Source organism: Ruegeria sp. H9 (genome assembly GCF_056532915.1).
The window spans coordinates 1244656-1472754 of sequence record NZ_JBQFNX010000001.1; the positions used below are offsets into that span (position 1 = coordinate 1244656).

The window sequence follows — 228099 nt, forward strand, 5'->3', positions numbered from 1 at the left end:
CATGCGACGCGATCACCCACGGCGAAACCAACGGCATCTTTGCCCGTCGCTTCGACGATTCCGGCACCTTCAACGCCGGGTACATGGGGCAGGTCTGGCATCATGCCCTCTGGCATTTCGCCACGGCGAATAATCGTATCGATAAAATTCACCGCCCCGGCATGATTACGGATCAGGATTTCTCTGGCACCGGGCTGTGCGACAGCTTGGCCAACACTTCGCAGAACTTCGGGCCCGCCAGTTTGGGTGATTTCTATCGCATACGGCATCATGCATCTCCTATTGTTTCGCAGAAGATAGCGGCGGCGCCATTTCGTGATAATAGTTGAATCTAGAAAGTATTATCTCATAAATAGAATTATGATCTACAACGACCTTGGCTTGTTTACTGTTGTCGCCCACCACCTCAGCTTTTCCAAAGCTGCAGATCGTCTTGGTATTCCGCTTAGCAGGATTAGCCGCAGGATTGCCAAGTTAGAGGATCATCTGGGCGCTAAGCTATTCGAGCGCACGACAAGGCAGGTGCGCCTGACCGAAGAGGGGCGCCGTCTTCTGGATCGTTGCCAGGATCCGATTGAAGCGCTTCAGCGTGTTGCGGGTTTTACCGATGACACGCGGCACCACACGATCCGCATTACGGCCCCACCCTTGGCAGCTCGTACAACGATAGGGCCAAAGCTGGTGGATTTCGCGGAACAAAATCCTCAGGTCCAGCTTGAACTGACGACGACTAACATCATGCTGGATTTTTTCGCGGACAATATCGACCTCGCCTTTCGGGTCGGTCCGCTTGCGGACTCCGGTCTTGTTGCCAAGCGGTTATGGTCAGTTCCATATTGTTTTTGCGCAGGGCAGGGCTTCATTCGAGAGCACGGGCTTTCGGGTCCTTTAACGCGACCGAAGTTCCAGACTCTTCCTGCGCTGATGGCGGGTCAACCTTGGGTACTGGAAACGGGAGAGACGGTGAATCCAGCCCACATAGCCCATAATATTGGCGACCTTGATGTCATAGCACAGGCCGCTCGTCGTAATCTTGGGATAGCGATGTTGCCGAAGGATATGGTGGAGGGCGATCTGCGACGACTGGAAGTTGAGAATACTGTCCCGCTGACACGAGACATGTACGCGGTTTATCCCAGCCGTCGTCTGTTGCCCGAGCGTGTCAGGAAACTGATCGATTTCATGGCACCGGGATAAATCCTACCAATCAATTTGCACCCCATCCCGAAAGAAACCACCTGTTGGACCGTTCACGGGCAGTGTTGCAGCCCACACGACGCCCTTAGCCCCTTCGGGAACCGGGCGACCACCCCCGCCCATGTCAGTGGCGACCCAGCCGGGGCACACTGCGTTGACAAGGATGCCTTCGGGTTTCAAATCAGCTGCAGTCTTGATGGTCAGCGCATTGAGCGCTGTTTTCGAGATGCCATATCCAGGAGTGCTGGATGACATGCCTGTCAGCGCTCCTGAGCCGGAAGACACGTTTACAATCCGGGCATCATGACCATTTTGAAGTAAAGGAACGGCCGAAATGGTTGTTGCCCAGGCTCCGAAGAAGTTGGTCTCAAAAGCACGGCGCACGCGCACCAGGTCGGCGCTGAGCGCGTGCTGATCCGTGTCGTAGTCAACGCCTGCATTGTTTACCAGTATGTCGAGATATCCGTATTCGGAGTTGATCTTATCAAAGGCAGCGTTGACCGAGCTCTGATCGGACACGTCCAGTTGCAAGGCCTTAGCTCCATGCCCAATCTCTTCGGCCGTGGCTTGTCCCTTTTGCGGGTCGCGCGATGCTACCAAAACAAATAATCCATGATCGCGGGCCAGTTGTAGGGCGACTTCTTTGCCGATGCCTCGATTGGCTCCGGTCACAAGTGCGATACGTTGTTCGGTCATGAGGTTTCCTTTGAATTTTCGTCAGTTAACCGAAAGCAAAACCTAATAGTGAGATTGCCAACATCGCTCTGGCAAGGCAACCGGCGCGCAACGATGCGGCGTTAACTGATGTCAGTTGGCCCCGGCCCCGCGTTCACCGGCGAGGGCGACGAGACCACGGTCGCCGGTTTCCCAAAGAGCGGTCATTGTCATCGCTGTTACAACCCAGCGGTCACCTGTTTTTTCCAGCACATAGTCATAACGGCCGCCCAATACCCATAGGCCATCGTCAAGCCGGTGGGTAGCGGTGAAATCAGCCTGCGCCGTCGCGGCGGTTTCTGAAACTGAGGTGATTGCGTGGTTGGTCACCATGTGATGCGTGCTGTCGAACCCGGGCAGGAAGGCGGCCCAGCCCGCAACAAGTTCGTCAGCGGGTTGGGTTGCCGGGTCTCCACCCCAAAGGCTGGTGTAGTCAATGGTGACGTGATCGGCGAAGGCATCCCTTACACGGGTCCAATCATGCCGGTCTGCGCCTGCAGCGATATCCGTTAGGGTGCGGGTGATGTCGGTTTGATCGGCCAATGCAGGGCCTCCAATCATTGTTATGGCGGTGAGCATGGCGATGAGGGATCGTTTCATATCCGGGTCCTTTGTCAGAGTTGGACAAACCAACGTACGTTGCTGCGCCTGCTTCATTCATTAGCCAAGCGTTCAGGCACGGGCGCTAAGGTGTATTGCGACCAAAAAAACGTATTCGCCGCATCCTGATCGGCACTGAGATTGGTGGCCTCGACGATCTTGCCGTTCTCGATCCGGTAAACCAGAGCCCAGATGGTATCGACATTCGGCTTACCTTCGGCGTTGGACCAGCCTCGGTGAATATCTACAACATGGGTTTCATCCGCGCCAAAGTAGATCGGGTCAGCCTGAAACCCAGCTGCGCCCAACTGGGCGAAGAAGGCCAAAACTTCATCCCGACCGTTTTTGGTGCCGCTCAGCGGATGGCGGCCGGGAATGTGCCATTGTACGTCCTCGTCCATGACAGCGGCGATTCCATCAAGGTCGTTCGAGCCGTAAGCCGCAAAAAAATTCTGAACCACTTTCATATTGTCTTCGGGGGTATCGGCCATTGCGTTGCCTCCCATAACGGTCGCGACCGCGAGTGCTAGTTGAAGTTTTCGGGTCATTAGGGTCTCCAAGGGAATGAGGCGTCGGATAGCGAGGTCCGACGCCTGATCAGCAGGATCAATTATCCAATCCGGCGCGGAAGTGGTCGGCAACGGCGTCGGCCGCCCGTGTCACGTCCTCGGGGTTGTCGTAGAAATCGAACTGCGTGACATCCTCGAGCCACTGCGCAGTCGCTTCACCGGCAAATCCGGCAAGGAAGGTCTGCACGCCCTGCGGGATCGCTGCGCTTTCAGAGTGAACAATGGTCAGCGGTTTATCCAGACGCTGTGGGTTGTCGGCGGGATGGTAGGTCAGCCAGCCTTCCCAGCCTGCATTGTTCCATTTGTCATCATATTCCGGGATCGCCCCACGGTCCGCCTCATAGTAGTAGCCACCGATCGGCATCAGCACGCCTTCGGCACCTTCTGGACCCGCGGCAGGAATGATCTGGCCCCCGGCGGCTTCGGCAGCCCGCGAGACTTGAAGCAAGCCGGCAACACCTTCTGCGCCGCCGTAGACGGCCTCAACAATTTCGGCGTTCTGCAGCCAGGGAGCAACCAAACCAAGTCGCTGAACCAGCGGGTTGCCCGAGACGGCATCGACCATATAACCCGCTGAGGCGCAGATACCCAGCCCATTGATGTGCTCGGCGTCCACTTCTGGCAGGGTCGCTATGAATTCGATCGCTGCCTTGATGTCCGAGGTCTTGGCTTCGGGGCTTTCGACAAAGCGCGCTTGGTTCGGCAGATCGCCGGATTTACCCCAGCCCCGGAAATCGAAGGTGAAGGCGGCAAATCCGCGTTCGGCCATTTCCCGGGCATAGTTCGCCGGCATCTGTTCTTGTACCGAGGTCCAGGCCCCTGTGACCACGACCGTTGGCAAAGGTGCATCGCCGCGTTCTTCGGGTAGGTACAGTGTGCCGGATAGGGTGGCACCTTCATTCTCAAAGGTGACAATGCGGGTTTCGACCTGTGCGACGGCAGCTGTCGAGGCCATTAAAGCCGCAGCGGTATTCAGAGCGAGGGTTTTCATCGCGATATCTCCCAAAGTCTGTCTGGATGGGCGCAAGCCCGATGACGAAAGAGATACGTTGCCGGAGGTTCACTTGATTGCACCGGACTGCTGTGTTTTTGAATGATCCTGCATCAAGCCATGTTGGCCGCGCGATAAGCCTTGGGGGTTTGTCCCACCACCTGTTTAAAGCTGCGCGTGAAATGAGCCTGATCGGAAAAGCCACATTCCAAAGCGATATCACCCAGAGGACGCTGCTGGTCTTGCATCATCTTCATCGCCTGTTCAATTCGGTAGGCCATGACATATTGCATCGGGGTCGTGCCCAACGTCTCTTTGAACATGCGTGCGAAGTGCGAAGGGCTCATTCCCGCCTCGGTCGCGAGCTGCTCAACGGTTATGGTCTGATCCAGCCGGTTCTGTACAAAGGCCAAAACGCGCTGGTAATGCCGGGATGTGAAGCGGGATGACAGCTGAACATCTTCGATCCGGCGTTTTCCATATTTCTGGAGCAGTTTCACTAGGAATACGCGGCTCATGGCTTCGAACATCACGACCGAAGACATGTCGGTCGATTCCAATGCGTCACGCAGTATAACGCCAGCCGTGCACAGATCAGGGTCCGAGAACTGCGGCAAATCCCGAAATTGCTGCGGGTCAAGCAGCATGCCCAGCTCGGACTGAGCAAAGCGTTCAACCTTAGCCGGGTCCAGCGTGATAACGATGACATCAGACGTCGCGTACCATTGCCAACCCGATCGCATACCAGCCGGAGTGACGATGATTTCATCCTTGTGAAACATGAAATCCCGCAACTCACCATCCCTCCAGTTCCGAACTCTGTGCGGAATGGTCTGGAGATTGAGAAGCACGTGATGCTCTTTGAAAACATCCTCGGGCATCTGATCCGGCTCAGCCCGGAAATACCGAACGGACATCAACCCTGCAGCCGAAGGCCGCTCGATCGCATCGCTGTTTAGTAAAGGTTCCGAGGGGTAAATGTCCGCATATCTCGAAGGCAATCGTCGGCTCCCATAGTGTACCTGGGCAATTCTCGCTGGCGTCGATCGCACACGGTTGAAAACATCCAACAGGGGTGCGAACCCATGGAGTGGTTCCGTGGCCACCTGCTTCTCGCAACGCAGCCGTAGCGTTCGGGTCGACGCTTAGAGAATTTTCAAGATTGCGGTCGCTGAATCAAGACGGAACACGATGCCCGACGAGAAACACGCGCTGCCGTTGATCCTAGAAAATAGTCCATTGCCGATGGGTGATGCGCTCCGACAACAATCAAATCAGCGCCGATTTCTCGCGCGAACTCGGTAATACGCAGCCCTGGCTTTCCCGTTTCTACCTGGCATTTTATATCGGTCGCTTCTCCGGCGATCGACTTTAGGGTTCCCATGATTTTGTTGGTCAGATGGTTCTCGGATTTCACTGTCACGAATTCCGCCGTAAAACCCGGGATTTGTTCCAGAACTGTAAGTAGTGTGATCTTTCCGTCAGCTGCCAAAAGCTTGCGGGCAGTGGTGATTTTCTCGGCAACCAACTCTTCATGATCAATGGCAACGGGGATCAATATGGATTTATACATGTAAAGCACTCCCAGTGAGTTTCGGCGATGTCAACGAGCAGGGCTTGGTGCATCATAACTTGATAAGTACTTTCAGAATTAACGGTTCTGATCTGTTGCCCAGGACCCCGCCCTGCCTTAGTGGCCAAACACCTCGAGCCGCGCCCATTCTGGACCTCGGTTCAAGAGAAAGACGGCCACCGCATATGCAATGGCCGCCTTGAGGTTACTATGCGCTGCGATACAGTTTTGTCATCGAGAATTCCCGATGTCCCAGCGCCTCTGCCGCGGTGTTACGGCCGTTTGCTGTCCTGCGGATCATATCGATCAGAGCATCACCAGCCTGATCGATGGTTTGTTCGCGCCGCAAGATGCCTGAAACATCAACGTCCACATGCTCGCCCATGGTGCGCACTGTACGCGGGTTCGCGGTGATCTTGATGACCGGAACGATCGGGTTGCCCACCACGTTGCCCTGACCTGTCGGGAAGGTATGGATCACAGCACCGCCCGCCGCCATCAGCGTCACACATTCCGCCGCAGCTGATGAACTGTCCATGAAGTAGAGGCCTTTGCCCGAGTTAGGTTGCTCGGCAGGTTCCAGAATGTCGATATACTGCGAAGTCCGGCCGATCTTTTCGAGGTTGCCAAGCGCCTTTTCCTCAATGGTGGTCAGGCCACCTTCGATGTTGCCCTTGGTTGGCTGGCTGTCGCTGAGATCATCGGTCTGATGGGCAAAGATTACATCGTCCTGATAGGCCTTCCACATCTTGTACCAGCGCTCGCCGACCTCTTCGTTGATGGCGCGTTTCTGGCAGATATGTTCCGCCCCGGTGATTTCCGAGGTTTCACCAAAGAACCCGGTGATCCCTTCGGGCAGCAACTTGTCATACATGTTGCCAACGGTTGGGCAGGACCCCAGACCCGTTGTCGTGTCGCTTTCACCGCATTTGGTCGAAATCCAAAGCTCGTTGATCGAGCATTCCTCGCGCTGGACCTCGGTGGCCTTGTGGACAAAATCCTTGGCGGCCCATGAAGCGCGCCGGATGGTCTCGAAGTCACCGTTCTGTTCGATTGAGAACTCTGCCACGTCCTTGCCGGTCTCGCGGATGCCGTCGGCAATGCGCTTGGTCCAACCCGGCTCGATGCCGATCACCACCACCGAGTGGACATTCGGGTTGGCCCCTGTGCCGATCATAGTGCGGAAATGCAGCTCGAGGTCCTCACCGAACTGAAGGCGGCCATAAGCGTGTGGGATTGCCAGCGTGCCCTTGACGTTGTTGGCGACTGCCTCGCAGGCGGCGTTGGAAATGTCATCGACGGGCAGGATCAGCACGTGGTTGCGCACGCCAACCCGGCCATTTTCGCGCCGATACCCCATGACAGTCATGTTTGAATATTTGCTCATGGTATTAACCCCTTACCAGCGCTTGGTCTTGCAGTTTTGCGTGTGGACATGCCCGCCGCGTGGGATGTCAGCGATGATCTTACCAATGTCTTCGCCATATTTGATCGCCGTATCGCCGTTCTTGAGGTCCGTGAGCGCAATCTTGTGGCCAATCGGAACATCCGCGCCTGCGGTCAGGCGAAAGGTCGAGTTGTCATGTGTAATACAGCACAGCATGTCGGTGCCTGCAGTCAGGCCTTCAACGACCACGACACCGACATTGTCTTCCTCTTCATGCACCAAAAGGTGCGGTATTTCATTTGGGGCTGGATTTGACATGAAGGTCTCCGGTTTTTGCTATGGTTTAAGGATGGTTTTCGGCGCAAGCGTCTTGCCAGCGCGAATGTCTGTAAAGGCCGCGGCCCCGTCGGACAGGTCGCGGGTTTCAACCCAGTCAAGCGTCCCGAGGCGGCCGTTGAACATGGCATTGCATGTGTCGCGGAAGTCCTGTGCGGTATAGGTGTAGGTGCCGATCAGCGTGATTTCCTGCAGCGTGATGCGTCGGATATCCAATCCACCTTCGGAACTGCCTAGGCCGATGTGCAAAATCACCCCGCCCGGGCTGACGAGCGCCGAGGCAACCGCACGGGTAGACGAAAACCCCACTGCGTCGATCACCAATGGAATGTCCTGTTCCGGTGTGTCCACAACGGCGATTCCACAGGTGTCGCGAAGATAGGTCGCACGGGCTGCGTTGGGTTCGGATAATGTCACCTGCTCGACCCCCATCGCAGTGAGCGCGAGAGCTGCCGCTAGCCCGATTGCCCCGCCGCCAATCACATGGGCACGCCGTTCGTCTGCCGGGTGCAGGGACGCAAGCCCCAGCCGCACCGCATGCCAGCTGACTGCAATCGGTTCGGCGAGTGCGGCCTGCTCCAGCGTGATATGCGAGGGCACTTCAATCAAATTGCGCTCTGGGATAGCGACGTATTCCGCAAAAGCGCCTTCGCGCGGCGGCATTGAGATGATCTGTCGCGAGGGGCAAAGGTTCTCACGTCCGGACCGGCTGGCCGCGCTGTTGGGGTCGTTTACCAGCGGATTGATGGTTACGCGGCGACCATCAGCAGTCACACCGGCCCCCTCATGGCCCAGGATCAGCGGTGCCGGGCGGCGATCATCATGGCCCAGATAGGCGTGCATGTCGGACCCGCAAATACCGACGCTATCGATGCGGACGAGAACCTCATCGGGGCCGGGCTCCGGGTCCGCGAAATAGCGGTATTCCAGTGTTTCGACATCAGTGTAAACCAAAGCTTTCATTTCGCTGTAAACCCTCCATCGACCATCAAAACTTGCCCGGTTACGAAGGCACAGGCATCAGAGCAAAAGAACAGCAACGGGCCGTCGAGGTCTTTGGGCTCACCGTTGCGACCGATACAGGTCTGCGCAGCATTACGGTTCGCGCGTTCAGGATCATTGAACACCGCAGCCGTCAGCTCGGTTCGAAAGAACCCAGGGCCAATCGCGTTTACGCATATTCCGCTCGATGACCAGGCCTCGGCCATTGCTCGGGTCAGCTGTGCCACGCCGCCCTTAGACGCCCCATAGCTAAGCCCACCTGGAAAAGCCCGGCTGGACTGGAGCGATGCGAAATTTACGATCCGTCCCCAGCCTTTGGCCTTCATATCGGGCACTAGGTGCTGCGACAGAAAGAAGGGAACGGCAAGGTTCAATCCCAGTGTGATGTCCCACCCCTCAGGCGATACATCATCCGCAGCCTCGCGCGTGTTGATCCCGGCGGCATGCACCAGAATATCCGGTGCCCCAAACGGCTGCGACGCGGCAACGGCCAGCTCTGCCAACCGATCGCGATCCGAAAGATCCCATGGCAGCGCATGAACCTGATCCAGCTCGGCCAACGCTTCTGCACGTCGCGCCACGCCCACGACCTTAGCGCCAGCATGCGACAGTACCTCTGCCGCTCTGCGACCAAGGCCGGAGCTGGCCCCGGTCACAAGAGCGGTATGTCCAGTGAGATCAGGATGATAGGTCACGGGTTGGGTCAGTCTTCGGCTGTCAGGTCAAAGTTTTCATCGGGGAAGAACTTGGCCAGTCGAATATCCGCGGTACGCGCGTGCCCCTCCATACCTTCAAGGCGTGAGATACGGGCCGTCGCCTGCGCAATCGGCTTCATCGCATCAGCGGTCGAGCGCTGCCAGGTCACGATCTTCATGTATTTATGGACGCTGAGGCCACCGGTGTAAGTGGCCGCCCGGCTCGTGGGCAGCACGTGATTGGTGCCCGAGGCTTTGTCGCCAAAGGCAACCGTGGTCTCTTCGCCCAAGAAAAGCGACCCATAGCACGTCAGCCGATCCAGCCACCAATCAAGATCATCGGCCATGACTGTCAGGTGTTCTGGAGCGTATTGATCCGATGTCGCCGCCATTTCTTCGCGATCCGCGCACAGGATGACCTCGGCATAATCGCGCCACGCAGCCGTAGCGTTTTCGCGGTTCACTTCGGGCAGGTCCTCGATCAGCACTGGCACCAAGCGCATAACCTCTTCGGCGAGGTCGCGATTGTCTGTCACCAGCCAAACCGGTGAGTTGTATCCGTGCTCGGCCTGCCCAACGAGGTCAGTTGCAACAACCATCGGATCAGCAGTGACATCCGCAAGGACCAGACTGTCCGTCGGGCCCGCGATCATGTCGATGCCGACACGCCCGAACAGGATACGCTTTGCTTCGGCCACAAACTGATTGCCGGGGCCCACAAGGATGTTAGCCTTGGGAAGCCCGAACAACCCGAAGGTCATCGCCGCAACCCCCTGCACGCCGCCCATGGCCATGATCTTGTCGGCGCCACAGATATGCGCGGCGTAGACGATCGCAGGCGCGATACCGACATCCGGGCGCGGCGGTGAGCACGCGACAATGTGCTTACATCCCGCCACCTTCGCCGTCGTCACGGTCATGATCGCGCTGGCGATATGGCTGTAGCGCCCGCCTGGGACGTAGCAACCGGCTGCATCCACCGGGATCATCTTCTGGCCAGCGGTCAGGCCCGGCACAACCTCGACTGCGATGTCGGTCATGGACGCTTTCTGTGCCTCGGCAAAGCGTTTGACGTTGCTGTGGCTGAACTCGATGTCGCGCTTCAGCTTTTCTGGCACGGCATCCATCGCGGCCTGGATTTCGGCATCGCTGAGAATGACGTTGCCTTCGTAGTTATCGAATTTGGCTGCGTATTCCAACGCCTTGGCATCGCCACCTGTCTCAATGTCGGTCAGGATTCCCTGCACAATTTCACTGACATCTGACGCTCCGCTGCGCGCGGTCAGCGTGGCTTTCTTCAGGTATTCACGGGTCATGAATTAGGTCCTTTTCTTACCGCGTCTTTCGGCGGCTTATCGATAGACATCAGGCAACAGCGAGGTAGAGAACGCCGGGATATAGGCGATCATCAACGTCACGATCAGCATGAAGAAAACAAACGGGATGGCGCGGTAGGCGATCTTGAGGATCGACTCGCCCGTAATCCCCGACACCACGAACAAGTTCAGCCCCAAGGGTGGAGTAATAAACCCGACCCCCAGCGCGGTGATCATCATGATGCAGAACTGAATCTGGTTCATCTCAATCTCTTGCGCCAACGGGTAGAGGATCGGTGCCAGGATCACGATGTTGGGCGTCGTTTCCATAACGCAGCCCGCAATGATCAGGATAAGGACCATCATGGCGATCAGTACGAATTCGTTACTGCTGACTGAGGTCAAAGCTCCGACAAATCCTTGCGGCACTCCAATGATCGCCAGAGCTTCGGCCAGAGGGATCGAGAAGGCGATGATCGGAAGGATCACACCGTTGACCTTGGCCGAACTGACCAGCATGGCCGGGAAATCGGACAATTTCAGTGTGCCCAGGATAAACCCGATGAATATGGTCACGACAACCGCCACAGCGCCTGCCTCCGTCGGGGTCAGTTTCCCCGAGAAGATGCCGTAGAAAATGATGCCGGGGACAAGGAAAGCGTACCAGCCGGACTTGACCGTCTTCCACAGGTTCGCGCGCCATTCAGCTGCGGTCATCATGCCACCGCCTTCCCAAAGGTTCAGCCGGTTCATCACGACGTTGGTGATCAGGATGGCCGTCAAGATCAAAAGGCCGGGGATCAGCGCAGCAAGGAACAAGGTCGAGACCGCTATGCCCAGCACGAGGCCGATGATGATATAGGCGATAGAGGGCGGGATGAGGATGCCGGTACAGGCTCCTGCTGCGACCAAAGCACAGGCGTAGGGGCGGGGATAACCGCTCTCGACCAGCCGGTCGATAGTCATCCGCCCTACCGCTGCCGCACCTGCTGCGTCCGACCCGGAGATCGCTGCGAACATGCCGCAGACCAGGACGGTGGCCGAACCGAAGCCACCCTTGGCCCAGCAGGTCAGGGCTTCGGCGACGTCCAGAAACTTTCGACTGAGCCCGGTTCGGACAAGCACGTCGCCGGTCAGGATGAACAGCGGTACGGCGGTCAGCGCGAAGGCATCGATGCCCGAGAACAGCTTTTCACCGACAAGGCTCAGCGGCAATGCGCCGGACATGATCAGCATTGTGATCGATGCTGCGCCGATCGCGGCCCAGACCGGAACGGCGAGCGCGACAAGAGCGACGAAGAGAATGACAGAGGCGTAGAAATCCCACCCAAGTTCAAGCGTTTGACCGCCGAGTTGTTGCCACATCATGGCTCAGGCCCTCCCTTAATCAAACAGCTTGTCGCCTTCGTAGACGGGACGGCCCGTTCGAAGGTCGGCAATATCGCGGAGGAAGGACTGCACCAGCCGAAAGATGACCAGCGCGAAGCCAAACGGCACCGCCATCAGGAAAAAGACCTGGCTGATCCGCAGGCCGTGTGTGACAGACCCGAATTTCCAGGACACGTGGACTGTCTCCCACGACCAATAGATCGCGACGAGTGCCACGATGAACATCACGATGTCGCCGAAGATGTACAGCAGCGTTTTGACCGTGCGCGGGACGTAGTGCATCAGAACATCAATGCGGATATGCCCGCGTTCCTTGACTGCAGCGGCGGCACCGATCCATGCGAGATAGATGAACGCATACCGGACGATTTCTTCGCCCCAGATGGACGAGTAGGCAAAGACCTCGCGCCGGACCACTTCGATAAACATCGTGCCGACGAGCATGACGTAGAAGACTAAAAGCAGCCAACGTTCGGCATTTTTATCAATCGCTCGAAAGAGCTGAGACATAGCATCCTCACTACCGTCACGCGGCGGCGACGTGTTCTAGTGGGTTTTTAATGGGCAAACATCGGATGAGCCGACGCTGGACGCGCCGGCCCGAAGACGCGATCAGGCGTCGTGCACGTAGTATTTCGCACGCGTGTCTGCGGCTTCTTCCAGCTTGGCGAACGCATCCATCGATCCGGCCAGCTCGGTCTTGAAGCTGTCCCATTCGCTGCGCTGATAGCCACCGGCCTCTTTCCATTCGCCCAACTGATCTTCGCTGAGCGAGTGGAACTCGACGCCATTCGCGATCAATTGAGACATGGCGTAGGCCCGTGCCGAAGGCACTTTGGACAGGTTCTGCTGCTGGGTGACTTCGCCCGCAAATTCGATACCTTCCTTGACGTCCATCGGCAGGCTGTCGAACCATTCAAGGTTGATCGAATAGACCTGACTGTCCGGCACCGCCTGAGTGAAGGTCACATGGCTGAGGATCTCACCAAAGCCAAAGACATGCAGCGCACCCACCGAGGGATCAAGCGCATCTGCGACGCCTTGCCGGATCGCTGACGGAGTCTCACCCCACGCAACAGGCGTCGGGTTCGCACCCACCATGCCATAATACTGCTGCAGCATTTTTGATCCGGGTACGCGGAATTTGACACCGGACATATCGCCGGGGGTGATAATTGCGTTGCCTCCCTGGCGAACAGCGACGACGCGCGGATCGATCACGATATACATCAGCGCTTTAAAGCCGGATGCCGCGATCTTGGGGTCTACTTCCGCCTTCCAAGCTTCAGAGGAAGTCAGGTTCGTGAACCGCTGGTTGGACCCGCAGAAATATGGAAGGTTGATCAGATCAACCACACTCGCAAAGGGCGCGAAATTCGATAGCGAGTGTTGCGCCGCTTGTATTGTCCCGCCCTGAACCGCCTGCGCCAGTGCTCCGCCCGCGCCAAGCTGACCACCGGGCGCCAGTTTCACATAGACCTTGCCATTCGTCATGTTCTGGATGTTTTCTTTCAGGTCCAGCTGCATGATCGGATAGCTGCGAGACGCGCCCAGAACATAGGCCGTTGCCAACGTCATCTTGAATTCAGCCGCGTTTTCGCGATCGCGTTCCTCGGCGGCGGTCTGTGCTGCCGCTTCGCTGGACCACAATGTCCCAGCCGCGCCGGCGACCATGGCCGCCGTGAACGAGCCGGTGCCCGCGAGTTTCAAAAAATTCCGACGCTCGGCCGAAGCCAGCTCCTGTTTAGTCTTGTCCATGTGTTCTCCTCCCGTTGGACTTTTTTTCGGATTTATTCCTTTGATTTTTTCTCCGAAATTTCTTTTGCTTCGCTCCGCAGAATGCCGATCGAAAAGGCGATGGCCGCAGCAAACAAGATCAACATTTCCCAGATATTGTTGACCAAGGGCGCATTCGAGACTGCTCCGATCACTACGTTCGCTACAAACGCGAGCAGCAATATTCCAGCTATCAAGTATGGCATGCGTCCTCCCCAACCCATCCAATGTCTCGCACTGAGTCGCCTGCAATGTAAGCGCTTACATTTTGTTATGCAAGCGCTTACATTGCATATGTGCTGTAGGTTCCCGACAAATCGTGCTTTTGATAGAATTCGTCTTGAGCTAGTTGCCCATCCAGAATGACAAGAAAAACCATGCCTCAAAGCGGTCACGAAAACACAGTCCCAACCCTTGCAGATGTTGCCCGACATGCGAACGTGTCCACCGCAACCGTCTCGCGGTGCCTGAACTCGCCAGAGCGGGTAGGGCAAAGCACAAGGGAACGAGTTCTGGCAGCTGTACGAGAACTTGGGTACGCGCCAAATTTCGGAGCCCAAGCCCTTGCAGCAAGGCAGACAAATACGATTGCTGCCGTGATACCGACTATGGAGAACGCTGTTTTTGCACGCGGACTACAGGCGTTTCAGGAAGAACTGGTGCGGCATGGTAAAACGCTTCTGGTTGCTTCGTCCGCCTATGATTCAGAGCTGGAAGAACAACAGGTGCGTGCGTTGGTAGCGCGGGGTGCAGATGGGTTGCTGCTGATTGGGTACGATCGCGAACCGGAGATCTATGCGTTTCTGGAAAAGCAGCGTGTACCAACTCTGATCGCCTGGTCATTTGATCCTGACCAATCCCCGCCTGCCATCGGCTTTGACAATCGGGCTGCGATGTTTGCCCTTGCCCGGCAGGTCATTGGATATGGGCATCAGCATATCGCGTGTATCTCTGCTCCAACCGCTTCGAATGATCGGGCAAGGGAACGCGTTCAAGGCATTCGGGATGCCAAACAAGAGGCCGGTCAGGACCCGAATACAATGTTTCTTGTCGAGACCGCTTACGGCGTTGAAACTGGTGAAGTTGCTTTGCGCGAGGTCATGACAGCCGCACCAGAAACGACTGCCGTGATGTGCGTCAATGATGTTTTGGCGGTCGGAGCCTTACGTGCGGCTCGGGAAATGGGGCTTGAGGTGCCCAGGGACCTCTCAATTACCGGTTTTGACGATATCGAAATTGCAATGCTCGCCGAACCCGCTCTTACGACGGTCCATGTCCCGCATCGCGAGATGGGTCGTCGCGCCGCTGGGATGCTGATCCAGATACTCCGTGATGCGCACAGCGGTCAAAGTGTTGAGTTGCCGACAGAAATAAGACTACGTCAATCACTCGGTCCTGCCCGCACTATTGAGTGATCCCAACCTTGAGGGCTATCTTTGGAAATCTACTCGCTCGAATCTACCAACGATGTACGACCCGGATTCGGCATGCACGGCCAATCCAACTTGAACTACTGGTGTGAGTATTTCTTAGACTCAGAGTTTATGGCTAGCAGACTAAGAGAGCTGTGAGGAAGGCCTTTGTGCGCGGCTCATCCGTTGCGATGCAGAATGCCCTGAACCGGACGATGCCTGCCGTGGCAATCGGGCAAAAATTATTATGTCGCGGCTGTCTTTCAGGTTCTGGTCACGTGGTTAACAGAGCCGAAAGTTCATTTGCCCCCTTTTTCAGGATACCCAGAAACGACATCAGGCTGTTGACGTTGTGACGTTGTGTCGGTGCATGAACCGAAAGTGTGCCCACCAATCGGCCTTGCCCATCTTGAACGGGTACTGCTAGGGCTGCCATTCCACTCATGAACTCTTCATCATCAGTGGAATAACCGTTCTGAGCGATATGTTGGATTTCCGTGCGCAATGACTGCGGATCGGTCAGGGAACTTTCAGTCTGTGGCTGCAGATTTCCTGCTGAAAGAAATCCATCCAGTGTTTTCTGCCGGAGCGTGGACAAGTACATCTTGCCGCTGGCGGTGCAATGAAAGGGAACCTGTGTCCCGACCGGTAATTGAATGCGCAAAGGCCACTTCGTCTCAACCCGGTCAAGATAGATCATGCCCTCTCGGTCAGGAATGGCGAGATTGCAGGTCTCACCAACCTGCTCGGCGACACTGCGTAAGATCGCCAAACGCGCTGTGCGCAGATGCTCGGACGACATGGTGTTGACTGAAAGCAACCTTAGACGGTGCCCGGGACCGTATGAGCGGCCATCCAGATCACGCTGCAGGAAACCTTCGGCCTCTGCTGTTTGCAACAAACGGTGGATTGTTGGTTTCGCCAGACCGAGTGCCTCGATCAGGTCCGATGGTTTGACGGCAACCCCGCGTCGCGCCACCTCCTCAAGGATGAGGAGAAGGCGCAAGTTTGTTGGGATCTGGGTTTCTTTGTCTTGTGTTTCCGTTTCGGCCATCCCGCAACAGTCTAGTTATTTGGCAGCAGGATCAAGGCCAGATCAGGTACAAGCGAGATCAAAATCCACACTGATATCAGCGCTGCTAGATAGGGCACAGTGTACCGAAGCAGACGGAAGTAGGGAACGCCAGTCACCCCTGATGCCACGTAGAGATTGAGACCGTAGGGGGGTGTGATGAAGCCAATCGAAGCCCCCACAAGGAAGATTACCGAGAAATGGATCGGATCAATCCCGACCGAGGCCGCAATCGGTGCCAGAATCGGGGCCAGGATGATCGTGACAGGCAGGCTTTCGAGTACCATGCCCGAGAAGAAAACGATCACCATCGAAGTAAACAGAACCGCATGGTAGCCACCCATCGAGGTTACGAAATCCCCAATGGTTTGCTGAGCGCCAAGCAATGACAGGATCTGCTGCATCACCACAGAAATCGCGATCAGCGGTGCGAGGATACCTGTGATCTGGGCCGAGCGGATCACGATTGAGGGGATCTCGGGGATCGTGAAGCCTTCGACGACAAACATCTCGGCATAGCTTTTTTCGGTGGGTGAGATGTCGTTCCGCGCGCCCATGATCCGATTGATCGGATAGCTGACCAATCCTGCGATAACACAAAAGCCGACCGTCACTCCGGCTGCCTCAGTTGGTGAGAATTTGCCTGTGTATATACCCCACAGCACCAGCCCGATGGCGAAGAATCCAAGCCAGGCACCGAATGCAGTTTTCAGCACCCGGTTCAGTTGCAGCGGGATCAGATGACCCCACCCGTTCATGCGGCAAATGATCCAGCAGGCGAACTGCATGCCAAAGACCATCAGCGCGCCCGGAAGGATACCCGCCACAAATAGCTCGGAAATCGGCAGGTTCATCAGGAAACCGTAGACGATAAAGATAATCGAGGGAGGAATGATGATCCCCACAGTTCCACCAGCCGCAGCGGTGGCTGCGCTGAAACGTTCGTCATAACCCCCTTTGACCATCTCGGGGTGCAGCATCGAACCGATCGTGGCGGTTGTGGCCGAGTTTGAGCCTGAGATTGCTGCGAACAATCCGCAAGCCCCGAGGGATGCCATCGCCAGCCCGCCGCGTATCCAGCCCAGACAGGCATAAGCAAAATCGCTGAGCCGCCGCGCGATGCCCGATTTATTGATCAGGTCTCCGGTCAGGATGAACAGCGGCATCGCCAGCAAGGCGAAACCCTTGTTGAACACGTTCAGAAGTTCAGCACCCATGTTGTCCAGCGTCAGGCCAAGAACAAACGAACAGCCGATGACCCAATAGCCGATTACCAGCAAAACCGGTACGCCCAGCATGAACAGAAACGTGACCGCAAGAGAGATCAGTGTGACCATAGTTCCGTCTGTCATCAGTCTGCTCCGATCACGGCCTGCTTGATCAGCGGCTCGCCTGTTTTCCAGTTGTTCAGATCATCGGCAAGGTTCTGAAACACGCGCCCGACCATCAGAAAGAACGACAGCGGTGCGGCCAGAAGGAACCACCACTGCATGATATTGTCTGTTCCCAGAACGATCTGAAAGTTTGATGCCGACAATGCCACCAGCCGTGTTGTGGTCACGATGACGATCACCGCAAAGATGAACCACAATATCGCGTCGAGTATCAGGCAAGCCAATTGCCCAGCCCTCGGCATTGCAGTGCGGAATTCGCTGAAGCTCAAATGTGTGCGCAGGCGGACATTGTACGACGCCCCAAACCACGCCATGACCATGAACAGCAGCGGGGGAATGGTGGTCGACCAGGGTTCCTGATCGTTGAACACAAACCGGTCGATCACGCCCCAGAAGATGATTAATGCGATCGCAAGGTAGGAATACACCATCACCGACCGTTCCAGATGACGTTCAACAAAGGGCACCGCCCGATAGATCAACATGATCACGATTCCGCCAATCGCCGAGACAATCGCGCCCAACACCCAGGCGGCGTCGGATTCCAGTGCGGATTGAATCTCGAACGAATCCTGGCTGAGAAAGGCGCTGAAAATCGCGCCGATGTCTGCCCAAAACGACATGAACCCCGTCCTCCCAGTCGGTATAAAGTTGAACCGGCCCGCTCAGGGCCGGTTCGTAACAGTCTATCAGGCTTCGCCTTTCCACCAACGGCGCGGTTCGACATTTTCCGGCAGGGTGTCGGCCGGAATCTCGCGCGCGATGTCGTAGATTTCCTGATAGGTATCAATGCCGCCTGCCCATTTATTCAGACGTTCGCGCCACTGGGCCCAAGGCTCTGGGTTGTAGTTCGGAGCGCACATCTCTTCGGCCAGCTTGATCTGATCGTCAGCCAGGAATGCCGGGCGCACGCCATTTTCGGCGAAGATAGTGTCCGGCAATTGCGGCTCCGAGAAACCCACCGTATTCAGCAATGCGGCTTCATTCGCACCCTGGATCAACGCTTGAGTGAAGTAGGAAGATTCCATAACTGCGTCTTGCAATTCTCCACTCAGACCGTCAAAGACCTCGGCCGACATGGACGTATGTTCAGTGCCGCAGAAAAATTTCAGATTGACCGACTGCGAAACCACCGGCGCCATGTTGGCGTAAGCCACGGCCGAGGCCCAGGTTTCCGCCCCATCGATCAGACCTGTCTTAAGCGCATCCAGTGTCTCTTCCCAAGCCACCGGGACTGGGTTCAGATTCAGCAATTGCATTGCAATCCGGCCCAACTGCGTACCCGTCACGCGATTTTTGGTACCAAACAACTCTTCCAGTTTGGTGACGGTCGGCTTGTCGGCAAAGGTCGAACCCATTTGCAGGCCGCGTAGCTCACAATGGGTAAACAGGAACTTCAACCCGTGCCGTTTTTCCAGCGGATCACGCAGGATGCGCTGGCTCGCCGGGCTATAGAAGAAGTGATACTGCGCCGCGCGGCTGGGGAACATATAGGCGTAGTCCAGCACGTTCAGATAAGGTGCGCCTCCGGCCGAGTTCTGAGTTGAAGCAGCATAAATATCGACGATTCCCTGCTGGGTCTTTTCGACACAGCTCAGCTGGCCGCAGATCTGGTTGTCGCCGATGAATTCGATGCGAATCTCGCCGTCCGTGCGTTCTTCCAGGTCGCGCGCGAACTCAATTGCGCCGGCGCGTTCAATCAACAGGTTGCGGGTGTTGAAGCCCGACGCGCCGAATTTCAGCGTGTGCTTCGGCTCTTTCGAAAAGCGCTTTTCATAGGTGGATTCGGCGGCATGCGCCAGATTCGCCAGACTCATCGCGCCGCCGAACCCGCCCGCCGCCAGCAGTGTCGAGCTCATGCCGTAACGCCCGGCCACGCGGAAGAAATCTCGCCGTGAAATACCACTTAGTTTCCGTCCGATCTCCATTGCTTACCTCCCTGATCGCAATTATTGAGACGTTTTGTATCAAAAAAGGCTAGTATAATTCTTGCATCTTGCATAGAGTTTTTTTCAGCGACGTTGGAAGGAGGCGGTCATGGAGGTGGATTATGCAGTTGTTGGCGCAGGATCGTCGGGCTGTGTCATTGCCAATCGGTTGAGCGCAGACCCCAACACAACTGTTGCGCTGCTCGAAGCAGGTGGCCGCGATACCAACCCGTGGATTCACATCCCCGTCGGCTATTTCAAAACGATGCATAACCCCTCGGTTGACTGGTGCTATCGCACTGAGCCCGACCCCGGCCTTAACGGTCGATCCATCGACTGGCCACGGGGCAAGGTGCTGGGTGGCTCATCCTCGCTGAACGGGTTGCTCTATGTGCGTGGCCAGAAGGAAGATTACGACCGCTGGCGGCAAATGGGCAACGAGGGTTGGGGCTGGGACGATGTGCTACCCCTGTTCAAACGCTGTGAGGATCAAGAGCGCGGCGAGGATGAATATCATGGCGTCGATGGCCCCTTGTCAGTGTCCAACATGCGCATTCAGCGCCCGATCTGCGATGCCTGGGTCGCGGCGGCACAGGCCGCCGGTTACCCGTTCAACCCAGATTATAACGGGGCCGAGCAAGAAGGTGTGGGTTACTTCCAACTGACCACGCGCAATGGCCGCCGCTGTAGCGCCGCCGTCGCCTATCTCAAGCCCATTCGCAGTCGTCAGAACCTCAACATCATCACCAAAGCGCTTGTGTCGCGTGTGGTTCTGGATGGGAAAAAAGTAACCGGGCTGGTCTACCGGGATCGTTCTGGTGCCGAGCAGACCCTGACAGTTCGGCGCGAGGTCATCCTGTCCGGTGGGGCGATCAACTCTCCCCAAATCCTGATGTTGTCAGGGATCGGAGAGCCGGATCATCTAAAGGAAAATGGTATCAAACCGCTGCACGCCCTGCCGGGTGTTGGCAAAGGTCTTCAGGATCACTTGCAGGCGCGGCTGGTGTTCAAATGCAATGAGCCCACACTGAATGACGAAGTTCGCAGCCTGTTCAATCAGGCGCGAATCGCGCTGAAATACGCACTATTCCGTGCGGGTCCGATGACAATGGCCGCCAGCCTTGCGACTGGTTTCATGAAAACCCGGCCCGATGTTGAGACGCCCGACATTCAGTTCCACGTGCAACCCTGGTCCGCCGACAGCCCAGGCGAAGGCGTGCATCCGTTTTCGGCCTTCACGATGTCGGTCTGCCAACTGCGTCCGGAAAGTCGGGGAGAGCTGCGCCTGAACGGACCGGACCCATCCGAACATGTCAAGATCATCCCGAACTATCTGTCCACTGAAACGGACTGCCGAACCATTGTCGACGGCGTGAACATCGCGCGCGGGATTGCCAAACAAAACCCTCTGGCCTCGAAGATATCAGAAGAGTTTCGACCAACGGCAGAGCTGAGCTGCGAAGACTATGACGGCACTCTGGATTGGGCCAGATCGAACAGCGTGTCGATCTACCACCCAACCGGCACCTGCGCGATGGGGAACGCCGAGACGTCTGTTGTCGACGCAAGACTAAAGGTACACGGTATTTCGAACCTGCGGGTGGCTGATTGTTCGATCATGCCGGAAATCGTCAGCGGCAACACCAACGCACCAGCGATCATGATTGGCGAAAAGGCAAGCGACCTGATTAAGGCGGATGCTTGAGAAATCTGCCATCGTATCTGATCGCCTGATCCCTACAGTATCAATAGATCAGTGCGTCAATCGCATTAAAAACGATCTGGCGCTGTGCCGGTGGTTGGAATCTGCATTCGCTTTGCGACCGCTTTGTCTTGTGACTAAACGAAGTCTGGTAACCGAACCTCGGATGATATTGCGTTAGCCAATAGTCCTAACCGCAACTCCAACTTTCTTTTGACCTCCCCCGCGTTTCGGCCGACTCAAAATCGGTCTTTGCTGCCTACATGATTGTCTCAGGCAGCTCCCTTTGGCTAACATTCACGAATTCCAAAACGACACGCTACCCACGTGCTAATGACGTGCCAACAGGGAACTCATAATAAAGTCTTCAGCGCACACAATGATCCCGGTCATGGGCAATTCTGACAGCACACTACGATATGCACTGCCTTCCAGAACTTCGATCACCAGTTGTGACGCCTGAAGGGGATCCGGAACGGCGCGCAATTCACCGCCGGTAATTCCTCGCTTCACTACGGCTTCCAGGGCCTCAGTCAAACTCGACCGGTTCTCGACGAACAGCTGCGCGATGTCCGGTTGACGAACTGCTTCGCTCGAAATTTCCAATGTTAAAATAACGTTATCCGGCGCAGCAAGGTATTTTGCGTAGGCCTTGATGAACTTTCTTATGACTTTGGGCGCGGGCGCATCTGAGTTCAGGATTTTCAGAAACGGCTCCATCTCGCGGCGTTCAAGCATTGCGATTTCTACAAGCACATCATGTTTGCCGCGAAAATGATTATAGAGATTTCCTAGGCTGACGCCCGCCCGCGCAGCGATATCGCGGACGCCTGTCTGATGATAGCCGCGCTCAAGGAAACACATAACTGCGGCCTCCAAAATCTGGTTGCGACGCTTGGCTGTTGCCTTTTCCCGGATTGATTCCGGCTTCTTGGTGTCATCGGACATTTTTTCAACTTAATATTGAACGAACGATCGTTCATAGTATATGACACTCTATCGAATGCCACAAGGTGCAATGGATTCGGCGGCACAGGAAAGACTGGTCTATGACAGAAAAAACTTTGGAAACTCGGCAAAGACCGACCCGGCGATGGCTTTGGATTGGACTATCGTTGGCACTGTTTGTAGCGATCGTCGTCCTCCTGTTTGATACAGAAGATACAATTGATGTTCAGGCAACAACGACCTCACCTCCGCCACCGACCGTCTCCGTCGTCACAGTAGTTTCGGCAACCGTACAAGCGCGGGTTTCGGCGTTTGCCGAAGTTCGGCCTCGGTGGGATGCCAAGCTGCGATCTGCTGTGTCCGGGCGCATCATTGCGGTACACAACGCCGCTTTGGCAGGGACTAAGGTGGAACGGGGTGCCCCTTTGTTTTCAATCGAAAATGCACCTTATCAAAGCGCCGTTGCAGCCGCTGAGATGGAGCTTGAGCAAGCGGAACTGGCGTTATTGCGCGCGCAGAACAAAGTGACAGTCGCGCAACGACAGTTTGATCGGGATGAAACAGAACCGCCAAACGAACTGGCTGTGAATCTACCGCAATTGCGCATTGCCGAGAAAACCGTTGCAGCTGCACAGGCACGGCTGAATGCGGCGCGAAATGAACTGAAGGACGCGGAGGTTGTCGCCCCTTTTTCGGGATTTGTAACCCATCGCTTTGCCAGCCTGGGCCAGACGGTCAACCCAGGCGATGCCCTGATACACCTTTCGGACGACCAGCAATTCGAACTGGTCGCCGAGTTTAGTCAGGCGGACTGGGCGTTGTTGGATCATCCGATCTCTGGTGCCACTGCTGATCTGACACAGCGCTCGGGCGGAGCGTTGGGGCGGGCTCAAGTCCGGCGTGGAGGAGGGTTTCTGGATCAAGACACACGGCAGGTGCGGGTCTTTCTGGATGTCACAAAGCCCGATGAACGCATACTCGCCGGAGACTTCCTGCAGGTTCACATTCCCGGACGCCGGATCTCGGACACATTAACCCTACCCGAAAGCGTCCTGACCCGTGCGGGATACATTTGGATTGTAGACGATAAGGACCAATTGCAGAGGCTTAGCCCGAACATCCTGTTCCGCAGCGAAAGTACAGTGACGGTATCGGCTCCCGAAGGGACCGGCCCGTGGCGCGTGGCCAAAACACCTTTGGCCTCGTTTCTACCGGGTCAGCGGGTGACGCCGCAATCAGATGGGGGCTGAGCCATGCACGCTCTGACTTACTGGTTTATTCGAAATCCGGTCGCTGCCAATTTGATGATGGCGCTGATCCTATTTCTTGGGGTGCAAACGCTGCTGAACATTCGGATCGAAGGCTTCCCCCGCATTCCGCCGGAAAGTGTTACAATCGCGATCGAGTTTCCGGACGCCACAGCCGAACAGGTTGATGAATTGGTGACCCAGAAAGTTGAGCAGGCCCTCGAAGGTTTGGAGGGCGTGCGTAGTGTGACCTCACAATCCCAAAATGACCTAAGTGTCGTGACTGTCCGCCGCGCAGGTGGCCAGAAACTACAAGCCGTCCTGGATCGTGTCCGTATTCGGATCGACAGTTTGACTGATCTGCCTGATACTGCGCGCCGACCCGTGATCGAAGCCTCGGGTTTCGATTTCCCGGCGCTGTATCTGAACTTGTTCGGAGAAACAGACCCCGCCACATTACAGAGCTTGGCGCAACGCCTGAAAGAAGAGTTGCTGGCGCAACCGGAATTGTCGCGGTTGCAAATCTGGGGCCTGATACCGCGTGAATTACGCATCGAAATCGACCCGGCGTTGCTGCGCCACTATGGGTTGACGGTTTCGGATGTGACCCGCGCCATCGAAGGGAATTCGCTGGCCTTTCAGGCAGGTCGTCTGAGGACCGATGGTGGCACGATTTATCTGCGGGCCGATGACAGGGCGAAATACGTGCCGGAATACGCAGCTCTGCCGATCATCGAACGTGACGACGGGTCCTATGTGCCTTTGGGCGATATTGCCAAAATCGAAGACGGGTTTCAGGACGGCGAGTACCTGTTTCGCCTGAACAGCAAACCAACCGTAGGGATGGAGGTTCTGGTCGGGCAGAGGGAAAACCTGCTGGAGATCAGTGATGTCGTGCGCAGCACGGTTGACGAGTTCAGCCGACAGCTGCCGTCGCAGGTTCAGGTCGAGATCTGGGGTGATAGCGCTGGCTACATCTCGGACCGCCTGGCGCTGTTGCGCTCAAACGGGGTGCAGGGTTTGATCCTTGTGACCCTGATGCTGTCGATTTTCCTGAACGTGCGTTTGGCCTTCTGGGTTGCCATGGGCATTCCCGTTTCGGTCATGGGGGCGCTTGCTGTCTCGGGCTCGAAATGGGTGGACTATTCGCTGAACGATGTCACGACTTTTGGTCTGATCATTGCCTTGGGAATTCTGGTCGATGATGCCGTTGTAGTCGGCGAAAGCGTTTTTGAAGAACGTCGCAAGGGGAAGGACCCGATTAGGGACACGGAACGCGGCGTGCATCGCGTGGCCGTAGCGACCGTCTTTGGCGTGCTGACCACAATCGCAGCCTTTTTCCCGATGCTGTTGATCGACAATCCGCTGGGCAAGGTACTTGCCGGGTTCGCGGGCATCGTGATCCTGACGCTGATCTTTTCGCTTATCGAAAGCAAATTCATCCTGCCCGCCCATCTGGCGCAGGTTTCGATGCGGCAAGAGCGTCGATACCTGCTGACCCGCTTGTGGGGGCGGGTACAGGATTCTGCGCAGGGCGGGTTGTACTGGGTGCGGGATCGCATCTACCAGCCTTTGCTCGTCGCGGCGGTGCGTCAGCGCTATGCCGTGCTGATCTTGTTCATTGCCGCCGCAACGCTGGGGCTTGGCCTGATGTACAAGGGCAAGGTCAGGACGGTGTTCTTTCCCGAGGTGCCCGGTCAGGTCATCACGATGAACCTGGAAATGGATGCCCGCGCCCCCTTTGCACTGACCCGCACGAACGTGAATCGGATCGAAGCCGTGTTGAACGAGCTGAACGTCGAGCTTGCAGAAGAGGCGAGCATGTCTGCTCCACCCGTTCAGACAGTATTCACCATCATCAACAGCGCTGGAAATGCGCAAGTATTCGCTGAAATGATCCCGGTAGCTGAGCGTCCGAATGTCCCGATCCTTTCCGTGGTCCGCGAATGGCGCGACCGGGTCGGTGCGGTCGAGGGCGCCACCGAGTTGGAGTTCACCGGATCGGAAACGCTTGCCGGAGGGTTCCGAATCCGGTTGGCGTCAAAAGACGAAGACCTTCTGCAGCAATCCAGCGCCGAAATGAAAGGTTTCTTGTCGAACATCGAGGGCGTGGCAAATGTAAGGGATGGGTTGGTGGGCGGCCAACCTGAACTGAAACTCCGCCTGCGCCCGGACGCGCGGCACCTTGGTTTTAACGCCGAGGCTCTGGCCAGACAGATTGGCTATGGGTTCGGCGGGGCCGAGGTGACCAAGGTCAGACGCGATGGGTCCGAAGTCCGCGTAGTCGTGCAGAACGCGCGTGAAAACCGCGATACGTTGGCGGATCTGGTGCAGACCCGGTTGCGCAGCGCATCCGGCGCCTGGGTGCCGCTTGAGACCGTCGCCGAAATCGAGGGCACCTATGCCTCTGGCACTATCGATCGCCGTGACGGCAAGCGCATGAACATCGTAGCCGCGTCCATCGACCGCGACCTTGTTGCTCCCGAAGAGGTGGGGCAGGCGGTGTTCGAGCAGCTGGTCCCGAAACTCCGTGCCAAATATCCCAGCGTAACCGTCCTGCCGGCCGGTGAACTGGAAGAAATGGCCGATATAAGCGATGGCCTGAAGCGCGCGCTGTTGCTGGCAGCCGTTCTGATCTATGTGCTGATGGCCGTGCCGTTGAAAAGCTATTGGCAGCCTTTCGTCATTCTGGCGATCGTGCCATTCGGCTTTATCGCAGCCGCCGTCGGGCACCTGATCATGGGTGTCTCGCTGTCGCTGTTTTCGTTCTTCGGCATGCTTGCTCTGACCGGTGTGATTGTGAACGACAGTCTAGTCATGATCACCCGCTACAATCAGGCGCGAGAGGAAGGTCAGCCCGTGAATCTGGCGCTGAGAAGCGCAGGCATTGGACGTTTCAAGGCGATCTTTCTGACCACCGCAACTACAGTGATTGGTCTGCTGCCTTTGCTGACCGAAACCTCTGAGCAAGCGCAGTATCTGATCCCTGCGGCAATCTCTTTAGCTTTTGGAGAACTCTTCGGCACAGCCCTCATGCTGCTGCTGGTGCCGGTACTGATCGCCATCACCGAGGATGTCATTGCCATTCTCAAGTCACCCCTTCCGCAGCCTCCTGAAGAAAGGACAAAGCCATGATACGGAACCTTCTAGCCCCTGCATTCGCCGTGATAACGCTTGCGACACCGGCCTCCGCCGAGGGTCTGAATGTGACTGTGGACAGCATCCGCAACGCCAAGGGCAACATCGTGATCCTTGTATTCGATAACGCGCGCGCCTTTGACAGTTTGGATGTCTGGAGCGCCATTGACTACGCCCAGATTCCGTCACGTAAAGGCAGCGTCAGCCATGAGTTTTCTGACCTGAACGCGGGCCCATACGCTGTGCTGTTGTTTCATGACGAAAACAAGGACGATGACCTGAACATGACTGAGACAAAACTGTTGGAGGGGCTGGGTTCAACAGGTGCCTCAGACCCTCAGGACGAGCCGGATTTCAAGGCTGCCTCGGTTTGGCCGGGCGATGTGCGTGTTCGCATTCACTATGATCAGTAGTGCGCCATGCTGACAGATCGACAACTGACAATCGGCACGCTTCTGAGTGTGTTCCGCTGGCGCGTAGGGCTTACGTGGTTCCTGATCCTGGCTGAAACTGCCATGACGGTTCTGATTCCGCTGTTCGTCGGCTTCGCCATAGATGGATTGCTGAGCGAAGATTTTGAGCCCTTTGTGCAGTTAGGTGCGCTCATGGTTGCCCTCACTATGATCAGCGTGATCCGGCGGATTTACGATACACGTGTCTACGGTATGATCCGTGTCGAATTGGGCAAGGCGCTTGCCGCGCGGTTTTCAAATCTTCCAATTTCGTCGCTGAACGCCCGGATCGGCATGGGGCGCGAACTGGCCGACTTTCTTGAGGAGATCCTGCCCTCGGCAATCGCGGGGGTGGTGCAGTTCGTCGTATCAGCAATTTTGCTGTTTTACTTCTCGCCAGTTCTGGCCCTGTCTGCCTGTGGAGTTCTTGTCGGAATGATATCTGTGTACGCTCTGTTTCATTCGACGTTTTGGCAATGGAACCGTGCGCTGAATGAGCAAATGGAGCATCAGATCAGTGTTCTGGAACAACGACGTGACCGTCCGGTTTTCGTCCACCTGAGTAAACTGCGCCGGTTCGAAGTAAAGCTCTCGGATACCGAAGCCGTTCTGTATGGCGTAATCTTCATTCTGTTAATAGGTCTGCTCCTATTCAACCTGTGGTTCGCGACCCAAAACCTGGATGCGACACCGGGCATGATATTTTCGATTATCAGCTATTCGTGGGAGTTTGCGGAAGCCGCACTTGCTTTGCCCGTCACCTTACAATCCTGGTCTCGCCTGTCAGAAATTACGACCAGGTTGCAGAGCGATTGATCAGGCTTGCATACCATAAATGGCGTGATTCGGGATTTGTAATCAGGAAGTAACCAGTCCATTCCGGTCGTGCGTAGCCTAGCTAAAGGAGGGGTAAGAAGAGCTGATAAACTAGAGCTTTGTGAATTCAGACAAAGCCTGCAACGGGCGCATTATGACTGAAGATCGGGCGTCGCGCTGTAATCGTTCGATGAGCTTCTTGAATATGGCCGGATTTCAATAGCAGATTCAGGTAAGTCAGCTCCAAAAGGTCACGCTGTGCGCGGCTGCCACCCAGACGAGCGTGATCTGCCATGACCGGTGTCAGCTGTTGCAGCGCATCCGTCCAATCTTGTCGCGCAATCGCGCCCCACGCACGGGCCACCGGGCGAACAAGATCTGACGCAAAACCCAAGCTTGTTTCGGTCAGAACCGCAAGGCGTTCTCCTTCCCCTGCCATTGCATGAGCCAGTGCGCCATGTATGTCTGCAAAACTCATGCCTGGGTTTGGAAAAAACCGTGATGCGTATTCACTCAGGTCGCGCCAAAGTTTGGGCGCAACTGTTAGACCCGCAATCTCAGTGCGGTGCAAAAGTGCAGCAGCATCGGTTAGAACATTTATCGGCAACGAATAGGACGCTGCGGGTGCGATAGCTCCCTCGTAAATCGTCCATAGCTCAGCCTCATCCCCTTGCTCCAAGGCCCACAGAGCGCGATGCCAACTTAAGTGGCCGTGCAATACCGAGCGCACATCATAATCCGCGATCCAGTCGGCAAGGTATGCGCGACCGGCCTCTCCATAACCTTGCTCGTAGAGTGTGTGCGCTTTGAAGTGTGACGCGTTTGCATTGGTGTTGTTCAAAGCGAGCGAGCCGTCCATCATGGACATGGCCTCATCAAGCCGCCCAACTTCGCACAGCGCCTGACCGTGTACGCTCATAACCCACCAGTCTTCGCCCAAGGCATCAAATAATTTGGTCGTGTAGGCAAGTTGCGTGCTTTCCCGACCAGGCTCACCCGATGTTCCAATCAAACCGAAAATGTTGGTACAGATCTGCGCGACAAGGACATCGCGGGGGTGATGAGCAGCGTGCTTCAGAACTGCGCTTCGTGCCTGTAAGACACGTCCCTGAAGCAAGAGATCGAATACCGCAAGATGACCCTCCTCGCGCTCAGTCAACCCAGATGCGCAGGCGCGGGCCGACGCCATTGCCTCTTGAGCGCCAGACATATCGTTTTCATACATTCGAGCTCGAGCAAGCCCAACGTGACCGAGGGCGAAGCCGGGATCGGCCGTGATGGCGGCGGAAAAAGCTTCGCTTGCACCAAACGTTGCTGCAAGGATGTGATCAAGCCCCGCGACATAGGCGTCCCGCGCCTCTGGCAGGCTGGTCGTCAGCGTCAGTCCATATCGGTCAACCAGCATCTCCATACTCCCACTTTCGTCAGCATACTCAAACGTGCGTGCTCGCAACTGCCCAACGCTAGCATAAAAAGCGAAACCATAAGCACTATTGTGGATAATCGATTGCTATAAGGATCGAACCATCGGTTAACGGGCTGGCCTTCTGGCCTTCACTACTGATTGAAAAGATATTGATTGAACCAAGCGTGCCTCATAGCCTTTCTTTGCCAATAGGGTTGTCCTAAGGAGGCACAGTGATGAGGTGCACATTGCCTACCAAGTATATGGCGATGGCTTTCTCGCTACGTTTGACGGACCCGGCCAGGCGATCCATCGTGGCAAGGCGATTGGCGATGCCATTTCCAAGCTGAATCTGGAAGTTCGCATAGGGGTTCACACAGGCGAGGTCGAAGTTTCTTTGCATTATGTGCGCGGAGTTTCCGTTAACACTGCAGCGCGTATCTCTGAATTGGGCGGAGGCGGCGACATCGTCGTTTCCAGAACAGTAAAAGATCTGGTGGCTGGGTCCGGTCTGGACTTCGAAAATCTTGTAACAAAAGAACTGAAGGGCTTATCCGAAGACTGGCAAGTTTATAAAGCGGTCTAAAGGCATCTCTAGCCATTCCACCCAGCAGCTTTCGGAAGTCACAAATTAAACATCAAATGATGACGGCGGGAGGGGTCGAGCAGATCTTCATTAGCCTTAAATTGTGGTTTTCACCCAATCAATATGAACGGCGGATTTGGCCTCAAAGCCGCCGAATAGCAGCGTGCTAGCCACCTCGGAACGAATGCTTCGGAGCTGGGCATCGCCCAATGTGTAACCGCTCTTTGAACGTCCGACATCGTTGATCCATTTGCCAAACGCATACTTTTTAGCCAATTTGCGACAATGGAGTTTCTCGACGTCAGCCACAACAGTTTCCTCGTCGCCATGTCCTGCATTGTTGCCTTCGTGGCAGGGTTTACAGGATTGTCGATGACGCGAGATCTTTCGACGAAGCCGGTCTTTGAAAAGAAGGCCTCGGTGGCTCTTGCAGCTGTTTCGCTTGGCGGTGGAATCTGGGCCATGCACTTCGTGGCCATGCTCGGGCTTCAGATGCCGATCCTGTTCTATTACGACGCTGCAATCACACTTGTGTCTGCGCTTGTCGCGATCCTGCTCGTCGGAGCTGCGCTTATTCTGTTGCATTTCACCGAACGCAACCGCGCCACGATTGCGATGGCAGGAGGCGTTGTTGGGTTGGGCATCTTGGCGATGCACTATATTGGAATGGCTGGCCTGGAGCTTTGCCGGGCAGTGTATACGCCCAGTGGCGTCATCTTGTCCTCGATTGCTGCAATAGTGCTTTGTATGCTGGCTTTCGCGATTGCCTACGGGCAGCGAACAAACAGAAACATTTTGCTGGGCACTTTGTGTTTTGCAGCGGCGGTTTGCACCGTTCATTTTCTTGCTCTGGCGAGCACCCGTTTCGTCGCGGTGCCAAGTGGGGTTGAGTTTGGCCCGTTGATGAGCAATGAGACGCTGGCCATTGGCGTAATCCTGTTCAGTTTCATCATATTTGGTGCTTGCTTGTGGGTCAGCGTGACCTACCTGCCAGGACCTTCGAGGAAAGACCCGGAGCCAACAGAAGCGACCGTGGATGTAAAACCATTGCTGCAAATTCCTTGCGAACGGGATGGTGGAAAGGTCTTCATCTCTGCCGAAGATGTTCTGTTTTTGCGCGCGGATGGGCACTACACCCAAGTTTACACCGAAACGGATCGGTTGTTTTGTGTCTGGCCAGTGACCGAGGCCGCCAAGCGATTGGTGCCCACCGGATTTCTCCAGACCCACCGCAGCTACCTTGTCAATCCTCAGCGCGTGGCGCGGTTTGAGCGTACCAAAGATAAGGGTCGATGCCTGTTCGACGGGGATGGTTTGCCACCCGCGCCGGTCAGTCGATCCAAACTCAAGACGGTTCAGGATGCGCTTGCATCGCAGGTGGGCGCAATTCGTGCGACCTAGGGCGCATTTCGTGCAAAATACCTGTTTTTTGTTGATTTCCTGAAGCGTCGCCATCCAAGCGCATGCAGTGATCCTTTCAGCCAGAACATTTGCTTGAAGGGAGGAGAGCCGATGATTCCAGCGGCATTCGAATACTACAGACCCAAGGACATGGCCGGTGTGCTGTCGATCCTGGAAGAGCATGGCGATGATGCCCGCGTCATGGCCGGTGGGCACAGCCTGATTCCGATGATGAAGCTGCGGATGGCGGATGTGCCGCATCTGATCGATCTTCAGGATGTTGGCGGCATGTCTGATATCGAGATCGGAGGTGACAGTATCCGCATCGGTGCGATGGTCACCCAGCACGCGATTATTGATCACGACGCACTGGCTGAGGCCGCTCCGATTCTGCGCGAAGCTGCCCTTCAGATCGCAGACCCGCAAGTCCGATACATGGGGACAGTTGGTGGCAACGTGGCCAATGGCGACCCCGGCAATGACATGCCCGGCCTGATGCAGTGCCTGAATGCGCGCTTCACTGTCGAGGGTCCTGACGGGGAACGCGACATCGCTGCCCGCGAGTTTTACGAAGCCGCCTACATGACTGCTCGGGAAGACGAAGAAGTGTTGACGGCAGTCACCATCCCAACGCCTCAAGGCGGTTACGCCTATGAAAAACAAAAGCGCAAGATTGGCGATTATGCGACCGCTGCCGCTGCAGTCCAGATCGTGAAAGAAGGTGGCACCTGTGCCTCCGCCTCGATTGCAATGACCAATCTGAGCGACACACCGGTCTTTTCCGAGGCGGCTGGGGCCGCTCTGGTTGGCACCGGCGTCGATGCAAATGCCATTAAGACCGCTGTGGCCGCCATGCTCGGTGATATTGACCCCACCGAGGACAACCGCGGCCCCGTCGCTTTCAAAAAACACGTGGCAGGTATCATTCTGACCCGCGCCATTGAGCGCGCCTGGTCGCGTGCGTGAGGAGATCGTCCGATGTCAAAGAAACAACACTACAAGATCACGGTGAACGGCAAGGAAGAGGAATTCCTTGCCGAGCCACGCGAACTTCTCATCTACACGCTGCGCGAGCGGCTCAATATCACCGGCCCGCATATTGGTTGCGAGACTTCCCATTGTGGCGCTTGCACCGTCACCATTGATGGCAAATCAGTCAAGTCCTGCACCATGTTCGTGGCGCAGGCCGATGGCAAGGATATCACAACCATCGAAGGCATCGGTGGGCCTGACGCGCTGCACCCGCTGCAAGAGGCGTTTAAGGAACATCACGGGCTGCAATGCGGCTACTGCACACCGGGCATGATCACACGTGCGGCAAAGTTGCTCGAAGAGAACCCGAACCCGTCCGAGGAAGAGATCCGTTTTGGCATGGCAGGTAATATCTGCCGCTGTACCGGGTATCAGAACATCGTGAAGTCCATCAAAGCCGCAGCGGCCGAGATGAATGCAGCCAAGGAGGCGGCCCAATGAATGACATGACACCAGATCGTGAGGAACGCACCGCGAACCTCAAGGGCATGGGCTGTTCGCGTAAAAGGGTCGAAGATGCCCGCTTTACTCAAGGCAAGGGCAACTACGTCGATGACGTGAAGCTTGACGGGATGCTCTTTGGAGATTTCGTCCGCTCTCCCTACGCTCACGCACGGATCACCAACATCGATACGGCGGCAGCGCTTGAAGTGCCCGGCGTTCTCGCTGTGCTGACCGCCAAGGACCTTGAACCGCTCGGCCTCCATTGGATGCCGACGCTGGCCGGCGACAAGCAAATGGTTCTGGCCGATGGCAAGGTTCTGTTTCAAGGCCAGGAAGTGGCGTTTGTGGTGGCCGAAGACCGCTATGCGGCGGCAGATGGAATCGAGGCCGTCGAAGTCGAATACGAAGAGCTTGAGGTTCTGGTCGATCCGTTCAAGGCGATGGAATCACAGATAGTTCTGCGTGAAGACACCGTGGGCGAGGATGGCAAACCAATCGATGGAGCACATGGTCCTCGAAAGCACCACAACCATATCTTCACGTGGGAAGCGGGCGACAAGGATCCAACATTCGAGACAATCGACAATGCCGAGGTCGTTGCCGAAGAGACCATGTATTACCACCGTACGCACCCATGCCCACTGGAAACCTGCGGCTGCGTCGCCTCAATGGACAAGGTCAATGGCAAGCTGACTCTTTGGGGCACGTTCCAGGCGCCCCATGCTATCCGCACTGTGGTCAGCCTGATTTCCGGGATCGAGGAACACAATATCCGTGTGATCTCTCCCGATATTGGCGGCGGGTTTGGAAATAAGGTTGGGGCCTATCCGGGCTATGTGTGTTCGGTCGTCGCCTCCATCGTCACCGGCAAGCCGGTCAAGTGGATCGAAGACCGGATGGACAATCTGATGACCACCGCCTTTGCCCGCGACTATTGGATGAAGGGCCGCATTTCTGCCACCAAGGACGGCAAGATCACCGGGTTGCATTGCCATGTGACAGCGGACCATGGTGGATTTGACGCCTGCGCCGACCCAACCAAATTCCCGGCGGGTTTCATGAATATCTGCACCGGATCTTACGACATCCCGACTGCATTCCTTGAGGTTGATGGCGTCTACACCAACAAAGCGCCGGGCGGGGTCAGCTATCGTTGTTCCTTCCGCGTGACAGAGGCGGTTTATTTCATCGAACGGATGATCGAGGTGCTGGCGATCGAGTTGAACATGGACGCGGCAGATTTGCGCCGGATCAACTTCATCAAGAAAGAGCAATTCCCCTATCAGGCTGCGCTTGGCTGGGAATATGACTCTGGCGATTATCACACTGCATGGGACAAAGCGCTCAGCACCGTCGACTACGAGGGATTGCGCAAGGAACAGGCCGAGCGTGTAGAGGCGTTCAAACGGGGCGAAACGCGCAAGCTCATGGGAATCGGTCTCAGTTTCTTCACTGAGATCGTGGGTGCAGGCCCAGTGAAGAATTGCGATATCCTGGGTCTCGGCATGTTCGATAGCTGCGAAATTCGCATCCATCCCACGGGCTCTGCAATTGCACGGCTTGGAACGATTTCGCAGGGGCAAGGCCACGCGACGACATTCGCACAGATACTGGCCTCCGAGATCGGATTACCTGCCGATAGCATCACCATCGAAGAGGGCGACACCGATACCGCGCCCTATGGTCTGGGCACCTACGGCTCGCGCTCGACCCCGGTTGCCGGGGCGGCTACGGCCATGGCTGGCCGCAAGATCCGCGCCAAGGCGCAAATGATCGCGGCCTATCTGTTGGAAGTGCATGACGATGACGTCGAGTTCGACGTCGACCGTTTCGTGGTCAAAGGAGCGCCCGAGCGGTTCAAGACCATGAAAGAAATCGCATTCGCCGCCTACAATCAGGCCATCCCAGGGATTGAGCCAGGGCTTGAAGCGGTCAGCTACTATGACCCACCAAACATGACTTATCCGTTCGGTGCCTATGTTTGCGTGATGGATATTGATGTGGATACAGGCGTGCCAGACATCCGCCGCTTCTACGCTCTGGACGATTGCGGTACCCGGATCAACCCGATGATCATCGAAGGACAGGTTCATGGCGGCCTGACCGAAGCACTCGCCGTCGCTTTGGGCCAGGAAATCGCCTATGACGATCAGGGCAACGTGAAGACGGGCACGCTGATGGATTTCTTCCTGCCGACCGCATGGGAGGTTCCGAACTACGAGACCGACTACACCGTCACGCCGTCGCCACATCATCCCATCGGTGCGAAGGGCGTGGGCGAAAGTCCGCATGTGGGCGGGGTGCCATGCTTCTCCAACGCGGTGCAGGATGCGTTCCGGGCCTTTGGTCTGCGGCATACCAACATGCCACATGATCACTGGCGGATCTGGAAGACCGCCAATGAGCTTGGCCTGCACGGCTAAAGGCGAAAGGCAGGGCGGAGACGTTCCGCTCTGCCCGGAGACACACATGACCTGGACCGATTTACAATCCGCTCTTGAAGGGCAGGGCTATGTCGCATCCGACGACCTAGCAGTTGCTCTCCATTTGGCGCTGACGTTGGAGCGGCCCCTTCTTCTGGAGGGCGCCGCGGGCGTAGGTAAGACAGAGGTCGCGCGCACCCTGAGCGATGCGCGCGACACCAAGTTGCTCCGACTGCAATGCTATGAGGGGCTCGACGCCGCGCAGGCCATCTACGAATGGAACTACCAGCGGCAATTGCTAACGATCCGCGCCGCCGCCGAAGATGGTGAGACGGGCAAAAGCGTTGAGGAGCGTATTTTTTCCCGTGATTTCCTGTTGGAACGCCCTCTATTGGCCGCCATTACCCAGGACACTCCGCCTGTTTTGTTGATTGACGAAATTGACCGTGCTGATGTGGAATTCGAAGCCTACTTGCTGGAAGTTCTGGCCGACTATCAAGTGACTGTGCCAGAACTCGGCACCATCACGGCCTCTAGTAAGCCGATCGTGATCCTGACATCAAACGGCACACGCGATCTATCCGATGCACTGCGTCGTCGCTGCCTTTACACCTATGTCGATTATCCGGACCGACAGACAGAACTTGCAATCCTCAAAGCCCGCTGCCCTGCGATTGAGGCGCGTCTTGGCGCGCAAGTCGTAGGCTTTGTACAAAAGCTTCGCGAGGAGGAACTGGAAAAGACACCCGGCATCGCTGAGATGCTCGATTTTGCTGCCGCCTTGATGGGACTTGGGATTGCGGATCTGACCAACGATCCAACCGTGTTGCACTCCACCTTAACCACGCTGCTGAAAACTCAAAGCGATCAGGCACAGATCACCGCCGAAGTCGCGGCCCGTATCGCGGGGAAGGCCGCATGAGCCGGGTTTCCAAATTTGCGGCGCGTGATCCGGGGCCAGCGGCCCGTGTCGCCGGGTTCATTGCGCATTTGCGCCAGAACGGCCTGCGCCTAGGTGTGGCAGAGGCAGAGCTTGCCTTGCTTGCCCTCGGCGAGGTCAATGCCGCTGTCCCGAATGAAAGCCGTCGCGCGTTACGGGCCATCTGCACAGGATGCAAGGATGAGGCCGAACGGTTCGACAGCCTCTTCGATAGTTTTTGGATGGATTCCGGTCGGGTGAAGCAATGGGCCGTGCCCAAAGCGCAGTCTGCGCTCAGCGATGACGTGCATTCCTCTCGTCAAGCCAAGGGTCAGGATATGGGCGCATCGGGCAGCGCCATCGCTCCTGATTCCGGTGACGGCGAGGCCGACAGCGACGGCACCGGTAAACTTATCGCAACTCAGCAACGCAATCTCAGCCGCCGCGATCTGCGTGATCTGGTCCGCGCGGATGATATCGCAGAGGCCGAAGCAGTTGCGCGTCGCATCGGTGCCGCTTTGCGCGACCGACGTTCGCGCCGTCGGATCGCCGCCCGCAAAGGCGACCGCCTGCATTTTCGCAAGACCATTCGCCTGAGCCTTGCGACAGGAGGGGAACCTCTGCAGCTCTTGCGCAAGTCTCGCCCAGATCGCAGCCGCAAAATCGTAGCGCTTTGCGATGTATCGGGATCGATGAGCGTCTATGCACAAGTTTTCCTTGCTTTTCTCGCTGGGCTGATGCGCGCTGACAAAGATGCCGACGCTTATCTTTTTCACACACGGCTGGTTCGCATCACTGAAGCATTGCGCGACAAAGACGCACTGCGTGCAATTGGTCGGATGTCGCTGATGGCAGATGGCTTCGGCGGTGGATCAAAGATCGGGCCATCGTTGCAACGCTTTGCCGATACCTATGCGCGGCGCTTTGTAGATGGCCGGTCTGTCGTAGTGATCCTGTCGGACGGCTATGATACCGAGCCACCCGCAATCCTGGCAGCAGCGCTTGAGAAGCTGAGAAAACGCGGCTGTAAGATCATCTGGCTCAATCCATTGAAGGGTTGGAGCGACTACGCGCCCGTAGCTGGCGGAATGGCTGCGGCCTTGCCTTATCTCGACCTTTTTCAACCGGCCAACACCCTTGCCGATTTTGCCGCCCTGGAACCAAAATTGGTGACGCTATGAGTCCGGCAGAGATCTTAGACACGGACCTTGCCGATGCGGCACAAGACCTGCGTGACCGGCAAGAACCATTCGCCTTCGCGACAATCGTGCGCACTGCGGGGGCGACGGCGGCCAAGCCGGGTGCCAAAGCGCTGCTCAGCGCGGACGGGACAATCCTGCATGGATGGCTTGGTGGCGGATGCACGCGTGGCGCGGTCAAACGCGCTGCGGTAGAGGCTTTGCGCGCCGGTCAGCCGCAACTGGTTTCTGTCGCGCCCGAGGAACTCCTGGAAGAAATGGGCGTGATAGCGGGGGATGAAGTCGACGGGACGCGCTTTGCGCGCAATGGTTGCCCGTCAAAAGGCACCGTCGACATTTTTATCGAGCCCTGTTTGCCAATGCCCGAACTTGTCGTGCTTGGCGCATCCCCTGTGGCCCAAGCGCTTAGTTCCCTGGCACCGCAATTCCACTGGTCGGTTTCTGGCACCACGTCGACTGATACGACGTGCAATCGACGACGCTTCGTTGTCATTGCGACGCAAGGCCAAGGAGATTTGGACGCGCTCAAATCCGTACTGACAGATTTGCCCGACTATGTTGCCTTCGTCGGAAGCGCTCGGAAATTCGCGACACTGGCTGAAAAACTAAAGACCGCCGGCATAACGCCCGAGGCCATCAACACCGTCCACGCCCCGGCGGGTCTGGACCTGGGGGCGGTCACGCCCGAGGAAATAGCGCTGTCGATCCTTGCGCAGTTAGTCCGTGTCAGACGGCAGACTGTGGGGCTTGCCGATGGCTGATGTTGCCGCGATCCTTCTGGCCGCCGGTCTTTCCCGTCGCATGGGGGCGCAAAACAAGCTGCTGTTACCAATAGACGGCGTGCCGATGATCCGCCGGGTAGCCATGGCTTACTTAGGTGCCATTGATACTGACCTGACGGTGGTAACAGGACATGAGGCGAGCGCCGTGCGCCGGGCATTATCAGGGCTAGCTGTTTCTTTGGTTCACAATGCAAACTTCACCAGCGGCCAGCAGAGCTCGGTTGCCACGGGATTGCATTGTGCACCTGACGCCCATCTGCTTCTGATCGGCTTGGGTGATCAGCCGCTATTGACCACTCAGGATCTGCAAGATCTGATTGCCGCTCACGTTGCAGGTGATGCGACTAAAGTGACGATACCTGTCCATAACGGCGCACGAGGCAATCCAATTACTATCCCGCAGCTATTGCGCCGGCGATTGCTGGAAAACCCCGCACGCCCCGGCTGCTTGGGCTTCACGCGCGATCATCCCGAACATGTACAAGCCGCTAAGCTGCCATCGCCAGGGTTCTACACCGATGTCGATACCCCGGATGACTATGCGACCCATTTGGAAACCGCGAACGAGCCGATCTCATGAGCCGACTTCTGATCTGGATGCGCGGGCGTCTTAAATCGCTCGAAATGACCACTGAACAAGCAGACAACATAAGATTTCCCTGTTGCTAAGAAGGACTAGACTATGGAACTGAACGACGAAATCATCATCAACGCCCCGAAAGATCGCGTCTATGCGGCACTGAATGATCCCGAGGTGTTGAAACAATGCATCCCGGGTTGTGAAGAACTAATCAAGCATTCTGATACTGAACTGGAGGCCAAGGTCTTGCTTAAAGTAGGGCCCGTAAAGGCGCGGTTCGGAGGCAATGTCACCCTGGACCAGACCGGCGCCCCTGATGCATTCTCTCTGTCTGGTCAGGGCAATGGTGGTACCGCTGGTCATGCAAAGGGTGGCGCAGATGTGACGCTGAGTGCAGACGGCGACAAAACGATCCTGCGCTATGAAGCCAAGGCCGAGATTGGCGGAAAACTGGCTCAGCTCGGCAGTCGTTTGATCCAGAGCACAGCCAAGAAGCTCGCTGGAAAATTCTTCAAGTCCTTCGCTGATGTAGTGAATGAAGACGCGATGATTTGATCTTAATGGGTGGAGATGAAGCAGTTCTGTAAGCTTGCTCCACCCGCTAACGACCAGAAAGGCAACTTGTACCGCCTGCGCAACTGCCTTACGTCATCGCCAATGGGACAGTTTAAGTCGATTTGATAAGAGAGGGTTTCTGGCTCATCGTAACCGCCAAGGAGTGGAGATGAGAAAGCAACCCGGAACCAAGCAGAGCCACGGTGAGAAGGTCGTAAAGGACATTCCCCGTGCGACCCGCAAACAGTATTCCGCAGAGGAAAATATCAGGCCGTTCCGGATGACCGGAAGGGTGAGGATAGCATGCCGAGTTTTGCCGCTGTGAAAGCATTGCACAGAGCCTCTACTACAGCTGGTCCAAGGAATTCCTGGAATCCGGCAAGAAACGCGTGGCAGGTGATACGGCCCGCGCGGCGACTTCCACCCAAGTAAAGGATCTGAGACGGGAAGCCCGTGATCTAAAGAAAGTTTTTTGCTGAATAGGCCTTGGAATTGCGCCTGCTCAAAGAAAGCGTGATCGCGGATGGGGGCGACGACGAGCGGGGCTCAAGAGTTACCCTTTGAGGCTACCGTCAGGAACAATTTGTCCAAAGTCAAATCTGAAACCGCGTGTTTCAGCCGCTCGGTCTCTTTCTAACGCCGTTTCAGTTCCTTCAACTGATCTACGCCCATTCCACCGTACTTCTTTCTCCAGCAGTAATAGGTTTGTTCAACAACCCCGATCAGTCTGATCGCATCAAGACGGGACATGCCTTGCCCCATAAGAACTTCAACCTGCCGCAACCACGAGACAATCTCTTCTAGCTTCGGTCGCTAGTTTGCCATTCTCATTCATCCGTTTCCTAAACATATCGGTGGACCAGTTCAGTTGGGGAGGCTCACATCTCTTCTGGACTTTCGAAATGATGCAAGTTTTCAGCATTTGTCCCAGGATTGGCGGCGCGAAAGCATGCAGCGGCGTTAGGTTTACAATTTCGATTGGATGGGGCGGCCAATTATCCAATATCCGCAGGATATAGTCGCCTTGCAAGAGATAGTATGGGAGACAAAATCCGATGTCATTCTTGAGACGGGCATCGCCCATGGTGGCTCTTTGATTTTGTCCGCATCATTGCTGGCCATGCTCGACTATGCTGACGCTGTGGAAAGCGGAGATTTGCTTGATCCGGCTAATCCGAGGCGACGCGTCGTCGGCATTGACATCGATATTCGTGCACACAACAAAGTCGCGATGGAACGCCATCCGATGGCCTCCCGGATCACTATGATCGAGGGATCCTCGACTGCGCCAGACACTATCGCGCGTGCCAAGGATGCTGTGGGCGACGCCAAAAGAGTCATGGTTTGTCTCGATTCGATGCATACCCACGACCATGTTGTCGCCGAACTAGAGGCATATGGGCCTTTGGTTACCTCAGGTTGCTATTGTCTGGTTCTTGATAGCTTTGTGGAAGACATGCCGCCGGGGTTCTTTGAAGACCGCCCTTGGGATGTTGGGAACAACCCCAAAACGGCTCTGCACAGCTGGTTAAAGGACAATCCCGATTTCACCATAGATCGCGATATGGCGACTAAACTGCAGGTGACCGTTGCACCTGATGGATTTTTGCGTAGGGATTAGATTTGACGATGAAGACTTTTATGTAGTCGCGATCAGCGGGGTCATGCACTTAGCTTTCTTTTTGTTGGATAGACGCCGTTCAATTTGTTCCCGTTGTTGCGACACCGTGAATAAGATCGGCGCACTTATGGCTTTGTCGTGTGGAATAACATCGCTAGAGCGTCCTATCGAAAAACTGAAGCGCCGGGATTCCCATGAGAACTGAATTGTAATTCATCGTTTATGAGAGGATGGATCATAACAGCACCATTGCCAGATGCGTTTCGGTCGCGGCTTCGAAAGTTGATTGAAGTATGGTTATGCGGGAGCGCGACGGCGTTATGGTTGTAACTTTCGCCTACAACCGGCGCACGCACAAGGTTTACGGTCCGACGAACTGGACGATTGAAGGCCGCGCCGCAGGTTCGACCTTGCAGTGAAAGCATTCTTGATCCCCATCGCTCATTTCTTATCGAACGGATTGAGCAAGAAGAAGACACAACCATGCCTGAACTAGCCAATGTACTGGCATATACGACCGGTGTACAATCACACCCTAATGCGATGACAGGTTTCCGAGCAAGTTTGGCTTTAAGTACAATAGAAGACGCTGGTGGCCACCTAGCGACGCTACACACGGACAAGGGGACAACGCTACGACTGGTCTACCCGCCACCCGCCAGCTGTCTCGGCCAAGCCAGATCGCGTTGGAGCAAGGACATTCACTGAAATGTTCGGCGCCTTCTCAGAGATCTACGCTCTCTTCTCACCAGAAGAATGCTGGAACCACTTTAGGGCTGCCAGATTTGTCTCAAGTTAAAAGCCGGTGGTTTAAATTGTGTGTCCAAGTCGTTGTTTAGCAACGTCATGTGCCGGGGATTGTACTGGTTGGAAACGATTGCGTCTTGAACGTGTGCCTCTGATACGATTGAAGTTCTGCGTTCAACAACGCTGCGTTAGAATGGTATGGCAACTATGCGGCATAGCAGTTGAATAAAGGGGATCGCCGGTTGCACTGATGCGCTTTCCTAGAATAGTTCTGCGTATCTATTGATACAATCCAGATCGGTGGTTCGAATTGCCCTTCAGTCTTCACCTTAGTTCATCATTGCATGCTATAATCTTTCGACTGACACACCCAAGAAAGTACGTCGAAGCACGTAAACTTCGTTCTGCGGCAAAACACGCTCTCGAGAAGAAGAACTTTCGTTCAGCGTCGGGGACGATTTTGAAGGCGTTGAATTGTAATCCAGCGCTGAGGAATGGCGCGCAGCTTCTTGCTAAAGCAAAGGCCGCGGACGTTCGAGCAGGAAAGGCAGACTTAGTTGCAGAAGCGGAAATAGACCTTGTTCACGAAGTCGAACGGAAACTTGAGACCCGCAGATTGTGTTCTGATGCAACGTTCGAAGCACTGGCCGTAGTCAAGGCATTGCAACTTGATGCCGAACAGTCGCTGGACGCTCTTTCGCGTTTGAAATCGCGCCGCCGCCGCAAGGTACTGTCTTTTGCAGTGATCGGCGTGTTGAGTAATGCGTTCGAGGATCGTAGCCATTTCCAAAAGTTCATTCAGTTGTTGGACCAATTTGGTGTGGCCGAAGAGGCAAATTCTCGCAGAAGTGTATTCAATATGTGGTTGGTGCACGAACTGAAGTTCGGGGTGCCTTACAAGGGTGGACATCCTCTTCTGGTTCCCGAAGTTTTTCAGAGGTTTATACAAACCGTGCAGGAAGGTGATCCCGCCGTTGCTTCTTTCCCTATCGAATTGCAGGACCTTATAAGGGCAGGGCAGGTTGGCGGCGCGCATGGTGGTTCCCCCGTCGAGTGCAAAAAGGTGTTGGTCGTCTCTGACAACTGGAACTTTTTTCCGCTGGCTGCGAAGGCACTCGAGGACGATGGATTTGAAGTGCGTTACCTCGATTTTGGAATTATCAGGCAGGCGTTTCCCAATACGGATCGCAAACTGGGTATTTCGTACCAAACAAGGAGCATCGCCGGGCGACCCACTGCGACCGCTATCCGCGAAGCGCTGGCAGACCGCAATCCGTTAGCGAGTGACCTTGTTGGTTGGGCTGATGTCGTTTTTTGTGAGTGGCTGACGGAGGGCGCTGTCTGGATGAGTCACTATTTGCAGGAAGAAAAGCCGCTGATAGTTCGTTTACACAGCTACGAAGCATTTACGGCATACCCTGTGATCGCGAACTTTCGCAGGATCAATGGGTTAGTATTCATTGCGCCACAAATTCGTAAGGTGTTGACTGCGCTGGTGGGTGAGAAGGCTCTTTTGGACACCGTTACAAATGTCATTCCCAATATTAGAGATGTGTCGAATTTCAACTTTATAACGCGCGAGACATTATCAAAAAAGACCCTGGGTATGACGCAATACGCTTCCGCCAACAAGGACCCAATATTCGCTCTCGACATACTCAAAGAACTTCAGGTGCATGATCCATCCTGGAGGCTTCGTTTCGTTGGAAAGCCTTGGGGTAGCGATGTATCGGACTCTGAAGCGCAATATCAACTCAATTTCAAGAAAAGACTTTCTGAGTTTGGAGATAGCGTTTCAGTTGAAGGGTATACAAACGACATTGCTAGTTGGTACCGGTCGATCGGCTTTGTTTTATCTACGAGCCAAAGAGAAGGTAGTCATGAGAGTCTCGTCGAAGGCATGCTTACTGGTGCTATACCGGTTCTACGGAATTGGCCCATGATGGCACCTTTTGGGGCTCCCGAGTCAGTCTTCCCGGATCTTGAACGAGTAAATACTGCGGCCGAAGCAGCTGCATATATTCTTCAAGCATCCGATCAATACGAAATACGCTCTAAAGCCGCTGCAGATTACGCCGTCGATTATGTGACTATGGATAGGCCGGAAATTGAGTTGCCACGGTTTGTCCGAGCAGTATGTCGGTCAGACCGCATTGGACAATCCGTGGTTGCTTCGTGACTGTTCTCATCACCGGAGGCGCTGGCTACGTCGGCAGCCATATCGCCTGGGAGTTTCTGAACCAAGGCGATTCTGTCGTTATCCTTGACAATTTGATGAAGGGCGTCTGTGAAAATCTACCAGAATCGGCAGTTTTTGTTGAAGCTTGCGTTGGTGATGAAAAGGTAATTGCAGAACCACATTCTGGCATCCACACCATCCTGGTAATTGACCTCCCGATTGCGTTGGGAAAATGTCAAAAATTTTGTTCTTTCTGAAAATGGTATGAAAAAAAGTAGCAGTAGCGTTCTTCTTGCTTTGTTTCTTACCCTCTCGAAACAAACAGCCATGGATTTCACGATCCTCAAGCGAGGTACAGAAACGGACGTTGGAGTGGCGTCGGTTTTCCGCGGTTGGTTTGTGGCGGCCGGCTTACTAACCAACCACAAGAGTTAAGTCGGCCGCCTAAAGCTGTACGGCAGGCGCATTATCACTTGGTGCATGGCTTAAGAACTATATTAGCCGTAGCCGAAATGGAGGCTACGGCTAAATCTATGCTATCGGATTGGGCGCACCATCGATCTGTTTTGAAACGTGACGTAAGTTACTCTCCATCCCGAATACAACTTCCGTGATCTTCTAGGTTTTCGGAACCGTGCGTAGACAACTCGTACTTCATCGTCGGGAAAAGAGTCAGCGTCCAGACTTCATTTGATGCGATGTAGATAAACGTCACACAATCAAGACCATGCGCAATCGTATGGGTCTTCGAATTCAACGGCTTAAACCAATCAAAAGCAGATAGAGCCGTTTCACCAAATCCTACGGGTGAAATGAGTTCCTGCGCGACATTCACGGCAGTTCGTTCGCGTTGCAGTCGCTCGTAGAAGAAGCATTCCCACCATCGCAATGCATAACAGCAAAGTGGGCTACGTTCGCAGCATTTGAGGTCATTTATGGATGTCGGCTCGGAGCCAAATTCGTGGGCCCGCTGATTCGAGCTGAACGGCAGCTTTGGTCCGTTCACCTGCCACCTAACACTGGATTGTGAACGTCAGGAATGCGCGGTTGTGGCATGCTGCATGAACGAATGGCAGAGGTGGAATCAAAGGCAGGTGAGGGCTGTTACTTCAAATCAATGCCCACCGCAGAGAACGGCGAGAGAGAGCCCTTACCGGCCATTGCTACAACGGTTCAGCGCTGCGGACGCAATAGACAGGCCTGCAGCCCAAAGCGGACATTCAAATCCAGGCATAGTGACTTCCAAGATGCGGACAATCTGCCGTTCGCTTTCATCCGTCCAATGCCTGCATCCGGTAAGCGATATTCTTTGAGGAAAGGTTCAACTATTTGGGAAACAGTAAGGTAGCTACAAGTCTCACGCCCCAACCTTCGGGCCCACTATCGGGGCCGTCGGCCGAATAGCGTATCCCCCCGCCTACGCTGATAAGTTGATCCCCGAGTTGGGTAACTTTGGTGACAACACTGTTGATTGGCACAGACCATTGTTTGTTTTCCCAATCGTAGGTGGACTCAGTGTTAATAGTGAACGTCCACGCGTTCGAATTTGTGTAGGAAATAAATGGCTGTAAGAACGTCTGACTGATGTCGGTATCACCATCAATGTCCCAGATGTGATTTGTCAGGCCACCATATGTCCACGGACCCTGCTGTTTGAGTGCCACGCCGGTAACTCCTGCACCCCACGCTCCGAGACCTAAGCTGTTATCTGTCGACGTTGGCAGCAGAAAAACAGGTCCAGCCCCCCAGATCCAACCGCCCGCACTTGGTTTTTTGGGCGAAAGAAATAAGCTTTGAACAGTATCTCCTAGCCCATTCTCGGATCCAGAACCCGGAAAGCTACCATCTATAGAGGCAATTGGGAGAATTGTTCGGGATATGAGGTTCCAATCGTCCGTAAGCTCAAAGGGAATAACCGGTTGTACGTTCAATATCCAACGCGAACCAATTCCGTCGGCACCCAAATTCTGATCATAATTCAGCTGGAATGGCACACTAATGAGAGCAGCCACTGGGTTAGCAAGTTGCTTTGCTAGTTCTTCTTCCTGGGACTCTGCCCACGCAGTACTAGAAAGGGCACCAACCCCGGCAAGTATGGAGTAGCGTAGCAACCTTAGTTTCATTGGCGGTCTCCTTTTGGCTGGCCCGTTTCTAACGGATGGCTTGCACTTGAGATCACCAGGTTGCCAATAGACGTCAACGGCCCATCACAGCACGCCCCCGCCGAACTAGATGAAATTATCCAGCACGGTTGACTTATAGCCCAAATACTTGATCGAACCTGGCTTTCAGACTGTCTCCATAAGCGTGTCCGAAAGCACATCCTCGGAGAGCGCCCCCGGTGCGCCTATTGCGACAAGCCTTGTTTCGGGTTTGCGGTCACCCCAAGCACCATCCCGTGAGATGTCCATTCGTTTTCCAACCACCTGAACAAGAATGCGATGATCTGGATCCTCCTCGCTGAAAACAAAACCCTTGAGGCGATAAACGTCGCCCGGAAGCTTCCGAATTGCACTCCGGAGGGAAGACAGGCTTATTGGGCGTTCAGCTTTCATCATGGTCGTAGAAAAGCTGTCTGAGTGATCAGAGTGGTGGCAACCACAATCTGGCCCATGTTCGTGATGATCGGGTATTTCGGTTTCGAGCTGTTCGGCGGCAAAGCGACCAACTGAAAGAAGTATATCCAGCGGGACATCCGCGTTGACAGCTTCGACCAGACGATACCGACGGAAGCGAGAGCCAAGCCAGTCGTGCACCTTCTGAACTGTGGCCCTGTCGACAAGATCAACCTTGTTCAAAATAACCATGTCCGAGAACGCAATTTGACGAAGCTTCAGTTCCATTTGTTCCGGCGCGGCAAATAACTGTTCCGCATCGACAAGACACATGAGGCTGTCTAAGCGGATCATGTCCCGGAACCGTTGATCCGTAAACGTCATCGCGATTGACGATGGGTCCGACACGCCGCTTGCTTCAAGGACGATGTATTCCGGTTTCTCAGGCCGGGCGAGAACGGCTTCCACTGTTTCGATCAGGTCATCTCGTATTGAGCAGCAAACGCAACCATTCGCTAAACTCATCACATCATCTTCAAGGCCAACAACGAGATCAGCATCGACGTTGATGGATCCAAAGTCATTCACCAAGACTGCCACTCGTAATCCGTGATTGCCGGTGAGGATGCGGTTCAGAAGCGTTGTCTTACCGGCTCCTAGAAAGCCGGTAAGGATCGTTACGGGGATCGCAGAAGTCGAACCAAATTCAATCATTGTTCGATCTCCTCTCAGTCTTCATCACGCGAGCCGATTACATCCGAAACTTTGATGGTAAAGTCCTGCGGCCAGTCCCCGCCGGGTGCTCGGAAAACGTCAGTTGGGTAGTATTCGCGTGGATCGATCTCCATATCTCGATACTTCTGGTCTTGCTGGTCTGCGCGGGTGAGTCTTGGGTTCGGTAATGTGATTTCATCCGGAAGCTCAATACGCCCGGCCTCGGCCGCCGCAGCCAGTTCACGAAATGGTGGCACAGTACCGGATTTTCCGGGCAGTGCAGCTTTCCTGTACCAGATTGCATCCTTGGTTACGTTCACAACGGCTACATCGAGACCCCATTGGAACAGACCGTCGTAGTGGGCGCGAATACCAGCCAGCATTTCAGCGTCGATGTCTTCATCCTGGGTATAGTGTGTCACCATTCCCAAACGCGGCCTTGTGTCAGCAAAGAGCTTACCCACGGCATAGTGGGAGGTGTGATGCGTATCGATAGTGTAGTTAAAGAGATCTTGTGGGATACCGTATTTGTAGGTCATCAACTGACCAATATCCTGCCCCGACATTTCGGTTACAAAGACATCAACGCCTTCGCCGTATTTTCGTGAAAGCTCATCCGGGCGTCCATCGCCAGTCCATACAAAGCTCAGACCATTCCAATCGAGCCGATAACCAACCGCACCGTCCTTGGCATGGCTACGTGGCCAAGACCGAACAGTCACACCGTCTTCGTCATAAACGATGCCACCTTCCTGGCGGAAATCAAATTCATTGACTTCGATCTCGTAGCCGTCCCCAATCGGGAAAACATCAAAGGCCTCCAGATGCCATTTGAGCATCTGTTGCATGCCTTTGACCATTCCGGCTGTGCCAAGCTCGGGCGTTCGACCTGACGGCCCATGGATGCGTAGTGGCGTGTAGCCACCCGACCAGGCACGGAAGGGGTAAATATACGGAATGTCAGCATAATGGTCGACATGCAGGTGAGAGATGAAGATGTCGTTGATCAACTGCCCAGGCACTTGCATCGCAATGATGTTGCGGACACAACCGGACCCAAAGTCGAAGAAGAACCGTTTTCCATTCCCCAACTCCACCATGATACAAGTACCCGCCTGATCTTCGCGCGGCGGATATGGTGTTGAGCCGCAGAAAGAGATGCGCATCTCATCTGGCCCCAACTCCTCACTAAGCGGAAAATAGTTCGCATTTGAACCGGTCATGTACTTCGTAGGACGGAAGTAATCCGGCAATGATATGCCACCTGCGGGTCGACCACCATATGGGTTCTTGAGTGTTTCTCCTAGTGGGCCGCCTCCTTCGTGGGCCTCGGCAGTTCCTGCCGCAAACCCAGCTGCCCCTGTGGCAGCCGCTCCAGTGGCCAAGCCCTTTAGAACACTCCGCCGCGACGGGTCTTCAATTTGATCTGACGCCTGAACCTGTTTGTCGTCCTGGTCTTTTCTATTGTCTTCCTTTGTCATGGATTGGTCCTCAGTTAGAGTATCTCACAGGTTGCGCTTCAACATCCGGCGAAGCTCGTTGATGAGTTCAGATTTGATGTGGGCCCATTCGGCGCGCTCTGAGGCCGTGATCGATGCGTCTTTCGAAAACGCAGATGCTTTATTCAGGTCCTCGATGACCTCGCCGAGTAGTGCATCCGTTTCGATGCGCCTCGAGAGCACATCAGAAAGTTCCGGAATTTCTTCAATCAGGTCCACCGTCACTGGAAAAATCCCGACACCCACTATCTATTCTCAAATCAAGATGAGTGCGGTTGACCGCAAAGGCCAAGTGAGTCACCGTGAGTTGGGGGTAAGTTGACATTGAACAAGTCAAACGATTTGCCAATAAATCAACAAGTTGGCCAACCTTCTCCGGAACTCATCCGGGAAGCTCTGAGTCGAATTGTATCAAGCGACGGGTTTCAAGCTTCACCCCGACTCACGCAGTTTCTCACCTATATAGTCGAGGAAACTCTATCTGGTCGAAGCGCTCAGATTAGAGGCAAAGCTATCGCTGTTGAGGTCTATGGGCGGCGCATAGATGGTACTGGTGGTCAAAACCTGGTTCGAGTTGAGGCTAGGCGACTGCGTCGTCTTTTACATCAGTTCTACGAAGATCACTGGGACGGCAACGGAGTTCGCATTTTTGTTGATCCCGGCGGATACAAGCCGCGGTTTTCATACGAATCTACAATTGAAGACCGTACATCAAGTGAACTGAAGAGCGACAATCCAGTTGGCCGTTGGCGTTCGCGGCAACTGCTGCCTGCTGGACTAGGTGTTGTTGCATTAGTCGCTGTGCTTGGCATCTGGATGAGCCAGGATAACAGGGAGGTTGTGCCGACAATTCGATCCATCGAGAAAGCAGAACGTGTGGCGCTTGGTGAACAATCATTGACGAGACTCCAGGCGGCCAACATTGCAGACCAAGCCCGAGGCATGTTTTTTCCCGTTTTTGATGTCAAACGTCAGCAGATAGCACTGGGAATGTTCCAGCACGCGATGGAACTCGATCCGGCTCTGTCCGACGGCTATGCCGGCTCAGCGCAGGTCCTGGCGATCCTGGCGGTGTTGTCGCCGGATGAATCACAAAGGGATGATTTCTCCAATCAAGCTTCAGAAATGTCTGAAAAAGCGCTTCAGTTGTCCCCGGCCGACGCCTGGGCAAACAGCGCAAACGGTTGGGTGCTGGCTGTCAAAGACCAGCCGAACGAGGCATTGAAATACGCAAGGATGTCGGTCGAACTGGCGCCGAATGATGGCCATATTCTCGACCTTGCAGGTATCACCGCCATCTTGGCTAACGCCCCGGAATTCTCTGCCGAGGTTAGCAACCCGGATAGACCCAAATCAGGATCCGGTAGGTTTGGTGCGAGAAACATCTGGGGCGTCTCGCAACTTATGCTCGGGAACTACGAAAATGTTGTTGAAGCCTTTCAGGGAGCGCCAGCTGCTGGAGCGCCAGTCAGTGCTCCTTCGCTCTTGTTCCAAGCCGTTGCGCACGATCAGTTAGGAAATTCAGAAGAAGCACGACGGCTCGTTGCTGAAATGCGCAGGACATGGCCTGAGTTTCCGTCCGAGTTTCTCGCCGACAGGATTTTCCACAACGACATCAATACGCGGAACATAATACTAGAGGCACTGAGCAGATACTGACGAAACGTATCGCGACTATTGCCTCGAAAAGAGCGTCAAAATCTATTCAAATAGTTCCGCTTCGAAAGGGTAAGATGCCGATAAAATCGGCGATTGAACCGGACTACGCCGTTTGTGGATTGAGGGTGGACATTGCAGACTTGCAGAGTCTGCCTGCCGCGCATAGCCGCCGCTCATGAGGCGCAGTGTTGCTGATGCAGCGAACGGCAGTTTGGTGGCCAATTTGCTGCATCAGCTAGAACTCATAAAGTGACTAATGGCGGTAGTGGCTCTATCTGCCGAAATTGTCTGGACTTTGGTCCGTAAGAAAGCGGTACTGAAATCGCCAATATTTGCCCGGAACAGCCGGGCTCCGCTCAGTACAGGGCGCAGGATCAGCCTGTGTCCTTAGAGTGGAGACATAAATGACAACTTCATCCGATACAGAAATCAATAAATCGCCTGCCAAATCCGCGCGAAACAAACTGACGCGTCAGCAACAATTACAGAAACAGCTGTGCCGCAAGGCAGGTGCCACGATTGCGCAGATGCGGAACGCCTTTGGCTAACAACCGCATTCAGCACGCGCAGCGATTTCGATGATGCGCAAGTCAGGACATATTGTTGAGCGATCAGGATCTGACAAAAGCACAGTCTACCGGATTGTGAAGGCGCGCCGGTGGTTGGCGATGATCAATGATGGCAGAGCTTTCTCAGAAATCGTTCAAGAAGAAGGTAGCTCCAAACGCCGGGTGCAGGATGTGGTCGATCTGGCCATGCTGGTGCCTGATGCTCTGGATGCCATCGATTCAGGCGAACAAACTGATGGCCTGACAATGGACTACCTGATCAAGTCGGGATTCCCGGTGATCTGGTCATATCACCACAAGCGCTTCTCTGCCCTCTGATCTGCCGCCTCTCCGAAACACACCAAACTCGTACCGTCGGAATCGCGACCTGGGACTGTGGTCGGAAATCGACCACTGTTGCGCACACGCTCGGGTCTCAGTTGAAATTGCTGGATCTTAAGTCGCTGAAAACACGCTATAATCGGCGTGCAACTTCTCGGTATGTGATTTCCGGGAAATCATGGCTGGGGTGGTAGGATTCGAACCTACGATACACGGTACCAAAAACCGCTGCCTTACCACTTGGCTACACCCCAACGGTGAGCGGCTATCTACGACTGTTGCTTTCAGGGTTCAAGGGCTTTTTTGGACAATTTTGATGTGGATATGCAATTTAGTTTGATGGCGGTTGGATCGTCGGGATGGTCGAGTAGTGGTCAGGCGATTGTTTGAGGCGAAGCTAGATCTCTAAAACGAAAATCCAACTGGCAATCCTTGGTTTTGCGGTCGCGAGATACAATCCGCAATGCGCCACAACGCTCGTTCCTGCGACTGCGTTTCAATAGCACAAGAATTGGATTAAATTATTGATTAATAGCGATAAAAATTACCTTTATCAGTTGAATGTCTTTGGCTTCGGACCTAGCTAGATAAAGTCCGCTAACCAGCACGAAAAAGGAGCGAGCAATGAAACTGAACCCGCAAGTTGCAGAAGCATTGAATAAGCAGATCAACAATGAGCTCCACGCTTCGTACACCTACTTGGCGATGTCGGCTTATTTTGAGGCGCAGGATCTGCCTGGATTCGCCAGTTGGTTTCGGGGGCATTCTGCCGAAGAGGAAACCCATGCAATGCGTATATTCGACTTTATCGCCAAGCGGGGTGGGAGGGTAAATCTCGACGGCATCGCAAAACCGCAAACGGACTATGAATCACCCGTTGATGTACTGGAGCAGGCGCTGGCGCAGGAGCAAACCGTGACGGGCCAGATCAACGCGTTGTTTGAGCTGGCGCATGAGGTCAAAGAATACAGCACACAGAATATGCTGAACTGGTTCCTGGCCGAACAGATAGAGGAAGAAGACCTGTTCACATCGATCCTGGATAAGGCCAAGGCGGCCAGCGGGGACCGATGGAACCTGCTGTTGTTGGATCAGGAACTGGCCAAACGCGGCAGCGCTGCAGGCGCGGAGTAGCTCAGTCGGCGCTGTCGCGCACGCACGTCATTCCCGAATCTCGGTGGGGTCGACCCCCCAAAGATTGCTTTTCAGGGTCCAGCCGCGATAGCCGCCTGCAGAAATGCGGCACCAATCGGGTGAGCACTTTTCAAGCCGGGCGACGACGCCGGTTTCAAAATGCGCATTCACCTGCGATTTGGGATCAGGCATCGCGTAAACCGGCAGCAAGTCGGCTTCGATAAGGACTGTCCGCACACCTGAAAGCAGCGCGTAATGCACCCAACCCCCGGCACCGTCTCGATCCTGAACCTTGCGCCAGTTTCCATATTCGGCCGTGATCTGCAGCGGCATGCCACGGCGTTTGAACACCCAATCGATTCGGTGAGTCAGCGAAGGGCCGCGACGGACATTACCCTCGGCGGCTTTCATCGAGACATATCGCGGAAGCGGTAGATTCGTCACTGGACCGCGTTTTTCCTGCGCGGACACGGCCACTGCGCCGAGCACGAGCAGGAAAACCGATATCAACACCACAAAATGGCGGTTCACTGAAAAACTAGCACTCACTGCCTGTCTGCTCTTATGCCTGTGGATCGTATGCAAAAAAGGTTGAGACGATGCCCAAGGGGTTCTTGTGCCCCGTGTAATCCTGCGCCACGATGCCATGGCGCGCGGCAGTTTGCAAAGCGGTAGGAGGGTCAAGGTGCCAAGAGAACGTCTGAGTGTTGTCGTTACGCGACGGTTGCCCGAAGCGGTGGAAACACGGCTAAGCGAACTTTTCGATGTAAAACTGCGTGACACCGACGATCCCATGACTCGCGAAGAGCTGGTGGCGGCAGTGAACACAGCAGATGTGCTGGTTCCGACGATAACCGATACAATTGATGGCGGTATCCTGGGGCAGGCTGGTGAGAAATTGCGACTGATCGCCAATTATGGTGCCGGTGTCGACAATATTGATGTGGCGACGGCGAGGCAGCGCGGGATCCTTGTCTCGAACACACCAGGAGTACTGACTGACGATACTGCAGATATGACTATGGCTCTGATCCTGGCGGTTACACGACGTATCCCCGAGGGGTTAGGTGTGATGCAAAAGGGCGATTGGGCCGGTTGGGCCCCGACGGCCTTGCTGGGTGGCCGGGTCGGTGGTCGCCGCTTGGGTGTTCTTGGGATGGGCCGGATAGGGCAGGCCGTTGCGCGACGTGCAAGCGCGTTTGGAATGCAGGTTCACTATCACAACCGCCGCCGGTTGCGCCCCGAGATTGAACAGGAACTGGAGGCGACCTACTGGGATAGTCTTGATCAGATGGTGGCGCGGATGGACGTCATCTCGATCAACTGCCCGTCGACCCCTTCGACCTTTCATTTGATGAATGCGCGGCGTTTGAAATTGATGAAACCCACGGCCGTGATCGTGAATACATCACGCGGTGAAGTCGTCGATGAGAACGCCCTGACACGCATGATCCGCGCCGGTGAGATCGCGGGCGCTGGTCTGGATGTTTATGAACAGGGCACGGATGTGAACCCACGCCTCCGGCAATTGCCGAATGTGGTGCTGCTGCCTCATATGGGCTCGGCTACGCTTGAGGGTCGGATCGAGATGGGTGAGAAAGTCATTATCAACATCAAGACCTTCGAAGACGGTCATCGCCCGCCAGATCAGGTTGTGCCTGCAATGCTTTAGGCTGTGGCCTGAGAAAAGGGGAACGCAATGGTTCAGGCAACCGCTTTGCCGCGAAACGAGGCCGGGATCGACACGGCGCTGGGAATTCTGAAGCAGAGGTTCGCAGGCCGGCTGCAATCTGGTGCTGCGATCTGCGAGCAGCACGGGCACACGACAACGTGGATTGAAAACCAGAGTCCGGACGCAGTCGTCTTCCCGCATTCAACCGAAGAAGTGGCCGATATCGTCAGGACCTGTGCCGAGCACAAGGTGCCAGTCATCCCGTTCGGAACAGGCACCTCGCTCGAAGGTCATGTAAACGCTCCTGCTGGTGGCATATCCGTCGATCTGAGTCAGATGAACAAGATATTGGCGGTCAATGTCGGTGATCTAGATTGCGTTGTCCAACCGGGTGTCACCCGAGCTGAATTGAACACCCATCTGCGGGATCAGGGGTTGTTCTTCCCGATTGATCCGGGCGCGAATGCGTCGCTAGGTGGCATGGCCGCGACACGCGCGTCTGGCACCAATGCTGTGCGTTATGGGACAATGAAAGACAATGTGCTTAGTCTTGAGGCCGTGATGCCGGACGGGCAAGTGATCCGCACCGGGCATCGTGCGCGCAAATCTTCGGCGGGTTTTGATCTGACCCGCTTGCTAATCGGTGCCGAGGGCACGCTGGGAATAATCACCGAAATCACATTGCGATTGCAGGGTATCCCCGAGGCCATCAGTTCAGCTCGCTGTTCGTTTCCATCGGTGGATGCAGCCTGTCAGGCTGTGATGATGACTATTCAGTATGGTATCCCGGTTGCGCGGATCGAATTGCTGGACCAGATGTCGGTCAAAGCTGCAAACGCTTATTCGGGACTGGATTTGCCAGAAACGCCACTGCTGCTGCTGGAATTTCACGGTTCGGACAGCGGTGCAGCGGAACAGGCAGAGACCTTTGGCCAAATCGCGGAAGAATTTGGTGGCAGCGATATCACCACCACCACGACAACCGAAGAGCGCAACAAGCTGTGGCAGGCCCGGCACGATATGTATTGGGCCAGCTTACAACTGCGCCCAGGCGCGCGGGGCATTTCTACGGATGTATGTGTTCCGATCTCGCGTTTGGCCGAATGTGTGACCGCCGCTCAGGATAAGGCCGCTGAATTGGGTTTGCTGGCCCCGATCGTGGGTCATGTTGGTGACGGTAACTTCCATACACTTCTGTTAATCGACATGGATGACGCAAAAGAGGTCGCAAGTGCAGAGGAATTCGTCGGTTGGCTAAATGATCTTGCAATTGCGATGGAGGGCACCTGTACCGGAGAACACGGAATCGGGCAGGGTAAACGCCCCTATCTGGTGAAAGAACTTGGTGCGGCGACAAATTATATGGCGGCGATCAAAGCAGCGCTGGATCCCGATAACATCATGAATCCGGGCAAGGTACTCTGACCGCGATTGTTGGGCTCGGCCATAACAGCGCCTCAATTTTAGGTGAATGATCTGGGAAAGAGCAGTATTTGATTCCGAGGTTATTCATGGGCGCGTTGCGTTTCATTGGGTTTTTGCTGATTGCCGTCGTGGTTGTCGTAGGTCTGGATTATTATCAGCAGGATAAGAAAGTCGAAGGCAGGTTGTCCTTCAACGGATATGTCGACACGATTAATCAGCGGTTCAACTTGTATCAGGCGGAGCTAGCCGCGGAAGAAGTTGAACGCGAAAGGCAGAAGCGTTGGCGTGAGGGGGCCAAGCCGTACCTGCCGGATTCGGGCGAAGGATGGGTGCGTCGTTCGATCGTGGATGCAGATTTTACACGCGATGCCCGAGAAGGTGTTTTGCAGGACGGAATAAGTGAAGCTGCTCGTCCAATTGCAAAAAGAGTTGCTGTGCAAGAGACCGAACAACTGGCCAGAAAACTCGATAATTCTAGTTGGGTCTACGAAAGCGGCGAGCATACGGTCTGGCTACAGGCGAAACTCAGGAAAGACGCTAAATCCAATACACTGACTGGCAACATCGTCAGGTCTGTCGAAGGGTTGGGCGCAGGATCGAGTGGCTACACTCCATTCGGCATAATTGGTGGTGCTGCGTATTTCAGGTTTGAAAACAGCCGATACAAACCCGTCACAGTGAAAGATCGAAAGTTTTGGTCAATGATCACGGCGAGCCTGACGGACCTTGAGGTCGAACCTCGGTTTGAAATCTACAAGGCCACAATCGGACTGGGCGAAGAAATTCGTTTGCAAGTCTATTCCGATGCACCAGCGCCTATGCTGCGAGCGTTTCTAGATCGATTGGATTATGACGGATTGAACGCACTGCTTCAAAAGCAAGTGCCTAGCGTCGGCAACGATACCGTTTTTGATGCTGAACGAGAAAGTGAACTGGCGACAAACATGGCCGCCTTGCGCGGCGAGTTTGTCAAGCTGCGCAGCGAGCTGGCGCGTTTGAAGCTAGAAAACATTGATGGGTTGTCTCTCGTCGCAAATACATTGGCCGCGCAATACGGTTTGCCGGCAGACACCTTCGACTTGACCGCGAACAGAATCGAATCTGCGGATGATTTGGTCCAGGTCGGATACCGCAAAGGACTGACAGATTTGCTTGAAGACGAGATGCAGCAGGCAGACAGAGATGACGAGGGTTTCTTTGGAAATTTGTTCGCCAAATTCAAAGATCAGGAAACCTCTGAAGAAGTCGCATCTGTAAACGAAAATGAAGGCTTCCTGTCCGGGCTGTTGTCAGCCTTTGGTAGCTCTGACTCTGAAGCAGAAACTGCCGTGCGGGTAAACCGAGGCGGTTCCGGAACGGGCATTGATTGCGCAACCACCGGAACGTTCAAAAGGTGCAAATTGGGGGGCGGATAACACGTCAGATCGACTGTTGGAAAGCGACCTGGTGCAACGCTCAGGTCGCTTTTCTTATATCACTGGTCGGATGAATGTCGCGTCGAGCCCCTCAAATGCGCCATATGGTGTCAAATGAATTCAAGGGGAGACACCCGGCTATGAAAACCCAAGTCAAAGCACTGGTCGTTGGCGGCGGCGCCGTCGGGACCTCGATTGCCTATCACCTTGCCAAAGCGGGCTGGGATGATGTGATGCTGATCGAGCGGGACGAACTGACATCCGGTTCCACCTGGCACGCAGCGGGCCTGTTGCCGTTGTTTAACATGTCGTATGCCACGACCCACATCCACAAGTACTCAGTCGATTTCTACAAGACACTAGAGGAAGAAACCGGCTTGAATGCAGGCTTCGCCGTAGTCGGAAACCTGCGTATGGCACAGACGCAAGAGCGTATGGATGAATACATGCTCTATGCATCCACAGCGGAAACTTGTGATGTTGCATATGAGTGGCTGACGCCCGAGCAAATCAAGGAACGTTGGCCTCTGATCGAAACTTCCGACTTGAAAGGCGCGATCTATCACACTGAAGACGGCTACATTAACCCTGCGGACGTGACCCAGGCGATGGCCAAAGGTGCGCGTCAGCGCGGTGTCGACATCGTTCGCAAGATGCAGGCCGATGCGTTCCGCTGGAATGGTACTCACTGGGAAGTCACCTGCACTAAGATGGTCGAAAAGGGTGGCAACCTCATTCCGTCAGATGAGCAGGTTGTGATCACCGCCGAACATGTTGTGACCGCGTCAGGCAACCACGCACAGCGGACCGCGAAAATGCTGGGTATCAAGATGCCCGCGATCCCGGTCGAGCATACCTTCATCGTCATGGACAAAGACCCCGAGCTGGTCAAATGGCGTGAAGCGGGCAACCCCGAGCATCCAGTTGTGCGTGATGCCGACAACGAGTCGTATGCGCGCGAAGAACGTGGCGGCTGGATTCTGGGTATCTACGAACATGGCGCTCCTGCGCAGTTCGAACACGGCGTGCCGGACAGCTTCCGCGCTGACCTATTTCCGCTGGATCTGGATCGGATCGCCGATCAGTACATGGCGATGGCCGAACGCGTGCCTTCCTGCGCTGAGTCCGGTCTGAAAGACGATTTCAATGGTCCGATCTGCTACACCCCCGATGGCAACCCGCTGGTTGGTCCGGCGCCGGGCCTGCGCAACATGTGGCTGGCCGAGGGCTTCAGTTTCGGCATCACCGCTGCAGGCGGCACCGGCTATTATCTGGCTCAGATGATGGTCGATGGCGAAGCCGAGATCGACATGGCTTCGCTGGACCCCAAGCGGTATTCGTCGAACTGGATGACCACCGAGTTCGCGGCGCGCAAGAACGAAGAGTGCTATGAGCACGTCTACATCCTGCACCACCCTGACGAAGAGCGCGAAGCCTGCCGTCCGCTGCGCACCGTTCCGGCCTACGACCGTCAGAAAGCGCGTGGCGCACAGTTTGGCTGGGTCAACGGCTGGGAGCGTCCGAACTATTTCGGCCCGCTGGACGCGTCGGACAACTTCGACAAGGAAAGCCGTTCGTTCCGTCGTGGTGGCTGGTGGCAGTATGCCGTCGAAGAAGCCAAAGCGATCCGCGAAGGTGTTGGCCTGATCGACGCCTCGGCCTTTACCAAGCATGTCGTCAAAGGCCCCGGTGCGACTCAGTTCCTTGATTGGTTCACCTGCAACAAGCTGCCCAAGGTCGGTCGTATCAACCTGACCTACGCGCTGACCTCGCATGGCACTACCCGCACCGAATACACCATCGTCCGCAACGGCGAGAGCAACTACTACATTGTCTCCGCCGGTGCCTGGACCGAGTATGACGCCGACTATCTGCGCAAGGCGGCCGAGGACAAGATGGAGGAGTTCGGTTACATCGAAATCCAGGACGTGACCACTCAGTGGGGCGTCTTCGCCATCGCCGGACCCAAGTCGCGTGACGTTTTGAAAGAGGTCATCAAAGACGCCGATCCGGAAACCGCGCTGTCCAACAAGCGCTTCCCTTGGTTGTCGGCCCGTCAGATCGAACTGGGCATGTGCCCGGTCAACGCGATCCGTGTGGCCTACACTGGTGAGCTGGGCTGGGAACTGCACCACCCGATCGAGATGCAGAACTATCTGTTCGACCTGCTGGAGAAGGCCGGTGAAAAGCACGGCATGAAACTGGTTGGTGCCCGCGCCCAAAACTGGCTGCGCCAGGAGAAATCCTATCGCGCCTTCGGCACCGAACTGGGCCGCGACGCGACCCCGCTGGAAGCTGACCTGCCGCGCTTTGTTGATCTGTCGAAAGACTTCTACGGCAAAGCCAAGCTGGAAGAGACCGGCGTGCGCGTGAAGTGCTGCACTCTGCTGATCGACGGACCAGACGATGCCGACCCCTGGGGCCGCGAGGCGCTGTACACGCCGGAAGGTGAGCGCGTGGGTCGTTTGACCTCGGGCGGGTACTCGGTGGCGTTCGAGAAATCCATCGGCATGGGGTATGTGAAGCCTGAGCTGGCGGTCGAAGGCACCAAGCTGCAGGTCAAAATGCAGGACAAGCTGTGGGATGCGGTCGTCACTTGTGACAGCCCGTATGATCCGAAGAACGAGGTCATCCGCAAGGACGGCTGACGCTTCCAAGAAATAAGGCGGTACTCACGTAGCACCGCCTACTAAAAGCCCGCTCTCGGTGGGCTTTTTTCATGCGCTTAATTCATCAAAGCAGTCTAGTGCCTTGGCGGCATACATCATGGACGGCCCACCGCCCATCTGGATGGCCATTGCCAGAACGTCCGAAATCTCATCGCGGGTGGCTCCTGCCTTGGCCAACGCCTCGGAATGCAGGGTAATGCAAGGCTCACACCGTACTGCGATTGACATGCCTAACGCGATGAACTCTTTGGTTTTGTAGTCCAGCGTCCCGCCTTCCTTGACAGATTTTCCCAGCGCCCCGAAGGCACGCGCCGTATCAGGAATGGCTCCGTTAAGGTTACGCAAGCTTTTGCGCGTTTCGTTCAGTGAATCCTGCCAGCTCATTATCACGTCCTTCTTGATACATATGATAATCTGCATATGAATGGTGAAGAGCAAAGCAGACTTTGATCCTGATCAGATTCCAGTTTTTTGGGCGACAAATGCCAAGTTGTTCGCAGGCATCTTTACGATTTTGACCAGTTCGAGGGCGTTGTCCTTTAACATTGACAATATATGTGTGTCGTCTTTGTACCCGATCTCAGGGTCTTGTTGGACCAGTGCGTCGTGAAATCGCTGGTCGCCATCGCTTGTCAGGTGTCCGTCACGTTTGAAAGGGCCATAAAGCACCAAACGCCCATCCGTTTTCAGAGCGCACGCTGCTTCGGCAACGAGGGTTTCAGCCTCGGGTAAACTGATCAGGTGCAAGAGGTTGATCAGTAAAACCAAATCTTGCTGCGCCATTGATTTGTGCCAACCCTCCGCAGTTGCATCCAGATGAACGGCTGCGGCGGTGTTTGGTAAACCCTTGGTGTACGCATCGATGCTGGCGCGCCGTTCGGAGGTGACTTCGCTGGGTTGCCAATGCAACCCGGGCATCCGCTGGGCAAAGGCCGAAATGTGTTGTCCGGTTCCACTGGCCAGTTCCAGGGCCTGTCCTGATGACGGAGCGACCCGTGCCAGAAGATCGCACAGCACAACCGTGTTTCGGCTGGCGGCTGGGGCGACGAGTTTGCTGCCGTCGCCCTCGGTGGCGACGCTGGCATTTGAGGGCAGTTTGCGTTTTGTCATCGTTACAGCCTACCGGGTGTCAGCGCTTTCACAATCGCCGCATCAAGGCGCGGCGACGCGCCAGTCACAAGATCCGCCACAAGTTGCGAGGCAGCAGGAGCGGTCTGAAACCCATACCCTCCCTGTGCTGCCGACCAGATAAACGATGGATCGGTTGGATCAGGTCCGAGCACCAGCGTGCCATCGGCAACAAAACTACGTAACCCCGCCCAATTGGTTTCTACCCGAGTTACAGTTTCAGTAACCATCGCTTCGTATCGTGCCAGTCCTTCTGCGAGAACCATGTCATCGGCGTAAGCGTCATGGGGTGTGGTTGGGTCCGCCTCGCAAGGCGAGACCAGTAGCTTGCCCGCATCAGGTTTGGCGTACCAGCTCTCGCCTGCGCCCAGCATCATTGGCCAGTTTCGCAGGTCATGTCCGCCCGGTGCGGGGATGCGCGCAATCGATCGACGGTAAGGTGTGATCCCGATGGGGGAGATTCCTGCCATCTGCGCCACCTCATCGACCCAGGCTCCGGCGGCATTTACCAGATTGCGTGCCTCAAAGGATTCTGAGGTTTCGACGGACCAATGAACCGATTTGCGGATGCTGCTGACCCTCTGACGGGTCAGGACTGAACCGCCATTCTTACGGACGGTTCGCGCAAAGTCCTGCAGGACGCGATCTGTATCGATATCATATGCGCTATTACTTATGGCTGCATAACCGACAGTTTCAGCATTCAGGACAGGAATGTGTCCGATGGCATCTTCCGGCGAAATCTCTTGCACACCAAGATCTTGGGCGTCTTTTTGAAACAGCGCCTGTTGATCCCTTCCGCCAATCAGCATCAGGCCGCGTGGTGTGAGGTACGCATTTGTTTCAAAGAACGCAGCACTTGCCTCGTTCAATGCCTTGACCGAGTCTGGACCGTAACCCTTTTCGAACAGGGCGGCTGAACGACCCGAAGTATGATATCCTAATCCGTCCTCGGCCTCTAACACCGTAACTGTGCCGTGCTCTGACAGGCGCGCACCTGCGCTTAGCCCGGCGACACCGCCACCGATTATCAGAAAATCAATCATGCGTTTTGTTCCGTTTCCGGCCGCCAAGTGATCGAGCCGGTGGTAAGTTGACTGGCGACATTGGCGGACCATGGCACGCGTACTGCCAAACGAAAAGACACAAGCCCATCGCAATGGAAACTTGATCGTAGGCGGCCAGCCTGCTTTTAGTGCAAACAACATAAGATTCGGAGGCGGACGTGAACGCGGCAGATATTCACCCGATGGCAACGGGGCACATTCCGTCATATGTGACACAGGCAGATGGTAGCGACTTCCTCTTCACCTTCATGTTGTTTTTTACCGTCGGGATGGTCGTGCTGATCGGGGTTGCCTACTTCACGTTGCATTCGATCCCGGAAAAAATGGCGCATGAAACCAATCACCCGCAATTCCAATTGGTTGGGATTCTGGCGCTTTTGGCTTTGTTTACGCATAACGGCCTTTTCTGGGTTGCCGCCATCCTTGTGGCTGGGTTCCAGTTCCCTGATTTCGCAGCACCGCTGCGCTCGATTGCCGATGCCATCCGATCTTTGGCGCCTGGGCAGGACAAAGAACACGCTTCTCCCCCTCCTGAGCCGGAAACTGAGCCCGAACAATCCAAACCCTCCGAACCGGCAGCACAGGGGCACTGAACAATGATCGAGACGATGCTGTGCGCCCTGATTACCGTGCTTCCTGACTATCTGTTTCGCCGCTTTGTGCAGGGCAAACGGATCGGGCACGAGATCACGCTGTTCACCATGTGGTACGAGTTGCGCTGGGGGCTGACGACTTGCGCTATTTTGGCGCTAACCGTTATCACAACGCTGTTCTATTTTCACCCGTCCAGCAAAACAGCGGCTTCCTACTTCCGGACGGTAACGATCCTGCCGCAGCTAGGGGGGCGCGTTTCCGAAGTCTACGTGCGCAACAATGAACAGGTGACAGCTGGACAGCCGATTTTCCGGATCGAAGACTTCACGCAAACCGCGCAGGTCGAAGCGGCGCATGCCCAGATTGCTCAGGTTCAAGCCTCGTTGAAGGTGGCGGAAACCGATCTGGCCGAGGCTGAGGCCGGGATTGCAGGCGCGCGCGCAGCTCTGGATCAGTCGCTCGAAGATCTGGAACGCAATACCACCCTGCGTGACGAGGGATCCAGCGCGGTGCGTTTGGCCGAGATTGATCGGTTGGAAAATCTGGTTGCCGAGCGTGAAGCGCAGGTGAAAGCAGCCGTCTCAAAACGCGCAGCGGTTGTACAACAGATCGAAGAGCTGATCCCGGCCCAACTTGCCAGTGCCAATGCGCAGCTGGATGCGGCATTGACCGAGTTGGACAAGACTGTGGTAAATGCTGGAGTGACGGGCAGGGTTGAACAATTCGGGCTTCAGGTCGGCGACTATGTCAGCCCTTTGCTGCGCCCGGCGGGTATTCTGGTGCCATCCTCCTCCGGACATGACCGATTCCAGGCGGCGTTCAGTCAGCTTTCGGCCCAGGTGGTCAAACCGGGTATGATTGGCGAATTGGGCTGCATGACCAAGCCCTTTACCGTTATCCCGGTGGTTGTCGTCGAGGTGCAGGATGTGATCCCATCGGGGCAGATCAGGCCATCTGATGAGTTGCGGGACGTGCAGAGCAACACCAATCCTGGTTCGATCCTTGTCTACCTTGAACCGCTCTACAAAAGCATGGCCGATGATGTGCCTCCAGGCAGCAACTGTCTGGCGAATATCTATACGGATAATCATGCAAAGCTGGAGGATGAGAGCCTCGGCTTCTGGGAAAAATCGTTCCTGCATGTGGTAGACACGATTGGCGTCGTTCATGCGGCAGGCCTGCGCCTGCGACTGATACTGATGCCGGTGAACACTCTGGTGCTGGGCGGACACTAATTTCACGCCCTAGAAGCTGACTATTGCGGCGATTCAATCGCTTGAAGTCCTGACCCGACGACAGATGGGTATCAAAACGCTCGTGGCTAATATTGCCCACGGTCCGATGGTGTTGGGTCGCCAATAAGACTGGCCACCAAGTAGACCTTCGCCGTGCGTGCAGCATTTGCTTTCTTTGAATGCAGCTATGCGGACTTAGCGGCTGTTTAGCGATTTGCTCATGCTTTTGAGAACCCGTTGATGGAGCTCGGTTGGTGCATCCTCAACTGCAGGTCTTTCGACCCATTCCAAATCCAAGTTCAGTGATCCCGCAGGTACGATTTTTCTTGCGATTTCGGGCGGCGTGGTATCGTCAGTCGTTCCATTCTTCCAGTCGTGAAAGGCTGATGAGTAACGAACGACCGCTCCGCTGGTCGACAATTCGAGCAATCCGCCCTCGGCAAAGAACGTCAGTCTATCTCCCATTTCCTCACCAATAAGTTTGAGCCTGTTTCCCAATCGATGTTTGAGGATGGCTACAAACACTATCGCAGCGGAAAACGTGAATTTATCGACAAGCATAACAACCTGCTTGTTTGCACTTTCTGAGATCGCGCCGATCAAGGGCATCGTTAGAAGAAAGTCGCCACCAGTGTTTCCGCGAACATCAATTAGTAGTGTTTTGTTCGAGGATGCGCGCACACATTCCACCGCGGCTGAGATGGCTTTAGGCAGCGCACTTTCCCTCGGATCAAAGAAGCTTGGTAACGCTATTGATAGCCCTAGCTCTTGCCAGTCCTTTATCTCTACAAATATCTCGGGTTCCCAGGCTGGATCAGCCTTGCCGTGCTCGTTTCTCGGGTAGAGCATCGATCCAGGAACTGTATGTTCATTGGCCACTTTCAGATTGGCTATCCGCCCACTTTCGTCCTGCACACGGTACTCGGTCATGCCGCCGTTTGACGAAAAACCCAAACGTGCCAAAGCGTACGGCCAAGCCAGTAGAATCGGGCCGATGACCCGTTTCCTTTGGCACGTTCCCGCCAGAAATTTCTCTGCAGTGGCTTCAATCTGGCTCAAAGCTGAGCCGTTGACCGCTATCAACTCTCCTCGCGGTGCGGCTATCTCTGGCGCCGCGTCGATGAATTGAACGGAACGTCCAACGCTCACGAATCTCAGCGGTAGCACCGAGATCGCATCATTCGGGATCAGCCGTGTGTGCCCATTGCCGGGAAGTGCAAATAAACGCATCGCTGACAACAGGAAGGCTTCGACAGAGCCCTCTGAAGCATATTGCCGGGTTTCACCAATACAGTCGTCAATCACGGCCTTTTCGATCTGTCGAAAACTGGGATCGGTCGGCAGGGCAGTTTCTAAAATTTGGTTCAGGTCTTCCGTGAGCGACATGTTTCACGATGCGCATAGCCACTCGTCAATGTCCAGATTGGGCTCAGGGCGACTAAAAAGGCCCGCAAAAACATGCGGGCCTTGTTGTTAGTTTCCGGATCAGATTCTACTGCGGAATTTCGCCTTCCAGCCCCTCAACGTAGAAATTCATGCCCGCCAGCGTACCGTCATCGGCGGTCTCGCCTTCGGCCAGCCAGTCACTGCCGTCCTGCTTTTTCAGCGGGCCAGTAAAGGGGTGGTATTCACCGGCTGCCATCGCGGCTTTCAACGCCAGTGCTTCTTCTTTAACATCAGCCGGAACGGCGTCCGAAATCTCACCAATTGCTACCATGCCTTCCCGGATGCCATCCCAAGTGTTGGCACTTTCCCATGTTCCGTCCATCACGGCCTGGGTCCGCGCGATGTAGTAGGGAGCCCAATCGTCGATGATTGAAGACACACGCGGGAAGGGTGCGTATTCGCTCATGTCGGAGGCCTGGCCAAAGGTGACAACGTTTCCTGCCTCTTGCGCGGCTGCCTGCGGTGCAGTCGAGTCAGTGTGCTGCAGGATCACGTCCGCGCCCTGTTCGATCAAAACTGTGGCGGCGTCAGCTTCTTTCGCAGGATCGAACCAAGTGTAAGCCCAGACGATCTTGAACTCGACATCCGGATTCACCTTCTTGGCGTGGATATAGGCTGAGTTGATACCACGGATCACTTCAGGGATCGGGTAGGACCCGATGTAGCCGATGATATTCGATTCCGTCATTTTACCGGCGATGTGGCCTTGGACTGCGCGACCTTCATAAAAACGGGCCGAGTAGACCGAGACGTTGTCGGCGGTCTTGTAGCCGGTTGCGTGCTCGAATTTCACATCCGGGAATTTCTTCGCGACATTGATGGTCGGATCCATGTAGCCGAACGAGGTGGTGAAGATCAGGTCCGCGCCTTCCAGTGCCATCTGGGTCATCACGCGTTCTGCATCTGGGCCCTCAGGCACCGACTCGACGAACACGGTTTCAACCTTGTCGCCAAAGTGCTCTTCCACGGCCAGACGGCCCTTGTTGTGCTCATAGGTCCAGCCGCCATCGCCCACTGGGCCGACATAGACGAAGCCGACTTTGGTCTTGTCTTGGGCCATGGCCCCCGAGGCCAGACCCAGCGCCATTGCGGCGCTTGCCAAAAGTGTAGTGAATTTCATGTGTTACTCCCCAAGTTGGTTTAGTTGGCCTCGCTTAGTGCGAGGCATGGAAGGTCCGGCCCAATGCGGCAGGTGCGCTGCTCTTGTCGGCCGAAAGGATCACAAGCACAAGGATCGTGATGATGTAGGGCGACATTGCCAGATACTCGACGGGAATGGCAACGCCCGCTGCCTGCAAATTAAGCTGCAACACAGTGATGCCGCCGAACAAATAGGCGCCCAGCAAGACACGCCATGGTTTCCAGCTGGCAAAAACCACCAGCGCCAAGGCAATCCAGCCGACACCGGCAGTCATGCCCTCGGTCCACTGCGGCACGCGGATCAGGCTGATGTAGGCGCCGCCCAAGCCAGCGCAAGCACCACCAAACAGGATCGCCATGATGCGAATCTTGATGACTTTGTAGCCCAGCGCATGCGCCGCATCGTGGTTTTCGCCAACGGCGCGCAATATCAGGCCGATGCGTGTGTATTTCAGCGTGGCCCAGACGGCGGCCGTCAGGGCAATTCCGACGTAGAGGATCGGGTCGTGCTGAAACAGGATTGGTCCAATAACAGGGATATCGCTGATCACAGGGATATGGATTTCACCCATGCTGGGCGGCTTGATTCCTACGTAGCTCTGCCCCATCAGCGCACTGAACCCGAGGCCGAACAGTGTTAGGGCCAGGCCGCTGGCAACTTGATTGGCCAGCGCCACCTGCGTCAGCAGCACAAACAACAGCGATAGCACCGCGCCACCGATTGCTGCCGCAATAAAGCCCAGCCAGGGCGAACCGGTCTCGACTGAGATTGCGAAGCCGCTGATTGCGCCCACGATCATCATGCCCTCGACACCGAGGTTCAGGACGCCTGCTTTTTCGACCACCAATTCTCCGATTGCGGCCAACAAAAGTGGGGTTGCGGCCACCATTAGCGAGGCGACCAGAAGGACGGGGTTAATTTCACCAAGGTCCATATCACGCTACCTCGCTACGGGCCGCACGGATGCGGTAGTTTGTCAGAAGATCGAATGCCAGCAGGAAGAACAGAAGCATCCCCTGGAATACCTGAATGGCTGCGGCGGGCAGACCCAGCTGAGATTGGGCGATTTCACCGCCAATATAAGTCAACGCCATCAGGCCTCCGGCCAGCAGGATGCCCACCGGATGCAAACGGCCAAGGAAAGCCACGATAATCGCGGTAAAGCCGTAACCGACGTTGAAATCGATGCTGACCACGCCAGCAGGGCCCGAGACTTCGAACATCCCCGCAAGACCGGCCAGCGCGCCGGCCAGACCCAGACAGAACAAGATCAGGCGGGCAGGATTTACACCAGCGAACTTCGCCGCACGCGGGGCCTCACCTGTCAGGCGGATGTGGAAGCCCAGCATGTGCCGGTTCAGCAAGACATATGCAAAGATAACAGCGATCAGGGCAGTGACTACGCCCCAGTGCATGCCTGAACCCGCAATCAGCTCGGCATTATACGCGCTGTCGTAGGATTGCAGATTGCGCGAACCGGGAAAGCCGAACCCTTCGGGATTCTTCAGCAGGCCTAGCGAGACCGAGGCCAGCATCTGTTCGGCCACATAGACCAACATCAGCGACACAAGGATTTCATTGGTACCGAAGCGCACTTTCAGGAAGGCTGGGATCATCGCCCATAGCCAGCCGCCAAACGCGCCTGCAATCACCATGATCGGAAAGATGTAGAATGCATCCAGCGGATAGAATGCCAGACCAGCGCCCGCACCGAAAATGGCCCCCATAATGTACTGACCCTCGGCCCCGATATTCCAGATACCGGCGCGGAAGCCTAAAGACAGGCCGATGGCGATCAAAACCAGGGGCGCGCCCTTAACCAGCAATTGCGGCCGATAATAGAAGGCGAACTCGCCAAACAGGGGTTCCCAGAAAATGGTTCCAATAGCCTCGACCGGGTTTTTGCCCAGAATGGCGAACAGTATGCCACCAAAAACCATCGTCGCCAGGACCGCAACCAGAGGGGTGGCATAAGACCACGCCTTGGACGGCTGAGGCCGTTTCTCCAACACAATCATTTGCTCATACCCCCGCGTTTCTCTTTTCTTGTAATTGTTTAGACATGGGCCACCTCCATGCCATGCGCGCCGCCCATCATCAGGCCGATCTCATCGACCGTCAGACCCGTGGTTTCACGCGGGGCGCTTAGTCGTCCTTCGTTCAAGGCGGCGAAACTGTCTGAGATTTCCATCAGTTCATCGAGGTCTTGCGAGATACAGATGACCGCAGTTCCCTTGGCCGCCAGATCCAGAATGGCCTGCCGGATCGAGGCCGCCGCCGCTGCATCCACGCCCCAAGTCGGCTGGTTCACGACCAGAACATCCGGGTTTTGCAGCACTTCGCGACCAATCACGAACTTCTGCAGGTTCCCGCCCGACAGCGACCGGGCGGCATTTTCAGGACCCGGCGTACGCACGTCAAAGGCGCTAATGATCTTTTCGGCAAAGCTCTTGGTCTCGGACCACTTCAGAAAGCCGTTATTCTCTAGCCCCTCGCGGACCGACCCAGTCAGCAGAGCGTTTTCGGTCAGGCTCATATCAGGGGCAGCCGCGTGGCCCAGCCGTTCTTCGGGCGCGGTCAACACGCCCAGCTTACGCCGCGCGGTCGGGCCGAGTTTGCCGATGGGTTGACCGCTGAATTTGATCGCATCTGCGGTGGTCGGAATTTCGCCAGAAAGCACACCCAGCAATTCATCCTGACCGTTCCCCGCGACACCCCCGATCCCCAGAACCTCGCCCTTGCGGACGGTCATGTGGACGTTGCGAAGCGCGGTTCCGAATTCCGACGGCGACGGCACTGACAATCCGCTGACATCCAGCGCAACGTCACCGAACTCCCGGCCGGAACGTTCAGGTGTCTGCAGGGTCGAGCCCACCATCATCTCAGCCATATCGCGCGCTGAGGTTTCAGCTGGTACACATTCGCCCACATTCTTACCCAGCCGCAGAATCGTGGCGTGGTCGCATAGCGTTCGAATCTCTTCCAGCTTGTGCGAGATATACAGGATCGATGTCCCTTCCGAGCGCAATTTGTTCAGCGTTTCGAAAAGGATTTCAACCTCTTGTGGCGTCAGAACCGAGGTCGGCTCGTCCATGATCAGCAACTTTGGGTCCTGCAGTAAGCAGCGGATGATTTCGACCCGCTGACGCTCACCCGCAGACAGATCACCCACCGTACGGAAAGGATCCAAGGGCAGGCCGTAGGTTTCGGATACTTCGCGAATACGCGACGCCAGATCTCCCATCGGGGGTGGGTTCTCCATCCCCAGAGCGATATTCTCGGCGACGTTCAACGCATCGAACAGCGAAAAATGCTGGAACACCATCGCGATCCCGTCCGCACGGGCGGCGCGCGGTTCAGGCGGTGCATAGGGCTGCCCACGCAGCAGCATCGTGCCGCTGTCGGGTTTCACCAGCCCATAGATCATTTTGACAAGCGTGGATTTACCCGCGCCGTTCTCGCCCAGCAGTGCGTGAACTTCGCCTTCACCGATGTCAAAGGACACCTGATCATTGGCCACGACGCCGGGATAGGCTTTGGTCAGCCCTTGCAAGCTCAGAAGTGGAGTGGTCACGCGCTCAGGTCCTTCTTCAATTCGTTCTGTCGGGCGGGGCGTAACAGTTGCGCTGCCACCCCAACGGCGATCATCTGCGGGTGTTTGCCCAAGCCCGGATCGCCGATCGGACAGGTGATCCGGCTGATCCGCTCGGGCGGATGTCCAAGGGCTGCAAGTCGCGACCGGAATCGCGCCCATTTCGTAGCCGAGCCGATAAGCCCCGCAAAGAGGAAATTGTGCGAAAGCAGCCGGTTGCACAGTTCCAGATCCAGATTGTGCGAATAGGTCAGCACCAGATGCTCGGCATCGGTTGGCGCGTGGCGAACCAGCTCGGCGGGTTTTGCGGTCGGAACCGGGGTTACACCGGTTGGAACCACATCGGGAAACCGCTCGGGTCCGGTATCGACCCAGGTGATTGCCAGATCGGGTAGGGGGGACAAAACGTCCACCAGCGCCCGGCCTACATGGCCTGCGCCCCAGATCCACAGATTACGCGTCGGTTTGTGAACGGGTTCGACCATCCAACCTTCGATCAGTTGGGGCTCGGGCGCGACACCCTGTCCTCGCGCTGCCGCCAGCCGACGTTTGACCGATAGCGGCATCTCTCCGCCCGAGGCCGAACGCGCGATGACGGTATCGTCCAGTGCATTCAGCGCTTCATGATCAAATACTTCACTCAGCAATGAAACTGCACCGCCGCAGCATTGCCCCATGTCGGGGCCAAGAGCGTGATGCGTTAGTCGGGTGGCGGTGGTTTGGGATCGCGCAGCTTCGGCTGCCTGATACTCCAACGTGCCTCCACCGATGGTGCCACTTTGCCCGTCCTTCCAGACTAGCATCGCGGCCCCCACTTCACGTGGAGACGACCCTTTGATGCCGGCGATGACCACCCGGACCACTGTTCCGTGGGTTTTGACCGCCTCCCTCAAAGCCTCCAAGTCAATTCCCATCAGATGCCTCCCTTCATCTTTTGGACGCCGCGCCAAACCTCTTCAGCCGTGGCTGGTGCATCAAGAGCGGGGTAGACCTCTCCACAGGCCGCGACCGCATTCGACAGGGCCAGCCATGCAGAAATCCCGAGCATAAACGGAGGTTCGCCCACCGCTTTCGAACGATAGATCGTGTCCTCACGGTTTTCGGCATCCCAGAGTGCGACGTTGAATACGTCGGGTCGATCTGAGCAGGCGGGGATCTTGTAAGTCGAGGGTGCGTGTGTGCGCAGGTTGCCCGTGCCGTCCCAGACCAGTTCCTCGGTCGTTAGCCAGCCCGCGCCTTGCACATAACCTCCTTCGACCTGCCCGATATCCAACGCCGGGTTCAACGAAGCACCGGCATCATGCAGGATATCGGTGCGCAGAATGCGGTTCTCACCAGTCAGAGTGTCGACGGCCACTTCGGTGACCGACGCTCCGTAGGCGAAGTAGAAGAACGGACGGCCTCGTCCGGCGATCCGGTCCCATTCGATCTTGGGTGTCTTGTAGAAACCGGTCGCCGACAGGCTGATCCGACCCTGATAAACCAGCGCCGCAGCTTCAGCGAAGGTGTAGCGTTCTGCGCCAACCGAAACATGGCCATCAGAGAAGGTGACAGTCGACGGATCGGCCTGATGCCGCTCGGCCAGATAGTCCGCCATTCGATCGCGGATCGTATCGCAGGCCGCCTTCACGGCCATGCCATTCAGGTCGCTGCCCGAGGATGCTGCCGTGGCCGAAGTGTTCGGCACCTTGGCCGTATCCGTGGCGGTGATTTTGACCATCTCCAGGGGGATGCCAAAGCGCGAAGCCGCCACCTGTGCCACCTTCTGGAACAGACCCTGACCCATCTCGGTGCCGCCGTGGTTCAGATGGACCGAGCCATCCTGATACACATGCACCAAAGCGCCTGCCTGATTCAGGTGGGTCAGCGTGAAGGAAATCCCGAACTTGACCGGAGAAAAGGCAATGCCCTTCTTGATCACGCTGTTCTCGGCGTTCCATTTCGCAATGGCGGCCTTGCGCGTTTCGTAATCGCTGGATTTCAGTAGGGCCTGAGTCATCCCGTGCAATTCGAAATCGCTGACCTCCATTCCGTAGGGCGTGGTATTGCCACCAGCGGGCAGAGGGCGCACGGGGGCGTCCCCGGTTTCGACCGCGCCGCGGCTTGTTAGGTCCTCATGCGGGTCGGGATGACCCAAAGGCTTTTCGGACGGCGTGATCTCGGCAATCGCATGGGCCGGTTCGTAGTAGTTTCGGCGGCGCAGTTCCACCGGGTCCAGACCCAGCTCATACGCGGCGTGGTCCATCACGCGTTCGATGCCAACCATGCCCTGCGGGCCGCCGAAGCCGCGATAAGCGGTGGCGGATTGGGTGTTGGTCTTCAGCCGGTGGCTTTCGATCCGTGCATTTGGCAACAGATAGGCATTGTCCGAATGCAGCATCGCGCGGTCGGCGACGGGCAGGGACAAGTCCTGCGCCCAGCCGCAGATGGCGTAGTGGTGGAATGAGACGCCCTGAATATGGCCGTTCTCGTCAAATCCGGCCTTATAGGCGATGCGGAACGCGTGGCGTTTGCCGGTGATGGTCATATCATCGTCGCGGTCATAGCGCATCTTGCACGCCTTGCCAGTTGCGCGAGCGGCGACCGCGCAAGCAACGGCCAGCGCATTGCCCTGGCTTTCCTTGCCGCCAAAACCGCCGCCCATACGGCGGGTCTCGACCCTGACGGCGTGCATCGGAACGCCCAATGCATCGGCCACCTTGTGTTGGATCTCGGTCGGGTGCTGGGTCGAGCTGTGAACCAGCATATCCGCGCCTTCATTCGGCACGGCCAAAGCGGCCTGACCTTCCAGATAGAAATGCTCCTGCCCGCCAAGCTCGAATGACCCTTCGATCACATGGGCGGATCCTGCAATAGCCGCATCAGCATTGCCTTTGGCATAGATGCGCGGGCCGTCTTCGAACCGACTGTCGGCGGCCAGAGCCTCTTCGACGGTTAGGATCGGGGTTTCCTCGGCATAGTCGATCTTGCCCAAACGGGCCGCCTTGCGGGCGGCCAGATGGCTGCTGGCGATGACCAGAAACACCGGCTGGCCGATATAGTGAACCGTGCCGTCCGACAGTAGCGGTTCATCATGGATCGAAGGCGATACGTCGTTGGCGAAGGGCAGATCATCCGCAGCCATAACCATCACGACGCCCTCGGCAGCCTTCACCGCAGATAAGTCCATTGCGGTGATCTTGCCTTTGGCAATCGGGCTGAGGCCAAAAGCCAGATGCAAACTGTCCCTGGGTGTCGGGATATCGTCCACATACCGCGCGGTTCCTGAAACGTGCAGCGGTGCTGCGTCGTGGGGGAGGGGTTTGGTCACGCTCATGCCGATACCTCCAGCACATTGGTCACTTCACCCTGATCTTCCAGGAAGTATCTTTCGAGCATCGCTTTGGCGGATTCCAGTCGATAGGTGGCCGAGGCGCGCATGTCCGTGAGTGGTGAATAATCGTCAGCAAAGGCAGGCAGCGCGGCGTCAATCGTCTCGCGCGCCCAAGGTTTACCGACCAATGCGGCCTCGACATGGGTTGCCCGTTTCGGGATGCCGGCCATGCCGCCGAACGCGATGCGCGCCTGCGTGACGATGCCGACCGAGACGGTGATGTTGAAACACCCGCAGACGGCCGAGATGTCCTGATCGAACCGCTTGCTGAGTTTATAGGCCTTCAGGCGATCCAGCTGACGGGGGAAGCTGACAGCTTCGACGAATTCACCGGGAACGCGGTCCTGTTTGCCATAGTCGATAAAGAACTCTTCCAGCGGAAGGGACCGGCGGGTGTCGCCTTTGCGCAGATGAAGGGTTGCGTCCAGAGCAATCAGCGCAGGCGGGTTGTCCCCAATGGGCGAGCCATTGGCTATGTTGCCGCCCACCGTTGCAGCATGGCGCACCTGTACACTGGCGTAGCGGCGGATCATTTCGGCGTAAGAGGGGTGAAGATCGGCCAGAGCCTCACCCATCCGATTCATGTCGACCATTGCGCCAAAGCGAATTTCATCGTCGGTGATGGTGATTTGTTTGAGATCATCGCAACGGTTGAGGAAGATTACTGGATCCAGGTCGCGCAGTTGCTTTGTCACCCACAGGCCGACATCTGTTGCTCCGGCAACCAGCGTGGCATCCGGGTTTTCAACATATACAGCTGCCAGTTCATCGGAAGATTCAGGCAGCATGCGCGACGCAGCAGAAGATGCGAGTGGCTTGTCTTTGACCCAGACTGGCACGGGACGGTCCTCGACCGCTTTCGCGGCGCGAATAATCGGTGCATAGCCAGTGCAGCGGCACAGGTTTCCGGCAAGCTGGGTGTCATGATCCGTGGCGCCCGTCGCATGGCTGGCGACCATCGACATGACAAAACCCGGAGTGCAAAAACCGCATTGCGAACCGTGCAAGTCAACCATTGCCTGTTGAACGGGATGTGCTTCGCCATCCGGGCCGCTTGCCCCTTCGACTGTTCGAACCGCTTTGCCATGCAGCTGGGGCAAGAACAGGATGCAGGAGTTCAGAGCTTTTGCACCGTCTTCGTCCGTCACCATGACCGTGCACGCGCCGCAATCGCCTTCGTTGCAGCCTTCTTTGGTGCCTGTCAGACCGCGATCTTCACGCAGCCAGTCCAGTAGGGTGGCCGTCGGATCGACATCCGGCAGCTCCACTGTCTCTCCGTTCAGAAGAAACGTGATGTTCATTCGAGAAACCCGTCGCGTTACCCGGTTGCGCCCGTTCGGCCCTCCTTCGATGCGACGTAGAAAGAGTGGCGGGCGGTAGCTTGCCGTCAGATGTTAGAAACAGCGCACCTTATCTGGCAAGAAAAACTGCCTATATGATACACCATTGCACCCGAGCGGCCCATGATTGTCGTGTATGTGTGAAACTTAATAAATTGAAAATAAACACTTTTTGGGAAGGTGTGCGTTCCTACGCCCGAAGCACCTTCTGAAAAAGCCGAATAATCACCGATGATTTTTTCGGCATTCGATGGTGCCGGTTCCCGCTTTTGCAACGTCGCTGGCTGAGATAGCTTAGCCTGTATGAGCAGTTCCCCCCGATTCATTCACCTCCGCGTTCACACTGAATATTCGTTGCTGGAAGGCGCCGTGCGGCTGAAGAAGCTGCCGGACCTGTGCCAGAAGATGGAGATGCCCGCCGTCGCGGTGACGGATACCAATTCAATGTTCTCGGCCTTAGAGTTTTCGGTCACCGCCAGCGGGGCAGGTGTGCAACCGATCATGGGCTGTCAGGTCGATCTCAGTTACGTTCAGGCGCAGCCGGGAGAAAAGCCCAAAGCACCCGCGCCGCTGGTGCTGCTGGCACAATCCGAGGTGGGATATGAGAATCTGATGAAGCTCAGTTCCTGCCTGTATGTAGACAAAAGCGGGCAGTTGCCGCAGGTCACTTTGGACGAATTGGCGGAACGATCAGATGATTTGATCTGCTTAACCGGCGGTCCAGACGGGCCCGTAGGGTTGCTGTTACAGCAAGGTCAGCGCCCTGCTGCCGAGGCTTTGGTGGATCGTTTGTCCGCGATTTTCCCGGATCGCCTTTATGTTGAGTTGCAGCGTCACCCTGGCGAAGGAGGTCAACCTGAGGCCGAGCGCTTGACCGAGCGCGGTCATGTCGAGATGGCGTATGACAAGAACCTGCCGCTGGTGGCCACCAATGACGTCTATTTTCCGACTTCGGACATGTACGAGGCCCACGACGCGCTGATCTGTATCGCCGAGGGGGCTTATGTCGACCAGCAGGACGGTCGCCGACGTCTGACCGCGCAGCACTATTTCAAGTCGCAGCAGGAGATGGTGACACTGTTCGCCGATCTGCCCGAAGCCGTCGAGAATACGGTTGAAATCGCGCAACGCTGCGCCTTCATGGCCTATCGCCGCGACCCGATCCTGCCGAAGTTTGCAGATGATGAGGTCGCCGAACTGCGTCGCATCGCCAACGAGGGTCTGCAAAAACGTCTGGCCGTGATCCCGCACGCCGTGACACCTGAAGAATATCAGGAACGGCTGGATTTCGAACTTGGCATTATCGAAGGGATGGGCTTCCCAGGCTATTTCCTGATCGTTGCCGACTTTATCCAATGGGCAAAGGATCATGACATTCCGGTGGGTCCGGGGCGAGGCTCGGGTGCGGGATCACTGGTGGCTTATGCGCTGACGATTACCGACCTTGATCCGCTGCGGTATTCGCTTCTGTTTGAACGGTTTCTGAACCCCGAGCGGGTTTCTATGCCCGACTTCGATATCGACTTCTGCATGGATCGCCGTGAAGAGGTTATCCGCTACGTGCAGCAGAAATACGGGCGCGACAAAGTGGGGCAGATCATCACCTTCGGTGCCTTGCTGTCGAAGGCGGCTGTGCGCGATATTGGGCGTGTATTGCAGATGCCATACGGGCAGGTTGATCGCCTGTCCAAGATGATCCCGGTCGAAGGCGTCAAACCCGTTTCCATCGAAAAGGCGCTGAAGGATGAGCCGCGCCTGCGGGAAGAGGCACGCAATGAAGAGGTCGTGGACCGTCTGCTCACATATGGCCAGCAAGTCGAGGGGCTGCTGCGCAACGCCTCGACACACGCTGCCGGCGTGGTGATCGGAGATCGGCCGCTGGATGCACTGGTTCCAATATACCAAGACCCGCGTTCGGACATGCCTGCGACCCAATTCAATATGAAATGGGTAGAACAGGCCGGGCTTGTAAAGTTCGATTTTCTGGGTCTGAAAACACTGACCGTGATCCAGAACGCGATGGATTTGATCTTTAAGTCAGGGCGTGACCTTCACGTAGCTCCCGATGGCACGGAACTCTATGAACCCGCCGAAGGGGCACTAAATCAGATCAACGCCATCCCGCTGGATGACGAGGCGACGTACAAACTCTATTCGGCGGCCAAGACGGTGGCGGTGTTCCAGGTTGAATCCTCGGGCATGATGGATGCGCTCAAGCGGATGAAGCCGGATTGTATCGAGGATATCATCGCCCTCGTCGCGCTTTATCGACCCGGCCCGATGGAGAACATCCCCAAGTTCTGCGAAGTCAAGAACAAGCTTAGCGAACGCGACACGCTGCACCCGTCCATCGACCATATCTTGGATGAGACGCAGGGCATCATCGTCTATCAGGAACAGGTGATGCAGATCGCGCAGGAAATGGCGGGTTACAGCCTTGGGGGCGCGGACTTGCTGCGCCGCGCGATGGGTAAGAAAATTCAGGAGGCGATGGATGCAGAGCGGCCCAAGTTCCTCAAAGGTGCTGCCGAAAACAATGTGGATGAGGCCAAGGCGACCGAAGTCTGGAACCTGCTGGACAAGTTCGCCAACTATGGCTTCAACAAATCCCACGCCGCCGCCTATGCGGTGGTCAGCTATCAAACCGGCTGGCTAAAGGCGAACCACCCGGTCGAGTTCATGGCAGGTGTCATGAACTGCGATATCCATCTGACCGACAAGCTCGCGATCTATTTTGAGGAAGTCCGCAAGGGGCTGCAGCTGCCCTATGTTCCGCCGTGCGTAAATCGATCCCAAGCGACCTTTGATGTGGCCGATGGGCATTTGGTCTATGCGCTGGGCGCGCTCAAGAACGTAGGCGTCGAGGCAATGAATCTTGTGGTTGAGGGGCGTGGCGAAAAGCCTTTCGTAAACCTGTTCGACTTCGCCCGCCGTGTTGACCTGAAGAAGGTCGGCAAACGCCCGCTTGAGATGCTGGCTCGCGCCGGTGCCTTTGACGAGCTCGATAAAAATCGTCGCCGTGTGTTTGAAAGCCTTGATCCGTTGGTTCAGTATTCGGCGGCGATTCACGAGCAGAAGAATTCCAACCAAGTTTCCCTGTTTGGCGAGGCAGGCGATGACCTGCCCGAACCGCGTCTGTCCCCTTCGCCTGATTGGCTACCTGCCGAACGCCTAAGCGAGGAATTCAAGGCCATCGGATTCTACCTGTCTGGCCATCCGCTGGATGACTATATGCCGGCCCTGAAGCGCAAACAGGTGCTGACACTGGACCAGGTGACTGAAAAGGCGCGCTCTGGACCATTTATCGCTAAGATGGCCGGAGTCGTTGCAGGTCGGCAGGAAAGGAAATCAGCGCGTGGCAATCGGTTTGCTTTTGCGCAGCTCTCTGATCCGACTGGGGCATTCGAGGTCACGTTATTCTCGGAAACACTGGAGAAATCCCGAGAGTTTCTGGAAACCGGCGCACAGGTGGTACTGACGGCCGAAGCGACCATGGAGGCCGATCAGCTGAAACTGCTGGGCCGTTCCGTTGGTCCGGTTGATACAGTTGTGGCCGATGCGGGTGCGACGGGTTTGCGTGTGTTTGTCGAGGATTCGAAGGTTTTGCCGAACATGGCCACGGTACTGGAAGGCGCAGAGGCTTCAGCCAAAAGGGTGGCCAAGGGACCTGTTTATGTTTGCCTATTCGATCCCGGACTGCCAGGCGAGGTCGAGATGGATCTGGGCCGGGAATTTCCGATCAACCCAGAAATCAAAGGCGCGCTGAAGTCGCTCGAGGGGATATCGGAGATCGAAGAAATCTGATCCCGAACCGTAATGTTGCCACACGCGATGGACCCCGCTAGGCTGGGTGAACATCCTCAAAGGTCATTTCACAGGAGGGTTCCGAAATGGCAAGTTCAGGCAATGTTTTCAGGATATTTACACTCGCCGCGGCATGTTCACTTGCATTGGCCACTGCGGTACATGCAGACGACAAAAAGAAGAAAAACACTCTTACCGGGGCCTTGGTCGGCGCGGGCGTTGGCGCGCTGGTCGGCGATGGTAAAGGGGCTGCGGTCGGTGGGGTGGCCGGTGCGATTATCGGACATAACTGGAAGTGAAGCTGATGCAGTCAATTCTCGTAAAATCTACTTTCTGTGCCACGCTCTTTGTCGTACCCACATTCGCGCTGGCTGACGATTCAGCAGAGCAGATGGTACAGGATGCCTTGCCTGTGATGCACTACACATGTGCGTCGATCGCAGAGGAGGCTGATGGCGACGAAGAATTTGTCGTGGCCGTTGTTGGAAAAATGACGGCCCTGTCACTCTATAACCGCCAGATCAATATCGAAGATCATGCGGCCACTGACGAGGAAAAGACCCAACTGCGCGAAGCCTTCATTGCTGCTCTGTCAGAGGGTTGTGCCGCCGACAAGAATGCCCTTCTGGGCGGTGTGGTCGATAACGCGGTGAAGTCGACGCTGGGGTTGTAACCCCTCAGTAATGCGGCGGGCGTTCGTCGCCGAACACAACGCCGCCTGAGCCTTCCTGCGCGCGTTCCGCCTCGCGTTGCAACAGCATCTCGACGCGGCGGGTCAGGCGGTCGATCTCGTTCTGTTGGTTTGTGACGACCGAGTTCAGCTCTTCGACCGTGCGGGTCAGATGGGCGATCTGCTCTTCCAGATGCTGCATGGGGCTCTCCTTATAGGCGTCTCATAGCGACCCTGTGACGCCCTGGCCAGAGAAACCCCGCCTTGCCCCGAAACAGACCATGGGATAGACCGCGCGCGGAACACTAAATCCCAAGGACGCCCCACATGGCCAAGCCCAAGAAACAGCCCCGCCCCAAGGCCGTAACGCCGAAAGGGTTCCGTGACTATTTCGGCGAGGAAGTCACGCAGCGCACCGAGATGCTGCGGACGATTGCAGGCGTCTATCATCGTTACGGGTTCGATGCCTTGGAGAGCAGCGCGGTTGAAACGGTTGAGGCGTTGGGCAAGTTCCTGCCCGACGTGGACCGCCCGAACGAGGGCGTATTTGCATGGCAGGAATTTGACGAAGGCGGCAATGGCGACTGGATGGCGCTGCGCTATGACCTGACTGCGCCTCTGGCCCGTGTCTATGCGCAGCACCGCAACGATCTGCCGACGCCTTATCGCCGCTATGCGATGGGTCCGGTCTGGCGGAACGAGAAGCCGGGGCCGGGGCGGTATCGCCAGTTTTATCAGTGCGATGCGGATACGGTGGGCACGGCCTCAATGGCTGCGGATGCCGAGATTTGCGCCATGCTGTCGGACACGCTGGAAACCGTTGGAATCCCGCGCGGTGACTATCTGGTGCGGGTCAACAACCGTAAGGTTCTGAATGGCGTGCTCGAAGCGATGGGTTTGGGTGAAGACGCCGCCGCCCGAGATAACGTTCTGCGCACGATCGACAAGTTCGACAAGGTGGGCGAGGCTGGTGTGCGTGAGCTTTTGACCAACGGCCGATTGGATGCCTCTGGCGCTTTTATCGATGGTGTTGGTCTTAGCGGTGATCAGGCCGAGCCGGTGATTGCCTTCCTGACTTCTAAAGCTGCAGATACCGCCGGAACGCTGGCCAACCTGCGCGCCGCTGTGGGTGACAGCAAGATCGGTGCGGACGGGATCGCTGAGTTGGAGCAGATTGGTGCGCTGCTGGATGCAGGCGGGTATGGTTCGGACCGGATCGAGATTGATCCTTCGGTCGTGCGTGGCCTCGGCTATTACACCGGGCCGGTCTATGAGGCCGAACTGACCTTCGAAATATACGACGAGAAGGGCCGCAAGCGGCAATTCGGGTCGGTCTCGGGTGGTGGTCGCTATGATGATCTGGTCAAGCGGTTTACCGGACAGGAAGTACCCGCGACCGGCATCTCCATCGGTGTTGACCGATTATTGGCCGCTTTGCGTGAGAAGGGGCGGATCGCGGCGCAGGCCACCGGCCCAGTGGTTGTGACCGTGATGGACCGCGATCGCATGGCGGACTATCAGGCGATGGTGGCAGAACTGCGCAATGCCGGTATCCGAGCCGAGGTCTACTTGGGCAACCCCAAGAACTTTGGCAACCAACTGAAATATGCGGACAAGCGGAACTCTCCAATTGCGGTGATCGAAGGCGGTGACGAAAAGGCAAATGGGATCGTGCAGATCAAGGACCTGATTCTTGGCGCCAAGATTGCCGAGAGCGCCACGCTTGAGGAATGGAAAGAACGGCCCAGCCAGTTCGAAGTGCCCCGCGGCGATCTGGTCGCTAAGGTGCGCGAGATTCTGGACAATCAGGACTGACCCATGCCGAACCGTTCCCAAATACAGGCCCGCGCCGCCATGATGCGTGTCCGGTTCGAGGCGGCGGGCGCGCAGGTGGTTGATACGCCTCTGCTGCAGCCAGCCGGGACGCTGTTGGACCTCTATGGAGAAGATATCCGCGCCCGTGCTTACGTAACCTCGGACGCGCTGCGGGGTGAGCAGATGCTGCGCCCGGATTTCACCCTGCCGGTGGTACAGATGCACATGTCCGATGGGGCTGAACCAGCAAGATACACCTATTCCGGCGAAGTGTTCCGCCGTCAGGAACACGATCCGGATCGTGCTAATGAGTATATCCAAGTCGGCTACGAAGTATTTGATCGCGAAGACCCCGCCGGAGCCGATGCCGAGGTGTTTTCGTTATTTGCCCTGCAATTGCGCGGGCTGCCCTTGCGGGCAGCGACAGGTGATATCGGTATTCTGATCGCCGCTGTCGGGGGTCTCAAGACCACTAGCCGTCGTAAGGCTGCACTGATGCGGCATCTCTGGCGGCCTCGCCGGTTCCGCGTTTTGCTGGACCGATATGCCGGACGCAAAGCAAGTCTCGAGGGGCGCGATGCTCTGCTTGACGCGGTCGACCCATTGGCGATTGACGTGCCCATGATAGGCAAGCGCCGCACGCCCGAAATTCTCGAACGGATTGATGCCCTGCGCGAAGACCGCGCTGCGCCGCCGATCTCGGACAATGAACTGGCCGGTTTGGAGACGCTGCTTAATGTGCGCGAAACCATGCCTTTCGCGCTGGAACAACTGCGTGACATTGCGGTTGATCTGCCACAGATCACATCTGCTTTGGATCGTTTGGAAGCTCGTATCGCAGCCCTGCAGGCGCGTGGCGTGGATGTGGATACACTGGATTTTGAGGCGTCTTATGGCAGGACCTCGATGGAGTATTACGACGGGTTTGTATTCGGCTTTTACGCCGAAGGCCGCCCTGATCTGCCACCGGTTGCGACCGGCGGGCGCTATGATGCGCTGACCAGGCAATTGGGTGGTGGGGCCGAGATTCCGGCAATTGGCGGCGTGATCCGCCCGGACCTGATGCTCGAAATCGAGGAGGCTGCGCAATGAGCCTGAAACTCGGTGTGCCCTCGAAGGGCCGGTTGATGAACAAGACCTTTGCATGGTTTGAAAAGCGCGGCATTACACTGTCGCGCAGCGGATCAGACCGGGAATACGCGGGCAAGGTTGATGGGATTGGTGGCGTCTCGCTGATCCTATTGTCTGCAGGAGAGATTCCGCGCGAGCTGGCGGCGGGACGCATTCATTTGGGCGTGACCGGCATCGATCTTGTGCATGAAAAGCTGCCGCGCTGGGAACAGCAGGTGGAAGAGGTTGCACCTTTGGGGTTCGGCAAGGCGGACCTTATCATTGCAACCCCAGCCTGCTGGGTCGACGTGGACACTCTGGATGATCTGGATGCGGCGGCGGCAGGTTTTCGCAGGGCGCATGGCCATCGGCTGCGGATCGCTACCAAGTACCACCGTCTGGTCCGCGAATTCCTGACCGAAGCGGGGGTGGCCGACTACACGCTGGTCGACAGCCAGGGCGCAACCGAGGGGACGGTGGTGAATGAGACAGCCGAGGCGATTGCCGATATCACCTCGACCGGGGAAACACTGCGGGCGAACCACCTGAAAATCTTGTCGGATGGGTTGATCCTGCAATCGCAGGCCACGCTGTGGCGCAGCCGCGTGGCCAAATACGATGCGGCTGAAAAGACGGCTTTGAATGAGCTGCTGGACAGGTTGGCCTAAAGCACCCCAATTTCCGCTAATGCGCGGTTCAGATCGTCGGGCAGGGCATCGTCCTGCTCGCGATTCTTAGGCAAGTCGGCAGGGGTGTCCTCAGGCTTGAGATACCGCCAGCCCTGAAATGGACGCTTCAGAGCGTTCTGCGTTCTGTGTACTTCGGGGTCCAGGACGATGGCGCAGCGGCGGATGCCATCCTCGCCACGGACTTCATCCAGCCGCAGGATGCGCTGGCGGCACTGGACCACTCCTTTGATCACCCAATAGATCGACCCGCCATTCAGAATTTCAGCGTCGCGCTTGGGCCACATGCGGGTCACGTGGCGCGGGTATCCGTCCTCATAGAGTGGTTTGCGGCTGTCTTGCCACGCCATCAGCGTGTCGACACTTTCTGACCCAACCGAAAGTTTGATGAGGTTTACGTACTTATCCACAGCTTTCCCACAGAGTCGTCCCAAGGGCGATCCCTATATTGTAGCCCTCATGCGCTTGTCATCAAGCTGTTGTGGTTTAGATGTGATCTGGGCTAATCTGAATGCCTCTTTCAGCACAGGGAATCACCAATGAGCCGCTTTGCCGCCCCCATCGCCGAGCAGATCTGGGATATGAAATACCGCTTTAAACAGGCGGATGGTACGCCCATCGATCAGACAGTCGAGGACAGCTGGCGGCGCATAGCTCGTGATCTGGCGCGTGTGGAAGAAGACCCGGCGCATTGGGAAGAAAAATTCTATGAGGCGCTAGAGGATTTCAAATACCTTCCTGCTGGCCGCATCACCGCCGGGGCGGGCACCGCGCGACAGGTAACCCTGTTCAACTGCTTTGTGATGGGGACAATCCCCGACAGCATGGGCGGTATCTTCGACATGCTGAAAGAGGCCGCGCTGACCATGCAGCAGGGCGGGGGGATCGGTTACGATTTCTCAACCATCCGTCCGCGCGGCGCGGATGTGAAAGGGGTCGCAGCGGATGCCTCGGGCCCGCTAAGCTTTATGGACGTCTGGGACGCCATGTGCCGCACGATCATGTCTGCAGGCTCGCGTCGTGGTGCGATGATGGCGACCATGCGCTGCGACCATCCGGATATCGAACAGTTCATCACCGCGAAATCCGACCCGGCGCGTTTGCGCATGTTCAACATGTCGGTTCTGGTCACCGATCCATTCATGGAGGCCGTCAAGGCCGATGGACCGTGGGATCTGGTATTTGACGGAAAGGTCTATCACACCGTTCAGGCGCGCGATCTTTGGAACAAGATCATGCAGGCCACCTATGATTATGCCGAGCCGGGCGTGATCTTTATCGACCGGATCAATCAGGCGAACAATCTGAATTACGTCGAGACGATCTCGGCGACCAACCCGTGCGGAGAACAACCTCTACCGCCTTATGGTGCCTGTCTGCTGGGTTCGATCAATCTGGCACGGTTGGTTGCCGAGCCGTTCGAGGATGCCGCGCACCTGGACGAGGAGGCCTTGCAAGAGCTGGTGGCCACCGCCGTTCGCATGATGGACAACGTGGTGGACGCGTCGAAATTCCCGCTGGCCGAACAAGAAGCCGAGGCGCAGGACAAGCGCCGCATCGGGCTGGGCGTGACTGGTCTGGCCGATGCGCTGTTGATGTTGGGTCTGCGCTACGGCTCGGACGAGGCGGCGCGTCAGACCGAACGCTGGTTGCACGCGATCGCGCGCGCCGCGTATCTGGCGTCGGTCGATTTGGCGAGGGAAAAGGGAGCTTTCCCACTGTTTGACGCCGAGAAATATCTGGCCAGCGGCACCATGCAACAGATGGATGACGATGTGCGCGACGCAATCCGCGAACACGGCATCCGCAACGCGCTACTGACCTCGATCGCGCCGACGGGTACGATTTCGCTGTATGCGGGCAACGTATCTTCGGGGATCGAGCCGGTTTTTGCCTATGCCTACACGCGCAAGGTGCTGCAAAAGGACGGTTCGCGCACCGAAGAAGAGGTTGTGGACTATGCGGTGCAGATGTGGCGCGACAAGTTTGGCGACGCCGAATTGCCCAATTATTTCGTGAATGCGCAAACACTAAGCCCGTCCCATCACGTAAAAATGCAGGCGGCGGCGCAAAAGTGGATCGATAGTTCGATATCGAAGACGATCAACTGTCCCGAAGATATCAGCTTTGACGCCTTCAAAGACGTCTATATGCAGGCCTGGGATCAGGGATGCAAAGGCTGCACTACCTATAGGCCAAACGATGTGACCGGCTCGGTTCTGAGCGTATCGGAAAGCGACGACAAAGCGCCAGGTGAAAGCGCGGATGCCCCGCATGAGGTTGACGGGGGCGAGGTCGTTTATATGTCCGAACCGCTTGATCGCCCACAATCGCTTGAAGGGTCGACTTACAAGCTGAAATGGCCGGACAGCGAGCACGCAATCTATCTGACAATTAACGATATCGTCATTGGCGGACGCCGTCGTCCCTTCGAGGTGTTCATTAACTCGAAGAATATGGAGCATTATGCTTGGACGCTGGCTTTGACCCGGATGATATCGGCCGTGTTCCGACGCGGTGGCGATGTGTCCTTTGTGGTCGAGGAACTGAAAGCTGTGTTCGACCCGCGAGGCGGGGCCTGGGTTAAAGGCAAGTACATTCCGTCCATCCTGGCCGCGATTGGCGGCGTGATCGAGCAACACATGGTCAATATCGGCTTCCTTGAGGGCGAAGGCATGGGCCTGAAGTCCGATCCTCAGGCGCAGGTAGTCAACATGGACGCCCCGCGTGGCAAGACTTGCCCATCCTGTGGTCAGTTCGACATGGTGATGATCGAAGGCTGCATGACCTGCCGCAGCTGCGGTCATTCTAAGTGTGGCTGATTTGGCGGAAGAGGACTTGATGTTGTGGTGCTTCAGGCGACACCGCCATTATTGTCACCAAATGACCTCTAACTGCGATCTGCCGACCTGCTGACGGAACCTAAGAAGCGCTAGTTTTTTTTACGTTTCTTGTCTGAAGGAAATTTACTGGCCTTGTCGACCGAAGCACCTTTGGCGAGTTGCTTCGGCTTCTCTGTGCGACTTGATGCATGGCATTTGTTCCAAACATTTGCTTTGGAGTACTTTTTAGTTCTTCAAGCGTCAGGTGCAGGTTCAAACCTTGAACCTTTAATAGAGCAGCACCCTAAACTCGTTCGTCGAGTGGCATTGCGTCTGCGACAAATTTTAAGAACTGCTCCGGGGGAATGCCAAGTGCGCGCGATAGTATAACAAGTTCTGGCACATCTATGCGCCTTTGGCCGATCTCAATCCTGGCAATAAATAACGGATGACACTTTAACCTCTTGGCGAGCTTCGCCCGCGAGTATCGTTGGGCTTTGTCGGCGGCGATAGGCGCGGAGATCAGCGCGAGATGCCCTGACGAGCGGAGAGATTTGGCCGCTTTGGTGTCCGTTTAATGCTTCGGACATTTCCTAATCTCATTTTCAGAGTGTTTAGAAAGTCAGATTGAATATCTAAGAGCGGATGATTAAAATTGCTAAACATATAATCAACGCAGCTTTTTTCCCCTGTTTTGCGTTTGCCCGAGAGCCACTCACACTAACTTCAGACGAATATGAGCACTTGGAGCCTATCTACTAAATCCTTTGCGTAGCGCCCGGTAGGACCACTGACGAAGCAATGGAAGCGTTATTAGCGCACTTCGATCAACCACTTGCCAACGAAGTGGAGACTCTGATTGTGCGTAGTTCATGCGGCGCGAATTTCGATACGAATTTACCCAGCGGTTGCTGTCCCCAAGTTCCTACAAGAATCGTGCTTCGACCAGCATGATTGTCATTCTTAGTTTCTGATACCTTCGCACCGGCAGTTGACCAAATCAATTCACCAGAATCTAAGCGATTGTTAACGTTGCTTTTATTGTGTTTGATCGGTGCAGAAAACAAAGCTCTTTCTGAAAGCGAACTGGCATTATGTCAAAGAAAAGTTGGATTTTCACAATGGCTTGACGATCTGAAGCCACCTTTGAAACCGCCCCATGTGCCCACGGCGGCGGCATTCCAGATGAAATATCCCTTACGCAAAACCTGTTGTTTGTTGACCTTCCAGCGCGGGAACCGGGCATACAGCCCAAATGAGTCGAAAAGCAAGAATACACGCTTGGGATGGCAGGCATGAAACCGAACAGGGATAGAAAGGCTGTTACGCGACGCGGAGTGATTGCCGCGTTTGCTGCGACAACTCTTTTTCCAGCACCGGCCGTTTGGGCCCAATCGATGACAACCGAGGGGACGCGCCGGAATGTTTCCTCATTCCGCGTTGCTAAATGGCAGGATCACTTTGATACGCTTAAGAATGGTGTGATCCTGTCCGATACACAGTCCAAGGTCCTGCAATATTGGTCAGAAGACGAGAGCGTCTATCGGATGTATCCAACCAGCGTGCCGCTGACGGAAGACCTTACAAGGCTGGGCTACACCACAGTAACTCGCAAGGTTGAGGGGCCATCTTGGCGACCGACACCAGCAATGAATAAGCGCAACCCCGCTTGGCCCGACTATGTGGGCCCGGGTCCGGAGAATCCTCTGGGGACACATGCACTTTATTTGAGCTGGCAATACTACCGGATCCACGGCACCAACGACACACGCAAGATCGGAAGAAGATCCTCCAATGGCTGCATCGGCTTATATAACGATCAGATTGCGGAATTGTTCGAGCTGGCGGCTGTAGGCACGCAGGTAAAACTGATCTGACCATGGTCAAGTCGGCTTTTCTGGACAGGTGCTTAAGCTCGGTAACTTACAACGACGTGAAATAGTAAAATGGATAAACTTACACTCATGATAGGCGGTGTGGCGATCGCAGGTGCCGTCGCAATCGTCTACAATCTAAATCAGCAACCAGCTGGCCATTCGATGACGACACCTGATACGTCGACGCTGGCGTCGGGAGATCCAATCCAAAACGTCAATCTACCGGACCAGCTAAGCGAATTTGCGGCCGTCGGCAAAGTGGCATTCGACGCAAAATGCTCGGCGTGCCATGGCGGGAATGCAACTGGTCTGGAGGGCCTTGCACCACCATTGGTGCATAAAATCTATGAACCAAGCCACCATTCGGACGAGGCATTTTACGTTGCCGTCCAGAATGGTGTTCGGGCACACCATTGGAAGTTCGGTAACATGCCGCCGGTCGATGGTTTGACCCGCGCGGATGTGAAGGGCATCGTGGCGTACATAAGAGAGTTGCAGCAAGAAAACGGGATTTTCTGAAGGTGACGAGTCGAGTGGGCACAGCAATTCGTTACTCCATCCTGTCAATTGCGCTGGCTATTGGCGGGCTACTTGTGACGGCCGATTCTGCTCATGCACATGGCGGTGATTCACAGCATGTGATTGACCAAACCGACTCTGCGGACGTCGAACATGTCAAGCAGGGTCATCCCGGGCATTGTCATGGCGGAGCGATCTGCAACGCTGTTGGACTATTTTTGATGGGTCCAACACCGCCTGGTCCCCAATGCACGGAACGAAGATACTCGATCCCTCGAGCTCAATACCGGGTTCTTAGTATTATCGCGTTTGACCCACCACCGCCGCGTGTCCTGATCTGACGAGTCGAATTGGGCCCAAGATGGGCGCGTCGAAGCAGACGAAAAGGACAAAGAAATGAACATTCTAAAAATGACTACAAGCGTGGCCCTGGTTTCACTATTTGCGGCGGCCGCCCTGGCGCATGGTGGCGCAACCGGCATCGTCAAAGAACGCATGGACGGCATGTCCGCGATGAAGGACAGCATGAAGGTCCTTACACCGATGATGCAGGGGAAAACGCCCTACAATGCGCAAACGGTACGAAGCGAAGCCAAGAAAATCGGAAGCCACGCCGGTGAAAGCATGACAAAGCTGTTTCCAGAGGGATCTGATGGCAAACCCTCGGAGGCCAAATCGCAAATCTGGCAGGATTGGGGTTCCTTTACAGAAATAGCCAGACAGTTGGAAATCTACTCAGAAGGCCTTGCGCATTCGGCAGACAACGGGCTGATGGCGTCCAGATCGGGTCATGGTTCCGGCATGATGGGCGGCAAATCCATGATGGGAGGTGGTTCCATGATGGGAGGTGGTTCCATGATGGGCAGCGGGATGATGGCTGGCAGTCCAAACTTAGCACAGCTGTCTGAAATGCCGGCAGACGGTGTGTTTATGATGCTGAGCCAGACATGCTCGGCGTGTCACACGCGATTTCGGTCGGAATAGGAATGCATCATGAAGCCGATAATACGGTTGGGTCTTGCTGCCGCCGTTACGGCGTCAGCAGGGTTTGTTGCTGTGATGGCTTGGCCGATTGGCCAGCCCTTACAAGCTCTCGACATTCAAGGTGACGTTAACCGCGGGGCGTATCTGGCAAGGGCAAGCGGCTGTATCACCTGCCACACAGACTTTGCCAAAGGGGGAGCGCCCTTGGCCGGTGGGGTGGAGTTGGATACCCCGTTCGGCACGCTCTTTTCGCCGAACTTGACCACAGATCCCGATCACGGGATCGGTGATTGGACCATCGAGGAATTTGCCCGCGCTGTGCGTCAGGGTGTGTCGCCAGACGGGCAGCCCTACTACCCGGCCTTTCCTTATCCGTTTTATGCGAATTTCACGGATCAGGACATCGCCGATCTCTGGGCCGCCTGGAAAACGGTTGCACCGGTAGCGGAACCGTCAAAAGAGCAGGAAATGGTGTTCCCCTTCAATCAGAGATGGGGCCTGAAGCTGTGGCGGGCGGCATTTTTGGAACCGCCGCGGACCGATCCCGTGCCGGGCAATGATGATGTATGGAACCGGGGCCGGTTACTCGTTGAAGGTGCCACGCATTGTGCCGCCTGTCACACCGGGAGGAACCTGGCTGGCGCAAGAAATTCGGACACGGAACACTTCAAGGGAAGTGACTCTCTGCCGGGCGGTGACAAGGCACCGGCCATCGACTTTGAGACCCTGCAAATGCGTGGGTGGACAGTTGATGATCTGGCCTACGCGTTGCGCACCGGCGTCATGCCTGATGGCGATGTCTTCGGCGGCGCCATGGGAGAGGTCGTAAACTATGGCACCAGCTTTCTGACAGACGAAGATCGGAAGGCAATGGCGACCTATCTGCTGGATGTACACGACGAGGGATAATCCAGTGCGAGATCAAGTATTCTTTGGAAGGAAGTCCTAATGAAGCTCAATCGCAGGCAATTCGTTGCGGGCACGTCGGCATTGTTCGCGGTGCCGACTATCGGGAGGGCGGCTACCGCCCCCCGAATAATCGAGGCGCGCTCAGGATTGGCGCGTGTTGCCCCCGACAACTATCCGGAGACCGAGATATGGGGATATGATGGCGGTGTTCCGGGCCCTGAAATTCGTGCCCGGCAAGGCGAAACGGTTCGCCGGACACTCCTGAACTCGCTACCTCAGCCTACAGCAATCCATTGGCACGGATTGCGGGTTCCGAACAATATGGACGGGGTGCCGGGCCTTACGCAGGAGGCTGTACCAACCGGCGGCAAATTTCAGTATGACTTGCCTCTGAAGGACGCGGGGACCTTCTGGTATCACTCTCACAACCAGTCAACGGAACAAGTGGCCAGGGGCCTTTACGGCGCGTTCATCGTCGACGAAACGGACCCGCCGGACACGGACCATGACATCACGATCCTTCTGGATGATTGGCGGTTGGGTAAGGACGCTCAAATAGTAGATGATTTTGGTGCAATGCATGATTGGACCCATGCAGGTCGGATGGGAAACTACGTTCACGCGCGCATATCGCCAATGACCGAAGTTTTGACGAACCAGCGATTGCGAATTCGAATGGTCAACGTGGCAACTGATCGGATCATGTATGTGTCAGTAGGTGGCGCAAACGGGAAACTGGTCGCTTATGATGGCATGCCTGCAAGGCAGCCAGAAGATTTCGAAACACTTGTTTTCGGACCTGCACAGCGAGCAGACTTGATCGTCGACGTCACAGCGGAATCGAACGAAGCCGTTCAAATAACTCTTCACGAACGCGATGAATCATTTGTTATCGCTGAGATCCCGGTTTCGGGAAGCGGTACATCTGCCAGCCGCGGTGAGATTGAAGCTCTGCCACCCAACCCTGTTTCTTTTCTTGAAGATGTTTCTGACGCCTTAAAGGTTCCATTGGTGATGGAAGGCGGGGCGATGGGCGGACTGCGTCAAGGTACTTACAACGGCCAAGTCATGAGCGCTAATCAGTTGGTTCAGGAAGGACAGATCTGGACATTCAACGGAGTCGCAGGGTTACCCGAAGACCCGCTCGCTTCTGTTTCGCGTGGCGACATAGTCCGTATTCAGATGCAGAACGACACTGTCTTTGCGCATGCCATGCACTTGCACGGGACGCACTTTCAGGAAGTTCTGCCGAACGGGAGCCTGGGACCGCTGCGAGATACAATACTGGTTGACCGGATGGAAACGCGGGAGATTGCGTTCGTTGCGGATAACCCGGGGGACTGGCTGTTTCATTGCCACATGCTGTCGCATCAGGCCGCTGGAATGAAGACCTGGCTGAGCGTGGCGTCATGAACAAGAGCGCGGCGAAATGGGTGTCACTAGCTGCTGTGGTGATCATTGTCGCGGTCGCTGGCTGGGGCCTGAGCGGTCGCGCACAAAACGGTGCATCAGCGGATTCGGCACGTGGTGCAGTTTTGTACGCCGAAAACTGCGCGTCATGCCACGGGGCAGATTTGGAGGGTCAACCAGATTGGCAGACACCTGATCCAGATGGCGTCTTGCGAGCTCCCCCGCATGACCGAACAGGGCACACCTGGCATCACGGCGACAAGCTGTTGTTCGATTATACAAAGCTTGGCGGGTACCAAACACTAAAACAGATGGGCGTCGCTGATGTCAAAAGCGGTATGCCAGGTTTCGAGGACACTCTGTCGGATCAGGAAATCTGGGACATCCTTGCCTTCATCAAGGAGAGTTGGCCGGATCGGGAACGCAAGCTGCAAGAGCAGCGCACCGAGGCAGAACAAACGGAAGGAAACTGACGTGAAACGATTTTTTGCAGGCTTAATTGCCATCACTATGTCGATTGGTGCTGCTATGGCGAGTGCTGACGAATTGTCTGACGCCGATGTAAAACGGCTGGCTCTGGAAGCCATTATGGAAAACCCTGAAATCATCATGCAGGCGATTCAATTGCTTCAACAGCACGAAGATCAGGCAAAAGCCGAAGCCATTGGAAACGTCTTGGAAAATCAGCGTGAATTGCTGGAACAGGATCCGAATGCGCCTGTCATCGGAAACCCGGAAGGTGATGTAACCGTAGTCGAGTTTTTTGACTATAACTGCCCATATTGCAAACGCGCGGCCCCGGTCTTGAAAAACGTAATCGCAGGCGATTCCGAAGTCCGAGTTGTTTACCGAGAATGGCCCATACTCGGAGAAGGTTCCGACTTCGCGGCTCGCGCCGCGCTTGCCTCACGTAATCAGGGAAAATATGAAGAATTTCATTGGGCGCTTATGGCTCTGAACGGTCGTGCCACTGAGGCCAGTGTCCTGAAAGTTGTTCGGGAACTTGGCCTGGACGAGGATCAATTGCGCGCAGACATGGAGGCGCCGGAAGTCGACGCGCATATCCAGGTGTCCATGGAATTGGCCCGACAGCTTGGCTTCAGTGGCACCCCTTCGTTTGTGATTGGAGATGCGCTTGCCCCGGGGCTGATCGCCGAAGATGAAATGACCCGGCTAATCGAGGCAGTCAGAGACGCAAGATAGAACCAAGGGGCGACAGCATGTGCGCCCCTAAGCTTCTGTTGCGACCGTGGCTTCGCATCCCTCGGACTCTGAGCTGCAAGGATATGATCAAGTTGATTAGCGCTTAAGACACGTACCCTGCGGTTTTTCATGTCAAAGTCCAACTTTGCGGAGGAACTTACTGTGTCAATGGCTTTGTCTATAACTGACTTGCGGTGCCCGCAGCTCATATCCGGGATACTTAGCGTCGTCATGAATGATGAGAAAGAAAGTCAGCCTCATCCCTTGACCTTCCACTTGCTGGAACCCTTATGTTGCCTGTCAGCAGAACATATGTGGTGACAATATGACTGAAAATTCACATGCGCGGTTCCAGGTTCAGGGTATGAGCTGTGCTTCCTGCGTTGGGCGCGTCGAGCGCGCATTGAAAGATGTGCCAGGGGTTGATGCCGCTTCGGTTAATCTCGCCAGCGAAAGCGTTCAGGTCGATTTCCGCGATCCAGCCGATATAGCGGCCATTGCTGATGCGTTAAACCGCGCCGGATATCCGGCGCGGACGGCAGAGGTCACTCTGGATATTCAGAACATGTCCTGCGCATCCTGTGTAGGGCGCGTTGAACGAGCCCTGGAAGCCGATGGCGGCGTCTTGTCCGCGTCGGTCAATCTGGCCACTGAAAGTGCAACTGTGCGTTTTGCTGAGGGAGTCACAACACCCGAAGCAATCGCGGCGCTTGCGGCATCTGCCGGCTATCCGGCGAGCCTGCGATCCGCAACGCAGACCGAACCACAAGACCGCAAAGCGGCAGAGATCAGCCATCTGGCGCGGCGAACAAGCTTCGCCGCTTTGCTCGCTTTGCCGGTATTCATTCTCGAAATGGGCTCGCATGTTATTCCGGGCATGCACCACCTGATAGCGAGCACCATCGGCATCCAGAACAGCTATTACCTGCAATTCCTTCTGACCACGATCGTTCTTTTTGGGTCAGGCTTGCAGTTCTACACCAAGGGATTCCCTTCCTTGGTCAGAGGCGCGCCGGACATGAATTCTCTGGTGGCTCTGGGCACTTCGGCGGCCTATGGGTTCTCGCTTATCTCGACCTTTGCGCCGGGTGTTCTTCCGGTCGGAACCGCAAATGTCTACTACGAGGCCGCAGCGGTGATCGTGGTTCTTATATTGCTTGGGCGATTCCTCGAGGCGCGCGCCAAGGGTCGAACTGGTGAAGCGATCCGAAAACTGGTCGGTCTGCAGGCAAAAACAGCGCGAATTGAGCGCGACGGATCGGTTGTCGAGCTACCGATTGAGCAGATTGTTGTAGGTGATATTGTGCACGTTCGACCGGGCGAGAAAATCGCGGTGGATGGTGCCGTAATGACCGGCACGTCATATGTCGATGAAAGCATGATCACCGGAGAGCCGGTTCCCGTCGAAAAAACCGAGGGCGCAACTGTGGTTGGGGGGACCGTAAATGGCGCGGGTGCATTGACGTACCGTGCTGAAAAGATCGGCGCAGACACTATGTTGGCCCAGATCATTCAGATGGTCGAACAAGCACAGGGTGCCAAGCTTCCGATTCAAGGCCTGGTCGACCGCATCACGCTGTGGTTTGTGCCGGTAGTGATCGCAGTGGCCGTTGTGACAGTGCTGGTATGGATGTTGTTCGGACCCGATCCCGCGCTTAGCCTGGCGTTGGTGGCCGGGGTTGCGGTACTGATCATTGCTTGCCCCTGCGCCATGGGGTTGGCCACACCTACTTCCATCATGGTCGGCACTGGCCGCGCTGCCGAGATGGGCGTCCTGTTCCGAAAGGGCGATGCCTTGCAAATGCTGCAGGAAACCACCGTTGTTGCGGTGGACAAGACGGGCACCCTGACCGAAGGGCGTCCGGAGCTGACCGACCTGATTGTGGCCGAAGGAATGACCGAAGACGAGGTTCTGCACCTTGTTGCTGCTGTTGAGGTCACTTCCGAACATCCAATCGCCACAGCCATCGTGCGCGCAGCAGAAACCCGTGGTCTGGAGCTTTCCAAGCCAGAAGACTTCACGTCGATCACCGGTTACGGGGTAAGCGCCTCAGTCGAAGGCCATAAAATCCTGATCGGGGCCGACCGCCTGATGAGTCGCGAAGGGGTAGAAATGGGCGCGCTTTCTGATCGGGGCGCTGAACTCGCAATCAACGGAAAGACTCCACTTTATGCTGCCGTAGACGGGGCTATCGCGGCCGTAATCGCTGTGGCGGACCCAATCAAAACCACCACGCCGGACGCAATCGAAGCTCTGCACGGGCTGGGCCTGAAAGTAGCGATGATCACCGGTGACAATGCCGCTGCTGCCAAATCCATTGCAGCGCAGCTTGGCATCGATCATGTCGTGGCTGAAGTTCTGCCCGAGGGTAAAGTATCCGCGTTACAGGATTTGCGTTCAAATGGCGGAAAACTGGCCTTTGTGGGTGATGGCATCAATGATGCGCCTGCTTTGGCGGCAGCTGACGTAGGAATTGCGATCGGGACAGGCACTGACATTGCCATCGAAGCGGCTGACGTCGTTCTGATGTCAGGCGACCTGACGGGCGTGGTCAATGCCTTCGATATTAGTCAGCGCACCATGCGTAACATCCGCCAAAACCTGTTCTGGGCGTTCGGCTACAACACACTGCTCATACCGGTTGCGGCAGGGGTGCTTTATCCGTTTGGCGGCCCGCTGCTGTCGCCGGTTTTGGCCGCAGGTGCCATGGCGCTGTCCAGCGTATTTGTCCTGACCAATGCGCTGCGGTTGCGCTGGGTAAAGCCGATCAAAGTTGGGCGAGAACAGATCTCGCAGAACACCGAGCAAACGCTGCGTTCAGTGCATGCTGGATAGTATAGGAGAACCGCTGTGAATATCGGAGATGTAGCAGAACGTTCGGGTCTGCCTGCCAAAACCATCCGCTATTACGAGGATATCGGGTTCATCAAACCCAAGCGGAGCCTCAATGGGTATCGCCATTTCGACGAAAAGGAACTGCACAAGCTGGCTTTCATCGGGCGGGCCCGCTCATTGGGCTTTACCATTGAGGATTGTCGTTCACTACTGGCGTTGTACGAGGACAAGGAACGTGCCAGCGCGGACGTGAAAGAAATTGCAAAACAGAATCTGAAAGAGATCGACGATAAGATTTCCGATCTGAAGGCGATGCACGAAACACTGTCTCATCTGATCGAAGAATGCGCTGGCGACCACCGCCCAGACTGTCCAATTCTAAAAAACTTGGGCCAAGCGTAGTTAACCTTGTTGTTTGATCTGCCTCCAAGTTTGGCAATCTTTTTCTTCAGACGTGGCAATCCGCTCTTCTCTAGTGCGCGCCGCACTATCAATTGTAGTTTTGTTGGCTTCGGGTCAGCACGTTGCCACGATCACACTACGTCCGCAGTACGGTGAATGAGTTGATCCCTGTTTTAAGAGAAACGCTTTTAGTGTGCGTCTGTTTTACGGTGACAATCATCGGCTCTGTTGCTTTTGCAAATAACGACTTTGAGATCGCAGACAGCCACAAACAAAATGGCGTTTCGATCGCGTCAAAAGCATCAGAATTCAAACACAACAATTGCCGTTTTCATTCCACCACCGATCAAGATTGCGCGGACGACTGCGTGAGTTGTGGCGGGGCATGCCACACTGGAACCTGTTGCGTTGGTGAAAACCCGACCCAATTAGGACTTGCGGTTTTGGTGGAAGCTTATGGCCAGAGAAACCGTAACATGGACACGGATAACCATGATTCTCAAGCGCCTCTGACGCCCAATCTTCCTCCACAAATATCCTAACATCCAAAGTCCCGAAAGTGCGGGTTTTCAAATTGTTTCTGTTCGAGCATGCACTGCGGTCGTCAGGAGATTATTATGCGTGGAAGAGAGGCTAAACTATCAGTATTTGCCTTGGCGCTCATCTTATCCAAGCGGTTGCGACATGCGTGCGCTATGCACCGAAAGCGAACAGAAACAGGGCTGGTCATGATCGCCCGCTTGACACAAATCATAGCACTTGCCTGCGATTTCGGTCACAAGACCGAATATCACAGCGCAGGCGTAAACACGGAAAGGAAATGACATGACCACCACGAAACTTGACCGACGCCTTTTCCTGGCTGGCCTCAGCGCCTCCGGCATCGCCCTGGCTTCACCTACATTTGCAACGACCAAACCGCTGGTGAAGGTTCTCAAGGACCCCGCATGCGGGTGTTGTGGCGCGTGGATTGATATTATGCAACGCGAAGGATTCGAGATGGAAGTGCAGAATGCCTCCTGGGAGACTTTGTCTGAATACAAAGCTAACAAGGGTATTCCAGAAGAGATGGCGTCCTGTCACACGGGCTTGCTCGAGGGCTATGTCATAGAAGGTCATGTGCCCCCGGCGGACATCCGGCGCTTGTTGGCCGAACGCCCTGATGCGGTCGGGCTGACAGTGCCAGGTATGCCCTATGGCTCACCTGGTATGGGGCCGGAGAGTGAGCGGGAAGCCTATTCGGTTTTCCTGATCGGTAAGGATGGCACCACAGAAGTTTTCAACCATTACAAGGCAGCGTGATTGCCAATTTTTTGCAACAACCGCAAACGGAATTGCCAAGCGTTTAGTGTGAATTTCGGTAGCAGCGATTGAAAAGCGAGTTCAAGGTCGGCTAGTCCGATACGGGGCTGGTCCGATGCTCCGAAGGAGTATGGCCCACCCAAGACGCTCTACAACTGCTAAAAACGTTAGAGCGACAACGGCGTGTTTGCACGGATCATGGAAAGGCTGGCTTCGGACCATTCCGATCACAGGGCGATCATGATAAAAGTGAGCAGGCGAACGCCATGCGTTCAATTGAGCCTGCGCAAGTATCTGAAGGCACATCGCATGGCTTCAAGCCTACGGTTGAAAAAAGGGGCGCTGGTGCCTGATTGGGCGTGCCAACGGCGGAATGAGCGCCAAGTTGCATGCCGTCAGCGATGCTTCTGGCCACCCAATCCGGTCTTTCATAACTGTCGATCAGATCAGTGACTACACGGGTGCCAGGGCACTTCTAAGCAGCCTACCAGCCGCCGATTGGATGATTGCTGATCGGGGTTACGATTCTGACTGGTTCCGAAAGGCTATGAAAGACAAAGGGATACGCCCATGCTTCCCCGGCAGACAGTCACGCGAGAAGCCTGTCCGAAAAGACAAACACAGGTTCAAGCGCCGAAACTGCATCAAGATCATATTCGGTCGCTTGAAGGAATGGAGCCGCGTAGAAACCCGCTACGAAAGATGGCTGAAAGTGTTCCCATCAGCCATCGCACTCGCAGAGATTTTCAGGCTCCGAAATTCAATGAGCCTAGAGTCTAGCGCAGTGCGCCAGACGTTCACCAACATTCGACGAAAAGTATCAATATGAGGCTGTTCTTTAGCAACATTTTCGTGATTGCTGCATTTCGGTCTCTTTTCCGCCCATTTTTTCGTTGATACATAAGCACAGTTACTTGTGGGATGAGTAAAAGTGCGGGCGGACAGATGAGAACCGGTTATAACGGTCGAATAGCAATATTTTGGACGCAGACGGAAGTTGACGGGCTTGAGGCGGCGCCTTTGGCCCACTTGTGCGTTGGCAGTTCTTGGTGCTGGAGGGGGCGAGGGGTCCAACTCGCCGCAAGTGCAAACCAAGTTGCGCTGCACGCAGGCTCCACCGGTCTTGGATCTATATTGGCGGCCGGAGCCAGTTTCGCCAACCCCGGCGAGATCAACGAAAGTGCCAAGATCGAGTTGTCAAACGGGGCTCAGACTTTCGTTGCCGAGCTGGTGCGTGAGGTGAACGAAGCGTCTCTGGTGCTTGTGTTTGAGGATGGATACCCTGAGCCTGATCAAGATTTCTGGGTCAGTTCGGCAGCTTCGCATATTGAACCTGTTGAGATTGACAGCGGTTATGACGACAAGGTTGTCGTGTTCCCGGCGGCTCGTGCAAATGCAAGTTCAGTGCCGGTAAGTCTATCAAATACTGCCGGTTGGGCCGCTGAATAACGGATACTTCTCAGAAAGATTCCAACTCTAAGCAGAAATCCTACCCTTTGCTTGCTCTGGCGTGTTGACTCTGGCTGAAGCAGGGATATAAGCGCGGCTTCATTGGTGTTGGTGGCCCCCGCGAGGGGATGCCTGTCATGGGGGAAACCTCAAGAGGACAACGCCCTTCATAGTGGCCCATCGGGGCCTCAATCTAAAGAAGGAGATCAGCCGTGACCAAACGCACGTCTGCCAAGTACAAAATCGACCGCCGGATGGGCGAAAACATCTGGGGTCGTCCGAAATCCCCGGTTAATCGTCGTGAATACGGCCCCGGCCAGCATGGCCAGCGCCGCAAGGGTAAACTGTCTGACTTCGGTCTGCAGCTGCGTGCCAAGCAGAAGCTGAAAGGCTACTACGGCGACCTGACCGAGAAGCAGTTCCGCCGCATCTATGCAGAAGCTGAGCGTGTCAAAGGCGACACCGGTGAAAACCTGATCGGTCTGCTGGAGCGCCGTCTGGACGCCGTTGTTTACCGCGCCAAGTTTGTTCCGACCGTGTTCGCCGCACGTCAGTTCGTGAACCACGGCCACGTTAAAGTGAACGGCAAGCGGGTCAACATCCCGTCCTACCGCGTCAAAGAAGGCGACGTTATCGAAGTGCGTGACAAGTCCAAGCAATTGGCCGTTGTCCTGGAAGCTGTCGGCTTGGCCGAGCGTGATGTGCCTGACTACATCGACGCCGACCACTCGAAAATGACCGCGACCTTCGTGCGTGCACCGGGCCTGAGCGATGTGCCTTACCCGGTTATGATGGAACCGAACCTGGTCGTCGAATTCTACGCGAAGAACTAATCTTCGCCGACCTGTTGAGTTTAAGGGCCGCGCTTTCAGCGCGGTCTTTTTTGTTTTGATGGGGCTCTGCCCCAGTCGCTGCGCGACTCCCCCGAGATATATTTGGCCAGATGAAGAGGCGGATCAGATAGGAAGCGGGCGACTTTCGGCAATGGCCTCCATTGCGAAATAGGAGGTGACGCTGTCCAGTTCGATCTTATCGATGAGGCGTTGATAGACTTTGTCGTAAGAGGCCATATCTTCTGTAACGACCTTGAGTTGATAGTCATAGTCGCCGCCAATGCGATGGAAATCGACCACTTCAGGAATGGTCAGGACATGACTGCGAAAGGCCTGCAACCATTGGGCAGAGTGGTGGCGCGTGCGTAGCATGACGAAAACCACCAGATTCAGCCCAAGCTTTTCACGCGCGATGCGCGCCGTAGAACCTTGCAGGACACCCGCGTCGTTCAAGGCCTTTATTCTTCGCCAGCAGGCATTTTGGGACAGGCCGACCCTATCTGCCAATTCTCGCTGGGAAAGTGTTGCGTCTTTTTGCAGTTCCTTCAGAAGACGCGTGTCAATTTGATCTAATTTTTTCTCCATATAAACTCATATGACACAAAACTCGGACACATAAAGCATAAAATTGTGAGGTTTCCACAGGATGGATCAATCATATTGGAGTTAGCAATATGGAGCCTGTGTTATGACCTTGTCCAACTTTCGCGCAGAAATTCAATCTGCTGCTCACGGAAATACTCTGCGTGATGGGCTGATCGGTGAGGGGGTACTCATCCCGGGTCTGCATGGGGACGTGCCGCTTGTGTATGCGGACTACGTTGCCTCGGGTCGCGCGTTGCGACAGGTCGAAAATTTCGTGGCCGAGCATGTGTTGCCGTTCTATGCCAACAGCCACACCGAAGCCTCCTATTGCGGTTCCTATATAACCCGTTTGCGCCGCGAGGCGCGGGCCGAGATCGCCCGCATAGTTGGCGCCAAGGAAGAGGACGCGGTGATCTTTACCGGGTCTGGCGCTACAGCGGGTCTTAACCGGCTGGTTAGTCTGCTGGGAGTGCAAGAGGCTAATCAGCCGGTCGTTTTGATCGGTCCGTATGAGCATCATTCGAACATTCTGCCGTGGCGTGAAAGCAAGGCGCGGGTGATCGAGATTCCAGAAGCCGTTGACGGCGGTCCCGATATGCAGGTGCTAAAGGCGGCACTGGTAGAGCACGCAGATTCCGATCTTGTGATTGGGTCATTCTCAGCGGCGTCAAACGTCACCGGCATCATCACCGACCCTGATCCAGTGACGCGGATGCTGAAAGAGCATGGTGCGCTTGCGGTATGGGACTATGCGGGTGGTGGACCTTATTTGCCAATGGACATGGGGCCGGAAGATGCGCGGAAGGACGCGATCGTTGTCTCTCCGCATAAGTTTCCGGGTGGGCCGGGGGCGTCGGGTGTTCTGGTCGTTAACCAATGCGCTGTGAAGCGGACGTGTCCGAGTTGGCCCGGCGGTGGGACTGTCAGCTTTGTCTCGCCTTGGCGGCACGACTACAGCGCCGATCTCGCGACACGAGAAGAGGCGGGTACACCAAATGTGATCGGAGACATTCGCGCGGCCCTGGCCTTCATTGTCAAGGATGCGGTCGGAACGGATGAAATCGCACAGCGTGAGGCGCAGTGTAACCGCATGGCGTTGGATGGGTGGTCCGACAACCCACATCTGACATTGCTAGGTGCCGAGAATGCACACCGCCTGCCGATATTCTCGTTCCTCGTGTGTGATCGGAATGGGCAGCCGGTGCATCAGCAGCTGTTTACCCGGATGCTCAGCGATATCTACGGCATCCAGGCACGTGGCGGCTGTGCCTGTGCCGGACCCTATGCGCATCGTTTGCTGGGCATTGATCGGGCAACGTCGGAAGAATTGCATGCGGCCCTGTCGGAGGGTGAGGAAATGAAGAAACCGGGTTGGGTGCGGTTGAATTTCTCTTACCTCATGAGCGAAGAGACCGTTCAGTTCATTATCGACAGCGTTAACGAGCTGTCGCGCCGGACCGAGGAGTTCGTCCCATTCTACAATGCCGATCCGGCGACGGCGCGCTTCAAAGCGGCGTAAGATAATTGCCGCTTTTCTCAACCCGTTGAGAAAGGTATGAGGGGCCAAGCTAGTGGAGCCCCTCATGAACCAGATCACACCTCAACCCGGCATAATGGACATCGCGCTGTATCAGGGCGGACAGTCGCATGTTGACGGTGTTGCGGATGTCATCAAGCTGAGTTCCAACGAAAACCCATTTGGGCCAAGTCCCAAGGCGATCGAAGCGGTGCGCGAAAGTGCCGTTTCGCTGCATCGTTATCCCAGCACCGATCATGCCAGCCTGCGCGCCGCAATTTCTGAACGGCACGGACTGGATGCCAATCGGGTCATCTGCGGTGTCGGCAGTGATGAAGTGTTGCAGTTCGTGGCGCAGGCCTATGCTGGTCCGGGTGATGAGGTGATATATACCGAGCATGGATTCTCCATGTATCCGATCATCGCGCGAATGGCTGGCGCGACCCCGGTCATGGTGCCCGAGAGGGATCGCCGTGTAGACGTAGATAGCATCCTTGCCGCGGTCACTGGGCAGACACGGATTGTCTTTGTGACCAATCCGGGAAATCCTACTTCAACCATGGTCTCTGACGCCGAATTGCAGAGGTTGGCGGATGCATTGCCAGCCAATTGCCTGATGGTGCTGGATGGTGCGTATGCCGAATTTGTCGATGGTTTCGATGGAGGCGCAGGGCTGGTGGACCGGTTTAGCAATGTCATCATGACCCGGACGTTTTCGAAAGTGTACGGTCTAGGTGGGATGCGCGTTGGCTGGGGCTATGCGGCGAAAGAGATTATTGATGTGCTGAACCGCGTTCGTCAGCCGTTCAACCTATCGCTGACGGCTCTCGCGGCGGCCGAGGCCGCCGTGCGGGATGAGGAATATCTGCGGTTCTGCCTGTCTGAAAATGCACGCCTCCGGATTTGGTTGTCTGATGAACTGGCGAAGGTCGGCGTTTCATCCGATGTGTCATGCACGAATTTCATCCTCGCCCGTTTTGCTGACAGGGCCGAGGCGGAAGCCTGCGATGACTATTTGAAAACGCAGGGTTTGATCGTGCGGCGGGTCGCGGGCTACAACCTGCCAAACGCGCTGCGGATCACCGTAGGCGACGAAATCGCCTGCGGTCGCGTGGTTGCAGCGATTACTGCGTTCAAAGGGGGCGCTGTATGAGCCAGATTTACGACCGTGTTGCTCTGATCGGGTTGGGCCTGATTGCATCGTCCATGTTCTGGGCGATCAAACGGGCTGGGCTTGCGGGGGAAGTGACGGGCTATGCGCGATCCGAGGCAACCCGCGAGACGGCGCGCCAGATCGGCCTTTGTGACCGGGTTTGCGAGACCGCGGAAGAGGCGGTCGAAGGTGCTGATCTAGTGGTTTTGTGTGTCCCCGTTGGTGCAATGGGACCTGTGGCGCAGCAGATTGCGCCGGTTCTGAAATCCGGTGCCACCGTTTCAGACGTGGGGTCGGTAAAGCGTCACGTGATTGACGCCGTCTCACCCCACATACCCGATAGCGTTCATTTCATTCCGGCACACCCTCTGGCCGGGACCGAGCATTCCGGGCCTGAATCGGGATTCGCCGAACTGTTCGACAACCGTTGGTGCCTGTTGGTGCCGGCCGAAGATTCCGACCCGGATGCAATCGCTCGCCTGCGGGCTTTGTGGGAGGGTCTGGGATCGAATGTCGATGAGATGGACGCCGCGCATCATGATTTGGTGCTGGCGGTCACCTCGCACGCACCTCACCTGATTGCCTATACGATGGTGGGAGTTGCGGATGATCTCCGGCGGGTTACAGACACCGAAGTCATCAAGTATTCGGCAGCTGGTTTCCGCGATTTCACTCGCATCGCGGCTTCGGACCCGACGATGTGGCGTGATGTGTTTCTGACCAACAAAGACGCAACGCTGGAGATTCTGGGCCGGTTTACGGAAGAGCTCTTTGCGCTACAGCGGGCCATCCGAACAGGTGACGGAGAGCAATTATTCGACTACTTTACGCGCACACGGGCGATCCGCCGCGGCATCATTGATGCGGGCCAGGATACGGATGCGCCAGATTTTGGGCGGGGAAAAACATCGACATGAGAAAGATCGGTTGCAGCCATTTGATTTTCTGCGTTGCTTTGGCGGCAACGACTGCAAATGCGGCGGCGCCTGAAACTTCTATTGTGCCGTTGACGCGCCCGGAAACCACCCAAGCGATGATGGCAATCGTCACCCCCAACATCCGGCCTGTGCTACGGCCCGCTTCGCCGCAGGTAACGGCCGCTGCAGCCCGTCCCGCTGAATTACCATTGCTCGGGCCCGAGAATTCGATCCGCCCGTTTGTGCGCCCGGAAGAATTGGAACAACGCGTCTTTCTTAAGAAACGCAAGCTGCGTAAGGGTTCAGTCTGTGGCGATATCGATATTCAGGGTAAGCCGGTTGGACGTGTGAAGGGCAAGATCAAAGCCTGCGGGATTAAGGATGCAGTGCAAATCACCTCAGTATCGGGGGTCGGGCTGAGCCGCCCAGCGACGATGGATTGCGGCACTGCACAGGCGCTGAATAATTGGGTCGACAAAACTGTAAAGCCCACGTTCAAACGCCGAGGTCCGGTGGTCGAGCTACAGGTCGCCGCGCATTACGCCTGCAGAACACGTAACAACCGTAAAGGGGCGCGGATCTCTGAGCATGGTAAAGGGCGCGCCATCGACATTTCGGGCTTCAAGATGGCCGATGGTGAGGTGGTGACGGTTCTAAATGGCTGGCGCAAAAATCCGTCCAAGAAGCAACTGACCAAGGTATGGCGCGGCGCGTGTGGGCCATTTGGCACGGTTCTCGGACCAAACTCTGATCGCTTCCATCGGGATCATTTCCACCTAGACACCGCGCGCTACCGCAGCGGCACCTATTGCCGTTAACGCAGTACCAGTCTCGGGGCAGGACCAAGGGGCAACGGACCCAAGGCGACGAACCCATCTCTGAAATTCAGCTGTAAATCCAGCGCATTTGGGTTGCCACCCAGTCCAGCCATGAAGCCCAATGCGCGGGTCACAGGATCGACTGCCTGATCCGGCAGCGCACCTGCGGCGTTTGCCATCGCGATCATGTCGCGCCAGTTTTCGGCTTTCATCGCAATTTCACCCGTTGGAATGCCCTGTTCGTCAACTTCCAGTTCGCCGGTGGCGAACAGACGCAGCTCACCCCATTTCATTTCTGCCAAACGCAGATCAATCGCAACGGGTTGGGGGCGACGCTGCTCAAGTGCGGTGCGGTCCCAGGGTTTGTCGAAAGTGACAAACATATCCATTTCCAGCGTTTCGAACGATTGCGGCAGGGTCGATGCTGAACGCATCAGGCGTCTCAGATCATCGCCGGGGGTAAATCCGTCGATCTTCGCGGTAATCCCATAGCTTTCGGGCGCTCCAGATTGCTCCATCACAAGGCTCAGCGACTGGCCTCCGGCTTGCGGATCACCTTCGGTTGTCAGCAGCCAGCGCTTTGAGGTCAGCGCCATTTTCTCGAGCACCAGCGCGACACCGGGTTGGAGCTGCAACTCGGCTTGTAGCGCTTCGGCCTGAACGGTCGTGGTCTGGTCGAAATAGGAAAGGCGCTGCGGCGTACTGGCAAAGCGCAGCATCTGGCGGCCGGGCCAGATTGCTGGGCTTTGGAACTCGACCCAGTCCGCACTCCACGCCGTTCCGTTGACCGGATCGGCCAAAGCGGGATTATTCAGGCGTGTGATGTGCTGAAATGGATATCCTGCCGTCGACACGTCCGAGAATTCGGCCTGCCAGCCCAGTTCTTGCTGCCGGTCAAACCAACCGGTCAGGGCGTTTCGCAGACCATAACCGGCGACAAACCAGTAGGCGCTCCACGCGAGGGCGATAAATACGAAAACGCGTATCAGACGGCGCATGATGAATGGCCCTTTTTCCTGCCTCGGATTTGATGTTTATAGGGCCAAACGGGCAAGGACCAGTGCAATGACGATGTGGGTATTCGGATATGGATCGCTGCTGTGGAACCCGGGCTTTCCGGTGGCACGCAGCGAACGCGCTAAGTTGCACGGATATGCGCGGTCGTTTTGCATGCGCTCTATCCACCATCGCGGCACGGAAGAAGACCCCGGTTTGGTATTGGCGCTGGACGAACAGCCAGACGCGCATTGCACTGGATTGGCGCTTGCTGTCGAGGCAGGTCACGAAGAGCGCACTTTGGCTGAATTGCGTGAGCGTGAGCTGATCTCGTCAGCCTATCTGGAGCGGATGCTGGACGTGCATCTGGACTGCGGGCAGATCGTAAATGCAGTGACTTACGTCATCGATGCTCACCACGTTCAGTATTGCGGCGGTCTTCCATTGGAAGAGCAGGCTCAGATCATCGCCCACGCGGTTGGCGGACGTGGGCCAAATACCGAATATCTCTACAATACTGCCTCGCACTTGACCGAGATCGGACTGCACGACCCTGATCTTGAGTGGTTGTCGCAACGGGTGCGGACAATCAGCGCATAAACTCTTGGCGTCACGGGGCGAACTTCGATAGGTTCAGCCCAGAGCAGACAATACCAGGAGCCACGCGCATGGCGCAGGCACAACAGGGCGTGAGACCACATTTCTCACAACCGATCCGTCAGATTTTGATGATGCTGATCGCAATAGGGCTGTCAGGACTTGGCGTGTTCATGGCGTTGCCATATGTACTGCCGGTTATTCAGGCCAATCTGTATCTTAACGGGTTCATTTTGCTGGTCTTTGTCATCGGTGTCGCTGCCTGTTTTCTGCAGGTCACACAGCTGATCGGATCGGTTCGTTGGATCGAAGCCTTTGCCGGAGGGGTCGAACGTGACGATGTGCGCCCGCCGCAACTGCTTGCCCCACTGGCGTCGTTGTTGAGGGAACGCGGGGCGCGGTCTCAGATCAGCTCTAGCTCTACCCGATCGATCCTCGATTCCGTCGCCGAACGGGTCGAAGAAGAGCGCGAGATCACCCGCTACATCACCAACGTGCTGATCTACCTTGGCCTACTGGGGACATTTTTTGGTTTGGCCACCACTGTCCCCGCCATCGTTGATACGATCCGCAGCCTGAACCCGCAGGAAGGTGAAGAAGGTCTGGCCGTTTTCAACCGTCTGATGACCGGATTGGAAGCGCAGCTGCAGGGCATGGGCGTTGCTTTTGGGTCATCATTGCTGGGTCTGGCCGGATCCTTGATCGTCGGTTTGCTGGAACTATTCGCGGGCCATGGCCAGAACCGGTTCTATCGCGAATTGGAAGAATGGTTGTCCTCAATCACCCGCGTTGGCTTTGCTGCGGGCGATGAGGGCGGCGCGGAACTGGCCGTGCTGACCCCAGTACTGGACGCCATGTCTGAACAAATGGATGCACTGCAGGACATGTTCTCGGCGCAAGAAGTTGATCGCACGAACGTCTCGACCAAACTGGGACATTTGGTCGATGTCATCGGGGAAATGAACCAGCGGCAGGCCCAGACCGAAGGCGTAACGGCTGCGCTTGAACGTGTGGCGCTGGGGCAGGACGCTTTGTTGGATCACATGCGCGAACATGGCGCGGGCGAGGGGATCGATGCGGAAAGCCGCATGCGCCTGCGGTCGATGGATGTTCAGTTGCTGCGTATACTCGAAGAAATCTCCGCTGGTCGTCAGGACAGCATGAACGAACTGCGCAAGGATTTTGAGCTGCTGGTCAAAGCGTTGACTTTGCCACGGGGCGCCGTACGTACCCCCCCGGAAGGAGAGTAACCCATGGCGCTGTCCCGCCGCACAGGTCAACGGTTTTCGGGCTCGGTCTGGCCCGGCTTCGTGGATGCGATGACGGGATTGTTGATGGTGCTGACCTTTGTGCTGACCATCTTCATGGTCGTGCAATTTGTGCTGCGCGAAACCATTTCAGGTCAAGAGGATGAACTGACTGCGCTGTCCGACGAAATCGCCGCTCTGGCCGGGGCGCTGGGGCTGGAAGAGCGGGAAAACAGCCGTCTTCAAGCGCGTCTTGGGAACTTGAATGCAACGCTTAATCAGGTCGAAGACGATCTGGCGCAGGCACAAACCCGCATAACCGACTTTGAAGCACAGGTCGCGGCTTTGCTGGCTGATCAGGCGCGTGCGCAGGGGGATATCGCCGCGCTAGAAACGCAACGCGATGAGTTGCTAAATGAACAAGATGCCTTGAATTTGGCACTTGCTCAAAGCAGACAAGAAATCGACGCACAGGCCGAAGCCGCCCGCCTTGCCGCGGCTCGACGCGAAGCACTTGAAGCTCTCGTCGCCGAACTTGAAACCAGCGAAGATGCACAGGCAGCTCAGATATCCGAGCTAGAACAGCAACTGACCGAGGAAGAGGCCGCGCGCCTGGCCGAAGCCGCCGCTGCTGAGGCGTTGCGTGATCGTCTGCAGAATGCAGATGCCGAACTGACGGCAATGACCTTGGCGCTGGAAGCACAGCGAAAGGAAGCCGAGGACACTCTGACTTTGCTGGCTGCGGCACAGGCTGCCAAGGCAGAGCTTGAGCGCCAGTTTGGTGAGATCAATGCCGAAGAACTGAGGGCACAATTGCAAGCCGCATTGGATGCCCAAACCCAGGCGCAAGCAAATGCAGCCGAACAGAGGTCGCTGGCCGAAGAGCGCGCGGCGCTGCTGGCGCTCGCCCGAGAGGCGCTTGCATCGGAACAGGAAATCTCGACCGAAGCGCAACGTCAGACCGCGCTGCTTAATCAGCAGATGGCAGCCCTGCGCAGCCAGTTGGGATCGCTGCAGGCTTTGTTAGACGATTACGAAGAACGTAATACCGCCGCCGAGATCCAGATACAGACGCTGGGCCAGGATCTGAATGCCGCTCTAGCGCGCGCAGCCTCGGAAGAACGCCGTCGCCGACTGCTGGAAGAGGCTGAACGTATTCGGCTGGAAGCCGAGGCCGAGAAACTGGCGGGCCAAAATCAGGAACTAGCCGCACAGGCCGAGGATTTGCAGCGCTATCGCTCGGAATTCTTCGGGCGACTGCGCGATGTGCTGGGTGATCAGGATGGTGTGCGCATTGAGGGCGACCGCTTCGTGTTCTCGTCGGAGGTGCTGTTTGCCACCGGGTCCGCAAACCTGTCCGCGGAAGGCCGTCAGGAGGTTGCCAAAGTTGCCAATATCCTGCGAAGCGTTGCCGCCGAAATACCCGAGGGGCTGAACTGGGTCATCCGTGTCGATGGGCATACCGATAATGTGCCACTTGCAGGCAGCGGACGATATCGCGACAACTGGGAGCTCAGCCAGGGTCGTGCCCTTTCTGTGGTGCGCTACATGGTTGACGCACTGGGCATTCCACCTGATCGCTTGGCGGCAAACGGGTTCGGAGAATTCCAGCCTGTTAATCCCGCCGACACACCCGAAGCGCGCGCCCAGAATCGTCGGATCGAGTTGAAGCTGACAGAGCGATAAGGCTGGTACGAACCAACTTGGATTACCTGCCAAAAATGAAAAACGCCCACCGAAAAGGTGGGCGTTTTTCGTTATAGAAGCCGTGGGTTAGTCCGCTGTCAAAAGCGGGGGCTTGTCGCCCGGAATGCGGGGCTGATCGGGGCCCAGGATTTCCAGGTTCAGCTCGCCCTTCTTCATCGAGATACGGACCACGCCGCCTTTGGCCAGTTTGCCGAATAGCAGTTCCTCGGCGAGAGGTTTCTTGATGTGCTCCTGAATGACACGGCCTAGAGGACGCGCACCCATCTTGTCATCATAGCCCTTGTCGGCCAGCCATTCGGCGGCACGCGGTGTCAGATCGATGGTTACGCCACGATCCAGCAACTGTGCTTCCAGCTGCAGGACAAACTTCTCAACGACCTGCAAAATGACCTCTTTCGGCAGCGGCGCGAATGAGATCACGGCGTCCAGGCGGTTGCGGAACTCCGGCGTGAACATACGTTCGATCGCTGCGGTATCCTCACCTTCGCGCCGGTCGCGGCCAAAGCCGATGGCGGCTTTCGCCTGCTCCTGCGCACCTGCGTTCGATGTCATGATCAGGACCACGTTGCGGAAATTCACCGTCCGGCCATTGTGGTCGGTCAGCTCGCCGTGGTCCATCACCTGCAACAGAATGTTGAACACGTCCGGGTGTGCTTTTTCAATTTCATCCAACAGCAATACGCAATGCGGATGCTGGTCGACACCATCGGTCAGCAAACCACCCTGATCAAATCCCACATATCCCGGAGGCGCACCGATCAGGCGACTGACTGCGTGTTTCTCCATGTATTCCGACATGTCGAAACGCAGCAGTTCAACACCAAGCGTGTCGGCCAACTGTTTCGCCACCTCTGTTTTGCCAACACCGGTGGGGCCAGCGAACAGATAGTTGCCGATGGGTTTTTCTGGCTCACGCAGACCGGCGCGCGCCAGTTTGATCGCACTGGACAGCGCTTCGATCGCTTCATCCTGACCAAACACCACGCGTTTCAGCGAGGTTTCGAGATCTTTCAGAACCTCGGCATCATCCTTGGTGACGTTCTTGGGTGGGATACGCGCAATCTTGGCAACCACCGCCTCGATCTCTTTGACGCCGATGGTCTTGCGACGTTTGCTTTCGGCCAGCAGGTGCTGCGCTGCCCCGGCCTCATCGATCACGTCGATGGCCTTGTCGGGCAGTTTGCGGTCGTTGATATAGCGCGCCGACAATTCGACAGCTGTCTTGATCGCGTCGGCAGTATATTTGATCGAGTGATGCTCTTCGAAATATGGTTTCAGACCGCGCAGAATTTTGACACTGTCCTCGACCGACGGCTCGTTCACGTCGATTTTCTGGAATCGGCGGCTCAGCGCGCGGTCTTTTTCGAAATGCTGACGGAACTCTTTATACGTGGTCGAGCCCATGGTGCGCAGTTTGCCACCCTGAAGCGCTGGCTTCAGCAGGTTCGACGCATCCATCGCTCCGCCCGAGGTTGCACCCGCTCCGATCACAGTGTGAATCTCGTCGATGAAGAGAACTGCATCAGGGTGCTCTTCCAATTCGGTCACAACCGCTTTCAGACGCTCTTCGAAATCGCCGCGATAGCGAGTTCCCGCAAGCAGGGCACCCATATCGAGCGAGTAGATGGTGGTTTCCGACAACACGTCCGGGGCCTCGCCCGCAACGATCTTATGCGCCAGACCTTCGGCGATGGCGGTTTTGCCGACACCGGGGTCACCTACCAGCAACGGGTTGTTCTTGCGCCGGCGACACAGCACCTGAATACAGCGTTCAACCTCGTCCGAGCGTCCGATCAGCGGATCTACATCACCGGCGCGTGATTTGGCGTTCAGATCAACGCAATATTTGCCAAGCGCACTTTCTTTTTGCTCGGCGTCACCAGATGTCGTCTGAGCCTCTTCTTCGGCTTCATCAGCACCCGTTACAGGACGATTCTCTCCATAGGCCGGGTCTTTGGCCACACCATGTGCGATGAAGTTTACCGCGTCATAACGGGTCATGTCCTGCTCTTGCAGGAAATAGGCTGCGTTGCTTTCACGTTCGGCGAAGATGGCCACCAATACATTGGCCCCGGTCACCTCTGTGCGGCCAGAGCTTTGAACGTGGATCGCGGCGCGCTGAATGACACGCTGGAAGGCTGCAGTCGGTACTGCTTCTGACCCGTCGATATCAGTGACGAGGTTTGACAGATCTTCGTCGATGAATTCGACCAAGGTGCTGCGTAACTCGTCCAGATCGACGCTGCACGCTTTCATGACGCGCACCGCATCGGGTTCTTCCAACAGCGCCAGGAGCAGATGCTCTAGCGTTGCGAATTCATGTCGCCGTTCATTCGCCGCCGCAAGGGCCGCGTGGATGGCTTGTTCAAGTGTGCTCGAGAATGAAGGCACGCGGGTGCTCCTCTGTATTGGGCCGGAAGGGGGCGGGCTGCAGGCCGGATCCCCATCCCAACCATGTCCTCATACTATTAGAGTTTGGTTGATCCCGCCCCGGCTTCAAGGGTTTTCTTTCACTTGACAGTCACATTTGTTGTGACCGTGGCCGTGATTGGGGCTTGAAACGGGTTAAAAGCTGTCTTTTTGGGCTCGAATTTCGGCGAATACGGACACGGGATCAGAGTTTTCCATGCCCAGATGGGCCTGAATCGCCGGATCAGTGGCCCTTAGAAACGGATTTGTCGCCTTTTCCAGGCCTAAAAGCGAAGGCACAGTGGGTTCTCCGGCAGCGCGGGCGCGATTAATATCGGCCACGCGGTCAAGCAAGGCTGGGTTGTCGGGATCGATGGTCAGGGCGAACTTGGCGTTTGCCTGTGTGTATTCGTGGCCTGAGCACACGATTGTTTCATCGGGCAGGGCCGCCAACTTGCTGAGAGAGGCCCACATTTGCGCAGGCGTGCCCTCGAACAATCGCCCACATCCCAGCGCCATCAGGCTGTCAGCGGTGAATACAACGCCAGTTTGGCGCATGTAGAATGCAATGTGCCCAATTGTGTGCCCGGACACATCAAGAACCTCGACCGGCTCACCGCCGACATAAAAAGTGTCACCTTCAACCACCGCCTGATCGAGTTTTGGCAACCGATGCTCATCTGCTTTTGCGCCGATCACACGCGCGGGCTGTTTCGCCAGAATGTCGCCCAGCCCGTCCACATGATCCCAATGATGATGGGTCAGCAACACATGGCTTAGCTGCCAGCCGCGCGAATCCAGTTCGGCCAGAATCGGAGCTGCCTCTGGCGCATCGATCAAGGCAGTCTCACCGCTGGCCGGATCATGGGCGAGAAAGGCGTAATTATCGCTGAGGCAAGGAATGGTAACGATCTCAAGAGGCATGGCCTTTTGCCCTTTCATTGCTAGACTGCGCCCAGCTAAGCCGATTGACCGGGTGTCCGCAATGCATCTTGATGTGCAGGATCTGAGGAATTTCTACTATCGCAGCACCCTGGGTCGCGCGGCCCAGGCAGCGATCCGTGGTCGGTTGGTGGATCTTTGGCCCGAAGCCAAGGGGCAAACTGTGGTCGGATTTGGTTTTGCCGTACCTTTATTGCGGCCTTACCTCAAAGATGCGCGCCGTGTGATTGGTCTTATGCCTGGTCCGCAGGGTGTAATGCCATGGCCTGCGGGGATGCCCAATGTTTCCGTTCTGACCGAAGAGACGATGTGGCCAATCGAAACTGGCCATGTGGATAAACTGGTGGTGATGCATGGTTTGGAAAATTCAAACCGACCCAGCCAATTGCTGGAAGAATGCTGGCGCGTTCTGGGGCCCGGAGGGCGTGTGCTATTTGTCGTACCGAACCGGGCCGGGCTTTGGTCGCGCTCAGACCGGACGCCGTTTGGCTTTGGGCAGCCCTATTCAACTACCCAGTTGGAAAACCAATTGCGCGCGCACCACTTCGTCCCTGAAAACCATTGCTCGGCGCTTTACCTGCCGCCTTCGTTCCGTAGGTTCTGGCTAAAATCGGGCAGCCTGATCGAGAAGACTGGGCAACGCATCCCAACCGTCATGGCCGGAGGTGTGCTTATGGTTGAGGCCAGTAAACTCATTCGCCCGCCTAGCGGAAGCGTTACCAAAGACACAGCGAAGCGCCCAATCAAAGCGTTGGATGGTTTGTTAAAGCCTGCATGACAGTCCGGCGCATTTTGAACGGAAAAAATGCGGGAAAAAGGTCACAGGAATCGCAAAAACCTGCATATTCGTAACATTTTTCAACTGCCCCAATCGGTCCAAAGGGTCGCAGTTGGGTTAAGTGTATGAAAAATAATAATTTGTGGATAAAACTGTTACCGCTATAGCGTATTGCTTGGTTGGAACACCTCTGCTACATCCCCGGTGATTTTGATCCCCGCCCTAAATGGACGGGGTTTCCTCACGCCCCAAGGTAGCGGCCGCTACTCAAAATCGGGGCCTCAAATATCGGAAGGGTGGACGTGTCCGAACCAGCTTCGATTTCCACTGGCATCGCCGAGCGCTATGCCACCGCGATCTTCGAGATCGCAAAAGAGAATAATGACCTTGCAGGTCTGGAAACCGGAATCAACGATCTGGCAGCAGCATTGGGTGACAGCGCTGAATTGCGCGACCTGATCGCATCGCCTTTGGTTTCGCGCGCCGAACAGGAAAGCGCAATCACCGCTGTTGCGGACAAGATGGGCCTGCATGCCATCCTGCGCAATACGCTGGGTTTGATGGCGCAGAAACGTCGTCTGTTCGTTGTACCGCAACTGGTGCAGGTTCTGCGCGACATGCTGGCTGACGAGCGTGGCGAGGTGACCGCCGATGTCGCCTCGGCCAAGGCGCTCACCAAGACCCAAATGGATAAACTGTCCAAGACGCTGTCCGAGCGTGTGGGCAAGACCGTGACAATCAATGCGACCGTTGATGAAAGCCTCATCGGCGGTCTTGTCGTTAAAGTGGGCTCGAAAATGATCGATAGCTCGATCCGTTCGAAGCTGAACTCCCTACAGAATGCAATGAAAGAGGTCGGATAAATGGGAATCCAAGCTGCAGAGATTTCTGCAATCCTGAAGGACCAGATCAAGAATTTTGGTCAGGAAGCCGAAGTGGCCGAGATCGGCCGCGTGCTGAGCGTCGGTGACGGGATTGCCCGTGTATACGGCCTGGACAATGTGCAAGCCGGTGAGATGGTCGAATTCCCCGGCGGCATCATGGGTATGGCGCTGAACCTGGAAAGCGACAACGTCGGTGTTGTTATCTTCGGTTCCGACCGTGACATCAAAGAAGGCGACACTGTTAAGCGCACCAACTCGATCGTGGACGTTCCGATCGGTGACGAGCTGCTGGGCCGCGTTGTTGACGGTCTGGGCAACCCGCTGGACGGCAAAGGCCCGATCAACGCTACCAAGCGTGGCGTTGCAGACGTTAAAGCGCCGGGCATCATTCCGCGTAAATCGGTTCACGAGCCGATGGCAACCGGCCTGAAATCGGTTGACGCAATGATCCCGATTGGCCGTGGCCAGCGTGAGCTGATCATTGGTGACCGTCAGACCGGTAAAACCGCCGTTGCTCTGGACGCGATCCTGAACCAGAAAGTTTACAACGACGCAGCAGGCGACGACGAGTCGAAGAAGCTGTACTGCGTGTACGTTGCGATCGGTCAGAAGCGTTCGACCGTTGCTCAGCTGGTGAAGAAACTGGAAGAGTCCGGCGCGATCGACTACTCGATCGTTGTGGCGGCAACCGCGTCCGACCCGGCACCGATGCAGTTCCTTGCACCTTACGCCGCAACTGCGATGGCCGAATACTTCCGTGACAATGGCCGCCACGCGCTGATCATCTATGATGACCTGTCGAAGCAGGCTGTGTCCTATCGTCAGATGTCGCTGCTGCTGCGCCGTCCGCCCGGACGTGAAGCCTATCCTGGCGACGTTTTCTACCTCCACTCGCGTCTGTTGGAACGTTCGGCAAAGCTGAACGAAGACTTCGGTGCGGGCTCGCTGACCGCTCTGCCGGTTATCGAAACTCAAGGTGGTGACGTTTCGGCGTTTATTCCGACCAACGTGATCTCGATCACCGACGGCCAGATCTTCCTGGAAACCGAACTGTTCTACCAGGGCATCCGTCCTGCTGTGAACACCGGTCTGTCAGTTTCGCGTGTGGGCTCCTCGGCTCAGACCAACTCGATGAAGTCGGTTGCCGGTCCGGTTAAGCTGGAACTGGCTCAGTACCGCGAAATGGCTGCGTTTGCGCAGTTCGGTTCCGACCTCGACGCCGCGACCCAGCAGTTGCTGAACCGTGGTGCGCGTCTGACCGAGCTGATGAAACAGCCGCAGTACTCGCCGCTGACCAACGCCGAAATCGTCTGCGTTATCTTCGCCGGTACCAACGGTTACCTCGATAAGATCGACGTGTCCGATGTTGGCCGTTACGAAGCCGGCCTGCTGGCGCACCTGCGTGGCAAGCACGCAGATCTGCTTCAGTGGATCACGGACGAAGATCCCAAGATCAAGGGTGACGCTTCCGACAAGATCAAGGCTGCGCTGGACGAATACGCCGCAACCTTCGCTTAAGGGAGAGGCGGGCATATGCCAAATCTTAAGGACCTTAAAAACAGGATCGAGTCGGTCAAATCGACCCGCAAGATCACCAAGGCCATGCAGATGGTCGCGGCCGCAAAACTGCGTCGCGCCCAGGAATCTGCCGAAGCCTCGCGTCCCTATGCCGAGCGGTTCAATGCCGTGATGGCAGGGCTGGCGGCTTCGGTCGGGGGCAGCGACAGCGCCCCCAAGCTGCTCCGTGGCACGGGCAGTGATGATGTCCATCTGCTGGTTGTCATGACAGCTGAACGCGGCCTGTGTGGCGGCTTCAACTCGAACATCGCCAAACTCGCTCGCCAAAAGGCGGACGAGTTGCGCGCCAAAGGCAAGACGGTCAAGGTTTTGACCGTCGGCAAAAAAGGCCGCGACGCGCTCAAGCGAGATTTTAGCGATCTGTTCGTTGGACATATCGACCTGAGCGAGGTCAAGCGTCTGGGGTATTCCAACGCGCAAGACATCGCCAAGGACGTCCTGTCTCGTTTCGACGGGGGTGAGTTCGACGTTGCCACGATCTTCTACTCGAAGTTCGTCAACGTTGTGACCCAGATCCCGACGGCACAGCAGGTCATCCCCGCCTCGTTCGAAGACGAAGCGACGGGTGACGACAGCGGTGCGGTATTCGACTACGAGCCCAGCGAAGAGGCCATCCTGGCCGACCTGCTGCCCAAGGGGGTTGCCACCGCGATCTTCTCGGCTCTGCTCGAAAACGGAGCGTCTGAACAGGGTGCACGGATGTCCGCAATGGACAACGCGACACGCAACGCGGGTGAGATGATCGACAAGCTGACGATCCAGTTCAACCGCTCGCGTCAGGCCGTGATCACCAACGAGCTGATTGAAATTATTTCCGGCGCCGAAGCGCTGTAGAGACCTACCGGAGACGAAACATGGCGAATGCAAAAGGCAAAGTCACACAGATCATCGGGGCCGTCGTCGACGTGCACTTCGAAGATCAGCTGCCTGAAATTCTGAACGCGCTGGAAACCACCAACAACGGCAAGCGCCTGGTGTTGGAAGTTGCCCAGCACCTGGGTGAAAACACCGTCCGTACCATCGCGATGGACGCGACCGAGGGTCTGGTCCGCGGCGAAGCCGTGACCGACACTGGCGCACCGATCTCGGTTCCGGTTGGTAACGCCACTCTGGGCCGCATCCTGAACGTGGTTGGCGAGCCGATCGACGAAAAAGGCCCGGTTGAAGCAACCGAAGCCCGTGCGATCCACCAGCCCGCACCGACTTTTGACGAACAGTCGACCGAGTCGGAAGTTCTGGTAACCGGCATCAAGGTTGTTGACCTGCTGGCCCCATACGCCAAAGGCGGTAAGATCGGCCTGTTCGGCGGCGCCGGCGTTGGTAAAACCGTTCTGATCATGGAACTGATCAACAACATCGCAAAAGTGCACTCGGGCTTCTCGGTGTTCGCGGGTGTTGGTGAACGGACCCGTGAAGGCAACGACCTGTACCACGAGATGATCGAATCGAACGTTATTAAACCGGACAACCTGTCGGAATCGCAGGTGGCCCTGGTTTACGGTCAGATGAACGAACCTCCGGGTGCGCGTGCGCGTGTTGCTCTGACCGGTCTGACCCTGGCCGAGCAGTTCCGCGACCAGTCCGGTACTGACGTTCTGTTCTTCGTCGACAACATCTTCCGCTTCACGCAGGCGGGTTCCGAGGTTTCGGCTCTGCTGGGTCGTATTCCTTCGGCGGTGGGCTACCAGCCGACCCTGGCCACCGACATGGGTGCCCTGCAGGAACGCATCACCTCGACCAAGTCGGGCTCGATCACCTCGGTTCAGGCGATCTACGTGCCTGCGGACGACCTTACCGACCCTGCGCCGGCAACCTCGTTTGCGCACTTGGACGCGACCACCGTTCTTAACCGTGCGATCTCGGAAAAGGGTATCTACCCTGCGGTTGACCCGCTCGACTCGACCTCGCGTCTGCTCGACCCGGCCATCGTTGGTGAAGAGCACTACAAGGTTGCGACCGACGTTCAGCAAATCCTTCAGCGCTACAAGTCGCTGCAGGACATCATCGCCATCCTCGGCATGGACGAACTGTCGGAAGAGGACAAACTGACCGTGGCACGTGCCCGTAAGATCGAGCGCTTCCTGTCGCAGCCGTTCGACGTGGCCGAAGTCTTCACCGGTTCGCCGGGCGTTCAGGTTCCTCTGGATGTGACCATCGCGTCGTTCAAAGCGGTTGTCGCTGGCGAATACGATCACCTGCCCGAAGCGGCCTTCCTGATGGTTGGCGGCATCGAAGAAGTGATCGCCAAAGCGGAGAAGATGGCCGCAGAAGCCGCCTAAGGAGTATCCCTGATGGCAAACACGATGCAATTCGACCTCGTCAGCCCTGAGCGGAGCCTTGCTTCGCTTAGCGCGACGGCGGTCCAGATTCCCGGCGCGGACGGGGACATGACAGCAATGCCCGATCATGCCCCCACAATTACAACTCTGCGCCCGGGCATCCTGAAGGTCGAAGCACCCGAAGGCTCCAGCGAATACCTGGTCACCGGCGGGTTTGCTCAGATCAATGGTGATGGCCTGTCGGTTCTGGCCGAAAAAGCCATCCCAGTTGCCGAAGTAACACGTTCGCATCTGGACGATCTGATCGCTGACGCCCGCGCCTCGCACGAGGCAGCCAAGGCCGGTGACGATCAGACCATCGTCGACGATGCTGCAAAGTTGCTGGCTGACATGGAAGCTCTAGGAACGCATATGAGCCTGTAAGGGTTCATGACATTCTGATCACTTGGAACGGCCCCGTATCCGCGGGGCCGTTTTTTTGTCGTGATTTTGCCATTCGCTGAAGTTAAGCTGCAGGAATTGAACAATAAAAGACGATAGATGAAAAAGTTTCAAACCCATCCCATCGGCATTGATCAGGGCGAGGAGGTCTTGTTTTCCGATTTCGCCGATGGTGGCGTGATGTGGACTGGTGAGGGCCCGCGTGAGCGTCGCGTAAGCATCCGTTTTTCAGAAGTGTTCCGCTCTGTGCCAATCGTCCAGATAGGCGTGGTGCTTTGGGATGTGGATACGTCCTCCGCTTTGCGCGCTGAAGTTCAGGCCGAAGATATAACGCCGGTAGGATTCAATGCGGTGTTTCGCACCTGGTCTGATACGCGTATCGCCAGAATTCGGGTGAACTGGACCGCAATTGGAGATGTTTCGCATGAAGACGATTGGGACATTTCGTGAAGCAGGCCTGTTCGTGAGATAAGATTGCGCACCTTCGCGCGTCGTCCCATAAAGAAGACTGGCCACCCCAAATAGCGGCTAACGCAACCGGAGGATCTTACAGGTGTTTGCACGAGATCATATCGAATACGAGGCCCTGGACCTTCCGGATCGTATGGACTTGTCTGATGAAGAAATGCTGGCCGAAGCGCGAGCGTTCTACGACAAGATGAAACGCCGCCATACCGTGCGTGACTATTCGGACCGGCCCGTCGAGCGCACGGTCATCGAAGAGTGCATTCGCGCAGCCGGAACAGCGCCCTCAGGAGCCAATCATCAGCCCTGGCACTTTGTGGCAATCTCGAACCCTGAGATGAAGCGCCGTATTCGGGAAGAAGCGGAAGCTGAAGAGCGCAGGTTTTATGAAGGCGGTGCCGGGGATGAATGGCTGAAGGCGCTTGAACCAATCGGGACTAACGATCAGAAGCCGCATCTGGAAGACGCACCGTGGCTGATAGTGATTTTCGCCCAACGTTGGGGTCATTTCGCTGATGGAGATCGGTTCAAAAACTACTACGTGCCTGAAAGCACGGGCATTGCCACGGGCTTTTTGTTGACGGCGCTGCACCATGCAGGGCTGGTATCGCTGACCCACACACCCAACCCGATGAAATTCCTGAATAAACTGCTAAACCGCCCTGATCATGAAAAGCCTATTATGATCGTAGCTGTAGGCCACCCGCAAGACGACGCGAAGGTGCCAAAAGTTGCAAAGATGAAAAAACCGTTGGAAGAAATCATGACGGTCGCCGAATAGGCAGGCCGTCATGAATTCAGACATTATCTATGGTAGTCAGCAGTTTTTCGATCAATCCATATGATAAAGTGACTCGTAGATCGGCGTCAGTGTCTTGTCTTCGAACAGCGATGATACACTTGTGCCGTTCCAAATGTTCAGGATCGCCTGCGTAAAGATCGGCGCGGTGGGTACGATGCGGATGTTGGCGGCCTTGTTGATCTCGGCCGTAGGCTGGATCGTGTCCGATAGGACCAGAGATTTCATCACCGAATTGGTCACACGTTCAACCGCCGGTCCACTCATGACACCGTGGGTGATGTAAGAGTGTACTTCCTTGGCGCCGTTATCCATCAGCACCTGGGCAGCTTTGCACAGAGTGCCAGCGGTATCGCAAATGTCATCGACAATCAGGCAGATTTTGTCTTTCACGTCACCAATGACCGTCATCTCGGCCACTTCGCCTGCCTTTTCGCGGCGTTTGTCAACGATCGAAAGGGGCGCATTGATGCGTTTGGCCAATTCACGGGCACGTGCAACACCGCCGACATCCGGCGAGACCACCATCAGGTCGTCCATCTGATCCTTGAATTGTTTCTTCACATCCAGGGCAAAGATCGGAGAGGCATATAGGTTGTCCACCGGCATGTCGAAAAAGCCCTGAATCTGGGCTGCGTGCAGATCCATGGTTAGAATCCGTTCGATACCCGCACCAGTCAGCATGTTTGCCACCAGCTTGGCGCTGATTGGTGTGCGCGCCTTGGTGCGGCGGTCCTGACGGGCGTACCCGAAATACGGAATGACAGCGGTGATCCGGGCTGCGGATGAACGGCGCAGCGCATCTGCGATGATCAGCAGCTCCATCAGATTGTCATTGGCGGGGTTCGAGGTTGGTTGAACGATAAACATATCCTCACCACGTACATTCTCGAAAACCTCGACGAAAATCTCTCCGTCGTTGAACCGTTCGACCCGAGCATCGACCAGCCCCTGGTCAACGCCGCGATGCAGGCTCATGCGACGTGCAATGGTTTCGGCAAGCGGAAGATTGGCGTTCCCAGCGATAAGCTTGGGTTCGTGAAGTGTCGGCATCGGCTGATTTTCCCCGGGCAGCAGTGGCAATGTGACAGATTCGTGATGTTGACACCGCTTAGCATGGGTCTACCGTCCCGCAAAGATAACGCAGCGGAGAAAGTGAACATGGCCCAGATTGACTACTTTTTTGCGACACTCTCGCCCTATTCCTATCTGGCGGGAATGCGCCTTGAAGAGATCGCGGCAAAACACGGTGCGACGATCAACTATAAACCATTGGATATTGTTGCCCTGTTCGGCCGGACAGGTGGAACGCCACCAAAAGATCGTCATATCTCTCGCATCGAATATCGCGCGCAGGAACTGGTGCGCCAAGCGCGCAATCTGGATATGCCGTTGAACCTGCAGCCTGCGCACTGGCCGACGAACATGGCACCGTCCTCTTACGCTGTGATCGCAGCAGTACAGGATGGATCAGGTGATGTGGGTAAACTTTGCCATTCCTTCTTGCGTGCCTGCTGGGCAGAAGAAAAGGACATCTCTGATGATGGCGTGATCCGGGATTGCTTGGAAAAGGCAGGATTTAATCCAAATCTAGCTGATAGTGGCCTGTTGGTAGGTGCGGAAACCTACGCCGCAAATCTGGAAGAAGCCGTGGACCGGGGTGTTTTCGGGGCACCATTTTACATCACACCGGACGATCAGAGGTTCTGGGGACAGGACCGTCTTGATGATCTGGACAAGCATCTGGCTGAGATGAAATAGCCGGGGCAGGGAGGCACGGCTACAAGAGGTTCAGAAACCGATCGATCTGGTCGGTTTCGATGGACCAGTCACAGACAAGGCGGCAGGCCAGCATCTCGTCTTCGTCCTCACCGTCCAACGTATCGCCCCACAGGTGATAGACGGCGCCGGCCTCGTGCAGGCGCTTGTGTTGGCTGCGGGGAAAGCTTGCGAAAATCATGTTTGCCTGGGGTTCATGCAGGAATTCTGCCCCGACTGCCCGCAGACCATCCGCCAATCGCGCGCAATTGGCATTCGCTTTGCGAGCTGATTTCAGCCACAGGTCATCCTGCAGATAAGCAGCCATCTGGGCCGACAGATAACGGTGCTTGGAAAACAGGTGCGCCCCGCGCTTGCGCCGCAGCTCGAACTCCCAAGCTTTGCTTTCGTCGAAGAAGATTACGGCCTCGACACCCATCAGCCCGTTTTTGGTGCCGCCAAAGCTTACTGCGTCAACACCAGATTTCCACGTCATCTCTGCCGGTGAGCAATTCAAAGCGACCAGAGCGTTAGTGAAGCGTGCACCATCCATATGCACCGGCAACCCATACTTCTTGGCAACGCCACACAAGGCTTGAAGTTCGGCAAGCGAGTAAACCGAGCCACGCTCGGTCACCTGAGTGATCGAGACAGGCCCGCGCTGCGGACCATGCACGCCGCGGGTTTCTTCCCCCTCAATGGACTTGGTCAATGCTTCGGGGGTCATCTTGTCGCCACCCGGCACCAGAGTCAGTTTCGCGCCGGTGTAGAATTCGGGAGCATTGCACTCATCCTCATGGATATGAGCAACGGGTGAACAGAACACGGTTTCCCACGGCTTGCTCAGCGTTGCCAACGCCAGTGAATTAGCTGCCGTTCCCGTAGCGACCAGATAAACTGCCGCACCCGGTGCTTCGAAAATGCCGCGGATTTGGTCGCGCACTTCGTTCATCAAGGTGTCGGCGCCATAAGCCATCTGATAGCCCTGATTGGCTTCGGCCAATGCAGCCAGAACTTCGGGATGAACAGGCCCGGAATTATCAGAGGCAAAATGCATTAATTCGGCTCCTCGATGATGTAGTCTTCCCACTCTTCCATGGGCGTTTCGAATTCAGATACGGTTCGCCGCTGCACGGAGACTCCGGCGGTGTGAACGCTTTCAGGCGTACCTGATAGCAAAGGGTGCCAGTCGTAAAGCGGTTTGCCTTCCCAGAGCAGTCGATAGGCGCAAGTCTGGGGCAGCCAATAGGCATGGTTGTCGATGTTATCGGGTGTCATGACGATGCATTCGGGCACGAATTGGTGGCGGATATCATATTGGGTGCACCGGCAAGTTTCGTCATCCAGCAGGCGACAGGCAACACAGGTCAATGCGACCTCGCCCGTATCTTCGTCTTCCAGCTTGTTCAGACAGCATTTTCCGCAACCATCGCACAGGGCCTCCCACTCACGCTGGTTCATCTTGCGCAGCGGCTTGCATTCCCAGAATCGGGGCGCGAGGCCAGCTCGATCGATTGGATCCGTAGTCATGTACTGGCCAGTATCTCTCTCGCGCGCGCGCAATCGGCATCCATCTGCGAGATCAACCCGTCGAGGCCGTCGAATGTCATTTCGGGCCGCAGATAGTCGACCAGACCAACGGACAGCGTGGCACCGTAAAGATCACCTGAGAAATTGAACAGAAATGTCTCGATGTTAGGAACCTCGCCTTGGAACATGGGCCGGGTCCCGACCGATGCCGCCCCGTGATAGCTGCCCTGATGCGGGCCATCCAGGACGTCGACCAAAACTGCATAAACGCCGAATCTTGGAGGGTGCAGTCCTTCGATCGACATATTGGCTGTCGGGTACCCCAACTCTCGTCCGCGTTGCTCGCCTCCGACGACCTCACCCTCAATCCGGTGCCAGTGCCCCAGCATTGTTGCCGCATCGCGCGGGCGCCCCTCTGACAGAGCTGTCCGGATCGCAGTCGACGAAACCACATTCTCGGTGCGCTCCAACAGGGGCGCGATGGTCACACCGAACCCCATCTCTTCGCCAAAGCGAACCAGGTCCTGAGGGTTACCGCTGCGCCCTTTGCCAAAACAAAAATCGGCACCCACGACAACATGAGAAAGCCCCAGACCATCGCATATGACATTCCTCGCAAAAGCTTCGGGCGTCATTCCCGCGAGCGTTGAATTAAAAGGCAGTTCATAAAGCTTCTGCACGCCGAGTTTTTCCAGCCGGTGCGCGCGCGCATTGCCGCGCATCAGACGAAAGGGCGGTGCCTCTGGGGAAAAATACTCTCGTGGATGCGGCTCAAATGTCATGACCCCCAGCGGCGCGTTCAATTCAGCATTGCGCGCCAACTCGATGACGGATTGATGGCCAAGATGAACACCGTCAAAGTTCCCGATGGCGACACTTGCGCCTCGGTCTTCTGGTTCAACAAACTGGAAGTCCCGGATGATATGCATGCGGCTTGCCTAGCGGGACTGCCCGTCAGGTTCAAGCCGCAGTTCGGTTAAGGTGGATTATCAGTCGAACTTGCGGCTCGGAGCCAGCACCATGGCCTCACCCACCAACACTTTCTTTCCGTCAACTGCGCAGTGGCAATCCAGTTTCACCCGACGTTTGGCAAAATCGATATCGATCACCTTGACCTCGGCATAAACCATGTCACCCGGACGCACCGGCGCCAGAAATTTAAGCGATTGTCCCATGTACACGGTTCCATGTCCGGGCAGCTGCTCTCCGATCACGGCAGAGATCAGGCCGGCGGTCAGCATGCCATGCGCAATGCGCCCTTCGAAAATCGTATCGCGGGCATAGTCATCATCCAGATGAACCGGATTCCGGTCGGTCGATACTTGAGCGAACATCTCGATATCTTCATCGGTCACGACTTTGCGCAAGTGCCGTGACATGCCCATTTCGATGTCTTCGATGCAAATCGTTCCGCGCGGAAGGTTGTCCAACATGCTGCCCTCATTCGAGATCGAAAGAGCAACAAAAGACCATCATCTGCCGCTCGTCGGCAACTTTATTACTTCGCAGTTGCAGAAAATCAAGTCTTTTTTGCTATCTCAGGCGACCAATCGAATAGGTTGGATTGATCTGTTCCTTCTCGTTATGGGCTTTCAACGCGTCTTCGTCTGGATGATGTGATGTTTTGGTTTCTGCGGCTGCCAAACCGCCGGTGATGAAGAGGGTATCAATGCCTTCCCCCATGCCTCCAGCGATATCTGTTTGCGGCCCGTCCCCTATGGCAAGTATTTCAGAATCCGACACATCAACCCCAATCGCCTGCAACCTGCGCCGGGCCAGATCGTAGATCGGCGGGTGTGGCTTACCGAAATATAGGCTTTCACCACCCATCTCGGTATAAAGTCGGGCCAAAGCACCTGCGCACCATTCGCGCGTTTCGCCTCGGTCCACCACGATGTCCGGATTTGCGCAGAGCAGTTTCATCCCTTTCTGCTTGGCATAAAGAAAGTCGGGCCGGTTCACATCTGGGTCCGCCATCGGGTCGAACGGGCCGCAACACACGATGCCTTCGGCCGCGTCCAGCGGAACGCGTTCAATGTGGATCGGATGATCCAGCAGTTTCAGGGGTTCAAAAAAACCGGCATCCCGCTGCCATTCCCCCATGAAATAGACTTTTTCGCCAATCGCCCCGCGAAACATCGCTGAACGCGCCGAATCACCGCTGGTTGCAATCGTGTCATAGGAATCTGCCGGCACATTGAAATGTAAAAGCTGCTCGGCAACCCCAGCCCGAGGCTTAGGGGAATTGGTTACAAGAACCACCGTGCCACCACGTTGACGATAAGCTTGCAGTGCCGCGACAGCCTCTGGGTAGGCAGTTATCCCATTATGAACGCAACCCCACAAATCAACAAACAGCGCTTTGTAGCGGTCAGAGATTTCAGCGAGTGAAGAAACGATCTGGGTCATGGCGCGCCTCGTGCAGCAGGGAATGCGAGATGTCAAAGCCTATGGCAGAGCGTGGCGCAATTGGCCAGAGGTGCAGCCCAAGGCGGAGCGGCCGAAATCAACCCCCCTTGTTCATCTGGCCAAAAATATCTCGGAGCACGAGGCAGAGCCTCGCAAAAAAAAGCGCCCGGTTTCGGGCGCCTTTGATGATCTAAATTCAAACCTTGAGGTTCGGAATGATCTGCTTTTTCCGGCTCATCACGCCGGGCAACACAACCGCGTCACCGTCCACGGTTGCGCCAAAGCTCTTCTCAGCGACGCTTTTCACCAGATCATTTGGAACCAGCAGCGTTGCCTCTTCGTTCAGAATGTCGACCACGAACAACAACACCTGATCAACGCCGTCTTCCTTGGCCACATCAGCCATCGAGCTTACGATGCTGTCCTTGCGATCCAACACGACACCGGGGGCAGTGGTTTCCAGAACCGAGACCCGGAACTTGGTGCCGTCGACTTCGTATTCTTTGCTGTCCATGCGGATCAGTTCGGCGTCCGAGAATGACGATACATCCGATTTTGCTGCAAACATGTCGGCGGCGTAGGCCGAGACATCCAGACCAAGTTCAGCCGCCAGTTTCTCAGCCACGGCGCGGTCGTGCGCGGTGGTTGTGGGTGAGCGGAATTCCAGTGTGTCCGACAGGATGCAGGTCAGCGCGGCACCTTTGATCGCGTCGGGCATCTTGGCGGCGTCGTCACCCATCAGGTCGACCATGATGGTTGCCGTGCAGGCCAGCGGGCGCACAGTGATGTCGATGGGGCCTTTGGTTTCAAGCCCGCCAACCAGTTTGTGGTGGTCGATTATGGCGCGGATATCGGCGCTGTTGATGCTGGCGGGCAGCTCGGCCGGATTGTTGGTGTCGACGATGACAACCGGTGCATCCTCGGCCACGTCATCGATGATTTGCGGCTTGGGCAGGTCCCAACGCTCAAGCATAAAGGCGGCTTCGGTGTTGGGTTCGCCTAGCAAAACGGGCTGTGCCTGTTCACCTTTCACTTCGTTCAGATACCACGACCACAGGATTGGAGAGCCGGTGGAATCGGTGTCGGGAGATTTGTGGCCAAAAACTAGCGTTGTCATGTCTCGTGTCCTGAAGAATATGGATTTGCGCGCCTTATAGGGTGGTCAAACACGGTTGTCACCCGGAAGCAAACTTGCTGCGACCCTTGGTCTGAAAACCTAGAATTCAGCGCGTTCCAGTGTATATCCGGCTTGCTGTAGCTGGTTCAGTAAGCCGTAGTCGTTGCTCAGATGTCCGGCCCCGACAGCGATCACCGCGGTCTGATCCTTCAGGTCCAGAATCTTTTCCATCCAGTTGGCGTTGCGTTGCACCAGAAGCTGATCCTCGAACCCTTTCCATTCGGCGTTAAACTCTTCTGGTGTCATCCCTGAAGCTTCAAGTCCCTGAATTTTCGCAAGCTCAATGATCGCGGCGTGCTGCTCTTCGATATAGGCGTTCGCCATCGTGATCATTTGGTCGTCCCCGGCCTGCAGCGCCCCAGCGAGCCTGGTCAGTGAGGCCACTTGTTCCTCTAAAGAATGGCTGTCGAACATGGCGATCAGATCCTCGATCCGCTCTAGCGAATACTGGGGTATCCCGTGTTGTTCGGCCAGTTCCGTCAGGCGCGTGTCCATGCCGCGATCAAAGTCTGGGGTATTCATCAGGCAAGGCGGAATGCCCAACATCATGCTTAGAAACCAGGGGCGCATCTTGGCGGCCATCCAGGCGGGAATGCCACGCTCGGCCAGAGTCGCGGACAGCGCTGTCCAATCTTCTTCCGACATCAGGTCAATCAAAGTGGGGCCGGACGTAATCAGGACCGGGCTGAAATCATCGGCCAGATCTTTTTCGAACGCGTCCATTTCGTCCTGTGTGACCTCGAAGAAAAACGCGTCGGCCTGACTCAGAACTGGCTCCAAGCGCTCGACCACGGGTGCCATGCGGGGGTCGCTGGTGTGGAGGGTGCCGATCAGGTGCAAGACGGTCCCGTCTTTTGTCGCGATCCAGTGGTTGCCCTCCGGAAACGGAATGTCACTGATTGTCTTCTCGAGATCAGCTTGACTTTCGGCCGACAGGTCAAGCCTAAGATCTCTCCCTTCGCAGGCCGCATGGGCGGTAATCGGAAGCAAAAGGCCGAGACAAAAGCTGAGCAAGCGCATATGGAACCTTCCGGAAATGGCGAATATGACCAAGACGTACTCCTGCCTTCTTGTAAGTTGCAATGTAGTTTGTCTTCAAACCGTGGCTGGCAATCCGCGCGAAACTACATAGCATAGCGTTATGAAGCTCGAGCAGGACCTTTACCCACCCATCAAAGCCTTGTTGGAACGTCAGGGATATACCGTGAAAGGTGAAGTTGGCGCCGCCGACATTGTTGCTCTGCGAGACGGGCAGGAGCCGGTGATCGTTGAACTCAAGCTTCGCTTCAGCCTCGCGCTGTTTCACCAAGCTATCACTCGTCTGAAAATAACCGATCAGGTCTACATTGGGGTCTGTAAACCAAAAGGCCGGGCAGCGCGACGGGCGTTGAAGGATAATCTGGCGTTGTGCCGTCGCCTGGGGTTGGGTCTGATCACCGTGCGCTCTGATGGGACGGTCGAGGTTCAATGCGATCCCGGCCCCTATGCGCCGCGCAAGGATAAGGTCAAGGCAAAGCGATTGCTGCGCGAGTTTGAAAGGTTGCAGGGCGATCCGAATGCGGGCGGTGCCACGCGTCATGGGATAGTAACGGCTTACCGACAGGATGCGCTAAAATGCGCGGCACATCTGGCGGAAAACGGAGCGGGCAAGGGGGTTGATGTGGCAAAGGCCACTGGCGTAAGGGCGGCGACACGTTTGATGTACGACAATCATTACGGCTGGTTCGAAAAAGTGGAAAAGGGCGTCTACGCGCTGTCTGAGGCAGGGCAAGAAGGTCTGAAACACTGGGCGTACAGCTGGGATCAGCCAGACTAGGTGCCTTGTTCTTGCCTGCTTATCGCGCCAGGCAAAAAAATCTTTCACATATTGTTGACTCGCTTCCTGCAACTCCCTAGCTATGCGTCGTTATCACTCATGAGACCCGAGTGCTAACGCCTCGTCAGTCGGCGAGGGGAGGATAACAAACTTTGAGCCCAAGGAGCTGCAAAGATGGCATTGAAACCGCTTCATGACCGTGTGCTGGTTCGTCGCGTAGAAAGCGAAGAGAAAACCGCAGGCGGACTAATCATTCCCGACAGCGCAAAAGAAAAGCCCAGCGAAGGCGAAGTCGTTGCAACCGGCGAAGGCGCGCGCAAGGACAGCGGCGAACTGATCGCGATGGCTGTAAAATCCGGCGACAAGATCCTGTTCGGCAAATGGTCGGGCACCGAGGTTCAGGTCAACGGCGAAGAGCTGCTGATGATGAAAGAAAGCGACATCATGGGGATCATCGAGTAAGCGCACCCGCTTTCTCTGATCTTCATTTCAACAGATATTCTCAAGGAGAGACAACATGTCTGCAAAGGACGTCAAGTTTGACACCGATGCCCGTAACCGCATGCTGGCCGGTGTAAATGTTCTGGCCGATGCTGTTAAAGTGACCCTGGGCCCCAAAGGCCGCAACGTGGTTCTGGACAAATCCTTCGGCGCGCCGCGCATCACCAAAGACGGTGTTTCGGTTGCCAAGGAAATCGAACTGGAAGACAAGTTCGAAAACATGGGCGCGCAGATGGTGAAAGAAGTCGCCAGCCGCACCAATGACGAAGCCGGCGACGGCACCACCACCGCAACCGTTCTAGCCCAAGCCATCGTTCGCGAAGGTCTGAAGCAGGTTGCTGCTGGCCTGAACCCGATGGACCTGAAGCGCGGCATCGACCTGGCAACTGCCAAGGTTGTCGAAGGCATCAAAGACGCTTCGCGTGAAGTCAAAGACTCGGCAGAAGTTGCTCAGGTTGGCACCATCTCGGCCAACGGCGAAGCCGAAATCGGCCAGCAGATCGCAGACGCGATGCAGAAAGTTGGCAACGAAGGCGTTATCACCGTCGAAGAAAACAAAGGTCTGGAAACCGAGACCGATGTTGTCGAAGGTATGCAGTTCGACCGTGGCTACCTGTCGCCTTACTTCGTCACCAACGCAGACAAGATGATCGCAGAACTCGACGACTGCATGATCCTGCTGCACGAAAAGAAACTGTCCTCGCTGCAGCCGATGGTTCCGCTGCTCGAGCAGGTGATCCAGTCGCAGAAGCCGCTGCTGATCATCGCGGAAGACGTTGAAGGCGAAGCGCTGGCGACCCTCGTGGTCAACAAACTGCGCGGCGGCCTGAAAATTGCTGCTGTCAAAGCACCGGGCTTCGGCGACCGCCGCAAAGCCATGCTGCAGGACATCGCAATCCTGACCGGCGGTCAGGTCATCAGCGAAGATCTGGGCATGAAGCTCGAGTCCGTGACCATGGACATGCTGGGCACCGCCAAGAAAATCGAAATCACCAAAGACGAAACCACAATCGTCGACGGTGCTGGCGAGAAAGCCGAGATCGAAGCACGTGTTGCTCAGATCCGCACTCAGATCGAAGAAACCTCGTCGGACTACGACCGTGAGAAGCTGCAAGAGCGCGTTGCCAAACTGGCAGGCGGTGTTGCCGTTATCCGCGTCGGCGGCATGACCGAAGTGGAAGTGAAAGAGCGTAAAGACCGTGTGGACGATGCTCTGAACGCAACCCGCGCTGCTGTACAAGAAGGCGTTGTTGTGGGCGGTGGTGTTGCTCTGGTTCAGGCCGGTAAAGCACTGGAAACTCTGGAAGGTGCAAACGCCGACCAGAACGCAGGTATCAACATCGTTCGTAAGGCAATCGAAGCGCCTCTGCGCCAGATCGCCGAGAACGCTGGTGTCGACGGTGCGGTTGTTGCTGGCAAAGTTCGCGAAAGCGACGACGCAGCATTCGGCTTCAACGCCCAGACCGAAGAATATGGCGACATGTTCTCGTTCGGTGTGATCGACCCGGCCAAAGTTGTACGTACCGCTCTGGAAGATGCGGCATCGGTTGCTGGCCTGCTGGTCACCACCGAAGCAATGGTTGCCGACAAGCCCGCCAAAGAAGGCGCGGCACCTGCCGGCGGCATGCCCGACATGGGCGGCATGGGCGGCATGATGTAAGCTGCTTAAGCCTTAGTGCTTAATAGCGGGGTCGCCTTTGGGCGGCCCCGGTTTTGTTTGGAATGTCTGTTGTGCATTCGTATCATTGGCGCTGGTAGGCTCTGGTCCGAGGAGGGTCGGGATTGGCTCGGCAATCGGGAATGTGAGTGTGCAAATCCCTTTGAAACGGCTATGCGGTTGATATGCGACTGTTTCTTCTGACCGCTTTGACAATGTGCGCCTTCGCTGCGAATTCGATCCTGAACCGCCTTGCTATCGATAGTGGCGCAAGTGATCCGGCGGGATTTGCCATTATCCGGGTTTTGGCTGGTGCCTTGGTTTTAACGGTATTGGTGGCGCTTCGGGGCGGCTCGATCCCTGTTTTTAATCGTCGACGTGTTGTTGGGGCCGGGTCACTGTCGCTTTATATGATCGGGTTTTCAGTAGCGTATCTGACGCTTGATGCCGGGCTTGGTGCGCTGATCCTGTTCGGGGTTGTGCAAATTACCATGTTTGCGATTGGTGCAATGACCGGTTCTGCACCCACTTTGAGACAGATATTGGGTGCCGGTATTGCGCTTGGTGGACTGGTTTTTGTTCTTTGGCCTGCTGGGACGGTTCAGGTCGACCCGACAGGGGCCGGCTTAATGACGGCTGCCGGGGTCGGGTGGGCCATATATTCCATCGCGGGCCGGTCCGAACCAGATGCATTGTCGGGAACTGCAGCAAATTTCATCATGGCGTTGCCCGTCACGGGATTTGCCCTGTTCCTGCTGGGAAGCAATTGGCAAATGTCTCCGCTTGGCTATGGGCTGGCTGCGCTTTCCGGAGGCGTCACGTCCGGTCTCGGCTATGCGCTATGGTACCGTGTCGTGCCACAGCTTTCACCGGCGGTGGCCGCGATCGTGCAACTCAGCGTTCCAGTTATCGCAATTGCTGCCGGGGTCATCCTGTTAGCCGAGATGGCAAGTCTAAGGCTTCTGCTCGGCGCCGGATTTGTACTCGGCGGCATCGCACTGGCGGTGCTGCGCCAGAACCGTGGCTAGGGGTTCCCTCGGCCTGGGTTAGGCCTTATCTGGCGTGTATGAAATTTCTTGCTGTTCTCCTCTTGTGCCTTATGCCTGCGGTGGCCAATGCGAAATGCGTGGTTCTTCTGCATGGCCTCGCGCGCACAGAGGCCTCGTTTACCGTCATGGAACAGCTTTTTCATGCGCATGGTTACACTGTGGTTCGTCCAGGTTACCCTTCGACAGACCTACCAATACCAGACCTCGCCAACCAGACTTTACCAGCTGCGTTCGCCGCCTGCGGGGAGGATACGGTTAACGTTGTAGCGCATTCGATGGGGGGCATTCTTCTGCGCTATTGGTTGCAGGACAACGACCCCGAGAATCTGGGACGGGTTGTCATGCTCGGGCCTCCTAATCAGGGCAGCCAACTGGTGGATGAGCTTGGTGCTTGGGAGGTTTTCGGCTTTCTGAACGGCCCTGCCGGGCTGGCATTGGGAACCGGACCCGAGGGTATTCCACGCCGTCTGCCGCCTGTTGATTTTGATCTGGGGGTGATCGCAGGCGAGAACTCATTGAACCCATTGTTCTCGTCTCTGATCGATGGTCCAGATGACGGCAAGGTATCGATAGAGACCACAAAGGTTGAAGGTATGGCTGATCACATCGTCTTGCCGGTGACGCATACGTTCATGATGAACAACCCGCGGGTCATGGCGCAGACCCTGCATTTCATCGAATTCGGACAGTTCGATCCACAAATCACCTGGCTTGACGGGGTGATGGATATCATCGACCAGATCTGCCTTGGGGAAGATTGCTCGGAACCGGACTCGGAGCCCACTCAATGAACTCATTGGAACTGACATTGACCGGCGCGAATGTTCTGTTGCCCGGCGAAGGGGTGTCGCGTGCTGAACTGACGATCGCCGAAGGTACCATTCAATCCGGTAGGGCAGGGCGGCAGATTGATTTGTCAGGATACCTCATCCTGCCTGGCATCATTGATTTGCATGGCGACGGTTTTGAACGTCACATCGCGCCCCGGCGCGGTGCCATGAAGCAGATGGCAGAGGGCATTTTATCGGTCGAGGCGGAACTGGCCGCGAATGGAATAACCACAGCTGTTCTGGCGCAGTTCCACAGTTGGGAAGGCGGCGTGCGCGGGCCCGAGTTTGCTGGTCAGGTTTTTGACGCCATCGCTGCGGTTCGGGATGATGTTGTAACCCAACTGATCCCTCAACTGCGCTTCGAAACCCATATGCTGGACGACTATGAGGGGCTGCCCGAACGTATCGCGGATTGGCAGGTGTCTTATGTGGTTCTGAATGATCATCTACCTCATGACCGGCTGGCTGAGGGGCGAAAACCACCCCGCTTGACCGGGCAGGCACTGAAGGCGGGACGGAATCCCGAAGTGCATTTTGAGATGCTGAAGGCAATGCACAACCGCAGCGCCGAGGTGCCAGCAGCACTGGACAGCCTTTGCACTGTCCTTGCGAACCGAGGAATTCGGCTCGGCAGCCATGATGATACAATGCCGCAGGATCGTGCTGAGTGGCGCGAGCGCGGGGTGATGATCTCGGAATTTCCGGAAACGCTGGAAGCCGCCGAATGTGCCCGGGCGGGCGGAGATCACATCATCCTCGGCTCACCCAATGTTGTGCGGGGCGGCTCACATAAGGGAAATGCCAGCGCGGTGGATCTGATCTCGATGGGTTTGTGTGATGCATTGGCATCGGATTACCACTACCCCAGCCCGCGCCGCGCTGCGCTGATGCTGGTAAAATCTGGCCTGCTGGATATTGCGGACGCCTGGGCGCTTGTCTCGTCCGGTCCCGCGCGGGTTTTAGGCCTGAATGATCGCGGAACGCTACAGCCCGGAAATCGTGCTGATCTGGTGATACTCGATGCGACAACCCACAAAGTGGCTGCCACACTGTCAGGCGGGTGTGTCAGCTATATGTCCGGTAGTATCGCAACACGTTTCTTGAGCTGATCCCGGCTTCATCTGGCTAAAAATACCTCCGCCGGAGGCATCGCGCTTAAGCGCGATTACCTCATCGCGAAATCCGGTTGAAATGCCCCATCTTGCGGCCGGCCTTGACCTCGGCCTTGCCATAGAGATGCAGTGCTACGTCCCGTTCGCGTGAAAGCTCGGGTACGCGGTCCATGTCATGCCCGATCAAATTCTCCATCACGACGTCCGAGTGGCGCTGACCGTCGCCCAAAGGCCAACCGGCCACGGCGCGAATATGTTGTTCAAACTGATCCACGGCGCAGCCGTTCTGGGTCCAGTGACCCGAGTTATGAACGCGCGGCGCGATTTCATTCACGATCAATCCTTGTGGCGTCACAAACAATTCGACACCCATGACGCCGACATAATCCAGCGCGTTGAGAATGTTGGCGGCCAGCAATACCGCATCTGTCCGCTGCGCCGGAGACAGGCGTGCCGGTATTGTGGTCGTGTGCAGGATGCCATCGCGATGGACATTCTCTCCAGGATCGAAACAGGCAACTTGCCCGTCCAGACCGCGTGCTGCGATGACCGAAACCTCGTGGCTGAAGTCCACAAACCCTTCCAGTATGGACGGCGCGCCCGCCATATCGGCCAGTGCCGCCCCGGCATCTTCGGGTGCGCGCAGCCGGGCCTGACCTTTACCGTCATAGCCGAAGCGGCGGGTTTTCAGGATGGCGGGGGTGCCAATGTCATCAATTGCGGCGCGCAAGCTGTCCAAATCGGAGATGTCTGCAAAGGGCGCGGTTTGCAGGCCTAAGCCTTGTAGAAATGTCTTTTCGGTCAAGCGGTCCTGACTGACCCGCAACGCCTCTCGACCCGGGTGAATGGGGCGGTGTGCCTCAAGCAGATCCAGCGCCTGGGTGGGGATGTTTTCAAACTCGTAGGTGATCACGTCCACCGACTCCGCAAAGGCCTTCAATGCGTCGGCGTCATCATAGGCGGCGGTCGTGACCTGATTTGCAACTTGACCGGCCGGAGGATTTGCGCCCGGCTCGAATATGTGGGACTTGAACCCCAACCGTGCAGCCGCGATCGAGAGCATCCTGCCCAGCTGACCGCCCCCCAATATCCCGATTGTCGCACCGGGCGTAAGCATATCTGACATCGTCATGTCTCCAATCTCTTGCCAATCGCACTCAGTGCAGCACGCAAGGCATCATGCGCGCCCTCGGATTGCAAAATATCCGTCATCTGAAGGCTCAGTGTGCCCTCGGTCGCAAGCGCGTCACGCTCGGCTGCCAGTTGGCCCGCATGCTCTTTTTGCATTGATGTCAGAAACCCTGACACAAGCTGCGTAGTGTAGAATTCGGCCCGGTCTTTGTCGCCGGTCTGATCAGCCAACCATTCGGTGCCTGTTGCCATAAGGTCCAGGATACCTGGCACCATGGCGCAGATGGCGAAGTGGGCGTTCAACGCGGCCTCATTGGCAACCTTGACCACAGGATTTTCGGGCTCGAACAAATCTGCCAAGAGGCGATCGTTGCCGTAAGCGGCCAACGGGCAACCTCCTGTCTGAAGGAAACCCAGCGGAATCGTTTGCACAAAATCCGATGCCGGCGCGCACAGGCAGGATAGCTGCTCCTCAGAGACGGCGGCCATCACTGAAACGATTTGCTGATCTGCGCGAAAGCTTAGCGGGGCCAGAACGTCCTCGGCCACATGGGGGCGCAGGCAGAGAAACACGATCTCGGACGCATCAATCACGCCTTGCGGAGCGCCAACTCGGACCCCAAGCTCGGCCTGCAGAGCCGAGGAGACTTGGGCATTGCGCTCGGTGACGTAAAGATCATGACCTTTAGCAGCCATCAGCCGCGCGATTGGCGCAGCGATGTGGCCTGTGCCGATGAAACCGATACGGCTCATTGCTGAGGTTCTTCCGGGATCGAAGCAGAGAGGGCTTCGCGCCAGGCATCCAGCCGTTCCGCAAGCGCGGCATCCTGCAGCGCCAGAATGCCCGCGGCCATCAGGCCCGCATTGGCCCCGCCGGCTGAACCGATAGCCATGGTTGCAACCGGAAAACCTTTGGGCATCTGCACGATGGAATAGAGCGAATCTACGCCCGACAACGCGCGGGTTTGCACCGGAACGCCAATCACGGGCACGCGTGTTTTCGACGCCATCATTCCGGGCAAATGCGCCGCGCCACCCGCACCCGCGATAATGACCTGCAAGCCGCGCGACACGGCGGTTTTGCCATAGTCCCAAAGACGGTCCGGCGTGCGGTGGGCTGAGACGATACGCGCCTCATATGCGATGCCCAGCTCATCCAGAATATCGGCGGCCTCTTTCATCGTAGGCCAGTCCGACTGGCTGCCCATGATGATCCCTACTTTCACATCGCTCATCCGCTTACGCCCCTGCCATCGGAAAGAGCGCGCACTATAGCCAAATCCGCATATGTGGCAATGCGGTACGCGCGTCTCAGGCGATGATATCGGGGGTCAATCTGTCTTCGATCAGACGGATGATGTCTTTCAGGCGCAGTTTCTGCTTTTTTAGCCGCTTGATCGTCAATTGGTCCGAGGTCCCCTTGGCCTGCAAGGCCTCGATCGCTTCGTCCAAATCACGGTGCTGGCGTCGAAAGACCTCTAATTCCACCCGTAGGACTTCATCGGTTTTCATCGAAAGATCGGTGGGTGCGTTCATGGACGACTCAGTGTTTCAAGTGGTGCTTCTAACACAAGATAGTGTGTCAGGGTTTATCCGGCCAGACCTTGTGGACATCCCTGTATCTTCCCATATTCTATATCACGCGGTTGCCGACATCGGGACCGCAGAATACGTCGCTTTGACAATGAAGGACGAAAATACGTGTCGAAACTTACCTTAGGCTCATACCCGCATCTTTTGGGGTTCGAGCAGTTGGAACGCCTTCTGGAACGGTCTGCAAAGGCCGGAAATGAAGGATACCCGCCCTATAATATCGAGCAGACCTCGGATTTTTCCTATCGCATCACCTTGGCGGTGGCCGGTTTCGCGGAAGAGGACCTGTCGATTACAATCGAGGATCGCCAGTTGGTGATCCGGGGCCGTCAGCGCGACGACAGCGAGGGGCGCATATTCCTGCACCGTGGCATCGCGGCGCGTCAATTCCAGCGCATGTTTGTGCTGGCTGACGGGGTCGAGGTGGGCGAGGCGATCATGGAAAACGGTCTGCTGCATGTGGACCTGACCCGCGCCGTGCCTGAAACCGTGGTTCAGACAATCAACATCAAGAAGGGGTAAGAGCAATGAATACACCGATTGAGATCAACGCCGAAGGCAATCGGATTGTCTATGTAAAGGCCGTTGATGTGGCAGACCTTCCGAAGGATCTGCGAGAGCAGGCAGGCGATCTGGATCAGTTGTATGCTGTCCACGATTCCGATGGGCAGCAATTGGCACTGGTTGCCGACCGCAAGCTGGCCTTTGTACTCGCACGCGAACATGACCTGTCCCCGGTGGCCGTTCACTAGGCCACCAAACATTCCGCCGAATTGACGTGACATTTTCTGCCTCAGCGGTGATCGTGCCGCTGATTGAAACGCAGGAGTGCGCGATGAGCTGGTATGATTTCGATTGGGTGGATGCGTTCAGCGATCAGGCCTTTGGTGGCAACGGCTGCGCAGTTGTGCATGAGGGTGCAGGGCTGTCGGACGCGGTTTGCATGGCATATGTGCGCGAGACTTCTCTGGTTGAATGCACTTTTACCGGGCCATCCGATATCGCTGATATCCGGGTCCGGTACTTCCTGGCCAGCCGGGAAATCCCATTTGCCGGGCACCCGACCATAGCAACCGTTGCAGCGATGCGATCACGGGGGTTGTTTCAGGGTGATGCTCTGACGCTTGAGACCGGAGCAGGGATTGTATCGATCAAACTGAATGGTGATGACATCGAAATGACGCAGGTCGCCCCGCAATTCGGTGATCATGTGCCCGCAGATCTGGTTGCCGCCGCCATCAGCCTGCCGGAAGAGGTGGTAATTTCTCCACCGCAGTTCGTTTCAACAGGTCTGCCCTTTTGCATTACGGTCCTGCGCGATCACGAGGCGCTGCGCGCTGCCAAGCTGGATGTTGCTTTGCTCAGTCATATTACCGAAAAGGCCGGTTTCTCGGGGTCGGACATGGCTGAACCGTTTCTTGTAACACTGAAAGGCGCAACGACTGCGGGCGACACATTCTCGCGCCTGATGATGGCGCCCCCCAGCCCGCCCGAGGACCCGTTCACCGGATCGGCCACCGGTGCGATGGCGGCCTATCTCTGGAAACACGGACTGATGGACAAAGAGACATTCATCGCCGAACAGGGCCATGACATGGGCCGCCCCGGTCAGGCGACCGTGACACGCGTTGGACCTTCGGATGCGATGACGGGGATCAAAGTTGCCGGGCGCGGCCATGTCCTGATGCGCGGGCAGGTGAATTTGCCCGACTGAACCAGACCCGCACCTGCGAAAAAGGCCCTCAGAAATCTGAGGGCCTTTGATGTATTTTTTCGTCTTAAGTGATCAGGATGCTGCAATCAGCCCCATGCTTTCCAGCTTAAGCAGAACCTGATGTGCGCAGTTGTCAACCTCGACATTCTCGGTCTCGACGCGCAGCTCTGGGTCTTCAGGGGCGTCGTAAGGGTCGGAAATCCCCGTGAACTCTTTGATCTTGCCCTCACGTGCCAGTTTGTACAGACCCTTGCGGTCTCGGCGCTCGCATTCTTCAATGCTGGTCGCGACATGCACCTCGCAAAATGCACCGAATTGTTCGATCTCTTCACGCACAGCACGACGGGTAGTTGCGTAAGGCGCGATAGGAGCACAGATGGCAATACCGCCGTTCTTGGTTATCTCAGACGCGACATAACCGATGCGGCGGATGTTCAGATCGCGATGTTCCTTCGAAAAGCCCAGTTCCGAAGACAGGTTCTTACGCACGATATCCCCGTCCAGCAGGGTAACCGGACGATCCCCGGTCTCCATCAGCTTGACCATCAAGGCGTTGGCAATGGTGGATTTGCCCGAGCCTGAAAAACCGGTGAAAAACACGGTGAATCCCTGTTGCGAGCGCGGCGGGAAGCGGTTGCGCAGTTCCTGAACAACTTCGGGGAACGAAAACCATTCCGGAATCTCCAGCCCTTCGCGCAGACGGCGGCGCAGTTCAGTGCCCGAGATGTTGAGGATCGTGACGTTGTCCTTGTCCAGAATCTCGTCATTCGGCTCGTATTGCGCGCGTTCCTGCACGTAGACCATATGTTTGAAATCGACCATCTCGACGCCGATCTCGTCCTGATATTTTCGGAACAAGTCTTGCGCATCATAGGGGCCGTAGAAATCCTCACCGGCAGAGTTTTTGCCTGGACCTGCGTGGTCACGACCGACGATGAAATGGGTGCAGCCGTGGTTTGCGCGGATCAAACCGTGCCAGACTGCCTCGCGCGGGCCAGCCATGCGCATCGCAAGGTTCAGCAGCGACATCGACGTAGTCGAGGCCGGATATTTATCCAACACGGCTTCGTAGCAACGCACGCGGGTGAAATGATCCACATCGCCCGGTTTGGTCATGCCAACCACGGGATGGATCAGCAAGTTGGCCTGTGCTTCTTTTGCGGCACGGAAGGTCAATTCCTGATGCGCACGGTGCAAAGGGTTACGGGTCTGGAACGCAACGATCCGGCGCCAGCCCACTTTGCGGAAATAGGCGCGCAGCTCGTTCGGCGTGTCGCGGCGGGCTTTGAAATCGTAATGCACGGGCTGCTGGATGCCAGTGACCGGGCCGCCCAGATAAACTTTGCCCGCTACATTGTGCAGGTAATTCACAGCCGGGTGCGCATCATCATCAGCGCCAAAGACCTTTTCCGCCTCACGCGCCTTGTCTGGTGTCCAGCGGTCGGTCACGGTCATGGTGCCGAGGATCACGCCTTCCTGATCGCGCAGGGCAATATCCTGGCCCAGCTCGATCGATGCGGCAAAATCTTCGTCAACATCCAGGGTGATCGGCATTGGCCACAGCGTCCCGTCGGCGAGGCGCATGTTTTCGACCACGTTGTCATAGTCCGCTTCGCTCAGGAAACCCTTGAGCGGATTGAACCCGCCGTTCATAAGCAGTTCCAGATCGCAAATCTGCCGGGGCTTAAGATCCCAGCTGGTCAGATCAGCGGCTTCTATCTTCAATTTCTGTGCAGACTCGTAGGAAACATACAGTTCAGAGATAGGGGCCAGATTGCTTAACATCGTCATCGGAAAACTCTTATCGCAGTTCTGTTGGCATTTGTTTCAAGGGTGTTTGCAGGGCATGTGCCTCGGCCTGAGGGTGAAGTCCATAGACTTGCAAAAACTAAGGATGAAATGCGTGGTTTTTTCTCGAAATGGAACGGTTTTCTGTTTTTTGTTTCATGTTATTGAAAAAATCCCGCCGCTCAGGCTCAATAGGCGCATTCTCAGGCAATCTGTTCCAGCGGTGAGGTTTGCGACTCAAGATCGGCTGCGTGCCTTACGGGCAGGGCGGGGACGGGTTCAGAGACACCGCGCAGGCTGAATTCCCGCAGATCGCGGGGATCACATTGTAACCCAGCCGCGTCCAAAACCTTGTCCGACACAAGGAGTTCGACCCCCAACGCTTTGGTTTCAGCCTCCAAACGGCTGGCAACGTTTACAGCGTCTCCAATGATGGTGCGTGGCGCGTGTTTAGCTGCTCCGATTTCGCCCAGCACAAGATCACCAACATGTAGACCCATACCAATGCGCACAGGTTGGCTGCCTTCTGCTTGGAGCTGCTGGTTGAAACGCTCCAATGCGTGTCCGATCCCAGCCGCCGCCCTCAGACCGGCACTTGCCGAACTTGCGGCGTTGGCTGTTTCGAACATCGCCAGCAACCCATCGCCCATGTATTTGTCGACAACCCCGCCTTGTGCCGTGATTGCTGGGACAATTGCGTCAAAGAAACGATTCAACAGAAAAACGATATCATACGGCAATTGCCCCGTTGTGCGGGCGGTGAACCCGCGCATGTCCAGAAACAGAACCGCCAGCTGCCGTTCTTGCCCCTGGCTCGCATGCGCACGATCACGCGCGCCGTCGGGGCGGAAAACACGAAATACAGTGAGCGGGTCGGACGGCCGCATCTGGCAGGCCAGGCGGGTCCCCTCTGGCGCGCTGATCGCTTTCAGGCTGCGGGCTTCAACTTCGGTTGGTGGGTGCAACTGATCGGCGCCATCTTCAACCACAACGCGACAGGTCGTGCAGCGCCCCTTGCCGCCACACAGCGCGGTATGTGGGATGCCGTTTGCGCGCGACATCTCCAAAAGGGTCATGCCTTTCTCCGAAACAACTTCTGGACCGTTGACATAGCGCACCCGCACCGAATGCCGCCGCCGCCAAAGCTTGCGCCCGAGATAGACCAAGCCTGTTAGTGCAAGCGCGGCCCAGAATACCCACTGCGTATAGTCTGTGACGGAAAACAAAGACTGAAACTCTTCTTGCGAAGGCCAGTTATAGTATTCGACATACTGTTCTCGTAGATCGGGGTCGGCAAAATCGGCCCAGATACGCCGCCCCTCGGTCAGAAGGCCTGCGAAGGCGAAGCCCGGTACAAAGACGGCGAGACCGATCAGATATGGAACCATCGCGCGCCACCATGTGGTCAACCGTAACCACATGTGTAGCCCAATACATCCGTGGACCCACACCAGCAGAAGTAATAGGCTTTGGAACCAGATCGCGGTGCTGGGCCACATCAGAATGATGATGTAACCCATTTCATCATTCACCCCAAAAATCTCATGCGCGTATCGGGTCTGAACCAAATGTGAGATAAGCTGCAGCGGGATCAACAGGCCAAGAATAACCTGAAGCGCGACGCTGAAAGGCATTCTGAGCGTCCGGCGCTGCGCGAGTGAGATAAGCGCCAGTCCCATGTGCATCAGCAATGCGCCATATATCACGACGCTGCCGATCTCATTACGGCTGACAGCTTTACGTCCGCCCTGCATCCCGTGCAGCAAATCAGTGTGAAACAGACCAAGGCCGATATTGATGAAATGAAAGAACGCAAAGACAAACAGCACGAGGCCGCTTGCGATTCTGAGCCGGCTCATCCATCCGCCGCGCCAAAGAACGTTTTCCAAAAGCTCACCTGTTCTTCGCGTTACTATGGTTGATCCTGATACGGTGCCGGGTGCCGGTCAAGATAGGCGCGGTCACCTTTCGGGGAACCAGTCGCAGGGGGCACCTGCGGTTTGTATCATCTGGTGTTCTGCGTTGAACAACACCAAATGGCTCAGTTTAGGACGCGAGCGCGAACTGTATAGCAGTCCATCCGCGCCGTATGTGCGGGCCTTGTCCGAAAATCGCCATGTTGGAGAGGGTATGCCGGTTGCCCGCATGTCTTGCCAGACGATCGAGGCAGAAGGTTGCCCCCGCAAATCCAATACTTGCGCCTTGGATATCTTCAAGCGATGGATCGTCCGTGGAGGGTCGCACTGCGAGACATAGCGCCGAATGGCGATCCCGGCCCCTTCAGCGCTAAGCGACGCATAAAGCGCGAATTGGCCAGAATGATGAAACCGTCCTTCGGGGGCACGGGCCGATGAGAGCGGGTCACCCGATTGGGTGCGGAACAGAATTCTCCAGACGAGGCCGGAGAATTCTGTGATCATCTTAGTCGTTCTCCGCCAAGAATCGTTCTGCATCCAGCGCGGCCATGCAGCCCATACCGGCGCTTGTCACAGCCTGACGGTATACGTGGTCGGTCAGGTCTCCGGCAGCGAAAACTCCCGGAACCGAAGTTTGCGTCGTGCCCGGCTTGGTCACGACGTAGCCACCCATGTGGGTTTCCAGCGTATCTTTGACCAGCTCATTTGCCGGAGCGTGGCCGATAGCGACAAATACGCCTTTGCACGGAATCTCCGCGATTTCGCCGGTCTTTACATTCTTGACCTTGACGCCTTCCACACCCAGTGGGGCATCGGTTCCGATCACCTCATCCACTTCGTGAAACCAAAGCGGCTCGATCTTTTCGTTCTTGAACAGCCGATCCTGAAGGATCTTTTCAGCTCGCAACTCATCGCGGCGGTGGATCAGAGTGACTTTGCTTGCGAAGTTGGTCAGGAACAGCGCTTCTTCTACGGCAGTATTTCCGCCGCCGATCACAACGATTTCCTGACCGCGATAGAAGAAGCCGTCACAGGTGGCACAGGCTGATACGCCAAACCCTTTAAATTTCTCTTCCGAGGGAATGCCTAACCACTTGGCTCGTGCGCCCGTAGCCAGAATCACCGCGTCAGCGGTGTAGACGGTGCCACTGTCGCCTTTGGCTGTGAAGGGACGCTCGCTTAGATCGAGATCGCTAATGATATCGCCGATCACTTCGCATCCCATTGCCTTGGCGTGGTCCTGCATCCGAACCATCAGGTCTGGACCTTGAACCTCGGTGTCACCCGGCCAGTTTTCCACCTCGGTTGTGGTGGTCAGCTGCCCACCGGGTTCGATACCCTGCACCAGGATCGGTTCCAACATGGCCCGGCTTGCATAAACGCCCGCGGTGTATCCTGCAGGTCCCGACCCGATGATCAGAACCTTGGTGTGTCGTGTTTCGGCCATGGTATCCTCACTCAAACTGCCTCGGCGGACGTGTTGTCCGGTGCGGATCGATATAGCGACCGCAGGGCAGGGCTTAAAGCCCCTTCATATTGCAGGTCCGTGATGTGCCTAGTGTTTGGCTTTGCGGCCAATTATGTATCTGAAATAACGAAAATTGCGTGGCTGTGAAATATTATTGCGCCTCCCGGGGCTGCTGATATAACAACTGAAAAACTCAGGAGCATTCGATGGTCACGACCCGGTTGGATGAAATCGACCGCAAAATTCTTGCGGAACTGCAGGCCGATGGCCGTATGACCAATGTTGAGCTTGCCAAGCGCGTAGGAATATCCGCTCCTCCTTGCCTGCGACGGGTGCGGACGCTGGAAGATTCGGGGTACATTCGCGGCTATCATGCCGAGGTGAACGCCCGCGAGCTTGGGTTCGAAGTGCAGGTCTTTGCCATGGTCGGACTTGAAAGTCAGGCTGAATCCGAACTCAGCGCTTTTGAAGACCGGTGTCGGGAATGGCCATTGGTTCGCGAATGCCACATGCTGAATGGCGAGGTTGATTTCATCCTGAAATGCGTCGCGCCGGATCTCAGCAGTTTTCAGCAATTTCTGACAGGCGAGTTGCTGACCACGCCAAACGTGGCCAGCGTCAAGACTTCGCTTGTTATCCGAGGCGCAAAAGACGAGCCAGGCGTACCATTTGACGTACTGGAAGACCGGATGAACCGGACGGCCTGAACCTACCTCTTGTTTGATCCACAGGACAGGGTGGCAGCATCGCTGCCAGTGCAAGGGTTAAAACCCAACTCAGTAAAATCTGCATAATGCCCCACGCTTGCAGTAATAGTTAACCAGTTCACGCTGTCATAGCGTCAATTTCACCATCTCCGGCTCTTGGCAAGAGCAACGGCCCAAAATCATTCAACGATTCGATATGTGAGAATAGATTCAAATAGATCGAACGCAAAGAGTGACTGATCATTCGGACCGCGTTGATGCCCGGATGATAGGTCTCGAATTGCAGGCCATCGACCCGAATCACGGAATGCCGGGCGACACAGATATGAAACAGCTCGACCGGAGTCGGTGGCAGCGTTTCAATGATACCCATTCCATCCTGAAACTCACTGACGGGTGTCAGCATGGGCTGCCCGCCGTTCAAATGACGCATGTGCGTAGGCGTACCCAGCAGACGTGCGGCGGGGCCCGTGATGACGCCCGACATCGGTTTTTGCATCCCGAACGTGTCGGCCATGATCCGCGTCAGTGGCCGGGTTCGCCCGCGCGTATCCTCGCGTCCGGGAATCAGTGTGACAGACCCTTTCCAAAGCACGGTTTCCGATGATCCATCCTGAGTGAGGACGTCATCACCCGGCAGCAGATCTTCGATCGCCATCTGGCCTTGCGGCGTCTCGACCAACGATCCGCGTGTGAACGCGCAGAACGCATCTTCAAACATCGGCAAGGCTGGTGCGATATGGCGCGTCTGTGAAATATCCCCGTTTTTCAACAGACTGCACACTTCATAACGTCGAAGCTGTGCTTTTTGCTTTGTCGCGGGACGAGGCGCATCGCGCAATAGCGCTGACGTCTCGACCGCGTTTCTGGCAGCGCGGGCCAGAGAATTTGGAATAGTCATGGTATTCCGTCCCCTCTAAATTCCGTCCGACGGCTTGAACCCCCGTGCAATATCGCCGGACGACCTTGTTCTTTGTCTGTAATCAGATGGGTAAACACAGGCCGGTCGCCGCGAATGCACAGCGCCGCATCAGAAAACACCAGTGTTTTGGTCAAGTTCTTGACCCCCCAGACAAACTCGTAAACCGCAGGCTGCAATTGCCTGCACACACACGCTCCGAACCCTGGTCGCAGTCCTGATTGCGACCCCACACACCGAACCGGAGCTTCATCCGGTATGCGTTTGCCCTCCGAGACCGGCAGCTGGTCTCTTGGGGTTGCTGTGTCAGCGTCGCGCCGCCAGACGGCGTGCAACTCTGACTGAGTGACTTGAAACCCGCTTCCAGGGCATTTCTGGTTCTTGATCCCTGACAGCCGCAAAAACGGCGCTGAGAAAGCGTGATTTCGATTTCATATCCATTGTCCTGCTTCGATAGGGCGGTCGCCCTGTTCCCGTTTATGAAGCCAATGTGACGCTGATTTGCGGCGCCTATAAGGCTGATCCGGGTTGAATTGAGGACAAATTGAAGGTTTCAGGTACCTCTTAGTTGCTTCCGCCCATGCCATGACGACCCCACTTGGGGTAACCGTCTGTGCATTGGCGAAAATTTGAGACGATTCTGACTCTGATAAACACAAGAAATGTGGCAGAAGCTGGGCAAAGCTGCCTTAATCTGGGCCAGATTTACAACCTGATAGCGGAAATCAATCTGCCGTAGTCGGCCTCTTTGGCATGGGTCGAGCGCCGGTAGGAATAAAACCTGTCGGGGTCGGAATAGGTGCAGTGACGGACCCACTCGGCCTGGCCGATACCAGCTTCGCGCAGACGATGCAGGCCAAAGGCGGGCAAGTCGAAATGCATCCGGTCACCTTTGCCATTTGCAAAAAAACGCGCGTTCTCTGGCGTGTCAGCAAGGAAGTCGTCCAGAAACTCTGAGCCGACCTCGTAAGCGCGTTGTGAAATCGTGGGGCCGATTACGGCAACTGTGTTATCCCGGTTGGCTCCGAGCGCTTCCATCGCGTCCAGTGTTGATTCCAGCACACCATCCAACGCGCCGCGCCAACCGGCATGTGCGGCCCCGATCACATTTGCGTCAGGATCCGCGAACAGCACTGGCTGACAATCAGCAGTTAAGATTGTAAGCGCCAAACCCGGCGTTGATGTGACAACCGCGTCAGCTTTGGGTTTGTCACCCGTCATCGGACCATCGACTGCAATCACGGTCGGAGAATGCACTTGATGCACACCGATCATCGCCTCAGGTGCCACTTCCATCGCGTCGGCGACGCGCCGACGGTTCAAAGCTACGGCCTCAGTCAAATCTGTCGACCCGGTTCCGCAGTTGAGTCCTTCGAAGATACCAGAAGATGCGCCACCGCGGCGGCTGAAGAACCCGTGTCGTACGGGGGACAGCATGTCTGAGGTAATGATTTCCAGTGTCATGGTTCCAGTCCCGGTGGCGGCGTGGCGTTTGGCGGATAAAGGCCCAGTACTTTGAACAGGTTTCCCATTTCGTCGGGGTGCGTCAACCGTCGATGTGCAGTGACCAGCGTCTCAAGCTGTGACCCGCTGAGAGGGGCGGCAAGCGATTGCGCGCGCGCAGTGATCCCGAGCCGTTCAAGAAACACCCCCTGCGGGGTCAGTTTTGTATATGCGCAGCCCGAAGCATGAGACGCCTTCGCCAAGACCTCAAAGTCGACGTGTGTGGTCAGATCCGCCTGACCAGGCTGATCCAGGGGATCGACACGTTCATGCGCTTGCAACGCCTGCAATGTGTCGCCAAGCGAGCGCCAGTCACCATAATCGATGATCAGCGCGGCTCCGCCGTTACGAGCGATCTGCCCGGCAACAGAGTACATAATGGAACTGGCAGCAGCGCACAGTTCTACCAGATCTCCGTCCTGCGTATCCTCGACACGTTCGCTGAGCGCAGCTTGTGCCGATTGCGCACCAAGACCGAACGCAAGCGATGCACCATATTTGCCAACTAACCTCTCGCGCCAACCTTCGCCTTCGCGCAGGAACTGGCGGATGGGCAGGGCGTCAAAGAACTCGTTTGCCACGAGAAACAGAGGAAGATCTTCAAAATCAGAAATTGCCTCGATCCACTGAGGTTCATACCCTTGCAGTGCCTTGGCTTGTACGTCGCGCAAAACAGGTGAAGCTTCGAGCAACGCGATCTCGGCCGCTTTGTGAAAGCCAGGCACACTCTGAGTGGCGCGCAGGATGTCTGCCATCAGGGTGCCACGACCAGGGCCAAGCTCGGCCAGAACAATCCGTTCAGGTTTGCCTTGCTCTAGCCAGGATTGCGCCAAACACAACCCGATAAGCTCCCCGAACATCTGAGTGATTTCAGGCGCTGTAATGAAATCGCCCTGAGCGCCCAGCGGATCGCGGGTTGTGTAGTATCCATGTTCCGGATGCATCAGACACTCGGTCATGTAGTCAGCGATGGTCATAGGGCCATCATTCTGGATGCGCAGGAGCAGACGATCCTTCAGGTTCATGATCTGCGTTGTGCCCGAAATGCGAACCAAAGGCCAAGTGCAATCATTGGTAGCGACAAGAGTTGCCCCATCGTCAATCCATATCCACCAACATGCCACGCCAGCCCTAGCGGATTCCCGGGCGATACAAATTGCGCATCGGGTTGACGGAAGAATTCGACAAAAAACCGCGATGGGCCGTAGCCAGCCAGAAATACGCCCATAACTAGACCTGGTTTTCGAAACGCGCCGCGCCGGTAGGCCAGCCATATCAGAATCGCCCCGAGGATCAGACCCTCAAGTGCTGCCTCATACAGTTGCGAAGGGTGGCGAGCGCACATCCCGGCAACAACGCCGGGACAATCCTGGGCCGCAGTTCCGGGAAAGATCACCGCCCATGGCAATTCGCTGGGTCGACCCCAAAGCTCGGCATTGGTGAAATTCGCCAATCGTCCCAGCAACAACCCGGGCGGCACTGTGTAGGCAACCAGATCACCCAGCGAAAGAATCGGTATAGCGTGGCGCCTGCCGAACAGATACGTGGCGATCACCACGCCCAACAGGCCGCCATGGAATGCCATGCCACCCTGCCAAACCATCAGAATTTCCAGTGGATACGCAAAATAATATGCGGGTTGATAGAAAAGGACGAACCCCAATCGACCACCAAGAATTACACCCAGTATGATCCAGGTGACCAAATCCTCAAGCTGATCGGGTTGCATCGGAGGTGTGTCATTAGCCCAAAGCACTGGCCGCCTAAGCGCCATCAGCGCCATGCGCCAAGCAATCAGGATGCCAACGATATAGGCCAGCGCATACCACCTGAGCGCAAACTCTATCCCGAACAGAGAGATAGAGAAAATTTCGGGTGACAGATCGGGGAAATTCAAAACAGCCTGCATGTGCGTCTCATTGCCCGGGGTTTGCGTGGCAAGTCAACCTTGAGCCCGGGCCAATCTTTACCCATATAGAGAGCAATCGCGAAATCGGAGAAAGCCCATGCAAACCCGTAACAAGATTCTGGACGATATGTCTCAACTGATGACCAATGCCATGGGTGTGGCGCAGGGGGCACGAGAAGAGGCCGAAAATGCGATGAAATCAATGGTGGATCGCTGGCTGGCCGACCGGGATTTCGTAACCCGTGAAGAATTTGATGCTGTGCGTGCCATGGCGCAGAAAGCGCGCGAAGAGAACGGTGCACTTGAACAGCGAATTGCCGCGCTCGAGGCGAAGCTGGACAAGTAACGTCCGCAGGAATTTAAGATTTTGGGTAAAAGCGTCCGCCGCGCAATCCGAACTTGGATTGTGCGGTGTTGTGCATTTTGCCGCTCTGCAGAAATTTATCAAGACAAAGCTGCATCCAATGCCAATATTTTGATCGGCGTTGCCAACTGTCCACAACTTATTGCTGTTATCCCCAATAAATAGGGTTGCCAGAGCTGTGCTCACATCGCACCATATTTAGTACAGGCAGACTGGGGAAGCCCGGCTTGTAGAGCAGGCAACTAGCGCTGGGGCGCTGCCAGCCCCAAAATGCTAGAGATTAGTGAGGTGGCATTATGGCCCTTTCCGAGCAGTATCTCGAAGAAGACCTTCATCCGATCGACATTGTTGAACATCTTGCAGAACATCACGACTGGGATTTTGACCGGATCGGGGATGATCAGATTGCCATGGCTGTCGAAGGACAGTGGCGCACATATTCGATAACTTTGGCCTGGTCGAATTACGATGAAACGCTCCGCATGGTGTGTTCCTTTGAGATGGAGCCTCCGGCCGAGCGCGAAACCGAGCTTTATGAGCTACTGAACAAGATGAATGATCAGTGTTGGGCCGGGGCGTTTACCTACTGGGCCAATCAGAAATTGATGGTCTATCGCTATGGTTTGGTGCTGGCCGGTGGTCAGACGGCCAGCCCGGAACAGATCGATACCATGATCACCGCAGCGGTACTGAGCGCTGAGCGCTACTACCCCGCGATCCAACTGGTGACCTGGGGCAACCGAGACCCCGAAGAGGCGATGCAAGTCGCCATTGCAGAGGCCTACGGCCGCGCGTAAAGCTTTGCCCCGAACCATAGGGGAGGGGCAATCATGGATATCTCGCGAGTTGCGGAACAGGGGCTTGTGCTTCTGGGATGCGGCAAGATGGGCTCGGCGATGCTTGCAGGCTGGTTGGAACATGGCCTTCCTGCCGCATCGGTCTGGGTGATTGACCCCTATCCCTCGGATTGGCTGAAGGCGCAGGGCGTCAACATCAACACTCCTCTCCCCGAGGCACCCGCAGTTGTACTCGTAGCGGTCAAACCACAGATGATGGGCGAAGCCCTGCCAGCCATTCAAGCGCTGGGCGATGGTGACAGTCTTTTCATATCGGTCGCGGCAGGTACCTCACTGGCCACCTTCGAAAACGTCCTCGGCGCGAACACACCGATCATCCGTGCGATGCCAAATACGCCTGCGGCGGTTCGGCAGGGGATCACGGCGCTGATTGGGAATGCCAACACCTCGGACGCGGATATCCTACTGGCTGAAGACCTGCTTTCGGCCATTGGTGAGACGGTTCGATTGGATGATGAGACGCAGATGGATGCCGTCACCGGGGTCAGCGGTTCGGGCCCGGCCTATGTATTCCACCTGATCGAAACACTGGCGCAAGCTGGCGAAGCGCACGGCTTACCGCCGGAACTGGCGATGAAGCTAGCCAAATCAACCGTCGCTGGGGCAGGGGCGTTGGCGATGGCCGCTGACGAGCATCCGTCTCAATTGCGGGTCAACGTCACCTCTCCCAACGGCACCACTCAGGCCGCACTGGAGGTGTTGATGCATGAAGAAGCGGGTTTCCCAGACCTGCTACATCGTGCCGTCAAAGCTGCAACCGACCGATCCAAGGAGCTGTCTCGTGAGTGAGATTTCATTCGACGAATTTCTCAAAGTCGACATTCGTGTGGGTGAGGTGATACGCGCCGAGCCGTACCCGGAGGCCCGCAAGCCCGCGATCAAGCTGTGGGTCGATTTTGGCGATGAGATCGGTGAGCGCAAAACTTCAGCCCAGATCACCGCGCACTACGATCCGGCGACGCTGGTGGGCAAGCAGGTGATGGCCGTGGTCAACTTTCCCCCGCGCCAAATCGGTAAATTCATGTCCGAGGTATTGGTGTTGGGTCTTCCTGACGAAAACGGTGAGATCGTGTTGATAGGCCCCGATGGCGCTGTGCCCATCGGTGGAAGGATGCATTGATGAAACTGCTGATTGCCCGACCGATGACTTCGGCTGTCCAAGTGCGCGCCCGTGCCGAATTCGATGTGGAAATCCGCAGTGAAACCACGCCTATGACGCATGATGAAATGTTGCGGGCGCTGACTGAATTTGACGTCGTGGTCCCAACCTTGGGCGATCAGTTTTCGGCAGAGATCTTTGCTCAGGTGCCAGAGCCTTGCTGTAAACTGCTGGCAAATTTCGGAGTTGGTTACAATCATATCGACGTGGACGCCGCACACGCTGCCGGGGTAGCGGTAACCAACACTCCGGGCGCTGTCACCGATGCCACCGCCGATATTGCCATGACTCTGTTGCTGACGACGGCCCGCCGTGCAGGCGAGGGAGAACGGTTGGTCAGGTCAGGCCAGTGGCAGGGGTGGCATCCGACACAGATGCTGGGCCACCACGTGACCGGCAAAAAGGTGGGCATCGTTGGAATGGGCCGCATAGGACAGGCTATTGCTCGGAGGTGTCATTTCGGATTTGAAATGGCCGTCGCCTATCAATCACGCAGTCCAAAACAGCTGGACTTCCAAGCAGAGTACATCCCTGAACTCAATGCATTGGCTGCGGCAGTGGATTTTCTTGTCATAGCCGTCCCCGGAGGAGTTAAAACACGACACTTGGTCAACGCGCAGATTTTGGCTTCGATGAAGCCCTCGGGCATTGTGATAAACATTGCGCGCGGTGAAGTTGTGGACGAAGCCGCCTTAATCCAAGCGCTTCATGCGGGTCAGATTGCTGGCGCTGGGCTGGATGTCTACGAGTTCGAGCCCAAGGTGCCGCAGGCCTTGTGTGACATGGAAAATGTGACTCTGCTGCCCCACCTCGGCACCGCGACCGAAGAGGTACGCACCGATATGGGTCACATGGCGTTGGACAATGTCGCGGCGTTCGTGGCCGGGCGAACGTTACCCAACCCGGTTTAGGAACCCACCGCGTCGCGCCAGTGTTTGCGGCAGAGCGAGACATAAGTCTCGTTCCCGCCAATCTGGACCTGCGCCCCTTCGGTGATGGTGTTTCCGTTTTCATCCTGACGAATCACCATCGTCGCCTTGCGCCCGCATTCGCAGATGGTGCGTACTTCGCGCATCTCATCGGCCAGAGCCAACAATGCTGCCGACCCGGGGAATAGTTTACCCTGAAAATCCACCCGCAACCCGTAGGTCAACACTGGGACCTTCAGATCATCTACGGCGCGCGCAAGTTGCCAGACCTGCTCTTCCGAAAGAAACTGGGCTTCATCAATGAATACGCAGGCGATGCCTCCTTGTGCCAGGCGGTTTTCGATCATGGCAAACACATTGTCGTCGGGACGAAACCTGTCCGCTCGTTCCGAGATTCCGATTCTTGATGCGATCCGCCCCTCACCGGCGCGTCCGTCAATGGCGGCTGTCATCAGGTAGGTATCCATGCCGCGTTCGCGATAGTTATGCGAGGCCTGTAGCAACACGGTCGATTTGCCCGCGTTCATAGTCGAATAGTTGAAATAGAGCTTTGCCATGCCGTGGGTCTAATTCGCATGTGCTGCCTGGGCAAGACGTCTCATGGGGGTAAATCGACGCCACCATCGCTACAGCTGAGGTTGAGCAAATGCTCTTGGGGATGGATTACCTCGCCTTCGCGACAGCGGCGTCGTCGGCCTACAAGTGGCCTATACAATGCAAGGCTAAAATCCTGCCCCGCATACACTCTTTACCGGCTCGAACAGCCGCCACTCACTCACAAAATCCCTGCATATCTGAGGGATAGTCAATTATTGCCATTTCAATTATGAATCGAATATGGGAAATTTCCCTACCCTTTCCCCCAGCATGGACAGGCAGAGGGGCCAGGGCGCAGGTAACAAGGGTAGCAAAATGGCAGATATCGGGGCCTATCTGAAAAAGCATACCGAAGCATTGGTTAAGGATGTCGGAATCGAAGCAGCGTGCGAGATCACCGGGAAATCCAAAGCCACGCTTGGCAGGTACTATTCAGACAACGCAGAACATTCTGACCGGTTCATGCCGGTGGATGCTGTTGCCCGGTTGGAAAACGCGGCTGCCTATCCGCACGTGACTGCGGCATTGGCGGATTTGAAGAATATCACGCTTTCTTACGATGGACGAAACTCGGACAGCCCACGTACGGGCGGGGTAAATTCCGATGTCATTGCGCTGAGCCAGCGGTTTGCCATGCTGATGACGGAATATCAGTCGGCGATAGAAGATGGCATCATCACGGTGAACGAGGCGAAGCGACTGTTGAAAGAAACCAGTATGCTGCAGCAGGTGCTGATTGAGATGAAGCTGCATCTGGAAGAGGAAAGCGTTAGCTGACTGTCCCGCACAGGGCAAATGGGAGAGCGCTATCTCGGTAAGTCGTCCCCATTCGTGACCAATAATGGGACCTGTGCCACTCGCGAGGCACAGATCCTTTCATTTCTGTCTTGGTTTCGGGCTACTTTTTACCCTTTCCCCCGCCTTTTCCGGGCTTGTCACCTCCCTTGCCACCGCCTTTTCCGGGCTTGTCACCCCCGTGGTGACCACCTTTGCCACCGCCTTTACCGGGTTTGTCACTTCCGCCGTGGCCACCTTTGCCTCCACCGTCGCCTGGACTGTTTCCGCCATCACCCGGATCACTACTGCCGCCAGAGTTTCCTCCGCTGTTGCCTGGGCTACCTCCACTGTTGTCCGAACTTCCGCTTCCGTTTGCGTCACCCGAGTTGGAGGATGGATCGCTGCTGCGATCTTCCCCGGCATTCGTGTTAGAGATCGATGCTGTGGGCAGATCGCTCAATAGCTGGGTCAGCCCGGGACATTGCGCCGAAGTGTTCTGCAGAATCGAAGCAAAATCAGATCGTGTTTGCAGATGTGATACAAATCCTCGCGTTACCTGCGAACAGCCGCAGAGCGTGTCAAAATCGCCTTCATTGGCAGCAACACGCGCGGTGTTGACTGTACAGGTTTGCGGTTCTGCGATTGCCGCGCCGGTCGCCATGACCCCAATGAAAGGTGCAGCAACCAGCGCGGCCAGTCCAAAGCGAATATTATTTCCCATAACAGCGGGCTCCCATAACTACATCACTCGGATGCACAGGGCATCCGGGTTTCGATGTGTCGGTCAGAGATGAAGGAGCGGTTGAGCCCGTCTGAATAATTCTTGAGAAAGCGGTTTGGTCTTGCAGCGATTCCAGCAGCGCAGTTAAGGCGCGCGCTTATTGATGCCGTTTGACGATCACAGATCCCACCGAATACCCGGCCCCGAACGAGCAAATCAGGCCCACATCGCCCGCATCCAGATCATCGGAATGCTTTGAGAAGGCGATAATCGACCCGGCGGATGAGGTATTGGCGTAGTCTTGCAGAATGTTGGGTTGCTCACCCGGTTCAGGTTCGCGCCCTAGAACCTTCTTACCGATGAAGTCGTTCATCGTCTTGTTGGCCTGATGCAGCCAGAGGCGTTTTAGATCATCACTACTGATGCCCTCTGTCTCCATGTGGTCGCTGATATGTTTACTGACCATGGGCAGGACCTCTTTGAACACCTTGCGACCATTCTGCATGAACTGCATGTCGCGGCGATCTACCAGACCATCGGGGCGTGAACGGCGGAGGAAGCCGTTATTGTTGCGGATATTGTTTGAAAACGCAGTTGCGCACCGGGTCGATACTATCTCGAAATGTGGGCCTTGGGCGTCTTCGATCCGCTCGATCAGAGTAGCGGTCGCGACATCGCCAAATATGAAATGGCAATCCCGGTCGCGCCACTCGAGATGACCCGAGCAGATCTCGGGGTTGACGACCAGCGCCGCCCGGACCGAGCCCGAGCGCACCATATCCGCCGCCGCCTGAATGCCGAATGTGGCCGAGGAACAGGCCACGTTCATGTCAAACCCGAATCCGCTGATCCCCAGTGCCTGCTGAATCTCGATCGCAATTGCAGGATAAGCACGTTCATGGTTCGAGGCGGCGCAGATCACCAAATCGACATCCTCGGCGCTGCGCCCCGCTTGTGCTAGCGCCTTAAGGCTCGCATCCACCGCCATCTCGGTCATGATCCCAGGCTCGTCGTCGCTACGCTGGCGCAGCGCGGGATGCATGATCTCGGGGTTCAAAACACCGGTCTTGTCCATCACATACCGGTTTTCGATCCCTGATGCCTTCAGGATGAACTCTTCCGAGGAATGCTGCATCGGTTCCATGTCGCCCGCTGCAATCGCATCCGCGTTTTCGACGTTCATCCGGTCGGCATAGGCATTGAACGCTTCCACCAATTCGGCGTTGGTGATGATGTTTTCTGGTGTATAGACACCAGTCCCGGTGATGGCAGGAGTGTACATGGCTGGCCCTGAGTTCATGATCTGCACAAAATGCAGTCCCTATTAGTATTGATCAAGATGTGTTGACCCAAGGGAATGCATCGCCCCTCGCTTCATAACTTGAATAGTTCAAAATTCGAAGTATATTTCGCCGCGACTCGCACGGAAAAGATTCATGTCAGACGATATCAGCATGCGGTTAGGACGCCTCAGCCCTGAGATTCAGGCGATGATGGGGGTCTACGCGCTTTATTGGAAACTGGAAGAGAGCTTTGACAGCATCGAAACAGACCTGAGCCATCAGGAATGCCACATGCTAATCAAGCTCGATGCGCCCAAACGTATGGGAGTGCTGGCCGCAGATATGTTGACAGTGCCGTCAACGATTACGGCGACCGCCGATGCACTTGAACTGGCGGGGCACCTGACCCGACAGCGTGATCCCGAAGACCGTCGCGCCTGGCTTTTGGTGCTGACCGAACAGGGCGAAGAGGCCCGCAATATGCTGGTGGCCGTGGCGGGTGAGCTTTTCCACAGCGCATCGGGTCTGAACACCGAAGAAACCGCCGAGTTCGCACGGCTGGCTCACAAAATCCGTGACAACATTCTGAAAACCGGAATTCCCGAGGGATTGACGAAATGAAACTCCTGACCTCTGTTTGCCTCGCACTGTCCTTGTTGACTGCGCCTGCCATGGCGCAAGAGCCTGCCAAGCCTGTGAAACTGATGCAGGTAAGCGAAACCTCTCCCGGCTTTTCGCGCCAATTCTTTGGTCGGATCGCCGCTCGTCAGACCGTTGATCTGGCGTTTCAGGTCGCAGGGCAGATCGTTGAGATGCCTGTGACCGAAGGCTTTGTAATCCCAAAGGGTGAGTTGATTGCCCGCCTCGATCAGGAACCGTTCGAACTGCAGCGCGACCGGACGCGCTTGCAAAAAGATCAGGCGGATCGAACACTCGCCCGCCTGTCGCGTCTGCGTGGAACCGCAGCCAGCCAGGTTGCCGTCGATGATGCGGAAACAGCTGCGCAATTGGCTGCGATTGCTGTTCGAGATGCAGAATATGAGTTGGAGCATGCGACGCTGACCGCTCCGTTCGACGCGCTGGTTTCAAGCCGTGCAGTTGAGGCGTTTACAACTGTTTCTGCGGGTACTCCGATCGTGCGGATTCACGATATGTCTGAACTGCGTATCGAGGTGGATGTGCCCGAAATCCTATTTCAGCGGTCCGGACAGCAGGACGACATCACGATTACTGCCAAGTTCCCTGTCAGCGATGAGATCTTTCCGCTGGAAATAAGGGAATTCGATGCTGAATCCTCAAGCGTGGGCCAGACCTTTCGCATCCAGTTCGGTTTGACACCGCCCGAGGGATTGCAGATTCTTCCCGGTTCCTCCGTGACCGTCACGGTGCAGGTGCAGGATGAACGCACCGGTATCATCATCCCGCCAACGGCTGTAGTTGCTGATGCCAGCGGCGCGCTGGGCGTTCTGGTCTTCTCGCCTGCTGGCGCCGACGAAGGCACCGTCCGCCGGGTTCCCGTGACTGTTGAACCTACGCAGAGCGGTGATGTCCGCGTGCTCACCGGCCTGATGGATGGAGACGAAATCGTCGTCGCCGGTGGGGGTGCATTGTCCGATGGTCAAACTGTCCGCCGCTTTGTCGGCTTCTCGAACTGAGGGCGGTTTCATGAGCATCGCACGCGCTTCGATCGACCGGCCTCTCTATACGTGGCTGTTCATCCTGATTGCCCTGTTCGGCGGCATTTGGGGTTTCACGTCGCTAGGTCGCCTTGAAGACCCGGCCTTCACCATCAAACAGGCGGTGATCGCCACGCAATACCCCGGTGCGACTGCCGAACAGGTGGCGCTGGAGGTTTCAGAACCGCTGGAATCTGCCATTCAGCAGATGGGCGAGGTGGATGTCATCACCTCGGTCAACCAGCCGGGACAGTCGCTGATCGAGGTTGAGATTAAATCCACCTATGACGGCAGTGAGTTGCCCGACATCTGGACCCGTCTGCGCGCCAAGGTGCGCGATGCAGCACGCGGTCTGCCTTCGGGCGTGGGTGCGCCTTATGTGAATGACGGGTTCGGGGATGTGTTCGGCCTGTTCTATGCCGTTACGGCAGAAGGGTTTTCTGACGCCGAGAAGCACGAACTGGCGACCTTCCTTCGCCGCGAATTGCTGACGGTAAGCGGTGTTGCAGATGTCGAGGTTCAGGGTTTGCCGGATGAGGCGATCTTTATTGAGCCGGACCTGTCGATCTCGGTCAATCAGAACGTTCCGCTGCAGGCGATCAACGAAGCTATCGCAAACGCGGACTCTGTCAACGCCTCGGGTTCGCTGCGATCCAATAGTGACCGCACCACGATCTTGACGGCCGAGGGCTCGGACAGCGTGTCGGCGATCGCCGGCCTGTCGGTTGGATCGCAGGGGCAGGTGATCAATCTGTTTGATATGTCAGATGTCTATCGCGGGCGGCAGAATGATCCCGATATCATGATCCGATTCAACGGCGCTGAAGCTTTCACGCTGGGTATCGCTGGGCTGGCCACTGAAAACATCGTCGAAGTCGGGCAGCGTGCAGATGCCAAACTGGCCGAACTGGATTCCGAAATCCCCTTTGGTGTCGAAATCCTGCCCATCTATCAGCAGCATGTTGTTGTCGATGAGGCCTCGAACGCCTTCCTGCTGAACCTCGCCATGTCAGTCAGCATCGTGGTTGCGGTTCTGGGCATTTTCATGGGCTGGCGCGCCGCAATTGTCGTTGGGTCCACCTTGTTGCTGACCGTTGTGGGTACTTTGCTCTTCATGTCGATGTTCTCGATCGAGATGGAACGGATCTCGCTGGGCGCTCTGATCATCGCCATGGGGATGCTGGTCGACAACGCCATCGTGGTGGCCGAAGGAATGCAGATTTCGATGTTGCGGGGAAAATCCTCGCGCGATGCTGCGGAAGAGGTTGCGTCAAAAACGCAGATCCCACTTCTGGGCGCGACGGTGATCGGGATCATGGCTTTCGCCGGGATTGGGCTCAGTCCTGACGCGACCGGGGAATTCCTGTTCTCGTTATTTGCCGTGATCGGCATTTCACTACTGCTGAGCTGGGTTCTGGCCATCACGGTGACACCTTTGCTTGGGCACTATTTCTTCAAGCAGGGCAAAGAGGGTGAGGTGGATGCCTATGGCGGCATCCTGTTCCGCGTCTACGGTGCAATCCTGAACTGGGCGCTTCGGTTCCGATGGCTGGTAGTGGCCGGGTTGATCGGGGTCACAGTCGTCTGTTTTGCGGGCTTTGGACTGATGAAACAGCAATTCTTCCCAAACTCGAACACGCCGTTGTTCTTCGTGCACTACAAGCTGCCACAAGGCACGCCGATCGCCCGCACGGCGGAAGATATGGCCGTATTCGAGGACTGGCTGGCCGAACGTGATGACGTCGTCTCGGTTGCAACATTTGTCGGGCAGGGGGCCACGCGGTTCATGTTGACCTACGCTGCCGAGAAGCCAAACCCAAGCTATGGACATATGATCATCCGCACCGAGGCTTTGGACGACATTCCTGCCTTGCAAGCCGATCTTGAGGAGTTCGGTTCAGCCCAGTTCCCCGAAGGCGAGTTCCGAACCAAACGCCTGATTTTTGGTCCCGGTGGCGGCGATCCAATCCAGGCTCGGTTCTCGGGTAGTGATCCGGTTGTTCTGCGTCAACTGGCCGAAGAAGCAGTACAGCGCATGTCAGCCGCATCTCCGAATGCGCTGCATGTGCATCACGACTGGCGTGAGCAGGAATTGGCCGTGCAGCCGATCTATGCCACGGAGCGCGCCCAAACAGCAGGCGTATCGCGCGAAGACATTGCGGCTACGTTGCAATTTTCGACCGATGGCATCACGGGCGGCGTTTTGCGCGAGCGAGACCGCCAGATCCCGATCATCCTGCGCCGCCCGGCGGATGGAGACTATTCGATTGTAGATCAGGTAGTTTACTCCGATCAGTCGGAACGTTTCGTTCCAATCGAGCAGATGGTGGACGGCTTCGACTACAAGGCGCTCAATACGCTGGTTCATCGCCGTGACCGGGTTTTGACCATCACCGTTGGCGCAGACATCCCCCCTGACATGACCGCCGCGCAGGTCCACTCCGAAGTACGCAGTGCCATTGAAGCGATGGAACTGCCGATCGGCTATCGTATGGAATGGGGGGGCGAGTTCGAGGATTCAGGCGACGCGCAGGCCAGCCTTGGGCGGCAGTTGCCGCTGAGCTTGCTGATTATGGTGTTGATTTCCGTATTGCTGTTCAATGCTATCCGGCAACCGGTCATCATCTGGCTATTGGTCCCGATGTCCGTAAATGGCGTGGTTATCGGTCTGCTTGGAACAGGCCTGCCCTTCACCTTCACAGCTCTGTTGGGGCTGTTAAGTCTGTCAGGGATGCTGATCAAGAACGGCATCGTACTGGTCGAAGAAATCGATCTGGTCCGCGCCACTGGCAAAGCCCTGCGTCCTGCGATTGTTGAAGCCTCTGTCTCGCGTCTGCGCCCGGTAATGTTGGCGGCGATCACGACGATTCTGGGGATGGCACCGCTTCTGACGGATGCGTTCTTTGTGTCAATGGCAGTCACAATCATGGGCGGTCTGGCCTTTGCCACGATCCTGACCATGGTTGCCGCACCTGTCTTCTACATGTTGTTTTTCAACCGTGAAGAAAAGCGACGTCTGGCTGCTGGTTGATCATCCGCCCGAATCCTCCTTTGGATCATAATGGTTATAAAAACAGGATAGCTTGTTGCCATCGGGGTCGCGCAGATAGGCCACATAGAATCCGGGCTCGTAATGGGGGCGGACACCAGGTTTGCCTTCATCTGCACCGCCGTTTTTCAAACCCGTGGCATGGAAACGCCGGACCTGATCGGCACTTCTGGCGGGAAAGGCGATCATCGTGCCATTGCCGGTACTGGCGGGGGCTCCGTCAAAAGGTTTGCAGATCCAAAACCCGGTGCCGCTGTCGGGGTCGGAACCCCATCCGGCCCAGTCATCAATCCAACCGGGCAGGCGCGGCTGGCCAAGAACCGCGAAGATCGCATCATAAAAGCGGATGGCCCGAGGCAGGTCGTTGCTTCCGTATGTGGTGTAGAGGTCCATGAGCACTCCTTCCCCGCCCATCATGTGGGCGATGGGCAAGGAGGGGAAGAAAAAAGACCCCGGCCGAGGCCGGGGTCCATTCATTCATACCGTTGCCGGGCTTAGCCCTGCAGCGATTTCACCTCAACATCGCCTTCGGCCTGCGCCTTGATCGCCAGCGCGGCGGCATAGCTTGCTGCGGCTGTGGTGTAATAGGGGATCTTGTCATACAGCGCGATCGACCGGATTGATCGGCTGTCTTCCACCGCCTGTGCGCCTTCGGTCGAGTTCATGACCAGCTGCACGCCGCCGTCCTTCATCAGGTCGGTCACATCCGGGCGGCCTTCGTACACTTTGTTGACCACGCCGCACGGCACACTTTCTTCAGTCAGCCAGGCTTGTGTGCCGCGGGTCGCAACAAGCTCAAAGCCTTGCTCAACCAGAACACGCGCTGCTTCGAGCATATCCGGCCCTTTGTCCGCATCCTTGATCGAGATAAACGCACGACCTGCGCTGGGCAGCACCATACCGGCCCCCATTTGTGCTTTCAGGAAAGCGCGCGGGAAGTCGCGATCCCAGCCCATGACCTCTCCGGTCGAACGCATTTCAGGGCCCAGGATGGTGTCAACGCCGGGGAAGCGGGCGAAAGGCAAAACGGCTTCTTTCACCGAGAACCACGGCATGTTCGGGTCGGCCAGCGTCATCTGGTCGGCGATTTTGGTGTCATCGACCGTTTTGTAAGGGGGGCGTTTCGGGAAGTTCGCCAGTTTCTCACCGGCCATTACACGCGCAGCGATAGAGGCAATGGCGCTGTCAGTGGCTTTAGCCACAAAAGGCACGGTGCGGCTGGCACGAGGGTTGACCTCAATCAGGTAAATCTCGTCATCCTTGATGGCGAACTGCACGTTCATCAGGCCGACGACATTCAGCGCCTTGGCCAGCTTGAACGCCTGATCCTTAATCTGTTCGATGATCTCTTTCGACAGCGAATAAGGCGGCAGCGAACAGGCCGAGTCGCCCGAGTGCACGCCGGCCTCTTCGATGTGCTGCATGATGCCTGCAACATGCACGTCGTTACCGTCGCACAGCGCGTCCACGTCCAGTTCGACCGCACCGGCCAGATAGCTGTCCAGAAGAACCGGGCTATCGCCCGAGACCACCACGGCCTCATTGATGTAGCGGCGTAGCTGATCCATATCGCGCACGATTTCCATCGCGCGGCCGCCCAGAACATAGGAGGGGCGGATGACCAGCGGGAAGCCGATTTCTTCGGCAATCTCCAGCGCCTTTTCGTCGGTCGAGGCGATGCCGTTCTTGGGCTGCTTCAGGCCCAGTTCATTGACCAGCGCCTGGAAACGCTCACGATCTTCGGCGAGGTCGATCGCGTCGGGCGTGGTACCGAGGATCGGGATACCTTCAGCCTCCAACGCATTGGCCAGTTTCAGCGGGGTCTGCCCGCCAAACTGAACGATCACTCCATGCAGCGTGCCGGCTTCCTGTTCCTTCGTAAGGATTTCCATGACGTGTTCGAAGGTCAGCGGCTCGAAATACAAACGGTCCGAGGTGTCATAGTCCGTTGAGACCGTCTCGGGGTTGCAGTTGACCATGATGGTCTCATATCCGGCTTCGGTCAGCGCGAAACAGGCGTGGCAGCAGCAGTAATCGAACTCGATGCCCTGGCCGATCCGGTTCGGACCACCACCAAGGATGACGACCTTTTTGCGGTCGCTTGGACGTGCCTCGCATTCGACCTCACCCATCATCGGGGCTTCGTAGGTCGAGTACATATAGGGGGTCTGCGCCTCGAACTCAGCCGCACAGGTGTCGATGCGTTTGAAGACGGCGTTCACACCCAGATTGCGGCGGGCGCGGCGGACGTTGTCTTCGTCACGGCCGGTCAGATTGCCCAGACGCGCGTCGGTGAATCCAAGCATTTTCAGTTTGCGGATACCGTCCTCGGTAACCGGCAGACCATCTTTGCGCACCTGACGCTCGGCCTCGATGATCTCACGAATGCGGGCCAGGAACCACGGGTCGAACTTGGTGACGCCGAAAATCTCATCGTCGGTCAGGCCGTGACGCATGGCCTGCGCGATTGTGCGCAGACGATCGGGGGTCTGCTGGCTGATCGCCTTGATCACGGCGGCCTTGTCGTCGGCTTCTTCCCAGACTCCGACGTTCAGACCGGGGATTTCGATCTCATCAAAGCCTGTCAGACCCGACTCCATCGAGGCCAGAGCCTTTTGCATCGATTCGTGAATGGTGCGGCCGATTGACATCGCCTCACCCACCGACTTCATGGCGGTGGTCAGATAGGGTTCCGAACCGGGGAATTTCTCAAAGGCAAATTTCGGGATTTTGGTGACAACATAGTCGATGGTCGGCTCGAACGAGGCCGGGGTGACCTTGGTGATGTCATTGTCCAGCTCGTCCAGCGTGTACCCAACGGCCAGTTTTGCGGCGATCTTGGCAATCGGGAAACCGGTCGCCTTCGAGGCCAGCGCAGAAGAGCGCGATACACGCGGATTCATCTCGATCACGACCATGCGGCCATCTACCGGGTTGATCGCCCATTGCACGTTCGAGCCGCCGGTTTCGACGCCGATTTCGCGCAACACGGCAATCGAGTGATTGCGCATGATCTGGTATTCTTTGTCGGTCAGCGTCAGGGCAGGGGCCACGGTGATCGAGTCACCGGTATGCACGCCCATCGGGTCGACGTTTTCGATGGAACACACGATGATGGCGTTGTCAGCGGTGTCGCGCACCACCTCCATCTCGTATTCTTTCCACCCCAGAAGACTTTCATCGATCAGGATCTGACCGACGGGGGACGCATCCATACCCGAGCGGCAAATATGGATATAATCCTCGCGGTTATATGCGACACCGCCGCCGGTGCCGCCCAGCGTAAAGGCGGGGCGGATGATGGCGGGCAAACCAACTGTTTCGAGGGTTTCAAGCGCCAGTGCCACACCGGCGTCGAGATCTTTCTTGCCGTTCTCATCCTTCGGGGCCGTCACGATCTCGGCCTTGGGGTTTTCGATGCCCAACCTATCCATCGCCTCGCGGAACAGGGCGCGGTCTTCGGCCATTTCGATCGCGTCTCGCTTGGCGCCGATCATCTCGACGTTGAACTTATCCAGCACGCCCATCTCTTCCAGCGCCAGCGAGGTGTTCAGGCCGGTCTGTCCGCCCATAGTGGGCAGTAGGGCATCGGGGCGTTCTTTTTCGATGATCTTGGCGACAACTTCGGGCGTGATCGGCTCGATATAGGTCGCATCGGCTAGCCCCGGGTCGGTCATGATCGTTGCAGGGTTCGAGTTCACCAGAATGACCCGATAGCCTTCCTCGCGCAGCGCCTTACATGCCTGAGCGCCGGAATAGTCGAACTCGCAGGCCTGACCGATAACAATGGGGCCTGCCCCGATGATCATGATCGACTGGATGTCGGTTCTTCTCGGCATGGCTTGGCCCCTTCAATTGTCCGCGAGTCAGGGCACCGCCCCAGCGCCCAAATTGTCCTGCGTTATAGGGACCGCGCGAAAAGGTGCAAGAGGTATCGGAAACGGGTTTGAAATTGCCGCTTTCCCCTCTTTCCCTTGGCGCGCTATTCTCTATACCGCGCAGCACGGCAAATGAGGATGCAATTGCGTATTCGTTTCGATCAAGGACCAGCTGGGCGCGGAACCCGGTTTGAGCGTCCGTCCCGGATTATCCGCGCGGATAACGCGGCGGAGGTGCCCCAGGCTCTGGCAGCGCTGGATCAGGCGCGCGCGGAAGGGGCTTGGCTGGCAGGATACGCAAGTTATGAGCTGGGCTACGTGCTAGAACCCCGTCTGGCAGACCGGCTGCCAGAAGGACGACGCCTGCCACTACTGTGTTTCGGTGTGTTTGACGCACCGGATCGCGTTGGACTGCCAAAGGCGTCGGGCAGTGTCACTGCGTTTCAGCCCCGCTGGGACGAGGCGCGATATACGCAGGCCTTTCGTACAGTGCATGAGGCGATTGGTGCGGGTGACATTTATCAGGCAAATCTGACCTTCCCAATTGATCTCGATGTAACCGGAGACAGCGTCGCGCTTTATGCAGCGCTTGCGGCTGGTCAACCCGTCGGCCACGGCGCCTTGGTTGAGCAGGAGGGGCTGCCTGATCTGCTGAGCCGTTCGCCGGAACTTTTTTTCCGAACCGACGCCGAGGGCCGGATCGAAACGCGCCCGATGAAGGGAACTCAACCGCGCAGCGAGGACCCGGTCGAAGACGAGCGTCGACGCGCTTTTCTGTCTTCGGATGAAAAGAACCGGGCCGAAAATCTGATGATCGTCGATCTGCTGCGCAACGATATTAGCCGGGTCGCGCTGGCCGGATCGGTGAAAGTACCCGAGCTGTTCAAGGTTGAGACCTATGCGACTGTCCATCAGATGGTCTCGCTTGTGCAGGCGCAGTTACACCTTGGCGTAGGCCTTTCTGATATTCTGACCGCCCTGTTCCCGTGCGGATCAATCACCGGAGCGCCAAAGATTCGCGCGATGGAGATCCTGTCCGAACTGGAACCTTGGCCTCGCGAAGTTTATTGCGGAACCATCGGTTGGGCGGCCCCGGACGGTCGATCGGAATTCAACGTGGCCATCCGGACCCTCATGGTTGAAGGCGGCAAGGCGACCCTTAACGTAGGCGGCGGGCTGGTCTGGGACAGCACCGCGCCATCGGAATATGAGGAGGCGCTATGGAAAGCCCGCTTCGCCCACCAACTGAGCCTGATTTCCGTCTGATCGAAACTCTGGCCTACAGGCCGGGGCAGGGGTTCGTCAGGCTTGATCGTCATTTGGCCCGCATGGCGCGCACAGCACAGAAGTTCGGCATTGATTTTGACCGAACCGCCGCTTGGACGATTTTGGATGCGAGTTTGGGTGAGATTGCATTGCGCTGCCGTTTGACCTTGGACGCGGATGGCAAATTTGAACTGACGTCCGGAGAATTGGCTGCCAATCCGTCCGTCTGGCGTGTGGATTTGGCCAAACAGAGACTATCATCATCGGATATCTGGCTGGGTTACAAAACGACCCGACGGGCCGTCTATGACATGGCGCGGGCGGGCTTGCCGCTAAGAGTTGATGAGCTTTTGTTTTTGAACGAACGGGATGAGCTTTGCGAGGGCACTATCACGAACCTGTTCCTGACCATGCCCGACGGCAGACGACTGACGCCCTCACTGCGATGCGGATTGCTTCCCGGGGTTTTGCGCGAGGAATTGTTGGATAATAAAGAAGTTACCGAATCCGTTCTGACCTTGACCGATCTAAAAAACGCGCAATCTATCCACTGTGGAAATTCCCTTCGGGGGCTGATCCGTGCGGAGCTTGTGGCACCTTGAGCAAAAATACCGAATGGGTGGAGACCCCTGTTACCAACTCACGCCTCAGGATTGAGTTTGTGCTCTTTTTTGTGGCGGTTCCCATAGCCATCGCGACATTGTTCCCGCCAAACTGGATGTTCCCCTCGCTTTTTGCGTTTACCGGACTGGGGATACTGCTGCTGCAGGATACGCCCGGTTTTTCCTGGGCGGAGCTTCGGTATGGCTGGCGAAACTGGTCGTGGACCGAAGTCTTTGCATTTACCCTGTTCATGGCTGCCTTCTGTTCCGCCCTGGTGCTGTGGGCGCGACCGGATGCAGCCTTTGTTTTGCTGCTGCATCGGCCAGAGATGTTGATATTCATCTGTATCGGCTACCCGTTGTTATCCGCTCTGCCACAAGAGCTGCTTTTTCGCTCTCTCTTTTTCCGACGCTATCACGCGATCCTACCTGAAGGGCGGGCCGCATACCTTTTGAACGCTGGCCTGTTTTCGCTTGCGCACCTCATGTACTGGAGCTGGGTCGTAGCCATCATGACTTTCGTCGGAGGCCTCCTGTTCACCTGGGCCTACCGCAAGCGCGGATCATTCTTTTATGCAGTTCTTCTGCACGCAATTGCCGGTAATATTATCTTTGCGGCAGGGCTGGGCGTCTATTTCTACTCGGGCAACGTGCAAAGGCCGTTTTGACGGCGCGACCCGCCTTGACTTTCCAAGCCTGACGGGGTGTATCGGCGCGACGAATTCTGCGCCCGAAGGGATATGATCCATGCACGCCTATCGCAGCCACACCTGCGCCGCTCTGACCGCCGCCAATGTCGGTGAAACCGTCCGCCTGTCCGGTTGGGTGCATCGTGTCCGAGATCACGGCGGCGTGCTGTTCATCGACCTGCGCGACCATTTCGGTGTTACCCAGGTTTTGTGCGACGGCGATAGTGCGGCATTTGCTGAACTGGAAAAGGTACGGTCCGAGTGGTGCATCCGCATCGACGGCACTGTCAAGGCCCGCGACGCTGATCTCATTAACCCGAAACTGCCGACAGGCGAGATCGAGGTTTATGTGCGTGAGCTGGAGGTTCTTGGTGCTGCCGACGAATTGCCGTTGATGGTGTTCGGCGATCAGGAATACCCCGAGGAAACACGTCTGCGCTATCGCTACCTCGACCTAAGACGCGAGGCGATGCAGCAAAACATGACCCTTCGCTCGGACGTTGTCGCATCCATGCGCCGCCGGATGTGGGATCAGGGATTCCGTGAATATCAGACACCGATCATTACCGCATCGTCGCCCGAAGGCGCACGCGACTTTCTGGTCCCCTCGCGACTACATCCGGGCAAGTTCTACGCCCTACCGCAGGCCCCGCAGCAATTCAAACAGCTGATCATGGTGTCGGGCTTCGACAAATATTTCCAGATTGCACCCTGCTTCCGCGATGAAGACCCGCGTGCAGACCGATCGCCCACCGATTTCTATCAACTCGACCTAGAGATGTCGTTCGTCGAGCAGCAGGATGTGTTCGACACCATCCAGCCCGTGCTGACTGGTGTGTTCGAAGAGTTCGGGGGCGGGCGCAAGGTCGATCAGGAGTGGCCGCAGATTTCCTACAAGGACTCAGCCCTATGGTACGGCACCGACAAGCCTGACCTGCGGAACCCCATTAAGATGCAAGTGGTCTCTGACCACTTCCGCGGTTCTGGCTTCGCGATTTTCGCGAAGCTGTTGGAGCAGGAAGGCACCGAAATCCGCGCTATCCCAGCGCCGAGCGGTGGCAGCCGCAAATTCTGTGACCGTATGAACGCATTTGCCCAGAAAGAAGGTCTGCCCGGTATGGGTTACATTTTCTGGCGTGATCAGGGCGAGGGTATGGAGGCCGCAGGTCCACTGGCCAAGAACATCGGCCCCGAACGAACCGAGGCGATCCGTCAGCAATTGGGTCTGGGCGTCGGTGATGCCGCGTTCTTCCTGGGTGGTAAGCCAAAAGCCTTTGAGAAGGTGGCCGGTAAGGCCCGTGACGTGATCGGAGATGAACTGAACCTCACCGAGAAAGACCGCTTTGCCTTTGCCTGGATCGTCGATTTCCCGATCTACGAGCAGGACGAAGAAACCGGTGCGATTGATTTTGAACACAACCCCTTCTCGATGCCGCAGGGCGGGATGGAAGCTTTGCAGGGCAACCCTCTGGACGTACGCGGGTACCAATATGATCTGGCCTGTAACGGCTACGAATTGGTTTCGGGTGCCATCCGGAACCACAAACCCGAGATCATGCTGAAAGCCTTTGAACTGGCGGGCTATGGTGAGGACGAAGTGAAGTCCCGCTTTGGCGCACTGTTCAATGCCTTCCACTACGGCGCCCCGCCGCACGGCGGCTGTGCCGCAGGGATCGACCGGATCGTGATGCTGCTGGCGGATGAGGCCAACATCCGCGAGGTCATGATGTTCCCGATGAACCAGCGCGCCGAAGACCTGATGATGGATGCGCCATCCGATCCGACCTCGGATCAGTTGATGGAACTGGGTCTCAGGATCATCCCGCAAGACTAAATCTAGCCGCCCGCCCTGAGCGGGCGGTTTACGTTTGGGGCAGTGCAATACAATCGGTGTATTTGCCGCGCCACGCAAATCTGAGTTGCGTGGTGGTCTCAAAACAAGCTCAACTCAATCCAGTGGATTTGCGGCATCCCGACGATTGCGGATGCTCTTGGCCGTCTGTCGTGTCAGGCGGTAGACCCAGATGCAAAGGATCGATGCGGTAATAAAGTAAGCGGTCAGCATCTCAGATCGCCTCTTGCCGTTCGAGCCGATCCTGAACCAGACCCGCAATCCGTGCAGCCTGGGCGGTGACCGGTGTCCCCCGCGCACGAGATTGGGCAAGGTCCCGGGCTGCTTCGGCAAGCACAGTATCTTCGGCGTCTCGCGCAACGCTTTGCAGGAATTGTACCGCATAATCCAATGTGCGCTGATCAGTGGGGCCGGTAAGCACGTCGGCGATATGGGCCATGTCGTCCCGATAGGCCAGCGGATCGGGCTGAACGATGTTATCCCTGACGGAATCCAGACCTCCTGGGCGGCGATCTTCGGGCAGAAGTTCAAGTATCGAGGTCTGGAAATAAGCGACCGAGGTCAGGGGTTTGGCCAGAAACCCATCTGCACCTGCGCGTCTGGCGATAACCTGCATGCTGTCATCGCCAGACAGCCCGAGAATGACACCGATGCGGGGTACAGCGTGGGTCATTTCGGCTATCAGGTCAGCGCCGGACCCGTCTGGAAGACCCATATCGACGATCAGGACCGAGGGACGATAGATTTGCAGATGGCGCCGCGCTGATTTCAGACAATCCGCACGACGGATACGCGCACCGCTATGCAAGCACATCAATCGTATTGCATCGCATGCATAGCGGCTGTCTTCGACCACAAGGATTGTTTGGCCCAGCAGCGGTCGCATCTTGGTGGCCAGCGCTGGAGAGGCGAAAGGTCCCGAATCGTCCATGGCAGAACTCCTGTTTAGCAGATGCCTCACGCTAGGAACTTCTGGCTAATACAGGGTTAACGACGATTTGGCGCACTTGTCCTTTGGGTATACTGCCCCCATAACCGCTGCAACGCAGAAGGAAGGAGAGTCCCATGATTGGTCGCCTGAACCACGTAGCCATTGCTGTTCCCGACCTGGAGGCCGCATCGGCCCAGTATCGCAATGCGCTTGGCGCCAAAGTCGGCGCTCCACAGGATGAGCCGGATCATGGGGTCACCGTGGTCTTTATTGAACTACCCAACACCAAGATCGAATTGCTGTATCCGCTGGGTGAGAACAGCCCGATCAACGGGTTTCTGGAAAAGAACCCATCAGGCGGCATCCACCATGTCTGCTATGAGGTCGAGGATATCATCGCGGCCCGCGATCATCTGAAAGAGACCGGTGCGCGCGTTCTGGGATCGGGTGAACCCAAGATCGGAGCGCATGGCAAACCGGTGTTGTTCCTGCACCCGAAGGATTTCAACGGATGCCTCGTTGAGCTGGAGCAGGTCTGAAGTCGATGACCATTACCGCCGCTCTGGTTCTTTTCGCTGTAATTTGGTTTCTGACCTTGCTGATTGTACTGCCTGTGCGCATCAAAACGCAGGGGGATCTGGGCGATATTGTTCCGGGCACTCATGCGGGTGCGCCGGAAGTCCATCACATGAAGAAGAAGCTGTGGATTACCACCGGGATATCGGTGGTGCTGTGGGCGATCATTGCAGGTATCATTATCTCCGGCGTAATCAGCGTGCGCGATTTCGATTGGCTAAACCAACTGGAGCCGCGCGAGTAGCTCAGGTTCGGCCATCCGACAGACCGTGATAAATGTGTGTGAAGGTCGCCGCTCCTAGGATCGGGATCAACAGGTTGACCAATGGCACAGAGAGCGGGACCGCCATAAGAATACCGGCGACCCAAATGGTTGTCGCGTGCTTCGCGCGCAGCTTTCGCGCGCCCTCGCGCCCCAGTCGGCGCATCGCAGCCAGGGTGAAATATTCTCTCCCCAGAAGAAACCCGTTCATACCCCAAAAGATAAACAACGCGAATGGCGTGAAGAGTGCATAGAGGATCAATGCCAACAGGTTGGCAACGATCAGTACTCCCAGAAAACTGAGCGTATCCCGTAGCGCATCGCCAAAGGGGATGTGCTGAGCCGGCGGCAGACCAGGGTAATGCTTATCCTCAACCGCCTGTGCGACCTCATCCAGAAACATCGAGGTGATGGCTGACGCAACGGGGACCATCAGAAACACCGACAGCACCATCATCAGCAGGAATGACGACACGCTTAGCAGGTCGTTCAGCCATGTCACCTCACCCAGTATTGGCAAGGTGGCCTGATCGCCGACCAGCGCGTTGATCAGCCACAAAAATCCGGCATAGGCAGCCACCAACAACGCGAATGTTAGGCCAACACCCAACAGAAGTACCTTGCGGAATCTTGGGTCGCCGATCTGTCCCAGCGCCTGTAGAAACGACTGGATGATGATCATTCGGATACCCATTGGGTTAGTGCCGCGACATTGGGGCGCGGTCGTTCGGGAGGGGTCGTACCTTCGGTTGCGATATGGATAAAGCCTGCAATCTTCTCGTTTTCGGCCAAGCCGAGCCCCTGTTCGCAAAACTCGCGATCATGAGATTGCCAGCCGGACAACCAATTGGCCCCCCAACCTGCGGCCAGCGCTGCGTTCAGCAGAGCCAGACATACCGCACCCGCTGAATAGGTCTGTTCAATTGCCGGTATCTTGTCAGAAGGTTTCTGCACCTCAATAACAGCAACCGCCAAATGGCCCATTTCGAATTGGCTGCGCGCCTTGGCGATATCTTCGGGCGATTTTCCCAAGGCGAGACCACAAGTTTCTGTAAGATCTGCAAGGCGTTGCATGGCCCCATGCTCGACAACAACAAAACGCCAGGGTTCCAGCTTTCCATGGTCCGGGCTGCGCGCTGCAGCAGTCAGCAGCGGCCTCAGCTCTTCCCGGGTCGGGGCCGGGGCTACCAGTGTTTTGGCCGGACGAGACCGGCGCGCGTGCAGAAAATCCAGCGCAGCTTGGTTCTTCAGGGTCATATGTTAACTTCCTTCACATGGCAGTCTGTATGTCGGAGGCATACTGTTCTCTTTCAAGGGCAAACTGCTCATCAAAAGGCGACAAATTCAATCTGAATTGCTGCTTGTGATCAGACGCAAGATCCAAAAGGAACCATTAGTCTTTGGTGCTCTCGGACTCACGTATCTGATAAACGCCCTCGGGCAAATCCAGCGCAGCGGCCAGATCGCGTACCTGCTCTGGTGACAGGGTAATCTTCTGAATCTGATCGGTCCGCGGGTCCAACTGCTCAAGTGTGACGCATTCAGCGAAGTTGTTGATGACGACATCCTCTTGCAAAGGCTTTGCGCCTTCGTCCACCAGCGTAATCACCGTCGAGTCGAATTCGTGTTCAATTGAAAACATATGTGCAGAGTGCAGGGCATAAGATCGCAATGCAACCCGTTGCAAGCTGTAATCGGCTGTGGCCCGGCCTTAAATGCCGCGCTATGCTTGTCTGCCGACAGAGTGACCGAAAGGAATGTGAATGCGCCGTCTTGCCCTGTTGCTGGTGATGCTGTTGGCGGCTTGCGATATGTCGCCTGTTATCGCGATCCCGGCCGATCAATGGCAGCCATCGTCATCAGAACAAAAGGACAGGGCGCGCGTATTCGAGCAGGTCAGCCGGGCTGTCGGAACGACCGCAAGCCGGGAATGCCGCCGCCAATCGAGGACTGCCAATTGTGATTTCGTGATTTTGGTTGATCTTTCGTCAAAGGCCCCAGCGAATGCGTTTCAAACCTTGGACAAGGATGGGCGGCCGCTAGTCGTTTTTACACAGCCGATGATCGATGCAACGCAGAACGCGGACGAGATGGCCTTTGTCATGAGCCATGAGGCCGCCCACCATATATTGGGTCACATCGCCCGGCAGGCGCAGAACGCCAAAGAAAGCGCGCGGATATTCGGTGAACTCGCGCGCAATCAGGGCGCGGACGATGCAGGTATTGAGCGCGCACAGGCGCTGGGTGCTGAGGTCGGGGTGCAGAACTACACGCGTGAGTTCGAATTGGAAGCGGATCGTCTGGGGACACAGATCACTTACGCGGCGGGGTATAATCCGCTGGTCGGGATGGCTTTCTTCCAACGCATTCCTGATCCGGGTGATCGTTTCCTTGCCACGCACCCTCCCAATGCCCAGCGGGTCGAAGTTGTGTTGCAAACGGCGCGGGAACTGGGATTACGATAATGGTCAACTTAACCCGATTGGGTGTCGTTCTCAGTGATCGCGGGTCGAAATATGCTGTGACGGGCGCGGGGGTCACCAGTCGTGCTGATGTCGATGCGGTACTGGCGGAACTGAAATCCGACAAGGCATATGCGAAGGCAACTCACAACACGTGGGCGGCCATCTTGCCAAACGGTGCGCTCAAGGCCGATGACGGAGAGTCTGGCGCGGCAATGGTCATTTTGCGGATGATGGAGCGGGCCGAGCTGACGGATCACGTAATCATCGTGACACGCTGGTACGGTGGCAAGAAGCTGGGCGGGGACCGCTTTCGCCGCGTGCAGGACGCCACGCGGGCCTATCTGGACCAGCTGGCAACCGGGCATTGACCTGAGTCAAGGGCACTGTGCGGGGCATGCGTTACTCTTTCCATAGAGTGAATGGAAAAGGAAACCGCATGTCTGATCGTGAAACGCTGCGACGTCACGCCGACCTTGTAGATCGGATGGCCACGACGCTGGGCGTAGATTTGCAAGAAGTTGCCATCGAAGGGGCCTTACAGTTCGACGAAATCTCGGACGCGGTATTGAGGTGTACGGAATGCCCGAATCCGGGCCATTGCAAGGCCTTTCTGGCCAAGAACCTGACAGCGCCCGACACACCTGAATACTGCCGCAATCACGAGCTGCTGAACAGGCTCAAGCCGTAACGCCAAAGGGGGTACCGTGCCACGACTTGGACGGATCATGACCCATCTTCGCCTTGTATTGCGAATGGCACAGGCGACGGGAGCCGACCTTGCCACCGCACATCGCGACGGGCACCTGAGCCAACAGGAATGGGCAGATATGGTTCAGCTCTGCCGCGGGTGCGAATGGGCGCGGGCATGCCCAGACTGGTTGAACGAGAACGAAACGGCGGAAAGCGCGCCCTGCACCTGCCCAAACCGACACAGGTTCGCCACCTTGAGGGTCAGCAAGCAAAGGTGATCAAATGGATCGAACATCACTGGGCGAGATCGAAAAACACTTTTGGCTGACACGCTCGGTCGCGCGATCCTTAGGGATTTCTCTGACCGAAGCAATGGCCGAAGGGAAACTGACACCTGCCGACTACGCTCAGATGGTGACCCGATGCCGGGGCGCAATATGCGACGAACGTTGTCAGAAATGGCTTGCCGCACAACAAGGAATGGCTGAGAAAGCACCTGATTTTTGTGCCAATGCTCAGGTTTTGAACGACTTGACCTGACTTTCAGAGCTTATTGTGCGTTCCGTCGCACAACGGCGGATTGGCGCAGTGCTTGCAGCCACAGAAGAAGACCTTCTTGCTGGCATCAGCAGTATATTTTACGGGTTCAAACGACGTATCTTTGTGCGAACCATCGCAAAACGGTTGCCGCTTGGATTTGCCACATGCGCACCAGAAATAGGTTTTTCCTTCGGTCACTTCGACCGGATAGGGCGATTTCTGGGCGATGATCGGGGCGTCTGACATGTGGCTACTCCGTCTTTGGCTGATGTCGAAGTCAAAGTTTAGGGCTCTTTGTCAAAAAAGGTAGACTGCGAATGAAAACCCGCCTTCCAGCGTGGTTTCGCCTTTATTCACGAATGCGTTATCGATTCGGTTGCCATATGAAATTCTTGGTCCTATTCTGATACCGGCCCCGAAAAACTGGGCAATATCAGAAAAGTAATAGAGGATTGATGGACATGAAACTGAAATTTGCTGCTATCTGCGCCACGGCCGTTGTATTGACTGCGTGCTCGCAGCAAGAGGAACCGACCCCGGTTTACATCCAGCCCGACTATGACAAGTTTGGTACACCCAGTTGCTCGGCAGGCTATGAACTGGCCACAACCGAAGCAGGCCAGACCGTATGTAACCCGGTCACCCAATAAGTATTAAGCAGGCGGTTCTGATCGCAGGGCCGCCTGCACACCTCTAAAAAGAACACCGCCCTCGAGGCGGTTTTTTCTTGCCTTTCTGCTGTGGGTCGCGGACGTCTTCTTGCAGGACGACTGATCGGAAACCCCATGCGCAAATTCTTTGACCACCTAAAGGATCGTACCCGCTGGAGCTGGCAGGGCCTGGCTGCAACCTGGCGGCAAGAGTATTCGTTTCGTGGGTGGGTTTGGGCCAACCTGATTTCGGCTTTATTGGCGCTTGCACTCCCTCTAGGTACGGCAGAACGGGCGCTGATCCTTGCTTTGGGCATTCTGGTCTTGGTGGCCGAGTTATTTAATACGGCCATCGAGCGTGCCGTCGATCACACCTCGACCGAGCACCACGCGTTGGCGGGGCAAGCCAAGGATGCAGCAAGTGCAGCGGTGGCGTTGTCTGCAGTCGCTGCCGGAGTGGCGTGGATCGTGATTTTGATCGGCTTGTTCTAGGGACAGACGCCTTTCGTTACGCCGAGGGGTGCAAACGCCCCCACAAGTCGTATTCTCCGGCTTCATCTACCTCGACCGTGACGATATCCCCGGGTTTCAGGCCTTCGAAGCCTTCGTCGATAAACAAGTTGCCATCGAATTCTGGAGCATCGGCCTTAGTGCGGCAGGTCGCGGCCTCTTCATCCACCTCGTCTACGATGACATCGAGTTTTTGGCCAACCTTTGCTGCCAGCTTGGCCTCAGAAATGGCCTGAGCTTTCTCCATGAAACGCTCCCATCGCTCTTGCTTGACCTCGGCCGGGACGTGATCCGGCAGGTCGTTCGAGCGGGCGCCATCGACATTTTCGTACTGGAAACAGCCGACACGATCCAACTGCGCTTCGTCCATCCAGTCCAGGAGCGTCTGGAACTCTGCCTCGGTTTCTCCGGGGTAGCCGACGATAAAGGTTGATCGCAAAGTGATATCAGGACAAATAGCGCGCCAGTTGGCAATCTCGTCCAGAGTTTTTGCCCCGGCGGCAGGGCGGGCCATGCGTTTCAGAACATCGGGATGCGCATGTTGGAATGGAATGTCGAGATACGGCAGCACATTGCTACCCGAATCTGCCATCAGCGGAATCAAATCGCGCACATGGGGGTAGGGATAGACGTAATGAAGCCTGACCCACGCATCGAACTGGCCCAGTTCACGCGCCAGATCGGTGATATGGCTGCGCACCTCCCGATCTTTCCATGGGTTCACGTCATACTTACGATCCAGCCCATAGGCCGAGGTATCCTGTGAGATCACAAGCAGTTCGCGCACGCCGCTGTCGACCAGTTTCTCGGCCTCGCGCAGCACTGCATGGGCCGGGCGGCTTGCGAGTTTACCGCGCATGTCGGGGATGATGCAAAACTTGCACTTATGATTACAGCCCTCGGAAATCTTGAGATAGCTATAGTGGCGCGGGGTAAGTTTGACGCCCGAAGCGGGCAGCAGATCGACATAAGGGTTTGGGTCGGGTGGTACGGCTGCATGTACTGCGTCCAGCACCTGTTCGTACTGATGCGGTCCTGTAACCGCCAGAATGCGCGGATGGTGTTCCCGGATATAGTCAGGCTCAGCCCCCAAACAGCCGGTCACAATGACCTTGCCGTTTGCAACCAATGCCTCGCCAATTGCGTCCAGCGACTCGGCCTTGGCGCTGTCCAGAAACCCGCAGGTATTCACAATAACGGCATCAGCACCCGTGTAGTCCGGCGAAATACCGTACCCCTCGGCCCGCAACCGGGTCAGGATACGTTCGCTGTCAACCAGCGCTTTTGGACAACCCAGCGACACCATTCCAAGGGTCGGTTGGCCACGGCGGGGCGTCTCGGCGATCCGGGCCTCTGGGGCTAGATCGGGGCGGAGGTTCGGTGGGTTCGTGCTCATGGCCGGGCATATAGAGGGGAAAGCTTCCCCTTGCAAATCCCGCCCGCTCGGGGCTGACTTGAAACAGAGCAGAAAGGCCGGAAAGGCAGACCCATGAAGTGGCTCATTCGTTTTCTATTTCTCATAGTTGCAGCCTTCGGGCTGGTCATTGGTGCCTTGCTGCTGATGCCAGGCGAAAAACTGGCGACAATACTTGCTGAACAAGTAAAGGCGCAAACAGGCCGCGATCTCGAGTTGACCGGTGACGTCAAACTGTCATTTTGGCCGGTATTGGGGATGGAAACCGGCCCTGTGACATTTGGCAATGCGCCTTGGGCCGGGCCGGAACCGATGCTTAGCGCCCAAAGCCTCGCGGTTGGGGTCGATGCCTCGGCGTTGTTGTCTGGGAATATCCGGATCAAACGGGTGTTGGCCGATAGCCCGGTTCTACGCCTTGAACGCGCCGATGGGCGCGGCAACTGGGAGCTGCATCAGCCAGGTAACTCCTCGCAAACGGGCGCTACGGCGCAAGCCGTTGAAAGCCGACCCATCACGCTCGAGCGGTTGGAACTGACCAATGCGCGCCTAATCTATCTTGAGAATGGCGCGGTTAGTATGGATTTTGCCGATGTCGATCTTTCGGCCCGCTGGCCTGACGTAACGGCCCCAATGGAAATGCAAGCCAGTATGTCCGTCCCCGGAGGCAGCGTCGCAGTGGACCTTACCATCCCCGACTTGCCCGCATTTTCCAGCGGCGCTGTCACGCCGTTGCAGCTGAGCCTAACCGCGCCTGGCGGAGATATTCAGTTCTCGGGCCGGGTGAATCTGGCCGGCGAAATGGATGGCAAGACGACGGTCACGGCCAAGGACACTCAAAAGATGCTGGCCGCGTTTGGTCAGGGAGGAGTCACCGTTCCGGAGGGACTAGGACAGGTCGCGAGCGTATCCGGGCAGATGACCTATACCCGGGACGGGCGGATTTCATTGCGCAACATGATCGCGGTTCTGGATCAAAACCGGCTTGAGGGCGAAGCTGATATCCAGATTTCAAATCCGCCCCAGATGACTGCGCGTCTGAACGCAGGTGATCTCGACTTATCGAAGGTAAGCGGAGGCAACGCTTCTGACGGCACCTTAGATACGGAAGGGTGGTCAAAAGCCCCAATTGATGCGTCGTTTCTGGCGCTGGCAAATGGCAAGATCCGCTTGCAAGCCACCTCGATTGCGGTTCCGGGTATGACCTTTGGGAAAAGTGATCTGACACTCAGCCTTGATCGGTCGCGGGCTGTATTGCAGATGCACCCGGCCTCGCTGTTCTCGGGGCAATTGAACGGCCAGGTGGTCGCCAATAATCGCAACGGTCTGTCGGTTGGTGGAAATCTGAAAGCCGCCAATATCGATATCAACGAAGCGCTCGAAACGCTTGGGGATATCAAACGGCTTTCGGGCACCGGTTCAGGCAATCTTGAATTTCTGGGCGTCGGACAGAGCGAAGATCAGATCATGCGATCGCTCAGCGGCAAAGGAGATATCGAGGTCGGGCGGGGCGTTATCTCGGGGCTGGATCTTGACCGCCTTATGGGGCGGGGAAAGGGATCGGGTGGTACGACCGTATTCAACAGCCTTACGGCCAGCTTTACGATGAAGAATGGCGACTTGACCAACAAGGACCTGTTGATGCAGCTGGATAATTTCCGGGCGGACGGTACGGGCCGCATTGGCTTAGGAGCTCGCGATATCGATTATCTGTTCACACCAGTCGCCCTGCGCGCCAACTCAGGGCAGGGGATATCGGTGCCTGTTCGGATCAAAGGCCCGTGGAGCGACCCGTCGATCAAGCCGGACCTTACCAAAGTCATAGAGGCAGCAGCCGAAGGCAAAGTTAAAGAACTGGAAGACGACGCAAAGAAGAAGGTTTTGGAAAAGGTTGGTAAAGAACTGGATACCACGGTGACGGATTCCGATCACATCGAAGACGCGCTGAAGAACAAGCTTGAGGATGAGGCCAAGAAAGGCCTGCTCAAGCTGTTTGGCGGGGATTGATCTAAACGCGATAACAAAGGGCGCCGAAATGGGCGCCCTTCATGGTGTCATTTAGATTGTCTGATCGTATTCGCCCACGCCGGGTTCAGTTCGAATGACGGCGTCGATATCTGCGAAGATCGCGCGCATTTCATCCTCGCTTTCGCTGCTTTCGCAGACGACGACCAGATTGGGTGTATTGGATGACGCGCGAACGAGGCCCCAACTGCCATTGTCCAGAATGACCCGGGCTCCATTGACGGTCACGACCTCTTTGATAGCCCGCCCTGCGAAGTGTTCGCCGGCGTCGGCCTTGGCAACCAATTTTCCGACCAGGCGCTGCAGTATATCGTATTTCTCCGTATCCGCTGCGTACGGAGACATGGTGGGTGTCGACCATGTCCTTGGTAGTGCTTTCCGAAGGTCTGACATGCTTTTGTCCGGGTTGCGGTCCATCAGTTTGCAGATTTCCACCGCCACGCGCATTCCGCAGTCGTATCCGCGCCCGACCGGTTCCGCCAAGAAATAGTGTCCCGATTTCTCAAACCCAGCCAGCGCACCGATTTCCTTGACGCGGCGCTTCATATGGCTATGGCCGGTTTTCCAGTAGTCGGCTTTGACCCCAAGCGCTTGCAACTCGGGATCGCTGGCGAACAGCCCGGTGGATTTCACATCGGCTACAAAGGTCGAACCTGGATGCAGCTTGGCCAGATCACGGGCCATGATGACGCCGACCTTATCGGCAAATATCTCTTCGCCTTCGTCATCCACAACACCGCAACGATCGCCATCCCCATCAAACCCTAGCGCCAGGTCCGCGCCGCTGGATTTGACTGTGTCGGCCATGTCATGCAGCATTTCCATGGCTTCCGGGTTCGGATTGTAATTGGGGAAGGTGTAATCCAGCCGTGTATGGCTGGGCACAACCTCAACCCCGATCCTTTCGAAAATCTCGGGCGCGAAGGCGGCGGCGGTGCCGTTGCCGGTGGCACAAACCACTTTCAGCGGACGCGACATTTTGAAGTCACCGACCAGATCGTCGATATAGGCTTCCTTCACGCCATCGACGAATTCATATGACCCGCCCGGGCGTGCAACACCTTCCCCGTTCAGGACGATGTCGCGCAGTTCCGACATTTCGTCAGGGCCGTGGGTCAATGGGCGGTCAAAGCCCATTTTGACGCCGGTCCAACCGTTCGGGTTATGGCTTGCCGTGACCATCGCAACCGCCGGTACGTCCAGATGGAATTGCGCGAAATACGCCATCGGGCTGAGCGCTGGGCCGATATCTTTCACCTGAATACCCGCCTGCATAAGTCCAACGATCAGAGCGTTTTTGATCGACAGGGAATAATCGCGATAGTCATTTCCCACTGCAATCACGGGTTCGATCCCGCGTTTGAGCATCTGTGTGCCCAGACCCAAACCCAGGGCCGTCATGCCTGGCAGATTGATCTCATCGGGGTATTTCCACCGCGCGTCATATTCGCGAAAGCCCGTGGGCTTGATCATCGGATCGCGTAGAAAGCTCCAGGTGTTTGGGGTCACCTCAGGCAAAGGCTTGGTCATCACAAATCTCAATCGTTAAATCTGAATTGGGTTTTCTTTGGCCAGCGCATCAAATCGCATCAATGTGTCAACCAGATGGCCCATTTGATCCAGAGGGATCATGTTCGGCCCATCTGAGGGGGCGGTGTCGGGATCCTGATGGGTTTCTATGAAAACAGCCCCGACGCCTAGAGATACAGCAGCGCGCGCCATCACTGGCGCAAACTCACGCTGTCCACCCGAGGAACCACCTTGGCCGCCGGGCTGTTGCACCGAATGGGTCGCGTCCATGACGACCGGATATCCGGTTTGCGCCATCTGCGGCAGCGATCGCATGTCCGCGACCAGCGTATTGTAGCCAAACGAAGTTCCACGCTCGGTCAGCAGGATGTTCTGATTGCCAGTGCTTTCGATCTTTGTGACGATATTCGGCATTTCCCACGGGGCAAGAAACTGCCCTTTTTTTACGTTGACCACTTTGCCGGTATTGCCAGCCGCCAGCAGCATGTCGGTCTGACGACACAGAAACGCAGGGATTTGCAGAATATCGACCGCCTCAGCCGCAATCGCGCATTGCGCTTCGGTATGGACATCGGTCAGTACCGGTATGCCCATGGTCTTGCGGATATCTTCCAGCACCTGCAGCCCGGACTCCATGCCCATGCCGCGCTCGCCGGACAGCGAGGTCCGGTTGGCTTTGTCATACGAGGCCTTGAACACATATTGCGCACCTGCGGCGTCGCATGCCTCTTTCATGGTGCCGGCGATCATTTGGGCGTGATCGGCGGTTTCAAGCTGGCAAGGGCCGGCAATGATGGTCAGCGGAAGGTCGTTGCCAACCGTCAGGTCGGCTATTTTTACATGTTTCATGAGTCTTACGAGGATACCTGTTCACGAAGGACCGACGCGGTAAGCGAGATCATCAGGTAGATACCAGCAAATAACAGGAATGCCAAAATCGTATTTTCGAACTTGCGCGGATAGCTGGGTTCCTGGCTGGCGACCGGGTTCACCGAGACGGTCAGATACCGCACTTTCCTATTGGCCTCGGTCCGCGTGGCTTCCATTTGCTGCATTGCCGTTTGCAGCATCATGTCACGCGCCGCCAGATCGGCCTGAGCCATCTGGATTCGCACGCTCAAACGCGCCAGCGAATTTTCGCCCGCCGACACATCCAACATCTCGGCATTCAACTCATCAAGGACCGCTTGCAGCCGCGCGATATCCGCCCGTGTACCATCCACCTTGGCCTGGTTGGGGCGCGTATTATCGAGAAGCGCGGCCAATTGTAGTTCTTTGTCCTGCAGCTCGAATTCGAACTGATCGATCCTTCCTCGCAGGCTGGCGATCACACTTTGCGGGTCCAGTATCGCACCTTGTAGCTGCAGTTCGATCAGGTCTTCCTGAGCCTGTCTGCGTGCCTCTTGCGCAGCCTCAAAACTCGCCAAGGCATCGCGCATCTGGTCTTCGCGTTTCAATTCAGTCAGACCATTGATGGTCTCTTCCGCGTAAGAGATAAGCCGCCTGGACAAATCGACCGCTATCTCGGGGCTCGGCGCTGCGACCTCCATTCGGATGACGCCGTCACTAGGATCATATCCGATTGTGATCATACGTTTATAAAGCTTGTAGGTTTCTTCAAGCGTCGCATCAGCCGGCAATCGTTGGATCGGGTCTATCCAATCCTGCCGAAAAAACTCAGTAAATCCGACATCACGTTCAAGCCGTTCCAATGCATCCTTGGATTCCAGAAATTCCTGAGTGGACACGGAATCCTGCGCCGTCGCAAACTGCGTGCCCGCCAGAAATCCACCGAATGAGGCACCGCCGCCATCCGCTTGCAGGATCGAAAACACCGAGTCGCTGGCATACATCGGTGTCGCCACGCGATAGAAATAGTAGCCCACGATGAATGTTGGAATGAATACGAACACCGTCAATCGTGCGAATAACCCGGCAAGCTTGCGGCGTCGGCGGCGGGCGATGTCTTTCTGGATCTGCCCGATTTCATATTCACGACGTTCGGCTGGGCTGAGTTCGGGTCCTGGCAGGTTCTTCTGCGAGTCCCTGGTCGTTTGCGGCAGGTGAATCTTTATATTGTCTTGCGCGGCGTCATCACCAGTTGGCTTACCTTGGTCAGGAGCTGCCAGATCAAGCAGGTTTGTGCGCTGAAACGGATCAATTCCTTTCTTTCGTAACAGTCGGACCGCATCGTAGTCAGACGTCGCCGCCAGCCCGTTCTTGTGCGCCAAACGCCGCGCGACGCGCAATTGCCGCCCTGTCAGACCTTCGCGTTTGATCGCGTCCAACTCGTTGCCCGGTTGCTGAGTGTCGTCAGCCGAGTCTGTGCCTTGGGTCGCCTTTCGGATGCGCGAAATGGCGTCCGAGCGTGCCTCGGCAGTGCCAGAACCGCGTGCCGTGCGGTCGGGGTTGTATTTCCTAGCCTTGGGTTTGGTAGTCATAGAGCTGCTTTGCCTCTTCCAAGGTTTCAAACATGTAAAGCTGGCCGTCTACCAATACCGCAGCCTGCCGCGCGAATTTTTCAAGAAGCGAAGGGTTGTGCGATACGATCACCAAGGTTGTCGTGCGCAGCTTCTCTTTCAGAATGTCGCCCGCCTTCTTGTTGAACTCGACATCGGTTGTCGAGGGCATCCCCTCATCGATCAGATACATATCGAAATCCAGGGCCAGCATCAGTGCAAATGTAAACCGGGCCCGCATTCCGGACGAATAGGTTCCGAGCGGCTGGTCGAAATACTCACCCAAGTTGCACAGCCATTTGCAGTAGGCTTCGACATAGTCGGGATCCATGCCGTAGATCTTCGCGATATAGCGTGCGTTCTCCAGCGCGGACAGGCGCTTGGCCACACCTCCTGCAAAGCCCATGGGGAAGGATACGCGGCAGTCGCGCCGAATCACGCCTTCGTCGGGCTTTTCCAGCCCTGCCATCATGTTGATCAACGTGGTCTTGCCGGTTCCGTTCGGGGCCAGCACGCCAAGAGATGTTCCAAGCTCGACCCGGAACGAGACCCGATCCAGAATCACCTTGCGGCGGGTTCCGGTCCAGAAAGACTTGCTGACATTTTCGAATTCCAGCATGTGCGGCCTGCAGATCGCTCGGGGTTTTGACGGTTTGAGGATCGGTGTGCTACCGATCCATGTTGGCCACATTATGTCGAAATATGAAACAAATGATCAATGCGCATCCGCGTTCATGACATTGATGTGTTGCAAGGACGGTTTCATTGGCTCGAGGGTAGATGATGCCTATCTTCATCGATGAACATTGCAAAAGCCTGTTGATCCGATGAATTCGCTGATAGAGGACATCCAAGCCTGCCGTTTGTGTGCGGACAGGTTCGCGCAGACCGCGACTGCGCACCAGCCGCGCCCGGTGGTCTGGTTTCGCCCCGGTGCGCGCATTTTGATCGCAGGTCAGGCACCGGGCGCGCGCGTCCATGCTTCAGGGAAGCCTTTCACCGACCCTTCGGGTGACCGGCTGCGGGATTGGCTGGGACTGGATGAGAACGCATTTTATGACCGTTCGCGCGTATCCATCGTGCCGATGGCGTTTTGCTTCCCCGGATACAATGAGCGAAAGGCCGACCTGCCTCCGCCGCCGATATGCGGGCACACCTGGCATGACAAAGTGATGGCTAAGTTGGGAGAAGTACCGTTGACGATCCTCGTCGGGGGTCATGCCCATAAATACCATCTTGGCGTAAAAACACCGGTTACCGAGACCGTCAGCCTTTGGCGAGACCATGCGCCGCGCGTCTTTGCCTTGCCTCACCCGTCCTGGCGCAATACGGCTTGGCTGAAGAAAAACCCCTGGTTCGAGGCCGAGCTGTTGCCGGTGCTACAGAAACGGGTGCACGAGGTTCTGAATGACTGAAGCCACAGCTTTGGATGCTGCACATGCCGCCATGCAGGCGGCACCGGAAGACGACAACGCTCGACTACGCTTTTTTGAAAGACTGGCCGATAGCGAGCTCTTTCTGATGCTCACCGAAGAAGCGAAGGATGAAAGCATTTCGCCCGAGCTGTTCGATGTGGCGGATGGTCGTTTTGTTCTGGTGTTTGATCTTGAGGAACGACTGGCTGCATTTGCGGGTCGACCGGTCCCCTATGTCGCTCTGTCGGGTCGTGTTCTTTCAGGGATGTTGTCGGGGCAGGGGGTCGGGCTGGGTCTGAACCTTGATGTTGCACCGTCGTCGATGTTGATCCCCGCTGAAGCGCTCGGTTGGTTGTCTGACACGCTGCAGCATGGTCCTAAGGAGGTGCAGCAGCGACTTGCCGAATTCCATCCGCCCTCCGGTTTGCCTGATGTTCTGTTAACCGCGCTTGATGCAAAGCTGGCGACGGCTGCAGGTCTGGCTGCGGCGGCGTTTCTGGTTGGAACAAGGACCGAGGATGGGGGACAGGGCCACCTGTTGGGATTCGTTTCGGCGGTCGAAGGCGCGCAGCCAGCGCTTGCACGCGCCGTATCCGAGGCATTGACCTTTTCGGGGATCGAGGCCGGAGCGCTGGATGTTGGCTTTTTTGAAGTGCAGGATCCGGCTACTTCTGCCTTGGCAAAGGTTGGGCTGCGGTTCGATTTGCCCCAGCCTCAAGCGCCCCAAATGGAAAGGGCCGCGCCGGGTAGTGATCCCGAGCGGCCCCCGATATTGAAGTAGCGCAGGACGTTAGTCTGCCGCTTCCAGTTTATCCTGCGTGCGCGTCTCAAAATCGCTGGCGTCATGACGTTCGTGCAACTGCGTATGCGGCTCTCCAAACGCACGATTGACCATCCGGCCGCGCTGAACGGCGGGGCGAGCATCGATGGCTTTGGCCCACCGCATCACGTTTTCGTAGCTTTCGACATTCAGGAATTCTGCCGCATCGTATAGACGGCCCAGAACAAGCTGCCCGTACCACGGCCAGATCGCCATATCGGCGATCGTATAGTCCTGACCTGCAATATAAGGCTTATCGGCAAGTTCCAGTTCCAGCACATGCAACTGGCGTTTGGCCTCCATCGCGAAACGGTCGATTGGATATTGCCATTTCTCAGGCGCATAAGCGTAGAAGTGGCCAAAGCCACCGCCCAGATATGGCGCGCTGCCCATTTGCCAGAACAACCAGTTCATCACTTCTGTCCGTTCGGCACCGCTGGCGGGCAGAAACTCACCGAATTTCTCGGCGAGATGCAGCAAGATGGAGGCGCTCTCGAAAACGCGCACAGGTGTTTCACCTGAATGATCCCACAGCGCCGGTATCTTCGAGTTAGGATTGGCCCCGACAAAGCCCGAGCTGAACTGATCACCTTCACCGATGTTGATCAGCCACGCATTGTATTCGGCCCCGGAATGGCCCAATGCCAAAAGCTCCTCCAGCATGACCGTAACCTTGACGCCGTTCGGGGTGGCGAGCGAATACAGTTGAAGCGGGTGCTTCCCGACCGGAAGATCCTTTTCGTGGGTCGCACCGGCTATGGGCCGGTTTATATTGGCAAAGCGTCCTCCGCTTTCGCTGTCCCAAGTCCAGACCTTTGGGGGTGTGTAAGTGGATTGTTCGCTCATCTTTTGCCTTTCTGCATCATTTGGCCAAAACGCGCCGCCTTCACAGCTAATATTGCAAAACTCAAAGTCCAACCCCGGATGTGGCGAGATATTTGTAACATTGCGCCTCGTTCACCTCACAAAACCCCTCTGGTTTTCACAGCGGCGCGAGGGGGTCTTCGCGCCGGGCCAAAATTACCTATTGTTTGACCAGACCCGCAGTTCGGGTGACCAGAAACCGTAAGGACATGAGGACCAATCACATGAAACGCTTTGCGCTGACCCTTGCCGCGACGATGGCTTTTGCCGTGCCCGCGTTCGCCGGAGAACAATATGTTGATGGCACCGGATTTGCCGTATCGGGATACGACGTTGTTGCTTACCGCAGCCTGGATCAGGTTCCTGTAGGCCAGTCGCAACCCGAGGCTGTTCGCGGTCGGGCCGACATCACCGCAGACTATAATGGTGTTACCTGGGCGTTTGCGACCGAAGAGAACCGTGACAAGTTTCTGGAAAACCCGGCCTTTTACGCACCGCAATATGATGGCCATTGTGCATACGGCGTGTCGAAAGGCGGCAAGGTTCCGGGCAACCCAAATCTGTGGCGTATTGTCGATGACAAGCTCTATCTGAACATCACTGATGTTGTTGTTGGTTTCTGGGAAGAGGATGTTCCGGCCAACATCGACCTGGCGGAAGGCAACTGGCCCGGAATCGAAGGGGATGCCGCTTCGACCAGCGTGATCCCGAAATTCACATCAGAAGGCCCGATTTCCAACTGATTCCGATTAATGAAAGAAAGCCCGGCCACTAAGGCCGGGCTTTTTTCGCTGGCGGGTTCTCTCACCCCGCCAACTCGAACATATCCCGCATGTGTTGATCCGCTTCGAACCGTATTGTTACACTCTTGGCACCGGGAAATTTCCTCTCACGTATCGGGTCAGGAATGACAATCTCACCGGAGCCCGAGCCCTTGGACCGAAAGGTCAGAATCTCTGTTTCTGACTTGCGGTAGCCGGAAAGGACCGAGGTTGGCAATGCAACGCGGTTAGACCCTTCGCAGACTGACGATGCAACGAAGTAGGTAAGATCGCGCCCGAAGCATCCGATTGCATCAGGAACATGGTCCGAAGATTCGCGGGCGCTTTTGGCGGCGTCCGGTTCACCTAGTTTCGATAAATCCTTCAGCGCGCGTTCGGGTTTTAACAGATCGTGACAAGCTTTGATTTCATCTGCGGCCAGTTCGATTACGCGTTTCTTCAGACGAGGACGACGCGGTGTAGAAGAATCTAAACCGTTTTTGCGTGTCATCCCTTCTTTACGCAAAAAATCATAGGCTGATTTAGCATCCGAAAAACCGGAATAATCACCGTCGGTATGATCAGGATGATCGTGGAACGCGATTTTGCGCCAGGCTTCACGAATCTCGTTTGCGTTTGCATTTGGGGGCAGACCAAGAACCTGCAACGCTTCGGCCCGAGCCTGTACCTTGCTCACTGGCTTCATACTCAAAACACTCATTAAAACTACAACGGGGTCAGATTGCCATTGATCACATTTTTGTCAAATTTTTTCAGGAATTAGACTGAGGTAGGGCAACAGTTGACGGGTGCATATCGAGATTGTCGCCCGCGCAGCGGTTGTCGCAAACGAGCATGACAGACGACTGCCATGCCCGGCGATACAGGGCAAACGCAAAAACTGTGGGATCAGGCGACGTTCTGCAATTCGGTCTGGGGTGTAATGCCCAGGGCAAAACAGACATCCCGAGTAAGCTCAGGTCGGTTGAGCGTATAGAAATGCAGTTTGTCCACGCCGCCTTCTATCAGGTCCGAGCAGAGTTCGGTGCATAGCGCCGTCGCCAGAAGATCTTCGCGATCGTCCCGGATTGCTTTGTCAAATGCGTTCTCGATCCAGTCGGGAATGTGGGTGCCACAGCGTTTTGCAAAGTTACGCGCACCCTTCCAGTTCTCGATGGGAAGAATGCCCGGTACGATAGGCTTGTCGATCCCCGCTTTTTCGCAGGCATCGCGAAACCGGAAGAAGGTTTCAGCCTCGAAGAAGAATTGGGTCAACGCCTCGTCCGCGCCCGCATCCAGCTTGGCCTTTAACCAATCCACATCAGCGCGAGCATTGCTTGCTTCGGGATGTTTGTCCGGATAGGCGCCGACACGGATGCTGAACATCTCGGTCTCGGCCAGTGCAGAAATCAGTTCTACCGAGTTGGTGAAACCATCAGGGTGGGGGGCGAACCGGTCTTGACCTTTAGGGGGGTCGCCACGCAGGGCAACGATATCCTGAACGCCTGCGCGCGCGAATGTGTCTGCGATCTCAAGCGTCTCCTGACGCGAAGCATCGACACAGGTCAGATGCGCAGCAACAGGCAGCCCCGAGGATTTGTGCAAGGTTGCAACTGCATCACGCGTCAGCTCACGTGTTGTACCACCAGCACCATAGGTCACCGATACAAACCGTGGGTTCAGCGGCGCCAAGGTCTGAACCGTATCCCAAAGGCGAAACGAGGCCTCCAGAGTCTGCGGCGGGAAGAACTCGAATGAAATCTCAGGCTTGGTCATGTTGGCCTCGTAGCTGTCATTTATGCCCTTGTGCCATCAGATGCATTGTGAGACAAACTCATATTGTTCAACAACAACATGAGTTGCGTGAGTAATGCATATCGAATTTCGCCACTTACGGACGATCAAAGCTATCCACGAATGCGGTGGGCTTGCGCGTGCAGCTGATCAGCTAAACATCACGCAATCCGCACTAAGTCACCAGATCAAGGGGTTGGAAGATCAGGCCGGGGTCGAGCTGTTTTTACGTCGATCCAAGCCGATGAAGTTGTCGGCAGCTGGTTTGCGGCTGCTGCGTCTCGCTGAACAAATTCTGCCTCAGGTCGAGGCGATGCAGGATGAGTTTTCATCGCTGCGCGACGGTCGCACCGGTCGGATGCACATTGCGATCGAATGTCACGCTTGTTTCGAGTGGCTGTTTCCGGTGCTTGAAGCTTTCCGTAAATCCTGGTCAGACGTTGATGTGGATATCCGCCCGGGTCTTGCATTCGACGCGTTGCCCGCCTTGCAGAAAGAAGAGGTTGATCTGGTGGTGTCCTCTGACCCCGAAGATCTGCCGGGTGTCGAATTTGTCGAACTCTTTGACTACCAGGCCGTATTTGTCGCGGCGTCTTCGCATCCATTGGCTGAAAAGCCCTATATCGAAGCTGAAGATTTCCGAGGTCAGACACTGATTACCTACCCGGTCGAACGAACCCGGTTGGATGTTTTCAGTCAGTTGCTGATCCCGGCCCGGGTCGAGCCTGCCACCATCCGACAGGTTGAACTGACCGCTGTGATCTTGTTGTTGGTGGCTTCGAATAGGGGCATATCCGTTCTTCCGGACTGGGTGGTGCGCGAGGTAAAGTATAGCTCGGACTACGTCACGCGCCCGCTTACCAAAGATGGGATTACCCGCAGGTTATATGCTGCGGTCCGCAGCGAAGACCTTGAAAAACCCTTTGTGCAAGAGTTGGTGAAACTGGCGCGGACCGAGGCGCGTAAGCTTCAGACTCATTAACACCGGACGCAGATCAGCCATGCGCATCATTCCTCTTGGCAAGGGCGCGTTGCCCCAGTATACGCGCGGCTTGACCGGACAGGAGCCTATGGAAAATGGTTGGCAGTGCAAATCTCAACATCATGATCAAGGCCGCGCGCAAGGCGGGGCGTTCTCTGGTCAAGGATTTTCGTGAAGTCGAGAACCTGCAGGTGTCGATGAAAGGTGCGGGCGACTTTGTGTCGAAGGCCGATATCGCGGCCGAAGCCATCCTGAAAGAGGAATTGCTGGGTGCCCGTCCGACCTATGGTTGGCTGGCCGAAGAGGGCGGCGCGATTGACGGCGAAGACCCGACTCGTCGCTGGATCGTCGACCCGCTGGATGGGACCACCAACTTCCTGCACGGTCTGCCGCACTGGGCCGTTTCTATCGCGTTGGAACATAAGGGCAAGATCGTTTCGGGTGTGATCTATGACCCTGCCAAGGATGAGATGTTCTTTGCCGAAAAAGGCGAAGGTGCGTGGATGAACGACATGCGCATCCGTGTGTCGGGCCGCCATCGCATGATCGAGTCGATCTTCGCGACAGGTCTGCCATTCGGTGGCCGTTCGGACCTGCCTGCGACCTTGCAGGATCTGGCCCGTCTGATGCCTGCCTGTGCAGGTGTTCGTCGCTGGGGTGCTGCCGCGCTGGACATGGCCTATGTGGCCGCCGGTCGTTACGAAGGCTTTTGGGAGCGTCGCCTAAACGCCTGGGATCTGGCCGCAGGCATCATCATCGTGAAAGAGGCGGGCGGCTTTGTTCAGGCGCTGAACCCCGAAGGCAGCGTGCTTGAGGATGGCGAAGTGATCTGTGCCAATGAGCCGATCTTTGACAATTTCGCAAAGGTAATTCGGGGCTGATATTCAACCCCGGTCATTTGATCATGGTACGCGCGTCCGGTCCGGGCGCGCGTTTTGGTTTAGAAGTCGACCTCGATCGCGATCCCTTGCTGGACCGCCAGATCAACTGCCGCGCTGGCCACCGCAAGATCTTGCAGCCCCACGCCAGTACCGTCGAACACGGTCACCTCAGCTTCGGACACACGCCCGGAATGGGTGCCGTTGATGACCTCTCCGATCTGCCGGATATCGCCTTCGGCTTTCATTCCGGCAGCCACGGCATGCTGGCTTTCACCCAATGTCACGGCCTGCGCGACCTCGTCGGTAAAGACGCTTGCGCGGGCGATCAGGTCTGTGGCGACCTCTTGTTTGCCGACGGTATCAGTGCCCATACATGCGATGTGTGTGCCGTCGGAGACGTGCTCGGACATCAGTGTTGGCGCGAAGGAGGAGGTGATGGTGACAATCACGTCCGCCTGCACCATGCCGGGCATATCCACAGCCTCAAAAGGCAGCCCCGCTTCAGCCGCGACCTTTTCGAGATTTGGCAGCATTTCTGGATGCAAGTTCCAGCCTATGACTTTCTCAAAGTCCCGCTGTTCCAATGCCGCGCGCAATTGGAATGTCGCCTGATGCCCGGCGCCAACCATTCCGATCACCTTGGCATCCTTAAGTGCCAAATGGTTGATCGAAACCGACGAGGCTGCAGCCGTGCGCAGCGCGGTCAGCAGGTTGCCCCCAACGATGGCCCGAACGCGACCCGTATCTGGATCAAACAAAAACACGGTGGATTGGTGATTGATCAGCCCGTTCGTTTCCAGATTGTTTGGCCAATACCCGCCTGCTTTCAGGCCAAGGTTCATGCCCGCGCGATCAAACCCGCCTTTGAACCCATAGAGCGCATCCGCATGACCTATGGCCTCGCGCACGACCGGGAAGTTGTAGGCATCCCCAGCCGCCATCGCGGCAAACACCTGCTCAACCGCAGTATAGCTTTCCTGTCGGCCTAACAGTGCGCCGATTTCCTTTTCAGGAACGATGATCATCGCGTTTGTCTTTCTTTTTGATGGCATTAGTAAGGGCGGTGCTAAACGTCCGCCCTTGCATTCATCTGTAATTCAATAGGCCTTGCCACGGGCAGAGACCGGCCAAAGCGCTTCAACCTTGCCGCCGCGCACACCGACGTACCAGTCATGAACGTTGCAGGTCGGGTCACAGTGGCCGGGCACCAGCCGCAGCTTGTCGTTAACCTTCAACACCCCATCCGGGTCACCAATCACGCCGTGTTCGTCCGAACACTTTAGGTATTCCACATCGTCCCGCCCAAAGATGAAGGGCAGGCCGCTATCGACGGATTGCGCCTTCAGGCCCGCATCGCAGATTGCCTTGTCCGCTTTGGCGTGGCTCATAACGCTGGTCAGAATGAACAAGGCGTTTTCCCATTCACCCTGATCGATCCGTTGACCGTCCTTGTCCAGAATCCGACCGTAATCGGCATCCATGAAGGCATAAGAGCCGCACTGCAGCTCGTTATAAACGCCCGAGTTGCTTTCGAAATAATAAGACCCCGTACCGCCGCCCGAAACCAGCTCGCAGTCGATCCCTTCAGCCTTCAATCCGTCGACGGCATCCTTGACCATGGCGATTGCGGTATCCAGTTTTTCTTTGCGTGCCTCATACGTATCCAGATGCTGCATCGCGCCTTGATAGGCCTGAATGCCGGTAAATTTCAGGTTAGGGGCGGCCTCAACCGCCTTGGCGATTTCGATCACGGCGGGGGTCGTGGTGACACCACAGCGGCCCGCGCCGCAGTCGATCTCGACAAAAACCTCCAATTCAGTGCCATGCTTAGCGGCAGCAGCAGAAAGGTCAGCGACGTTGTCCACATCGTCGACGCAAACGATTGTGCGTGCACCAAGCTTCGTCAGGCGCGCCAGTCGGTCGATCTTGGCCGGGTCCCGCACTTGGTTCGAGACCAGAATGTCTTTGATGCCGCCGCGCGCAAACACCTCGGCCTCAGACACTTTTTGGCAGCAGACGCCGACTGCGCCGCCCAGTTGTTCCTGCAATTTCGCGACGTCCACGGATTTGTGCATTTTGCCATGCACCCGGTGTCGCATCCCATGTGCCTTGGCATAGTCGCCCATCTTCTTGATGTTACGCTCGAGCGCGTCCAGATCAAGGATCAGGCAAGGCGTCTGGATTTCGGATTCATCCATGCCGATCGCGGCAGGAATGTCATAGCCAACTTCGAATTGATCACTGTTCATCGGTTTGTTCATCCTGTTTCTCCTTACCTTTTCAGCCAGGGCAGCTTGTCCAGATCCACGTTGCCGCCGGTGATAATGACGCCGACGCGCTTGCCCCGGAAGGTGTCGGGGTTCTTGAGAATGGTGGCCAGAGGAACGGCCGAAGACGGCTCCATCACCACGCGCAAGTATTTCCAGGTGAGTTTCATTGCGTCGATGATCTCTTGCTCGGACGCCGTGAAGATGTCGGTCACATTGTTCGACACAAAGTGCCATGTGTTTTCCTTGAGCGGGACCAACAGCCCGTCCGCCACCGTTTTGGGGGCATCGTCCGCAATGATATGACCCGCTTTGAAGGAACGGTACGCATCGTCCGCCTGCTCAGGCTCAGCCGCATAGATCGCGGTTCCTGGTGCCAGGTTCGAGACCGTCAGACAGGTGCCTGAGACCATCCCGCCACCGCCGATTGGCGCGATCACTGCATCCAGGCCATCGGTCTGCTCAAGCAATTCAGCCGAACATGTGGCCTGACCAGTGATAACACGAGGGTCGTTGTACGGGTGCACGAACTCTCCGCCTGTTCGGGCCTGCACCTCGGCAAACGTTGCCTCGCGGGAAGAGGTGGATGGCTCACATTCAGTGATCGTACCACCAAAGCGTCGTACCGCGTCTTTCTTGGCCTGCGGCGCGGAGCGCGGCATCACCACATTGCATGGAATGCCCCGGCGACCAGCCGCATATGACAGCGACAGGGCGTGGTTCCCGCTTGAGTGGGTGCAAACACCCTTGGTCGCCATTTCATCGCTTAGGCCGAAGACCGCATTACTGGCACCGCGCACTTTGAATGCACCTGCTTCCTGAAAGTTCTCGCATTTGAAGAACAGCTGTGCGCCGGTCAATTCATTCAGATAGTCCGAGGTCATTACCGGTGTGCGTCGGATGTGCGGCCCGATCCTTTCGTGCGCAGCCTGTACGTCGGCATAGGTCAGTTCGGCGACGGGGATTTGATCCAACATGACTGTCCTTCCTAAGCTGCGGCTTTTGCGTGGCTGGTTGAGCTGGCGCGATAGAATTCCTGCGCCGCAGCAACCCCGCTGCCAAGCTTCACTGGGTAGTTCAGATCGGCCATGGCCATCTCGACCGTGGCCAGCCCCGACAGGACCATAACATCGGTCAGGCTGCCCAAGTGGCCAATACGGAACGCTTTGCCATTCAACTCACCCAGACCAATGCCGAAGGATACCCCATAGGTGTTGAAGGCATGGTCAGTCAGTTCGTTGCTGTCGAAACCTTCGGGCACAAAAATGGCGCTGACGGTATCCGAGTAGAGGTCAGGAGATTGTGCGACCAACTTCAGGCCCCAGGCCGCAGTCGCGTGGCGCACACCTTCGGCAAGGCGAGTGTGGCGGGCATACACATTGTCCAACCCTTCCTCGAACAACATCTTAAGGCTTTCGCGCATGCCGTAGATCAGCTGCAGCGGCGGAGTATAGGGAAAGCCGCCAGACGCATTTGCCGACATCATATCACGGAAATCAAAGAAGGTGCGTGGCAGTTGCGCGGTCTCTATCGACGCCAGTGCCTTGGGGCTAACGCATAGGATTGCCATGCCAGTGGCCAGCATGAACCCCTTTTGCGACCCCGAGACCGCAATATCCACGCCCCACCGGTCAAACTCGAACGGCATTGAGGCCAGAGAGCTCACGCAATCCACAAACATCATGGCCGGGTGATGTGCCGCATCCATCGCATTGCGCACAGCGCTGATATCGGAACGCACACCTGTCGCGGTTTCGTTATGCGTCACCAATACGGCCCTGATTTCATGCGCTTTATCCGCGGACAGGATGGCCTCGAACCTGTCGGCTGGCGCGCCTGCTCCCCATGGGCATTCAACAATCTGAACGTCCAACCCGTGTCTTTCGCACAGATCGATCCAGCGATGGCTGAAGACGCCGTAGCGGGCGACAAGAACCTTGTCACCGGGGCTGAGCGTATTTGTAATAGCTGCCTCCCAACCGCCCGTTCCGCTTGCTGGAAAAGTGACGATCTGGCCTTCGGTGGTTCCAAAGACCTGTTTTGTATCCTCCAGTATCGGAGCGAAGGTTTCAACGAAGTCCGGGGCGCGGTGGTCTTGCGTCTGAACCTGCATGGCAAGGCGCAAACGATCAGGAATATTGGTTGGGCCTGGGATAAAGACCGGGTTTTGATGCGACATAACTCAATCCTCTGCTTTGGACCCAAGTGTCGCTTGAACGGTTGTGTGTTGCAATTTTCTTGAAAAATATTTTCATTTTATCCGTTAAATTGATAAGGTGCTGAAACGGATAGGAATTCAGTTTATCAAAATGATCTCGGAGAATTCCGGACCAGAAAAATTGGTGCGGGTTTTCGGGGGAAAGTCCGAAAGCCAGGTGAGAAATGGAAACGCAAAAGCGACCGCGCGGCAGACCCAAATCGCTGTTTAAAGAAAGTTCGGCCGGGACCATGCAATCATTGGATCGGGCGCTGGGCGTACTTACCACCGTTGCCCGGCTAGAGCGCGTCGCGCTAAGCGATCTTGCCCGCGAGGTCGATGTACCGACGGCCACCACGCATCGCATTCTTGTGACACTGCAAAAACACGGATTCGTATCCTTTGATGAGGAACGGCAGGAATGGCTGGTCGGGATCGAAGCATATCGGACCGGTGCGTCTTTTCTGCGGCGCAACAGCGTTCTGGAAATCGGCAGGCCGATCCTGCGGCGTCTGATGCAAGACAGCGGTGAGACCGCAAATCTGGCCGTACCCGATGGAGCAGAGGTGGTCTTTGTCGGGCAGGTCGAAACTCAGAACCCCATCCGGGCCTTCTTTCCACCCGGTGCGCGGACGCCCATGTATGCGTCCGGTACAGGAAAGGCTATTCTCGCTGCGTTGAGCGAAGAGAGTTTAGGCAAAGTTCTGGGCTGGATTGATCCGGTTGCATTCACTGAAAATACGCAGTTGCCCGCTTCGGGCCTGTATGCAGATCTGGCTGAAACTCGTACCCGAGGTTGGTCTTACGATCACGAAGAAAGGTATGAAGGTATGTCTTGCATTGGTGCGGCCATCTTCAATGACAGGGCTGAGCCTTGCGCCGGTATCTCGGTATCCGGACCGACCGTAAGGTTCAGCCGCGAACGCGCGCCCGAGTTGGGCGATCTGGTCATGCGCGCGGCGCAAGAGATCACCCACCTGAGCGGCGGTAGGCTACCCAAGAGCTGACGCTTGATTATTTGCGCGGCACTCTGGGGATGCGCGATTGCGAGAGTTTGTACTTGTGCTCCGGATGCGGTGGATGGCCGTGGGTGCGGTTCCAGAACCCAGTCCCTCCGCGCCTGAGCCATAGGGGGATGCACAGGATCAGCCCAACAAAGAACCCTCCGGTATGCGCCCAATAGGCAACGCCACCTTCATCGGGATTGCTGGAGAGGCTGCCAAGGAATTGCAGGCCCAGCCAGACACCCAGCATGATAAAGGCCGGGATGGTAAAGATCCGGATATAGACGATCAGAATCAACAAGATATCCACGCGCGCTTTTGGGAAAAGCAGAAGATAGCCGCCCATGACACCGGCGATCGCTCCAGACGCGCCAATTGTTGGCACCACCGAATCCGGTGCCGAAATGACGTGAATCAACCCCGCTCCGATTCCCGCCAGCAGATAGAACACGAGAAACAGCACATGCCCCATTTCGTCTTCGAGGTTATCGCCGAATATCCACAGAAACAGCATGTTTCCCGCCAGATGCATCCAGCCACCATGCAGGAACATTGACGTCACGAGTGTCTCGAACCCATAGCCGTCAGTTATCCGGGCAGGAATGACCGCGTAGTCAATATAAAGCTGATTGATCAGCCGCGCATTCTCCATGACACCCACATAGCTGAGGAAGATCAGTATGTTCGCAGCCATAAGGGCATAAACAACAAACGGAGTACGCCCCGAAGGGTTATGGTCTCGGATCGGAAACATGGCGCGACGCTGGGCTTTTCGCCGCCCAGCGTCAAGGTCCGGTTATGCCGCACCTCCCAGAAGGGCGGCGTTGCCTCCGGCGGCGGTGGTGTCGACACAGACATGGCGTTCCCCCAGCACCCGCGCACGGTCGGGCTGCCCGGGGATCAGCGGGATGATCGGGCCATCGCGCCGGGCCAAATGCTGTTCGATCTGGCAGGCAGCGTCGTCGTCGCCCCACCACAGAACGCCCGAGAAACCGGTCAGGTTTTCAAGCCGGTGCAAATCCAGCATGCCCGTCATACGTATCGCTGTGCCGCCCAACGCTTTGACCGCATCCGCCTGTGCTTCGGCTGCCTCAGGCCCCGGACCCATGCACAAAAGCGGGGGGCGGGCATATTCGGTCAGGCGGTTCGATTCACCGGTGGGGCCAGGCAGCGATTGGGTGCCGGGCGTTGCAGGTTGCCCTTCGGGCGCACCTGGTTCAGCCGAACTGTCCCAGCGTCCCGAAGCATTCTGCCGATCAGGTGCGCAGAACCGTGCCATATAGTTCGGACCGCCCGCCTTGGGGCCGGTGCCGGACAGACCTTCGCCACCGAAGGGTTGCGAGCCGACGATTGCGCCGATCTGGTTGCGGTTGACGTAGATATTACCGGCATGGATCGCCTCGGTCACATGCTGCACCCGGTCGTCGATCCGAGTGTGCAGGCCGAAAGTCAGGCCGTACCCCGTGGCATTGATATCCGCAATGACCTTGTCGATATCTTGCGCCTTGAACCGGGCGACATGCAGAACCGGACCGAACACCTCGCGCTCTAGCGCCGAGATGCCGGGTATCTCAATCAGGAGTCGGTGCGATAAATGTACCCTCAGGAGGCGTTGTCATCTCCTTCAGTACCCGTCCTTCTGAGCGGGCCTGGGCCACGTGGTCCGCGATGATTTGCCGGGCTTGCGCGTCGATGACCGGGCCGCAATCAGTTGAAATCAGCCAAGGATCGCCCACATGCAAAGCGTCCATCGCCCCTTGCAACATGGTCAGAACGTCCTCGGCAATGTCCTCTTGCAGATAAAGACAACGCAGGGCCGAGCACCGCTGGCCTGCCGATTGGAACGCGCTTTCGATAATCGATTGGACCGCTTGTTCCGGCAAAGCGGTGCTGTCTACGATCATGGCGTTCAGACCGCCGGTCTCGGCGATCAATGACGTACCTGTCCGCATGTGCTGCGCCATTGCTGATCGGATTTTCAGCGCGGTCGCGGTGGAACCGGTAAAGGCCACACCAGAGACGCGTTCGTCCGACGTCAACGCCGCGCCCACTTTCGGCCCGCCCGGAAGAAGTTGCAGCGCATCGCGTGGAACGCCTGCTTCATGCATCAGTTGAATGGCACGATGGGCGATCAATGGCGTTTGCGGGGCAGGGGCTGCCAGCACAGCGTTGCCGGTGGCCAACGCAGCCGATATCTGCCCGGTGAAGATCGCCAGAGGGAAGTTCCACGGGCTGATGCAGGTGAATATTCCGGCGGGTTTGGCAGCAGGAATATTGGCGGCGTAGTAGCGCAGGAAATCAACCGCTTCGCGCAGCTCGGCAACTGCATCAGGCACTGATTTCCCGGCTTCGCGGGCGAGCAGGGCAAACAGCTCGCCAAAATGCGCTTCGTAGAGATCGGCTGCTTTATTTAGAATTTCAGCGCGCTTCTCTGCTGAGGCCTGCCATGGGCAAGCGCTGGCCAACGCCAGTTCCACGTCTTCGGGGCTGGCCGCAGCAACCGAACCGGGACGATCCAATGGTTGCGCGGGATTGATCACGGGAGTGTCCGCCAAAGGCAGTGCATCATCCGACAGCAAAGGTCGGGCGTACCAATGATGGGCGCGGAAGGCGTCGCGTGCGATGTCAATCTTGTCCAGCGTCGGCGTATGGCGCAGATCAAAGCCTTTCGAGTTTGGGCGTTCCGGTGCGAACAACTCAGGCCCGGTTGGCAGCGGTTTGCCAGGCGTTTGAACGGCCACGAACGGATCTGCGGCAACGGTTTCTGGGGCGACTTCCTCATCAACGATCTGATTGACGAACGAGGAATTTGCCCCGTTTTCCAGAAGGCGACGCACCAGATAGGCCAACAGATCCCGATGCGCACCGACCGGAGCATAGATACGGCAGCGCGAGGTCCGCTTGTTGCGCACGATCTGATGCAAGGTCTCACCCATCCCGTGCAGGCGCTGGAATTCGAATGGCTGGCCGTCCGCCATATGTAGGATAGCGCTGACCGTATGGGCGTTATGCGTGGCAAATTGCGGATAGATACGGTCGGTCATTCCCAGCAGCTTGCGGGCGTTGGCGATATAGGACACATCCGTCGCCGCCTTATCGGTGAAGACCGGAAAACCATCGACGCCCTCGACTTGCGCGCGCTTGATCTCGGTATCCCAATAAGCGCCCTTGACCAGCCGTACCATCAGCTTGCGGTCGTGCCGCTGGGCCATCTCATAGAGCGTATCCAGCACCAACCCGGCGCGTGGGCCGTAGGCTTGCACGACGATGCCGAACCCGTCCCAACCGGCCAGTGCAGGCTCTGCCATAACTTCTTCGATCACCTGCAGCGAGAGCGACAGGCGATCTGCCTCTTCCGCGTCAACGTTCAGCCCCATGCCCGCTGCCTTGGCCAGCAAAGCCAGCGCGCGCAGCCGGGGCACCAGTTCGTCCATCACCCGTTGTTCCTGTGCCAGCTCATAACGGGGGTGCAGGGCCGACAGCTTGACCGAGATGCCCGGATTTTCGCGAATGTCTTTATGGGTGCAGGCCTCGGCAATAGCGGCGATCGCGCGCGAGTAAGACAGGTGATAGCGGGCAGCATCGGCCTCGGTCCGTGCCGCCTCGCCCAGCATGTCGTACGAGTAGGTATAGCCCTTGTCTTCCATTCCTTTGGCGCGCTTCATGGCGGATTGAATGGTTTCGCCCAAAACGAACTGACGCCCCATTTCTTTCATCGCACGACCAACGGCGGTGCGGATCACTGGTTCACCCAGCCGCTTGATGGCCCCGCGCAGCGCGCCGACGGGCGAGGATTTGTCTTCGTCCAGAACCCGGCCTGTCAGCATCAACGCCCATGTCGACGCGTTCACCAGTGACGAGGATGATTGTCCCAGATGTTTTCCCCAATCTGACGGGGCGATCTTGTCTTCGATCAGTGCGTCAATGGTATCCGCATCTGGCACACGCAACAGCGCCTCGGCCAAACACATAAGCGCAACGCCTTCATCTGTGGATAGGCCGTATTCAGCCAGAAACACTTCCATCATGCCAGGCGACGTGCTTGAGCGGATGTCGCGCACCAGCTGTGCTGCAGCCTCACAAATGGCCGTTCGGTCGGCCTCTGACAGCTTGGCCTGAGAGATCAGCGCGTCCAGTACAGTGGACTGGTCGGCATAAGTCTGAGTGTCGATTTTGGTGCGTAGGCTGTGTGACATGTGTACTCCGGGGCTTTTGCCTAATATAACCGCCTATAGTCAGGAGAATGGACCGAATTTCCTCGAATTCTGGTCGAATTGACTGAAATATAGGAGCCTGATTATGCAAAACGACTTGTCCAGCCTTGATCGCTTTGACCGTGCGATCCTTACGGCATTAGCTGAAGATGGCCGCATCTCAGTGACGGACCTTGCGCGCAGGATCGGCTTGTCAAAATCGCCGACACAGGCGCGGCTCAAGCGGCTTGAGGCTGACGGGATCATCACAGGCTATCGCGCCATGTTGGACCCGATCCGTCTGGGCCTTGATCACGTGGCCTTTGTCGAGGTGCGTCTCACAGATACTCGTGAAAAAGCACTGGCCGAGTTCAATTCAGCGGTGCGCAGAGTTGCTGAGATTGAACAGGCTCATATGATCGCGTCCAACTTTGACTATCTGCTTAAAATCCGGACCCGATCGATGACGGAATACCGCACGGTGCTAGCCGAGAAAATCTCATCCCTGCCGCATGTTGCCAACACCTCCACCTTCGTTGCGATGGAGGCGGTGAAAGAAACCGGGTTGCTGGCTCCGCTATAAAGCAGTTGACCTAAACGCCTGATGTATCAGGTTAGAGAGGATGAAAAACGTACTTATCGTTGCCATACTCGCTGGTTCTGCCGCTCAGGCTTCTGCAGATTGCCCGGTTGCGCCGGATCATATCTCTGGCGTCGACGCCCTGATTACGCAAGCCCAAACCGCGTCGTCTGAGCGCGAGGCGCGGGGCATTTCGGGACGGATGTGGCAACTCTGGACCGATGCGCCGGACGCCCGATCTCAAACCCTGTTGGATCGCGGTATGTCTCTGCGCGAGTCTTGGGATTTGACCGGTGCGCTGGCCGAGTTTGACGCTCTGGTCGCTTATTGCCCGGATTATGCCGAGGGGTACAATCAACGGGCATTCGTCAACTATTTGCAGCAGGATTACGGTGCGGCCCTGATCGATCTGGATCGGGCCATTGAGCTGTCCCCGAACCATGTAGCGGCGCTTAGCGGGCGGGCATTATCGCTGTTGGGTCTCAAGCGGCTGGACGAAGCGCGAACGGCGCTGAACCATGCACTCGAACTGAACCCGTGGCTTTCAGAGCGTGCCTTGCTTGCGCCGGGCGGGCTGCTTGATCCACCGGGTGAGGATATTTGAATTGAGACGAAAAAGCGCCCCGGAACCGAAGTTCAGGAGCGCTTTTGATGCAAGGGCTTGATTAGCCGACCAGCCCGTTGTCGGTGCGTTTGATCGCAATCACCGACGAACGCGGCGTACCGCCATCGGGCCAATTGCTGCCCGGATGCTGGATGCCAACAAACATGGTGCGCAGGTCGGTCGACCAGGCCAGACCGGTGACTTCACAGCCATTCGGGCCGGTCATGAAGCGCACAATCTCCCCGGTCACGGGATCGCCAACTAGCATCTGGTTATTGCCGTTTCCTGCGAATTCTTCCTCGTTGTCATCATTCCCGTCTGTCTGAATCCAGACCAGACCAGTCGAATCGATGGCCATGCCGTCGGGTGAGTTGAACAGGTTGCCTTCGTTCACATTTGCCGATCCGCCACGGTTATCCGAATGAACAGTTGGGTTTCCGGCCATGACATAGAGATCCCAATCAAAGCCAGTGGCCGCGTGATCTTCATCCGCTGGACGCCAGCGCACGATCTGGCCGTATTTGTTGGCCTCGCGCGGGTTAGGGCCGTTGACTGCAGTGTCATCACCCCCAGCATTTGGCTTAACTCCACGGTTCTTGTTGTTGGTCAGGCAGCAATATGCCTCGACCGCAACAGGGCTTGAGGCCACCCATTCCGGGCGGTCCATTGTGGTGCCGCCCGCAGCCGATGCGGCCATACGGGTAAAGATCAGAATTTCGGCCGCGTCCATGCCGGTTGTTTCCGGCGTCAGCGGCAGCCATTCGCCGCTCATGTCGTCATTGAACTTGGCGACATATAGCGTGCCGTCATTCAACAAGCCCTGAGTGTCGACACCGGGCGCATAGGCCGCGTTCGAGACGAACCTGTAAAGATACTCGCCACGTTCATCGTCGCCCATATAGACCACGACACGACCGTCCGCAGCCAGCGCGACCTCAGCATTTTCATGCTTGAAGCGACCAAGGCCGGTGTGCTTGACCGGAGTGCTGTCGGGTTTGGTCGGGTCGATTTCAACGATCCAGCCTGCGCGGTGCGGCTCATTGGGGTTTTTCGAGGTGTCGAAGCGGGGGTCAAACAGTTCGTAGCCATTCCAGCTTTCGGCTTTGATGCCATAGCGTTTCATGCCGTCCGCGACCTTCTGATCGTAGCTGGCATTCTCGTCAGAGGAACCAAAGTAGCCGTTGAAATTTTCTTCGCAGGTCAAGTAGGTGCCCCACGGTGTCTTGCCGGAACCACAGTTGTTCATGGTGCCCAGCGACGCGGTTCCTGTCGGATCGGCCTCGGTCTTCAGTAGGTCATGACCAGCGGCGGGGCCGACGATCTTCATTGGAGTGTTGTGGTGGATCCGGCGGTTGAAGGGGCTGTCCTTAACGACCGCCCAGCCCGCAGGGCCTTCCTTGATCTCCATTACGGTCACGCCCTGGATGTTCTGCAACTTCAGAACTTCATCGGCACGGGTTGGAACACCTTCCTGCGCGGCAGGCAGGTTGATCTTGCGGTTCGGGTACTCGTGGTTGATCGCAATCAGCTCGTGACCCCGGAACGAGAATGTCTCCATCCCATCTGTATTCTCGCCAAAAACCTTGTCCGAGTTTTCAACCTTACCGCCATCGGTCAAATCGTATCCATCGGCCTCGGAAAACAGCGGATCACCCCAGCGCATTAGCATCTTCCACTCATAACCTTCCGGAACGTGGACTGTCCCATCGGTCTGGGCGGGAATCGGCGTGAAGGCAAAGCGTTGTGCATCGACCGCCTGTGCTGAAGTTGAGCCCAACAAACCAGCGCCCATCGCCGCAGCGCCCGATCCAAAAGCCACAACTCCTGACAGGAAACCCCGTCGCGAGATAGCGCTTTCAACCACGCGGTCGAAGTCGTGTTCATCCGGGCGGGGGAAGTGCAACTCATCCCAATCGTCGGCGGAAAGGGTAGTAAGATCGACGTCTGTCATGGATAGCTCCTGGCTGTCTGAATAGGGTTTTGGTGAACAGCGTATATTCACGTAACATGACAGTTTGTTTTCAAACCGCAGGTTGAGTTATTCTCCATTTCGAAAACATCAGTTCAAAACAGGCAGTTTTCAATTGCTCCGCTCAATTTGGGTTGGCTGAGAACACTTGATATCCGCCCTCGTTGGCGAAAATTAGGTTGATATCCCAGCCCGCAGTCTTGAAACTGTCTTCGATACGACGCCAAAACGGTCGATCCAGAACAACGATATAATCAATCTTACGTTCCCGCCCCAACACATCAAATGCTCGCCATCGTTCTTTACCATTCGAGGGGGCTGTGAATTCCTCGTGAAATTTGATCGCAGAAGGCGATTTCAAGCCGACAAGATCAACGAACCGAATGTTTTGATTCGAGGCGGTCGAGGCGATCTTCCAGGGTATAAAGCCTGCGTCGTGAACACCTACTACAGAATTCGACGGTAAATTCTCAGTCATCCATTCCGCTGTAATAAGACGCTCTTCGCTACCCGATTTCCATTGTATGGTGTAGACTGGCCAACTGCTTGTCGCAAAAGCGTATACCGACAGGAGGGCACCGATCACAAAGACCGGGGCCGAAGAAACTTGACGCGCCGTCAGGACCGCTGTCCAAGATGCAATTGCAATTGGTAGCAACGGATACAGGTAGCGGAAATTGTTGTGATACAGAGCACCCGGTAGTTTCAGAGCTGATGAGAGCACAAAAATTCCGAAAAAAGCTAAGGCAACCCAGCCTCCCCTAAGGAATGGTGCGAAGACCAAGCCCGAGAAAACCACAAGCAAATTGGTCTCAACCACGGCGCGCAGAGCGACCATCAGTCGACTAGAGAAAACTTCACCTTTCTCTGCAAAAAAAGCCTCTTTCGCGCCGGCAGTATCAGGCCAAACACTGCCTAGAATCAGAACGCTCACAAGTGCCAAGATTATGTAGGCGGATGCGGAAATGAAAAAAATCTTGACGCAGTACGCGTAGTTGATCGGCTTCACGACGATGATAGAAATGAACAAGAGAGCAGAAAGAACGTAAAACTCCGGTCTGATAAAAGGCATTATGCCAATCAATATCGATAGCGCGACGTGGCGATTGGTTTGGCGTAGAAAAAAGGCCCAAGTGATGGCTGCCATTGCCATACCAGTCTCTAGGCCATTCATAAGGTGGAGCCACGCGAATCCTAATAAGAGACCCGCAATCGACCCAGATGCTGCAACAATCCGAGAGCCTGACACGGAACACAGTAACAACCATAACCCAATCATATATGCGCCGGCGCTTAGAACGCTCAAGGCCAAGCTGGCCTCTGGTGTAGTGGTGAATTGCGATAAAAAGGCCAGCACGAGAAAATGAACCAAGCTACTTGCGCCGGTCGGACCATCATTGCCGTAAAGATCTGAGCGCCCCGAAAGAAACAGATCCACGTTTCCGATTGTTATATAGGCATCATCCAAAGGCATCCATACGGGCGACTGCTGCGAGAGTGTCAACACGATCAGGCAAGTGAACACTAAGGCTGGGATAAGCATGCATAGTGTTTTTCTCCAGTGTGAGTTAGATGCCGGAATCAAGTTACTTCCCTTGCGTTTGGTGGTGACCCAGATCTGTTTTCCATCGCTAATTAACGACCATTGAATTGCCACGACTTCCCTTTTTGCCGCCCATCTGAAAATTTCTTGAAGATCGTGTCATTGATGTCGTGCGCCGTATCTGAGGCTGAAAACACAACTTCGCGCTTGACGATGGTTGGTACATAAAATAATCAGCGCAAGCACTGAGCGGGTATAGCTTAATGGTAAAGCCCCTGCCTTCCAAGCAGGCTATGTCGGTTCGATTCCGTCTACCCGCTCCAACTCAGCCCCTCCATCTCTAACATTCCGGTCGAATGCGTCAAAAGGCCCGGATCGTGCCCCGAATTGCGCCCAAAGCTTGACCCCATTGTCCCACGCCGCCATGAAACGTTGATTGACGCCTGATAAGGGCTGCGACCAGAATACAAGGGCCAGATATGGCAAGAACACGCTCCGCCAATCCAGCAAATGCACAAGCGCCCGGCGCCTACGATGAACGGGCTAGGTCTAAAAAAATTGGCGTGCTGCGGTCATTGTGGCCGTTTATGAAGCCCTATCGACTGCTGATGATCGGCGCGACTCTGGCGTTGATCCTGACGGCCAGCATGACGCTGACATTGCCCTTGGCTGTGCGGCGTGTGGTCGACAATTTCCGCATCGAAGATGGTGATTTGCTTGAATGGTACTTTCTGGCCGCCCTCGGTATAGCCGGGATTCTCGCCGTGGGTACGGGTATTCGCTATGCTTTGGTGACCCGGTTGGGTGAACGTGTGGTGGCCGATATCCGAAAGGCGGTTTTTGACCGCGTGATCGGGATGAGCCCCGAGTTTTACGAGCGCATCATGACCGGCGAAGTTCTGAGCCGGATCACCACCGACACAACGCTGATCCAATCGGTGCTGGGATCGTCTGTGTCCATCGCGCTCCGCAATCTTTTGATGTTCGTCGGCGGACTGGTGCTGATGCTGCTGACATCGGCTAAGCTGACTGGGATGGTGTTGCTACTGATTCCGCTGGTGGTTGTGCCAATATTGGTACTGGGCCGCAGGTTACGGGTGATCAGCCGGGAAAATCAGGACTGGATTGCGGCGTCCTCTGGAAATGCCGGCGAGGCGTTGGGTGCGGTGCAAACCGTGCAGGCTTTTACTCATGAGGACGCCAGCAGGACGCAGTTCGGAGAGATGACAGAAACTTCGTACGAAGTTTCTCTGCGTCGGATCCAGACCCGTGCGATTCTGACCGTCATTGTGATCTTTCTCGTCTTCTCGGGCATCGTTGGCGTGCTGTGGATGGGTGCGAATGATGTGCGTAACGGGGTTATGACCGAGGGCGTGCTGATCCAGTTTGTGATCTATTCGATCATCATGGCGGGTTCAGTCGCCGCGTTGTCCGAAATCTGGAGCGAGTTGCAGCGCGCTGCAGGTGCGACGGAGCGTTTGGTCGAGCTGCTGAACGCTGAGGATACCGTCAATGATCCGTCGCAGGCCAAGGATTTGCCTGTGCCCGTACGCGGAGAGATACGTTTCGACGATGTGACATTCCACTATCCCGCGCGCCCGGACGTTGTCGCGCTGGATCATTTGTCACTGCAGATTAAACCTGGGGAGACAGTGGCCTTTGTTGGCCCGTCTGGTGCGGGCAAGACAACAGTCATCCAGATGATTCAGCGGTTCTATGATCCCGATGCGGGACAGGTCAGTCTTGATGGGCTCGACCTGCGCGAGTTGAACCGTGACGACTTCCGTCAGCACATCGCGCTGGTCCCGCAAGACCCCGTGATCTTTGCCGCTTCGGCGCGCGAGAATATCCGCTTTGGCCGTCTGGACGCCTCAGATGCCGAAGTCGAGTCCGCCGCCCGAGCCGCCGCCGCGCATGAGTTCATCTCGGCTTTGCCCGAAGGGTATGACAGCTTTGTGGGCGAACGGGGCGTAATGCTGTCGGGTGGTCAGAAGCAACGTATCGCCATCGCACGTGCCATCCTGCGCGACGCACCGGTGCTGCTGCTGGACGAGGCGACCTCGGCTTTGGACGCAGAAAGCGAACGTGCGGTGCAGGGTGCGGTTGAAAACATGAGGGCAGGGCGCACCACTCTGATCGTGGCGCACCGTCTGGCGACCGTTAAGAAGGCAGACCGGATTGTCGTGCTGGAAGCCGGGCGCATTGTGGCGCAGGGTACCCATAACGATCTGGTGGCGCAGGACGGTTTGTATGCCCGCCTCGCACGCTTGCAGTTCACCGACGGGGTGGCTGCAGAATAAAGTGACGCTCCGGCACATCTCGTTTCGCCGTAGCGTCATTCTACATATTCCCGGACCTGATCGCTAAGCCCTTGCTTGCGCATGGTGTGTTTTGCTTCCATCTTGGAGGTGACAAACAAGCCTGTGCGCGACACGGGAGACAGATCAGGGGAGGAGCCACATGGCCTTTGTGGGATTGGAAGACAAGGCGCGCATCGAGCAGGAGATGGCGTGGGAAGATCGGGACGTACCCGTCACCTTCCATCAACTGTTGTCGCGGACGGCGGGCAAGTTCCCGAACCATAAAGCGATCAGCTTTCAGTTGTTGTCCGGCCCGAACGACAAGGCCGAGACGCTGACATGGTCCGAGCTGCTGGGCAAAGTCAATCAGGCCGCCAACCTATTCCGTTCCCTTGGCATCGGAGAAAACGATGTGGTGGCCTATGTGCTGCCCAACTGCAACGAGACGCTGGTCACCATGATGGGCGGTGCGGTGGCCGGGATCGTGAACCCGATCAACCCGTTGCTGGAGCCAGAGCAGATCGCGGCGATCCTGCGTGAGACCAAGGCCAAGGTTGTCGTCACCCTGAAATCCTTTCCCAAAACCGATGTGGCCCAAAAGGTTGAAGAGGCTGTGCGTCACGCTCCGGGTGTCAACACGATCCTTGAGATCGACCTGAATCGCTATCTGACGCCGCCCAAATCCTGGCTTGTACCGTTCTTGCGCCCAAAGATGGGTGATAAAGAAAAGCTGGCCCATGCGGACTACAAGAACTTCCTTGATGAGCTGAACAAGCAGCCTAAAACGCTGAACTTTGAGGATAGCCAGGAAGATCGGGTGGCGTGCTACTTCCACACGGGCGGCACCACGGGCATGCCGAAAGTGGCGCAGCACAAATACTCGGGCCTTATCTACAATGGCTGGTTGGGCAACACGCTGCTCTTTGACGAGAACGACGTCATCATGTGCCCACTGCCGATGTTCCATGTCTTTGCGGTGCATGTCATCGTGATGGCGGCGGTGTCGTCTGGTGCACATGTGGTATTCCCGACGCCTGCCGGGTATCGCGGTGATGGCGTATTCGACAATTTCTGGAAACTGATCGAACGCTGGAAGGTTTCGTTCATCATCACAGTGCCGACAGCGATTTCAGCCAAAATGCAGCGACCTGTGGATGCGGATATATCCAGCGTTAAAACAGCATTTTCGGGATCAGCTCCGTTGCCGGTCGAACTGTTCCGTCGGTTTGAAGAAGCGACCGGCGTTACTATCGTCGAGGGCTACGGCCTGACCGAGGCCACTTGTCTGGTGTCATGCAACCCCGTGGATGGGGAAAAGAAGATCGGCTCGATCGGCATCCCGTTCCCCTATACGGACGTCAAAATCCTGCAGGACGGGCCGGATGGACCAACCGAGTGCGGCGTAGATCAGATCGGTGAAATTTGCATCTCGAACCCCGGCGTATACGCGGGAAATACTTATACCGAGACCGACAAGAATACGAACCTCTATCATTTCGATAAATACCTGCGCACGGGCGATCTGGGACGGTTTGATGAGGACGGCTATCTGTGGATCACCGGTCGCGCGAAGGACCTGATCATTCGCGGCGGACACAATATCGATCCTGCAGAAATCGAAGAGGCCTTGCTGGGCCATGATGCCGTCGCCTTTGCAGGGGCCATCGGTCAGCCTGATGCGCATTCGGGTGAGGTGCCTTGCGCCTTTGTTGAACTGGTCGAGGGGGCCTCGGTCACTGAACAGGAGCTGATGGACTATTGCAAGGTCCACGTCCATGAACGTGCGGCACAGCCCAAGCATATGACCATTCTGGATGAATTGCCGAAAACCGCCGTTGGCAAGGTTTTCAAACCCGAACTGCGCAAGCAGGCCATCACTCGCATCTACAACGGTGCTTTGGACGCCGCAGGCATTGAAGCGCGTGTCGTTTCGGTAATCGACGACAAGAAGAGGGGTCTTGTCGCGCAGCTTGACGCGAATGGGTCTTCCGAAGACGATGTCTCAAAAGTGCTGGGTTCGTTTACCCGGCCATGGGAGTGGTCTGAATAATTCGGAGGAACAATGGACTATGAACGTCTGATCGACGAGGAGACCTGGGGTTTCATCCGGCGCACAGCCGAGAGCTATCCGGATGATACAGTAGAGATGTCCATTGCTGACCAACGCCGGGTCTATGACGCGATGTGTCAGGACTTCCGCCAGCCGCGCCCACCTGGCATCGAGGTGCGCGACAGGTCCGCCGATGGCGTACCTGTTCGCATCTATAGTGCCGGTGACCCCACCCGGACCGTCATCTATATACATGGTGGTGGGTTCGTCGTCGGGGGCTTGGATAGCCACGATGATGTCTGTGCGGAACTCTGCGCCCAGACGGGCTATCGGATCGTTTCGGTCGACTATCGGTTGTGCCCTGAGCATGTGCACCCGGCGCAGTTTCGGGACAGCTGGACCGCGACAAACTGGGCGGTTCATGAATACGGCGAACCTATCGTGCTAGCCGGTGACAGCGCAGGTGGCAATCTGGCAGCAGCCGTTTCGCACCATGGCCGGGGGCGGTTGGACAATGTGCTGGGGCAGGTCCTCATCTACCCTGGGTTGGGTGGCGATAAGTCAGAAGGGTCGTATATCGAGCATGCCAATGCCCCGCTGCTGACATTGGACGATATCCGGTTTTATGAGGCCGTTCGGTGTAAAGGTGTTACACCCCAGAACGATCCTACCTATGCACCGTTGCATGACAATGATTTCTCAAGGCTTCCGCCGACGGTGGTGGTGACCGCCGATTGCGATCCGCTGCGCGATGACGGGCAAGCTTATTGCGACCGGATCACAGCCGCAGGTGGGCAGGCCCACTGCATCAACGAGGCCGGTTTGGTCCACGGATATCTGCGCGCCCGAACATCGGTCAGGCGCGCCGCGGACAGCTTTGAGCGGATTTCCGTGGCGATTGAGGCTTTGGGGCAGGGGATTTGGTCCTACGACTGAACCGCGTCAGGTCAGGAACGGCTTGGCTTTCATCGTATCCGCCACCGGTGCGCCCATGCGCTGAAGTATGGTTGGTGCAAGCTGTAGCTGGTCGATCACGGTATCGGGATCAGGGCCTTTGGCCTCTCCAAAGTAGTAAAGCGCTGTTTCCTGCTGCAACGGGCTGCGCCCTCCGTGATGGCCACGTTCGTCTTGGCCATGATCAGCCGTCACGATGACGTCATAGCCCAACTGCTGCCAGCGCGGGATGAACGGGGCCAGCATTTCGTCCATGACAAAACAGGCATGATCCATCTCTGTGCAATCGTGGAAGAAACGATGCCCCATGCTGTCCAGTGTGCAAGTGTGCAGGATGCCATAATCCAGTCCGAAGCGCAGACACAGGTTGGTGAGCGAGGCAAACAGATCGACATCACTGGGCGTCATCTGGTTCGCTTTGCCGTATCCCGTCATCGAATGAAATCGACCATGGTTGATGGTCAGGCTGTCGGGCTCGTCATATTCAACGTCGCGGACGTAGTCGAACGGGTGGCGATTGAAGAATTGAGACCAATAGCTGTGGGTGACCGCGCCGGTTACACCTCCTGCCTCACGCACCTGACTGAACACATCCTTATGGCTTAGTCGGAAGACGTTGCCGTTGCCTGTACAGCCATGCTCTTGCGGTGTGACCCCGGTGTGGATGGAGGCGTAGCAGCTGGCAGAGGTCGAGGGCAGCACAGAGCGGAGTTTCCAAACCCGGGCAGCACCGCTGTCGACCCATCCTTCAAGATTGCCAAACAGTCGACGAAAGTTGCGCCAGGGGACGCCGTCGAGGATGATCAAAAGCAGTTTGCGGTCCATGTTCCGGCCCTTGTTTCTGAGTATTCGTTCCGGCGAACCTATGAGATTCGTCCGGCTATGGCTGCGCATTTGCGCCCCAAATAGCAAAATCCCGACGTCTGCTTGTGTTCACAGCGCCGGGAAATTGAATGGTCTTCGGTGTTTCTATGAGAAGGGCGCGGATCAGTTCCCCGCGCTCTCCATTTTGCGGTGGGCGACAACCTCTTCCAGCCAACCAAGATGCATCTCAGGCACCGAGCTAAGCAGCAAGTCTGTATAGTCGTCGAACGGAGGGCTTAGCACCTGACTCTTGGGACCGTAGCGAACCACCCGACCCTGATACATCACCGCGATACTATCGCTGATCGCACGGACTGTCGCCAGATCGTGGGTGATGAACAGGTATGCCACATCCTCGATCTTTTGCAGATCCAGCAGCAGCTTGAGGATACCGTCCGCGACCAGCGGGTCGAGCGCCGAGGTGACCTCATCACAGATGATCATCTTTGGCTTGGCCGCCAGCGATCGCGCGATACAGACACGCTGTTTTTGACCACCCGACAGTTCCGCCGGATAACGATCGATGAACTTCTCGCCCAGTTCGATCTCATCCAGCAGCTCAACGATCCGCTTGCGTTTCTCGGCGCCGCGCATGTTGAAGTAGAACTCGAGTGGGCGGCCGATAATCGTACCGACGGTCTGACGCGGGTTCATTGCCACGTCGGCCATCTGGTAGATCATTTGCAGCTCACGCAGGTCTTCACGCGTGCGGCCTTTCAGATCAGAGCTGAGCTTGCGGCCCGCAAAGGTAATCTCACCATCACGGGGTGGAAGAAGCCCGGTGATGACCCGTGCCAGCGTAGACTTACCCGACCCGGATTCACCCACAACCGCCAGTGTCTGGCCCGGATGAAGCTCGACGTTGACATTATGCAGCACGTCGAAATTCAAGCCTTTGTAGCGCGCGGTGATACCATCGACGCTCAGCACGGGTTCAGGAGTTGGTTTTTTCTCTGCGTGCTCGATTGAGCGGACCGAAACCAGCGCCTGTGTGTACTCTTCTTGCGGGCGGTTGATGATCTGGTCGGTATTTCCGTATTCGACCGTATCGCCCATCCGCAGCACCATGATGTCATCACTGACCTGGGCCACAACTGCCAGATCATGGGTGATATACAAGGCGGCAACGCCCGAGTCGCGAATGGCGTCTTTGATGGCCATCAGCACATCGATTTGGGTAGTCACGTCCAGTGCCGTGGTAGGTTCGTCAAAAACCACCAGATCAGGCTCGGGGCAAAGCGCCAGCGCCGTCATGCAGCGCTGCAGCTGTCCGCCCGAAACCTGATGCGGGTAACGATCACCGATATTGTCAGGGTCGGGCAGACCCAGCTTGGCAAAAAGCTCACGCGCGCGGGCTTCAGCCTCTTTGCGCGAAAACTTCTTCTGCTCAACTGCGGCCTCGACCACTTGATCCATGATCTTCTTTGCGGGGTTGAACGATGCGGCGGCGGATTGGGAAACATATGTTACCTCACCACCGCGCAGTTTGCGGATGTCCCCATGAGATGTCTTGAGGATATCACGCCCGTTCACCCAAACCTCGCCCCCGGTGATTTTCACACCGCCACGGCCATAGGCCATTGAGGCCAGACCGATGGTAGATTTGCCAGCCCCGGATTCGCCGATCAGACCCAGCACCTTGCCTGGCGCGAGGTCAAAGCTGACCCCGTGCACGATCTCGATGTCATGGGGCTTTTCACCCGGCGGATAGACGGTCGCGCCGATTTTGAGGTCGCGGACCTTGAGAAGGATATCACTCATCCCCGGCCTCCTTTCAGCGATGTGGTACGATTCAGGACCCAGTCAGCCACCAGGTTGACCGAGATTGCCAGCGTCGCAATGGCCACAGCGGGATAAAGCGCTGCGCCGATACCATAGACGATGCCATCCTTGTTTTCTTTCACGATACCGCCCCAGTCAGCCAGCGGTGGCTGGACGCCCAGTCCCAGGAACGACAGGGTCGAGATGAACAGAACCATGAAGATGAACCGCAGTCCGAATTCGGCCACAAGTGGCGACAGCGCATTGGGCAGGATTTCCCGGAAGATGATCCAGGCGCGCCCTTCGCCGCGCAGCTTGGCGGCTTCAACATAGTCCATAACGTTGATGTCCACCGCTACAGATCGCGATAGGCGATACGGGCGGGTGGCATCCAGTAAGCCCATAACAAGGATTAGGATCGGGACGGTCACCGGAACGATGGCCAGAATGACCAGTGCCAGGATCAGAGTCGGGATTGACATGATCAGATCCACCGTACGGCTGAGCGCCTGATCAGCCCATCCGCCCAGTACAGCAGCCAGCAAGCCCAGCGACGTACCGGTCAGAAAGCTGAGCAGCGTCGCCGCTGCCGCGATGAAGATTGTCGTGCGCCCGCCATAGATCATGCGGGTCAGCAGATCGCGACCGATATTGTCAGTGCCTAGCAGATGTTCGGGGCTGCTCGGCTCCCAGACGTCGCCGACGACTTCTGCCATTCCATAGGGTGCAATCAACGGGGCGGCGATCGCCACGAAGAAATAAGCGAAGGTGAAGATAAGGCCAATCAGAGCCGAAAGAGGAATGTTCTTTATCATTTCGGATGCCTCAGTCTTGGGTTGGCAAGGATCGACACGATATCTGCAACCATGTTCAGACCGATATAAACGGCCGCAAACACCACGCCGCAGGCCAGAACAACCGGCACATCACGTTTGGTCACGGCATCCACAAGGTATTGCCCCATACCGGGATAGACGAACACAACCTCGACCACGACAACACCCACGACCAAATAGGCCAGGTTCAGCATGACGACGTTCACGATCGGTGAAATCGCGTTAGGAAAGGCATGGCGGGCAATAACCTGAAATGTGCTGAGGCCTTTCAATTCAGCGGTTTCGATATAGGCCGATTGCATGAGGTTCAGAATGGCCGCGCGCGTCATGCGCATCATCTGCGCCAGCACGACCAGCGTCAGAACAAAGGCAGGCAGTGCGATTGCATTCAACTTTTGTCCAAACGACATAGAATCATTGATCATCGCAAGCGACGAGAACCACCCCAATTTCACTGAGATATAGTAGATCACCACATAACCGATCAGAAACTCGGGGATCGAAACCGTCGTCAGGGTGATGGCTGAAATCAGTTTGTCGGGCCAGCGATTGCGGAACCGCACGGCAAGCAGCCCCAGAAAGATTGCAAGCGGTACGGAAACTATTGCTGCCACGCAAGCCAGGAAAAGAGTGTTCCCAAGGCGTTTTCCAATACTCTCGGAGATATCAAGTTTGTTGGTCAGGGATTGACCCAGGTCACCCTGAAGTATGCCGCCCAACCACTCGAAATAGCGTGTAAGGGCAGGCCGGTTCAGGCCCATTTCTTCGCGTAGGTTTGCCAAGGCCTCTGGAGTTGCGGACTGCCCCAGGACGGCTTGCGCGGCGTCTCCGGGTAGGGCTTCGGTTAGGCCGAAAATCAGGGCCGAAGCGCCGAGCAGCAAAAGGAGTCCCAGCGCCAGGCGCTGGGAAACCAATTTGATGATGGGATGCATTATCCGTAGCCCGTTTTAGACGAACCACATTTTGCGGGATATGTTGCCGTTCATCATCTCTTGCGTTGGGTCAGATTCCCAGCCATCCAACTGGTTGCTGACGCCTTCGACAAAGTCGTTGAACATCGGGCAGATCAGGCCGCCTTCGTTGCGGACCATTTGACCCATCTGGCTATAGATGGCTTTGCGTTTCTCAGGGTCGAGTTCCGCCTTTGCTGCAAACAATAAGTCGTCAAACGCCTGAACCTTAAACCTCGTGTCATTCCAGTCTGCGGTCGACAGATACGCAGTCGAGTACATCTGGTCCTGAACCGGACGGCCGCCCCAGTAAGACGCACAGAAGGGTTGAACGTTCCAAACCTCGGACCAGTAGCCATCATTGGGCTCACGCTTGATTTCAAGCGGAATTCCAGCCTGTGCAGCAGTCTGCTGGAACAGAGCAGCAGCATCTACAGCACCTGGGAACGCACCATCGGCAACGCGCAAAATAATCGGAGAGCCATCATGTCCAGATTTCTTATAGTGCTCTGCAGCCTTTTCAACGCTGAATTCGCGCTGTTCGATGGTTTCATCAAACAATGGATAGGCTGAATTGATCGGCATATCATTCCCGATCGAGCCATAGCCGCGCAGAACTTTGTCAACCAATTCCGCTCGGTTGATGGCGTACTTCAGTGCGGTGCGCAGTTCATTGTTATCAAACGGAGCCGTGTCGCAATGCATGATGAAGACATAGTGACCGCGACCAGCGGTTGAATGCACCGTCAGGTTAGGCGCACGGCCCAACAGGTCGGCAACTTTGGGTTCAACGCGGTTGACGGCGTGGACCTGTCCGGACTGCAGTGCAGCGGTCCGTGCCGTCGCATCGTTGATCACAACAACTTCTACGCTGTCAAAATTGCCGAAATCGCTGTTCCAGTGGTTTTCGTTCTTGGTGAACAAGTGGCGGACGCCGGGTTCGTCCACTTCTAGTTTGTACGGGCCGGTGCCGATACCTGCCGCAGGATTATCCATGCCGCCATCGGGCTGAATGATGAGGTGATAGTCGGCCATCAGATACGGCAGGTCAGCGTTCGGCTCGGTCAGTGTGACCTGGAAATTGTCTCCATCGGCCTTCATCGACTCGATGCCTTTCATGATGCCCAAGGCACCTGATTTGGAATCTTCGTTCGAGTGACGCTGCATAGTTTTCAGCACGTCTTCGCTGGTCATGGTCTTGCCGTTGTGGAACTCGACCCCTTGACGCAGCTTGAACGTCCATACTTTCGCGTCTGCACTTCCTTCGACGCTTTCAGCCAGACGCGGTTCGATGGTTCCGTCGGGCGCCACTTCGACCAGTTGGTCGCCGAACTGCTTGCCGTTCTGGAACGGGACTGAGCTTGCGTAGGTTGCCGGATCAAGTGAGTTGGTTGATTCACCACCCTGCAAACCGAATTTCAGATCGCCGCCCTTTTTCGGACCAGCGGCACGTGCCGCATCGGCAAACATAGTGCTTGCCATTGCGGCCGAGACACCCAGTGCCGCTGCTTTACCCATGAATTCACGGCGGGTCAGCTTTCCAGCTGTGACCTGCTTTGACATGTGAGTGAGTTGTTCGTTCATCCAGATTTCTCCCAGTTGATAGGATGTTCAGCCCGTTGGTGGGCTTTTTATTGACGCATGAGTCAACTTAGGTGCAATTCAGGGCAGCGGGCAAGTGCAAATCTCTTGAAATAATGGGGAGGTTCCGCCTTTGATCGCGCCAGATGATCTTGTTATGAGCCTTTGGAAATCCAAAACCCCTTATTCCTAACTACTTACTCTGACCTAAACAAATTATCCGATAGTTGCCTGGTCAGTTTTGCATGAACTTTCGTTCCACAGATCAAACGCCATTCCGGCCTTTAAGTGATTCTATCTGGTGGGTTTTTCGGATGGGCGGAGTCAGGGTCTAGGATCAGTTTTTTATTGCAACAATCAGATCCATTACGTTTGTTCCTGTGGGTCCAGTGACCAACAGCGCCCCCGCCTTGTCGAGGAAACTGCCGCTATCTGCATTGTCCAGATACGCTTGCGCCTTATCGGACCAAGTGTCACCGGTAACGATGGCGCCTGCTGCATCTGTTGGCCCGTCGGTGCCATCTGTTCCTCCGACGATGACGGTCAAATCAGATTGCCCTGCGATTTCGCGCGCGAGTGCCAGAGCAAGGGCCTGATTGCGCCCACCACGCCCTGGCGCATCAGGTAGGACCACGGTTGGTTCGCCGCCAAATACCATGGCGCCCTTGGGCATATTTCGCAGCCGATCTCCTAATTTAGCTGCAACCGAGAGATAGTCATCGTGCATCGCTTCTTCGTTGTCGAGGACCTTGATGCCTGAGTTCTCAGCCGCAAATGCTGCGGCGTCGCGCGCGTGTGCGTTTGATGCGATTATCGCGGTGTGGGCAGAAAACTCCGGTTCTTCAGGCGACGATCCGATACCGGAGCCAATAACACCCAGATCATCACCCGGGACGTCCGAGATCGCCAGAACGGTCACACTTTTCCCTGAGAATGCCGACAACAAACCGCCACCCTTGATCCGGGACAGCTTGCGCCGTTCCGTGTTCATTGCACCGATGTCGAGACCTTCACTCAGCAGTCTTTGGTTGAGGGCCTCAAGATCATCCAATGTCGTACCGGCCACGAGGTCCTCGGCAAGCGAAGAAGCCCCTCCCGAAACTAGCAGAAGCAGTTTGCTGTCGGGTTTCATCGCCTCAACCGTTTCGCGCAATGCCTGCCCACCCTTCAGACTGCGGGCATCGGGAACCGGGTGTGCAGCTTCAATCACCACAATATGCTCAGGCAGGTCGTGGCCATGGCCATCCTTGGTAACCACCAGAGTGGGCATTGGGCCAAACCGTTCGACGGCGGCACGGGCCATGGCACCTGCGGCTTTTCCAACGGCCAATATCTGATCTGGGGCTTCGATCGCCTGAGTGGCCTCCAGCGTTGCGCGATATCCATCAACCGCCGCCACACCTGCGCGCCAAATGTCCTGTGCCTGTTGCGAACTCTGCATCAGCTTTCCATCCAAATTGTGACTGGTCCGTCATTGACCAACTCTACCGCCATGTCAGCTCCGAACGCACCTGTCTCAACCGGAATGCCCCGCGATGAAAGGTTGTGTACAAACGCCTCGTAGAGGTGTTCGCCCTCAGCCGCCGGGGCGGCCTTGGAAAACCCAGGCCTGTTTCCACGCGATGTGTCAGCTGCCAAGGTGAACTGGCTGACCACCAGGGCCGAGCCCTCAATATCCAATATCGACCGGTTCATCTTTCCCGCGTCGTCCTTGAAGATACGAAGCTTTGCGATCTTTTCAGCCAATTGATCAGTTTGTGTCTCTCCATCCCCCTGCATCGCACAAACCAGAATCATCAATCCGGGGCCCGATCGCCCGATCACTGTTCCATCGACTTTGACCGAGGCACTGGAAATTCTTTGAAGTAAGGCGCGCATCTGCAGGTCCTGTATTCTATTGCTATTCGTGCCAATCGATCACTTCATCCAGCGCGGCACGTTCCGTTCTGAACGCGTTCGCCGGGTGATCCATATCCGCATATCCGAACGAAATCGCGCACAGAATCAAGCGATCTTCTGATATCCCGAAATAACGGTGAAGAAATGCGCCATGGGCCGCTACCGCTGCCTGCGGGATACAAGCAACACCCACGGCCTGCGCCGCCAGTGAAAATGCGGTCACGAAGCCACCACAATCCATCGCGCCGTAAGGGCCCAGTTCAGCCGGGCTGGACAGTATGGCGCAATGTGGGGCGCCGAACAGAGCGTAGTTTTCCATCATCTGTTGCGCCGAGGCCCTGCGATCACCTTTTTCGATACCAACCGCTTTGTAGAGGGCCCAGCCACAGGCGCGACGGCGCTCTTGATAAACACCGGAATAGCCGGTTGGAAAGGGTAGGTCCGGAGCAGGCGCAACGTGCGAGGCTTCGTGTTGCAACGCGTCTCGAAACTGGTCTGTCTCGGCCCCGCTGGTGATCACGATCTGCCAGGGTTGCGCGTTGCACCAGCTTGGAACACGCGCAGCGCTGGCGACGATCTGTTCAATCTGTTCGCGCGGCACCAGGTCCGTGCGAAAGGCACGGCAAGAAAAACGATCGGCCAAGAGCGCGTTCAGAGCGTCAAGGTGCAATTCAACATCTCCTTTCAGGCATGCCGAGGAGTAGGTTCCATGAGCGTGCTCTGCTTATCAGCGTTATTGCTGTCCAGTTGCCACCAGATACCCGACGCCGGCCGCAACGAGAAGGCCCAGAACCACGGCGATCGTAATCTTGATTGCGGACCAGGGACGCTCACCCTGAACGCGGCCGGTCCGGCCATTGACCACAAAACGATAGGTCTGGCCGCGGTATTTGTAGGCCGCCATCCAAACCGGCAAAAGGATGTGTTTGAATGTGACATCTCGCACTTCGGTGTCGACAGCGTGAATGCGCTGACGATCGCCTCCGATATCGAAGCGCACGTCACGCTCGATCACCCGTGCCATATGTGCGCGGGCCTCTTGATAACCTTCTCGCAGTTCGACCGTGTAAGCCTCGGCGCGGAAACCGGCCAGATATTCTGGCTGGTATGGCTCAAGCGCAGGCAGGTCCCATGGCTCCAGCGCATCGGTATAGGATTTGGGCAGCGATTGAGACGCCAACACCAGAACATCGTCAAAGAACCGTGCGACCCGTCCGGATTTTGGAGTCCAGCGCACTTTGGGGACCTGTTGCTGTACGCGCTTTCCATCGCGCATGACGGTTCGAGTTTCGTAATACACCACACCGCGTTCCCCACGATAGCTCGACTTGGTATCAGCGTCGAAGGTCCAATACGGGACATAAATGCCCTGCATCTTGCGTCCCTTTCGGGCGTATTCCTTCAAACCGTTGGGTGCAAACCACAGTCGGCCCAGCCAATCCCCCATTGCCTTGTGGGCCGAGCGTTCATCCAGTGCAAAGGGCAACACTCCGCGGGGTTTGATATGGCGGCTAACGCCTGTATCGGTCACTACCGGAGTGGCACAGAACGGGCACTCCGCAGCATGGGTGTTCGGATCAAACTCAACCTGAGCCGCGCAGTTCGGACAGGTCAGAACACGGGTTTCTTCAATCTCGCTGTCAGGCAAGCGATCCGCGATGGCGGCGTCGAAATCCAGCTCTCGCAGACTTGCACCACCCCATGGGCCAGCACCGATCGTTCTGGTGTTGCCACAATGATCGCAAGTCAGCGTTCCGTCACCGGGATTGAACCGATAATCCGCCCCGCATTGGTCGCAGGGGAAACGGTGTTCGTCTTTCGCCATGACAGAACCTCGAAATCAGGTTACCAAATGTCAGATCACGCGCCCGGAGGCGGCGGAGGCAGGATCGTGAACAGCTGTGCCAGTTCCTGCACATCGCCTGCCTTCTTCCAACCGTCCTGACCGGCGGTCCAGACGTGGGTATCACGCGTGATTTCACCATCGGTTGCCATACGACCCATCTTGGCCTTGGAGAACGGCCCGCTGGTCTGGCCATCCACCGCGATATGCCACACGTGCTCGACGGGTGGCGGGGGTGGCGGTGCCGCAGGCGCTGCGGCTTGCGGGGCAGCGGGGGCGGAACCGCCCCAAGGGCCGCTCGGCTGACCCGCTGCCATGTTTGACATCTGCTGCGCCATCGCCATGCCCATTCCCATGCCAAGACCTGCGCCCATGCCGCCACCCTGACCGGGGTTGCTTGCAGCTGCCGTCATCGCTTCGGCTGCGGAATACTGCGTGAACTTGCCCAGATCGCCCGCCAACCCCATCGATGTGCGCTTGTCCAGCGCGGCCTCGACCGCTGGTGGCAGCGAGATGTTCTCGATGTAGAACTCGGGCATGCTCAAACCATACCCGTCCAGCACCGGTGACACCTCGGCGGCAATCAGTTTGCCCAGATCGGCAGTGTTCGCCGCCATATCGAGAACTGGAATGCCCGAGCCTGCGATGACGCGGCTGAATTCCTGCACGATGATGTTTCTGATCTGAAAGCTGATCTCGTCCATGGTGAATTCACCATCGGTGCCTACGATCTCTACTAGGAATTTCGCCGGGTCCTTGACCCGCACTGTATAGGTGCCGAAGGCCCGGATGCGTGTTGGTCCAAACTCGGGATCGCGCAGCATGATCGGGTTCTTGGTGCCCCATTTCAGGTCATTGAACCGGGTCGTGTTAACGAAGTAAATTTCAGACTTGAACGGAGACTGAAAGCCGTGATCCCAATGCTGCAGCGTCGTCATGATCGGCAAGTTGTTTGTCTCAAGCATGTAGAGACCTGGGGTGAAGACATCCGCCAACTGCCCCTCATGCACAAAGACCGCCGCTTGACCTTCGCGCACGGTCAGCTTGGCGCCGTATTTGATCTCGTGTCCTTCACGCTCGAACCGCCAGACCATGGTGTCGCGCGTATCGTCGACCCAGTGGATGACATCTATGAATTCACCGGTCAGAAAATCAAAAATTCCCATTGGATTTCTCCTGTCTTCGGGGTCAGAGCGACTGCCCCATCAATTCGCGTGCAATGATACGGACCACTGGCCGCGCTTCGTCAGCTGTCATGCCTGGCTTGAGGCGCGGGTCGTATAGAATGGTTAGTAGTTTTTCATCATGGCTTGTGAGCAGGGCGAACTCGTCGTCATCGTTGAAGATTGATGGCCGGGCAGACGGGCTGTCATTCGGCAGCCCCAATCCCTGAGCGATCTCTTCGTGGACGCAACTCAGGCGCACCAGATCGGGATGTTCCGCCCGGATCAGGGCAACAGCCCGGGTATATGTCTGTGGCGCGCTGTTCGACGCCGAAGCGAATACAAAGCAATAGAAAGAGCGCGGCAGTTTGTCGAAGAGGTCAAGTTGTGCCTGCCCTATGCCCGGGATCAGTTGTCGCAGCCGGGCTTGCACATAAGCGGTATCATCTTCACCCGCCACGAAGACGTGGAAATTTGCATTCCGGGTGGTGGTTGAGACCGGGTGTCCAGTGAGCCGCGACAAGCGGTTGGCGTAGGCGTCAATTCGGGTGGTCTCTTGCTGGCGGACTTCAGGTGCAACCGATGGACCAAACTCGGGCTTTATGCGAACCGGCGACGACCAGCGACTAAGCTGTCGGCTGGTGCGACTGCTGCCGCTGGCAACGGCTTGGCCCGGATATTCATTATAAAACGCTATGGTCTCAAAGTTCCGAGCCAGATCATCGGCATCATAGGGCGTATCAGGGCCACCGCCATCGGTTCTCAGCAACCCGCGCGTCAGCAAGTTGTTTTGTACACTTTCATAGTATCGCGCGAGATCAAGGCTCGCTGGTGAGGGCGCTTGATATGCATTGCTCAGGCCTTGCGGCTGGGCAGGTTGAGGTTCAGGAGCGATCGTCGTCGTCAATGCCTCATCGCAGCCAGCAAATGCCAGCAGCGACAAGCCCAATACTGCAATCTTAGCGCGATGAAATGGCCGCACGCCCGCTGTTTCCATTATCCGGGAACAGCCGTTCCGGCATTGTCGCCGATCCCGTCCTGTCGCGCCTTGGCCGAGGCGAGCGTGTCGCGCAATTCGGCCTCCATCTTCTTCAGTTCTTCCTCGGCTGCGGCGCGTTTGGCCTTGCCTTCGTCTGCAATGGCGAGGCTTTCGTTGATGGTGCCGATCAGGTCTGCATTGGCTTGTTTGACGGCTTCGATATCGAAGACGCCACGCTCCATCTCTTCGCGGATCATTTTGTTGGATTCGCGCAAGTTGGCGGCGTTCGAGGTCAGCAATTCATTGGTCAGATCATTGGCATCACGTACGGCAGCGGCGGCCTCGGCACTGCGCTGTATGGTGACAGCTTGTGCCAGCTGGGTTTCCCAGAGCGGTACTGTGTTGACGAGGGTCGAGTTGATCTTGGTCACCAGCGACTTGTCATTTTCCTGCACCAGACGGATGGAGGGCAGCGATTGCATCGTCACCTGACGGGTAAGCTTCAGGTCGTGGACCCGGCGTTCCAGATCATCGCGCGCAGCACGCAAGTCGCGCAATTCCTGCGCTTTCATCACCTGTTGGTTTTCGGGCGCGGCCTGAACTTCGGCCTCTTTTTCAGGAATGTCGTGGCTGTCCAGTTCGGTCAGCTTCTCCTCTCCCGCTGCGATGTACAGTGCGAGTTCGTCGTAGAACTCCAGCGTTTTTTCGTACAGCAGATCCAAAGACTTGATATCTTTCAGCAGTGTATGCTCATGCCCCAGAAGATCATCAGTGATCCGGTCGATCTGGCTTTGAACGTCTTCATACTGCGCTGTGAACTTGGCAAAGGGTGCAGCGCGGCCCAGCAGTTTTTCCCACCAACTACGTTCGCGACGCACATCCAGTTCGCTGACTGAAAACCCCCGGATCGTTGTTACGATGTTGCGAAGGCTGTCGCCCGCCGGGCCCACATCCTTATTGCGTACATCGGCCAGCATGGCCTGACTGATCTCCTGCAGTTCCGCCTGTGCGGATGATCCGAACGAGACGATCGAGTTTGTGTCGCCCATATCGATCTCACCCATCCGCTTGCGGATTTCAGCGCCAACCGGTTCGTCGGCCTCTTCCAGCGGGACAATCTCGGCCTGCGGCTCGGGGAGGGCGACCGCGGTGACTTCCTGCACCAGCGTTTCAGCCTCGACTGCCTTGTTCTTGATCTCATCGGACATGGGGTAATCCTCGCTTACATAAAAGCCGGTCAGTCCAACCGGACGCCTTCGCGCTGCAGCCGGTCGCGCAGCACATCAATTTCAACCGTCAGATCACTGCGGTCATCCAATAGCATCTTTCGCGTCCGCGCCGCGAAATTCTGTTCCAAATCGTCCAGCAGAGCCGAATAATCCGCCAGCGCCTGCGCATCGCGGGTACGGGCATAGACGTCCGAAAACTTCACCGTCGCATCGCGTGCGCCTTGCAAATAAACCGTCAGGTATTTCCGGGCACCGGCCAGATCGCGCGGGTCTTCCTCGACCGTGCGAAACAGGTCGCGGGCTGTATCCTGAAAGCGCTCGACCCGCGCTTCGATCCGGCGGTCACCAGCGCGTTTTATTGCATCTGTCATTTGGGTCAGATGGGTTTCGGCGTCCTCGACCACGCGTGCGACACGGTCCTGCTGGAAGGTGTCGACACCCTCCATTCCTTTGTCCTTCATTGGGTCGAGGCCGAAGGAAACCGAATGTAGAACCGTTGCAGCGGCGCCAAACAGGATGGGGGCCAGCAGGCTTACCTGTGATGCTGTTTCGGCGTCCAGAAATTCGGTCCGGTATGAGGCTAGCGCCGCCCCCAAACCGGTCAGAACGCTGGAAAACATCTTGCGGGGAAACGCAGGTCTGCGTGCGGTGCGGCGGGCGTTGTAAGCGGATTCGGCCCTTAAACCTTCGCGCAGCAGAAACGCGGCGGCGGTCAGTAGCCCTGCCGCAACCAGGCCTATGGTCATTCCGATCGCGCCATCGTTCAGAGACAGAAACACCAGTGGTATCGCCGGGACAAACAGGATGTTCGCGCGTGCACCTGCCGGTTCGACACGGGCACCATCGAATTGGCCACGCGATGGCTGATCCTGCGAGGAAACATCGCCTTCTGGGCTGAATTTGCCGCCGTACCGTTTGGCCATTTCGCTACAGGCCCCCCAACAGACCGGTGCAGACGCCGAACAACAGCACCAACAGGGCCGCATAGGCCAATTTTTGTACTCCGGTCCCGGACATGGCGCCCCCCAACTGTGACCATCAGGGAAAATTTAGGCGATACGAGGGCTTGGCGCTAGGGGGAAGGTTGAATAACCCGCGTCACTTGCGAGGTTTCTTGCCGATTGCTGGTCTTTTGCGCTGCGGTCGAGCAGGGCGTTTGGCCGGGGGTATTCCGCTATCCTCAGCATCCAGCCCCAGTTGGTCGCGCATGACACGGCGGCGGATTTCTTCAACCTCGCCGGGTTTCAGGTTGCCCAGTTGGAATGGGCCGTAAGAAACCCGCAAAAGCCTGTTCACCACATAACCGATATCTTCGATAGCGCGGCGGATTTCGCGATTCTTGCCTTCGCGCAGGCCGATGGTCAGCCAAGCGTTCGCGCCCTGTTGACGGTCCAGTGTCACGGTCATGGGCTGAAACCGTTCACTATCGATTACCAGGCCTTTGCGCAGCGGTTCGAAATCCTCGTCTTTGGGGCGTCCATTTACCCGCACCCGGTATTTGCGCAGCCATCCAGTTGAGGGCAGTTCCAGCTTGCGCTTGATGCCGCCATCATTAGTCAGCAGTAGCAATCCTTCCGAGTTCAGATCGAGTCGCCCGACGCTCATGACCCGGGGCATATCCTCGGGCAGGTCGTCAAAAATCGTCTTGCGGCCTTTTTCATCACGCGCCGTCGTCACCAGTCCTGGTGGCTTGTGATAGAGCCACAGGCGTGATGGCTCGGGCTCGGATACTGGTTTGCCATCGACGGTAATCCTGTCCTTGGCGGTTACGTTCAGCGCAGGGCTGTTGATCGCCTTGCCATTCACGGTCACACGTCCGGCTTCGATCATGCGTTCAGCTTCGCGGCGCGAGGCGACACCGGCGCGGGCCAGCACTTTGGCGATCCGGTCGCCGGGAGGAGGGGTATTGGTCATCCTCCGGCCATAACCCATCCCGGCGGCTTGCGAAAGACGGGTTTCTGAGGCAGTCAGAGGCATGAAGTTCAGATCCCACATGAAACAGGCGCTGGAACAGGCACAGGCGGCAGCAGACCGAGGTGAAGTGCCGGTCGGCGCGGTGATCGTCGCGCCCGACGGGCAGGTGGTGGCCGCAGATGGGAACCGCACCCGCGAGTTGAATGACCCCACTGCCCATGCTGAGATTCTGGCTCTGCGCGCCGCATGTGCCGCGGCCGGGTCCGAGCGTTTACCCGATCATGATCTTTACGTAACCCTTGAGCCTTGTGCCATGTGCGCCGCAGCGCTGGCCGCAGCCCGCATCCGGCGCATCTACTACGGCGCTTCCGATCCGAAATCTGGCGGTGTCGCACATGGCGCGCGGGTGTTTTCGCACCCACAGGCCCACCATCGACCCGAAGTCTATGACGGCATTGCCGCCGAAGAGGCTGCCGCGCTGCTGAAACGCTTCTTCGCGACGCAGCGCGGTTAAGTTTTTACGACCATCTCACGTGGGATATCAGCCAGAGGCTTGCCCCCATCTGACGTCACCACAAAGCTTTCGGTAATCGCCAGTCCCCAGTCTGGGGTCCAGAGGCCGGGCATTAGGTGAAAGGTCATATTCTCTTGCAATTCCGTCGTGTCACCGGGTCGCAGGCTCATGGTGCGCTCGCCCCAGTCGGGCGGATAGCTGAGCCCGATGGGATAGCCGGTGCGGTTGGCTTTGACATACCCCGCGCGGGCGAAACTGTCATAGACACAAGCCGCGACCTCTTCGCAGGTGATGCCAGGGCGTGCGGCGGTCATTGTGTCGTCGATAGCGGTTAGAACGGCGGCTTCGGCCCGGCGGATATCATCCGGGGGATCACCCAGAAACAGGCTGCGACTGGCGGGGCAGTGATAGCGTCGATAGCAGCCGGAGATTTCGAAATAGGTCGCCTCATCCCGCGCCAGAGGTCGGTCGTTCCAAGTAATGTGCGAAGCAGAAGCCTCACGACCGGAGGGTGCAATCGGCACGATAGCAGGGTAATCTCCGGCTAGGCCGGGCAGTCCGGCGATGCCTGCCGCCTGCACTTCGGCGACAAGTTGGTTTTTGGGCATTCCTTCCTGATATGCGTCACGCAGAACACCGTGCATATGTGCGGTCAGCTGACCCGCCTTGCGCATCATTGCGATCTCGGCATCGCTTTTTACGGCGCGCTTCCAATTCACAAGCCCTGTGGCATCAATCAATGCACCGAAGGCGCGTTCGAGGATGCGGTGACTGGCGGCTGAGTAATAATAGTTATCCATCTCCACGCCGATACCAGCGGTCCAGCCGCGATCCCGCAACGCAAAGACGAGCGCGTCGACCGGATGGTGGTCCGGGTGTTGCACATGCTCTTCGGGCCAGTCCAGCAGGTCCCTCGGGTCCAGCCAGGTGGTCTGAGCGGCCCCCGCTTTGTCCTGCGTTCTGCCCCACCAAAGGGGCGATCCGCTGGCGGGCAGGATGACCATCTGCGGTACGTAAAAGCTCCAACCGTCATAACCTGTGAGCCACGCCATGTTCGATGGGTCCGTGATCAACAAGGTCTCGATACCCTGTTGATCCATCGCAGAACGGGTCTTGTGAATGCGGTCAGCGTATTCCTGCGCGCTGAAATCCGACGCGGGCATCAGAGAGAAATCGCCTGCATGACCTCGGGCTCGATTACATCGACACCGGGTAACCCGTCAGCCAATTCCTGAGCCGATTGCGCGAGAATCGGAAAGGTCTTGTAATGGCACGGGATCACTGTCTTGAAATTGAAATACCGCTTGGCAGCATAGGCAGTGCCCTTCATGTCCATGGTAAAGTGGCCGCCTGCCGAAAGGATGCCGATATCGGGTTTGTAATAATCACCCATCCACTCCATGTCGGCCATAATGTCGGTATCGCCAGAGAAATAGAGCATACGGTCCTCTGACGCGATCATATAGCCGACCTCGGTTCCACCCGTACGCAGACCATCAGGCGTCGAGAAGGTCGAGCTGTGCGAGGCAGGCACCATCGTTAATTTGACACCGTTTAGGTCAACCGTGCCACCTTTGTTGAATCCGACCGTTTCAATGCCTTCAGCCTCGGCCCAGTAGCCCATCAGGTCGTATTGCCCGACCACGGGCACGTTTAGATGTTTGGCCAGCGGCAGCACATCGACGACATGATCGAAATGAGTATGAGTCAGCAGGATATGCGTCGCGCCCGCAACGGCTGCGTCATGCTGATCTTCGGGCAAAGACGGGTTGCCCGTCAGCCAGGGATCGATCAATAGAACTTGTCCTGCTGTTTCGATGCGAAAGCTGCCATGTCCCAGCCAAATGATATCCATAGAGAATCCTCCCATTTTCCGCTTGGAGTTAGCCTAGCATCGGCTATGTAAAAATCTATGGATTGGACGCAGTATGTTGATGGATATTGTGAGCGGCTCTCGCCCGCGTATTGGGCCGAGCCGATAAACGCGATTACCAATGCGGCCTTTCTTATTGCTGCATTTGTGATGTGGCAAAGGGCGCGCGGGCAGGGCGCACCGTTGGCGATGGCTTTGGTTGTCATATTGGCGATGATAGGAATTGGCAGCTATCTGTTCCATACACATGCGCAGGTTTGGGCGGCGATCTTGGATGTGACGCCAATTCTGCTGTACATCCTCGTTTACATCTACGCAGTGAATCGCGATGTCTGGCGGCTGAGCAACAGATACGCGCTGGGTTTGACCGCGCTGTTCTTTCCATACGTGGCGCTGACGATCCCGCTATTCCAGTTGGTGCCTGGCCTTGGTGGCTCGGCGGCATACGCCCCAGTTCCTCTATTGATTCTGATTTATGCGGTTCTGTTGCGCCGGAAAGCCCCGGACACTGCGCGTGGGCTGACAATAGGAGCAACTGTCCTGATCACCTCGATCACCTTTCGATCACTGGACACTCCAATTTGCGGGTATCTGCCAACGGGGACGCATTTTATGTGGCACATTCTGAATGCAGTTATGCTGGGCTGGATGATTGAGGTTTATCTGCGGGCGATCCGAAATCCACCTGCCGGAGCTGCGGTGGCTGCAGGATCAGGACATTGATCAGAACCACCGAAGCATCATCCTGATTGGTTAATCCCTGAACGCAGCAGCCAAAGCCTCGGGCAGATCAAATTCAGCCAATACGCGCGCGCGGCCTTCGGCTGACATCTTGAAAGCCGTTTTTTCAACAATGCGCTGGATTTTTTCGGCGGAGTGCTTGGCGGCAAAAGGTTCAAAGTACCATTTCAGAAAAACGAAACAGATCACGTCCTCAAGCGCCTGTACTTCGGCATTGCGCTTGATCCCCTGTTTGCGCAGCATTTGCCCGACGGCTTCTATATCGTCCGCACCATATTCAGCCTGTTCCATGAATCCTTGCACAACGTCAGCGTGATATACGCCTTGCGCCTTCCTCCAGGCCAGATACCCTGCACGTCCTTCGGGGTATTCAGTGCGCTTTAGCTTCCAGCGTTCGACATGCTGACCACGTGCGGCGATCTGTAAAGCATCCGACGCATCGGGAAATAGCCGATCCAGCTCTGCGCTCATGCGTTGGCCATAAAGCAGCTCGACCGGCTGGCCGTCCTCCATATTAGGGTCTTGCGCATTTGCTGCGTCAATTGCGTCCAGAACGGTTTGCTTGCGTGTGCTCATTCTCTGCTCCGTTAGCTCGCCTGAACTGCACCTGACGGGTGGTTCGGCGTTTGGTCCAAGACCATGCTAACGAGTTGTTGGAATGGGTGCAGCAGTCAATTGTAAAAAGCGCCGGATCGGGAGGGGGCGTACCGATCCGGCGCGCAGGTCAGGGTTATTTGCCTGCCTGGGTGTGGTCCCTCGTCACGGGCTCCGAAACAGGCGCGGGGAAGCTAAGGTTTCGGGTCAGATTGTTCATATCTATACCCAAAGCCAGGGCGGGCGAGGTCAGAACCAGAGCGGACAAGATGAAGGCGGGAAGAAGGTTTTTCATGAGGTGTCTCCGATTTCTCGTTGCGTCACGATATTGAGGTGAACTGTTCGGTTCATTTATTCAATGGCAAAACTGAACTAATCGGTTTACTTATTTGCATATCAGCCATTCAAATATGCATGGCAGCTGGCGATATTGGGATTGAATCCGCGTCTGCCACCTGTCGCTCTTGCGAGTGTTGCGGCAGGCAGGTAAACGCCCCCTAACGTAGATGAGGGTTTCCGATGTCGATTGACCAAAGCACCGCCGCCAAGGTGGCCAAACTGGCCCGGATCAAGGTCGAGGATGATGCGCTGCCTGCGCTGGCGTCCGAGTTCAACAATATCCTCGGGTTTATCGAGCAACTGAACGAAGTGGATGTCGAAGGCGTCGAGCCGATGGTCTCGGTTGAGCCGATGCGCCTGAAGCGTCGTCAGGACGTGGTCACCGATGGAAACCAGCAGGACAAGGTCCTATCCAACGCCCCCGATGCGCGCGAAGGGTTCTTCGCTGTTCCAAAAGTTGTGGAGTAAGTCATGAGCGAACTGAACAAATTGGGCCTGGCCGAGGCCCGCGACGCGCTGCGTGCCAAAGATGTCACATCCGTTGAACTGACCGAGGCTTGCCTCAAGGCGATTGACGACGCCGACGCGCTCAACGCCTTTGTCCACAAAACGCCCGAGATCGCGCTGGAGCGCGCCAAGGCGGCGGATGAGCGGATCAAAGGCGATGACGCGCCTTCGATGTGCGGTCTGCCGATCGGCATCAAGGACCTGTTTTGCACTAAGGGCGTGCCCTCGCAAGCGGCCTCGAAAATTCTCGAGGGGTTCAAGCCCGAATACGAATCCACCGTG

Annotated in this window: 222 protein-coding genes, 2 tRNA genes and 5 pseudogenes (2 of these 229 cut by a window edge); 118 read left to right on the forward strand and 111 right to left on the reverse strand. The window is 56.5% G+C overall.

What is annotated here, in order from left to right; genetic code table 11:
* Positions 1-269, reverse strand: the 5' end (the start) of a protein-coding gene (locus tag ACR0CZ_RS05935) for a zinc-binding dehydrogenase (protein ID WP_170465126.1). 727 nt of this gene lie to the left of the window's left edge; only the first 269 of its 996 coding nucleotides appear in the window; its start codon is at positions 267-269; the stop codon falls past the left edge of the window.
* Positions 270-360: 91 nt separating this feature from the next.
* Between ACR0CZ_RS05935 and ACR0CZ_RS05940 the strand changes: the two genes are divergently transcribed.
* Positions 361-1197, forward strand: coding sequence for a LysR family transcriptional regulator (locus ACR0CZ_RS05940; protein ID WP_170392550.1), 837 nt, complete (start codon positions 361-363; stop codon positions 1195-1197).
* A gap of 3 nt (positions 1198-1200) precedes the next feature.
* Here the strand turns inward: ACR0CZ_RS05940 and ACR0CZ_RS05945 are convergent, their stop codons facing one another.
* The 15 genes from ACR0CZ_RS05945 to ACR0CZ_RS06015 form a co-directional block, all read right to left on the reverse strand.
* Positions 1201-1893, reverse strand: a complete 693-nt coding sequence (locus ACR0CZ_RS05945; protein ID WP_170392549.1) for an SDR family NAD(P)-dependent oxidoreductase — start codon at positions 1891-1893, stop codon at positions 1201-1203.
* 111 nt (positions 1894-2004) lie between these two features.
* On the reverse strand, positions 2005-2511 hold the full coding sequence (locus ACR0CZ_RS05950) for a nuclear transport factor 2 family protein (protein ID WP_170392548.1): 507 nt from the start codon (positions 2509-2511) through the stop codon (positions 2005-2007).
* A 53-nt stretch (positions 2512-2564) separates the two neighbouring features.
* Positions 2565-3059 (reverse strand): nuclear transport factor 2 family protein, encoded by a 495-nt coding sequence (locus ACR0CZ_RS05955; protein ID WP_480439098.1) that lies wholly within the window; start codon positions 3057-3059, stop codon positions 2565-2567.
* A gap of 58 nt (positions 3060-3117) precedes the next feature.
* Complete coding sequence (locus ACR0CZ_RS05960) at positions 3118-4071, reverse strand: alpha/beta hydrolase (protein WP_170392547.1); 954 nt, start codon at positions 4069-4071, stop codon at positions 3118-3120.
* A gap of 113 nt (positions 4072-4184) precedes the next feature.
* On the reverse strand, positions 4185-5072 hold the full coding sequence (locus ACR0CZ_RS05965; RefSeq protein ID WP_170392546.1) for a helix-turn-helix domain-containing protein: 888 nt from the start codon (positions 5070-5072) through the stop codon (positions 4185-4187).
* A gap of 155 nt (positions 5073-5227) precedes the next feature.
* Positions 5228-5644, reverse strand: coding sequence for a universal stress protein (locus ACR0CZ_RS05970; protein ID WP_170392545.1), 417 nt, complete (start codon positions 5642-5644; stop codon positions 5228-5230).
* Positions 5645-5852: 208 nt separating this feature from the next.
* Entirely contained in the window at positions 5853-7031 is a 1179-nt protein-coding gene (locus ACR0CZ_RS05975; RefSeq protein WP_170392544.1) for a UxaA family hydrolase, read from the reverse strand.
* A 12-nt stretch (positions 7032-7043) separates the two neighbouring features.
* Positions 7044-7349, reverse strand: a complete 306-nt coding sequence (locus tag ACR0CZ_RS05980) for a UxaA family hydrolase (RefSeq protein ID WP_170392543.1) — start codon at positions 7347-7349, stop codon at positions 7044-7046.
* Positions 7350-7367: 18 nt separating this feature from the next.
* Entirely contained in the window at positions 7368-8330 is a 963-nt protein-coding gene (locus tag ACR0CZ_RS05985) for an alcohol dehydrogenase catalytic domain-containing protein (RefSeq protein WP_170392542.1), read from the reverse strand.
* Entirely contained in the window at positions 8327-9064 is a 738-nt protein-coding gene (locus ACR0CZ_RS05990; protein WP_170392541.1) for an SDR family oxidoreductase, read from the reverse strand. The genes ACR0CZ_RS05985 and ACR0CZ_RS05990 overlap by 4 nt, the downstream gene beginning before the upstream one ends.
* Positions 9065-9072: 8 nt before the next feature.
* Positions 9073-10380 carry a histidinol dehydrogenase gene (gene hisD, locus ACR0CZ_RS05995; RefSeq protein ID WP_170392540.1) on the reverse strand — a complete coding sequence of 436 codons (1308 nt, stop codon included), beginning with the start codon at positions 10378-10380 and terminating at the stop codon, positions 9073-9075.
* 36 nt (positions 10381-10416) lie between these two features.
* A complete protein-coding gene (locus tag ACR0CZ_RS06000) occupies positions 10417-11748 on the reverse strand; it encodes a TRAP transporter large permease (RefSeq protein ID WP_170392539.1) in 1332 nt (443 codons plus the stop codon).
* Positions 11749-11763: 15 nt separating this feature from the next.
* Positions 11764-12279, reverse strand: coding sequence for a TRAP transporter small permease (locus ACR0CZ_RS06005; protein ID WP_170392538.1), 516 nt, complete (start codon positions 12277-12279; stop codon positions 11764-11766).
* Between the two features lie 102 nt (positions 12280-12381).
* Positions 12382-13527, reverse strand: coding sequence for a TRAP transporter substrate-binding protein (locus ACR0CZ_RS06010; protein WP_170392537.1), 1146 nt, complete (start codon positions 13525-13527; stop codon positions 12382-12384).
* A gap of 32 nt (positions 13528-13559) precedes the next feature.
* The gene (locus ACR0CZ_RS06015) at positions 13560-13751 is read right to left on the reverse strand and encodes a hypothetical protein (protein WP_170392536.1); all 192 of its coding nucleotides are present in this window, start codon (positions 13749-13751) and stop codon (positions 13560-13562) included.
* A 171-nt stretch (positions 13752-13922) separates the two neighbouring features.
* Between ACR0CZ_RS06015 and ACR0CZ_RS06020 the strand changes: the two genes are divergently transcribed.
* Positions 13923-14960 (forward strand): LacI family DNA-binding transcriptional regulator, encoded by a 1038-nt coding sequence (locus ACR0CZ_RS06020; protein WP_170392925.1) that lies wholly within the window; start codon positions 13923-13925, stop codon positions 14958-14960.
* A gap of 271 nt (positions 14961-15231) precedes the next feature.
* Here the strand turns inward: ACR0CZ_RS06020 and ACR0CZ_RS06025 are convergent, their stop codons facing one another.
* From ACR0CZ_RS06025 to ACR0CZ_RS06040, 4 genes are all read right to left on the reverse strand, one after another.
* The gene (locus tag ACR0CZ_RS06025) at positions 15232-16011 is read right to left on the reverse strand and encodes an IclR family transcriptional regulator (RefSeq protein ID WP_170392535.1); all 780 of its coding nucleotides are present in this window, start codon (positions 16009-16011) and stop codon (positions 15232-15234) included.
* An 11-nt stretch (positions 16012-16022) separates the two neighbouring features.
* The gene (locus tag ACR0CZ_RS06030; RefSeq protein WP_170392534.1) at positions 16023-17381 is read right to left on the reverse strand and encodes a TRAP transporter large permease; all 1359 of its coding nucleotides are present in this window, start codon (positions 17379-17381) and stop codon (positions 16023-16025) included.
* Complete coding sequence (locus tag ACR0CZ_RS06035; RefSeq protein WP_170392533.1) at positions 17381-18046, reverse strand: TRAP transporter small permease; 666 nt, start codon at positions 18044-18046, stop codon at positions 17381-17383. Before ACR0CZ_RS06035 ends, ACR0CZ_RS06030 begins: the two co-directional genes overlap by 1 nt.
* Before the next feature lie 66 nt (positions 18047-18112).
* Entirely contained in the window at positions 18113-19351 is a 1239-nt protein-coding gene (locus ACR0CZ_RS06040) for a TRAP transporter substrate-binding protein (RefSeq protein ID WP_170392532.1), read from the reverse strand.
* A gap of 109 nt (positions 19352-19460) precedes the next feature.
* Between ACR0CZ_RS06040 and ACR0CZ_RS06045 the strand changes: the two genes are divergently transcribed.
* On the forward strand, positions 19461-21056 hold the full coding sequence (locus ACR0CZ_RS06045) for a GMC family oxidoreductase N-terminal domain-containing protein (RefSeq protein ID WP_170392531.1): 1596 nt from the start codon (positions 19461-19463) through the stop codon (positions 21054-21056).
* A 327-nt stretch (positions 21057-21383) separates the two neighbouring features.
* On the opposite strand, the gene ACR0CZ_RS06050 is transcribed toward ACR0CZ_RS06045, so the two are convergent.
* Positions 21384-22001, reverse strand: a complete 618-nt coding sequence (locus tag ACR0CZ_RS06050; RefSeq protein WP_170392530.1) for a TetR/AcrR family transcriptional regulator — start codon at positions 21999-22001, stop codon at positions 21384-21386.
* A gap of 101 nt (positions 22002-22102) precedes the next feature.
* Between ACR0CZ_RS06050 and ACR0CZ_RS06055 the strand changes: the two genes are divergently transcribed.
* From ACR0CZ_RS06055 to ACR0CZ_RS06070, 4 genes are read left to right on the forward strand one after another with little or no spacing between them, the layout of a single operon-like run.
* The gene (locus ACR0CZ_RS06055; protein ID WP_170465124.1) at positions 22103-23251 is read left to right on the forward strand and encodes an efflux RND transporter periplasmic adaptor subunit; all 1149 of its coding nucleotides are present in this window, start codon (positions 22103-22105) and stop codon (positions 23249-23251) included.
* Between the two features lie 3 nt (positions 23252-23254).
* Positions 23255-26383, forward strand: a complete 3129-nt coding sequence (locus ACR0CZ_RS06060; RefSeq protein ID WP_170392528.1) for an efflux RND transporter permease subunit — start codon at positions 23255-23257, stop codon at positions 26381-26383.
* A complete protein-coding gene (locus ACR0CZ_RS06065; protein ID WP_170392527.1) occupies positions 26380-26799 on the forward strand; it encodes a DUF2141 domain-containing protein in 420 nt (139 codons plus the stop codon). Before ACR0CZ_RS06060 ends, ACR0CZ_RS06065 begins: the two co-directional genes overlap by 4 nt.
* Before the next feature lie 6 nt (positions 26800-26805).
* The gene (locus ACR0CZ_RS06070; RefSeq protein WP_170392526.1) at positions 26806-27654 is read left to right on the forward strand and encodes an ABC transporter six-transmembrane domain-containing protein; all 849 of its coding nucleotides are present in this window, start codon (positions 26806-26808) and stop codon (positions 27652-27654) included.
* Positions 27655-27781: 127 nt separating this feature from the next.
* Here the strand turns inward: ACR0CZ_RS06070 and ACR0CZ_RS06075 are convergent, their stop codons facing one another.
* A complete protein-coding gene (locus ACR0CZ_RS06075; protein WP_170392525.1) occupies positions 27782-29059 on the reverse strand; it encodes a tetratricopeptide repeat protein in 1278 nt (425 codons plus the stop codon).
* Between the two features lie 241 nt (positions 29060-29300).
* On the opposite strand from ACR0CZ_RS06075, the gene ACR0CZ_RS06080 reads away from it, so the two are divergent.
* From ACR0CZ_RS06080 to ACR0CZ_RS06130, 11 genes and pseudogenes are all read left to right on the forward strand, one after another.
* The gene (locus ACR0CZ_RS06080; protein ID WP_170392524.1) at positions 29301-29645 is read left to right on the forward strand and encodes an adenylate/guanylate cyclase domain-containing protein; all 345 of its coding nucleotides are present in this window, start codon (positions 29301-29303) and stop codon (positions 29643-29645) included.
* A gap of 285 nt (positions 29646-29930) precedes the next feature.
* The gene (locus ACR0CZ_RS06085) at positions 29931-31046 is read left to right on the forward strand and encodes an MHYT domain-containing protein (protein WP_170392523.1); all 1116 of its coding nucleotides are present in this window, start codon (positions 29931-29933) and stop codon (positions 31044-31046) included.
* Positions 31047-31157: 111 nt separating this feature from the next.
* Complete coding sequence (locus tag ACR0CZ_RS06090; RefSeq protein ID WP_170392522.1) at positions 31158-32012, forward strand: FAD binding domain-containing protein; 855 nt, start codon at positions 31158-31160, stop codon at positions 32010-32012.
* A 12-nt stretch (positions 32013-32024) separates the two neighbouring features.
* Positions 32025-32519, forward strand: coding sequence for a (2Fe-2S)-binding protein (locus tag ACR0CZ_RS06095; protein ID WP_170392521.1), 495 nt, complete (start codon positions 32025-32027; stop codon positions 32517-32519).
* Positions 32516-34945 carry an aerobic carbon-monoxide dehydrogenase large subunit gene (locus ACR0CZ_RS06100; protein ID WP_170392520.1) on the forward strand — a complete coding sequence of 810 codons (2430 nt, stop codon included), beginning with the start codon at positions 32516-32518 and terminating at the stop codon, positions 34943-34945. The genes ACR0CZ_RS06095 and ACR0CZ_RS06100 overlap by 4 nt, the downstream gene beginning before the upstream one ends.
* 46 nt (positions 34946-34991) lie before the next feature.
* A complete protein-coding gene (locus ACR0CZ_RS06105) occupies positions 34992-35867 on the forward strand; it encodes an AAA family ATPase (protein WP_170392519.1) in 876 nt (291 codons plus the stop codon).
* Positions 35864-37045, forward strand: a complete 1182-nt coding sequence (locus ACR0CZ_RS06110) for a vWA domain-containing protein (protein WP_480537024.1) — start codon at positions 35864-35866, stop codon at positions 37043-37045. Before ACR0CZ_RS06105 ends, ACR0CZ_RS06110 begins: the two co-directional genes overlap by 4 nt.
* Complete coding sequence (locus ACR0CZ_RS06115) at positions 37042-37824, forward strand: XdhC family protein (protein ID WP_170392517.1); 783 nt, start codon at positions 37042-37044, stop codon at positions 37822-37824. The genes ACR0CZ_RS06110 and ACR0CZ_RS06115 overlap by 4 nt, the downstream gene beginning before the upstream one ends.
* On the forward strand, positions 37817-38425 hold the full coding sequence (locus tag ACR0CZ_RS06120) for a nucleotidyltransferase family protein (protein WP_170392516.1): 609 nt from the start codon (positions 37817-37819) through the stop codon (positions 38423-38425). Before ACR0CZ_RS06115 ends, ACR0CZ_RS06120 begins: the two co-directional genes overlap by 8 nt.
* Before the next feature lie 102 nt (positions 38426-38527).
* Positions 38528-38980 (forward strand): SRPBCC family protein, encoded by a 453-nt coding sequence (locus ACR0CZ_RS06125; RefSeq protein WP_170392515.1) that lies wholly within the window; start codon positions 38528-38530, stop codon positions 38978-38980.
* Between the two features lie 169 nt (positions 38981-39149).
* Positions 39150-39456, forward strand: a pseudogene (locus tag ACR0CZ_RS06130) (transposase); the annotation flags it as partial.
* Between the two features lie 32 nt (positions 39457-39488).
* Here ACR0CZ_RS06130 and ACR0CZ_RS06135 read toward each other — a convergent pair.
* Positions 39489-39775: pseudogene (locus ACR0CZ_RS06135) on the reverse strand (transposase); the annotation flags it as partial.
* Between the two features lie 181 nt (positions 39776-39956).
* Here ACR0CZ_RS06135 and ACR0CZ_RS06140 point away from each other — a divergent pair.
* The 3 genes and pseudogenes from ACR0CZ_RS06140 to ACR0CZ_RS06150 form a co-directional block, all read left to right on the forward strand.
* Positions 39957-40601 (forward strand): annotated as a pseudogene (locus tag ACR0CZ_RS06140) (cephalosporin hydroxylase family protein); the annotation flags it as partial.
* A gap of 1207 nt (positions 40602-41808) precedes the next feature.
* A complete protein-coding gene (locus ACR0CZ_RS06145; RefSeq protein ID WP_170392512.1) occupies positions 41809-43527 on the forward strand; it encodes a glycosyltransferase family protein in 1719 nt (572 codons plus the stop codon).
* On the forward strand, positions 43524-43784 hold the full coding sequence (locus ACR0CZ_RS06150) for an NAD-dependent epimerase/dehydratase family protein (RefSeq protein ID WP_170392511.1): 261 nt from the start codon (positions 43524-43526) through the stop codon (positions 43782-43784). The genes ACR0CZ_RS06145 and ACR0CZ_RS06150 overlap by 4 nt, the downstream gene beginning before the upstream one ends.
* Positions 43785-44852: 1068 nt before the next feature.
* Here the strand turns inward: ACR0CZ_RS06150 and ACR0CZ_RS06155 are convergent.
* From ACR0CZ_RS06155 to ACR0CZ_RS06170, 4 genes are all read right to left on the reverse strand, one after another.
* Positions 44853-45650 (reverse strand): transporter family protein, encoded by a 798-nt coding sequence (locus tag ACR0CZ_RS06155; RefSeq protein ID WP_170392510.1) that lies wholly within the window; start codon positions 45648-45650, stop codon positions 44853-44855.
* 165 nt (positions 45651-45815) lie between these two features.
* On the reverse strand, positions 45816-46796 hold the full coding sequence (locus tag ACR0CZ_RS06160) for a CobW family GTP-binding protein (protein WP_170392509.1): 981 nt from the start codon (positions 46794-46796) through the stop codon (positions 45816-45818).
* A gap of 14 nt (positions 46797-46810) precedes the next feature.
* On the reverse strand, positions 46811-48277 hold the full coding sequence (gene gntH, locus ACR0CZ_RS06165) for a guanitoxin biosynthesis MBL fold metallo-hydrolase GntH (protein WP_223116882.1): 1467 nt from the start codon (positions 48275-48277) through the stop codon (positions 46811-46813).
* Positions 48278-48301: 24 nt separating this feature from the next.
* The gene (locus tag ACR0CZ_RS06170) at positions 48302-48514 is read right to left on the reverse strand and encodes a hypothetical protein (RefSeq protein WP_223116881.1); all 213 of its coding nucleotides are present in this window, start codon (positions 48512-48514) and stop codon (positions 48302-48304) included.
* 99 nt (positions 48515-48613) lie between these two features.
* On the opposite strand from ACR0CZ_RS06170, the gene ACR0CZ_RS06175 reads away from it, so the two are divergent.
* From ACR0CZ_RS06175 to ACR0CZ_RS06185, 3 genes are all read left to right on the forward strand, one after another.
* Entirely contained in the window at positions 48614-49954 is a 1341-nt protein-coding gene (locus ACR0CZ_RS06175) for a tetratricopeptide repeat protein (RefSeq protein ID WP_170392507.1), read from the forward strand.
* 404 nt (positions 49955-50358) lie between these two features.
* Entirely contained in the window at positions 50359-50502 is a 144-nt protein-coding gene (locus tag ACR0CZ_RS06180; protein ID WP_170392506.1) for a hypothetical protein, read from the forward strand.
* A 120-nt stretch (positions 50503-50622) separates the two neighbouring features.
* Positions 50623-50841, forward strand: a complete 219-nt coding sequence (locus ACR0CZ_RS06185; protein ID WP_170392505.1) for a hypothetical protein — start codon at positions 50623-50625, stop codon at positions 50839-50841.
* Positions 50842-51023: 182 nt separating this feature from the next.
* Here ACR0CZ_RS06185 and ACR0CZ_RS06190 read toward each other — a convergent pair.
* Positions 51024-51098, reverse strand: a tRNA-Gln gene (locus ACR0CZ_RS06190).
* Between the two features lie 370 nt (positions 51099-51468).
* On the opposite strand from ACR0CZ_RS06190, the gene ACR0CZ_RS06195 reads away from it, so the two are divergent.
* On the forward strand, positions 51469-51978 hold the full coding sequence (locus tag ACR0CZ_RS06195; protein ID WP_170401952.1) for a ferritin: 510 nt from the start codon (positions 51469-51471) through the stop codon (positions 51976-51978).
* 27 nt (positions 51979-52005) lie between these two features.
* Here ACR0CZ_RS06195 and ACR0CZ_RS06200 read toward each other — a convergent pair whose 3' ends face one another.
* Positions 52006-52494, reverse strand: coding sequence for an SH3 domain-containing protein (locus ACR0CZ_RS06200; protein ID WP_480503753.1), 489 nt, complete (start codon positions 52492-52494; stop codon positions 52006-52008).
* Positions 52495-52663: 169 nt separating this feature from the next.
* On the opposite strand from ACR0CZ_RS06200, the gene ACR0CZ_RS06205 reads away from it, so the two are divergent.
* The 4 genes from ACR0CZ_RS06205 (at position 52664) to ACR0CZ_RS06220 (ending at position 59138) form a co-directional block, all read left to right on the forward strand.
* Positions 52664-53650, forward strand: coding sequence for a 2-hydroxyacid dehydrogenase (locus ACR0CZ_RS06205; protein WP_170392503.1), 987 nt, complete (start codon positions 52664-52666; stop codon positions 53648-53650).
* A 27-nt stretch (positions 53651-53677) separates the two neighbouring features.
* On the forward strand, positions 53678-55075 hold the full coding sequence (locus ACR0CZ_RS06210; RefSeq protein ID WP_170392502.1) for an FAD-linked oxidase C-terminal domain-containing protein: 1398 nt from the start codon (positions 53678-53680) through the stop codon (positions 55073-55075).
* An 86-nt stretch (positions 55076-55161) separates the two neighbouring features.
* Entirely contained in the window at positions 55162-56490 is a 1329-nt protein-coding gene (locus tag ACR0CZ_RS06215; protein WP_170392501.1) for a hypothetical protein, read from the forward strand.
* Positions 56491-56630: 140 nt separating this feature from the next.
* Complete coding sequence (locus ACR0CZ_RS06220) at positions 56631-59138, forward strand: GcvT family protein (protein WP_170392500.1); 2508 nt, start codon at positions 56631-56633, stop codon at positions 59136-59138.
* Between the two features lie 69 nt (positions 59139-59207).
* On the opposite strand, the gene ACR0CZ_RS06225 is transcribed toward ACR0CZ_RS06220, so the two are convergent.
* The 3 genes from ACR0CZ_RS06225 to ACR0CZ_RS06235 form a co-directional block, all read right to left on the reverse strand.
* The gene (locus ACR0CZ_RS06225) at positions 59208-59543 is read right to left on the reverse strand and encodes a carboxymuconolactone decarboxylase family protein (protein ID WP_170392499.1); all 336 of its coding nucleotides are present in this window, start codon (positions 59541-59543) and stop codon (positions 59208-59210) included.
* Between the two features lie 72 nt (positions 59544-59615).
* Positions 59616-60269, reverse strand: coding sequence for a DUF938 domain-containing protein (locus ACR0CZ_RS06230; RefSeq protein ID WP_170465111.1), 654 nt, complete (start codon positions 60267-60269; stop codon positions 59616-59618).
* Between the two features lie 2 nt (positions 60270-60271).
* The gene (locus ACR0CZ_RS06235; RefSeq protein ID WP_170392497.1) at positions 60272-61333 is read right to left on the reverse strand and encodes an NAD(P)/FAD-dependent oxidoreductase; all 1062 of its coding nucleotides are present in this window, start codon (positions 61331-61333) and stop codon (positions 60272-60274) included.
* Between the two features lie 203 nt (positions 61334-61536).
* Here ACR0CZ_RS06235 and ACR0CZ_RS06240 point away from each other — a divergent pair, with 203 nt between their 5' ends.
* Together ACR0CZ_RS06240 and ACR0CZ_RS06245 are read left to right on the forward strand one after the other, a co-directional pair.
* The gene (locus ACR0CZ_RS06240) at positions 61537-61947 is read left to right on the forward strand and encodes a hypothetical protein (protein ID WP_170392922.1); all 411 of its coding nucleotides are present in this window, start codon (positions 61537-61539) and stop codon (positions 61945-61947) included.
* Positions 61948-61950: 3 nt separating this feature from the next.
* On the forward strand, positions 61951-63183 hold the full coding sequence (locus tag ACR0CZ_RS06245) for an HlyD family secretion protein (RefSeq protein WP_170392496.1): 1233 nt from the start codon (positions 61951-61953) through the stop codon (positions 63181-63183).
* A gap of 195 nt (positions 63184-63378) precedes the next feature.
* On the opposite strand, the gene ACR0CZ_RS06250 is transcribed toward ACR0CZ_RS06245, so the two are convergent.
* The 8 genes from ACR0CZ_RS06250 to xdhA all read right to left on the reverse strand — a co-directional run bounded on the left by ACR0CZ_RS06250 (position 63379) and on the right by xdhA (position 74036).
* Positions 63379-64569: a S41 family peptidase gene (locus tag ACR0CZ_RS06250; RefSeq protein WP_170392495.1), complete on the reverse strand. Its 1191-nt coding sequence runs from the start codon at positions 64567-64569 to the stop codon at positions 63379-63381.
* 106 nt (positions 64570-64675) lie between these two features.
* Entirely contained in the window at positions 64676-65749 is a 1074-nt protein-coding gene (locus ACR0CZ_RS06255) for a BMP family ABC transporter substrate-binding protein (protein WP_170392494.1), read from the reverse strand.
* Between the two features lie 34 nt (positions 65750-65783).
* Positions 65784-66704 carry an ABC transporter permease gene (locus tag ACR0CZ_RS06260; RefSeq protein ID WP_170392493.1) on the reverse strand — a complete coding sequence of 307 codons (921 nt, stop codon included), beginning with the start codon at positions 66702-66704 and terminating at the stop codon, positions 65784-65786.
* Position 66705: 1 nt separating this feature from the next.
* A complete protein-coding gene (locus ACR0CZ_RS06265; RefSeq protein WP_170392492.1) occupies positions 66706-67788 on the reverse strand; it encodes an ABC transporter permease in 1083 nt (360 codons plus the stop codon).
* A 38-nt stretch (positions 67789-67826) separates the two neighbouring features.
* Positions 67827-69344, reverse strand: coding sequence for an ABC transporter ATP-binding protein (locus ACR0CZ_RS06270; RefSeq protein WP_170392491.1), 1518 nt, complete (start codon positions 69342-69344; stop codon positions 67827-67829).
* A complete protein-coding gene (gene xdhC / locus ACR0CZ_RS06275; RefSeq protein WP_170392490.1) occupies positions 69341-70276 on the reverse strand; it encodes a xanthine dehydrogenase accessory protein XdhC in 936 nt (311 codons plus the stop codon). Before xdhC ends, ACR0CZ_RS06270 begins: the two co-directional genes overlap by 4 nt.
* Complete coding sequence (gene xdhB / locus ACR0CZ_RS06280; RefSeq protein ID WP_170392489.1) at positions 70276-72678, reverse strand: xanthine dehydrogenase molybdopterin binding subunit; 2403 nt, start codon at positions 72676-72678, stop codon at positions 70276-70278. Before xdhB ends, xdhC begins: the two co-directional genes overlap by 1 nt.
* Complete coding sequence (gene xdhA / locus ACR0CZ_RS06285) at positions 72675-74036, reverse strand: xanthine dehydrogenase small subunit (RefSeq protein WP_170392488.1); 1362 nt, start codon at positions 74034-74036, stop codon at positions 72675-72677. Before xdhA ends, xdhB begins: the two co-directional genes overlap by 4 nt.
* Before the next feature lie 342 nt (positions 74037-74378).
* Between xdhA and dnaE the strand changes: the two genes are divergently transcribed.
* From dnaE to ACR0CZ_RS06300, 3 genes are all read left to right on the forward strand, one after another.
* Positions 74379-77879: a DNA polymerase III subunit alpha gene (dnaE, locus tag ACR0CZ_RS06290; protein ID WP_170392487.1), complete on the forward strand. Its 3501-nt coding sequence runs from the start codon at positions 74379-74381 to the stop codon at positions 77877-77879.
* Between the two features lie 86 nt (positions 77880-77965).
* Positions 77966-78178, forward strand: coding sequence for a YMGG-like glycine zipper-containing protein (locus ACR0CZ_RS06295; RefSeq protein WP_170392486.1), 213 nt, complete (start codon positions 77966-77968; stop codon positions 78176-78178).
* A 5-nt stretch (positions 78179-78183) separates the two neighbouring features.
* Positions 78184-78552, forward strand: a complete 369-nt coding sequence (locus tag ACR0CZ_RS06300; RefSeq protein ID WP_170392485.1) for a hypothetical protein — start codon at positions 78184-78186, stop codon at positions 78550-78552.
* Between the two features lie 4 nt (positions 78553-78556).
* On the opposite strand, the gene ACR0CZ_RS06305 is transcribed toward ACR0CZ_RS06300, so the two are convergent.
* Positions 78557-78751: a SlyX family protein gene (locus ACR0CZ_RS06305; protein ID WP_170392484.1), complete on the reverse strand. Its 195-nt coding sequence runs from the start codon at positions 78749-78751 to the stop codon at positions 78557-78559.
* A gap of 125 nt (positions 78752-78876) precedes the next feature.
* Here ACR0CZ_RS06305 and hisS point away from each other — a divergent pair, with 125 nt between their 5' ends.
* The 3 genes from hisS to hisG are packed head-to-tail and all read left to right on the forward strand — an operon-like array spanning position 78877 to position 82142.
* Entirely contained in the window at positions 78877-80364 is a 1488-nt protein-coding gene (gene hisS / locus ACR0CZ_RS06310) for a histidine--tRNA ligase (RefSeq protein WP_170392483.1), read from the forward strand.
* A gap of 3 nt (positions 80365-80367) precedes the next feature.
* Entirely contained in the window at positions 80368-81456 is a 1089-nt protein-coding gene (locus ACR0CZ_RS06315) for an ATP phosphoribosyltransferase regulatory subunit (protein ID WP_170392482.1), read from the forward strand.
* Positions 81453-82142 carry an ATP phosphoribosyltransferase gene (hisG, locus tag ACR0CZ_RS06320; RefSeq protein ID WP_170392481.1) on the forward strand — a complete coding sequence of 230 codons (690 nt, stop codon included), beginning with the start codon at positions 81453-81455 and terminating at the stop codon, positions 82140-82142. The genes ACR0CZ_RS06315 and hisG overlap by 4 nt, the downstream gene beginning before the upstream one ends.
* Here hisG and ACR0CZ_RS06325 read toward each other — a convergent pair.
* On the reverse strand, positions 82139-82570 hold the full coding sequence (locus tag ACR0CZ_RS06325) for a DUF1489 family protein (RefSeq protein WP_170392480.1): 432 nt from the start codon (positions 82568-82570) through the stop codon (positions 82139-82141). The genes hisG and ACR0CZ_RS06325 overlap by 4 nt on opposite strands.
* 129 nt (positions 82571-82699) lie before the next feature.
* Here ACR0CZ_RS06325 and ACR0CZ_RS06330 point away from each other — a divergent pair, with 129 nt between their 5' ends.
* Positions 82700-84982, forward strand: a complete 2283-nt coding sequence (locus ACR0CZ_RS06330) for an adenosylcobalamin-dependent ribonucleoside-diphosphate reductase (protein WP_170392479.1) — start codon at positions 82700-82702, stop codon at positions 84980-84982.
* A 304-nt stretch (positions 84983-85286) separates the two neighbouring features.
* On the opposite strand, the gene ACR0CZ_RS06335 is transcribed toward ACR0CZ_RS06330, so the two are convergent.
* On the reverse strand, positions 85287-85508 hold the full coding sequence (locus tag ACR0CZ_RS06335) for a helix-turn-helix domain-containing protein (protein WP_480544556.1): 222 nt from the start codon (positions 85506-85508) through the stop codon (positions 85287-85289).
* A gap of 428 nt (positions 85509-85936) precedes the next feature.
* Between ACR0CZ_RS06335 and ACR0CZ_RS06340 the strand changes: the two genes are divergently transcribed.
* The 15 genes and pseudogenes from ACR0CZ_RS06340 (at position 85937) to rpsD (ending at position 98706) form a co-directional block, all read left to right on the forward strand.
* A complete protein-coding gene (locus ACR0CZ_RS06340) occupies positions 85937-86281 on the forward strand; it encodes a hypothetical protein (protein WP_170464916.1) in 345 nt (114 codons plus the stop codon).
* Positions 86269-86859, forward strand: a complete 591-nt coding sequence (locus ACR0CZ_RS06345; RefSeq protein WP_170392478.1) for a L,D-transpeptidase — start codon at positions 86269-86271, stop codon at positions 86857-86859. Before ACR0CZ_RS06340 ends, ACR0CZ_RS06345 begins: the two co-directional genes overlap by 13 nt.
* 69 nt (positions 86860-86928) lie before the next feature.
* The gene (locus tag ACR0CZ_RS06350) at positions 86929-87378 is read left to right on the forward strand and encodes a c-type cytochrome (protein WP_170392477.1); all 450 of its coding nucleotides are present in this window, start codon (positions 86929-86931) and stop codon (positions 87376-87378) included.
* Between the two features lie 396 nt (positions 87379-87774).
* Entirely contained in the window at positions 87775-88362 is a 588-nt protein-coding gene (locus tag ACR0CZ_RS06355) for a cytochrome c (RefSeq protein ID WP_170392476.1), read from the forward strand.
* Between the two features lie 9 nt (positions 88363-88371).
* Positions 88372-89271: a c-type cytochrome gene (locus ACR0CZ_RS06360; protein ID WP_170392475.1), complete on the forward strand. Its 900-nt coding sequence runs from the start codon at positions 88372-88374 to the stop codon at positions 89269-89271.
* A 39-nt stretch (positions 89272-89310) separates the two neighbouring features.
* A complete protein-coding gene (locus ACR0CZ_RS06365) occupies positions 89311-90684 on the forward strand; it encodes a multicopper oxidase family protein (RefSeq protein WP_170392474.1) in 1374 nt (457 codons plus the stop codon).
* Positions 90681-91154, forward strand: coding sequence for a c-type cytochrome (locus tag ACR0CZ_RS06370; RefSeq protein WP_170392473.1), 474 nt, complete (start codon positions 90681-90683; stop codon positions 91152-91154). The genes ACR0CZ_RS06365 and ACR0CZ_RS06370 overlap by 4 nt, the downstream gene beginning before the upstream one ends.
* A 1-nt stretch (position 91155) precedes the next feature.
* The gene (locus tag ACR0CZ_RS06375) at positions 91156-91884 is read left to right on the forward strand and encodes a DsbA family protein (RefSeq protein ID WP_480503551.1); all 729 of its coding nucleotides are present in this window, start codon (positions 91156-91158) and stop codon (positions 91882-91884) included.
* Positions 91885-92209: 325 nt separating this feature from the next.
* Positions 92210-94720: a heavy metal translocating P-type ATPase gene (locus tag ACR0CZ_RS06380; protein WP_480537023.1), complete on the forward strand. Its 2511-nt coding sequence runs from the start codon at positions 92210-92212 to the stop codon at positions 94718-94720.
* Positions 94721-94735: 15 nt separating this feature from the next.
* On the forward strand, positions 94736-95122 hold the full coding sequence (cueR, locus tag ACR0CZ_RS06385) for a Cu(I)-responsive transcriptional regulator (protein ID WP_170392471.1): 387 nt from the start codon (positions 94736-94738) through the stop codon (positions 95120-95122).
* A 152-nt stretch (positions 95123-95274) separates the two neighbouring features.
* Positions 95275-95664: a hypothetical protein gene (locus ACR0CZ_RS06390; RefSeq protein WP_170465107.1), complete on the forward strand. Its 390-nt coding sequence runs from the start codon at positions 95275-95277 to the stop codon at positions 95662-95664.
* Positions 95665-95947: 283 nt separating this feature from the next.
* Entirely contained in the window at positions 95948-96424 is a 477-nt protein-coding gene (locus tag ACR0CZ_RS06395) for a DUF411 domain-containing protein (RefSeq protein ID WP_170392469.1), read from the forward strand.
* A gap of 108 nt (positions 96425-96532) precedes the next feature.
* A pseudogene (locus ACR0CZ_RS06400) lies at positions 96533-97163 on the forward strand (IS5 family transposase); the annotation flags it as partial.
* 395 nt (positions 97164-97558) lie between these two features.
* Positions 97559-97873 (forward strand): hypothetical protein, encoded by a 315-nt coding sequence (locus tag ACR0CZ_RS06405; protein WP_170392467.1) that lies wholly within the window; start codon positions 97559-97561, stop codon positions 97871-97873.
* A gap of 212 nt (positions 97874-98085) precedes the next feature.
* The gene (rpsD, locus tag ACR0CZ_RS06410; RefSeq protein ID WP_170392466.1) at positions 98086-98706 is read left to right on the forward strand and encodes a 30S ribosomal protein S4; all 621 of its coding nucleotides are present in this window, start codon (positions 98086-98088) and stop codon (positions 98704-98706) included.
* Positions 98707-98829: 123 nt separating this feature from the next.
* On the opposite strand, the gene ACR0CZ_RS06415 is transcribed toward rpsD, so the two are convergent.
* Positions 98830-99291 (reverse strand): Lrp/AsnC family transcriptional regulator, encoded by a 462-nt coding sequence (locus ACR0CZ_RS06415; RefSeq protein WP_170392465.1) that lies wholly within the window; start codon positions 99289-99291, stop codon positions 98830-98832.
* 103 nt (positions 99292-99394) lie between these two features.
* Here ACR0CZ_RS06415 and ACR0CZ_RS06420 point away from each other — a divergent pair, with 103 nt between their 5' ends.
* The 4 genes from ACR0CZ_RS06420 to ACR0CZ_RS06435 all read left to right on the forward strand — a co-directional run bounded on the left by ACR0CZ_RS06420 (position 99395) and on the right by ACR0CZ_RS06435 (position 103695).
* Positions 99395-100810: an aminotransferase class V-fold PLP-dependent enzyme gene (locus tag ACR0CZ_RS06420; RefSeq protein ID WP_170392464.1), complete on the forward strand. Its 1416-nt coding sequence runs from the start codon at positions 99395-99397 to the stop codon at positions 100808-100810.
* A 64-nt stretch (positions 100811-100874) separates the two neighbouring features.
* Entirely contained in the window at positions 100875-101960 is a 1086-nt protein-coding gene (hisC, locus tag ACR0CZ_RS06425; protein ID WP_170392463.1) for a histidinol-phosphate transaminase, read from the forward strand.
* Positions 101957-102877 (forward strand): prephenate/arogenate dehydrogenase family protein, encoded by a 921-nt coding sequence (locus ACR0CZ_RS06430; RefSeq protein ID WP_480537022.1) that lies wholly within the window; start codon positions 101957-101959, stop codon positions 102875-102877. Before hisC ends, ACR0CZ_RS06430 begins: the two co-directional genes overlap by 4 nt.
* Entirely contained in the window at positions 102874-103695 is an 822-nt protein-coding gene (locus ACR0CZ_RS06435) for an extensin family protein (RefSeq protein WP_170392461.1), read from the forward strand. Before ACR0CZ_RS06430 ends, ACR0CZ_RS06435 begins: the two co-directional genes overlap by 4 nt.
* On the opposite strand, the gene ACR0CZ_RS06440 is transcribed toward ACR0CZ_RS06435, so the two are convergent.
* Positions 103692-104693, reverse strand: coding sequence for a DUF2125 domain-containing protein (locus ACR0CZ_RS06440; protein ID WP_170392459.1), 1002 nt, complete (start codon positions 104691-104693; stop codon positions 103692-103694). The two genes, ACR0CZ_RS06435 and ACR0CZ_RS06440, sit on opposite strands and share 4 nt — an antisense overlap.
* 67 nt (positions 104694-104760) lie before the next feature.
* Here ACR0CZ_RS06440 and ACR0CZ_RS06445 point away from each other — a divergent pair, with 67 nt between their 5' ends.
* From ACR0CZ_RS06445 to ACR0CZ_RS06455, 3 genes are all read left to right on the forward strand, one after another.
* On the forward strand, positions 104761-105291 hold the full coding sequence (locus ACR0CZ_RS06445; protein WP_170392457.1) for a gamma-glutamylcyclotransferase: 531 nt from the start codon (positions 104761-104763) through the stop codon (positions 105289-105291).
* 68 nt (positions 105292-105359) lie between these two features.
* Entirely contained in the window at positions 105360-106538 is a 1179-nt protein-coding gene (locus ACR0CZ_RS06450; protein ID WP_170392455.1) for a biopolymer transporter ExbB, read from the forward strand.
* A 3-nt stretch (positions 106539-106541) separates the two neighbouring features.
* Positions 106542-108221 carry a peptidoglycan -binding protein gene (locus ACR0CZ_RS06455; RefSeq protein WP_170392453.1) on the forward strand — a complete coding sequence of 560 codons (1680 nt, stop codon included), beginning with the start codon at positions 106542-106544 and terminating at the stop codon, positions 108219-108221.
* Between the two features lie 87 nt (positions 108222-108308).
* Here ACR0CZ_RS06455 and clpA read toward each other — a convergent pair whose 3' ends face one another.
* Positions 108309-110633, reverse strand: a complete 2325-nt coding sequence (clpA, locus tag ACR0CZ_RS06460; RefSeq protein ID WP_170392451.1) for an ATP-dependent Clp protease ATP-binding subunit ClpA — start codon at positions 110631-110633, stop codon at positions 108309-108311.
* A gap of 174 nt (positions 110634-110807) precedes the next feature.
* On the reverse strand, positions 110808-111575 hold the full coding sequence (gene gloB, locus ACR0CZ_RS06465; RefSeq protein WP_170392449.1) for a hydroxyacylglutathione hydrolase: 768 nt from the start codon (positions 111573-111575) through the stop codon (positions 110808-110810).
* Positions 111576-111636: 61 nt separating this feature from the next.
* Here gloB and ACR0CZ_RS06470 point away from each other — a divergent pair, with 61 nt between their 5' ends.
* From ACR0CZ_RS06470 to ACR0CZ_RS06505, 8 genes are all read left to right on the forward strand, one after another.
* On the forward strand, positions 111637-112371 hold the full coding sequence (locus tag ACR0CZ_RS06470; RefSeq protein WP_170392447.1) for a methyltransferase domain-containing protein: 735 nt from the start codon (positions 111637-111639) through the stop codon (positions 112369-112371).
* A 302-nt stretch (positions 112372-112673) separates the two neighbouring features.
* A complete protein-coding gene (locus ACR0CZ_RS06475; RefSeq protein ID WP_170392445.1) occupies positions 112674-113234 on the forward strand; it encodes a F0F1 ATP synthase subunit delta in 561 nt (186 codons plus the stop codon).
* A complete protein-coding gene (gene atpA / locus ACR0CZ_RS06480) occupies positions 113235-114773 on the forward strand; it encodes a F0F1 ATP synthase subunit alpha (protein WP_170392443.1) in 1539 nt (512 codons plus the stop codon).
* A gap of 15 nt (positions 114774-114788) precedes the next feature.
* The gene (locus ACR0CZ_RS06485; RefSeq protein WP_170392441.1) at positions 114789-115667 is read left to right on the forward strand and encodes a F0F1 ATP synthase subunit gamma; all 879 of its coding nucleotides are present in this window, start codon (positions 114789-114791) and stop codon (positions 115665-115667) included.
* Positions 115668-115687: 20 nt separating this feature from the next.
* Entirely contained in the window at positions 115688-117112 is a 1425-nt protein-coding gene (gene atpD, locus ACR0CZ_RS06490) for a F0F1 ATP synthase subunit beta (protein WP_039537698.1), read from the forward strand.
* Positions 117113-117124: 12 nt separating this feature from the next.
* The gene (locus tag ACR0CZ_RS06495) at positions 117125-117535 is read left to right on the forward strand and encodes a F0F1 ATP synthase subunit epsilon (protein ID WP_170392439.1); all 411 of its coding nucleotides are present in this window, start codon (positions 117125-117127) and stop codon (positions 117533-117535) included.
* Between the two features lie 117 nt (positions 117536-117652).
* Positions 117653-118003 carry an H-type lectin domain-containing protein gene (locus tag ACR0CZ_RS06500; protein WP_170392437.1) on the forward strand — a complete coding sequence of 117 codons (351 nt, stop codon included), beginning with the start codon at positions 117653-117655 and terminating at the stop codon, positions 118001-118003.
* 103 nt (positions 118004-118106) lie between these two features.
* Positions 118107-118799 carry a nitroreductase family protein gene (locus ACR0CZ_RS06505; RefSeq protein ID WP_170392435.1) on the forward strand — a complete coding sequence of 231 codons (693 nt, stop codon included), beginning with the start codon at positions 118107-118109 and terminating at the stop codon, positions 118797-118799.
* Between the two features lie 51 nt (positions 118800-118850).
* Here ACR0CZ_RS06505 and ACR0CZ_RS06510 read toward each other — a convergent pair whose 3' ends face one another.
* Positions 118851-119870, reverse strand: coding sequence for a ribose-phosphate pyrophosphokinase (locus tag ACR0CZ_RS06510; protein WP_170392433.1), 1020 nt, complete (start codon positions 119868-119870; stop codon positions 118851-118853).
* Between the two features lie 108 nt (positions 119871-119978).
* Between ACR0CZ_RS06510 and ACR0CZ_RS06515 the strand changes: the two genes are divergently transcribed.
* Positions 119979-120578: a 2-hydroxychromene-2-carboxylate isomerase gene (locus tag ACR0CZ_RS06515; protein ID WP_170392431.1), complete on the forward strand. Its 600-nt coding sequence runs from the start codon at positions 119979-119981 to the stop codon at positions 120576-120578.
* Between the two features lie 19 nt (positions 120579-120597).
* Here the strand turns inward: ACR0CZ_RS06515 and ACR0CZ_RS06520 are convergent, their stop codons facing one another.
* The 7 genes from ACR0CZ_RS06520 to ACR0CZ_RS06550 form a co-directional block, all read right to left on the reverse strand.
* A complete protein-coding gene (locus ACR0CZ_RS06520; RefSeq protein WP_170392428.1) occupies positions 120598-121632 on the reverse strand; it encodes a threonine aldolase family protein in 1035 nt (344 codons plus the stop codon).
* Positions 121632-122105 carry a YcgN family cysteine cluster protein gene (locus tag ACR0CZ_RS06525; RefSeq protein WP_170392426.1) on the reverse strand — a complete coding sequence of 158 codons (474 nt, stop codon included), beginning with the start codon at positions 122103-122105 and terminating at the stop codon, positions 121632-121634. The genes ACR0CZ_RS06520 and ACR0CZ_RS06525 overlap by 1 nt, the downstream gene beginning before the upstream one ends.
* Entirely contained in the window at positions 122102-123034 is a 933-nt protein-coding gene (locus tag ACR0CZ_RS06530; protein WP_170392424.1) for a bifunctional riboflavin kinase/FAD synthetase, read from the reverse strand. The genes ACR0CZ_RS06525 and ACR0CZ_RS06530 overlap by 4 nt, the downstream gene beginning before the upstream one ends.
* Positions 123035-123094: 60 nt before the next feature.
* A complete protein-coding gene (locus ACR0CZ_RS06535; protein ID WP_074736482.1) occupies positions 123095-123538 on the reverse strand; it encodes a MaoC family dehydratase in 444 nt (147 codons plus the stop codon).
* A 100-nt stretch (positions 123539-123638) separates the two neighbouring features.
* Positions 123639-124514 carry a TIGR01459 family HAD-type hydrolase gene (locus ACR0CZ_RS06540; RefSeq protein ID WP_170392423.1) on the reverse strand — a complete coding sequence of 292 codons (876 nt, stop codon included), beginning with the start codon at positions 124512-124514 and terminating at the stop codon, positions 123639-123641.
* A 196-nt stretch (positions 124515-124710) separates the two neighbouring features.
* A complete protein-coding gene (locus ACR0CZ_RS06545) occupies positions 124711-125631 on the reverse strand; it encodes a manganese-dependent inorganic pyrophosphatase (RefSeq protein ID WP_170392421.1) in 921 nt (306 codons plus the stop codon).
* Between the two features lie 99 nt (positions 125632-125730).
* Entirely contained in the window at positions 125731-126711 is a 981-nt protein-coding gene (locus tag ACR0CZ_RS06550; protein ID WP_170392419.1) for a TraB/GumN family protein, read from the reverse strand.
* Between the two features lie 121 nt (positions 126712-126832).
* Here ACR0CZ_RS06550 and ACR0CZ_RS06555 point away from each other — a divergent pair, with 121 nt between their 5' ends.
* The 6 genes from ACR0CZ_RS06555 to ACR0CZ_RS06580 all read left to right on the forward strand — a co-directional run bounded on the left by ACR0CZ_RS06555 (position 126833) and on the right by ACR0CZ_RS06580 (position 132653).
* The gene (locus ACR0CZ_RS06555; RefSeq protein ID WP_170392417.1) at positions 126833-127507 is read left to right on the forward strand and encodes a DUF2161 family putative PD-(D/E)XK-type phosphodiesterase; all 675 of its coding nucleotides are present in this window, start codon (positions 126833-126835) and stop codon (positions 127505-127507) included.
* A gap of 174 nt (positions 127508-127681) precedes the next feature.
* On the forward strand, positions 127682-127969 hold the full coding sequence (gene groES, locus ACR0CZ_RS06560; RefSeq protein WP_170392415.1) for a co-chaperone GroES: 288 nt from the start codon (positions 127682-127684) through the stop codon (positions 127967-127969).
* Between the two features lie 55 nt (positions 127970-128024).
* Positions 128025-129668 carry a chaperonin GroEL gene (gene groL, locus ACR0CZ_RS06565; RefSeq protein ID WP_170392413.1) on the forward strand — a complete coding sequence of 548 codons (1644 nt, stop codon included), beginning with the start codon at positions 128025-128027 and terminating at the stop codon, positions 129666-129668.
* 182 nt (positions 129669-129850) lie between these two features.
* Positions 129851-130693: a DMT family transporter gene (locus tag ACR0CZ_RS06570; protein ID WP_170392410.1), complete on the forward strand. Its 843-nt coding sequence runs from the start codon at positions 129851-129853 to the stop codon at positions 130691-130693.
* A 38-nt stretch (positions 130694-130731) separates the two neighbouring features.
* Positions 130732-131505: an alpha/beta fold hydrolase gene (locus tag ACR0CZ_RS06575; RefSeq protein WP_170392407.1), complete on the forward strand. Its 774-nt coding sequence runs from the start codon at positions 130732-130734 to the stop codon at positions 131503-131505.
* Positions 131502-132653 carry an alpha-D-ribose 1-methylphosphonate 5-triphosphate diphosphatase gene (locus ACR0CZ_RS06580; protein WP_170392405.1) on the forward strand — a complete coding sequence of 384 codons (1152 nt, stop codon included), beginning with the start codon at positions 131502-131504 and terminating at the stop codon, positions 132651-132653. The genes ACR0CZ_RS06575 and ACR0CZ_RS06580 overlap by 4 nt, the downstream gene beginning before the upstream one ends.
* A 61-nt stretch (positions 132654-132714) precedes the next feature.
* Here the strand turns inward: ACR0CZ_RS06580 and ACR0CZ_RS06585 are convergent, their stop codons facing one another.
* The 4 genes from ACR0CZ_RS06585 to ACR0CZ_RS06600 all read right to left on the reverse strand — a co-directional run bounded on the left by ACR0CZ_RS06585 (position 132715) and on the right by ACR0CZ_RS06600 (position 135323).
* Entirely contained in the window at positions 132715-133782 is a 1068-nt protein-coding gene (locus ACR0CZ_RS06585; protein WP_170392403.1) for a 5-(carboxyamino)imidazole ribonucleotide synthase, read from the reverse strand.
* 2 nt (positions 133783-133784) lie between these two features.
* Complete coding sequence (locus ACR0CZ_RS06590; protein WP_170392401.1) at positions 133785-134540, reverse strand: NAD(P)-binding domain-containing protein; 756 nt, start codon at positions 134538-134540, stop codon at positions 133785-133787.
* Positions 134537-135022 carry a 5-(carboxyamino)imidazole ribonucleotide mutase gene (purE, locus tag ACR0CZ_RS06595; protein ID WP_170392399.1) on the reverse strand — a complete coding sequence of 162 codons (486 nt, stop codon included), beginning with the start codon at positions 135020-135022 and terminating at the stop codon, positions 134537-134539. Before purE ends, ACR0CZ_RS06590 begins: the two co-directional genes overlap by 4 nt.
* Positions 135023-135098: 76 nt before the next feature.
* Positions 135099-135323 (reverse strand): YdcH family protein, encoded by a 225-nt coding sequence (locus ACR0CZ_RS06600; RefSeq protein WP_010441787.1) that lies wholly within the window; start codon positions 135321-135323, stop codon positions 135099-135101.
* Between the two features lie 165 nt (positions 135324-135488).
* Here ACR0CZ_RS06600 and ACR0CZ_RS06605 point away from each other — a divergent pair, with 165 nt between their 5' ends.
* The 3 genes from ACR0CZ_RS06605 (at position 135489) to ACR0CZ_RS06615 (ending at position 137094) form a co-directional block, all read left to right on the forward strand.
* The gene (locus ACR0CZ_RS06605) at positions 135489-135902 is read left to right on the forward strand and encodes an Hsp20 family protein (RefSeq protein WP_010441788.1); all 414 of its coding nucleotides are present in this window, start codon (positions 135489-135491) and stop codon (positions 135900-135902) included.
* 5 nt (positions 135903-135907) lie between these two features.
* Positions 135908-136132 carry a DUF1150 family protein gene (locus ACR0CZ_RS06610; protein ID WP_480537021.1) on the forward strand — a complete coding sequence of 75 codons (225 nt, stop codon included), beginning with the start codon at positions 135908-135910 and terminating at the stop codon, positions 136130-136132.
* Between the two features lie 83 nt (positions 136133-136215).
* Entirely contained in the window at positions 136216-137094 is an 879-nt protein-coding gene (locus ACR0CZ_RS06615; protein WP_170392395.1) for a PhzF family phenazine biosynthesis protein, read from the forward strand.
* Positions 137095-137166: 72 nt separating this feature from the next.
* Here ACR0CZ_RS06615 and ACR0CZ_RS06620 read toward each other — a convergent pair whose 3' ends face one another.
* From ACR0CZ_RS06620 to trxB, 4 genes are all read right to left on the reverse strand, one after another.
* Positions 137167-138885 (reverse strand): bifunctional sulfate adenylyltransferase/adenylylsulfate kinase, encoded by a 1719-nt coding sequence (locus ACR0CZ_RS06620; protein WP_170392393.1) that lies wholly within the window; start codon positions 138883-138885, stop codon positions 137167-137169.
* 200 nt (positions 138886-139085) lie between these two features.
* On the reverse strand, positions 139086-140741 hold the full coding sequence (locus ACR0CZ_RS06625) for an adenylate/guanylate cyclase domain-containing protein (protein WP_480503537.1): 1656 nt from the start codon (positions 140739-140741) through the stop codon (positions 139086-139088).
* A gap of 102 nt (positions 140742-140843) precedes the next feature.
* Positions 140844-141302 (reverse strand): RES family NAD+ phosphorylase, encoded by a 459-nt coding sequence (locus ACR0CZ_RS06630; RefSeq protein WP_170392389.1) that lies wholly within the window; start codon positions 141300-141302, stop codon positions 140844-140846.
* Between the two features lies 1 nt (position 141303).
* A complete protein-coding gene (trxB, locus tag ACR0CZ_RS06635) occupies positions 141304-142245 on the reverse strand; it encodes a thioredoxin-disulfide reductase (RefSeq protein ID WP_170392387.1) in 942 nt (313 codons plus the stop codon).
* A gap of 227 nt (positions 142246-142472) precedes the next feature.
* Between trxB and ACR0CZ_RS06640 the strand changes: the two genes are divergently transcribed.
* Positions 142473-142973, forward strand: coding sequence for an Lrp/AsnC family transcriptional regulator (locus ACR0CZ_RS06640; protein ID WP_170392385.1), 501 nt, complete (start codon positions 142473-142475; stop codon positions 142971-142973).
* Positions 142974-143091: 118 nt separating this feature from the next.
* On the opposite strand, the gene ACR0CZ_RS06645 is transcribed toward ACR0CZ_RS06640, so the two are convergent.
* The 4 genes from ACR0CZ_RS06645 to lgt all read right to left on the reverse strand — a co-directional run bounded on the left by ACR0CZ_RS06645 (position 143092) and on the right by lgt (position 147304).
* The gene (locus tag ACR0CZ_RS06645) at positions 143092-143874 is read right to left on the reverse strand and encodes a Hint domain-containing protein (RefSeq protein ID WP_170392383.1); all 783 of its coding nucleotides are present in this window, start codon (positions 143872-143874) and stop codon (positions 143092-143094) included.
* A 723-nt stretch (positions 143875-144597) separates the two neighbouring features.
* Positions 144598-145356, reverse strand: coding sequence for a peptidoglycan editing factor PgeF (pgeF, locus tag ACR0CZ_RS06650; protein ID WP_170392381.1), 759 nt, complete (start codon positions 145354-145356; stop codon positions 144598-144600).
* Complete coding sequence (locus tag ACR0CZ_RS06655; RefSeq protein ID WP_170392379.1) at positions 145353-146420, reverse strand: SAM-dependent methyltransferase; 1068 nt, start codon at positions 146418-146420, stop codon at positions 145353-145355. The genes pgeF and ACR0CZ_RS06655 overlap by 4 nt, the downstream gene beginning before the upstream one ends.
* Entirely contained in the window at positions 146417-147304 is an 888-nt protein-coding gene (gene lgt / locus ACR0CZ_RS06660) for a prolipoprotein diacylglyceryl transferase (protein WP_170392377.1), read from the reverse strand. Before lgt ends, ACR0CZ_RS06655 begins: the two co-directional genes overlap by 4 nt.
* Positions 147305-147401: 97 nt before the next feature.
* On the opposite strand from lgt, the gene ACR0CZ_RS06665 reads away from it, so the two are divergent.
* From ACR0CZ_RS06665 to ACR0CZ_RS06685, 5 genes are all read left to right on the forward strand, one after another.
* Positions 147402-147650, forward strand: a complete 249-nt coding sequence (locus ACR0CZ_RS06665; RefSeq protein ID WP_170392375.1) for an accessory factor UbiK family protein — start codon at positions 147402-147404, stop codon at positions 147648-147650.
* A 314-nt stretch (positions 147651-147964) separates the two neighbouring features.
* Entirely contained in the window at positions 147965-148465 is a 501-nt protein-coding gene (locus ACR0CZ_RS06670) for a type III secretion system chaperone family protein (protein WP_010441802.1), read from the forward strand.
* A gap of 33 nt (positions 148466-148498) precedes the next feature.
* Positions 148499-149314: a pyrroline-5-carboxylate reductase gene (gene proC, locus ACR0CZ_RS06675; RefSeq protein WP_170392373.1), complete on the forward strand. Its 816-nt coding sequence runs from the start codon at positions 148499-148501 to the stop codon at positions 149312-149314.
* The gene (locus ACR0CZ_RS06680; protein WP_170392371.1) at positions 149307-149645 is read left to right on the forward strand and encodes a tRNA-binding protein; all 339 of its coding nucleotides are present in this window, start codon (positions 149307-149309) and stop codon (positions 149643-149645) included. Before proC ends, ACR0CZ_RS06680 begins: the two co-directional genes overlap by 8 nt.
* Positions 149645-150595 carry a 2-hydroxyacid dehydrogenase gene (locus tag ACR0CZ_RS06685; RefSeq protein ID WP_170392369.1) on the forward strand — a complete coding sequence of 317 codons (951 nt, stop codon included), beginning with the start codon at positions 149645-149647 and terminating at the stop codon, positions 150593-150595. The genes ACR0CZ_RS06680 and ACR0CZ_RS06685 overlap by 1 nt, the downstream gene beginning before the upstream one ends.
* Here ACR0CZ_RS06685 and ACR0CZ_RS06690 read toward each other — a convergent pair.
* Entirely contained in the window at positions 150592-151170 is a 579-nt protein-coding gene (locus tag ACR0CZ_RS06690) for a thymidine kinase (RefSeq protein WP_170392367.1), read from the reverse strand. The two genes, ACR0CZ_RS06685 and ACR0CZ_RS06690, sit on opposite strands and share 4 nt — an antisense overlap.
* Positions 151171-151525: 355 nt before the next feature.
* Here ACR0CZ_RS06690 and ACR0CZ_RS06695 point away from each other — a divergent pair, with 355 nt between their 5' ends.
* On the forward strand, positions 151526-151987 hold the full coding sequence (locus tag ACR0CZ_RS06695; protein WP_170392365.1) for a hypothetical protein: 462 nt from the start codon (positions 151526-151528) through the stop codon (positions 151985-151987).
* 121 nt (positions 151988-152108) lie between these two features.
* Here ACR0CZ_RS06695 and ACR0CZ_RS06700 read toward each other — a convergent pair whose 3' ends face one another.
* Positions 152109-152708, reverse strand: a complete 600-nt coding sequence (locus ACR0CZ_RS06700) for a hypothetical protein (RefSeq protein WP_480503532.1) — start codon at positions 152706-152708, stop codon at positions 152109-152111.
* A gap of 157 nt (positions 152709-152865) precedes the next feature.
* Positions 152866-153990, reverse strand: coding sequence for a beta-ketoacyl-ACP synthase III (locus tag ACR0CZ_RS06705; RefSeq protein ID WP_170392363.1), 1125 nt, complete (start codon positions 153988-153990; stop codon positions 152866-152868).
* Between the two features lie 154 nt (positions 153991-154144).
* Between ACR0CZ_RS06705 and ACR0CZ_RS06710 the strand changes: the two genes are divergently transcribed.
* Genes ACR0CZ_RS06710 through ACR0CZ_RS06720 form a run of 3 tightly spaced genes read left to right on the forward strand, consistent with a single transcriptional unit; the run spans position 154145 to position 158698 of the window.
* Positions 154145-154612: a MarR family transcriptional regulator gene (locus ACR0CZ_RS06710; protein ID WP_170392361.1), complete on the forward strand. Its 468-nt coding sequence runs from the start codon at positions 154145-154147 to the stop codon at positions 154610-154612.
* Positions 154609-155646 (forward strand): efflux RND transporter periplasmic adaptor subunit, encoded by a 1038-nt coding sequence (locus ACR0CZ_RS06715; protein WP_170392359.1) that lies wholly within the window; start codon positions 154609-154611, stop codon positions 155644-155646. Before ACR0CZ_RS06710 ends, ACR0CZ_RS06715 begins: the two co-directional genes overlap by 4 nt.
* Positions 155647-155656: 10 nt before the next feature.
* Entirely contained in the window at positions 155657-158698 is a 3042-nt protein-coding gene (locus tag ACR0CZ_RS06720; protein ID WP_170392357.1) for an efflux RND transporter permease subunit, read from the forward strand.
* Here ACR0CZ_RS06720 and ACR0CZ_RS06725 read toward each other — a convergent pair whose 3' ends face one another.
* Together ACR0CZ_RS06725 and carB are read right to left on the reverse strand one after the other, a co-directional pair.
* Complete coding sequence (locus tag ACR0CZ_RS06725; protein WP_170392355.1) at positions 158699-159109, reverse strand: VOC family protein; 411 nt, start codon at positions 159107-159109, stop codon at positions 158699-158701.
* Positions 159110-159210: 101 nt separating this feature from the next.
* Positions 159211-162555 carry a carbamoyl-phosphate synthase large subunit gene (carB, locus tag ACR0CZ_RS06730; protein ID WP_170465103.1) on the reverse strand — a complete coding sequence of 1115 codons (3345 nt, stop codon included), beginning with the start codon at positions 162553-162555 and terminating at the stop codon, positions 159211-159213.
* 177 nt (positions 162556-162732) lie between these two features.
* On the opposite strand from carB, the gene ACR0CZ_RS06735 reads away from it, so the two are divergent.
* The 4 genes from ACR0CZ_RS06735 (at position 162733) to aspS (ending at position 166985) form a co-directional block, all read left to right on the forward strand.
* Positions 162733-163860, forward strand: coding sequence for an aminodeoxychorismate synthase component I (locus ACR0CZ_RS06735; protein WP_170392919.1), 1128 nt, complete (start codon positions 162733-162735; stop codon positions 163858-163860).
* Entirely contained in the window at positions 163815-164462 is a 648-nt protein-coding gene (locus ACR0CZ_RS06740; protein WP_170392351.1) for an aminotransferase class IV family protein, read from the forward strand. The genes ACR0CZ_RS06735 and ACR0CZ_RS06740 overlap by 46 nt, the downstream gene beginning before the upstream one ends.
* Entirely contained in the window at positions 164459-165130 is a 672-nt protein-coding gene (locus ACR0CZ_RS06745; RefSeq protein ID WP_170392349.1) for a type II CAAX endopeptidase family protein, read from the forward strand. The genes ACR0CZ_RS06740 and ACR0CZ_RS06745 overlap by 4 nt, the downstream gene beginning before the upstream one ends.
* 79 nt (positions 165131-165209) lie before the next feature.
* The gene (gene aspS, locus ACR0CZ_RS06750) at positions 165210-166985 is read left to right on the forward strand and encodes an aspartate--tRNA ligase (RefSeq protein WP_170392347.1); all 1776 of its coding nucleotides are present in this window, start codon (positions 165210-165212) and stop codon (positions 166983-166985) included.
* A 232-nt stretch (positions 166986-167217) separates the two neighbouring features.
* On the opposite strand, the gene ACR0CZ_RS06755 is transcribed toward aspS, so the two are convergent.
* Positions 167218-167934, reverse strand: coding sequence for a response regulator (locus ACR0CZ_RS06755; protein ID WP_170392345.1), 717 nt, complete (start codon positions 167932-167934; stop codon positions 167218-167220).
* Positions 167935-168068: 134 nt separating this feature from the next.
* Between ACR0CZ_RS06755 and mce the strand changes: the two genes are divergently transcribed.
* Together mce and ACR0CZ_RS06765 are read left to right on the forward strand one after the other, a co-directional pair.
* Complete coding sequence (gene mce, locus ACR0CZ_RS06760; protein WP_010441821.1) at positions 168069-168473, forward strand: methylmalonyl-CoA epimerase; 405 nt, start codon at positions 168069-168071, stop codon at positions 168471-168473.
* A gap of 5 nt (positions 168474-168478) precedes the next feature.
* The gene (locus ACR0CZ_RS06765) at positions 168479-168754 is read left to right on the forward strand and encodes a DUF1467 family protein (RefSeq protein ID WP_170392343.1); all 276 of its coding nucleotides are present in this window, start codon (positions 168479-168481) and stop codon (positions 168752-168754) included.
* Position 168755: 1 nt separating this feature from the next.
* Here the strand turns inward: ACR0CZ_RS06765 and ACR0CZ_RS06770 are convergent, their stop codons facing one another.
* The 3 genes from ACR0CZ_RS06770 to ACR0CZ_RS06780 form a co-directional block, all read right to left on the reverse strand.
* The gene (locus ACR0CZ_RS06770; RefSeq protein ID WP_170392341.1) at positions 168756-169454 is read right to left on the reverse strand and encodes an EI24 domain-containing protein; all 699 of its coding nucleotides are present in this window, start codon (positions 169452-169454) and stop codon (positions 168756-168758) included.
* A complete protein-coding gene (locus ACR0CZ_RS06775; protein WP_170392339.1) occupies positions 169451-170029 on the reverse strand; it encodes a nitroreductase family protein in 579 nt (192 codons plus the stop codon). Before ACR0CZ_RS06775 ends, ACR0CZ_RS06770 begins: the two co-directional genes overlap by 4 nt.
* Before the next feature lie 136 nt (positions 170030-170165).
* Positions 170166-170414 (reverse strand): hypothetical protein, encoded by a 249-nt coding sequence (locus ACR0CZ_RS06780; RefSeq protein WP_170392337.1) that lies wholly within the window; start codon positions 170412-170414, stop codon positions 170166-170168.
* Between the two features lie 121 nt (positions 170415-170535).
* Between ACR0CZ_RS06780 and ACR0CZ_RS06785 the strand changes: the two genes are divergently transcribed.
* From ACR0CZ_RS06785 to ACR0CZ_RS06805, 5 genes are all read left to right on the forward strand, one after another.
* A complete protein-coding gene (locus tag ACR0CZ_RS06785; protein ID WP_170392335.1) occupies positions 170536-171237 on the forward strand; it encodes a M48 family metallopeptidase in 702 nt (233 codons plus the stop codon).
* Complete coding sequence (locus tag ACR0CZ_RS06790; RefSeq protein ID WP_170392333.1) at positions 171237-171605, forward strand: YigZ family protein; 369 nt, start codon at positions 171237-171239, stop codon at positions 171603-171605. The genes ACR0CZ_RS06785 and ACR0CZ_RS06790 overlap by 1 nt, the downstream gene beginning before the upstream one ends.
* Before the next feature lie 68 nt (positions 171606-171673).
* Positions 171674-171925 (forward strand): DUF6455 family protein, encoded by a 252-nt coding sequence (locus tag ACR0CZ_RS06795; protein WP_170420623.1) that lies wholly within the window; start codon positions 171674-171676, stop codon positions 171923-171925.
* A gap of 16 nt (positions 171926-171941) precedes the next feature.
* On the forward strand, positions 171942-172205 hold the full coding sequence (locus ACR0CZ_RS06800) for a DUF6455 family protein (RefSeq protein ID WP_370644304.1): 264 nt from the start codon (positions 171942-171944) through the stop codon (positions 172203-172205).
* 4 nt (positions 172206-172209) lie between these two features.
* Positions 172210-172467 (forward strand): DUF6455 family protein, encoded by a 258-nt coding sequence (locus ACR0CZ_RS06805; RefSeq protein ID WP_170465100.1) that lies wholly within the window; start codon positions 172210-172212, stop codon positions 172465-172467.
* Positions 172468-172470: 3 nt separating this feature from the next.
* Here the strand turns inward: ACR0CZ_RS06805 and ACR0CZ_RS06810 are convergent, their stop codons facing one another.
* Complete coding sequence (locus tag ACR0CZ_RS06810; protein WP_170401738.1) at positions 172471-172713, reverse strand: CDGSH iron-sulfur domain-containing protein; 243 nt, start codon at positions 172711-172713, stop codon at positions 172471-172473.
* Positions 172714-172928: 215 nt separating this feature from the next.
* Here ACR0CZ_RS06810 and ACR0CZ_RS06815 point away from each other — a divergent pair, with 215 nt between their 5' ends.
* Together ACR0CZ_RS06815 and ACR0CZ_RS06820 are read left to right on the forward strand one after the other, a co-directional pair.
* Positions 172929-173117 (forward strand): hypothetical protein, encoded by a 189-nt coding sequence (locus tag ACR0CZ_RS06815; protein WP_255611743.1) that lies wholly within the window; start codon positions 172929-172931, stop codon positions 173115-173117.
* Between the two features lie 135 nt (positions 173118-173252).
* Positions 173253-173609: a diacylglycerol kinase gene (locus ACR0CZ_RS06820; protein ID WP_170420629.1), complete on the forward strand. Its 357-nt coding sequence runs from the start codon at positions 173253-173255 to the stop codon at positions 173607-173609.
* A gap of 16 nt (positions 173610-173625) precedes the next feature.
* Here ACR0CZ_RS06820 and rimO read toward each other — a convergent pair whose 3' ends face one another.
* A complete protein-coding gene (gene rimO / locus ACR0CZ_RS06825) occupies positions 173626-175023 on the reverse strand; it encodes a 30S ribosomal protein S12 methylthiotransferase RimO (RefSeq protein ID WP_480537020.1) in 1398 nt (465 codons plus the stop codon).
* 93 nt (positions 175024-175116) lie between these two features.
* Here rimO and ACR0CZ_RS06830 point away from each other — a divergent pair, with 93 nt between their 5' ends.
* Complete coding sequence (locus tag ACR0CZ_RS06830; RefSeq protein ID WP_170392319.1) at positions 175117-177045, forward strand: AsmA family protein; 1929 nt, start codon at positions 175117-175119, stop codon at positions 177043-177045.
* A gap of 51 nt (positions 177046-177096) precedes the next feature.
* Here ACR0CZ_RS06830 and ACR0CZ_RS06835 read toward each other — a convergent pair whose 3' ends face one another.
* Genes ACR0CZ_RS06835 through ACR0CZ_RS06850 form a run of 4 tightly spaced genes read right to left on the reverse strand, consistent with a single transcriptional unit; the run spans position 177097 to position 181671 of the window.
* Positions 177097-178593 carry a phosphomannomutase/phosphoglucomutase gene (locus ACR0CZ_RS06835; protein WP_170392317.1) on the reverse strand — a complete coding sequence of 499 codons (1497 nt, stop codon included), beginning with the start codon at positions 178591-178593 and terminating at the stop codon, positions 177097-177099.
* Positions 178594-178608: 15 nt separating this feature from the next.
* Positions 178609-179442, reverse strand: a complete 834-nt coding sequence (gene kdsA, locus ACR0CZ_RS06840) for a 3-deoxy-8-phosphooctulonate synthase (protein WP_170392315.1) — start codon at positions 179440-179442, stop codon at positions 178609-178611.
* A gap of 5 nt (positions 179443-179447) precedes the next feature.
* The gene (locus ACR0CZ_RS06845) at positions 179448-181034 is read right to left on the reverse strand and encodes a capsule biosynthesis protein (RefSeq protein ID WP_170392313.1); all 1587 of its coding nucleotides are present in this window, start codon (positions 181032-181034) and stop codon (positions 179448-179450) included.
* A complete protein-coding gene (locus ACR0CZ_RS06850; protein ID WP_170392311.1) occupies positions 181012-181671 on the reverse strand; it encodes an ABC transporter ATP-binding protein in 660 nt (219 codons plus the stop codon). The genes ACR0CZ_RS06845 and ACR0CZ_RS06850 overlap by 23 nt, the downstream gene beginning before the upstream one ends.
* A 208-nt stretch (positions 181672-181879) precedes the next feature.
* Here ACR0CZ_RS06850 and ACR0CZ_RS06855 point away from each other — a divergent pair, with 208 nt between their 5' ends.
* Together ACR0CZ_RS06855 and ACR0CZ_RS06860 are read left to right on the forward strand one after the other, a co-directional pair.
* Entirely contained in the window at positions 181880-182467 is a 588-nt protein-coding gene (locus ACR0CZ_RS06855) for a uracil-DNA glycosylase family protein (protein ID WP_170392310.1), read from the forward strand.
* Entirely contained in the window at positions 182460-183248 is a 789-nt protein-coding gene (locus ACR0CZ_RS06860; protein ID WP_170392307.1) for an SseB family protein, read from the forward strand. The genes ACR0CZ_RS06855 and ACR0CZ_RS06860 overlap by 8 nt, the downstream gene beginning before the upstream one ends.
* Positions 183249-183257: 9 nt before the next feature.
* Here the strand turns inward: ACR0CZ_RS06860 and yghU are convergent, their stop codons facing one another.
* Complete coding sequence (yghU, locus tag ACR0CZ_RS06865; protein WP_170392305.1) at positions 183258-184133, reverse strand: glutathione-dependent disulfide-bond oxidoreductase; 876 nt, start codon at positions 184131-184133, stop codon at positions 183258-183260.
* 242 nt (positions 184134-184375) lie between these two features.
* Here yghU and ACR0CZ_RS06870 point away from each other — a divergent pair, with 242 nt between their 5' ends.
* Positions 184376-184894, forward strand: a complete 519-nt coding sequence (locus ACR0CZ_RS06870) for a YHS domain-containing (seleno)protein (protein ID WP_170392303.1) — start codon at positions 184376-184378, stop codon at positions 184892-184894.
* 61 nt (positions 184895-184955) lie between these two features.
* On the opposite strand, the gene ACR0CZ_RS06875 is transcribed toward ACR0CZ_RS06870, so the two are convergent.
* Both ACR0CZ_RS06875 and metF read right to left on the reverse strand, forming a co-directional pair.
* Positions 184956-185618 carry a J domain-containing protein gene (locus tag ACR0CZ_RS06875; RefSeq protein ID WP_170392301.1) on the reverse strand — a complete coding sequence of 221 codons (663 nt, stop codon included), beginning with the start codon at positions 185616-185618 and terminating at the stop codon, positions 184956-184958.
* 203 nt (positions 185619-185821) lie between these two features.
* The gene (gene metF / locus ACR0CZ_RS06880) at positions 185822-186688 is read right to left on the reverse strand and encodes a methylenetetrahydrofolate reductase [NAD(P)H] (protein ID WP_170392298.1); all 867 of its coding nucleotides are present in this window, start codon (positions 186686-186688) and stop codon (positions 185822-185824) included.
* 94 nt (positions 186689-186782) lie between these two features.
* Here metF and ACR0CZ_RS06885 point away from each other — a divergent pair, with 94 nt between their 5' ends.
* A complete protein-coding gene (locus ACR0CZ_RS06885; protein WP_170392297.1) occupies positions 186783-187688 on the forward strand; it encodes a LysR family transcriptional regulator in 906 nt (301 codons plus the stop codon).
* A gap of 95 nt (positions 187689-187783) precedes the next feature.
* Positions 187784-188569, forward strand: coding sequence for an inositol monophosphatase family protein (locus tag ACR0CZ_RS06890; RefSeq protein WP_170392295.1), 786 nt, complete (start codon positions 187784-187786; stop codon positions 188567-188569).
* A gap of 59 nt (positions 188570-188628) precedes the next feature.
* Here ACR0CZ_RS06890 and bhcD read toward each other — a convergent pair whose 3' ends face one another.
* From bhcD to bhcA, 4 genes are all read right to left on the reverse strand, one after another.
* A complete protein-coding gene (gene bhcD, locus ACR0CZ_RS06895) occupies positions 188629-189594 on the reverse strand; it encodes an iminosuccinate reductase BhcD (protein WP_480537019.1) in 966 nt (321 codons plus the stop codon).
* Between the two features lie 72 nt (positions 189595-189666).
* On the reverse strand, positions 189667-190830 hold the full coding sequence (gene bhcC, locus ACR0CZ_RS06900; protein WP_170392290.1) for a 3-hydroxy-D-aspartate aldolase BhcC: 1164 nt from the start codon (positions 190828-190830) through the stop codon (positions 189667-189669).
* An 11-nt stretch (positions 190831-190841) separates the two neighbouring features.
* Positions 190842-191813, reverse strand: coding sequence for a beta-hydroxyaspartate dehydratase BhcB (gene bhcB / locus ACR0CZ_RS06905; RefSeq protein WP_170392288.1), 972 nt, complete (start codon positions 191811-191813; stop codon positions 190842-190844).
* Between the two features lie 11 nt (positions 191814-191824).
* On the reverse strand, positions 191825-193015 hold the full coding sequence (bhcA, locus tag ACR0CZ_RS06910; RefSeq protein ID WP_170392286.1) for an L-aspartate--glyoxylate aminotransferase BhcA: 1191 nt from the start codon (positions 193013-193015) through the stop codon (positions 191825-191827).
* A 203-nt stretch (positions 193016-193218) separates the two neighbouring features.
* Between bhcA and ACR0CZ_RS06915 the strand changes: the two genes are divergently transcribed.
* Positions 193219-194040, forward strand: a complete 822-nt coding sequence (locus tag ACR0CZ_RS06915; RefSeq protein ID WP_170392284.1) for an IclR family transcriptional regulator — start codon at positions 193219-193221, stop codon at positions 194038-194040.
* 7 nt (positions 194041-194047) lie between these two features.
* On the opposite strand, the gene ACR0CZ_RS06920 is transcribed toward ACR0CZ_RS06915, so the two are convergent.
* Both ACR0CZ_RS06920 and putA read right to left on the reverse strand, forming a co-directional pair.
* Positions 194048-194791, reverse strand: a complete 744-nt coding sequence (locus ACR0CZ_RS06920) for a rhomboid family intramembrane serine protease (protein ID WP_170392282.1) — start codon at positions 194789-194791, stop codon at positions 194048-194050.
* A gap of 42 nt (positions 194792-194833) precedes the next feature.
* A pseudogene (putA, locus tag ACR0CZ_RS06925) lies at positions 194834-198233 on the reverse strand (bifunctional proline dehydrogenase/L-glutamate gamma-semialdehyde dehydrogenase PutA).
* 103 nt (positions 198234-198336) lie between these two features.
* Between putA and ACR0CZ_RS06930 the strand changes: the two are divergent.
* Together ACR0CZ_RS06930 and ACR0CZ_RS06935 are read left to right on the forward strand one after the other, a co-directional pair.
* The gene (locus tag ACR0CZ_RS06930; protein WP_170392279.1) at positions 198337-198813 is read left to right on the forward strand and encodes an Lrp/AsnC family transcriptional regulator; all 477 of its coding nucleotides are present in this window, start codon (positions 198337-198339) and stop codon (positions 198811-198813) included.
* A gap of 40 nt (positions 198814-198853) precedes the next feature.
* On the forward strand, positions 198854-199414 hold the full coding sequence (locus tag ACR0CZ_RS06935; protein ID WP_170392277.1) for a tetratricopeptide repeat protein: 561 nt from the start codon (positions 198854-198856) through the stop codon (positions 199412-199414).
* 61 nt (positions 199415-199475) lie between these two features.
* Here ACR0CZ_RS06935 and ACR0CZ_RS06940 read toward each other — a convergent pair whose 3' ends face one another.
* Both ACR0CZ_RS06940 and ACR0CZ_RS06945 read right to left on the reverse strand, forming a co-directional pair.
* Positions 199476-201365, reverse strand: coding sequence for a PhoX family protein (locus ACR0CZ_RS06940; protein ID WP_170392275.1), 1890 nt, complete (start codon positions 201363-201365; stop codon positions 199476-199478).
* A 142-nt stretch (positions 201366-201507) separates the two neighbouring features.
* The gene (locus ACR0CZ_RS06945; protein WP_170392273.1) at positions 201508-203040 is read right to left on the reverse strand and encodes a hypothetical protein; all 1533 of its coding nucleotides are present in this window, start codon (positions 203038-203040) and stop codon (positions 201508-201510) included.
* 135 nt (positions 203041-203175) lie between these two features.
* On the opposite strand from ACR0CZ_RS06945, the gene ACR0CZ_RS06950 reads away from it, so the two are divergent.
* The 4 genes from ACR0CZ_RS06950 to ACR0CZ_RS06965 all read left to right on the forward strand — a co-directional run bounded on the left by ACR0CZ_RS06950 (position 203176) and on the right by ACR0CZ_RS06965 (position 208212).
* Positions 203176-203249: transfer RNA gene (locus ACR0CZ_RS06950), tRNA-Gly, on the forward strand.
* A 156-nt stretch (positions 203250-203405) separates the two neighbouring features.
* Positions 203406-205226, forward strand: coding sequence for an ABC transporter transmembrane domain-containing protein (locus ACR0CZ_RS06955; protein WP_480537018.1), 1821 nt, complete (start codon positions 203406-203408; stop codon positions 205224-205226).
* 160 nt (positions 205227-205386) lie between these two features.
* On the forward strand, positions 205387-207276 hold the full coding sequence (locus ACR0CZ_RS06960; RefSeq protein ID WP_170392267.1) for an acyl-CoA synthetase: 1890 nt from the start codon (positions 205387-205389) through the stop codon (positions 207274-207276).
* Between the two features lie 12 nt (positions 207277-207288).
* A complete protein-coding gene (locus ACR0CZ_RS06965; RefSeq protein ID WP_170392265.1) occupies positions 207289-208212 on the forward strand; it encodes an alpha/beta hydrolase in 924 nt (307 codons plus the stop codon).
* 6 nt (positions 208213-208218) lie between these two features.
* Here ACR0CZ_RS06965 and ACR0CZ_RS06970 read toward each other — a convergent pair whose 3' ends face one another.
* The 14 genes from ACR0CZ_RS06970 to ACR0CZ_RS07035 all read right to left on the reverse strand — a co-directional run bounded on the left by ACR0CZ_RS06970 (position 208219) and on the right by ACR0CZ_RS07035 (position 223249).
* Complete coding sequence (locus tag ACR0CZ_RS06970) at positions 208219-209055, reverse strand: alkaline phosphatase family protein (protein WP_170392264.1); 837 nt, start codon at positions 209053-209055, stop codon at positions 208219-208221.
* Positions 209056-209217: 162 nt separating this feature from the next.
* Complete coding sequence (locus ACR0CZ_RS06975; RefSeq protein ID WP_170465094.1) at positions 209218-210855, reverse strand: ABC transporter ATP-binding protein; 1638 nt, start codon at positions 210853-210855, stop codon at positions 209218-209220.
* On the reverse strand, positions 210852-211667 hold the full coding sequence (locus ACR0CZ_RS06980; protein WP_170402849.1) for an ABC transporter permease: 816 nt from the start codon (positions 211665-211667) through the stop codon (positions 210852-210854). The genes ACR0CZ_RS06975 and ACR0CZ_RS06980 overlap by 4 nt, the downstream gene beginning before the upstream one ends.
* The gene (locus ACR0CZ_RS06985) at positions 211667-212623 is read right to left on the reverse strand and encodes an ABC transporter permease (RefSeq protein WP_170392259.1); all 957 of its coding nucleotides are present in this window, start codon (positions 212621-212623) and stop codon (positions 211667-211669) included. Before ACR0CZ_RS06985 ends, ACR0CZ_RS06980 begins: the two co-directional genes overlap by 1 nt.
* 15 nt (positions 212624-212638) lie before the next feature.
* Complete coding sequence (locus ACR0CZ_RS06990) at positions 212639-214225, reverse strand: ABC transporter substrate-binding protein (protein ID WP_170392257.1); 1587 nt, start codon at positions 214223-214225, stop codon at positions 212639-212641.
* A 334-nt stretch (positions 214226-214559) separates the two neighbouring features.
* Entirely contained in the window at positions 214560-215663 is a 1104-nt protein-coding gene (locus ACR0CZ_RS06995) for a glycerate kinase type-2 family protein (RefSeq protein ID WP_170392255.1), read from the reverse strand.
* The gene (gene dtd, locus ACR0CZ_RS07000) at positions 215663-216100 is read right to left on the reverse strand and encodes a D-aminoacyl-tRNA deacylase (protein WP_170392253.1); all 438 of its coding nucleotides are present in this window, start codon (positions 216098-216100) and stop codon (positions 215663-215665) included. The genes ACR0CZ_RS06995 and dtd overlap by 1 nt, the downstream gene beginning before the upstream one ends.
* A gap of 22 nt (positions 216101-216122) precedes the next feature.
* A complete protein-coding gene (locus tag ACR0CZ_RS07005) occupies positions 216123-216791 on the reverse strand; it encodes a nitroreductase (protein ID WP_170392251.1) in 669 nt (222 codons plus the stop codon).
* Positions 216792-216854: 63 nt separating this feature from the next.
* A complete protein-coding gene (locus tag ACR0CZ_RS07010) occupies positions 216855-217946 on the reverse strand; it encodes a TFIIB-type zinc finger domain-containing protein (RefSeq protein ID WP_170392249.1) in 1092 nt (363 codons plus the stop codon).
* Positions 217947-217981: 35 nt separating this feature from the next.
* Entirely contained in the window at positions 217982-219130 is a 1149-nt protein-coding gene (locus ACR0CZ_RS07015; protein ID WP_170392247.1) for an SPFH domain-containing protein, read from the reverse strand.
* 22 nt (positions 219131-219152) lie between these two features.
* Positions 219153-220124, reverse strand: a complete 972-nt coding sequence (locus ACR0CZ_RS07020) for a DUF2927 domain-containing protein (RefSeq protein ID WP_170392245.1) — start codon at positions 220122-220124, stop codon at positions 219153-219155.
* Positions 220124-221314, reverse strand: a complete 1191-nt coding sequence (locus tag ACR0CZ_RS07025; RefSeq protein ID WP_480537017.1) for a toxic anion resistance protein — start codon at positions 221312-221314, stop codon at positions 220124-220126. The genes ACR0CZ_RS07020 and ACR0CZ_RS07025 overlap by 1 nt, the downstream gene beginning before the upstream one ends.
* 29 nt (positions 221315-221343) lie before the next feature.
* Positions 221344-222258: a 5-bromo-4-chloroindolyl phosphate hydrolysis family protein gene (locus ACR0CZ_RS07030; RefSeq protein WP_170392241.1), complete on the reverse strand. Its 915-nt coding sequence runs from the start codon at positions 222256-222258 to the stop codon at positions 221344-221346.
* Positions 222259-222433: 175 nt separating this feature from the next.
* Complete coding sequence (locus ACR0CZ_RS07035; protein WP_480537016.1) at positions 222434-223249, reverse strand: pseudouridine synthase; 816 nt, start codon at positions 223247-223249, stop codon at positions 222434-222436.
* A gap of 61 nt (positions 223250-223310) precedes the next feature.
* Between ACR0CZ_RS07035 and ACR0CZ_RS07040 the strand changes: the two genes are divergently transcribed.
* On the forward strand, positions 223311-223763 hold the full coding sequence (locus ACR0CZ_RS07040; protein WP_170392237.1) for a nucleoside deaminase: 453 nt from the start codon (positions 223311-223313) through the stop codon (positions 223761-223763).
* Here the strand turns inward: ACR0CZ_RS07040 and ACR0CZ_RS07045 are convergent.
* Complete coding sequence (locus tag ACR0CZ_RS07045) at positions 223760-224926, reverse strand: M24 family metallopeptidase (RefSeq protein WP_170392235.1); 1167 nt, start codon at positions 224924-224926, stop codon at positions 223760-223762. The two genes, ACR0CZ_RS07040 and ACR0CZ_RS07045, sit on opposite strands and share 4 nt — an antisense overlap.
* The gene (locus ACR0CZ_RS07050) at positions 224926-225618 is read right to left on the reverse strand and encodes a metal-dependent hydrolase (RefSeq protein WP_170392232.1); all 693 of its coding nucleotides are present in this window, start codon (positions 225616-225618) and stop codon (positions 224926-224928) included. The genes ACR0CZ_RS07045 and ACR0CZ_RS07050 overlap by 1 nt, the downstream gene beginning before the upstream one ends.
* A gap of 57 nt (positions 225619-225675) precedes the next feature.
* On the opposite strand from ACR0CZ_RS07050, the gene ACR0CZ_RS07055 reads away from it, so the two are divergent.
* Positions 225676-226359 carry a ceramidase domain-containing protein gene (locus ACR0CZ_RS07055; RefSeq protein WP_170392230.1) on the forward strand — a complete coding sequence of 228 codons (684 nt, stop codon included), beginning with the start codon at positions 225676-225678 and terminating at the stop codon, positions 226357-226359.
* 30 nt (positions 226360-226389) lie between these two features.
* On the opposite strand, the gene ACR0CZ_RS07060 is transcribed toward ACR0CZ_RS07055, so the two are convergent.
* Both ACR0CZ_RS07060 and ACR0CZ_RS07065 read right to left on the reverse strand, forming a co-directional pair.
* On the reverse strand, positions 226390-226953 hold the full coding sequence (locus ACR0CZ_RS07060) for a DUF4202 domain-containing protein (RefSeq protein ID WP_170392228.1): 564 nt from the start codon (positions 226951-226953) through the stop codon (positions 226390-226392).
* Positions 226954-227107: 154 nt separating this feature from the next.
* The gene (locus ACR0CZ_RS07065) at positions 227108-227266 is read right to left on the reverse strand and encodes a hypothetical protein (RefSeq protein WP_170392226.1); all 159 of its coding nucleotides are present in this window, start codon (positions 227264-227266) and stop codon (positions 227108-227110) included.
* 224 nt (positions 227267-227490) lie between these two features.
* Between ACR0CZ_RS07065 and gatC the strand changes: the two genes are divergently transcribed.
* Both gatC and gatA read left to right on the forward strand, forming a co-directional pair.
* Complete coding sequence (gene gatC, locus ACR0CZ_RS07070) at positions 227491-227778, forward strand: Asp-tRNA(Asn)/Glu-tRNA(Gln) amidotransferase subunit GatC (RefSeq protein ID WP_170392224.1); 288 nt, start codon at positions 227491-227493, stop codon at positions 227776-227778.
* A gap of 3 nt (positions 227779-227781) precedes the next feature.
* Positions 227782-228099, forward strand: the beginning of a protein-coding gene (gene gatA, locus ACR0CZ_RS07075) for an Asp-tRNA(Asn)/Glu-tRNA(Gln) amidotransferase subunit GatA (protein ID WP_170392222.1). The gene runs 1170 nt beyond the window's last position; the window shows 318 of its 1488 coding nt (coding positions 1-318); the start codon lies at positions 227782-227784; the stop codon falls past the right edge of the window.

Coding starts and splice junctions, on each gene's coding strand:
- ACR0CZ_RS05940 (WP_170392550.1), top strand. CDS start 361: ATGATCTACAACGACCTTGGCTTGTTTACTGTTGTCGCCCACCACCTC.
- ACR0CZ_RS05945 (WP_170392549.1), bottom strand. CDS start 1,893: ATGACCGAACAACGTATCGCACTTGTGACCGGAGCCAATCGAGGCATC.
- ACR0CZ_RS05950 (WP_170392548.1), bottom strand. CDS start 2,511: ATGAAACGATCCCTCATCGCCATGCTCACCGCCATAACAATGATTGGA.
- ACR0CZ_RS05955 (WP_480439098.1), bottom strand. CDS start 3,059: ATGACCCGAAAACTTCAACTAGCACTCGCGGTCGCGACCGTTATGGGA.
- ACR0CZ_RS05960 (WP_170392547.1), bottom strand. CDS start 4,071: ATGAAAACCCTCGCTCTGAATACCGCTGCGGCTTTAATGGCCTCGACA.
- ACR0CZ_RS05970 (WP_170392545.1), bottom strand. CDS start 5,644: ATGTATAAATCCATATTGATCCCCGTTGCCATTGATCATGAAGAGTTG.
- ACR0CZ_RS05975 (WP_170392544.1), bottom strand. CDS start 7,031: ATGAGCAAATATTCAAACATGACTGTCATGGGGTATCGGCGCGAAAAT.
- ACR0CZ_RS05980 (WP_170392543.1), bottom strand. CDS start 7,349: ATGTCAAATCCAGCCCCAAATGAAATACCGCACCTTTTGGTGCATGAA.
- ACR0CZ_RS05985 (WP_170392542.1), bottom strand. CDS start 8,330: ATGAAAGCTTTGGTTTACACTGATGTCGAAACACTGGAATACCGCTAT.
- hisD (WP_170392540.1), bottom strand. CDS start 10,380: ATGACCCGTGAATACCTGAAGAAAGCCACGCTGACCGCGCGCAGCGGA.
- ACR0CZ_RS06000 (WP_170392539.1), bottom strand. CDS start 11,748: ATGATGTGGCAACAACTCGGCGGTCAAACGCTTGAACTTGGGTGGGAT.
- ACR0CZ_RS06005 (WP_170392538.1), bottom strand. CDS start 12,279: ATGTCTCAGCTCTTTCGAGCGATTGATAAAAATGCCGAACGTTGGCTG.
- ACR0CZ_RS06010 (WP_170392537.1), bottom strand. CDS start 13,527: ATGGACAAGACTAAACAGGAGCTGGCTTCGGCCGAGCGTCGGAATTTT.
- ACR0CZ_RS06015 (WP_170392536.1), bottom strand. CDS start 13,751: ATGCCATACTTGATAGCTGGAATATTGCTGCTCGCGTTTGTAGCGAAC.
- ACR0CZ_RS06020 (WP_170392925.1), top strand. CDS start 13,923: ATGCCTCAAAGCGGTCACGAAAACACAGTCCCAACCCTTGCAGATGTT.
- ACR0CZ_RS06025 (WP_170392535.1), bottom strand. CDS start 16,011: ATGGCCGAAACGGAAACACAAGACAAAGAAACCCAGATCCCAACAAAC.
- ACR0CZ_RS06030 (WP_170392534.1), bottom strand. CDS start 17,381: ATGACAGACGGAACTATGGTCACACTGATCTCTCTTGCGGTCACGTTT.
- ACR0CZ_RS06035 (WP_170392533.1), bottom strand. CDS start 18,046: ATGTCGTTTTGGGCAGACATCGGCGCGATTTTCAGCGCCTTTCTCAGC.
- ACR0CZ_RS06040 (WP_170392532.1), bottom strand. CDS start 19,351: ATGGAGATCGGACGGAAACTAAGTGGTATTTCACGGCGAGATTTCTTC.
- ACR0CZ_RS06045 (WP_170392531.1), top strand. CDS start 19,461: ATGGAGGTGGATTATGCAGTTGTTGGCGCAGGATCGTCGGGCTGTGTC.
- ACR0CZ_RS06050 (WP_170392530.1), bottom strand. CDS start 22,001: ATGTCCGATGACACCAAGAAGCCGGAATCAATCCGGGAAAAGGCAACA.
- ACR0CZ_RS06055 (WP_170465124.1), top strand. CDS start 22,103: ATGACAGAAAAAACTTTGGAAACTCGGCAAAGACCGACCCGGCGATGG.
- ACR0CZ_RS06060 (WP_170392528.1), top strand. CDS start 23,255: ATGCACGCTCTGACTTACTGGTTTATTCGAAATCCGGTCGCTGCCAAT.
- ACR0CZ_RS06065 (WP_170392527.1), top strand. CDS start 26,380: ATGATACGGAACCTTCTAGCCCCTGCATTCGCCGTGATAACGCTTGCG.
- ACR0CZ_RS06070 (WP_170392526.1), top strand. CDS start 26,806: ATGCTGACAGATCGACAACTGACAATCGGCACGCTTCTGAGTGTGTTC.
- ACR0CZ_RS06075 (WP_170392525.1), bottom strand. CDS start 29,059: ATGCTGGTTGACCGATATGGACTGACGCTGACGACCAGCCTGCCAGAG.
- ACR0CZ_RS06085 (WP_170392523.1), top strand. CDS start 29,931: ATGGAGTTTCTCGACGTCAGCCACAACAGTTTCCTCGTCGCCATGTCC.
- ACR0CZ_RS06090 (WP_170392522.1), top strand. CDS start 31,158: ATGATTCCAGCGGCATTCGAATACTACAGACCCAAGGACATGGCCGGT.
- ACR0CZ_RS06095 (WP_170392521.1), top strand. CDS start 32,025: ATGTCAAAGAAACAACACTACAAGATCACGGTGAACGGCAAGGAAGAG.
- ACR0CZ_RS06100 (WP_170392520.1), top strand. CDS start 32,516: ATGAATGACATGACACCAGATCGTGAGGAACGCACCGCGAACCTCAAG.
- ACR0CZ_RS06105 (WP_170392519.1), top strand. CDS start 34,992: ATGACCTGGACCGATTTACAATCCGCTCTTGAAGGGCAGGGCTATGTC.
- ACR0CZ_RS06110 (WP_480537024.1), top strand. CDS start 35,864: ATGAGCCGGGTTTCCAAATTTGCGGCGCGTGATCCGGGGCCAGCGGCC.
- ACR0CZ_RS06115 (WP_170392517.1), top strand. CDS start 37,042: ATGAGTCCGGCAGAGATCTTAGACACGGACCTTGCCGATGCGGCACAA.
- ACR0CZ_RS06120 (WP_170392516.1), top strand. CDS start 37,817: ATGGCTGATGTTGCCGCGATCCTTCTGGCCGCCGGTCTTTCCCGTCGC.
- ACR0CZ_RS06125 (WP_170392515.1), top strand. CDS start 38,528: ATGGAACTGAACGACGAAATCATCATCAACGCCCCGAAAGATCGCGTC.
- ACR0CZ_RS06155 (WP_170392510.1), bottom strand. CDS start 45,650: ATGAAACTAAGGTTGCTACGCTACTCCATACTTGCCGGGGTTGGTGCC.
- ACR0CZ_RS06160 (WP_170392509.1), bottom strand. CDS start 46,796: ATGATTGAATTTGGTTCGACTTCTGCGATCCCCGTAACGATCCTTACC.
- gntH (WP_223116882.1), bottom strand. CDS start 48,277: ATGACAAAGGAAGACAATAGAAAAGACCAGGACGACAAACAGGTTCAG.
- ACR0CZ_RS06180 (WP_170392506.1), top strand. CDS start 50,359: ATGACAACTTCATCCGATACAGAAATCAATAAATCGCCTGCCAAATCC.
- ACR0CZ_RS06185 (WP_170392505.1), top strand. CDS start 50,623: ATGATCAATGATGGCAGAGCTTTCTCAGAAATCGTTCAAGAAGAAGGT.
- ACR0CZ_RS06195 (WP_170401952.1), top strand. CDS start 51,469: ATGAAACTGAACCCGCAAGTTGCAGAAGCATTGAATAAGCAGATCAAC.
- ACR0CZ_RS06210 (WP_170392502.1), top strand. CDS start 53,678: ATGGTTCAGGCAACCGCTTTGCCGCGAAACGAGGCCGGGATCGACACG.
- ACR0CZ_RS06215 (WP_170392501.1), top strand. CDS start 55,162: ATGGGCGCGTTGCGTTTCATTGGGTTTTTGCTGATTGCCGTCGTGGTT.
- ACR0CZ_RS06220 (WP_170392500.1), top strand. CDS start 56,631: ATGAAAACCCAAGTCAAAGCACTGGTCGTTGGCGGCGGCGCCGTCGGG.
- ACR0CZ_RS06225 (WP_170392499.1), bottom strand. CDS start 59,543: ATGAGCTGGCAGGATTCACTGAACGAAACGCGCAAAAGCTTGCGTAAC.
- ACR0CZ_RS06230 (WP_170465111.1), bottom strand. CDS start 60,269: ATGACAAAACGCAAACTGCCCTCAAATGCCAGCGTCGCCACCGAGGGC.
- ACR0CZ_RS06235 (WP_170392497.1), bottom strand. CDS start 61,333: ATGATTGATTTTCTGATAATCGGTGGCGGTGTCGCCGGGCTAAGCGCA.
- ACR0CZ_RS06240 (WP_170392922.1), top strand. CDS start 61,537: ATGGCAACGGGGCACATTCCGTCATATGTGACACAGGCAGATGGTAGC.
- ACR0CZ_RS06245 (WP_170392496.1), top strand. CDS start 61,951: ATGATCGAGACGATGCTGTGCGCCCTGATTACCGTGCTTCCTGACTAT.
- ACR0CZ_RS06250 (WP_170392495.1), bottom strand. CDS start 64,569: ATGTCGCTCACGGAAGACCTGAACCAAATTTTAGAAACTGCCCTGCCG.
- ACR0CZ_RS06255 (WP_170392494.1), bottom strand. CDS start 65,749: ATGAAATTCACTACACTTTTGGCAAGCGCCGCAATGGCGCTGGGTCTG.
- ACR0CZ_RS06260 (WP_170392493.1), bottom strand. CDS start 66,704: ATGGACCTTGGTGAAATTAACCCCGTCCTTCTGGTCGCCTCGCTAATG.
- ACR0CZ_RS06265 (WP_170392492.1), bottom strand. CDS start 67,788: ATGATTGTGTTGGAGAAACGGCCTCAGCCGTCCAAGGCGTGGTCTTAT.
- xdhC (WP_170392490.1), bottom strand. CDS start 70,276: ATGGGAATTGACTTGGAGGCTTTGAGGGAGGCGGTCAAAACCCACGGA.
- xdhB (WP_170392489.1), bottom strand. CDS start 72,678: ATGAGCGTGACCAAACCCCTCCCCCACGACGCAGCACCGCTGCACGTT.
- xdhA (WP_170392488.1), bottom strand. CDS start 74,036: ATGAACATCACGTTTCTTCTGAACGGAGAGACAGTGGAGCTGCCGGAT.
- dnaE (WP_170392487.1), top strand. CDS start 74,379: ATGAGCAGTTCCCCCCGATTCATTCACCTCCGCGTTCACACTGAATAT.
- ACR0CZ_RS06295 (WP_170392486.1), top strand. CDS start 77,966: ATGGCAAGTTCAGGCAATGTTTTCAGGATATTTACACTCGCCGCGGCA.
- ACR0CZ_RS06300 (WP_170392485.1), top strand. CDS start 78,184: ATGCAGTCAATTCTCGTAAAATCTACTTTCTGTGCCACGCTCTTTGTC.
- ACR0CZ_RS06305 (WP_170392484.1), bottom strand. CDS start 78,751: ATGCAGCATCTGGAAGAGCAGATCGCCCATCTGACCCGCACGGTCGAA.
- hisS (WP_170392483.1), top strand. CDS start 78,877: ATGGCCAAGCCCAAGAAACAGCCCCGCCCCAAGGCCGTAACGCCGAAA.
- ACR0CZ_RS06315 (WP_170392482.1), top strand. CDS start 80,368: ATGCCGAACCGTTCCCAAATACAGGCCCGCGCCGCCATGATGCGTGTC.
- hisG (WP_170392481.1), top strand. CDS start 81,453: ATGAGCCTGAAACTCGGTGTGCCCTCGAAGGGCCGGTTGATGAACAAG.
- ACR0CZ_RS06330 (WP_170392479.1), top strand. CDS start 82,700: ATGAGCCGCTTTGCCGCCCCCATCGCCGAGCAGATCTGGGATATGAAA.
- ACR0CZ_RS06345 (WP_170392478.1), top strand. CDS start 86,269: ATGGCAGGCATGAAACCGAACAGGGATAGAAAGGCTGTTACGCGACGC.
- ACR0CZ_RS06350 (WP_170392477.1), top strand. CDS start 86,929: ATGGATAAACTTACACTCATGATAGGCGGTGTGGCGATCGCAGGTGCC.
- ACR0CZ_RS06355 (WP_170392476.1), top strand. CDS start 87,775: ATGAACATTCTAAAAATGACTACAAGCGTGGCCCTGGTTTCACTATTT.
- ACR0CZ_RS06360 (WP_170392475.1), top strand. CDS start 88,372: ATGAAGCCGATAATACGGTTGGGTCTTGCTGCCGCCGTTACGGCGTCA.
- ACR0CZ_RS06365 (WP_170392474.1), top strand. CDS start 89,311: ATGAAGCTCAATCGCAGGCAATTCGTTGCGGGCACGTCGGCATTGTTC.
- ACR0CZ_RS06370 (WP_170392473.1), top strand. CDS start 90,681: ATGAACAAGAGCGCGGCGAAATGGGTGTCACTAGCTGCTGTGGTGATC.
- ACR0CZ_RS06380 (WP_480537023.1), top strand. CDS start 92,210: ATGACTGAAAATTCACATGCGCGGTTCCAGGTTCAGGGTATGAGCTGT.
- ACR0CZ_RS06395 (WP_170392469.1), top strand. CDS start 95,948: ATGACCACCACGAAACTTGACCGACGCCTTTTCCTGGCTGGCCTCAGC.
- ACR0CZ_RS06415 (WP_170392465.1), bottom strand. CDS start 99,291: ATGGAGAAAAAATTAGATCAAATTGACACGCGTCTTCTGAAGGAACTG.
- ACR0CZ_RS06420 (WP_170392464.1), top strand. CDS start 99,395: ATGACCTTGTCCAACTTTCGCGCAGAAATTCAATCTGCTGCTCACGGA.
- hisC (WP_170392463.1), top strand. CDS start 100,875: ATGAACCAGATCACACCTCAACCCGGCATAATGGACATCGCGCTGTAT.
- ACR0CZ_RS06430 (WP_480537022.1), top strand. CDS start 101,957: ATGAGCCAGATTTACGACCGTGTTGCTCTGATCGGGTTGGGCCTGATT.
- ACR0CZ_RS06435 (WP_170392461.1), top strand. CDS start 102,874: ATGAGAAAGATCGGTTGCAGCCATTTGATTTTCTGCGTTGCTTTGGCG.
- ACR0CZ_RS06440 (WP_170392459.1), bottom strand. CDS start 104,693: ATGCGCCGTCTGATACGCGTTTTCGTATTTATCGCCCTCGCGTGGAGC.
- ACR0CZ_RS06445 (WP_170392457.1), top strand. CDS start 104,761: ATGACGATGTGGGTATTCGGATATGGATCGCTGCTGTGGAACCCGGGC.
- ACR0CZ_RS06450 (WP_170392455.1), top strand. CDS start 105,360: ATGGCGCAGGCACAACAGGGCGTGAGACCACATTTCTCACAACCGATC.
- ACR0CZ_RS06455 (WP_170392453.1), top strand. CDS start 106,542: ATGGCGCTGTCCCGCCGCACAGGTCAACGGTTTTCGGGCTCGGTCTGG.
- gloB (WP_170392449.1), bottom strand. CDS start 111,575: ATGCCTCTTGAGATCGTTACCATTCCTTGCCTCAGCGATAATTACGCC.
- ACR0CZ_RS06470 (WP_170392447.1), top strand. CDS start 111,637: ATGCATCTTGATGTGCAGGATCTGAGGAATTTCTACTATCGCAGCACC.
- atpA (WP_170392443.1), top strand. CDS start 113,235: ATGGGAATCCAAGCTGCAGAGATTTCTGCAATCCTGAAGGACCAGATC.
- ACR0CZ_RS06485 (WP_170392441.1), top strand. CDS start 114,789: ATGCCAAATCTTAAGGACCTTAAAAACAGGATCGAGTCGGTCAAATCG.
- atpD (WP_039537698.1), top strand. CDS start 115,688: ATGGCGAATGCAAAAGGCAAAGTCACACAGATCATCGGGGCCGTCGTC.
- ACR0CZ_RS06495 (WP_170392439.1), top strand. CDS start 117,125: ATGGCAAACACGATGCAATTCGACCTCGTCAGCCCTGAGCGGAGCCTT.
- ACR0CZ_RS06500 (WP_170392437.1), top strand. CDS start 117,653: ATGAAAAAGTTTCAAACCCATCCCATCGGCATTGATCAGGGCGAGGAG.
- ACR0CZ_RS06510 (WP_170392433.1), bottom strand. CDS start 119,870: ATGCCGACACTTCACGAACCCAAGCTTATCGCTGGGAACGCCAATCTT.
- ACR0CZ_RS06515 (WP_170392431.1), top strand. CDS start 119,979: ATGGCCCAGATTGACTACTTTTTTGCGACACTCTCGCCCTATTCCTAT.
- ACR0CZ_RS06520 (WP_170392428.1), bottom strand. CDS start 121,632: ATGCATTTTGCCTCTGATAATTCCGGGCCTGTTCATCCCGAAGTTCTG.
- ACR0CZ_RS06525 (WP_170392426.1), bottom strand. CDS start 122,105: ATGACTACGGATCCAATCGATCGAGCTGGCCTCGCGCCCCGATTCTGG.
- ACR0CZ_RS06530 (WP_170392424.1), bottom strand. CDS start 123,034: ATGCATATCATCCGGGACTTCCAGTTTGTTGAACCAGAAGACCGAGGC.
- ACR0CZ_RS06535 (WP_074736482.1), bottom strand. CDS start 123,538: ATGTTGGACAACCTTCCGCGCGGAACGATTTGCATCGAAGACATCGAA.
- ACR0CZ_RS06540 (WP_170392423.1), bottom strand. CDS start 124,514: ATGACCCAGATCGTTTCTTCACTCGCTGAAATCTCTGACCGCTACAAA.
- ACR0CZ_RS06545 (WP_170392421.1), bottom strand. CDS start 125,631: ATGACAACGCTAGTTTTTGGCCACAAATCTCCCGACACCGATTCCACC.
- ACR0CZ_RS06550 (WP_170392419.1), bottom strand. CDS start 126,711: ATGCGCTTGCTCAGCTTTTGTCTCGGCCTTTTGCTTCCGATTACCGCC.
- ACR0CZ_RS06555 (WP_170392417.1), top strand. CDS start 126,833: ATGAAGCTCGAGCAGGACCTTTACCCACCCATCAAAGCCTTGTTGGAA.
- groES (WP_170392415.1), top strand. CDS start 127,682: ATGGCATTGAAACCGCTTCATGACCGTGTGCTGGTTCGTCGCGTAGAA.
- groL (WP_170392413.1), top strand. CDS start 128,025: ATGTCTGCAAAGGACGTCAAGTTTGACACCGATGCCCGTAACCGCATG.
- ACR0CZ_RS06570 (WP_170392410.1), top strand. CDS start 129,851: ATGCGACTGTTTCTTCTGACCGCTTTGACAATGTGCGCCTTCGCTGCG.
- ACR0CZ_RS06575 (WP_170392407.1), top strand. CDS start 130,732: ATGAAATTTCTTGCTGTTCTCCTCTTGTGCCTTATGCCTGCGGTGGCC.
- ACR0CZ_RS06580 (WP_170392405.1), top strand. CDS start 131,502: ATGAACTCATTGGAACTGACATTGACCGGCGCGAATGTTCTGTTGCCC.
- ACR0CZ_RS06585 (WP_170392403.1), bottom strand. CDS start 133,782: ATGTCAGATATGCTTACGCCCGGTGCGACAATCGGGATATTGGGGGGC.
- ACR0CZ_RS06590 (WP_170392401.1), bottom strand. CDS start 134,540: ATGAGCCGTATCGGTTTCATCGGCACAGGCCACATCGCTGCGCCAATC.
- purE (WP_170392399.1), bottom strand. CDS start 135,022: ATGAGCGATGTGAAAGTAGGGATCATCATGGGCAGCCAGTCGGACTGG.
- ACR0CZ_RS06600 (WP_010441787.1), bottom strand. CDS start 135,323: ATGAACGCACCCACCGATCTTTCGATGAAAACCGATGAAGTCCTACGG.
- ACR0CZ_RS06610 (WP_480537021.1), top strand. CDS start 135,908: ATGAATACACCGATTGAGATCAACGCCGAAGGCAATCGGATTGTCTAT.
- ACR0CZ_RS06615 (WP_170392395.1), top strand. CDS start 136,216: ATGAGCTGGTATGATTTCGATTGGGTGGATGCGTTCAGCGATCAGGCC.
- ACR0CZ_RS06620 (WP_170392393.1), bottom strand. CDS start 138,885: ATGACGATGTTAAGCAATCTGGCCCCTATCTCTGAACTGTATGTTTCC.
- ACR0CZ_RS06625 (WP_480503537.1), bottom strand. CDS start 140,741: ATGAGCCGGCTCAGAATCGCAAGCGGCCTCGTGCTGTTTGTCTTTGCG.
- ACR0CZ_RS06630 (WP_170392389.1), bottom strand. CDS start 141,302: ATGATCACAGAATTCTCCGGCCTCGTCTGGAGAATTCTGTTCCGCACC.
- trxB (WP_170392387.1), bottom strand. CDS start 142,245: ATGGCCGAAACACGACACACCAAGGTTCTGATCATCGGGTCGGGACCT.
- ACR0CZ_RS06640 (WP_170392385.1), top strand. CDS start 142,473: ATGGTCACGACCCGGTTGGATGAAATCGACCGCAAAATTCTTGCGGAA.
- ACR0CZ_RS06645 (WP_170392383.1), bottom strand. CDS start 143,874: ATGACTATTCCAAATTCTCTGGCCCGCGCTGCCAGAAACGCGGTCGAG.
- pgeF (WP_170392381.1), bottom strand. CDS start 145,356: ATGACACTGGAAATCATTACCTCAGACATGCTGTCCCCCGTACGACAC.
- ACR0CZ_RS06655 (WP_170392379.1), bottom strand. CDS start 146,420: ATGAACCTGAAGGATCGTCTGCTCCTGCGCATCCAGAATGATGGCCCT.
- lgt (WP_170392377.1), bottom strand. CDS start 147,304: ATGCAGGCTGTTTTGAATTTCCCCGATCTGTCACCCGAAATTTTCTCT.
- ACR0CZ_RS06665 (WP_170392375.1), top strand. CDS start 147,402: ATGCAAACCCGTAACAAGATTCTGGACGATATGTCTCAACTGATGACC.
- ACR0CZ_RS06670 (WP_010441802.1), top strand. CDS start 147,965: ATGGCCCTTTCCGAGCAGTATCTCGAAGAAGACCTTCATCCGATCGAC.
- proC (WP_170392373.1), top strand. CDS start 148,499: ATGGATATCTCGCGAGTTGCGGAACAGGGGCTTGTGCTTCTGGGATGC.
- ACR0CZ_RS06685 (WP_170392369.1), top strand. CDS start 149,645: ATGAAACTGCTGATTGCCCGACCGATGACTTCGGCTGTCCAAGTGCGC.
- ACR0CZ_RS06690 (WP_170392367.1), bottom strand. CDS start 151,170: ATGGCAAAGCTCTATTTCAACTATTCGACTATGAACGCGGGCAAATCG.
- ACR0CZ_RS06695 (WP_170392365.1), top strand. CDS start 151,526: ATGGCAGATATCGGGGCCTATCTGAAAAAGCATACCGAAGCATTGGTT.
- ACR0CZ_RS06700 (WP_480503532.1), bottom strand. CDS start 152,708: ATGGGAAATAATATTCGCTTTGGACTGGCCGCGCTGGTTGCTGCACCT.
- ACR0CZ_RS06705 (WP_170392363.1), bottom strand. CDS start 153,990: ATGTACACTCCTGCCATCACCGGGACTGGTGTCTATACACCAGAAAAC.
- ACR0CZ_RS06710 (WP_170392361.1), top strand. CDS start 154,145: ATGTCAGACGATATCAGCATGCGGTTAGGACGCCTCAGCCCTGAGATT.
- ACR0CZ_RS06715 (WP_170392359.1), top strand. CDS start 154,609: ATGAAACTCCTGACCTCTGTTTGCCTCGCACTGTCCTTGTTGACTGCG.
- ACR0CZ_RS06720 (WP_170392357.1), top strand. CDS start 155,657: ATGAGCATCGCACGCGCTTCGATCGACCGGCCTCTCTATACGTGGCTG.
- ACR0CZ_RS06725 (WP_170392355.1), bottom strand. CDS start 159,109: ATGGACCTCTACACCACATACGGAAGCAACGACCTGCCTCGGGCCATC.
- carB (WP_170465103.1), bottom strand. CDS start 162,555: ATGCCGAGAAGAACCGACATCCAGTCGATCATGATCATCGGGGCAGGC.
- ACR0CZ_RS06735 (WP_170392919.1), top strand. CDS start 162,733: ATGCAATTGCGTATTCGTTTCGATCAAGGACCAGCTGGGCGCGGAACC.
- ACR0CZ_RS06740 (WP_170392351.1), top strand. CDS start 163,815: ATGGAAAGCCCGCTTCGCCCACCAACTGAGCCTGATTTCCGTCTGATC.
- aspS (WP_170392347.1), top strand. CDS start 165,210: ATGCACGCCTATCGCAGCCACACCTGCGCCGCTCTGACCGCCGCCAAT.
- ACR0CZ_RS06755 (WP_170392345.1), bottom strand. CDS start 167,934: ATGGACGATTCGGGACCTTTCGCCTCTCCAGCGCTGGCCACCAAGATG.
- mce (WP_010441821.1), top strand. CDS start 168,069: ATGATTGGTCGCCTGAACCACGTAGCCATTGCTGTTCCCGACCTGGAG.
- ACR0CZ_RS06765 (WP_170392343.1), top strand. CDS start 168,479: ATGACCATTACCGCCGCTCTGGTTCTTTTCGCTGTAATTTGGTTTCTG.
- ACR0CZ_RS06770 (WP_170392341.1), bottom strand. CDS start 169,454: ATGATCATCATCCAGTCGTTTCTACAGGCGCTGGGACAGATCGGCGAC.
- ACR0CZ_RS06775 (WP_170392339.1), bottom strand. CDS start 170,029: ATGACCCTGAAGAACCAAGCTGCGCTGGATTTTCTGCACGCGCGCCGG.
- ACR0CZ_RS06780 (WP_170392337.1), bottom strand. CDS start 170,414: ATGTTTTCAATTGAACACGAATTCGACTCGACGGTGATTACGCTGGTG.
- ACR0CZ_RS06785 (WP_170392335.1), top strand. CDS start 170,536: ATGCGCCGTCTTGCCCTGTTGCTGGTGATGCTGTTGGCGGCTTGCGAT.
- ACR0CZ_RS06790 (WP_170392333.1), top strand. CDS start 171,237: ATGGTCAACTTAACCCGATTGGGTGTCGTTCTCAGTGATCGCGGGTCG.
- ACR0CZ_RS06795 (WP_170420623.1), top strand. CDS start 171,674: ATGTCTGATCGTGAAACGCTGCGACGTCACGCCGACCTTGTAGATCGG.
- ACR0CZ_RS06805 (WP_170465100.1), top strand. CDS start 172,210: ATGGATCGAACATCACTGGGCGAGATCGAAAAACACTTTTGGCTGACA.
- ACR0CZ_RS06810 (WP_170401738.1), bottom strand. CDS start 172,713: ATGTCAGACGCCCCGATCATCGCCCAGAAATCGCCCTATCCGGTCGAA.
- ACR0CZ_RS06815 (WP_255611743.1), top strand. CDS start 172,929: ATGAAACTGAAATTTGCTGCTATCTGCGCCACGGCCGTTGTATTGACT.
- ACR0CZ_RS06820 (WP_170420629.1), top strand. CDS start 173,253: ATGCGCAAATTCTTTGACCACCTAAAGGATCGTACCCGCTGGAGCTGG.
- rimO (WP_480537020.1), bottom strand. CDS start 175,023: ATGAGCACGAACCCACCGAACCTCCGCCCCGATCTAGCCCCAGAGGCC.
- ACR0CZ_RS06830 (WP_170392319.1), top strand. CDS start 175,117: ATGAAGTGGCTCATTCGTTTTCTATTTCTCATAGTTGCAGCCTTCGGG.
- ACR0CZ_RS06835 (WP_170392317.1), bottom strand. CDS start 178,593: ATGACCAAGCCTTTGCCTGAGGTGACCCCAAACACCTGGAGCTTTCTA.
- kdsA (WP_170392315.1), bottom strand. CDS start 179,442: ATGAAACATGTAAAAATAGCCGACCTGACGGTTGGCAACGACCTTCCG.
- ACR0CZ_RS06845 (WP_170392313.1), bottom strand. CDS start 181,034: ATGACTACCAAACCCAAGGCTAGGAAATACAACCCCGACCGCACGGCA.
- ACR0CZ_RS06850 (WP_170392311.1), bottom strand. CDS start 181,671: ATGCTGGAATTCGAAAATGTCAGCAAGTCTTTCTGGACCGGAACCCGC.
- ACR0CZ_RS06855 (WP_170392310.1), top strand. CDS start 181,880: ATGAATTCGCTGATAGAGGACATCCAAGCCTGCCGTTTGTGTGCGGAC.
- ACR0CZ_RS06860 (WP_170392307.1), top strand. CDS start 182,460: ATGACTGAAGCCACAGCTTTGGATGCTGCACATGCCGCCATGCAGGCG.
- yghU (WP_170392305.1), bottom strand. CDS start 184,133: ATGAGCGAACAATCCACTTACACACCCCCAAAGGTCTGGACTTGGGAC.
- ACR0CZ_RS06870 (WP_170392303.1), top strand. CDS start 184,376: ATGAAACGCTTTGCGCTGACCCTTGCCGCGACGATGGCTTTTGCCGTG.
- ACR0CZ_RS06875 (WP_170392301.1), bottom strand. CDS start 185,618: ATGAAGCCAGTGAGCAAGGTACAGGCTCGGGCCGAAGCGTTGCAGGTT.
- metF (WP_170392298.1), bottom strand. CDS start 186,688: ATGACCAAGCCTGAGATTTCATTCGAGTTCTTCCCGCCGCAGACTCTG.
- ACR0CZ_RS06885 (WP_170392297.1), top strand. CDS start 186,783: ATGCATATCGAATTTCGCCACTTACGGACGATCAAAGCTATCCACGAA.
- ACR0CZ_RS06890 (WP_170392295.1), top strand. CDS start 187,784: ATGGTTGGCAGTGCAAATCTCAACATCATGATCAAGGCCGCGCGCAAG.
- bhcD (WP_480537019.1), bottom strand. CDS start 189,594: ATGATCATCGTTCCTGAAAAGGAAATCGGCGCACTGTTAGGCCGACAG.
- bhcC (WP_170392290.1), bottom strand. CDS start 190,830: ATGAACAAACCGATGAACAGTGATCAATTCGAAGTTGGCTATGACATT.
- bhcB (WP_170392288.1), bottom strand. CDS start 191,813: ATGTTGGATCAAATCCCCGTCGCCGAACTGACCTATGCCGACGTACAG.
- bhcA (WP_170392286.1), bottom strand. CDS start 193,015: ATGTCGCATCAAAACCCGGTCTTTATCCCAGGCCCAACCAATATTCCT.
- ACR0CZ_RS06915 (WP_170392284.1), top strand. CDS start 193,219: ATGGAAACGCAAAAGCGACCGCGCGGCAGACCCAAATCGCTGTTTAAA.
- ACR0CZ_RS06920 (WP_170392282.1), bottom strand. CDS start 194,791: ATGTTTCCGATCCGAGACCATAACCCTTCGGGGCGTACTCCGTTTGTT.
- ACR0CZ_RS06930 (WP_170392279.1), top strand. CDS start 198,337: ATGCAAAACGACTTGTCCAGCCTTGATCGCTTTGACCGTGCGATCCTT.
- ACR0CZ_RS06935 (WP_170392277.1), top strand. CDS start 198,854: ATGAAAAACGTACTTATCGTTGCCATACTCGCTGGTTCTGCCGCTCAG.
- ACR0CZ_RS06940 (WP_170392275.1), bottom strand. CDS start 201,365: ATGACAGACGTCGATCTTACTACCCTTTCCGCCGACGATTGGGATGAG.
- ACR0CZ_RS06955 (WP_480537018.1), top strand. CDS start 203,406: ATGGCAAGAACACGCTCCGCCAATCCAGCAAATGCACAAGCGCCCGGC.
- ACR0CZ_RS06960 (WP_170392267.1), top strand. CDS start 205,387: ATGGCCTTTGTGGGATTGGAAGACAAGGCGCGCATCGAGCAGGAGATG.
- ACR0CZ_RS06965 (WP_170392265.1), top strand. CDS start 207,289: ATGGACTATGAACGTCTGATCGACGAGGAGACCTGGGGTTTCATCCGG.
- ACR0CZ_RS06970 (WP_170392264.1), bottom strand. CDS start 209,055: ATGGACCGCAAACTGCTTTTGATCATCCTCGACGGCGTCCCCTGGCGC.
- ACR0CZ_RS06975 (WP_170465094.1), bottom strand. CDS start 210,855: ATGAGTGATATCCTTCTCAAGGTCCGCGACCTCAAAATCGGCGCGACC.
- ACR0CZ_RS06985 (WP_170392259.1), bottom strand. CDS start 212,623: ATGCATCCCATCATCAAATTGGTTTCCCAGCGCCTGGCGCTGGGACTC.
- ACR0CZ_RS06990 (WP_170392257.1), bottom strand. CDS start 214,225: ATGAACGAACAACTCACTCACATGTCAAAGCAGGTCACAGCTGGAAAG.
- ACR0CZ_RS06995 (WP_170392255.1), bottom strand. CDS start 215,663: ATGCAGAGTTCGCAACAGGCACAGGACATTTGGCGCGCAGGTGTGGCG.
- dtd (WP_170392253.1), bottom strand. CDS start 216,100: ATGCGCGCCTTACTTCAAAGAATTTCCAGTGCCTCGGTCAAAGTCGAT.
- ACR0CZ_RS07010 (WP_170392249.1), bottom strand. CDS start 217,946: ATGGCGAAAGACGAACACCGTTTCCCCTGCGACCAATGCGGGGCGGAT.
- ACR0CZ_RS07015 (WP_170392247.1), bottom strand. CDS start 219,130: ATGGGAATTTTTGATTTTCTGACCGGTGAATTCATAGATGTCATCCAC.
- ACR0CZ_RS07020 (WP_170392245.1), bottom strand. CDS start 220,124: ATGGAAACAGCGGGCGTGCGGCCATTTCATCGCGCTAAGATTGCAGTA.
- ACR0CZ_RS07025 (WP_480537017.1), bottom strand. CDS start 221,314: ATGTCCGATGAGATCAAGAACAAGGCAGTCGAGGCTGAAACGCTGGTG.
- ACR0CZ_RS07030 (WP_170392241.1), bottom strand. CDS start 222,258: ATGGCCAAACGGTACGGCGGCAAATTCAGCCCAGAAGGCGATGTTTCC.
- ACR0CZ_RS07035 (WP_480537016.1), bottom strand. CDS start 223,249: ATGACCAATACCCCTCCTCCCGGCGACCGGATCGCCAAAGTGCTGGCC.
- ACR0CZ_RS07040 (WP_170392237.1), top strand. CDS start 223,311: ATGAAGTTCAGATCCCACATGAAACAGGCGCTGGAACAGGCACAGGCG.
- ACR0CZ_RS07045 (WP_170392235.1), bottom strand. CDS start 224,926: ATGCCCGCGTCGGATTTCAGCGCGCAGGAATACGCTGACCGCATTCAC.
- ACR0CZ_RS07050 (WP_170392232.1), bottom strand. CDS start 225,618: ATGGATATCATTTGGCTGGGACATGGCAGCTTTCGCATCGAAACAGCA.
- ACR0CZ_RS07055 (WP_170392230.1), top strand. CDS start 225,676: ATGGATTGGACGCAGTATGTTGATGGATATTGTGAGCGGCTCTCGCCC.
- ACR0CZ_RS07060 (WP_170392228.1), bottom strand. CDS start 226,953: ATGAGCACACGCAAGCAAACCGTTCTGGACGCAATTGACGCAGCAAAT.
- ACR0CZ_RS07065 (WP_170392226.1), bottom strand. CDS start 227,266: ATGAAAAACCTTCTTCCCGCCTTCATCTTGTCCGCTCTGGTTCTGACC.
- gatC (WP_170392224.1), top strand. CDS start 227,491: ATGTCGATTGACCAAAGCACCGCCGCCAAGGTGGCCAAACTGGCCCGG.